This window comes from Acidovorax radicis N35 (assembly GCF_000204195.1).
GTDB classification, from domain to species: Bacteria; Pseudomonadota; Gammaproteobacteria; order Burkholderiales; family Burkholderiaceae_C; genus Acidovorax; species Acidovorax radicis.
The window spans coordinates 221550-445310 of sequence record NZ_AFBG01000018.1; the positions used below are offsets into that span (position 1 = coordinate 221550).

General features: G+C 65.3%; 203 protein-coding genes, 6 tRNA genes, 1 pseudogene and 1 riboswitch (2 of these 211 running past the window's edge). Of the genes and pseudogenes, 132 read left to right on the plus strand and 78 right to left on the minus strand.

What is annotated here, in order from left to right; genetic code table 11:
• Positions 1-327: the 5' end (the start) of a S1 family peptidase gene (locus ARADN35_RS0106625; RefSeq protein WP_010460362.1), read on the minus strand. 1101 nt of this gene lie to the left of the window's left edge; only the first 327 of its 1428 coding nucleotides appear in the window; its start codon is at positions 325-327; the stop codon falls past the left edge of the window.
• A gap of 108 nt (positions 328-435) precedes the next feature.
• Between ARADN35_RS0106625 and ARADN35_RS0106630 the strand changes: the two genes are divergently transcribed.
• The gene (locus tag ARADN35_RS0106630; protein WP_010460364.1) at positions 436-1377 is read left to right on the plus strand and encodes a M14 family metallopeptidase; all 942 of its coding nucleotides are present in this window, start codon (positions 436-438) and stop codon (positions 1375-1377) included.
• Positions 1378-1432: 55 nt separating this feature from the next.
• Here the strand turns inward: ARADN35_RS0106630 and ARADN35_RS0106635 are convergent, their stop codons facing one another.
• The 4 genes from ARADN35_RS0106635 to ARADN35_RS0106640 form a co-directional block, all read right to left on the minus strand.
• Positions 1433-1750, minus strand: coding sequence for a hypothetical protein (locus ARADN35_RS0106635; protein ID WP_010460366.1), 318 nt, complete (start codon positions 1748-1750; stop codon positions 1433-1435).
• Between the two features lie 260 nt (positions 1751-2010).
• Positions 2011-2205 carry a hypothetical protein gene (locus tag ARADN35_RS27240; protein ID WP_081474595.1) on the minus strand — a complete coding sequence of 65 codons (195 nt, stop codon included), beginning with the start codon at positions 2203-2205 and terminating at the stop codon, positions 2011-2013.
• 32 nt (positions 2206-2237) lie between these two features.
• On the minus strand, positions 2238-2651 hold the full coding sequence (locus tag ARADN35_RS27245) for a hypothetical protein (protein ID WP_081474575.1): 414 nt from the start codon (positions 2649-2651) through the stop codon (positions 2238-2240).
• 303 nt (positions 2652-2954) lie between these two features.
• On the minus strand, positions 2955-4790 hold the full coding sequence (locus ARADN35_RS0106640; RefSeq protein WP_010460368.1) for a glutamine--tRNA ligase/YqeY domain fusion protein: 1836 nt from the start codon (positions 4788-4790) through the stop codon (positions 2955-2957).
• Between the two features lie 172 nt (positions 4791-4962).
• Between ARADN35_RS0106640 and ARADN35_RS0106645 the strand changes: the two genes are divergently transcribed.
• From ARADN35_RS0106645 to ARADN35_RS0106670, 6 genes are all read left to right on the plus strand, one after another.
• A complete protein-coding gene (locus tag ARADN35_RS0106645; protein WP_010460370.1) occupies positions 4963-5313 on the plus strand; it encodes a hypothetical protein in 351 nt (116 codons plus the stop codon).
• A gap of 218 nt (positions 5314-5531) precedes the next feature.
• On the plus strand, positions 5532-6008 hold the full coding sequence (aroQ, locus tag ARADN35_RS0106650) for a type II 3-dehydroquinate dehydratase (RefSeq protein ID WP_010460374.1): 477 nt from the start codon (positions 5532-5534) through the stop codon (positions 6006-6008).
• 38 nt (positions 6009-6046) lie between these two features.
• On the plus strand, positions 6047-6463 hold the full coding sequence (gene arfB, locus ARADN35_RS0106655) for an alternative ribosome rescue aminoacyl-tRNA hydrolase ArfB (protein WP_029413566.1): 417 nt from the start codon (positions 6047-6049) through the stop codon (positions 6461-6463).
• Positions 6464-6607: 144 nt separating this feature from the next.
• Positions 6608-7450, plus strand: a complete 843-nt coding sequence (locus ARADN35_RS0106660) for a DODA-type extradiol aromatic ring-opening family dioxygenase (protein WP_010460378.1) — start codon at positions 6608-6610, stop codon at positions 7448-7450.
• Between the two features lie 38 nt (positions 7451-7488).
• Positions 7489-8160, plus strand: coding sequence for an alpha/beta hydrolase (locus ARADN35_RS0106665; protein ID WP_010460380.1), 672 nt, complete (start codon positions 7489-7491; stop codon positions 8158-8160).
• Between the two features lie 147 nt (positions 8161-8307).
• Positions 8308-9207: a DUF3014 domain-containing protein gene (locus tag ARADN35_RS0106670; protein ID WP_010460383.1), complete on the plus strand. Its 900-nt coding sequence runs from the start codon at positions 8308-8310 to the stop codon at positions 9205-9207.
• A 37-nt stretch (positions 9208-9244) separates the two neighbouring features.
• Here the strand turns inward: ARADN35_RS0106670 and ARADN35_RS0106675 are convergent, their stop codons facing one another.
• A complete protein-coding gene (locus tag ARADN35_RS0106675; protein ID WP_029413568.1) occupies positions 9245-10489 on the minus strand; it encodes an MFS transporter in 1245 nt (414 codons plus the stop codon).
• Positions 10490-10564: 75 nt separating this feature from the next.
• Between ARADN35_RS0106675 and ARADN35_RS0106680 the strand changes: the two genes are divergently transcribed.
• Positions 10565-11578: an AraC family transcriptional regulator gene (locus tag ARADN35_RS0106680; RefSeq protein ID WP_010460386.1), complete on the plus strand. Its 1014-nt coding sequence runs from the start codon at positions 10565-10567 to the stop codon at positions 11576-11578.
• 29 nt (positions 11579-11607) lie between these two features.
• Here the strand turns inward: ARADN35_RS0106680 and ARADN35_RS0106685 are convergent, their stop codons facing one another.
• Positions 11608-12075, minus strand: a complete 468-nt coding sequence (locus ARADN35_RS0106685; protein ID WP_010460387.1) for an Lrp/AsnC family transcriptional regulator — start codon at positions 12073-12075, stop codon at positions 11608-11610.
• 102 nt (positions 12076-12177) lie between these two features.
• Between ARADN35_RS0106685 and mdeB the strand changes: the two genes are divergently transcribed.
• The 3 genes from mdeB to ARADN35_RS0106700 all read left to right on the plus strand — a co-directional run bounded on the left by mdeB (position 12178) and on the right by ARADN35_RS0106700 (position 15763).
• Entirely contained in the window at positions 12178-14853 is a 2676-nt protein-coding gene (gene mdeB / locus ARADN35_RS0106690) for an alpha-ketoglutarate dehydrogenase (protein ID WP_029413569.1), read from the plus strand.
• Between the two features lie 134 nt (positions 14854-14987).
• Positions 14988-15407 carry a GNAT family N-acetyltransferase gene (locus ARADN35_RS0106695; RefSeq protein WP_159103183.1) on the plus strand — a complete coding sequence of 140 codons (420 nt, stop codon included), beginning with the start codon at positions 14988-14990 and terminating at the stop codon, positions 15405-15407.
• Positions 15408-15529: 122 nt separating this feature from the next.
• Positions 15530-15763, plus strand: a complete 234-nt coding sequence (locus tag ARADN35_RS0106700; protein ID WP_029413571.1) for a hypothetical protein — start codon at positions 15530-15532, stop codon at positions 15761-15763.
• A gap of 49 nt (positions 15764-15812) precedes the next feature.
• On the opposite strand, the gene ARADN35_RS28790 is transcribed toward ARADN35_RS0106700, so the two are convergent.
• The 12 genes from ARADN35_RS28790 to ARADN35_RS0106760 all read right to left on the minus strand — a co-directional run bounded on the left by ARADN35_RS28790 (position 15813) and on the right by ARADN35_RS0106760 (position 28547).
• Complete coding sequence (locus ARADN35_RS28790) at positions 15813-15986, minus strand: hypothetical protein (protein ID WP_010460394.1); 174 nt, start codon at positions 15984-15986, stop codon at positions 15813-15815.
• A gap of 174 nt (positions 15987-16160) precedes the next feature.
• On the minus strand, positions 16161-17135 hold the full coding sequence (locus ARADN35_RS0106710; protein ID WP_010460396.1) for a threo-3-hydroxy-L-aspartate ammonia-lyase: 975 nt from the start codon (positions 17133-17135) through the stop codon (positions 16161-16163).
• Entirely contained in the window at positions 17132-17347 is a 216-nt protein-coding gene (locus ARADN35_RS28740) for a hypothetical protein (RefSeq protein WP_010460398.1), read from the minus strand. Before ARADN35_RS28740 ends, ARADN35_RS0106710 begins: the two co-directional genes overlap by 4 nt.
• Complete coding sequence (locus tag ARADN35_RS0106720) at positions 17337-18035, minus strand: helix-turn-helix transcriptional regulator (protein WP_010460400.1); 699 nt, start codon at positions 18033-18035, stop codon at positions 17337-17339. Before ARADN35_RS0106720 ends, ARADN35_RS28740 begins: the two co-directional genes overlap by 11 nt.
• A 230-nt stretch (positions 18036-18265) precedes the next feature.
• Positions 18266-20482 (minus strand): NHL repeat-containing protein, encoded by a 2217-nt coding sequence (locus ARADN35_RS0106725; protein WP_139019175.1) that lies wholly within the window; start codon positions 20480-20482, stop codon positions 18266-18268.
• Positions 20483-20610: 128 nt separating this feature from the next.
• The gene (locus tag ARADN35_RS0106730; RefSeq protein ID WP_139019176.1) at positions 20611-22839 is read right to left on the minus strand and encodes an NHL repeat-containing protein; all 2229 of its coding nucleotides are present in this window, start codon (positions 22837-22839) and stop codon (positions 20611-20613) included.
• Positions 22840-23105: 266 nt separating this feature from the next.
• Complete coding sequence (locus tag ARADN35_RS0106735; protein WP_029413583.1) at positions 23106-23939, minus strand: M90 family metallopeptidase; 834 nt, start codon at positions 23937-23939, stop codon at positions 23106-23108.
• Between the two features lie 36 nt (positions 23940-23975).
• A complete protein-coding gene (locus tag ARADN35_RS0106740) occupies positions 23976-24785 on the minus strand; it encodes a UDP-2,3-diacylglucosamine diphosphatase (protein ID WP_010460409.1) in 810 nt (269 codons plus the stop codon).
• Positions 24786-24948: 163 nt separating this feature from the next.
• Positions 24949-25455: a peptidylprolyl isomerase gene (locus ARADN35_RS0106745; protein ID WP_010460411.1), complete on the minus strand. Its 507-nt coding sequence runs from the start codon at positions 25453-25455 to the stop codon at positions 24949-24951.
• A 38-nt stretch (positions 25456-25493) separates the two neighbouring features.
• A complete protein-coding gene (locus ARADN35_RS0106750; RefSeq protein ID WP_029413587.1) occupies positions 25494-26075 on the minus strand; it encodes a peptidylprolyl isomerase in 582 nt (193 codons plus the stop codon).
• On the minus strand, positions 26072-27358 hold the full coding sequence (locus tag ARADN35_RS0106755) for a L,D-transpeptidase family protein (protein ID WP_010460415.1): 1287 nt from the start codon (positions 27356-27358) through the stop codon (positions 26072-26074). The genes ARADN35_RS0106750 and ARADN35_RS0106755 overlap by 4 nt, the downstream gene beginning before the upstream one ends.
• An 82-nt stretch (positions 27359-27440) precedes the next feature.
• Complete coding sequence (locus ARADN35_RS0106760; protein ID WP_010460417.1) at positions 27441-28547, minus strand: nuclear transport factor 2 family protein; 1107 nt, start codon at positions 28545-28547, stop codon at positions 27441-27443.
• 212 nt (positions 28548-28759) lie between these two features.
• Between ARADN35_RS0106760 and cysS the strand changes: the two genes are divergently transcribed.
• From cysS to ARADN35_RS0106795, 7 genes and pseudogenes are all read left to right on the plus strand, one after another.
• Positions 28760-30142 carry a cysteine--tRNA ligase gene (cysS, locus tag ARADN35_RS0106765; RefSeq protein WP_010460419.1) on the plus strand — a complete coding sequence of 461 codons (1383 nt, stop codon included), beginning with the start codon at positions 28760-28762 and terminating at the stop codon, positions 30140-30142.
• Positions 30143-30190: 48 nt separating this feature from the next.
• Positions 30191-30862 (plus strand): DNA-3-methyladenine glycosylase family protein, encoded by a 672-nt coding sequence (locus tag ARADN35_RS0106770; protein WP_029413591.1) that lies wholly within the window; start codon positions 30191-30193, stop codon positions 30860-30862.
• 87 nt (positions 30863-30949) lie between these two features.
• On the plus strand, positions 30950-31927 hold the full coding sequence (locus tag ARADN35_RS0106775; RefSeq protein ID WP_010460423.1) for an acetyl-CoA carboxylase carboxyltransferase subunit alpha: 978 nt from the start codon (positions 30950-30952) through the stop codon (positions 31925-31927).
• Between the two features lie 165 nt (positions 31928-32092).
• Positions 32093-33946 carry a methyl-accepting chemotaxis protein gene (locus ARADN35_RS25995; RefSeq protein WP_010460425.1) on the plus strand — a complete coding sequence of 618 codons (1854 nt, stop codon included), beginning with the start codon at positions 32093-32095 and terminating at the stop codon, positions 33944-33946.
• 128 nt (positions 33947-34074) lie between these two features.
• Complete coding sequence (tilS, locus tag ARADN35_RS0106785) at positions 34075-35040, plus strand: tRNA lysidine(34) synthetase TilS (RefSeq protein ID WP_010460427.1); 966 nt, start codon at positions 34075-34077, stop codon at positions 35038-35040.
• A gap of 91 nt (positions 35041-35131) precedes the next feature.
• Positions 35132-35672: pseudogene (locus ARADN35_RS26915) on the plus strand (ACT domain-containing protein); the annotation flags it as partial.
• A gap of 45 nt (positions 35673-35717) precedes the next feature.
• Positions 35718-35810: transfer RNA gene (locus ARADN35_RS0106795), tRNA-Ser, on the plus strand.
• 104 nt (positions 35811-35914) lie between these two features.
• On the opposite strand, the gene ARADN35_RS0106800 is transcribed toward ARADN35_RS0106795, so the two are convergent.
• Genes ARADN35_RS0106800 through ARADN35_RS0106810 form a run of 3 tightly spaced genes read right to left on the minus strand, consistent with a single transcriptional unit; the run spans position 35915 to position 38504 of the window.
• Positions 35915-36346 carry an RNA-binding S4 domain-containing protein gene (locus ARADN35_RS0106800; RefSeq protein WP_029413597.1) on the minus strand — a complete coding sequence of 144 codons (432 nt, stop codon included), beginning with the start codon at positions 36344-36346 and terminating at the stop codon, positions 35915-35917.
• Entirely contained in the window at positions 36343-37809 is a 1467-nt protein-coding gene (locus tag ARADN35_RS0106805; RefSeq protein ID WP_010460430.1) for a sensor histidine kinase, read from the minus strand. The genes ARADN35_RS0106800 and ARADN35_RS0106805 overlap by 4 nt, the downstream gene beginning before the upstream one ends.
• Positions 37806-38504 (minus strand): response regulator transcription factor, encoded by a 699-nt coding sequence (locus ARADN35_RS0106810; protein WP_010460431.1) that lies wholly within the window; start codon positions 38502-38504, stop codon positions 37806-37808. The genes ARADN35_RS0106805 and ARADN35_RS0106810 overlap by 4 nt, the downstream gene beginning before the upstream one ends.
• Before the next feature lie 113 nt (positions 38505-38617).
• Between ARADN35_RS0106810 and ARADN35_RS0106815 the strand changes: the two genes are divergently transcribed.
• The 16 genes from ARADN35_RS0106815 to ARADN35_RS0106885 all read left to right on the plus strand — a co-directional run bounded on the left by ARADN35_RS0106815 (position 38618) and on the right by ARADN35_RS0106885 (position 56024).
• Positions 38618-39577: a Bug family tripartite tricarboxylate transporter substrate binding protein gene (locus tag ARADN35_RS0106815; RefSeq protein ID WP_010460433.1), complete on the plus strand. Its 960-nt coding sequence runs from the start codon at positions 38618-38620 to the stop codon at positions 39575-39577.
• Positions 39578-39660: 83 nt separating this feature from the next.
• Positions 39661-40179, plus strand: coding sequence for a tripartite tricarboxylate transporter TctB family protein (locus tag ARADN35_RS0106820; protein WP_010460435.1), 519 nt, complete (start codon positions 39661-39663; stop codon positions 40177-40179).
• 12 nt (positions 40180-40191) lie between these two features.
• A complete protein-coding gene (locus ARADN35_RS0106825; protein ID WP_029413600.1) occupies positions 40192-41697 on the plus strand; it encodes a tripartite tricarboxylate transporter permease in 1506 nt (501 codons plus the stop codon).
• A 227-nt stretch (positions 41698-41924) separates the two neighbouring features.
• Positions 41925-42629, plus strand: a complete 705-nt coding sequence (locus ARADN35_RS26000) for a DUF2325 domain-containing protein (protein ID WP_010460439.1) — start codon at positions 41925-41927, stop codon at positions 42627-42629.
• Between the two features lie 107 nt (positions 42630-42736).
• Positions 42737-44248 carry a sigma-54 interaction domain-containing protein gene (locus ARADN35_RS0106835; RefSeq protein WP_010460441.1) on the plus strand — a complete coding sequence of 504 codons (1512 nt, stop codon included), beginning with the start codon at positions 42737-42739 and terminating at the stop codon, positions 44246-44248.
• A gap of 152 nt (positions 44249-44400) precedes the next feature.
• A complete protein-coding gene (locus tag ARADN35_RS0106840; RefSeq protein ID WP_010460443.1) occupies positions 44401-45594 on the plus strand; it encodes a substrate-binding domain-containing protein in 1194 nt (397 codons plus the stop codon).
• 150 nt (positions 45595-45744) lie between these two features.
• Positions 45745-47217 (plus strand): extracellular catalytic domain type 2 short-chain-length polyhydroxyalkanoate depolymerase, encoded by a 1473-nt coding sequence (locus tag ARADN35_RS0106845; protein WP_010460445.1) that lies wholly within the window; start codon positions 45745-45747, stop codon positions 47215-47217.
• 91 nt (positions 47218-47308) lie between these two features.
• Positions 47309-48082: an ABC transporter ATP-binding protein gene (locus tag ARADN35_RS0106850; protein ID WP_010460447.1), complete on the plus strand. Its 774-nt coding sequence runs from the start codon at positions 47309-47311 to the stop codon at positions 48080-48082.
• Positions 48079-48822 carry an ABC transporter ATP-binding protein gene (locus ARADN35_RS0106855; protein WP_010460450.1) on the plus strand — a complete coding sequence of 248 codons (744 nt, stop codon included), beginning with the start codon at positions 48079-48081 and terminating at the stop codon, positions 48820-48822. The genes ARADN35_RS0106850 and ARADN35_RS0106855 overlap by 4 nt, the downstream gene beginning before the upstream one ends.
• Complete coding sequence (locus ARADN35_RS28675; RefSeq protein WP_258070059.1) at positions 48819-48941, plus strand: hypothetical protein; 123 nt, start codon at positions 48819-48821, stop codon at positions 48939-48941. The genes ARADN35_RS0106855 and ARADN35_RS28675 overlap by 4 nt, the downstream gene beginning before the upstream one ends.
• Positions 48938-49924 (plus strand): branched-chain amino acid ABC transporter permease, encoded by a 987-nt coding sequence (locus tag ARADN35_RS0106860; RefSeq protein WP_010460452.1) that lies wholly within the window; start codon positions 48938-48940, stop codon positions 49922-49924. The genes ARADN35_RS28675 and ARADN35_RS0106860 overlap by 4 nt, the downstream gene beginning before the upstream one ends.
• Before the next feature lie 16 nt (positions 49925-49940).
• Positions 49941-51014 carry a branched-chain amino acid ABC transporter permease gene (locus ARADN35_RS0106865; protein WP_010460454.1) on the plus strand — a complete coding sequence of 358 codons (1074 nt, stop codon included), beginning with the start codon at positions 49941-49943 and terminating at the stop codon, positions 51012-51014.
• Between the two features lie 80 nt (positions 51015-51094).
• Positions 51095-53242, plus strand: coding sequence for a D-(-)-3-hydroxybutyrate oligomer hydrolase (locus ARADN35_RS0106870; RefSeq protein WP_010460457.1), 2148 nt, complete (start codon positions 51095-51097; stop codon positions 53240-53242).
• 105 nt (positions 53243-53347) lie between these two features.
• The gene (locus ARADN35_RS0106875) at positions 53348-54517 is read left to right on the plus strand and encodes an ABC transporter substrate-binding protein (RefSeq protein WP_010460459.1); all 1170 of its coding nucleotides are present in this window, start codon (positions 53348-53350) and stop codon (positions 54515-54517) included.
• Positions 54518-54591: 74 nt separating this feature from the next.
• Positions 54592-55458, plus strand: coding sequence for an alpha/beta fold hydrolase (locus tag ARADN35_RS0106880; RefSeq protein ID WP_029413608.1), 867 nt, complete (start codon positions 54592-54594; stop codon positions 55456-55458).
• 89 nt (positions 55459-55547) lie between these two features.
• Entirely contained in the window at positions 55548-56024 is a 477-nt protein-coding gene (locus ARADN35_RS0106885; protein WP_010460463.1) for a DM13 domain-containing protein, read from the plus strand.
• Positions 56025-56033: 9 nt separating this feature from the next.
• On the opposite strand, the gene ARADN35_RS0106890 is transcribed toward ARADN35_RS0106885, so the two are convergent.
• Entirely contained in the window at positions 56034-56288 is a 255-nt protein-coding gene (locus ARADN35_RS0106890; RefSeq protein ID WP_010460465.1) for a glutaredoxin domain-containing protein, read from the minus strand.
• Positions 56289-56399: 111 nt separating this feature from the next.
• On the opposite strand from ARADN35_RS0106890, the gene ARADN35_RS0106895 reads away from it, so the two are divergent.
• From ARADN35_RS0106895 to ARADN35_RS0106920, 6 genes are read left to right on the plus strand one after another with little or no spacing between them, the layout of a single operon-like run.
• Entirely contained in the window at positions 56400-56966 is a 567-nt protein-coding gene (locus ARADN35_RS0106895) for a lipocalin family protein (protein WP_010460466.1), read from the plus strand.
• Positions 56963-57964: an NAD(P)/FAD-dependent oxidoreductase gene (locus ARADN35_RS0106900; protein ID WP_010460467.1), complete on the plus strand. Its 1002-nt coding sequence runs from the start codon at positions 56963-56965 to the stop codon at positions 57962-57964. Before ARADN35_RS0106895 ends, ARADN35_RS0106900 begins: the two co-directional genes overlap by 4 nt.
• Before the next feature lie 45 nt (positions 57965-58009).
• Positions 58010-58195, plus strand: coding sequence for a DUF2256 domain-containing protein (locus ARADN35_RS0106905; RefSeq protein WP_029413611.1), 186 nt, complete (start codon positions 58010-58012; stop codon positions 58193-58195).
• Positions 58192-59514 (plus strand): DASH family cryptochrome, encoded by a 1323-nt coding sequence (locus tag ARADN35_RS0106910; RefSeq protein ID WP_010460470.1) that lies wholly within the window; start codon positions 58192-58194, stop codon positions 59512-59514. The genes ARADN35_RS0106905 and ARADN35_RS0106910 overlap by 4 nt, the downstream gene beginning before the upstream one ends.
• Positions 59511-61061: a cryptochrome/photolyase family protein gene (locus ARADN35_RS0106915; RefSeq protein WP_010460472.1), complete on the plus strand. Its 1551-nt coding sequence runs from the start codon at positions 59511-59513 to the stop codon at positions 61059-61061. The genes ARADN35_RS0106910 and ARADN35_RS0106915 overlap by 4 nt, the downstream gene beginning before the upstream one ends.
• Positions 61062-61108: 47 nt before the next feature.
• A complete protein-coding gene (locus tag ARADN35_RS0106920) occupies positions 61109-61846 on the plus strand; it encodes an SDR family NAD(P)-dependent oxidoreductase (RefSeq protein ID WP_198928048.1) in 738 nt (245 codons plus the stop codon).
• 94 nt (positions 61847-61940) lie between these two features.
• Here ARADN35_RS0106920 and map read toward each other — a convergent pair whose 3' ends face one another.
• Together map and ARADN35_RS0106930 are read right to left on the minus strand one after the other, a co-directional pair.
• On the minus strand, positions 61941-62738 hold the full coding sequence (gene map / locus ARADN35_RS0106925) for a type I methionyl aminopeptidase (protein WP_010460476.1): 798 nt from the start codon (positions 62736-62738) through the stop codon (positions 61941-61943).
• Positions 62738-62992: a ParD-like family protein gene (locus ARADN35_RS0106930; protein WP_010460477.1), complete on the minus strand. Its 255-nt coding sequence runs from the start codon at positions 62990-62992 to the stop codon at positions 62738-62740. The genes map and ARADN35_RS0106930 overlap by 1 nt, the downstream gene beginning before the upstream one ends.
• A 278-nt stretch (positions 62993-63270) precedes the next feature.
• Between ARADN35_RS0106930 and ARADN35_RS0106935 the strand changes: the two genes are divergently transcribed.
• Positions 63271-63981, plus strand: a complete 711-nt coding sequence (locus ARADN35_RS0106935) for a hypothetical protein (RefSeq protein WP_010460480.1) — start codon at positions 63271-63273, stop codon at positions 63979-63981.
• 95 nt (positions 63982-64076) lie between these two features.
• Here the strand turns inward: ARADN35_RS0106935 and ARADN35_RS0106940 are convergent, their stop codons facing one another.
• On the minus strand, positions 64077-66002 hold the full coding sequence (locus tag ARADN35_RS0106940; RefSeq protein WP_010460482.1) for a sigma-54-dependent Fis family transcriptional regulator: 1926 nt from the start codon (positions 66000-66002) through the stop codon (positions 64077-64079).
• 279 nt (positions 66003-66281) lie between these two features.
• On the opposite strand from ARADN35_RS0106940, the gene ARADN35_RS0106945 reads away from it, so the two are divergent.
• The 10 genes from ARADN35_RS0106945 (at position 66282) to ARADN35_RS0106990 (ending at position 76724) form a co-directional block, all read left to right on the plus strand.
• Positions 66282-67757: a benzaldehyde dehydrogenase gene (locus tag ARADN35_RS0106945; protein ID WP_010460483.1), complete on the plus strand. Its 1476-nt coding sequence runs from the start codon at positions 66282-66284 to the stop codon at positions 67755-67757.
• A 75-nt stretch (positions 67758-67832) separates the two neighbouring features.
• Positions 67833-68600: a coniferyl-alcohol dehydrogenase gene (locus ARADN35_RS0106950; protein ID WP_010460485.1), complete on the plus strand. Its 768-nt coding sequence runs from the start codon at positions 67833-67835 to the stop codon at positions 68598-68600.
• A 15-nt stretch (positions 68601-68615) separates the two neighbouring features.
• Positions 68616-69530: an alpha/beta hydrolase gene (locus tag ARADN35_RS0106955; RefSeq protein ID WP_010460487.1), complete on the plus strand. Its 915-nt coding sequence runs from the start codon at positions 68616-68618 to the stop codon at positions 69528-69530.
• Between the two features lie 34 nt (positions 69531-69564).
• On the plus strand, positions 69565-70818 hold the full coding sequence (locus tag ARADN35_RS0106960; RefSeq protein WP_010460490.1) for an ABC transporter substrate-binding protein: 1254 nt from the start codon (positions 69565-69567) through the stop codon (positions 70816-70818).
• An 89-nt stretch (positions 70819-70907) separates the two neighbouring features.
• Positions 70908-71810 (plus strand): SphA family protein, encoded by a 903-nt coding sequence (locus ARADN35_RS0106965; RefSeq protein ID WP_010460492.1) that lies wholly within the window; start codon positions 70908-70910, stop codon positions 71808-71810.
• Positions 71811-71846: 36 nt separating this feature from the next.
• Positions 71847-73190 carry an ABC transporter substrate-binding protein gene (locus ARADN35_RS0106970; protein ID WP_010460494.1) on the plus strand — a complete coding sequence of 448 codons (1344 nt, stop codon included), beginning with the start codon at positions 71847-71849 and terminating at the stop codon, positions 73188-73190.
• 6 nt (positions 73191-73196) lie between these two features.
• On the plus strand, positions 73197-73967 hold the full coding sequence (locus tag ARADN35_RS0106975; RefSeq protein WP_100199433.1) for an ABC transporter ATP-binding protein: 771 nt from the start codon (positions 73197-73199) through the stop codon (positions 73965-73967).
• Positions 73964-74767 (plus strand): ABC transporter ATP-binding protein, encoded by an 804-nt coding sequence (locus ARADN35_RS26005; protein WP_035197255.1) that lies wholly within the window; start codon positions 73964-73966, stop codon positions 74765-74767. The genes ARADN35_RS0106975 and ARADN35_RS26005 overlap by 4 nt, the downstream gene beginning before the upstream one ends.
• Complete coding sequence (locus ARADN35_RS0106985) at positions 74764-75663, plus strand: branched-chain amino acid ABC transporter permease (RefSeq protein WP_010460501.1); 900 nt, start codon at positions 74764-74766, stop codon at positions 75661-75663. The genes ARADN35_RS26005 and ARADN35_RS0106985 overlap by 4 nt, the downstream gene beginning before the upstream one ends.
• Positions 75660-76724 (plus strand): branched-chain amino acid ABC transporter permease, encoded by a 1065-nt coding sequence (locus tag ARADN35_RS0106990; protein ID WP_010460503.1) that lies wholly within the window; start codon positions 75660-75662, stop codon positions 76722-76724. Before ARADN35_RS0106985 ends, ARADN35_RS0106990 begins: the two co-directional genes overlap by 4 nt.
• Before the next feature lie 114 nt (positions 76725-76838).
• On the opposite strand, the gene ARADN35_RS0106995 is transcribed toward ARADN35_RS0106990, so the two are convergent.
• A complete protein-coding gene (locus ARADN35_RS0106995; RefSeq protein WP_010460505.1) occupies positions 76839-77228 on the minus strand; it encodes a nuclear transport factor 2 family protein in 390 nt (129 codons plus the stop codon).
• A gap of 143 nt (positions 77229-77371) precedes the next feature.
• Here ARADN35_RS0106995 and ARADN35_RS26010 point away from each other — a divergent pair, with 143 nt between their 5' ends.
• Positions 77372-78337 carry a helix-turn-helix transcriptional regulator gene (locus ARADN35_RS26010; protein WP_010460507.1) on the plus strand — a complete coding sequence of 322 codons (966 nt, stop codon included), beginning with the start codon at positions 77372-77374 and terminating at the stop codon, positions 78335-78337.
• A gap of 165 nt (positions 78338-78502) precedes the next feature.
• Here the strand turns inward: ARADN35_RS26010 and ARADN35_RS0107005 are convergent, their stop codons facing one another.
• Positions 78503-79405: an NmrA family NAD(P)-binding protein gene (locus ARADN35_RS0107005; RefSeq protein WP_010460509.1), complete on the minus strand. Its 903-nt coding sequence runs from the start codon at positions 79403-79405 to the stop codon at positions 78503-78505.
• A gap of 80 nt (positions 79406-79485) precedes the next feature.
• Between ARADN35_RS0107005 and ARADN35_RS0107010 the strand changes: the two genes are divergently transcribed.
• A complete protein-coding gene (locus ARADN35_RS0107010) occupies positions 79486-80406 on the plus strand; it encodes a LysR family transcriptional regulator (RefSeq protein WP_010460511.1) in 921 nt (306 codons plus the stop codon).
• On the opposite strand, the gene ARADN35_RS0107015 is transcribed toward ARADN35_RS0107010, so the two are convergent.
• Complete coding sequence (locus ARADN35_RS0107015; protein WP_010460513.1) at positions 80403-80831, minus strand: DUF1810 domain-containing protein; 429 nt, start codon at positions 80829-80831, stop codon at positions 80403-80405. The two genes, ARADN35_RS0107010 and ARADN35_RS0107015, sit on opposite strands and share 4 nt — an antisense overlap.
• Positions 80832-80876: 45 nt before the next feature.
• Positions 80877-81371 carry a hypothetical protein gene (locus tag ARADN35_RS28375; protein WP_139019177.1) on the minus strand — a complete coding sequence of 165 codons (495 nt, stop codon included), beginning with the start codon at positions 81369-81371 and terminating at the stop codon, positions 80877-80879.
• A gap of 466 nt (positions 81372-81837) precedes the next feature.
• On the opposite strand from ARADN35_RS28375, the gene ARADN35_RS0107020 reads away from it, so the two are divergent.
• Positions 81838-82725 carry an alpha/beta hydrolase gene (locus tag ARADN35_RS0107020; protein ID WP_010460515.1) on the plus strand — a complete coding sequence of 296 codons (888 nt, stop codon included), beginning with the start codon at positions 81838-81840 and terminating at the stop codon, positions 82723-82725.
• Positions 82726-82772: 47 nt separating this feature from the next.
• On the opposite strand, the gene ARADN35_RS0107025 is transcribed toward ARADN35_RS0107020, so the two are convergent.
• The 4 genes from ARADN35_RS0107025 to hemH all read right to left on the minus strand — a co-directional run bounded on the left by ARADN35_RS0107025 (position 82773) and on the right by hemH (position 91481).
• Complete coding sequence (locus tag ARADN35_RS0107025) at positions 82773-84467, minus strand: hypothetical protein (RefSeq protein ID WP_010460517.1); 1695 nt, start codon at positions 84465-84467, stop codon at positions 82773-82775.
• Between the two features lie 82 nt (positions 84468-84549).
• Positions 84550-87501: a KAP family NTPase gene (locus tag ARADN35_RS0107030; RefSeq protein WP_010460519.1), complete on the minus strand. Its 2952-nt coding sequence runs from the start codon at positions 87499-87501 to the stop codon at positions 84550-84552.
• Positions 87502-87750: 249 nt separating this feature from the next.
• Positions 87751-90243, minus strand: a complete 2493-nt coding sequence (locus tag ARADN35_RS0107035) for a Lon protease family protein (RefSeq protein WP_010460521.1) — start codon at positions 90241-90243, stop codon at positions 87751-87753.
• A 122-nt stretch (positions 90244-90365) separates the two neighbouring features.
• The gene (gene hemH / locus ARADN35_RS0107040) at positions 90366-91481 is read right to left on the minus strand and encodes a ferrochelatase (RefSeq protein WP_010460524.1); all 1116 of its coding nucleotides are present in this window, start codon (positions 91479-91481) and stop codon (positions 90366-90368) included.
• 109 nt (positions 91482-91590) lie between these two features.
• On the opposite strand from hemH, the gene ARADN35_RS0107045 reads away from it, so the two are divergent.
• From ARADN35_RS0107045 to ARADN35_RS0107060, 4 genes are all read left to right on the plus strand, one after another.
• The gene (locus ARADN35_RS0107045; RefSeq protein WP_035197326.1) at positions 91591-92319 is read left to right on the plus strand and encodes an HAD-IA family hydrolase; all 729 of its coding nucleotides are present in this window, start codon (positions 91591-91593) and stop codon (positions 92317-92319) included.
• A 268-nt stretch (positions 92320-92587) separates the two neighbouring features.
• Entirely contained in the window at positions 92588-93433 is an 846-nt protein-coding gene (locus tag ARADN35_RS0107050) for a DUF2189 domain-containing protein (protein WP_029413632.1), read from the plus strand.
• A complete protein-coding gene (locus ARADN35_RS0107055) occupies positions 93430-93642 on the plus strand; it encodes a DUF2788 domain-containing protein (RefSeq protein ID WP_010460530.1) in 213 nt (70 codons plus the stop codon). Before ARADN35_RS0107050 ends, ARADN35_RS0107055 begins: the two co-directional genes overlap by 4 nt.
• Before the next feature lie 90 nt (positions 93643-93732).
• Positions 93733-94326 (plus strand): nucleotidyltransferase family protein, encoded by a 594-nt coding sequence (locus ARADN35_RS0107060; protein ID WP_010460532.1) that lies wholly within the window; start codon positions 93733-93735, stop codon positions 94324-94326.
• Between the two features lie 31 nt (positions 94327-94357).
• Here ARADN35_RS0107060 and ARADN35_RS0107065 read toward each other — a convergent pair whose 3' ends face one another.
• From ARADN35_RS0107065 to ARADN35_RS0107105, 9 genes are all read right to left on the minus strand, one after another.
• Complete coding sequence (locus ARADN35_RS0107065) at positions 94358-95395, minus strand: tripartite tricarboxylate transporter substrate-binding protein (protein WP_010460534.1); 1038 nt, start codon at positions 95393-95395, stop codon at positions 94358-94360.
• 57 nt (positions 95396-95452) lie between these two features.
• Entirely contained in the window at positions 95453-96850 is a 1398-nt protein-coding gene (locus ARADN35_RS0107070; RefSeq protein WP_029413639.1) for a sensor histidine kinase, read from the minus strand.
• Positions 96851-96982: 132 nt separating this feature from the next.
• Entirely contained in the window at positions 96983-97666 is a 684-nt protein-coding gene (locus ARADN35_RS0107075) for a response regulator (protein ID WP_010460538.1), read from the minus strand.
• 112 nt (positions 97667-97778) lie between these two features.
• Complete coding sequence (locus tag ARADN35_RS0107080; RefSeq protein WP_010460540.1) at positions 97779-98792, minus strand: Bug family tripartite tricarboxylate transporter substrate binding protein; 1014 nt, start codon at positions 98790-98792, stop codon at positions 97779-97781.
• Positions 98793-98921: 129 nt separating this feature from the next.
• Positions 98922-100238, minus strand: a complete 1317-nt coding sequence (hpnE, locus tag ARADN35_RS0107085; RefSeq protein ID WP_010460542.1) for a hydroxysqualene dehydroxylase HpnE — start codon at positions 100236-100238, stop codon at positions 98922-98924.
• A gap of 19 nt (positions 100239-100257) precedes the next feature.
• Positions 100258-101097 (minus strand): presqualene diphosphate synthase HpnD, encoded by an 840-nt coding sequence (gene hpnD, locus ARADN35_RS0107090; protein ID WP_010460544.1) that lies wholly within the window; start codon positions 101095-101097, stop codon positions 100258-100260.
• A gap of 61 nt (positions 101098-101158) precedes the next feature.
• A complete protein-coding gene (locus ARADN35_RS0107095) occupies positions 101159-102049 on the minus strand; it encodes an amino acid ABC transporter substrate-binding protein (protein WP_244265854.1) in 891 nt (296 codons plus the stop codon).
• Between the two features lie 124 nt (positions 102050-102173).
• Entirely contained in the window at positions 102174-103583 is a 1410-nt protein-coding gene (locus ARADN35_RS0107100; RefSeq protein ID WP_010460548.1) for an L-serine ammonia-lyase, read from the minus strand.
• 354 nt (positions 103584-103937) lie between these two features.
• Positions 103938-104519, minus strand: coding sequence for a RidA family protein (locus ARADN35_RS0107105; RefSeq protein ID WP_057223244.1), 582 nt, complete (start codon positions 104517-104519; stop codon positions 103938-103940).
• Between the two features lie 110 nt (positions 104520-104629).
• On the opposite strand from ARADN35_RS0107105, the gene ARADN35_RS0107110 reads away from it, so the two are divergent.
• Entirely contained in the window at positions 104630-105601 is a 972-nt protein-coding gene (locus ARADN35_RS0107110) for a LysR substrate-binding domain-containing protein (RefSeq protein ID WP_244265855.1), read from the plus strand.
• Here ARADN35_RS0107110 and ARADN35_RS0107115 read toward each other — a convergent pair.
• Positions 105598-106311: a hypothetical protein gene (locus ARADN35_RS0107115; protein ID WP_035197262.1), complete on the minus strand. Its 714-nt coding sequence runs from the start codon at positions 106309-106311 to the stop codon at positions 105598-105600. The genes ARADN35_RS0107110 and ARADN35_RS0107115 overlap by 4 nt on opposite strands.
• Before the next feature lie 105 nt (positions 106312-106416).
• Positions 106417-107253: a squalene synthase HpnC gene (gene hpnC / locus ARADN35_RS0107120; RefSeq protein ID WP_010460555.1), complete on the minus strand. Its 837-nt coding sequence runs from the start codon at positions 107251-107253 to the stop codon at positions 106417-106419.
• Between the two features lie 284 nt (positions 107254-107537).
• Between hpnC and ARADN35_RS0107125 the strand changes: the two genes are divergently transcribed.
• From ARADN35_RS0107125 to ARADN35_RS0107185, 13 genes are all read left to right on the plus strand, one after another.
• Positions 107538-108764 carry an efflux RND transporter periplasmic adaptor subunit gene (locus tag ARADN35_RS0107125; protein ID WP_035197264.1) on the plus strand — a complete coding sequence of 409 codons (1227 nt, stop codon included), beginning with the start codon at positions 107538-107540 and terminating at the stop codon, positions 108762-108764.
• Positions 108765-108772: 8 nt separating this feature from the next.
• Positions 108773-111955, plus strand: a complete 3183-nt coding sequence (locus ARADN35_RS0107130) for an efflux RND transporter permease subunit (RefSeq protein ID WP_010460558.1) — start codon at positions 108773-108775, stop codon at positions 111953-111955.
• A 91-nt stretch (positions 111956-112046) separates the two neighbouring features.
• Positions 112047-112133, plus strand: a tRNA-Leu gene (locus ARADN35_RS0107135).
• A gap of 75 nt (positions 112134-112208) precedes the next feature.
• Positions 112209-113522, plus strand: coding sequence for a trigger factor (tig, locus tag ARADN35_RS0107140; protein WP_010460561.1), 1314 nt, complete (start codon positions 112209-112211; stop codon positions 113520-113522).
• Between the two features lie 127 nt (positions 113523-113649).
• Positions 113650-114258, plus strand: coding sequence for an ATP-dependent Clp endopeptidase proteolytic subunit ClpP (gene clpP / locus ARADN35_RS0107145; RefSeq protein ID WP_010460564.1), 609 nt, complete (start codon positions 113650-113652; stop codon positions 114256-114258).
• Positions 114259-114360: 102 nt separating this feature from the next.
• Positions 114361-115626 carry an ATP-dependent Clp protease ATP-binding subunit ClpX gene (clpX, locus tag ARADN35_RS0107150; protein ID WP_010460566.1) on the plus strand — a complete coding sequence of 422 codons (1266 nt, stop codon included), beginning with the start codon at positions 114361-114363 and terminating at the stop codon, positions 115624-115626.
• Positions 115627-115752: 126 nt separating this feature from the next.
• Entirely contained in the window at positions 115753-118185 is a 2433-nt protein-coding gene (gene lon / locus ARADN35_RS0107155; RefSeq protein ID WP_010460568.1) for an endopeptidase La, read from the plus strand.
• Positions 118186-118272: 87 nt separating this feature from the next.
• Positions 118273-118348 (plus strand) — tRNA-Gly (locus ARADN35_RS0107160).
• A gap of 58 nt (positions 118349-118406) precedes the next feature.
• A tRNA-Cys gene (locus ARADN35_RS0107165) sits at positions 118407-118480 on the plus strand.
• 184 nt (positions 118481-118664) lie between these two features.
• Positions 118665-118740, plus strand: a tRNA-Gly gene (locus tag ARADN35_RS0107170).
• Positions 118741-118895: 155 nt separating this feature from the next.
• Positions 118896-118988: transfer RNA gene (locus tag ARADN35_RS0107175), tRNA-Leu, on the plus strand.
• A gap of 13 nt (positions 118989-119001) precedes the next feature.
• A complete protein-coding gene (locus ARADN35_RS0107180) occupies positions 119002-119640 on the plus strand; it encodes a DUF6806 family protein (protein ID WP_029413648.1) in 639 nt (212 codons plus the stop codon).
• Positions 119641-119808: 168 nt separating this feature from the next.
• Positions 119809-120345 (plus strand): M48 metallopeptidase family protein, encoded by a 537-nt coding sequence (locus ARADN35_RS0107185; protein ID WP_029413650.1) that lies wholly within the window; start codon positions 119809-119811, stop codon positions 120343-120345.
• A gap of 72 nt (positions 120346-120417) precedes the next feature.
• On the opposite strand, the gene murI is transcribed toward ARADN35_RS0107185, so the two are convergent.
• From murI to ARADN35_RS0107205, 4 genes are all read right to left on the minus strand, one after another.
• On the minus strand, positions 120418-121290 hold the full coding sequence (gene murI / locus ARADN35_RS0107190; protein ID WP_010460574.1) for a glutamate racemase: 873 nt from the start codon (positions 121288-121290) through the stop codon (positions 120418-120420).
• Positions 121291-121391: 101 nt separating this feature from the next.
• Positions 121392-122948, minus strand: coding sequence for a fumarate hydratase (locus ARADN35_RS0107195; protein WP_010460576.1), 1557 nt, complete (start codon positions 122946-122948; stop codon positions 121392-121394).
• A gap of 224 nt (positions 122949-123172) precedes the next feature.
• Positions 123173-123568 carry a hypothetical protein gene (locus ARADN35_RS26920; RefSeq protein WP_010460578.1) on the minus strand — a complete coding sequence of 132 codons (396 nt, stop codon included), beginning with the start codon at positions 123566-123568 and terminating at the stop codon, positions 123173-123175.
• A 189-nt stretch (positions 123569-123757) separates the two neighbouring features.
• Complete coding sequence (locus ARADN35_RS0107205; RefSeq protein WP_010460580.1) at positions 123758-125920, minus strand: putative bifunctional diguanylate cyclase/phosphodiesterase; 2163 nt, start codon at positions 125918-125920, stop codon at positions 123758-123760.
• 506 nt (positions 125921-126426) lie between these two features.
• On the opposite strand from ARADN35_RS0107205, the gene fumC reads away from it, so the two are divergent.
• On the plus strand, positions 126427-127812 hold the full coding sequence (gene fumC, locus ARADN35_RS0107210; RefSeq protein WP_010460582.1) for a class II fumarate hydratase: 1386 nt from the start codon (positions 126427-126429) through the stop codon (positions 127810-127812).
• 134 nt (positions 127813-127946) lie between these two features.
• Here the strand turns inward: fumC and ARADN35_RS0107215 are convergent, their stop codons facing one another.
• The 8 genes from ARADN35_RS0107215 to ARADN35_RS0107255 form a co-directional block, all read right to left on the minus strand.
• Positions 127947-128720 carry a Crp/Fnr family transcriptional regulator gene (locus tag ARADN35_RS0107215; protein ID WP_010460584.1) on the minus strand — a complete coding sequence of 258 codons (774 nt, stop codon included), beginning with the start codon at positions 128718-128720 and terminating at the stop codon, positions 127947-127949.
• Positions 128721-128877: 157 nt separating this feature from the next.
• Complete coding sequence (locus tag ARADN35_RS0107220; RefSeq protein ID WP_100199435.1) at positions 128878-130053, minus strand: DNA topoisomerase IB; 1176 nt, start codon at positions 130051-130053, stop codon at positions 128878-128880.
• Positions 130054-130266: 213 nt separating this feature from the next.
• Positions 130267-130965 (minus strand): response regulator, encoded by a 699-nt coding sequence (locus ARADN35_RS0107230; protein WP_010460588.1) that lies wholly within the window; start codon positions 130963-130965, stop codon positions 130267-130269.
• Positions 130962-132560 carry an ATP-binding protein gene (locus ARADN35_RS0107235; RefSeq protein WP_010460590.1) on the minus strand — a complete coding sequence of 533 codons (1599 nt, stop codon included), beginning with the start codon at positions 132558-132560 and terminating at the stop codon, positions 130962-130964. Before ARADN35_RS0107235 ends, ARADN35_RS0107230 begins: the two co-directional genes overlap by 4 nt.
• Positions 132561-132580: 20 nt before the next feature.
• Positions 132581-132883 (minus strand): hypothetical protein, encoded by a 303-nt coding sequence (locus ARADN35_RS0107240; RefSeq protein ID WP_100199436.1) that lies wholly within the window; start codon positions 132881-132883, stop codon positions 132581-132583.
• A gap of 236 nt (positions 132884-133119) precedes the next feature.
• Positions 133120-133983: a dioxygenase family protein gene (locus ARADN35_RS0107245; RefSeq protein ID WP_010460594.1), complete on the minus strand. Its 864-nt coding sequence runs from the start codon at positions 133981-133983 to the stop codon at positions 133120-133122.
• A 179-nt stretch (positions 133984-134162) separates the two neighbouring features.
• Positions 134163-135254, minus strand: a complete 1092-nt coding sequence (locus ARADN35_RS0107250; protein ID WP_010460596.1) for an RDD family protein — start codon at positions 135252-135254, stop codon at positions 134163-134165.
• A gap of 127 nt (positions 135255-135381) precedes the next feature.
• Positions 135382-135990 (minus strand): TIGR00645 family protein, encoded by a 609-nt coding sequence (locus tag ARADN35_RS0107255; RefSeq protein ID WP_029413653.1) that lies wholly within the window; start codon positions 135988-135990, stop codon positions 135382-135384.
• A 187-nt stretch (positions 135991-136177) separates the two neighbouring features.
• Here ARADN35_RS0107255 and acs point away from each other — a divergent pair, with 187 nt between their 5' ends.
• Together acs and ARADN35_RS0107265 are read left to right on the plus strand one after the other, a co-directional pair.
• Positions 136178-138172, plus strand: a complete 1995-nt coding sequence (gene acs, locus ARADN35_RS0107260; protein ID WP_010460600.1) for an acetate--CoA ligase — start codon at positions 136178-136180, stop codon at positions 138170-138172.
• A 264-nt stretch (positions 138173-138436) separates the two neighbouring features.
• A complete protein-coding gene (locus tag ARADN35_RS0107265) occupies positions 138437-138919 on the plus strand; it encodes a hypothetical protein (protein WP_010460602.1) in 483 nt (160 codons plus the stop codon).
• Positions 138920-139076: 157 nt separating this feature from the next.
• On the opposite strand, the gene ARADN35_RS0107270 is transcribed toward ARADN35_RS0107265, so the two are convergent.
• Positions 139077-139382 carry a c-type cytochrome gene (locus ARADN35_RS0107270; RefSeq protein WP_010460604.1) on the minus strand — a complete coding sequence of 102 codons (306 nt, stop codon included), beginning with the start codon at positions 139380-139382 and terminating at the stop codon, positions 139077-139079.
• Between the two features lie 114 nt (positions 139383-139496).
• Between ARADN35_RS0107270 and ARADN35_RS0107275 the strand changes: the two genes are divergently transcribed.
• From ARADN35_RS0107275 to ARADN35_RS0107300, 6 genes are all read left to right on the plus strand, one after another.
• Positions 139497-139739 carry a TIGR04438 family Trp-rich protein gene (locus ARADN35_RS0107275; protein ID WP_010460606.1) on the plus strand — a complete coding sequence of 81 codons (243 nt, stop codon included), beginning with the start codon at positions 139497-139499 and terminating at the stop codon, positions 139737-139739.
• Positions 139740-139790: 51 nt separating this feature from the next.
• Positions 139791-140867 (plus strand): GDP-mannose 4,6-dehydratase, encoded by a 1077-nt coding sequence (gene gmd, locus ARADN35_RS0107280; protein WP_010460608.1) that lies wholly within the window; start codon positions 139791-139793, stop codon positions 140865-140867.
• 133 nt (positions 140868-141000) lie between these two features.
• Entirely contained in the window at positions 141001-142035 is a 1035-nt protein-coding gene (locus tag ARADN35_RS0107285) for a glycosyltransferase family 4 protein (protein ID WP_244265856.1), read from the plus strand.
• Between the two features lie 37 nt (positions 142036-142072).
• A complete protein-coding gene (locus ARADN35_RS0107290) occupies positions 142073-142876 on the plus strand; it encodes an ABC transporter permease (protein ID WP_159103184.1) in 804 nt (267 codons plus the stop codon).
• Between the two features lie 49 nt (positions 142877-142925).
• The gene (locus ARADN35_RS0107295; protein WP_208856817.1) at positions 142926-143666 is read left to right on the plus strand and encodes an ABC transporter ATP-binding protein; all 741 of its coding nucleotides are present in this window, start codon (positions 142926-142928) and stop codon (positions 143664-143666) included.
• Positions 143663-144874 carry a YncE family protein gene (locus ARADN35_RS0107300; protein WP_139019179.1) on the plus strand — a complete coding sequence of 404 codons (1212 nt, stop codon included), beginning with the start codon at positions 143663-143665 and terminating at the stop codon, positions 144872-144874. Before ARADN35_RS0107295 ends, ARADN35_RS0107300 begins: the two co-directional genes overlap by 4 nt.
• Before the next feature lie 141 nt (positions 144875-145015).
• Here the strand turns inward: ARADN35_RS0107300 and ilvD are convergent, their stop codons facing one another.
• On the minus strand, positions 145016-146722 hold the full coding sequence (gene ilvD / locus ARADN35_RS0107305; protein ID WP_007855286.1) for a dihydroxy-acid dehydratase: 1707 nt from the start codon (positions 146720-146722) through the stop codon (positions 145016-145018).
• A gap of 163 nt (positions 146723-146885) precedes the next feature.
• On the opposite strand from ilvD, the gene ARADN35_RS0107310 reads away from it, so the two are divergent.
• Entirely contained in the window at positions 146886-147854 is a 969-nt protein-coding gene (locus ARADN35_RS0107310; protein ID WP_010460624.1) for a LysR family transcriptional regulator, read from the plus strand.
• Here ARADN35_RS0107310 and ARADN35_RS0107315 read toward each other — a convergent pair.
• The 3 genes from ARADN35_RS0107315 to bfr all read right to left on the minus strand — a co-directional run bounded on the left by ARADN35_RS0107315 (position 147851) and on the right by bfr (position 150733).
• Positions 147851-149026, minus strand: coding sequence for an MFS transporter (locus ARADN35_RS0107315; protein WP_010460625.1), 1176 nt, complete (start codon positions 149024-149026; stop codon positions 147851-147853). The genes ARADN35_RS0107310 and ARADN35_RS0107315 overlap by 4 nt on opposite strands.
• Positions 149027-149102: 76 nt before the next feature.
• The gene (locus ARADN35_RS0107320; RefSeq protein WP_010460627.1) at positions 149103-150116 is read right to left on the minus strand and encodes a GlxA family transcriptional regulator; all 1014 of its coding nucleotides are present in this window, start codon (positions 150114-150116) and stop codon (positions 149103-149105) included.
• A 149-nt stretch (positions 150117-150265) separates the two neighbouring features.
• Positions 150266-150733, minus strand: coding sequence for a bacterioferritin (gene bfr, locus ARADN35_RS0107325; RefSeq protein WP_010460629.1), 468 nt, complete (start codon positions 150731-150733; stop codon positions 150266-150268).
• 248 nt (positions 150734-150981) lie between these two features.
• Between bfr and lgt the strand changes: the two genes are divergently transcribed.
• The 6 genes from lgt (at position 150982) to ARADN35_RS0107355 (ending at position 158362) form a co-directional block, all read left to right on the plus strand.
• Positions 150982-151806, plus strand: a complete 825-nt coding sequence (lgt, locus tag ARADN35_RS0107330; RefSeq protein ID WP_010460631.1) for a prolipoprotein diacylglyceryl transferase — start codon at positions 150982-150984, stop codon at positions 151804-151806.
• 611 nt (positions 151807-152417) lie between these two features.
• On the plus strand, positions 152418-153086 hold the full coding sequence (locus tag ARADN35_RS0107335) for a GntR family transcriptional regulator (protein ID WP_010460633.1): 669 nt from the start codon (positions 152418-152420) through the stop codon (positions 153084-153086).
• Positions 153086-154630, plus strand: coding sequence for a malonyl-CoA decarboxylase (locus tag ARADN35_RS0107340; protein WP_010460635.1), 1545 nt, complete (start codon positions 153086-153088; stop codon positions 154628-154630). Before ARADN35_RS0107335 ends, ARADN35_RS0107340 begins: the two co-directional genes overlap by 1 nt.
• Positions 154631-154777: 147 nt before the next feature.
• Positions 154778-155779, plus strand: coding sequence for a Bug family tripartite tricarboxylate transporter substrate binding protein (locus ARADN35_RS0107345; protein ID WP_010460637.1), 1002 nt, complete (start codon positions 154778-154780; stop codon positions 155777-155779).
• Between the two features lie 140 nt (positions 155780-155919).
• Complete coding sequence (locus ARADN35_RS0107350) at positions 155920-156723, plus strand: enoyl-CoA hydratase/isomerase family protein (RefSeq protein WP_010460638.1); 804 nt, start codon at positions 155920-155922, stop codon at positions 156721-156723.
• Positions 156724-156787: 64 nt separating this feature from the next.
• Positions 156788-158362: a malonate--CoA ligase gene (locus tag ARADN35_RS0107355; RefSeq protein ID WP_010460641.1), complete on the plus strand. Its 1575-nt coding sequence runs from the start codon at positions 156788-156790 to the stop codon at positions 158360-158362.
• A gap of 58 nt (positions 158363-158420) precedes the next feature.
• On the opposite strand, the gene ARADN35_RS0107360 is transcribed toward ARADN35_RS0107355, so the two are convergent.
• The gene (locus ARADN35_RS0107360) at positions 158421-159917 is read right to left on the minus strand and encodes an MFS transporter (RefSeq protein WP_050812464.1); all 1497 of its coding nucleotides are present in this window, start codon (positions 159915-159917) and stop codon (positions 158421-158423) included.
• Positions 159918-159985: 68 nt separating this feature from the next.
• Here ARADN35_RS0107360 and ARADN35_RS0107365 point away from each other — a divergent pair, with 68 nt between their 5' ends.
• Entirely contained in the window at positions 159986-160924 is a 939-nt protein-coding gene (locus ARADN35_RS0107365; RefSeq protein ID WP_010460644.1) for a LysR family transcriptional regulator, read from the plus strand.
• Positions 160925-160999: 75 nt separating this feature from the next.
• On the opposite strand, the gene ARADN35_RS0107370 is transcribed toward ARADN35_RS0107365, so the two are convergent.
• Positions 161000-161443 carry a universal stress protein gene (locus ARADN35_RS0107370; protein WP_010460646.1) on the minus strand — a complete coding sequence of 148 codons (444 nt, stop codon included), beginning with the start codon at positions 161441-161443 and terminating at the stop codon, positions 161000-161002.
• 189 nt (positions 161444-161632) lie between these two features.
• Here ARADN35_RS0107370 and ARADN35_RS0107375 point away from each other — a divergent pair, with 189 nt between their 5' ends.
• From ARADN35_RS0107375 to ARADN35_RS0107415, 9 genes are all read left to right on the plus strand, one after another.
• Positions 161633-164029: a heavy metal translocating P-type ATPase gene (locus ARADN35_RS0107375; protein ID WP_010460648.1), complete on the plus strand. Its 2397-nt coding sequence runs from the start codon at positions 161633-161635 to the stop codon at positions 164027-164029.
• Positions 164029-164166, plus strand: coding sequence for a cbb3-type cytochrome oxidase assembly protein CcoS (gene ccoS / locus ARADN35_RS0107380; protein ID WP_010460651.1), 138 nt, complete (start codon positions 164029-164031; stop codon positions 164164-164166). Before ARADN35_RS0107375 ends, ccoS begins: the two co-directional genes overlap by 1 nt.
• 64 nt (positions 164167-164230) lie before the next feature.
• The gene (ccoN, locus tag ARADN35_RS0107385; RefSeq protein WP_010460653.1) at positions 164231-165670 is read left to right on the plus strand and encodes a cytochrome-c oxidase, cbb3-type subunit I; all 1440 of its coding nucleotides are present in this window, start codon (positions 164231-164233) and stop codon (positions 165668-165670) included.
• A 17-nt stretch (positions 165671-165687) separates the two neighbouring features.
• Complete coding sequence (gene ccoO, locus ARADN35_RS0107390; protein ID WP_010460654.1) at positions 165688-166320, plus strand: cytochrome-c oxidase, cbb3-type subunit II; 633 nt, start codon at positions 165688-165690, stop codon at positions 166318-166320.
• A gap of 12 nt (positions 166321-166332) precedes the next feature.
• Positions 166333-166470 (plus strand): cbb3-type cytochrome oxidase subunit 3, encoded by a 138-nt coding sequence (locus ARADN35_RS0107395; RefSeq protein WP_010460656.1) that lies wholly within the window; start codon positions 166333-166335, stop codon positions 166468-166470.
• 23 nt (positions 166471-166493) lie between these two features.
• Entirely contained in the window at positions 166494-167396 is a 903-nt protein-coding gene (ccoP, locus tag ARADN35_RS0107400) for a cytochrome-c oxidase, cbb3-type subunit III (protein WP_010460658.1), read from the plus strand.
• Between the two features lie 92 nt (positions 167397-167488).
• A complete protein-coding gene (ccoG, locus tag ARADN35_RS0107405) occupies positions 167489-168934 on the plus strand; it encodes a cytochrome c oxidase accessory protein CcoG (RefSeq protein WP_010460660.1) in 1446 nt (481 codons plus the stop codon).
• 71 nt (positions 168935-169005) lie between these two features.
• Positions 169006-169287 carry a FixH family protein gene (locus ARADN35_RS0107410; RefSeq protein ID WP_010460663.1) on the plus strand — a complete coding sequence of 94 codons (282 nt, stop codon included), beginning with the start codon at positions 169006-169008 and terminating at the stop codon, positions 169285-169287.
• 52 nt (positions 169288-169339) lie between these two features.
• Positions 169340-169633 carry a hypothetical protein gene (locus tag ARADN35_RS0107415; RefSeq protein ID WP_010460664.1) on the plus strand — a complete coding sequence of 98 codons (294 nt, stop codon included), beginning with the start codon at positions 169340-169342 and terminating at the stop codon, positions 169631-169633.
• A 60-nt stretch (positions 169634-169693) separates the two neighbouring features.
• On the opposite strand, the gene fnr is transcribed toward ARADN35_RS0107415, so the two are convergent.
• Positions 169694-170416, minus strand: coding sequence for a fumarate/nitrate reduction transcriptional regulator Fnr (gene fnr, locus ARADN35_RS0107420; RefSeq protein ID WP_010460666.1), 723 nt, complete (start codon positions 170414-170416; stop codon positions 169694-169696).
• A 186-nt stretch (positions 170417-170602) separates the two neighbouring features.
• Here fnr and hemN point away from each other — a divergent pair, with 186 nt between their 5' ends.
• From hemN to ARADN35_RS0107440, 4 genes are all read left to right on the plus strand, one after another.
• A complete protein-coding gene (gene hemN / locus ARADN35_RS0107425) occupies positions 170603-171985 on the plus strand; it encodes an oxygen-independent coproporphyrinogen III oxidase (RefSeq protein ID WP_010460668.1) in 1383 nt (460 codons plus the stop codon).
• Positions 171986-171990: 5 nt separating this feature from the next.
• Positions 171991-172749, plus strand: coding sequence for a sulfite exporter TauE/SafE family protein (locus ARADN35_RS0107430; RefSeq protein WP_010460670.1), 759 nt, complete (start codon positions 171991-171993; stop codon positions 172747-172749).
• A gap of 215 nt (positions 172750-172964) precedes the next feature.
• Entirely contained in the window at positions 172965-174263 is a 1299-nt protein-coding gene (locus tag ARADN35_RS0107435; RefSeq protein WP_035197271.1) for an HD-GYP domain-containing protein, read from the plus strand.
• On the plus strand, positions 174260-176704 hold the full coding sequence (locus ARADN35_RS0107440; protein ID WP_010460675.1) for a sensor domain-containing protein: 2445 nt from the start codon (positions 174260-174262) through the stop codon (positions 176702-176704). Before ARADN35_RS0107435 ends, ARADN35_RS0107440 begins: the two co-directional genes overlap by 4 nt.
• A gap of 51 nt (positions 176705-176755) precedes the next feature.
• Here ARADN35_RS0107440 and ARADN35_RS0107445 read toward each other — a convergent pair whose 3' ends face one another.
• From ARADN35_RS0107445 to ARADN35_RS0107455, 3 genes are all read right to left on the minus strand, one after another.
• Positions 176756-177571, minus strand: a complete 816-nt coding sequence (locus tag ARADN35_RS0107445) for a sulfite exporter TauE/SafE family protein (protein ID WP_010460678.1) — start codon at positions 177569-177571, stop codon at positions 176756-176758.
• Positions 177572-177991: 420 nt separating this feature from the next.
• Positions 177992-178360: a cell division protein ZapA gene (locus ARADN35_RS0107450; RefSeq protein WP_010460680.1), complete on the minus strand. Its 369-nt coding sequence runs from the start codon at positions 178358-178360 to the stop codon at positions 177992-177994.
• On the minus strand, positions 178357-178584 hold the full coding sequence (locus ARADN35_RS0107455; protein ID WP_010460682.1) for a hypothetical protein: 228 nt from the start codon (positions 178582-178584) through the stop codon (positions 178357-178359). The genes ARADN35_RS0107450 and ARADN35_RS0107455 overlap by 4 nt, the downstream gene beginning before the upstream one ends.
• 36 nt (positions 178585-178620) lie before the next feature.
• Positions 178621-178857: riboswitch (cobalamin riboswitch) on the plus strand.
• A gap of 81 nt (positions 178858-178938) precedes the next feature.
• Between ARADN35_RS0107455 and ARADN35_RS0107460 the strand changes: the two genes are divergently transcribed.
• The 18 genes from ARADN35_RS0107460 to cobT all read left to right on the plus strand — a co-directional run bounded on the left by ARADN35_RS0107460 (position 178939) and on the right by cobT (position 200984).
• Positions 178939-180822, plus strand: a complete 1884-nt coding sequence (locus ARADN35_RS0107460; protein WP_010460684.1) for a TonB-dependent receptor domain-containing protein — start codon at positions 178939-178941, stop codon at positions 180820-180822.
• A gap of 142 nt (positions 180823-180964) precedes the next feature.
• Positions 180965-182323 (plus strand): cobyrinic acid a,c-diamide synthase CobB, encoded by a 1359-nt coding sequence (locus tag ARADN35_RS0107465; protein WP_010460686.1) that lies wholly within the window; start codon positions 180965-180967, stop codon positions 182321-182323.
• On the plus strand, positions 182320-182913 hold the full coding sequence (locus ARADN35_RS0107470; protein ID WP_010460687.1) for a bifunctional adenosylcobinamide kinase/adenosylcobinamide-phosphate guanylyltransferase: 594 nt from the start codon (positions 182320-182322) through the stop codon (positions 182911-182913). Before ARADN35_RS0107465 ends, ARADN35_RS0107470 begins: the two co-directional genes overlap by 4 nt.
• Before the next feature lie 4 nt (positions 182914-182917).
• Complete coding sequence (locus ARADN35_RS0107475; RefSeq protein ID WP_010460689.1) at positions 182918-183820, plus strand: ABC transporter substrate-binding protein; 903 nt, start codon at positions 182918-182920, stop codon at positions 183818-183820.
• The gene (locus ARADN35_RS0107480; protein WP_035197275.1) at positions 183817-184851 is read left to right on the plus strand and encodes a FecCD family ABC transporter permease; all 1035 of its coding nucleotides are present in this window, start codon (positions 183817-183819) and stop codon (positions 184849-184851) included. Before ARADN35_RS0107475 ends, ARADN35_RS0107480 begins: the two co-directional genes overlap by 4 nt.
• Complete coding sequence (locus ARADN35_RS26020; protein WP_050812465.1) at positions 184848-185666, plus strand: ABC transporter ATP-binding protein; 819 nt, start codon at positions 184848-184850, stop codon at positions 185664-185666. The genes ARADN35_RS0107480 and ARADN35_RS26020 overlap by 4 nt, the downstream gene beginning before the upstream one ends.
• The gene (locus tag ARADN35_RS0107490) at positions 185663-186130 is read left to right on the plus strand and encodes a hypothetical protein (RefSeq protein ID WP_008906167.1); all 468 of its coding nucleotides are present in this window, start codon (positions 185663-185665) and stop codon (positions 186128-186130) included. The genes ARADN35_RS26020 and ARADN35_RS0107490 overlap by 4 nt, the downstream gene beginning before the upstream one ends.
• The gene (locus tag ARADN35_RS0107495) at positions 186127-186513 is read left to right on the plus strand and encodes a DUF2149 domain-containing protein (protein WP_010460701.1); all 387 of its coding nucleotides are present in this window, start codon (positions 186127-186129) and stop codon (positions 186511-186513) included. The genes ARADN35_RS0107490 and ARADN35_RS0107495 overlap by 4 nt, the downstream gene beginning before the upstream one ends.
• Positions 186510-190733 (plus strand): cobaltochelatase subunit CobN, encoded by a 4224-nt coding sequence (gene cobN / locus ARADN35_RS0107500; protein WP_010460702.1) that lies wholly within the window; start codon positions 186510-186512, stop codon positions 190731-190733. The genes ARADN35_RS0107495 and cobN overlap by 4 nt, the downstream gene beginning before the upstream one ends.
• A 28-nt stretch (positions 190734-190761) precedes the next feature.
• On the plus strand, positions 190762-191331 hold the full coding sequence (gene cobO, locus ARADN35_RS0107505; protein WP_010460704.1) for a cob(I)yrinic acid a,c-diamide adenosyltransferase: 570 nt from the start codon (positions 190762-190764) through the stop codon (positions 191329-191331).
• 67 nt (positions 191332-191398) lie between these two features.
• On the plus strand, positions 191399-193516 hold the full coding sequence (locus tag ARADN35_RS0107510; protein ID WP_050812466.1) for a TonB-dependent receptor: 2118 nt from the start codon (positions 191399-191401) through the stop codon (positions 193514-193516).
• Positions 193517-193544: 28 nt separating this feature from the next.
• On the plus strand, positions 193545-195092 hold the full coding sequence (locus tag ARADN35_RS0107515; protein ID WP_010460708.1) for a PepSY domain-containing protein: 1548 nt from the start codon (positions 193545-193547) through the stop codon (positions 195090-195092).
• Positions 195080-196081 carry an adenosylcobinamide-phosphate synthase CbiB gene (cbiB, locus tag ARADN35_RS0107520; RefSeq protein WP_010460710.1) on the plus strand — a complete coding sequence of 334 codons (1002 nt, stop codon included), beginning with the start codon at positions 195080-195082 and terminating at the stop codon, positions 196079-196081. Before ARADN35_RS0107515 ends, cbiB begins: the two co-directional genes overlap by 13 nt.
• A complete protein-coding gene (locus ARADN35_RS26025) occupies positions 196078-197163 on the plus strand; it encodes an aminotransferase class I/II-fold pyridoxal phosphate-dependent enzyme (protein WP_244265857.1) in 1086 nt (361 codons plus the stop codon). The genes cbiB and ARADN35_RS26025 overlap by 4 nt, the downstream gene beginning before the upstream one ends.
• Positions 197160-197954 carry a HipA family kinase gene (locus ARADN35_RS0107530; RefSeq protein ID WP_010460714.1) on the plus strand — a complete coding sequence of 265 codons (795 nt, stop codon included), beginning with the start codon at positions 197160-197162 and terminating at the stop codon, positions 197952-197954. The genes ARADN35_RS26025 and ARADN35_RS0107530 overlap by 4 nt, the downstream gene beginning before the upstream one ends.
• Entirely contained in the window at positions 197941-198333 is a 393-nt protein-coding gene (locus ARADN35_RS0107535) for a DUF3037 domain-containing protein (protein WP_010460716.1), read from the plus strand. The genes ARADN35_RS0107530 and ARADN35_RS0107535 overlap by 14 nt, the downstream gene beginning before the upstream one ends.
• A gap of 35 nt (positions 198334-198368) precedes the next feature.
• On the plus strand, positions 198369-199850 hold the full coding sequence (locus ARADN35_RS0107540) for a cobyric acid synthase (RefSeq protein WP_029413664.1): 1482 nt from the start codon (positions 198369-198371) through the stop codon (positions 199848-199850).
• Positions 199851-199913: 63 nt separating this feature from the next.
• Positions 199914-200984, plus strand: a complete 1071-nt coding sequence (cobT, locus tag ARADN35_RS0107545) for a nicotinate-nucleotide--dimethylbenzimidazole phosphoribosyltransferase (protein WP_010460720.1) — start codon at positions 199914-199916, stop codon at positions 200982-200984.
• Positions 200985-201007: 23 nt separating this feature from the next.
• On the opposite strand, the gene ARADN35_RS0107550 is transcribed toward cobT, so the two are convergent.
• Positions 201008-202117: a GGDEF domain-containing protein gene (locus tag ARADN35_RS0107550; protein ID WP_010460723.1), complete on the minus strand. Its 1110-nt coding sequence runs from the start codon at positions 202115-202117 to the stop codon at positions 201008-201010.
• A gap of 266 nt (positions 202118-202383) precedes the next feature.
• Between ARADN35_RS0107550 and ARADN35_RS0107555 the strand changes: the two genes are divergently transcribed.
• The 6 genes from ARADN35_RS0107555 to ARADN35_RS0107580 all read left to right on the plus strand — a co-directional run bounded on the left by ARADN35_RS0107555 (position 202384) and on the right by ARADN35_RS0107580 (position 208395).
• Positions 202384-203484 carry an ABC transporter ATP-binding protein gene (locus ARADN35_RS0107555; protein ID WP_035197339.1) on the plus strand — a complete coding sequence of 367 codons (1101 nt, stop codon included), beginning with the start codon at positions 202384-202386 and terminating at the stop codon, positions 203482-203484.
• Between the two features lie 76 nt (positions 203485-203560).
• Entirely contained in the window at positions 203561-204859 is a 1299-nt protein-coding gene (locus ARADN35_RS0107560; RefSeq protein ID WP_010460726.1) for an ABC transporter substrate-binding protein, read from the plus strand.
• A gap of 190 nt (positions 204860-205049) precedes the next feature.
• Entirely contained in the window at positions 205050-205964 is a 915-nt protein-coding gene (locus ARADN35_RS0107565; RefSeq protein ID WP_029413666.1) for an ABC transporter permease, read from the plus strand.
• Entirely contained in the window at positions 205964-206857 is an 894-nt protein-coding gene (locus tag ARADN35_RS0107570; protein WP_010460730.1) for an ABC transporter permease, read from the plus strand. The genes ARADN35_RS0107565 and ARADN35_RS0107570 overlap by 1 nt, the downstream gene beginning before the upstream one ends.
• A gap of 13 nt (positions 206858-206870) precedes the next feature.
• Positions 206871-207632: a GntR family transcriptional regulator gene (locus tag ARADN35_RS0107575; RefSeq protein WP_010460732.1), complete on the plus strand. Its 762-nt coding sequence runs from the start codon at positions 206871-206873 to the stop codon at positions 207630-207632.
• 16 nt (positions 207633-207648) lie between these two features.
• A complete protein-coding gene (locus tag ARADN35_RS0107580; RefSeq protein WP_029413667.1) occupies positions 207649-208395 on the plus strand; it encodes an aspartate/glutamate racemase family protein in 747 nt (248 codons plus the stop codon).
• Between the two features lie 130 nt (positions 208396-208525).
• On the opposite strand, the gene nth is transcribed toward ARADN35_RS0107580, so the two are convergent.
• Positions 208526-209164: an endonuclease III gene (gene nth / locus ARADN35_RS0107585; protein WP_010460737.1), complete on the minus strand. Its 639-nt coding sequence runs from the start codon at positions 209162-209164 to the stop codon at positions 208526-208528.
• A 116-nt stretch (positions 209165-209280) separates the two neighbouring features.
• Positions 209281-209757, minus strand: a complete 477-nt coding sequence (locus ARADN35_RS0107590; protein ID WP_010460740.1) for an AraC family transcriptional regulator — start codon at positions 209755-209757, stop codon at positions 209281-209283.
• Between the two features lie 123 nt (positions 209758-209880).
• Between ARADN35_RS0107590 and ARADN35_RS0107595 the strand changes: the two genes are divergently transcribed.
• Positions 209881-211071, plus strand: a complete 1191-nt coding sequence (locus ARADN35_RS0107595) for an aminotransferase-like domain-containing protein (protein ID WP_010460741.1) — start codon at positions 209881-209883, stop codon at positions 211069-211071.
• Positions 211072-211078: 7 nt separating this feature from the next.
• Positions 211079-211306, plus strand: coding sequence for a SlyX family protein (locus tag ARADN35_RS0107600; RefSeq protein WP_008906148.1), 228 nt, complete (start codon positions 211079-211081; stop codon positions 211304-211306).
• 14 nt (positions 211307-211320) lie between these two features.
• Here the strand turns inward: ARADN35_RS0107600 and ARADN35_RS0107605 are convergent, their stop codons facing one another.
• Positions 211321-211956: a TetR/AcrR family transcriptional regulator gene (locus tag ARADN35_RS0107605; RefSeq protein ID WP_010460744.1), complete on the minus strand. Its 636-nt coding sequence runs from the start codon at positions 211954-211956 to the stop codon at positions 211321-211323.
• A gap of 98 nt (positions 211957-212054) precedes the next feature.
• Between ARADN35_RS0107605 and ARADN35_RS0107610 the strand changes: the two genes are divergently transcribed.
• Complete coding sequence (locus ARADN35_RS0107610) at positions 212055-214118, plus strand: NADPH-dependent 2,4-dienoyl-CoA reductase (protein ID WP_029413669.1); 2064 nt, start codon at positions 212055-212057, stop codon at positions 214116-214118.
• Positions 214119-214127: 9 nt separating this feature from the next.
• Here ARADN35_RS0107610 and ARADN35_RS0107615 read toward each other — a convergent pair whose 3' ends face one another.
• The 4 genes from ARADN35_RS0107615 to pstS all read right to left on the minus strand — a co-directional run bounded on the left by ARADN35_RS0107615 (position 214128) and on the right by pstS (position 218795).
• Positions 214128-215306, minus strand: coding sequence for a DUF7832 domain-containing protein (locus ARADN35_RS0107615; RefSeq protein WP_010460749.1), 1179 nt, complete (start codon positions 215304-215306; stop codon positions 214128-214130).
• Positions 215307-215358: 52 nt separating this feature from the next.
• Positions 215359-216006 (minus strand): 3'-5' exonuclease family protein, encoded by a 648-nt coding sequence (locus tag ARADN35_RS0107620; RefSeq protein WP_010460751.1) that lies wholly within the window; start codon positions 216004-216006, stop codon positions 215359-215361.
• Positions 216007-216089: 83 nt separating this feature from the next.
• Positions 216090-217625, minus strand: coding sequence for a CYTH and CHAD domain-containing protein (locus ARADN35_RS0107625; protein ID WP_010460753.1), 1536 nt, complete (start codon positions 217623-217625; stop codon positions 216090-216092).
• A gap of 99 nt (positions 217626-217724) precedes the next feature.
• Positions 217725-218795 carry a phosphate ABC transporter substrate-binding protein PstS gene (gene pstS / locus ARADN35_RS0107630; protein WP_010460755.1) on the minus strand — a complete coding sequence of 357 codons (1071 nt, stop codon included), beginning with the start codon at positions 218793-218795 and terminating at the stop codon, positions 217725-217727.
• Between the two features lie 295 nt (positions 218796-219090).
• On the opposite strand from pstS, the gene ARADN35_RS0107635 reads away from it, so the two are divergent.
• Both ARADN35_RS0107635 and ARADN35_RS0107640 read left to right on the plus strand, forming a co-directional pair.
• Entirely contained in the window at positions 219091-220743 is a 1653-nt protein-coding gene (locus tag ARADN35_RS0107635; protein ID WP_010460757.1) for a methyl-accepting chemotaxis protein, read from the plus strand.
• A gap of 63 nt (positions 220744-220806) precedes the next feature.
• Positions 220807-221010 (plus strand): hypothetical protein, encoded by a 204-nt coding sequence (locus ARADN35_RS0107640; protein ID WP_010460759.1) that lies wholly within the window; start codon positions 220807-220809, stop codon positions 221008-221010.
• 10 nt (positions 221011-221020) lie between these two features.
• Here the strand turns inward: ARADN35_RS0107640 and ARADN35_RS0107645 are convergent, their stop codons facing one another.
• The gene (locus ARADN35_RS0107645) at positions 221021-222283 is read right to left on the minus strand and encodes a sensor domain-containing diguanylate cyclase (RefSeq protein WP_010460760.1); all 1263 of its coding nucleotides are present in this window, start codon (positions 222281-222283) and stop codon (positions 221021-221023) included.
• A 91-nt stretch (positions 222284-222374) separates the two neighbouring features.
• Here ARADN35_RS0107645 and ARADN35_RS26030 point away from each other — a divergent pair, with 91 nt between their 5' ends.
• Complete coding sequence (locus ARADN35_RS26030; protein ID WP_010460762.1) at positions 222375-222719, plus strand: DUF6172 family protein; 345 nt, start codon at positions 222375-222377, stop codon at positions 222717-222719.
• Between the two features lie 51 nt (positions 222720-222770).
• Here the strand turns inward: ARADN35_RS26030 and ARADN35_RS0107655 are convergent, their stop codons facing one another.
• On the minus strand, positions 222771-223761 hold the 3' portion of the coding sequence (locus ARADN35_RS0107655; protein ID WP_010460765.1) for a DEAD/DEAH box helicase. Its footprint extends 290 nt past the window's final position; only the last 991 of its 1281 coding nucleotides appear in the window; the start codon falls outside the window, past its right edge; it ends in the stop codon at positions 222771-222773.

The following is a 223761-nucleotide window of genomic DNA, read 5'->3' on the forward strand; positions in this document are numbered from 1 at the left end:
AGAGACAAAAAAACCGGAGCCAATCGACGCCTGGGTGTCTGCATTGCGCAGTAGCGTGCGGATCTGCACCAGCTTGTCGCGCGACAGCTCGTAAATGCGCCGCGCATCGCGCGACAGCAGGGCCGCGTCGGCCGCTGTGGGCGCGGCGGCTGCGGCGCGCCCCGGTGTGGGTGCTGTTTCATCCACAAGGGCACTGCCCGCTGGGCGGGTGACCGGGGTGTTGGCAGCAGCGGGTTGTGAGGTGGACTGCGCGTGGGCCAGTGCGCAGAGCAGTAAAAGCAGCGACGAGGTCGCCAGCCGCAAGGGCCGAATCAAAGGGAAGGGCATCGCGGTATTCTATGAACGCCCTGCGACAAGCCTTTTGACGTTGTCCGTACAGTCGGCTCCGTCTGCCATTGGTCCTACCATTCACCAGCCACTCCGTCCCACGCACCCATGCAACCCACCCACACCTATCCCATCGGCACGCCCGGCCAACCCTGGGGCGCTGCAGAACGCGACCAGTGGCGTGCACGCCAAGTGCGCCAGCGCAGCTACGCCGACGACGTGCTCACGGCCATCGAGGCGCTGCGGGGCCGGTTTGACGTGGAGATGTATGGCGACGTGATTTATGCCGACGCACAGCACCCGGCAGAGCGCTTTCCCCTGCGGGCCCTGCGCAGTCGCGATTGGCAGCACGGCCTGCCCACCGTGCTGGTGACCGGGGGAGTGCACGGCTACGAGACGAGTGGCGTGCACGGCGCACTGCGGTTTGTGGACACGCAGGCCGAGCGCTTTGCCGGCCGCGCCAACCTGCTGGTGGTGCCGTGTGTGAGCCCCTGGGCGTACGAGCGGTTTCAGCGCTGGAACTTTGATGCCATCGACCCCAACCGGTCGTTCCGCGACGGCTCGCCCGCGCAGGAGTCCGCCGCCCTCATGCGCCTGCTGGCGCCGCTGCACGGCCAATTTTCCGCCCACATCGACCTGCACGAAACCACCAACACCGACGAATCCGAATACCGCCCTGCCGTCGCCGCGCGCGACGGCAAGGTGTTCGAGCCCTGCAGCATCCCCGACGGCTTCTACCTGGTGGACGACACCGACAACCCCCAGCCCGCCTTTCAGCGGGCCATCATCGAGGCCGTCAGCCGGGTGACGCACATCGCGCCTGCGGATGAGAAGAACGAGATCATTGGCTCGCCCGTCGTGGCGCCGGGTGTCATCCGATACGCGATGAAGCAGATGGGCCTGTGCGCGGGCATCAGCGGCGCCCGCTACACCACCACGACCGAGGTCTACCCGGACAGCCCCCGCGCCACGCCCGAGCAGTGCATTGAGGCGCAGGTGGCAGCGGTGTGTGCGGCGGTGGAGTTTTTGCTGGCCGACGCGCAGCGCTGAGGGTTGCGGCCCTGCGCGGCAGGGCTCGCAATTTTTAGCGCTCTCTTAGTGCTTGTTACCCAGCGCTTCCCAAAGCACCCAGCAACCGGGCGCTGACCTCGGCCTCATCCAGCGCCGCGAACGCCATGTTGTGCTGTTCCGTCAGCGGCCCATGGCCCGGCTCCATGCGGCCTGCGGCGTCGTAGCCCATGGCCTTGAACTTCCACACCCCGCCGACCAGCTTGAGCGAGCCCACATGCGCGCCATCGGCAGTGTGTACGGACACCACGCCAGCATTGACGGGCGCCAGCTGCAACGGCCCTGCCACCGGGCCAGGCGGCACATGGGCGAAGGTGGGGGTGAATGTGGGTGGCAGGGGTGGGGTAGGGAGCATGGCGGTGTTTGTATCGCAAATGGCTTAGCGCTTGCTGCGCGGTAGCTCGCCCCGTGTACGGCGTGTAGCGTGTTGTGGATGCTTTACCGGCCGATACCAAGCTCAGCGCTGCACCCCATGGGAGACCATGGGCGGTTAGCATGGATCATGCAATTGGCCTCTAGCGCGTATCGCGCGTATCTGTCTCTTGCGGCCAGGTGTAGGCGGTGGCTACAGGCTGATGCCGGGCCGCAGGCTGGGCCGCTCTCAATCCTTGAGGCTCACCCCAGGGTGCCCAGCCTTTTTGCATACGAGTCCCTGCGTTTTACGGCATTTGCAGCCGTTTCCGTAGCGGCTTGGGCTGCCTTGGGACCCTTGTTCGCAGCAGCTTTGATCAATCCGAGCTTGTGAGCGGCATCTGCCTGCGCCCGCTTGAAAATGGCGATGAGTTCAGCATGGGCAACGGATGAATTCACAGGGACTCCTATATCTATCAGCGTCACCACCCTTAGAGTGTGACGTTGGTGCGAAGCAAGGCTGTTCTCAATTCGCGAGTAGCGGGTTTTGCAATATCAACCTTTTGAACAGCCAGATCGAACGGTGAGCCCGGCCTGATGCTGGTTGGCAATATCTTTTTTGCTGGATTCTTGGCAGGGTACGTGCCCTGACCTGGACACATGCGAACAGAAAACCCGAATTCTTCGAGCGCACCTTTCGCATACAACTCTGCCAATTGTTGAAACGTCACGAAGGTTGAACGTTTAACGTCTTTGAATCCTGGCTGGCTGACGTCACGAACGATCTCGAATTTACCAAGTGAGTCTCGTTGTGTATCGGTGAACGGATGTAGTAAGAAAGTCTGACGAACTCCGTTTTTTTTGGACACCAGGGTGTGCTCGACGGCGATATCGGTTAGCAGCATATTGTTTTCCTCGCATTTCAAGCTGCAGCTTACAAAGCAGCAGCATTCGCCATTCCACCCATAGTCGCATACCGTGTTTTCAAACCAAGCCACTGGGGGTCTGGTGCCCCTTGAGATGCGAAGTGCTGACACGGGCAAACCTCACCCGGAGGGCGGGGGCTTTCACTGGGCGACAGCAAATGACAGATCCATATTGCACTGTGACCGACCGCTTGAATCCGCTGTCGAAAGCTGTCATCAGTCCAAAAGAAAACGGCCAGCAAATATAGAAATCTGCTGGCCTTCTTTTCAATCAGGAGGTAATCACTTCCCCCACGAATCCTTCAACCCCACCGCCAAGTTAAACACTGGTTTCTCTGCCCGGTGATCCACCCGGTCCGCCACAAAGTACCCGTGCCGCTCAAACTGAAACTTATCGTCCCGCTTCGCATTGGCCAGTGACGGCTCCACGATGGCAGTCACCACCTTCAGGCTGTTCGGGTTCAGGCTTTCAATGAAGTCCTTGCCACCCGCATCGGGCTGGGCTTCCAGGAACAGGCGGTCGTACATGCGCACTTCGGCGTTCACGCCGTCGGCCACGCCGACCCAGGTGATGGCGGCTTTCACCTTCACGCTGTCGGCGCCGGGGGTGCCGCTCTTGGTGTCGGGCACCACGGTGGCCAGCACTGCGGTGATGGTGCCGTTGGCATCCTTGGTGCAGCCGGTGCATTCGATGACGTAGCCGCCCTTCAGGCGCACCTTGTTGCCGGGGAACAAACGCTTGTAGCCCTTGGGGGGCACTTCTTCAAAGTCTTCGCGCTCGATCCACACCTCTTTGCCAATGGTGAAGTGGCGGGTGGGCGATTCGACGCCTTCCGGTGGGTGGGGCAGGGCGGGCAGGGTGCAGGGCTCCAGGTGGCCGGCACCCATGACGTCGTCCCAGTTGGTGAGCACCAGCTTGACGGGGTTGAGCACGGCCATGCCACGGTAGGCCTTGAGCTCCAGATCTTCGCGCAGGCAGCCTTCCAGTGTGCTGTAGTCGATCCAGCTGTCGCTCTTGGTCACGCCGATGCGGTCGGCAAACACCTGCAGCGATTCGGGCGTGTAGCCGCGGCGGCGCAGGCCGACGATGGTTGGCATGCGGGGGTCGTCCCAGCCGCTCACTTTATGGTCATACACCAGCTGGGCCAGCTTGCGTTTGCTGGTGATGACGTAGGTGAGGTTCAGGCGTGCAAATTCGTACTGGCGGGGGGGCGGGCTGGCCAGCAGGCCACCTTCGGTCAAGCGCTCCAGCAGCCAGTCGTAGAAGGGGCGCTGGTCTTCAAATTCGAGCGTGCACAGGCTGTGGGTGATCTGCTCCAGCGCGTCTTCGATGGGGTGCGCGTAGGTGTACATCGGGTAGATGCACCAGGTATCGCCCGTGTTGTGGTGTGTTGCGCGGCGGATGCGGTAGATGGCCGGGTCGCGCATGTTGATGTTGGGGCTGGCCATGTCGATCTTGGCGCGCAGCACCATCGATCCGTCTTCGTGCTGGCCGTCGCGCATTTCACGAAAGCGGGCCAGGTTTTCGGCCGGAGTGCGGGTGCGGAAGGGGCTGTCCACGCCAGGCTTGCCAAAGTCGCCCCGGTTGGCGCGCATTTGTTCTACGGTTTGTTCGTCCACATAGGCGTGGCCGGCTTCGATCAGCGCTTCGGCGGCGCGGTACATGAAGCCGAAGTAGTCGCTGGCCTGGTAGGGGGCTGCATCGGGGCTGCCGTTCCAGTCATAACCCAGCCATTTCACCGCGTCGATGATGCTGTTGACGTATTCGGTGTCTTCTTTTTCGGGGTTGGTGTCGTCAAAGCGCAGGTGGCACACGCCGCCGTAGTCGCGCGCCAGGCCGAAGTTGATGCAGATGCTCTTGGCATGGCCGATGTGCAGGTAGCCATTGGGCTCGGGCGGGAAACGGGTGCGGATCTTGGCAGGGTCAGGCTCGCCCTGGGCATGGTGGGCGGCGTCGCCGGGGGCGCCGGCCCAGCGGCGGGTGGTGTAGGTGCCTTTTTCCAGGTCACTTTCGATGATCTGGCGCAGAAAATTGCTGGGCTTGGCAGCTTCTGGGGCTGCCGAAGGGGCAGCGCCGGGGGTGTTGGCGGCTGTGTTGGCGGGGTTTTGGGTGCTCATTGGGCCATTTTAGGCGCCGGTTTCGTGATGGTTTACGCATAGAAACGGGCGCGTATACGTCCAGACACAACGTAAAGACGATTTTGTGCCATCCTTTTGCCTACTTGGTGCGTTATGTACCGGTGAGGTGAGTCCATTTGGCTGGCTGCCCTCGCTCAAACAGGAGATTTCCATGACGAAAACCCGTTCTATCTATGCCTTGGCTGCTTCGGCTGGTGTGGCGCTGGCATTGCTGGCCGGCACGGGCGCAGCCCAAGCCCGCGACGTAAATTGGTCGGTGGGCATTGGCGTGCCTGGTGTGGTGGTGGGGGCCAGCAATGGCTACTACGCACCCGCCCCCACCTATTACGCGCCTCCACCACCCGTGTACTACGCACCACCCCGGCCTGTGTATTACGCGCCCGCCCCAGCGTACTACGCCCCCCCTCCGGTGGTTTATTACGGTGATCGCGGCTACCGCCACCATCGCCATCATGACCACGGCCATCGCGGCCATGGCCACAACGGCCATTGGGACCGCTGATCGGCGGCTGGCCCGCGGGCCAGTCTGTTGATCATTTGTAACCAACCTCTTGGGCGCCAGTCGCTCACAGGCAGCGTCTTTGCACAGGCTGCCTTTTACAGCGGCCCTTCGGGGCCGTTTTTCTTTGGGTGCGCGCTTTTCGGGTTGCGCACGGGGCGCCGCATAATCCCGCACTCTGGCCTGCCAGCGTGGCAGGCGCAACGCCCTCGGAGTGCTGCATGTCTGTGAAGAAGAAAACCGTTTTTGTCTTGAATGGCCCCAACCTGAACCTGCTGGGCACCCGCGAGCCCGCCGTGTATGGGGCAGCGACGTTGGCCGATGTTGAAAAGCTGTGCGCAGACGCCTGCGAGCGCCATGGTTTTGCGCTGCGCTTTCACCAAAGCAACCACGAAGGCGCACTGGTGGACTGGATTCACGAGGCCGGCCGCCTGCACGCGGCGGGGGAGCTGGCAGGCGTAGTGATCAATGCTGGGGCCTACACCCACACCAGCATTGCATTGCACGATGCCACCAAGGGCACGGGCATCACGCTGATTGAGTTGCATATCAGCAACGTGCATGCGCGCGAGGCGTTCCGCCACCATTCCTACATGGCGGCAGCCGCCAAGGCGGTGATGTGCGGCTTTGGCGTGCTGGGCTACGGCTTGGCGATTGACGGCCTGGCGCAATTGCTGGCCCAGCAGCCTGCGGCCTGACGCCGCGCAGGCAAGGGGACAAATAGATCAATAGATATATGGCCTCCCCATTGCCCCTGCAGGTGTCTGAGGACGAGGTAGAAATCACCGCCATGCGCGCCCAGGGTGCGGGCGGGCAGAACGTCAACAAGGTATCTAGCGCGGTGCACCTGCGTTTTGACGTGGCCGCATCGTCGCTGCCCGAGGACGTGAAGGAGCGCCTGCTGGCCCTGCGCGACACCCGCATCACGCAAGAGGGAGTGGTGGTCATCAAGGCCCAGCAGTACCGCAGCCAGGACCAGAACCGCACCGATGCGCTGGAGCGCCTGAATGCGCTGGTCAACACCGTCGCCGTGCCGCCCCGCGTGCGGCGTGCCACCAAGCCCACCTATGGCTCCAAGCAACGGCGGCTTGCGGGCAAGACCCAGCGCAGCGAGACCAAGGCGCTGCGGGGCCGGGTGCGCGACAGGTCTTGAACGGGGGAGGCGGTGCAGCGGGCATCTGCACGGCCCTCGTCAAGGGTGCATTGGCATCACCCGTAGAACAATCTGTCCGGCTCGCAGGGCTTGGTATCGGAGGGCATCGGTCCTACATTCATTGCATTCACGGATGGAATTGCCATGTCTGCCTCTGCCCAAGCCCCTACCTCTGCCCCTGCTGTTGTTCCCGCGCTGTTTGTTTCGCACGGCGCGCCGCTGTTCGCCATCGATGCCGGCACCACCGGCCCGGCGCTCACGCAGTGGGGTGAAGGCCTGCGCGCGCAATACCCCGGTCTACGCGGCGTGGTCATCATGTCGCCGCACTGGATGGCGCGCTCTCCACAGGTCATGATGGGGCCGCAGCCTGCCACCTGGCACGACTTTGGTGGCTTTCCCCCGGCGCTGTACCAGTTGCAATACCCAGCCCCTGGCTCGCCCACATTGGCGCAAGAGGTGCTGGGCCTGCTGCAGGCCGCGGGTGTGGCCGCACAGGGCGATGCCGCGCGCCCCTTTGACCATGGCGCCTGGGTGCCGCTGATGCATTTGTTCCCACAGGCCGATGTGCCCGTGGTGCAGGTGGCGCTGCCCGTGGGGGCAGGCCCGGCGGAGGTCTACGCGCTGGGCGCCGCCTTGCGCAGCCTGCGCAGCCAGGGCGTGCTGGTGGTGGGCTCGGGCAGCATGACGCACAACCTGGCCGAGTTTTTTGGCGGCGAGCGCGAGCCCGCACCCTATGTGCTGGAGTTCAGCCGCTGGATTGAGGATGCGCTGGCGCGTGGCGACATGGCCGCGTTGCTCAACTACCGCAGCCAGGCGCCGCATGCCAGCCGCGCGCACCCGACCGAAGACCATTTCTTGCCCATTTTCTTCGCGCTGGGCGCGGCGGGCGACGACCTGTACGCAAACTACTTGAGCCGCGAGGTGATGTACAGCATGCTGTCGATGGATGCTTTTGCCCTGGAGCCCGTCGCAGGACGGGTGGGTTAAGTAAAATTTCTAGCTAAAACTGCCGCTGGCGCTTGTCTATGCTCAATCTACCGCTCACATTTTTGCAGCGCCCCGCTGCTTCCACCACCCCCCGCCCCTGGCTGCTGGTGCTGATGCACGGCGTGGGCAGCAACGAGCAGGACCTGTTCAGCCTGGCGCCGCAGATCCCCGAGCGTTTTCATGTGCTGAGCCTGCGCGCGCCGTTTCGCATGGGGCCAGGCGCGCATGCGTGGTTTGACTTCTCCATCGAGCCGGGAGGCGAACGCACCATCAATGAAGAGCAGGAAGCGCAAAGCCGCGCCCTGGTGGCCCAGGCGGTCGAATCTGCCACCGAGCAGCTGGGCATTCCGCCCGAGCGCGTGGTGGTGGGCGGCTTCAGCCAGGGCGGCATCATGGCGTTGTCGCTCCTGCTGACCCGGCCCGCACTGATGCAGGCCGCGCTGGTGTGGCACAGCCGCCTGCTGCAGCAGGTGGTGCCGCTCACCGCGCCTGCGGACGCGCTGCGCGGCAAGCAGCTGTGGCTGAGCCACGGCACGCACGACAACGTGATCCCGCTGGCGCACGCGCAGGCCATTGCGCACCACATGGCGCCGCTGCCGGTCACGGTGGCATACCACGAGTTCCCCAGCGCGCACGAGATCCGGCCGTCTGAACTGGCGGCCACGGTGGCGTGGCTGGAGTCGCTGTCGACGACGCCCACGGCGTTTTAAGCGTGGGTTTCGGCGCGCGGTCTACATCGCGTTACCTGGGCGGTATCACGCAGGTTTCCAATCCAGCACATCCCCAAGCGGGATTGCATGGAACGCCTGGCACCGCAGCCGCTCGGACAAGGGTTGTTCTTGCTGAAAGGAGACCCGATGCCCGATCAAGAGACTGCCGAGTTCCGCCCCGTGCCAGAGCGCACGTCCTCCACCCCCTGGGTTTTTGCCGCCGTGCTGGCTTGCGCGGTGGCCGCCGGGGCTGCCTGGTGGTTCTGGCTGCGACCGGGGCAGCAACCCCCTGCGCCGCCTCCCGTCGTGGTGGCCCCTCAAGTGCCCTTGGCCCCATCGCCCATGCCCGAAGCCTCGGGGCCCCAGAACCCTGTCGATGCGCTGGCCCCGGCAGATGCCGCGTTGCCCGCGCTGGCTGCATCCGACAAGCGGGTGACAGAGCTGCTGGCCGAGCTGCTGGGCCGCGACAAGCTCACTGCGTTTTTGTTGACCGATGGTTTTGTCCGCCGCGTGGTGGCCACCGTGGACAACCTGGGCCGCGCCCAGGCCCCTTCGCGCATGTGGCCGGTGCAGCCCATGCCGCAGCGGTTTGTGGTGAATGGCGAGGGCGATGCCCCCACCACGATGGCCGCCAGCAATTCAGCCCGTTACAGCGCTTTTTTGACCTTTGCCGAGGCTGTGCCATTGGAGCCCGCCGTGGCTTTGTATGCGCGGCTGTACCCACTGTTCCAGCAGGCGCATGAAGAGCTGGGCTACCCCAAGCGCTACTTCAACGACCGCCTGGTGGCCGTGCTGGACCACCTGCTGCTGGCGCCCGAACCCCAGGGCCCGCTGCGCGTGAAGCTCACGCCCGTCAACACCGACGTGCCCAATCTTCGCCCCTGGGTGCGGTATGAGTTTGTGGACTCCACGCTCGAATCGCTCTCCAGCGGGCAGAAGATCCTGGTGCGCATGGGGCCTGCCAACGAAGCGCGGGCCAAGGCGTTGATCCGTGATCTGCGCAAGCGCGTGGCAACCAGCGAGATTTCACGCAAACCTGGGCAGTGAGGGCGTTGGTCCCGCTGCCTGGGTTTTGGTGGGCCGATCAAGCGGATGCTGGGCGTGGCCCGTGCCGTAGGGTCAGCAGGGTGCCCAGTGTGAGTGCTGCCAGTGCAAACGCCGGCCCGCCCAGGGCGCCCACATGGTCCACCATCAGGCCGCCGAAAATGGCGCCGCTGGCAATGGCGATCTGAAAGGCCGCCACCAGCAGCCCGCCCGCGCCCTCTGCCTGGTCGGGCGCGGCCCGCACGATCCAGGTCTGAAAGCCCACCGGAAAGGCGCCGAACGCAAAGCCCCACAGCGTGACGGCCGCGGCCGTGATGGTGGCCGACTGCCCGGCCACCAACAGGGTGGCGGCCAGCACGGCGATGACGGCCCCACCGGCCACGATGGCCTGGCGCTCGCTGCGCCCCGCGATCCATCCACCCACGAAGTTGCCGAAGATGCCGCCCACGCCGTAGCCCAGCAGCACGGCCGTGATGGTGGGCACCGACATGTGCGTGACCTGTTCCATCAGTGGGCGGATGTAGGTGAAGCCTGCGAAGTGGCCTGAGATGACCAGCAACACCGCCAGCAGCGCCACGCGCACCGGCGGGCGGCGCAGCAGCTCGCCCAGTACCTTGAGGTTGGGGTTGTCGCGCGGGGGCAGTGTGGGCAGTGCCACCAGTTGCACCGCCAGCGTGATCAGGCTGATGCCGCCCGCCGCGATGAAAGCGCTGCGCCAGCCCCACATATCGCCCATCCACGCGCCGATTGGGGCCGCGCACACGGTGGCCACCGACACCCCGGTGAGGATGAACGACATGGCCCGCGCAAACAGCGAGGCCGGCACCAGCCGCATGGCCAGCGCGGCCGACATGGACCAGAACCCGCCCAGCGCCACGCCCAGCAGCACCCGTGCCACCAGCAACGTAGCCAGGCTTCCGGCCAGGGCGGACATCACGTTCGACAGCACCAGCAGCAGCGTGAAGGCGATCATCACCAACCGCCGGTCGATGCGGCGCGTGAGCAGCGGCAGCGACGGCGCAGCCACGGCGGCCACCAGCGCGGTGACGGTGACCGCCTGGCCCGCAGCCCCATCGCTCACGCGCAGGTCGCTGGCCATGGCGGTCAGCAGGCTGGCGGGCAAGAATTCGGCTGTGACCAATCCGAAGACTCCCAGCGCCATGGACGCCACGGCAGCCCAGCGGGCCTCGGTGGGCTCGGGGGCGGAATGCGGGGCGGGGGTGGCATCGGCCACGGCGCCCACAGGGGCGTCGAGGCAGGCAGAGCAGGAAGGGGAGGAGGACACGGGAAAAGGCCTTCGGATGGATGGACGTCCATGCTAGGGATAAGATGGCGGCGTTTCCATGCCATAAAAGCCGAAATGCTTGACTTTTTATCCAGACCCTTCGACCAAGTGGCTCAAGAGCCATTTGCCGAGCCGCCGGACCTGCTGACGCAGATCCTGCTCGGCCTGCGCCTGGATGGCGTGGAGTATGGCCGCTGCGTGCTGCACCCGCCCTGGGCCATTGCCTTCCCGGCGCAGCGCTCGGCGCGCTTTCACTTCGTGGGCCATGGCGGCGCCTGGCTGCGCACGCCGGGTACCGACTGGCAGCGCCTGAACCCGGGCGACGCGGTGCTGCTGCCGCACGGCAGCTTCCACGTGCTGGCCAGCTCGCCCGACGTGCCGCCGGTGGACATCGACTCGCTGGCGCGCAAGGCCGTGTCTGAAAACATCTACCTGGTGGACGGCCGCGATGCCGGCCGCGCACCCCTGGGGGCCCCGGTCGCGCCGCCCCCGCCGTTGGCGCCCGACGTGCTCTTCAGCGGCGCACTGCGCTTCAACCTCGACCCGCTGCACCCGCTGATGGCCATGATGCCTGCCGTGATGATGGCCGGCGATCTGGCGCGGCGCGACACCACCGTGCCTGTGCTGCTCGACGCTATGGAGCGCGAGGTGGCGCAGGACCGCATGGGCGCCTGCGCCATCCTGGCGCGCCTGGCCGATGCACTGGCGGCCAGCATCATCCGCGCCTGGGTGGAGTGCAGCTGCAACAACCCCACGGGCTGGATCGCCGCCGTGCGCTGCCCGCGCATCGGCAAGGTGATCGCCGCCATCCATGCCGAGCCCGAACGCGACTGGAACGTGCCGCTGCTGGCCGACCTGATGGGCGCCTCGCGGTCGAGCTTTTCGGAATCCTTCACGCGCACCATGGGCGAGAGCCCGGCGCGCTACGTGGCCAAGGTGAAGATGTCGCAGGCCCGCCGCTGGATCGCACGCGACGGCATGCGCGTGGCCGTGGCGGCCAACCGGCTGGGGTACGAGTCCGAGGCCTCGTTCAGCCGGGCGTACAAACGGATCATTGGCCAGCCTCCCAGCACCGCACGTGTGGGGTGACGGTTGAAGAGGGCGCTGGAGCCTGAACGCTATGCCCGGGGCAGCGGCAGCGCTGTCTTGTAGCGCACCTGCTTGAGGGCAAAACTCGACCGGATCTTCTCCACGCCAGGAATGGGCGCAAGCTGCTCCAGGATGAAACGCTCCAGCGCACCGATGTCGGCCAGCGCCACGCGGATCAAATAGTCGCTGTCGCCGCTCATCAGGTAGCACTCCATCACCTCGTCGTGCTCGGCAATGCGGCGTTCAAAGTCGGCCAGGGCTTCCTTGCTTTGGGTCTTGAGGCTGATGCTGATGAACACATTGAGCCCCAGCCCCAGCGCCGCCGCGTTGGCCAGCGCCACATAGCGGCTGATGACGCCCGCAGCCTCCAGCGCCTTCACGCGCGCGAGGCACGGCGAGGGCGACAGGTGCACGCGCCGCGCCAGCTCCACGTTGGACAAAGATCCGTCAGCCTGCAGCTCGGCCAGAATGCGCAAATCGAGGGTGTCCAGTTTCATGTGCTGCAGTTTATGGGTTTTGCGGCACAAAGTGCCATGGTGGCGATGGACGGAAGCCAGAACGGCAACTCATTTGGGCGAAGCCTCGCTACAGTGTTCACCATGAACGCCCTCACCCCCCACGCCCTGCTGCAGCAAGCCCCCGGCGCCACCCCGGACGCCGACCCCGAAGAAACCGCCGAGTGGCGCGATGCCTTCCTGGCGCTGGTCGCCACCGAAGGCCCCGAGCGGGCGCGGCACATGCTGCAGGAGCTGGTGCGGGTGGCGCGCGCGCAGCGCATCGGCTGGCAGCCCGACCTGAACACGCCGTATGTCAACACCGTGGCCGTGCAGGACCAGCCCGTGTTCCCGGGCGACCTGGCGGTGGAAGAGCGCGTGGCGTCCATCGTGCGCTGGAACGCACTGGCCATGGTGGTCCGCGCCAACCAGGCCTATGGCGAACTGGGCGGCCACATCGCCAGCTACGCCAGCGCGGCCGACCTGTTCGAGAGTGGCTTCAACCACTTCTTCCGCGCCCGCGAAGGCGTGGGCGAGGGGCAGCACCGCGGCGACCTGGTGTTCTTCCAGCCGCACAGCGCGCCCGGTGTGTATGCGCGCGCCTTCATGGAAGGCCGTCTGTCCGAGCAGGACCTGATGCACTACCGCCAGGAGCTCACCGCGCCGGGTGCGGGCGCGCAGGGCCTGTCGAGCTACCCGCACCCCTGGCTGATGCCGGACTTCTGGCAGTTCCCCACCGGGTCGATGGGCATCGGGCCCATCAGCAGCATCTACCACGCGCGCTTCATGCGCTACCTCACGCACCGCAACCTGCTCAACTGCGCGGGGCGCAAGGTGTGGGGCGTGTTTGGTGACGGCGAGATGGACGAGCCCGAGAGCATGAGCGCGCTGACCCTGGCCGCGCGCGAGGGCCTCGAAAACCTGGTCTGGGTGGTCAACTGCAACCTGCAGCGCCTGGACGGCCCGGTGCGCGGCAACGGCCGCATCATCGACGAGCTGGAGCGGCTGTTCGCCGGCGCGGGCTGGAACGTGGTCAAGCTGGTCTGGGGCAGCGACTGGGACGGCCTGTTCGCCCGCGACCTGACCGGTGCGCTGGTGCGCACGCTCGAGGGCACGGTGGACGGCCAGATGCAGACCTTTGCCGCCAAGGACGGCCGCTTCAACCGCGACAACTTCTTCGGCCAGAACCCCGAGCTCGCAGCCCTGGCCCAGGGCATGACGGACGAGCAGATCGACCGCCTGAAGCGCGGCGGGCACGACCTGGTGAAGATCCACGCCGCGTATGCCGCCGCCGCGCGCCACCAGGGCCAGCCCACCGTGATCCTGGCGCACACCAAGAAGGGCTACGGCATGGGCACGGCCGGCCAGGGCAAGATGACCACGCACAGCCAGAAGAAGCTGGACGAGACCGACCTCATCGAGTTCCGCAACCGCTTCAACCTGCCGCTCACCGACGAGCAGGCCACGAGCCTCGCGTTCTTCAAGCCCGCCGAAGATAGCCCCGAGATGCTCTACCTGCGCACCCACCGCCAGAACCTGGGCGGCTACCTGCCGCGCCGCGAGACGGCCTGCGAGGCGCTGCCCGTGCCGGCCATCGAGAGCTACGCGCAGTTCGCACTGCAGGCCGATGGCAAGGAGATGAGCACCACCATGGCCTTCGTGCGCATGCTCGGCAGCTTGCTCAAGGACGCCACGCTGGGCCCGCGCATCGTGCCCATCGTGGCCGACGAGGCGCGCACCTTCGGCATGGCCAACCTGTTCAAGCAGGTCGGCATCTACAGCAGCGTGGGCCAGCGCTACGCGCCCGAGGACATCGGCTCGGTGCTGAGCTACCGCGAGGCGCTGGACGGCCAGATCCTGGAAGAAGGCATCAGCGAGGCCGGCGCCATCGCCAGCTGGACGGCCGCGGCCACCAGCTACAGCGTGCACGGCCTGGCCATGCTGCCGCTCTACATCTACTACTCGATGTTCGGCTTCCAGCGCGTGGGCGATGCCATCTGGGCCGCCGCCGACCAGCGTGCGCGCGGCTTCCTGCTGGGCGCCACGTCGGGCCGCACCACGCTGGGCGGCGAGGGCCTGCAGCACCAGGACGGCAGCAGCCACCTGGTGGCAGCGACCATCCCAAACTGCAAGGCCTACGACCCGGCCTATGCGGGCGAGATGGCCGTGATCATCGACGCCGGCATGCGCGAGATGGTGACCGAGCAGCGCGACGTCTTCTACTACGTCACGCTGATGAACGAGAACTACGCACAGCCCGACCTGCCCGCCAGTGCGGCAGAAGGGGTGCTGCGCGGATGCTATGTTTTTAAGAGCTACTCACGCTTGTCAGATAAGCGCGAGAGCACGATTCCATCAAAATCTGTCACTTTGATGGGCTCAGGCGCCATCCTGACCGAGGTGGTGAAGGCCGCCGAACTTCTGGCCGCCGAGGGCGTGGAGGTGACGGTGCTCAGCGTGACCAGCTGGAGTGAGCTGGCACGCGATGGCGTGGCGTGCGAGCAGCGCGCCATCGCAGGAGAAGATAAGCCGGGTACCCCCTGGCTTGCAGCGCAACTGACCGCCACCAGCGGACCGGTGATCGCTGCGACCGACTATGTGCGTGCCGTGCCCGAGACGGTGCGCGCCTTTGTGCCGGAGGGGCGCAAGTACCTGACGCTGGGGACGGATGGGTTCGGGCGCAGCGATACGCGGGCGGCGTTGCGGGCGTTCTTTGGGGTGGATGCGGCGGCGGTGGTGCGGGCTGCGAAGTTTGCTCTGGGGGCCACGGCCGCCCGGTGAGCATGCAGGGCGCAAGCCTTTCGTTGGGATGATCAATGGCCGCATACGGGGCGGAAAGCGTGGTGCGCTACGCTTGCCGCCCTGTGTTTAGTTTGCCTTTGTTCCCTATGACCCAGCCCTTTCCCACTGTGGCCTTGACCGCCGAGAACATCGCCTGCTGTGCGGACTTGTACCTGGGCGTTTTCAACGCACCGCCCTGGAACGATGGATGGGAGCGTGCCGCTGTGGTGGAGCGGCTCGCGGCATTCATGGCCTTTCCGGCTGCGCGTGGAATGGCCTTGCTGGTCGAGGAGGCTCCGGTCGCGATGGTGTTGGGATGGAAAGAGCGGTGGGTGAACGGATGGACGTTTCACATCAAGGAGATGTGCGTTGCCGGGCATATGCAGCGGCAAGGCGCTGGGTCTGCGCTGATGCGCGCGTTGGAGGATGTGTTGCGGCGCGACGAAGTCGTGAGCATGAACTTGCAGACCTTGGAGGAGGCGCCGGCGTTTGGGTTCTATGAGGGCTTGGGCTATCGCAAGGGGCGGGTGGTGATGCTGGGGAAGAGGCTGTAGTTTTTCCCGCGCTTGTGTGCGTGTCATGGGCGCACGGTTTTGTGGCGCAGTCGGGGAACCCCCAGTGCCCGCGGGACATGAGCGTTCCTACACTGGTGTTGCAGCAACCGTTGGAGGGCACCATGGCAAACGTCACGTGGGACCACGATCCACCTACCACCTGGATAGCGACAGTGAGCGGGCAAGCCGTCTGCTTCGTCAAGCGCAAAGATATTGGCGGTTGGACAGCGGGCTGGACGGATGAGCGTTTGTGGCCGGCACCCTCCCATCTGCCGAAGGCCCTGCCCCAGGCCACGCGGTTTTTCAGCAGCCTGGAAGAAGCCAAGCTGGCAGTGGAGCACGCGCTGTCGCCCTGAGCGTCGCTGTCCGGGCCAAGTTCTTTGGGGCTTCTGTCCCGTGGCGGTACTACCGCGCTGCGGCCCCGCCAGCACGTGCGGCAGTCTTGTGCGGCACCATCATGCCCACCGCATAGAGGATGTCTGTCACGCCGCCCGCAAAAAACTGCCCGGATTCTCTGGGTGTGGACACCGTGATGCACTGCGCACCCACCGCCGCCTGGCGCGCGTCACGGCGGTGCATTTGGCGGTTTTGGCGTGCGCGCGAAACCGCACGCCCAGTGCATTCATGGGTTGCTGAATGCGGGCGATGTTGTGCGGCATGTGCGGCAGCTCAATGAGGGCCGCAGGCGTGTCGATGTCCGAGAGCGGGCTGTTTGTGTGCAGGGGCAGGTCCTGGCGGCAAGGCGGGCTCGGGTTACGCAGACACCAGCGCACTGAACCGAGCCAGGTCCACATTGCCGCCGCTGATGAGCACGCCCACCCGCTGGCCCTTGAGTTCATCGCGCATGGCCCGCGCGGCTGCAAAACCCAGGCAGCCCGTGGGTTCCACGATGAGCTTCATGCGTTCGGCAAAGAACCGCATGCCGTCCACCAGCTGTTCGTCCGTCACGGTCAGGATATCGTCCACATCGCGCCGGATGATGGGGAAGGTGATGTTGCCCAGGTGCTGGGTCTGCGCGCCGTCGGCAATCGTCTGCGGGGTGTCGATGTGCACGATGGCGCCGCTGCGAAACGACTGCTGGCCGTCGTTGCCTGCTGCGGGTTCCACGCCATACAGCTTGGTGTGGGGCGATAGCGCCCGCGTGGCCAGGGCCGAGCCCGACAGCAGGCCTCCGCCACCCAGGCAGACGAAGAAGGCATCCAGCGGGCCCACCTCCTCGAACAGCTCCTTGGCCGCCGTGCCCTGGCCTGTCAGCACGTCGGCATGGTCGTAGGGCGGGATCAGGGTCAGCCCATTGCGTTCGGCCAGGTCGCGCGTGATCTGCTCGCGGTCTTGCGTGTATCGGTCGTAGAAAACCACGTTGGCGCCGTAGCCTTGGGTGGCGGCCACCTTGGCGGCAGGCGCGTCTTGTGGCATCACGATGGTGGCAGGGATGCCCAGCTCGCGCGCGGCCAGCGCAATGCCCTGTGCGTGGTTGCCGGACGAGAAAGCGACCACGCCCGCCTTGCGCTGCGCCGCGTCAAATTGGGCCAGTGCGTTGAACGCACCCCGGAACTTGAAGGCACCCATGCGCTGCAGGTTCTCGCACTTGAAGAACACCTGTGCACCCCACTCGGCGTTGATGGTGCGCGAGGCGAGCACGGGCGTGCGGTGGGCATGGCCTGCTATGCGGCCGGCAGCGGCCACCACGTCGTCGTAGGTAGGGAGAGCAGGAGGGGCAGTGGTCATGGGAAGGGGCCGGTGGGATGAAAAAGAGGGTGGAGGTTGCCCAGTTCGGTGCAGGGCTGGTTGGGCTCCCATTGCGCTTCGCCAATAGACTGGGACTGTGCGGCGTCATCCACGAACAGCCGGGTGCGGGGCAGCAGGCCGCTGATCTGGTGGGTGTCCTGCAGCAGAAGCTGGGCCTGCGTGCCGGGACGGGCAGGGCGACTACTTGGCATCGCCGTACACCGTGGCACGCGAGACGCCCAAATGCTGCGCCACCACTTCCATCGCGCGGCGCACTTCCATGCAGCCCGAGTCCTTCAGCTCGCGCAGCAGGGCGCGCCGCTCTGCGGCCTTGAGCGCACGCGGTGCGGTGGACAGGCGCGCGGCAAACTGGTCGATGCGCTGGCGAATGGCATCGGCGCCCGCAGGGTCCAGCGACTCGCTGAGCCCGGTGTCTCCATCGATGGACGTGAACTGGCCCACCACGCTTTGCAGGCTGCGAAACAGGGTGAGGTCCACGTTGAGGCACAGCGCTGCGATGTAGTTGCCCGCTGTGTCCTTGATGCCCACAGACGTGCTCTTGGCCTGGCGGCCGTCGGCAAACTGGTTGGCATAGTTGGCAATGACCTGCGGGTAGTCGGGGTCGGCAATCCGCGCCAGGCCCAGCTCGGTGGTGGGGTCGCCAACGCCACGGCCCGACAGGTTGTTGTGGATGGCGAGGATGGAATGCTTGGGGTCCAGCAAGTCATGCACCACCACCTCGCAAAATGGGGCAAAGGTGGCGGCCAGGCCTTGGGCGACCTGTTCGATCTGGCTCAGCAGTGCGGCCTGGTCGGGAGTGCGCTTCGGGGCGCGGGTGGTGGGTGCACGCTGGGCTGCGCCTGCGGGCGGGGGCAGTCGATTGGACTTCTTGTCTGGCATTTCGACAATTTATCTAAAAATGGATAAATTGTCAAAATCTGGAAAAATTGTCTAAATGATGTCTGATCTGGCTGCCGAGGTGGACCCGTGCCGGGGGTTGCCGCACCTTGCCCGTGACCGCCAGCCCCACTGCGCGCCGGTGTCACGTGGGCAGCTTCACCGCAGTGCTCGCGATGGATTGCCCACGCGGCCCTTGGCGCCTCTGGGCGTCAAGGGCCCCAGCCTATTCGTCAGGGCAGTTTGACGGCCGCCACGGCGTTGGACGTGGAGATGAAGAGCGTGGTGTCGCGCACGGCAAGGCCCCAGGGTTCGTCAATGAGGCCGGGCAGGTCTCCCGCCGCAAATCCCTGGCCCCATGGCTGGCCCACCAGCGTGCTGACCTGGCCATCTGCCCCAATCTTGCGCACGACGCGATGGATGGGGTCACTCACATAGACGTTGCCCTTGGCATCGGCCGCCAGGTGCGCCCGGGAGTCGGAGAGTGCAGCAAGCTTTTCCACCGTCAGTTGTGCCTGCGATACCGGGCCGTCCACAAGTCCGGGCGGCACGTTAGCGCGGCCCGCCAGGGTGCTCACCATGCCAGCAGGCGTGATCTTGCGGATGGTGGGGCCCACGCCCGTGATGAAGTGGTAAACCCCATCCACCACATACAGATTGCCTGCCGGGTCCAGGGCCATGCTGCCCAGCCCTGCGAACAGCGCCGAACCGGCAGGGCCGTCTGCATGCCCCCGTGCGTTGGGGTTGCCTGCAAACAGGCTGACGGCACCGGTCGGGTTGATCTTGAAGATCACGCCTTGCAGCGACGATGCGTACAAGGTGCCCGCATCGTCGGCGACCAGGCCCGTGATGCCAAGATCCAGAAATGCTGGGATGGCATTTAACTGAGCGGACAGGTCCGCAAAAACTGCGACGTTGCCTGCGGGCGTGGCCTTCAGGATGCGCTTGAGAGAGTAGGAGTAGATGTTTCCGGCACCATCCACGGTGAGTGCTTCAGGGCCGCAGAAGGCGACTTCGTTGATTGGCCCCGTGATTTGCGAGCACGGGTTTTTAACCCTGCCCAGGGTGCCTACCATGCCATCCGGCTGAATGGTTCGAATAGCTGCGTTGTTACGGTCACGCACATACAGGGTGCCTGATTTGCCCATGGCCAGCGCCCCCGGGCCGTCAAACCGGGCTGTGCTCCCGCTGCCATCGGCCCAGCCAGGGCTGGGTGCCGTTCCCACTTTCAAGTCGGCAGCGCCATCGCGGGGGTAGCGGTGGATCAGTGCGTAGCTTTGGAAACTGCTGGACGCGCTGCTTTCGGTGACGAGGAAGCGCCCTTGGGCATCCACCGCGAGGCGTTTGGCAGCGCAAAAGGCAGGCGGCAGGCCATCGGCGCCGAAGGCGCAGTCCGCTGCGCGCCGCACGGTGGTGACGGAACCATCGGCAGCGATCTCGCGCAGCGGCGTGCCCAGGTGCCTGTCCAGCACAAATATCCGGTTGGAGCGGTCTATGGCAATGGCTTGCAGTTCGCCAAACTTGGCCGCTGATGCCGAACCGTCCACATGGCCAGCGTTGCCCTGGGCCACGGTGCCTGAGAGCACCGTGGCCCGTCCACCGAACGCAAATTTGCGCACCACATGGTCGTTGGGATCGGCGGCGTACAAGGCCCCGGCGGAGTCGGTCGCCAATTGCACCGGGTAGAAGCGCGCAGGGTTGTTGCGCCCTTGTCCTGGCGTCGGAATCTGGCTGACCTTGAACACCACGGTGCTGACCACGCCGGCTGGTGTGATTTTGCGGATGGGGTTGCCCGTGGGCTCGGCAGGCAGGGTCTGCGTCAAAGGTGCCCATTCAGAGACATAGACATTGCCATCTTTGTCCACGGCAATGCTGGTGGGGCTGCACAACGTTGCCGCCGTGCCCGTGCCATCGGCATTGCCGCACACGCCCTCCTGGCCTGCCAGCGTGGTGACGTTGCCGGAAGCGTCGATCTTGCGCACCAGGTGGTTGCCGGTGTCGGCCACATAGGTGTTGCCCGCCGTGTCCACGGCCACGGCCTGCGGCGCGTTGAAGCGTGCGGCGGTGCCTGCGGCGTCCAGATACCGTGGCCCCGGGCTGCTGGCATCGCTGCGGGTGGGGCCGCCGCCCGCGAAGGTGGTGAGTTGCCCGGTGGGCGAAAGCCTGCGAATGGTGTGGTTGCCCGGATCGGCGATCAGTACATCGCCGGTGGGTGTCAGTGCCATGCCGCCGCTCTCGGTGCTGAGCTTGGCTGCGGTCCCTAGGCCATCCTGCGTGCCCGGCCCCTCGGTCGTACCGGCCAGAAGGGCAAGGGGAGTGGATGGGGGCGGAGGCGGCGGCGGGGGCGACGTGTCGCCAGAGCCTCCGCCGCAGGACACGAGCGCCGCAACGGCCAAGGAGGCCAACAGCGCCATGGGCGGCCGAGGGACACTAAACAGGGAACCTTGCATGGTGGTGTTCCTTTGGGATGAATAAAGGGGTCTGGAACGTGCGGCGGGGGCCGCACGCCGGTGTGTCGATGTGACGATCTGCCATAGCGCATCGGGCGGCGCTGGGCCGCGCTGCGCGCGTGGCAGGCTCACTGCGCCGGCAGCTTCACCTGTGCCACGGCGTTGGGCATGGAGAAATAGAGCATGTTGTCGCGCACCGCAATCCCAGCCGGCCGGTGGATGAGGCCTGGAGGATCGCCCGCCGCAAAGCCGGATGCGCCGAACTGCCCCACCAGCGGGCTGACCCGGCCGTCCGGAGTGATGCGGCGGACCACGTGGTGGGCGCCGTCGGTGATGTAGACATTGCCCTGCGCGTCCACGGCAAGCGCGGCCGTCTGCTGCGGGTACCTGAAGCCCAGGTCCACCGTGAACACTGCGGCGGCGCCAGTGCCGTCCGCGTAGCCCGGCGCAGCCGCGGGGTTGCCTGCCAGGGTGCTGACCATGCCCGACGGTGTGATCTTGCGGATGGTGGGTCCGATCTTGTTGACTTCGTGGAACAGGCCGTCAACCACATACACGTTGCCGGCCGCATCTGTGGCCATGTTGCCCAGTGCGGAAAACTGCGCCGCCGCACCCTGTCCGTCCGCATGCCCGACGGTGCCCAGGCTGCCGGCGAGCAAGGTCACCTCGCCCTTGGCATCGATCTTGTGAATGGTGCCTTTGAACGTGGACACGTAGACATTGCCCGTCCGGTCGGCGGCGATGCCCGAGGCCACGCTGGTGAAGAAGGTCGGTACCTTGTCCAGCAGAGGCTTGAGGTCCGCCCACAGCGCCGTCTGGCAAGCGCTGGTCTTGAAAACGCGCGCTTCCTGGAGGGTGTAGAGAGCGCCTGCGCCATCGGTGGCCAGGGGCGCGGTAAAACTGGAGAGCACCTCGCTGCCCAGCCCGCCCACCGTGGTGCAGTGCCCGCCCGGTGTACCCAAGGTGCGCACCACGCCGTCCGGCATCACGGTGCGCAGCGACCGGTTGCCGTCATCGCGCACGTACAGCGTGCCCGAAGGGCTCCACGCCAAGGCACCTGGGGCGTCAAACCGGGCGCTGCCGCCCTGGCCGTCGTCCGCGCCCGGCGCGGAGGCAAGGCCGGCCACCAGGGTCGACGTACCCTGGGGTGAGTAGCTGCGCAGCTGCGAGTACTGGAACGTGTTGCCTTGCATCCCGTATTCGGAGACAAGGAAGCTGCCATCAGGCCTGACCGTCATCTGGTTGGCGAGGCACAGGCTGCCCGGCGCACGGGACTCGGTGCATCCCTGTGCGCGCACCAGAGTGGTTGCGCTTCCGTCGCTGCCAATGCGACGGATGGCCGGCAGGCCCGTGTTGTCCAGCACGAACAGGCGGTCTGCCGCGTCGAACGCCATCGCCTTGAAGGCGCCGAACTTCGCCTGCGAGGCCGTGCCGTCCGTGGTGCCCTGGTTGTTGGGGCCGACGGTGCCCGACACCACAGTGGCCTGGCCGTCGGTCGCATACCGGCGCACCACGTGGTCGTTGGGGTCGGCGGCATACAGGGCGCCCGTGGAGTCGGTGGCCAGATGTACCGGGTAGTAGATCTGGATCGGGGGGCCGGAGAAAAAGATGGACGTCGGGTACTCACTGGCCTTGCTGGTCAGTGTGCTCACCTGGCCGGTGGTGGAGATCTTGCGGATGGGATTGGCGGCGGACAAGGTGGTCGACGACGGCCTGGTTTCCGCCACGTACACGGTACCGGCCTTGTCCACGGCAATGCTGGAAGGCCGGCAGAACGTCGCGGTGTCGGACGTGCCATCCTGGTTGCCGCACACGCCCGGCTTGCCAGCCAGAGTGGTCACCGCTCCGGTGGGGCTGATCCTGCGCACCAGGTGGTTTTCCGTGTCGGCCACATACATGTTGCCGGCGGTGTCCACCGCGACCGCCTTGGGCTGGTAGAAGCGGGCAGCGGGGCCGTCGCCGTCGGCATGGTTGGACACGGCGCCGGTGCGCACCCAGCCGCCACCTCCTGCCACGGTGGTGATGTGCGCGGAGCCGGCGTTGAGCTTGCGCACCCGGTGGTTGCCCGTGTCCAGGAAGACCACGTCACCTTGGGGCGTGACGGCCATGCCCCCCACATCGACCCCCACGCGGGCGACGCCCGGGGCGGGCCCGTCCTGGGTGCCCGCGCCATCGGCATTGCCCGCCAGCAGCGACAGGGCCGTGGCCGGGGCCGGAGGAGGGGGTGGAGGGGGAGGCGGGGCCGAAGGCCCCGAAGAATCCCCGGAACCCCCGCCGCAAGCATTGAGCAACGTGACCACCAATGCGGCCAGCGCGCCAACGCGCCTGAGCCGATCCCTGGATGAAATGCCAGACATGAAAACTCCCAGATATCGTTCGTTAGTGACACCATGCAGCTATGGCGGCAGAGGCACAACAGTAGCGCCTCATTAGAAAATGAGGCGCAAAAAGGAAGGTCTAGGGCTCAAATCGTTTCAAACAGAAACACAATTCTTCGCCAAGCCCGTCAAGCGCATGCGTGGGTCGCCCAAAAGGCTGCTGGGTCGCCCAAGGCAATTGCTTTGGTGTAGCAAGTTCGGCAGGGGAGTTGCAGAGGTTTGTTGCGCCACGCTCTGGGCTTTTGTTAGGAGCGGGCGGAATCTTCAGTAACAAAGAACGCGTCCAGCACCGGCATCAGCCCTGGAAACTCCTGCGCAAACCGATCCCGGTTCACAAAATATGCCTCGCAGGCCACCGCAAAGAACTCGGACTGCGATGTGGCCCCATACGCGTCCAGCCAGGGTCGTTCGGCGCCAAAGCGCTCGGCCAGGATCACACGCTCGCGGAACTGTTCATAGGCCGGCTCCCAGGCATTCCACCAAGCCTCGTAGGCAGCGCGGCCGGTGCGTGCACCCAGGAAACCAGCGGGCAACGGTGGGCAGCCATTGGCCTCGCCGCTGCGCATGTCGAGCTTGTGAACGAACTCGTGCACCACCACGTTGTGGCCGCGCTCAGTGTTCTCACGCCCGTTGGAGGCGTGCTCCCAGCTGAGCATGATGGGGCCGCGTTCCATGGCCTCGCCCAGCAGCACCTGCGTGTGTTCATGCACCACGCCGGCTTCGTCCACCGTCTTGCGGCGTGCCACCGCCTCGCCGGGGTGCAGCACGATGGTCACGAAATCGTCGTACCAGTCCAGCGCCTTCGCCGGGTCGCCCCAGTGCAGCAGGGGCAGGCAGGCCTGCGCCGCAATGTCGATGGCCATGGCGTCGGTCACCACCAGGCCGTGGGCACCGTGGAATTCCTTGTGGTGCAGGAAGAGGGCGCTGAGCGCGCGCAGTTTGGCCTGGTCATGCAGCGACAGCGCCGCCAAAAAGGGGTAGCGCCGGAGGGTCTGCAGCCACAGGGCGGCGGAGATGTCGGGCACAGGGGCCACCGTGGCGCGGACACGGCTCCAGAGCCGGTTGAAAAGAGGTGGCATGGCGATCGAGCAGCGGGAAGTGAAACCCCGCACAGTTCAGGATCGCTCGTACTTGGGGGCCAGGGGCTGCCGTTCCAAGCCCGCGCGGGACAAACGCAGTATTTCCGCGCGGGGCGGGAATGCTGCAGCGTCCCAGTCGCTCAGCACCACGCGCTGCAGGTTCGAAGCCAGCTGATGGTCGGCTGGGCGGTGGGTGTGCCCGTGGACCAAGGTGTTTGCTTGGGCCGCCTGCAGCCAGGCGATGGCTGCGGGGCCGTCTACGTCGGCGTAGGTGACGCCGGACTGCTTGCGCGCCTCGCTCTCCTGGCGGATGCCGCGTGCCTGCGCACGGCGGGTGGCCAGGGGCTGTGCCAAAAACTGCTGTTGCCATTCGGCGCTGCGGGCCTGCAAACGAAAGCGCTGGTACTCGACATCGTCCAGGCACAGCAGGTCGCCATGGCTGAGCACGAAGCGCTGACCAGCGAAGGTCAACACGGTCGGGTCTGCCAGGCCCGTGATGCCACACTGCGCAAGGAACGCTGGGCCCGCCAGAAAGTCGCGGTTGCCGTGCATGAAATACACGGGCAGGCGCTGGGCTGCCGCCCTGAGGGCCGCGCAGCCCTCGGCCTCGAAGCTGCCGGTCTCGGCAATGGCGTCGTCGCCCACCCAGACCTCGAACAGATCACCCAGGATGAAGAGGGCATCCGCTTCGGTGGTTGCCAGGTAGTGCTGCCACGCGGCCACAGTGGCGGGCTCGCTGGCCTGCAGGTGCAGGTCCGAAATGAATTCGACCGTGCGCCAGTGCGAGGGAGCGGCAAGCTCCTCGAACCGGGGCACGGTCGTCACGGCGGGGCCTGAATGGTTCATTCCTTGCGCTGCAGCGTGCAACTGGCGGCCGACACTGGCGCGGCCTCGGCGGCAGACGCCGAGCAAGGGCCGCCCCGCTGCGAGGGCGTCGTCCCCCTTCCCGCAGCGCGCAGCGTTGCGTGAGAAAGGAGAAAGCGCGCAGCGCCACAGGGGGATGCCATGCTCAGAGGGCGACGGCCTTCTCGATGATCACGTCTTCCTTCGGCACGTCGTCGTGGAAACCCTTGCGGCCGGTCTTCACGGCCTTGATCTTGTCCACCACGTCGGCGCCGCCAACCACCTTGCCGAACACGGCATAGCCCCAGCCCTGGGCCGAGGGGGCGGTGTGGTTCAGGAAGCCGTTGTCGGCCACGTTGATGAAGAACTGGGCTGTGGCCGAGTGCGGGTCGCTGGTGCGGGCCATGGCCACGGTGTAGTTGGCGTTCTTGAGGCCGTTGTTGGCTTCGTTCTCAATAGGCGCGTCAGAGTTTTTCTGGTTCATGCCGGGCTCAAAACCGCCGCCTTGCACCATGAACCCGGGGATCACGCGGTGGAAGATGGTGTTGTTGTAGTGGCCCTTGTTCACATACGACAGGAAGTTGGCCACCGACTTGGGGGCCTTGGCTTCGTCGAGTTCGAGGGTGATGACGCCGTAGCCGGCAATGTGCAGTTCGACTTGGGGGTTGCTCATGGCAAGGTTCTTTCGATCAATGAATCAACAAAAAGGGATTACTTCACCAGCGTGGCGGAGTTGATGGTGACGGGGGTGGTGGGCACGTTCTGGTGCGGGCCCTTGTTGCCCGTGGCCACGGCCTTGATCTTGTCGACCACGTCGTTACCGCTCACCACCTTGCCGAACACGGCATAGCCATGGCCGTCCGGGCTGGGGGCGTTGAGCATGGCGTTGTCCTTCACATTGATGAAGAACTGCGACGTGGCGGAGTTGGGGTTGCCCGTGCGCGCCATGGCGATGGTGTAGTTGTCGTTCTTGAGGCCGTTGCTGGCTTCAAGGGGAATCGGGGCCTTGGTGGGCTTGGGGATCAGGTCGGCGGTGAAGCCGCCGCCCTGGATCATGAAGCCGTCGATCACGCGGTGGAACACTGTGCCGTCATAGTGCTTGTCCTTGACGTAGCCCAGGAAGTTCTCGACCGTCTTGGGCGCCTTGGCAGGATCGAGCTGGACCACGATGTCGCCCATCGAGGTGGACAGCTTGACCTTGGGGGCATCCTCCGCATGAACGGATGCTACTGAAAACATAGCTGCTAGCGCAACACTGGCAAGCGCCAGGGTCGAATTTCTTCTGGAAATCATCCAATCACTCCTTCGAAAAATATCTGCCATTGTTGGCCCCGCCGCGCCCAGTACTGGCGCTTGACGGGGCCCGTGCGGGCGCCTTCGGCGACTTCGCCGAACGTTACCACCATGGTGTCGGCGGAATCTGTCCAGCGCAGGTAAGACTTGTCCTTGAGGTGTAGTTCCCTGCCCCGCAGTGCGCGGGTCTCGGTCTTGAGCACCTGGGACCATTCTTCCAGCGGCTTCTTGCGGTAGCTCTGGAAATCCGGTGCGTAAAAGCCCAGCAGGCGCTTCATGTCGCCTTCGGTCTTGGCGCTGCGCCAGGCGTTGAGCACCGCGTCGAAAGACTTGCGGTCTGCCTGAACGGCGTGCGGTGCCACCCATTGCAATTGGCGGGCGATGACCACGGGCGTGGAGCGGGGCTCCACGGTGCGCAGAATGCGTTCCAGGTCGGGGTTGGCCAGCACCAGGCAACCATCGGTGGCCAGCGGGGCGCGGGCGAACTGGTCGGGCGGCGTGCCGTGCAGCCAGATGCCGCTGCCAGTCTTGCCCCGGCTCTGGTCCAGGGGGTTGGGGTAGTTGATGGGCAGGGCGCCTGCGCCGTAGAAGTCCTTGAGCGTGGCGGGGTCCAGCCGGCTGGTGATGAAGTAGACCCCGAGCGGCGTGCGCTGGTCGCCTTCCAGGTTTTTCTCGATGCCCAGCTTGCCCACCGAGGCATAGTAGTCCGCAATCAGCTGCAGGCCCTTGGGGGTGTTCTCGAAAAGATACAGGCGTGAGCGCGAAGCGTCCACGGCAATCGCATGGCGCGAGCGGGGCGAGAGCTCCAGGAACTGGGCTGGAATACTGTGTGCTGGCGGGCGGCTGCGTTGGGCGTCCACGCGCTGGCGCGACTCGTTGCGCAGTTCTTCCAGGGTGGTGGCCACCTGCAGGCTGCGCGCCGTGTCGGGTTCTGGCACATCGCCCATGCGGCGGATGGGCCGTGTGCGTGACATCAGCAGGTCGCCCACGGCCAGCTGCGCGAGCTGGAAGTTGGGATAGTCGCGCGCCAGGGTTTCTGCCTGGGCCAGCGCCTCGCGGCTGCGGCCTTCCGCGATGAGCTTGTAAACCGCCAGCAGGCGGGTTTCCGCCTGTCCGTCGCGCAGGTCGGGCGACTTGGCGGTGGCCGGTTCTGCCGCAGAGGGGGCGGCTGTGCGGCCGACCTTGCCGCTCTGGGCGTGCGCGGGCGCCGCCTGCAGCAGTGCGGCGAGGAAAAAAGTGCCAGCCGCGGCACAGCGGCCTGGTGCGGACAGCTCCACAAACATGCGCGGTTTCAGGTTCAGGCCTTCAGGGGCGGGCCGCAGAAAACGCCCGCGCTGCAGGCGCAGGCCCGGTCGGGGCTCAAGGTCAACCGCCGGTGGATTCGCGGACGATGGTCCAGCGGCCGTTGTGGTTCACCAGATCCAGCGTCTTGCGGCTGGTTACATTGAGAGCATCGGCGGTGTAGGCTTGGCGAAAGCGGGCAGTGGCCTTGCTGCCATTGACCGCAACGCTGATATCGGATAGCTGGACGCTGATCTTGGATTTGCCCACGATGCGCGCCTCGCGCTCTTTTTCCCAGACGGCGCGCGTCTGGCGACCGGGTGGATCGAAGGATTTGTCGTAGGCACCCAGGTAGCCTGGCATGTCTTTGGAGGACCAGGCGGTGGCCCATGCCTGCACGGCGGATGTGACGGCCTGGACGGTGGCAGCGTCGCTCGCCGCTGCTGGGGCGGTGGCGGGTGCTGCGGCAGCCGCCTGGGTTTGGGTTGTCGCAGGAGCGGGTGTAGCGGCGGGAGCTGGCGCTGGTGCCGGTGTGGGGGCTGCCGCCGGGGCCGGTGCAGGCGCTGGGGCGGCTGCGGTTGGCGCGGGCCGCTGCGTGGCCACTATGGCGGGGGCCGGCGCGGTAGCGGGTGCGGTGGCAGCAGGACGGCCTGGCTTGCCGGTGGCATCGGGTGCGAACAATTCGCGGATCAGCGCCAGCTTGGGTTTGACGGAGTTAGCGTTGGTGGCATCGAGCTGCAGCGCCTTGTTGTATGCCTGGCTGGCGAGCTTGGCGTAGATGTCGCCGAGGTTCTCGTGGGCGGTGGCGTAGCTGGGGTTGGTGCGGATCGCCATCTCCAGTGCCGTGCGGGCCTTGTCCAGCTGGTTCTGGTTGGCGTAAAGCACTGCCAGGTTGTTGTAGGGCTCGGGCAGCTCGGGATATTCTTCCGTCAGCTTGGTGAAGGTGGTGATGGCATCGGCGGGCTTGCCCGAATCTGCCTGCGCCACGCCGCGCAGGAAGCGCAACTGCGGGTCGCGTGGGTTGGCTGCCAGACGCTGGTCGGCCTTGGCGAGCGCGTCGGCGGGCTTGCCGGCCTTGATCAGCTGGGTGATTTCCGTGTAGTCGTCGGCCTGGGCCGCGCCAGTGCCCACAAGCGCGGTCAGTGCCAGCAGGCGCAGGAGGCGTGGAAGTGTGCGGCGGACTTGCTTCATGGGGGCTTCAAAGGTGTTGGGCAGCGTCTGTCCCGGGCGGGGGCTTATACTGCGGCGGATTGTAGCTGAGGGGGTTGTCATGACGGTACGCTGTTGCCGCGGGTGATTTCGCTAGAGGCCCCTCGCTGGGCCAACCCCCACCAAGGGGCCGCCGCCCCCTGCTGCCGGGGCTCATTTCGCCCACCCCATCAAGTCTCCGTTACTGAAATCCCATGAGTTTGCGCATCTACAACACGCTGTCGCGTGCATTGGAAGACTTTTCCCCGCTCGAACCTGGCCATGTGCGCATGTATGTGTGCGGCATGACCATCTATGACCTGTGCCACATCGGGCACGCCCGCATGATGATGGCGTTCGATGTCGTGCAGCGCTGGCTGAAAAGCAGTGGCTACCGCGTCACCTATGTGCGCAACATCACGGACATTGACGACAAGATCATCAAGCGCGCGCTGGAGCGGGGCATCACCATCCGCGCCCTCACCGACGAGATGATCGCCGCCATGCACCAGGACATCGGTCTGCTGGGCATCGAGCCGCCCTCGGTCGAACCCCGCGCCACCGAATACGTGCCCCAGATGCTCTCGCTCATCGGCCAGTTGGAAGGCAAGGGCCTGGCCTACCGCGCCAGCAACGGTGACGTGAACTATTCCGTGCGCAAGTTCGACGGCTACGGGAAGCTGTCGGGCAAGTCGCTCGATGAACTCCGGGCGGGTGAACGCGTGGCGGTGCTCGACGGCAAGGAAGACCCACTCGACTTCGTGCTGTGGAAGTCCTCCAAGCCCGAGGAGCCGCCCGAGGCCAAGTGGGACAGCGAATTCGGCTCCGGCCGCCCTGGCTGGCACATCGAATGCTCTGCCATGTGCGGCGCCACGCTGGGCGAGACGTTTGACATTCACGGCGGCGGGGCCGATTTGCAGTTCCCGCACCACGAAAATGAGATCGCCCAGAGCGAGGGCGCCACCGGCAAGCCGCTGGCCAAGTTCTGGGTGCACAACGGCTTCGTGCGGGTCGACAACGAGAAGATGTCCAAGAGCCTGGGCAACTTCTTCACCATCCGCGACGTGCTCAATACCTACGACGCGGAGACGGTGCGCTTTTTCATCGTGCGCGCCCACTACCGCAGTGCGCTGAACTACAGCGATGCCCATCTGGACGACGCGCGCCAGGCCTTGAAGCGCCTGTACACCGCGCTGAGCCTGGTGGCACCCGCCGATGTGGCAAGCATTGATTGGGCCGACCCTCACGCCGCGCGCTTCAAGGCGGCAATGAACGAAGACTTCGGCACGCCCGAGGCGGTGGCCGTGCTGTTTGACCTGGCCGGTGAAGTCAACAAGACACGTTCAGCCGGGCTGGCGGGACTGCTCAAGGCGCTCGGAGATTGCCTGGGCATCTTGCAAGGTGACCCCAAAACCTTCCTGCAGGCGGGGGCGGGCGGGGTGGACGAGGCGGACATCCAGGCGCAGATTGCGGCCCGCGCTGCGGCCAAGGCGGCCAAGAACTTCGCGGAGGCCGACCGCATTCGCAATGCGCTGCTGGCCCAGGGCATCGTGCTGAAGGACTCCGCCGCAGGCACCACCTGGGAAGCTGCGCAGTGATCTTCAAATCTCTAGTGAAAAACGCCCCTGCGGCAGACAGGGTTTGCGGTGGCTGCTACTAAAAAAATAGCGCCAGATGCCCTGGTTGCAGAACCCGCGCTGGCCACGCCCGACTACTGGTCCGAGGCGTGCAAACACCTGGTGAAGAAGGACCGGGTGATGAAGCGCCTGATCCCGCAGTTTGGCGATGCCGCATTGCAGAAACGCGGCGACGCGTTCACCACGCTGGCGCGGTCGATCGTGGGCCAGCAGGTCTCGGTGAAGGCCGCGCAGACCGTGTGGGAGCGTTTTGTTGCGCTCCCCCGCAGCATGAAGCCCGCCTCCGTGCTCAAGCTGAAAATCGACGACATGCGTGCTGCCGGCCTGTCGGCCCGCAAAGTGGACTACCTGGTGGACCTCGCCATCCACTTTGAAGAAGGCAAGCTGCACGTGAAGGACTGGGCGGCGATGGACGACGAAGCCATCATTGCCGAGCTGGTCGCCATCCGCGGCATTGGCCGCTGGACGGCGGAGATGTTCCTGATCTTCTATCTGATGCGGCCCAACGTATTGCCCCTGGACGACCCAGGGTTGATCGCCGGCATCAGCCACAACTATTTCTCGGGCGACCCCGTCAGCCGCAGCGACGCCCGCGAGGTGGCCGAGGCCTGGAAGCCCTGGAGCAGTGTGGCGACTTGGTATATTTGGCGCTCGCTCGACCCATTGCCCGTTGCTAACTGACGCGCTTTAGAAAACTCGTTAACCGTCGGTTACAGTGCGTGCCATTCATGGCAGCCGCAACCGTCGCGATCCCCTAGGAGAAAAACGTTGGCGAAAAAAACCTTTCTGGATTTCGAACAGCCGATTGCTGAACTCGAATCCAAAATCGAAGAACTGCGCTACGTGCAGACCGAGAGTGCCGTCGATATCTCGGAAGAGATCGACCAGCTGAGCAAGAAGAGCCAGCAACTCACCAAAGACATTTACAGCGAACTGTCGCCCTGGCAGATCACGAAGATTGCCCGCCACCCCGAGCGTCCCTACACGCTCGACTACGTGCGTGACATCTTCACCGACTTTGTCGAACTGCATGGCGACCGCCACTATTCAGACGACCTGTCTATCGTGGGTGGGTTGGCGCGTTTCAACGGCCACGCCTGCATGGTGCTGGGCCACCAGAAGGGGCGCGACACGAAGGAGCGCGCGATGCGCAACTTCGGCATGAGCAAGCCCGAGGGCTACCGCAAGGCCCTGCGCCTCATGAAAACGGCCGAGAAGTTCAAGCTGCCCGTGTTCACTTTTGTGGATACGCCCGGAGCCTATCCCGGCATTGACGCCGAGGAGCGCGGCCAGTCCGAGGCCATCGGCCGCAACATCTTCGAGATGGCGCAGCTGGAAGTGCCCATCATCACCACCATCATTGGCGAAGGCGGCTCCGGCGGCGCACTGGCCATCAGCGTGGGCGACCAGGTCGTGATGCTGCAGTACGCCATCTATTCGGTCATCAGCCCAGAAGGCTGCGCCTCCATCCTCTGGAAAACCAGCGACAAAGCCCAGGAGGCTGCCGATGCCCTGGGCATTACCGCCCACCGCCTGAAGGCCCTGGGTCTGGTGGACAAGATCGTGAGCGAGCCCGTGGGCGGTGCCCACCGCGACCACAAGCAGATGGCCGCCTTTCTGAAGCGCGCGCTGGGCGACGCGTTCCGTCAGGTGGCCGACCTCAAGACCAAAGACCTGCTGGACCGCCGCTACGAGCGCTTGCAGAGCTACGGCCGCTTCAGCGACACCAAGGCCGACAGCCGCTGAGCGATTGGCAGTCTCTCGCGCATTGCGCCCACGGCCCTTCGGGGCCGTTGTTGTTTTTGCAGCCAGAACCTGGCGCCCTGCGCACTTACCCCGACTGGCGCACAGCCTGATACCGGATGTAACATGGCCCACGGCCGCCCGTGCGGTTGGATGAAGGGGTGCTCCATGTCGCTTCTGAAGACTCTCAAGGGCCAGATCCTCGCGCTGTCTGCCATGTGCATGATCGCTGCCCTGCTGGTGTTGACCCTGGTCAACTACCTTTCGGCGCGCGGGCAGGCACAGATCTCGCTGGCTGAAGAGGGGCTGGCTACCGCCAAAAGCCACGCCGAGACCATCGAGGAGTGGGCCCGGGCCAAGGCCGCGATCATCGCTGCGTCCGTCACCGCCTTTGAAGAGCCCGAGCCCGCCAAGCCGCTGGCCCTGCTGCGTGACGCAGGCAAGTTCAGCACGGCTTACTTTGGCTATGCCGACAAGAAGTATGTGTTTTCCGAAGCGCGCAATTTGCCCGCCGACTATGACCCCACTGCGCGGCCCTGGTACAAACAGGCGGCGCAGGCCGGCACATCGGTGGTCACGCCACCCTACATTTCAGCGTCTGACCAGAAGCTTGTTGTGACGTTCGCCACTCCGGTCGGCGCAGGCACAGCCCTCAAGGGCGTAGCGGCGGGCGACGTCTACATGGAGTCGGTGGTGGCCAACGTAGCCTCCATCCGGCCCACGCCCCAGAGCTTCGGTTTCCTGGTGGCAGCCGATGGCAAGATCATTGCCCACCGCGATCAGGCGCTCACCCTCAAGCCCATTGCGGAGCTTTCCAAAGACCTTGCCATCGACAAACTGGTGGCAGCCGCCAAAGACAGCAGCACCCTGCTGCCAGCAGACATTGGGGGGCGCAGCCGCCTGCTGAGCGTGGTCCCCATTGCGGGCACCTCGTGGATGCTGGTGGTGGCGCTGGATGAGAGCGAGGCAATGGCTCCCATCCGCTCGATGTTGGCCACATCCCTGGTCTCCAGCGTGCTGGTTCTGGTGGTGGCCGTGGGGCTGCTCGGCGTGATCCTGACCCGGCGCCTGCGCCAGCTGACCTTGGTGCGCGACGCCATGCACGAGATCGGTGCGGGCGACGGGGACCTCTCGCGCCGCATCGACGCGCAGGGCGAGGACGAACTGGCACAAATTGCCGCCAGCTTCAACAGCTTTGCGGGCAAGCTCTCGGGGGTGCTGGCGCAGATCCGCGATGCGAGCAGCTCGGTGCGTGTGGCCGCCGAAGAGATTGCCACCGGCAACCAGGACCTGAGTGGGCGCACCGAGCTCACGGCGTCTAGCCTGCAGGAGACCTCGGCCTCCATGCAGCAACTGACCGAAACCGTGCGCCACAACGCAGACTCTGCCCGGCAGGCCAACCAGCTGGTGGCCCAGGCGTCCAGCGTGGCGCAGCACGGCGGACAGGTGGTGGGCAACGTGGTGACCACCATGGAGCAGATCAACGCCGCGTCGCGCAAGATCAACGACATCATTGGCGTGATCGACGGCATTGCCTTTCAGACCAACATCCTCGCGCTGAATGCGGCGGTGGAGGCTGCACGCGCCGGCGAGCAAGGTCGTGGCTTTGCAGTGGTCGCGAGTGAAGTGCGCAGCCTGGCCGGGCGCAGTGCGGAGGCTGCCAAGGAAATCAAGCAGCTCATCAGCGCGTCGGTGGAACAGGTGGAAAACGGCTCGCGGCTGGTGCACGACGCGGGTACCACCATGAACGACATCGTGACCTCGGTGCAGCGCGTGACGGACATCATGGCCGAGATCACGGCATCCACCAACGAACAGAGCACGAGCATCAACGAGGTGGGGCAGGCGGTATCGCACCTTGACCAGATGACCCAGCAGAACGCCGCGCTGGTGGAGCAAAGCGCCGCAGCCGCGCAGAGCCTCAAGGACCAGTCGGTGCGGCTGTCGGAGGTGGTGGGCACGTTCCGTCTGTCCTCCGATGCCTCGCATGTCGCACCGCGTTTGTCTGCACCGGTTGCTTGATGGGGCAAAGAGTGTGAGAAGAAGGGAGGGCGCCCGCGATAATCGGCGCCCATGTACTCCCGCCCTGTCCATTGCTTTTGTGCACCTGATGCGGCACCACCGTTTCGTGGCGCAGGCCGGGTGCCGGAATGACCCAATCGTTCGATGCTGCCATGCAGGCGTTTGCGCCCGCACTGCCGCTGGCCGTGGGGCTGAGCGGCGGGGCCGACTCCACGGCACTGCTGCTGGCCTGTGCGCGCCGTTGGCCCGGGCAGGTGCGGGCCATCCATGTGCACCACGGCCTGCAGGCGGCGGCCGATGGGTTCGAGCAACATTGCGCTGCCTTGTGCCAAGACCTTGGTGTGCCGCTGTGGGTGGAGCGGCCGGACGCCCGCCACGCCCCTGGCCAGAGCCCCGAAGATGCTGCCAGGCAGGCAAGATACAAGGCTTTTGAGGCTGTAGCGCTTGCCAGTAAAGCGCAATTAGCTATTAAATCAATAGCGATTGCACAACACGCGGACGATCAGGCCGAGACGCTGCTGCTGGCGCTGTCGCGTGGCGCGGGCGTTGCCGGGCTGGCCGCCATGCCTGCCCGCTGGGAACGCGCCGGCGTGGTGTGGTACCGCCCGTTGCTGCCGGTGGCCGCCATAGACATCCGCAGCTGGCTGCGGGCGCAGGGGCAGGGTTGGGTGGAAGACCCCACCAACACCGACCAGCGCTACACCCGCAACCGTATTCGTGCACAACTGTTGCCTGCACTGGAGGCCGCCTTTCCCGCGTTTCGCGATACGTTCGCCCGCTCGGCATCCAACGCCGCGCAGGCGGCGGAACTGCAGGGCGAACTGGCGCAGCAGGATCTGGCACAGGTCGGCGTACCGCCGCAGATTACCGCGCTGCAGGGCTTGAGCCGGACGCGCCAGGCGAATGTGCTGCGCCACTGGTTGCGCCAGTTTCACCACACCACGCCCGCGGCGGCGCAGCTGGGCGAGTTGCTGGATCAGGTGGCCGTCTGCACAACACGCGGCCACCGCATCCACATCAAGGTGGGGCGTGGATTTGTGGTACGGGCCGGGCCAAATATCGATTGGCACAGTCCCCAGGTTTTGGTCCCCTGATCGCACGAACATTGGCGGCGCGCCACAACCGTGTTTTGCCTGGCGCCGTGGCTTCGGAGGCGTCACCCCAACAATTCCAATGGCATGGATCGTTCACGAAGAAGCCGGGTCCGGCACACTGATCACTTGTGAGGAAGACGAAAAAAATGGAACAAGCCGTTGTATCCGGCATCGCTTGCAACCGCGACGAAGCCAAGATCTCCGTGCTGGGCGTGCCCGGCAAGCCCGGCATCGCCTACCTGATCCTGGGCGCAGTGGCCGAGGCCAACATCGAAGTGGACGTGAACATCCAGAACGTGGGCAAGGACGGCAAGACCGACTTCAGTTTCACGGTCCATCGCGGCGACTGTGCGCGCACGGTGGACTTGCTCAAGGAAAAAGTGGCGCCTGCACTGGGCGTGCAAGAGGTCGTTGGCGACACCAAGATCTGCAAGGTCAGCATCGTCGGCATCGGCATGCGCAGCCATGTGGGCGTGGCCAGCAAGATGTTCCGCGCACTGAGCGAAGAGGGCATCAACGTCCAGATGATCTCCACCTCAGAAATCAAGACGTCGGTCGTGATTGACGAAAAGGACGTCGAACTGGCCGTGCGCAGCCTGCACAAGGCGTTCGAGCTGGACCAGGAAGCCGCCGAAACCGCCAGAAGCGCCTCAGAAATGGGGCATAATAGCGGGATTGGAAACGTGACCGAGTGGCCGAAGGTGCTCCCCTGCTAAGGGAGTATGGGGTGTAGAGCCTCATCGAGGGTTCGAATCCCTCCGTTTCCGCCAAGATAAAGCCCAAGTGATTCATTCACTTGGGCTTTTTTCTTTGGGCCATCTGTCTTTTCAGCCTGTCTTGCAGAGCCTTGCAAACCCGCAAGCCCACGCTGCGCTCATTCGTCGATGGAGGCACTCCAGCGGCTGCCCCACTCGCCCCCTTTGTTGCTCACTTTGTCGATCTCGCGCCGATCGCGTTTGGTGGGGCGGCCTTCGTGCAATGTGGCGGCGGGTTCGGGGGCCAGGCGGCGCAGTTCTGCGGCCTTCTCGCGGGCGGCGATGCTGTCGGGCGTCTCCTCATACAGCTGCTGCGCCACCGGCGCGGGCCCGCGCGCCCCGCTCAGGCCCCGGACCTGCACGGTGCGGGCCACTGGCCCTTGGCGCAGGGCCACGGTGTCGCCGCAGCGCAGATCCCGCGCGGGTTTGGCCAGCTGGCCATTGACCGTGACGCGGCCCTTGCCGATCTCTTCGGTGGCCAGACTGCGGGTTTTGTAGAAGCGGGCGCACCACAGCCACTTGTCGAGCCGCATTGTCTCCAGGGTGTTCATACGGGGGATTGTGCCGCGTGGATAGAGCCGCCCATGTCAGCCGATGGCGCGGCCAGCGGCAGGCGCACCACGGCGTCCAGCCCTGCCATCCTGCTGCCCACCATGCGGTTGGTCAAAGCGATGCTGCCACCGAGGGCTTGCACGATCTCATGGCAAATGGCCAGGCCCAGGCCGCTGCCCGTGCGCACATCGCCTGCTGAAAAGGGCTGGAAGAGGCGCGTCGCCAATTCATCGTCGATGCCGGGGCCGTGGTCGCTGATGGTCAGCGCCACGTGGTGGCTGTCGGTGCGCAGGTCCACGGTGAGTTCGCTGCCCTGCGGGGCATGGCGCACCGCGTTGTGCAGCAGGTTGCGGCTTAGCTCACGCAGCATCCATTCATGGGATTGGACCAATGCCGGCTCGGTGTGTATGCCGAAGTCCAGGTCGCGCTGTGCGATCAAGGGCGAGATCTCCAGCGCCACGGTGCGCAGCAGTTCGTCCAGCCGCGTGGCCGGGGGAGTGCTTTGCTGGCGCAGCTGCTCTACCTTGGCCAGCGCCAGCATTTGGTTGGCCAGCTGCGTGGCGCGGTCCACCGTATCGCTGATCTCCTGCAGTGCTTGCTGGGGCTCCACATCGCCGCGCAAGGCAGACTGCACCTGGGTCTTGAGCACCGCCAGCGGCGTGCGCAGCTGGTGCGAGGCATCGCGCACGAAGCGCTTTTGGTGCCGCAGCAAGTGGCGAAGGCGTTGCATGACCTCGTTGGTGGCATCGATCAGCGGCTGCAGCTCGCGCGGGGTGGACGGGGCGGCGATGGGGCTCAGGTCGCCCTCCCTGCGCCCTTGCAACTGCAGACTCAGCTGCCGCACGGGGTGGATGGCCCGCTGCACCACCAGCACCACGGTCAACGCGATCACGGCGATCAACAGTGCCTGGCGCAGCAAGGTATTGCGCAGAATCTGCAGGGCCAGTGTTTCGCGCACTTCCAGGGTTTCGGCCACCTGAATCACGGCCATGGCGCGGCCTTCGGAACTGGCCACGGGCTGCAGCAGCACGGCCACGCGCACGTCGCGGTCGCGGAAACGGTCGTCATAAAAATCCACCAGCGCGGCATAGGGTGGCCGGTCCGGGATGGTCCCGCGCCAAACAGGCAGCTCGTCAAACCCCGACACGATCTCACCGCGCAGCGTGGATACGCGGTAGAACATCTGGCTCTGGTTGTCGGCCTCGAAGGCCTCCAGCGCTGAATAGGGCACGATGGCGCGCAATTGCGCGGCGTCGTCGTAGCCCCGCACATCCAATTGTTCGCTGATGCTTTTGGCCGACGCCAGCAGGGTACGGTCGTAGGCCGTATTGAGCGAGGCCAGGGTTTGCTGATAGAGGCTATAGGTGTTGAAACCAATGAACAGCGCCACTGGCAGCAGGATGCCCAGGAGCAGGCGACGGCGCAGCGAAGGGTGGCGGGGCGAGCCCTTTGATCCTGTCATGTGTCGGCCCGCAGCAGATAGCCCAGCCCGCGCAACGTCATCAGGGTCAGTCCGGTGCCTGCCATCTTCTTGCGCAGGCGGTACACCACGACCTCAATGGCCTCGTACTGCACATCCAGCTGGCCGGGGAACACCAGTTCGTACAGCCGCTCCTTGGTTACGGCATGGCCTGGCTGGGCGAGCAAGGCGTGCATCAGCGCCAGTTCGCGCGGTGTCAGCTCCATCACTTCGCCATTCAGGTAGAGCGCGCCGCTGTCCTTGTCGTAGCGGATGGCGCCGATCTGCACGGTGCTGGGCGCCATGGGAGTGCCGGGGGCAGGGTCGGCGCTGCGGCGCACCAGGGCGCGCAGGCGCGCTTCCAGTTCATCCAGATCAAAGGGTTTTGGCAGGTAGTCGTCCGCCCCAGCGTTCAGGCCCATCACGCGGTCGCCCACGGTGCCGCGTGCGGTGAGGATGAGCACGGGGGTGCGCAGTCCGCGCGAGCGGGCCTGTTGCAGCACCTGCAGACCATCCAACCCGGGCAGGGTCAGGTCCAGGATCACCGCATCGGGCTGCCGGGCGGCCCATTGACTGAGTGCTGCACGGCCGTCTCCCACGGCGGTGACTTCCATGCCACGGCGTGTCAGTGCGCGGTGCAGCGTGGCCTGCATGGTGGGGTCGTCTTCAACAAGAAGCAGTTGCATGCGCGGCACCATATCACCGTCTCATTGTGCGGGGCGCATGAGTGTTTTCCCTGAGTCCACGGACAGCCGTTTGACAGGCAGGGCGCGCATCATCGAGCGGTTCGCAAACCTTACAAGGAGACTCCATGCGTCGCGATATCTTCCTCAAATCGCTGGCAGCCATGGCCGCTGCAGGCGTGCTGCCCGTTTCGGCCCAGAGCGCACCGACCCTCAAGATGATGATCCCCGCCAACCCCGGCGGTGGCTGGGATTCCACGGGCCGTGCCTTGGGCAAAGCCATGCAGGATGCAGGCGCCGCATCGTCGGTGTCCTATGACAACAAGGGTGGCGCTGCGGGTGCGATCGGCCTGGCCCAGTTCGTCAACGCCAGCAAGGGCGACCCGAACGCCATGATGGTGATGGGCGCCGTGATGCTGGGTGGCATCATCACCGGCAAGCCGCCGGTGGGCCTGGACAAGGTCACGCCACTGGCACGTTTGACCAGCGAATACAACGTGTTCGTGCTGCCCGCCAATTCGCCGTTCAAGTCCATGAAGGATGTGGTGGACCAGCTCAAGAAAGACCCTGGCAGCGTGAAGTGGGGCGGTGGTTCGCGTGGCTCCACCGAGCACATCGCAGCCGCGATGATCGCGCGCGAAGTGGGCGTGGACCCTTCCAAGATCAACTACGTGGCTTTCCGTGGGGGTGGTGAGGCCACCGCCGCCATCCTGGGTGGCAACGTCACCGTGGGCGGCAGCGGCTACAGCGAGTTTGCCGAGTACATCTCTGCGGGCAAGATGCGCGCCGTGGGCGTCACCTCGGGTTCGCGCCTGAAGGGCGTAAACGTGGCCACGCTCAAGGAGCAGGGCATCAACGTCGAAATCGGCAACTGGCGCGGTGTGTATGGCGCGCCCGGCATCACGGCCGAGCAGCGCAAGGCGCTGATCGACGCGCTGGCGAAGACCTTCAAGCACAAGGCCTGGCAAGATGCCATGGAGAAGAACGGCTGGACACCCGCCTGGATGGCCGGTGACGAGTTTGCCAACTTCGTGGATGCCGAGTTCGCCAGCATGCGCGCCACGATGGCCAAGTCCGGAATGATCTGAAGCAAGGCGCGCCAGTCGCCTTCAACCCTGTGGGGGTGGGTGGTGGCGCTGCCGCAGCAGTGGTTGGTGCGAAGGAAAAAAACATGACACAACAACATTCGTCGCGCTCCAAGCCCTTGCAGACCCTGATAGGGGCGGGGCTGGTGGTGCTTGCGCTGTGCCTGGCTTGGGGCGCCAGCTCGGTCAGCTCTGAAGCTGGCTATGGCGGTGTAGGCCCCAATTTCTTCCCCTGGATGGTCAGCATTGCCTTGCTGATCTGCGGTGTGCTCTGCGTGGTGCATGCCCTGACCGGGGGGTTTCGTGAGCTGGAAGAAGGATCGGGCGACGAGCACGCCCACTGGAAGGGCTTCATCTGGGTGTCGGCCGGGCTGCTGCTCAATGCCCTGCTCATCACGACGCTGGGCTTTATCCTGAGCTGCGCGCTGTGCTTTGTGCTGTCGGTGCGGGGCTTCCGGAGTTCCGAAGGCGAACTGGACCTGCGCCTGCAGGCCTGGATCAAGGATTCTTTCATCGGTGTGGCCGTGGCCGCCCCGGTGTACTGGATGTTTACGCAATTGCTGGCCATCAACCTGCCCGGCCTGACCAACACGGGGTGGCTGTAAAGCCTGCACGCTATGGAAACGTTGAATCTCTTGATGCAGGGTTTTGCAACCGCTGCGACCCCCATCAACCTGATGTGGGCCTTCGTGGGCTGCATGATTGGCACCGCCGTGGGCGTGCTGCCCGGCATCGGGCCCGCTGTGGCCGTGGCCATGCTGCTGCCCATCACCGTCAAGGTCGAGGCCACGGCCTCCATGATCTTCTTTGCCGGCATCTACTACGGAGCCATGTACGGCGGCTCCACCACCTCCATCCTGCTCAACACACCCGGTGAGGCCGGGTCCATGGTGACTGCCATGGAGGGCAACAAGATGGCCAAGAACGGCCGCGCCGGCGCAGCGCTGGCCACGGCCGCGATTGGCTCGTTTGTTGCGGGCACCATTGCCACGGTGCTGGTCACGTTTTTTGCCCCATTGGTGGCTGAATACGCCGTGCGCCTGGGCCCGCCCGAGTACTTCATGCTCATGGTGCTGGCCTTCACCACCGTGAGCGCGGTGCTGGGCAAGAGCACGCTGCGTGGCATGGTCGCCCTGTTCGTGGGGCTGGCAATGGGCCTTATCGGTATCGACCAGATCTCGGGCCAGGCGCGCTACACCGGCGGCGTGCCCGAGCTGATGGATGGCATCGAGGTGGTGTTGATCGCCGTGGGCCTGTTTGCGGTGGGCGAAGCCTTGTACAACGTGATGTACGAAGGCAAGTCCGACGAGACGCAGAACCGCCTGACGAGCACACACATGACCAAGGAAGAGTGGAAGCGATCGTGGCCGGCCTGGCTGCGTGCCACGTTCATCGGCTTTCCGTTCGGCACCATCCCTGCAGGCGGCAGCGAGATCCCCACCTTCCTGAGCTACGCGGCTGAAAAGAAGCTCAGCAAGAACAAGGAAGAGTTCGGCACCACCGGCGCCATCGAAGGCGTGGCTGGCCCCGAGGCCGCCAACAACGCGGCCATCACGGCCACGCTGATCCCGCTGCTCACGCTGGGCATCCCCACGTCGAACACCACGGCCATTTTGCTGGGGGCGTTCCAGAACTACGGCATCCAGCCCGGGCCGCAGCTGTTTGACACCAACGGTGCGCTGGTGTGGGCGCTGATCGCGTCGATGTACATCGGCAACGTGATGCTGCTCATCCTGAACCTGCCTCTGGTGGGCCTGTGGGTGAAGCTGCTGAACATTCCCAAGTCGTACCTGTACGCGGGCATTCTGGTGTTCTCCACGCTGGGCGTGTATGGCATGCGCCAGAGCGCGTTCGACCTGGTACTGCTGTATGCGATTGGCCTCTTGGGTGTGGTGATGCGCCGCTTTGACTTCCCGGCCGCACCAGTGGTGGTGGGCATGATCCTGGGCCCCTTGGCCGAGGCGCAGATGCGCAATGCGGTGTCGATTGGTGAAGGCAAGTGGACCATCTTCCTGGAACGTCCAGGCTCGCTGACACTGATCATCATCGTGCTGGCCGTGCTCATCCTGCCGCGCCTGCTGCGGCGCTGGGCGGCGCGCAAGCTGGCGTTGGCGCAGACCTGACCGGACGCGCGCAGTGCGCGTCCTCCACCCACAAAAAACCGCGCTGCAATGGCGCGGTTTTTTGTTTTTTGGGTAGCCGTCGGGAGGGGCGATTTCTTAGCGTTTGCGCAAGCCAGACACCGGAGGCTTCATGCCTCCGGTGTCCTCCCCACCAAGGTGACTTGCGTGCTCACAAGCCGCGAATCGTACCATAAAATGAGAATAATTCTTATTTGCAAAGGTGGCGCATGCAATCACTTCCGCAGGAGTTTCTGGCGCTGTGCCGCCAATTGGGCGATGCGCAAAAGCGCTGCAGCGCCACGGTGTCTGCTCAGGCGGCGCAGATTGTGGCCCTTCAAACCCAGGTGGTGCGACTGCGTGCCGAGGTGATCGTGCGGGACACGCGCCTTGCCCTGGCGCAGGACGAACTGGCGCAGATCAAGGTCGCGCACCCCAGCCTGCCACGCCGCCGGGCGATGGCCCGCCACATCAGCGTGCTCGTCGACCGCATTGCGGGCCTGTCGCGCGAATGCCTGCGCTGGCGGCTGGCAGCCCAGGCGGAGGTGGCGCCGGCCCAGGCTGCGGAGCCCCCACGGGGCCACCCCACGAGGGCCGGAGGTGTTGCCAACCACCCGTCTCAGCGCTGGGCGGTGGACCGCACCGCCTCCACAGGGCTGCGGGACGGCTCGCTCGATGCCAACCTGGCCGCTGCCGATTTGGTCATCTGCCAGACCGGTTGCATCAGCCACGACGAGTACTGGCGCGTGCAAGACCACTGCCGCCGCACAGGCAAGCCCTGCATCCTGGTGGACCAACCCCTGGCCGTGCGCGAGGCCGAGGTGCTGGCCGCCATCCAGCCCATGGTGATTCTGCGCATGACGCGCGCGCAGTGTCCCGTGGGCAGTGCGCCGGTGGCCGATGGCGTCATGATTTTGGATAAAAAAAGCCGCTAGCGCTTTATGGATTTGCGCTAACAGCTATAAAAATAGTAGCAATCGAGCTGCATGTTGTCTGCGGTGTGACTGCACTTGGCCAGACCCCGCCGCGCTACCATCCGCAGATGCCCTTGCTCACCGATGACGCCCCCGCACTGCCGCTGGATGCCCAGGGCATTCTTGAACTGGCGGCGCGCTCCATGTTCCAGCTGTTCTCCAGCGTCAGCCAGGGCATGTTCCTGGTGGACCGCAGCGGCCGCATCGTGTGGGTGAACGAGGGCTATCAGCGCTTTCTGCCTGACCTGGGTTTCTCGTCGGTCGATCAGTTTGTCGGGCGCACGGTGGAGGAGGTCATCCCCAACACCCAGATGCGCCGTGTGCTGGAGACCGGCCAGCCCGTGCTGATCGACCTGCTCACCAACAAGGCCGGCACCTTTGTGGTCAGCCGCATCCCGCTGCGCGACGATGCCGACCGCGTGATCGGCGCCATTGGCATTGTGCTGTTTGACCACCCCGAGACCACACTGCAGCCACTGATCAGCAAGTTTGCGCTGCTGCAGCGCGACCTGGACGACGCGCGGCGCGAGCTGGCCAGCCAGCGCAGCCGCTCGCTGGCCGTGGCGGGCGACGGCGAGCGGCGCGCCAAATACACCTTTGCCAGCTTTATCGGATCGAGCCCTGCAGCGGCCGAGGTCAAGCGCCAGGCGCGGCGCGCGGCGCAGTCCAGCAGCCCAGTACTGCTGCTCGGCGAGACGGGCACGGGCAAGGAACTGCTGGCCCATGCCATCCACGCGGCATCCAGCCGCGCGAGCGGCCCGTTTGTGAGTGTCAACATTGCCGCCGTGCCCGACACGCTGCTCGAAGCCGAGTTCTTCGGCGTAGCCCCCGGCGCCTACACCGGCGCCGACCGCAAGGGCCGCGACGGCAAGTTCAAGCTGGCCGACGGTGGCACGCTCTTCCTCGACGAAATCGGCGACATGCCGCAAAGCTTGCAAGCCAAGCTATTGCGGGCCTTGCAGGAGGGCGAGATCGAGCCGCTGGGCTCCAACAAGCTGGTGCCCTTCAACGTGCGCATCCTGGCGGCCACCTCGCGCGACTTGGCGACGCTGGTGCGCGAAGGCAAGTTCCGCGAGGATTTGTTCTACCGCCTGCACGTGCTGCCTGTGCGTGTGCCACCGCTGCGGGCGCGCCGCACCGACATCCCGGCGCTGGTCGAGGCGCTGGGTGAAGACCTGGCCCTGCGCAACGGCACGGCCCCGCCCGAGCTGCTGCCCGACGCCATGGCGTTGCTGGCGGGCCAGCCCTGGCGCGGCAACATCCGCGAGCTGCGCAATGTGCTGGAGCAGGCCGTGATGCGCAGCGACTCCCCGTCCATCGACGCGGCGCAGCTGGAGCGCGTGCTGCGTGAAGCCGGCGTGGAGCCTGCCGCACCCGCCCCTGTGCAGGACGCCGCCCCGATGGGCGATGCCGAGGATGAAAGCCGCTACCTGCGGCCGCTGTCCGAACAGGTGGCCGAGTTGGAGCGGCGTGCCATCGCCGCGACCCTCAAAGCCCATGGCGGCAACAAGCTCGCCACGGCACGCCAGCTGGGCATCTCGCGGGCCACGCTTTATGGACGTCTGGAAAACCCTGAATAAATATTGGGCATATGTCTGATTTATAGACAATTTATTTGTCCATAAATCAGACTGTGTCGCACAGGTGTCAGAAGAAGTTTCATAAAAATCAACAGCTTGCGTGTTGGCATGAACTGTGCAATGTTCAGGCATCACAACAAGGAGACATCGCCATGCACCGTCGCACCCTGGTCGCCCTCGCCACTGCAGCCGTTACCGCCGCCACGCTTTCCGCCCCCGCATTCGCCCAGACCGGCGAAATCCGCATCGCCCACGTCTACAGCAAGACCGGCCCGCTGGAGGCCTACGGCAAGCAGACCCAGACCGGCCTGCTGATGGGCCTGAACTACGCCACCGGCGGCAGCATGACCGTCAATGGCAAGAAGCTCGTGGTGATCGAGAAGGACGACCAGGGCAAGCCAGACCTGGGCAAGAGCCTGCTGGCATCGGCCTACTCCGATGACAAGGCCGACATCGCGGTGGGCCCCACGTCGTCGGGCGTGGCCCTGGCGCTGCTGCCCGTGGCCGAGGAATACAAGAAGATCCTGCTGGTGGAGCCCGCCGTGGCCGATGCCATCACCGGCGACAAGTGGAACAAGTACATCTTCCGCACCGGCCGCAACAGCAGCCAGGACGCCATCTCCAACGCCGTGGCCATCGACAAGGCTGGCGTCACGGTGGCCACGCTGGCGCAGGACTACGCCTTTGGCCGCGACGGCGTGAAGGCCTTCAAGGACGCACTCAAGAACGCCAAGCTCGCCCACGAAGAGTACCTGCCCACCACCACCACCGACTTCACCGCCGGTGCGCAGCGCCTGATCGACAAGCTCAAGGACGTGCCCGGCCGTAAGGTCATCTTCATCATCTGGGCCGGCGCGGGCAACCCCTTCAAGATCGCCGACATGGATCTGAAGCGCTACAACATCGAGATCGCCACGGGCGGAAACATCCTGCCCGCCATGGCTGCGTACAAGAACTTCCCGGGCATGGAAGGCGCCACGTACTACTACTTCGGCATCCCCAAGAACCCCGTGAACGAAGCCCTGGTGGCCGCGCACTACAAGGAGTTCAAGACCCCGCCGGACTTCTTCACCGCCGGTGGTTTCAGCTCCGCCATGGCGCTGGTCACTGCCCTCAAGGCCACCGGTGGCGACACCAATACCAACAAGCTCATCAAGACCATGGAAGGCATGAGTTTTGATACCCCCAAGGGCAAGATGACCTTCCGCAAGGAAGACCACCAGGCCATGCAGAGCATGTACCACTTCAAGATCAAGGTGGACCCGGCCTTCGCCTGGGGCGTGCCCGAGCTGGTGCGCGAGATCAAGCCCGAAGAGATGCAAGTGCCGATTCGCAACAAGCGATAAGCGGATTTGCGTGGCCCCGGGGCGCTGCCCCTGGGGGCTCATCCCGCGGGGGCGGCCGCCCCTTTTTTTCCAGTGAATTGATGCATGAACTCCCGGATTACACGGGGGGCTGGGTCGGTTTTTCTCAAAATTATTTGGAGACAAGACAACATGGCTTTCAATTTCATCCGGGCGGCCGCAGCAGGAGCTGCCATCACGCTGTGCGCTACGGGCGGTGCATATGCCGCCGTCAACCTTCCCGCGCTCAAGATCGACAAGACCCAGACCACCGTGTCGGGCCTGTCCGCAGGCGGCTTCATGGCCGTGCAGCTGCACGTGGCGTATTCGGCCACGTTTGCCAAAGGGGTGGGCGTGGTTGCGGGCGGGCCGTTTTATTGCGCCGAGGGCTCAGTCGTCAATGCCACGGGGCGCTGCATGGCCAGCCCGGCGGGCATTCCCACCAGCACGTTGGTCAGCACCACCAACACCTGGGCCAGCCAGGGCGCCATCGACCCCGTGGCCAACCTGCAGAACTCGAAGGTCTACCTGTTCTCGGGCACGCTCGACAGTGCGGTCAAGACCGGCGTGATGGATGCCCTGCGCACCTACTACAGCAGCTTTGTACCGGCCGCCAACGTGGTCTACAAGAAGGACATCGCTGCCGAGCACGCCATGGTCACCGACGACTACGGCAACGGTTGCACCACCAAGGCAGCGCCCTACATCAGCAACTGCAACTTCGACCTGGCGGGTGCCATGCTGCAGCACCTGTACGGCCCGCTCAATGCACGCAACAACGCGGCGTTGCCCACCGGCAACTTCATCGAGTTCAACCAGAGCGAATTCATCTCCAACCACGGCATGGCAACCACGGGCTGGGCCTATGTGCCGCAGGCCTGCCAGGCGGGCGGCAGTGCCACCTGCAAGCTGCACGTGGTGCTGCATGGCTGCAAGCAGAACATCAGCGATGTGCAGCAGCAGTACGTGCGCAACACCGGCTACAACCGCTGGGCCGACACCAACAGCATCGTGATGCTGTACCCGCAGACCAGCACCGCGGCCACCAACAGCTGCTTTGACTGGTGGGGCTACGACAACGCCAACTACGCCAAGAAGTCCGGTCCGCAGATGGTCGCCATCAAGGCCATGGTGGACCGCGTTTCCAGCGGCGGCACCACCAACCCGCCGGTGGACCTGCCTGCCCCCACGGGCGTGAGCACCTCGGGCGCCACGGCCAGCAGCATGGCGATTGCCTGGAATGCCGTCTCGGGCGCTGCCAGCTACAACGTGTACCGCAATGCCAACAAGGTCAACGCGCTGCCCGTGACCGCAACGAACTACAGCGACACCGGCCTGGCCGCTTCCACCACCTACAGCTGGACCGTGCGTGCCGCCGATGCCAGCGGAGCAGAGGGCGCTGCATCCGCCGCCGCATCGGGCACCACGTTGGTAGCCCAGGGCGGCGGAGGCACCTGCACCACCGCCAGCAACTACGCCCACACCGTGGCCGGCCGTGCCTATGTGTATGGCGGCTACACCTTTGCGCTGGGCTCCAACCAGAGCATGGGGCTGTGGAACATCTTCGTGAACAACACGCTGAAACAGACGAGCCCGAACTACTACGTCATCGGCACGTGCCCTTGACAATGCGCTGAACGCCGCGCGCTCTGTCCATTTCAGGACAGGGCGCCCGACACCAACGAATGAAGACGACCGTGAAAGTGAAACACCACCCATGAGCACCTTGGCCACCAAGGACTTGACCATCCGCTTCGGCGGCCACGTGGCGGTCAACGCCGTGACCTGCTCTTTCGAGCCCGGCACGCTGACCGCCATCGTGGGCCCCAATGGCGCGGGCAAGACCACGTACTTCAACCTCATCTCCGGGCAGCTGCGCGCCAGCGCGGGCAGTGTCACCCTGGGCGGGCAGGACCTCACGGGCCAGTCGGTCTCGGCGCGCACGCATGCGGGCCTGGGCCGGGCGTTTCAGCTTACCAACCTGTTTCCCAACCTCAGCGTGCTGGAGAACGTGCGCCTGGCCGTGCAGGCCACGCAAGAGGGCAAGCACCGCCGGGGCCTGAACCTGTGGAGCATCTGGAGCGACCACCGCGACCTGACCGACCGCGCCCGCGCCATCCTGCAGGCCGTGGCCATGCTCGACCGCCAGGACACGCCCGTGGCCAGCCTGCCGCATGGCGACCAGCGCAAGCTCGAAGTGGCGCTGCTCATGGCGCTGGAGCCGCAGGTCTACATGTTCGACGAGCCCACGGCCGGCATGAGCCACGACGAGGCCCCCGTGATCCTGAACCTGATCCGCGAACTCAAGAAGGACAAGACCAAGATCATCCTGCTGGTGGAGCACAAGATGGACGTGGTGCGCGAGCTGGCCGACCGCATCATCGTGCTGACCAACGGCACGCTGGTGGCCGATGGCCAGCCGGCAGAAGTGATTGCATCGCCCGTGGTGCAGGAAGCCTATCTTGGCGTGACGAAGGAGGCGGCTGCATGACCACCACCACGAACAACACGGGCAACCTGCTCGAACTCAAGGGCGTGCACACCCACATCGGCGCGTACCACATCCTGCACGGTGTGGATTTGGCGGTGCCCAAGGGCCAGCTCACCATGCTGCTGGGCCGCAACGGCGCGGGCAAGACCACCACGCTGCGCACCATCATGGGCCTGTGGCATGCGTCGCAGGGCTCGGTCCACTTTGCGGGCAAGGACATCACGGCGCTGAACACCCCGCAGATCGCGGGCATGAACATCGCCTACGTGCCCGAGAACATGGGCATCTTCGCGGACCTCACCGTGAAGGAAAACATGCTGCTGGCCGCGCGCAGCGCCAAGAACGCCGCGCAGATGGACACGGCACGGCTCGAATGGATCTTCAAGCTCTTCCCGGCCGTGGAGAAATTCTGGAACCACCCGGCCGGCAAGCTCAGCGGCGGTCAAAAGCAGATGGTGGCCGTGAGCCGCGCCATCGTCGAGCCGCGCGACCTGCTCATCGTGGACGAGCCCAGCAAGGGCCTGGCCCCCGCCATCATCAACAACATGATCGATGCGTTCGACCAGCTCAAGAAGAGCGGCGTGACCATCCTGCTCGTCGAGCAGAACATCAATTTCGCCAAGCGGCTCGGCGACACCGTGGCCGTGATGGACAACGGCAAGGTGGTGCATGCGGGCAGCATGGCCGCGCTGGCGCAAGACGAGGCACTGCAGCGGTCGCTGCTGGGGTTGGCACTATGAATTTCACACCAAATTTCAAGCTTTTTTGGCCACTGGCGCTTGATGATAAAGCGCTGATAGCTATTAAAAATATAGCATTTTCGCGCATGCTGCTTGCCGCGCAAGGAGACCGGGCATGAGCATCACCCGCGACTTCGACTGGAAGCCCCTGGCCCTGGTGCCAGCGCTCGCGCTGCTGGTGCTGCCCTTCATCGGCTCGCCCAGCACCTGGCTCACGCTCACGGTGGCGGGGCTGGCCATGGGCATGATCATCTTCATCATCGCCTCGGGCCTCACGCTGGTGTTCGGCTTGATGGACGTGCTCAACTTTGGCCATGGCGTGTTCATCGCGCTCGGCGCCTTCGTGGCCACCAGCGTGCTGGGCACCATGGGCGACTGGACGGGCTCCGACCAGCTGTGGCGCAACCTGGTGGCGGTGCTGCCGGCCATGCTGGTGGCCATGGCCGTCGCAGGGGCGGTGGGCCTGGCGTTTGAGCGCTTCATCGTGCGGCCCGTGTACGGCCAGCACTTGAAGCAGATCCTCATCACCATGGGCGGCATGATCATCGGCGAAGAGCTGATCAAGGTCATCTGGGGCCCTGCGCAGATCCCGCTGCCATTGCCCGAAGGCATGCGAGGCTCGCTGCTCGTGGGCGACGCCGCCATCGAGAAGTACCGTCTGGTGGCCGTGGCCGTGGGCCTGCTGGTGTTCGCCGTGCTGGCCTGGACGCTGTCGCGCACCAAGGTGGGCCTGCTGATCCGCGCCGGCGTACAAGACCGCGAAATGGTCGAGAGCCTGGGTTACCGCATCCGCCGCCTGTTCATCGGCGTGTTCGTCGTGGGCTCGGCCCTGGCGGGTCTGGGCGGGGTGATGTGGGGCCTGTACCAGCAGAACGTGATCCCGCAGATGGGCGCGCAGGTCAACGTGCTGATCTTCATCGTGATCATCATCGGCGGCCTCGGGTCCACGGGCGGCGCCCTCATCGGCGCGCTGCTGGTGGGGCTGATGGCCAACTACACCGGCTTTCTGGTGCCCAAGGTGGCGCTGTTTTCCAACATCGCGCTGATGGTGGCCATCCTGCTGTGGCGCCCGCAGGGTGTCTATCCCGTGGCCAACCGCTGAAGAGGAGCCGACTGATATGCTGAACCGACTTTTCTCTGGCGACTACCCGCGCAGCAAGGTACTGGCGGTGATCCTCGTGGCCATCCTCATCGGGCTGGCGTTTGCACCCTTCCTGTTCCCGGGCGTCAAGGCGCTGTCCGTGGCCGCCAAGGTGCTGATCTTCGTGGTGCTGGTCGCCAGCTTCGATTTGCTCTTGGGCTACACCGGCATCGTGAGCTTTGCGCACACCATGTTCTTCGGCATCGGGGCCTACGGCATCGCGGTGGCCACCACACGCATGGGGCCCACCTGGACGGCGCTGGGCGTGGGCATTGGCGGCGCGTTGCTGCTGTCGCTGCTGCTGTCGCTGGCGGTGGGCTTGTTCTCACTGCGCGTGCGCGCCATCTTCTTCGCCATGATCACGCTGGCCGTGGCCGCGGCGTTCCAGACGCTGGCCTCGCAGTTGTCGGACATCACTGGCGGCGAAGACGGCCTGACCTTCAAGGTGCCCGAGATCCTGTCGCCCAGTTTCGAGCCCTTCGATGATCCTTTCCTGGGCGTCGCTATCGATGGCCGCCTGATCTGCTACTACCTGCTGTTCGTCACTGCCGTGGCGCTGGTGCTGGCGCTGCTGCGCATCGTCAATTCACCGTTCGGCCGCGTGTTGCAGGCCATCCGTGAGAACGAGTTCCGCGCCGAGGCCATTGGCTACCGCGTGGTGGTGTACCGCACCACCTCCAGCGTGTTGTCGGCGCTGTTTGCCACCATGGCAGGCGCGATGCTCGCGCTCTGGCTGCGCTACAACGGGCCCGACACCTCGCTCAGCTTCGAAATCATGATGGACTGCCTGCTCATCGTGGTGATTGGCGGCATGGGCACCATCTACGGCTCGGCCATCGGGGCCGTGCTCTTCCTGGTGGCGCAGAGCTATCTGCAGGATCTGCTGCGCCTGGGCCACGAGGCCACATCGGGGCTGCCCTGGGTGTCTGCCTTGCTATCGCCCGACCGCTGGCTGCTGTGGCTGGGCGTGCTGTTCGTTTTGTCGGTCTATTACTTCCCCACCGGTGTGGTGGGGCGCCTGCGCGCGGCAGCTGCGCGCAAGGCGGCGTGAGAAAGCCAACGCCGCCTGGGCGGTCGTTGGTGGGATGGAGCTGCGCGAAAAGCAAACAAGAAATACCAGGAGACAAGCACATGAAGATGAGCATGATGAAGGCGCGGGTGCGTCCGTTCGTTCCCGCTGCCGTGGCCGCCGCTGTTTTGGTCGCCTGTGGGGGCAGCAGCGACGGCGACAGCGCCGCGCTCAACACCAAACCCGCCTACCTCGGCACGGTCAGCGAGGCCACCTACGACGGCAGCACCAATGACCTGCTCACCGCGGGCCTGGGCGCCACGGGACTGGCCGCTGCAGTGCCGCCCGCCTCTGCCGACCCGCTCAAGCCCACCGCCGCCGAGCTGCGCCGCCTGGCCATCCACACCAACTACCGGGCCATGCTCGACATGACGGCCGCGGGCGGATATGGCCTGCTGTACGGCCCCAATGTGGATGCGCAGGGCAAGGCCACGGCGGGTGAGGGCAAGGTGGCGGGCACGGAATACATCGCGTTTGCCGACGACGGCACGGGCCGCAAGAACGTTACGCTCATGGTGCAGGTGCCCACCAGCTTCAACCCGGCCAAGCCCTGCATGATCACGGCCACGACCTCGGGTTCGCGCGGGGTGTACGGCGGTATCTCCACGGGCGAGTGGGGCCTCAAGCGGGGCTGCGCCGTGGCTTACTCGGACAAGGGCACAGGCGGCGCGCCGCACGACCTGCAAAACGACACCGTGCCACTCATCGACGGCACCCGCGCCACGGCCGCTACTGCGGGCAAGAGTGCGGCGTTCAACGCAGGCCTCACATCCACGGAACTGGCGGCCTTCAACACCGCCACGCCCAACCGCTTTGCCTTCAAGCACGCCCACTCGGGCCAGAACTCCGAGAAGGACTGGGGCACCACCACGCTGCAGGCCGTGGAGTTCGGCTACTACGTGCTCAATCAGCGCTACGGCAACACCAACGCAGCGGGCCAGCGCCTGAAGACACTCACGCCCGGCAACACCATCGTCATCGCGTCCAGCATCTCGAACGGCGGGGGCGCCGCCATTGCTGCCGCAGAGCAAGACACGCAGGGCCTGATCAGCGGCGTGGCCGTGTCCGAGCCCGCGCTGGAACTGCCCGCCAACCCCGGCGTCACCGTGCGCCGTGGCAGCACCGAGGTGGCCGTCACGGGCAAGACGCTGGTGGACTTCACCACCTACGCCAACCTGTACCAGGCCTGTGCGTCGCTGGCGCCGTCAGTCAGCACCAGTCCCTTTGCCGCAGCGTTCGCGGCAGGGTTTGCCAGCGCCGCGCTGCCCATCGCCCCCAACCGCTGCGCGGCGCTCAAGACGGCGGGGCTGCTCTCGGCATCCACCACCGCAGCGCAGGCCGAAGAGGCGCTGCAAAAGCTGCGCGCCTATGGCTGGGAGCCCGAGTCGAATGACCTGCATGCCTCGCTGGCGGCATTCGAAGTGGCCCCGGCCGTGGCGGTGACTTTTGCCAACAGCCTGTCGCGCAGCAGCGTGAAGGACCACCTGTGCGGCTTCAGCTACGCGGCCACGGCGACCACAGGCGCGGTGGCGCCCCTGGCGGCCGCAGCGTTGCCGGGCATGTTTGCCACCGGCAACGGTGTACCGCCTTCCGGTGGCATCAACCTCGTGAACAACCTGGGCAAGCTGGGCCCGGCGCGTGACTTCCTGTCGTTCTCGGACGCGGGCGTGGCCGACTGGAATACGGCGGGCGCGCTGTGCCTGCGCAACCTGGTGACCGGCACCGATGCGGCCGCCAAGAAGCTTCAGGCCGGCGTGGATGAAACGCGCCGCAACGGCAACCTGCGGGGCAAGCCCACTGTCATCGTGCACGGCCGTGCCGATGCGCTGCTGCCCGTGAGCCACACTTCGCGCCCCTATGCCGCGCTGAACAGGAAGGTCGAGGGGGCTGCCAGCAGGCTCAGCTATGTGGAAGTGGCCAACGCCCAGCACTTTGACGGTTTCATCGGTCTGCCCACCGTGCTGCCGGGCTACGACACGCGGTATGTGCCGCTGCACGTGTACCTGAACCATGCGCTGGATGCCGTGTACGAGCACCTGGCCAACGGCAAGGCCCTGCCCGCCAGCCAGGTGGTGCGCACCGTGCCCCGTGGCGGCACGCCCGGCAGTGCGCCAGCCATCACTGCGGCCAACGTGCCGCCGCTGGCCACCGTGCCTGCCGCAGCCAATGCGATTGCCATCACGGCGGGCGCCATCTCCATCCCCGACTGACGCAGGCCGCAGGGCTGCAAGAGTAGGGATCACGCCCGTGCTGCGCGCCCGTTGCAAGCGCGCGCGGCGCCGGGGCCGTGTGTTTCTGACACCAAGGATGGATGTATGAATGCTGTGATGAAGACCTGGGCTCGCCGTATGGCGGCGGCGCTGGCAGTGCCCGTTGGGCTGTTGCTGGTGCTCGGAGCCAGTGGCGGTGCGCCGGCACGCGCGGCAGAGATTGTGGTGGGGCAAGTGGCCCCGCTATCGGGTGTGCTGGCCAGCACCGGCGCGCAGATGGTGCTGGGCGGCAAGATCTACTTCGACTGGGTCAACGCCCAGGGCGGCGTGCACGGCGCCTCCATCCGCCAGGCGGTGGTGGACGACGCCTACAAGGTGGCCGACACCGTGAAGCTGACCCGTGAAATGCTGGCCAAACCCGAGGTGGTGGCGCTGTATGGCTTTGCGGGCACGGCCAACATCACCCAGCTGCTGGCCGATGGCGTGCTGGAGCAGGGCGGCGCCGCGCTGGTGGCGCCCTACACCGGGGGTGAGTCGCTGCGCAACCCGTTCAACCCCTGGATCTTTCATGTGCGCGCAGGTTATGTGGACGAAACCGAGCACATGGTGCAGCAGCTCACCACCCTGGGCATGAACCGCGTGGCCGTGATGTACCAGGATGACGGATTCGGAAAGGCGGGCCTGGCGGGCGTGGAGGCAGCGCTGGCCAAGCGCAATCTCAAACTGGTGGTGGCTGCGGGGTACGAGCGCAACACCGACAAGGTGGATGATGCCGTCAAGGCCATCAAGGCGGCCGATGTGCACGCCGTCATCATGATCGCCGTGAACAAGCCCGCCGCCGCATTCATCCAGCGCTACCGCGAGCAGGGTGGGGGCGCGCAGCTCTACAACATCTCGGTGGTGGACCCGACCGAGTTGGTCAAGCTCGCGGGCCTCAAGAATGCACACGGCCTCGGTATCAGCCAGGTGGTGCCTTACCCCTACCGGCCGCAGCTGCCCGTGGTGCGTGAATACCAGTCGCTGCTCAAGAAATACGCGCCCGAGGCAGAGGTCAATTACACCAGCTTCGAGCAGTTCTTGGGCGCCAAGGTGCTGGTCGAGGCCCTGCGCCGTGCCGGGCCCTTGCCCACGCGCACCAAGATCGTCAAGGCGCTGGAGTCAATGCAAAGCTATGACCTGGGTGGCATCACGCTCGGCTATTCGCCCACCAATCGCATCGGCTCACGCTACGTTGAAGTGACGGTCATCGGCAGCAACGGCCGCCTCATGAAATGAATGCTTCGCTCCCAGTCCGCAGGTTGTTTGATCAGCAACTGGCATCCCTCTACTGACTCACAAGGTTGTCCACCATGACTCCGTTATCGCGCTATACCACTTGCGCCGGCTATGAAATCCACTACATGGAGTGGGGGGCGCGCGATGCCCCCGTGGTGGTGGCTTGGCACGGCCTGGCGCGCACCGGGCGCGACATGGATGAGCTGGCAGCCCACCTGGCGCCTCGTTACCGCGTGATCTGCCCCGACACCATCGGCCGGGGCCTGAGCCAGTGGGCGCGTGCGCCGCAGGACGAATACCAGCTGTCGTTCTACGCGCGCATTGCGGCCGGCCTGTTTGACCAGCTGGGTATCGAGCAGGCGCACTGGGTGGGCACATCCATGGGCGGCGCCATCGGCACCGTGTGCGCCTCGGGCCTGTTCGAGCCACAGCTCAAGGGTCGCATCACCAGCCTGCTGCTCAACGACAACGCGCCCCGCCTGGCGGATGCCGCGCTCGAACGCATCAAGGCCTATGCGGGCCACCCGCCATCGTTTGACACGGTGCAAGAGCTGGAGGCGTTCTTCCGGCAGGTGTACCAGCCCTACGGCTGGCTCAGCGATGCGCAGTGGCGCCGCCTGACCGAGACCTCGACCCGCCGCCTGCCCGATGGCCGGGTGACGCCGCACTACGACCCGGCCATGGTGCAGCAGTTCACGCACCACGCCAACGACTACCTGATCTGGGACCACTACGACGCGCTCGACATCCCTGTGCTCTGCCTGCGCGGTGCCGACTCGGACCTGGTGCTGCGCGAAACCACTGCCGAGATGTTGACCCGTGGCCCCGGTGCGCGGGGCCGGGCGCAGGTGGTGGAGGTGCCCGGCTGCGGCCATGCCCCCGCGCTCAATGTGCCGGAGCACTACGCGCTGGTAGACGGGTTTCTGGCCGACGCGGGTTGACGCGGGGCGGGGCGTTGCGGGGGTATCCCCGGGAGCTAAAGGTAGCCGGGCTGGGGGTACATTGGCGAAACGCCTTTGAGTCCGCTGTCATGAAACCCCTGAAGCCCCTTCTGCTCACCGCCTCGCACCTGCCCACCTTGGGTCTTGGGTTTGCGCTGGGCGTGTATGCGCTGCCGATCCTGATCGCGCCGGATGCTCCCACGCAGCAGGAAATCCAATCCCGCCTGCCCGCCGCCCGATGGACCGCCACCTTCCGCCGTGACCTCAAAGACAGCGATGCCTTGCACTGGGGCGAGGGCGCTGTGTCTGTCGGCCCGCAAGCCATCAGTCTGCTGGGCAAGCTGGCCCCGGGGCCGGACTACAAGCTCTACCTGTCGCCTGAATTCGTGGAAACCGAGGCCGACTTCAAGCGCCTCAAGCCGCAGATGTTGCGCGTGGGGGATGTGAAAACGTTCAACAACTTCATCGTCCCGGTGCCGCAGGGCGTAGACCCGGCCAGGTTCAACACCGTGATCGTGTGGTGTGAGACTTTCAGCGAGTTCATCACTGCCGCGCAGTACCGGTAGTTCTGGCCGTTAAGTCGGGGTCTGCGGAGCGATTTGCGCCAACGCTGCCTGCAACCCGGCCAGGCCCCCTACGCGCTGGTCATTGATAAAGATCTGCGGCATCTGCCGCACTGAGGGCCCGCACTTGGCATAAAAGGCCAGGCGCTCGGCCTCATCGTCGATCTTGATTTCTTCAAAAGGCAGCGAACGCGACTGCAGCAGCTTTTTGGCCGAATCGCATTGGGGGCAGGCGGATTTGGAGTAAACGGTGATTTGAAAAGTCATGGGCAGAGTTTACGGGTGGCCCATGGCAGGCGCCCGCGCCGGGCTTTCGACACAACAACGCTCGTGGTGGCAGAATACCGATTGGTTTGTTTTGTGACCAATTGGTAATTTATGCCTTTCTTTCTATCCTGCTTCCGCCGCTGCGCCTGGTTGGGGCTGGCCGTGTTTTTGCTCGCCTTGGGTGGCTGCTCGTCCACCCGCCCGCCCGAGGGCATCACGCCCGTCACCCCGTTTGATGTGGCCCGCTACCAGGGCCGCTGGTATGAAGTCGCCCGGCTCGACCATCCGTTTGAACGCGGCATGACGGATGTGAGCGCCACCTACCAGCGCCGGGGGGACGGCAGCGTGCGCGTGCTCAACCGGGGCTTTGACACCGGCAAGAATGACTGGCGCCAGGCGGAAGGCAAGGCGAAGTTCACGGGCGATGCCAACATCGCCTCGCTCAAGGTGTCGTTCTTTGGCCCGTTCTACGGCGGCTACCACGTGGCCGCGCTGGATGCGGACTACCAATGGGCGCTGGTGGTGGGGCCCGACCGCAGCTACTGCTGGATCCTGTCGCGCACCAAGCAACTGCCCCCTGGCGTACGCGAACAACTCATCGCCCGTGCACAGGCCCTGGGCATCGACACCCAGGCGCTGATCTGGGTGACGCACGAACGCACCGACCCAAAATCATGAACCTTCCTGCGCCACAAACCATTGCCGTCATTGGCGCAGGCCTGGCAGGTCTGTCGTGTGCGCAGGCGCTGCTGCAGGCAAGCCACATCGTGCATGTGTTTGACAAAAGCCGTGGCCCTTCCGGCCGCATGAGCACCCGCCGCGCTGAAGACGAGCACGGTGCCTGGCAGTGCGACCACGGCGCGCAGTATTTCACCGCCCGCGATCCCGCCTTTCGTGCGGAGGTGGCGCGCTGGCAGCGGGCTGGCGTGGCTGCAGTGTGGAATGCCCGGCTGGCCAGTTTTGACGGCAGCATATGGACCACGCCGCACACTCCGCTCAAGCGGTTTGTGGGCACACCGCGCATGACGTCGCCCGCCGCGTGGCTGGTGCAGAGCCTGGGTGACCGTGCGCTGGCACGGTGGCAAACCACCGTGCAGGGGCTGGACCGCACCGAGGGCGGCTGGACCATCACCTCCGCAGAGCATGGCCCACTCCACCAGCGTTACGACGCTGTGATGCTGGCGGTGCCCGCCCCGCAGGCCGTACCGTTGCTCGCCCCCGTAGCGCCCGCTGGCGCTGCCGTGGCCGCCAGCGCGCGCATGCGTGGCAGCTGGGCCGTGATGCTGCGCTACGCTGCCCCCGTGGCCATGCCGTGGGAGGGCGCCTTCATCAACACTGGCCCGTTGCGCTGGGTGGCGCGCGACAGTAGCAAGCCCGGCCGCACCGGCGCAGAAACCTGGCTGCTCCACGCCACCGCCGAATGGAGCGACGCCCATATCGAGGGCAACGCCGAGTCCGTCACCGCCACCTTGCTCGCCGCCTTTGCCGCCCTGGGTGGCCCCACACCCTTGGCCGTCATCGCCCAACGCTGGCGCTATGCGGACACCGAACCTGCGCTCACGCTGGGCAGTTGGTGGAACGCATCGCTGCGCCTGGGGATGTGTGGTGATTGGTTGAATGGCGGCAAGGTCGAAGGCGCCTGGCTCAGCGGGCGGGCACTGGCTGCGCAAATGTAGTCCGACTGAAACCGTTTTACCTTTCACTTCACGTTTGCCACTGCCATGCGGATGCGCAAGAAGCACGACCTGCCGCAGAAAATCTGCCAACACTGCGGCCTGCCCTTCACCTGGCGCAAGAAGTGGGAGAAGGTGTGGGACGAAGTGAAGTTCTGCTCCGAGCGCTGCCGCGGCGAAGGCAGGCGCGCGGGCCACGCAACCGGCGGCTCGAAAGGAGGGGGGACTGCATGAGCACCGTCGTTTTCTGGTTCCGCAACGACCTGCGCCTGCACGACCAGCCCGCGTTGCAAGCCGCGTTGACCGGTGGTGCCACCCACCTGCTGCCCGTGGTGTGCCAGCCCCCGGCGGATGAGGTTACGCCCTGGGGCTTTGCCCGCGTTGGCCCACACCGTCAAGCCTTTGTGGCCGCCGCGCTGCGTGACCTGGGTGCGCGCATGGCCGCGCTGGGCAACCCATTGCAGGTGTGCCACGCAGCGCCCGCCACGGCATTGCCTGCGCTGGCGCGTGCCGTGGGCGCCGCCACAGTGGTGTGCGAAGACATTGCCGCCCCCTACGAGCAGGCCGAGGTCGCAGCCCTGCGTGCTGCCGGGCTGCAGGTGCACACCGTGTGGCACAGCAGCCTGCTGCAGCCTGCCGACATGCCCTGGCCTGTGGCCGAACTGCCTGCCGTGTTCACCCCCTTTCGCCAGGCTGTGGAGCGTGCCGACATCGCGCCCCCCGCACCGTTGCCACCACCCGTATCCCTGTTGCCGCCCCCGCTGGTGTCATCCGATGTGTGGGAGGCCTTGGGCGCAATGCCCGCATGGGCAGAGCAGGGTGCCGCCGCAACCGACAACCTCGCAGGGCGCGACCCGCGCTCCTCTTTCCCCTACGGCACGCCCGCGTGTGATGGCAGCGAAACCCTCGCACTCGCCCACCTGGTGCAGTACCTGGCCCGCAAGTTGGCCCACAGTTACAAGGCCACCCGCAACGGCCTCACGGGGCTGGACTACTCCAGCAAGTTCTCACCCTGGCTGGCCACGGGCGCGCTCTCGCCCCGAAAAATTCATGCCGACCTGAAAACCTTTGAACGCGACCACGGTGCCAACGACGGCATCTACTGGCTTTGGTTTGAGCTGCTTTGGCGCGATTACTTTCGGTTGCTGCACCTGCAATACGGCATGGCGCTGTACCGCGCGCGGGGCCTCTCTGCACTGCCGGTGGCCCCTCACAACGTGCAGGGGTTCGAGCGCTGGTGCCAGGGCCGTACGGGCGAGCCGCTGGTGGACGCCGCCATGCGCGAGCTGGCTTCTACCGGGTATCTGAGCAATCGCCTGCGCCAGGTGGCTGCCAGCTATCTCATCCACGACCTGCACGGCGACTGGCGTGCAGGCGCTGCGTGGTTTGAATCACAACTGGTGGACTACGACGTGTACAGCAACCAGGGCAACTGGCTCTACATCGCCGGGCGTGGCACCGACCCGCGCGGAGGCCGCCGCTTCAACCCGATCAAGCAGGCGCAAGAGCACGATGCCGACGGCAGCTACCGCCGCATGTGGGGCACGGCATGAGCACCCCGCAACCGCGCACCCCCACGTTGCGCTTGCTGCTGGGTGACCAGCTCAACCCCGGGCATTCATGGTTTGCCACGCTGGACGAAGGCGTGGTCTATGTGTTGATGGAAGTGCGGCAAGAAACCGACTATGTGCTGCACCACGCGCAAAAGATCCTCGCCATCTTTGCAGCCATGCGCGACCTGGCCCGCCACCTGCGCGAGGCGGGGCACCGCGTGCGCTACGTGGCGATTGACGACGCGAGCAACCGCCAGTCGATGCCTGACAACCTGGCCGCCTTGATGGCCCACTACGGCGCGCACACGCTGCAATACCAGCACCCCGACGAATGGCGGCTGGATGAGCAACTTCGCACCTGGGGTGCAGAGCAAGCCTTTGCCGTGCAGGCTGTCAGCAGCGAGCACTTCTACACCACCCGCACCGAAATGGCCGAGGTGTTCAAGGGCCGTAAGCAGTGGCTCATGGAGCACTTCTACCGCCGCATGCGCCAGCGCCACAGCGTGCTGCTCGACGAGGCTGGCGAGCCCGAAGGCGGCCAATGGAACTACGACCACGACAACCGCAAGCCCTGGCCTGGCACACCCGCACTGCCGCCCGACGCCCGCCCCACGCACGACCACAGCGCCCTGTGGGTCACCATCCAGGCCGCAGGCGTGCAAAGCTTTGGCAACCCGCAGGCCCATGCGCTGCGCTGGCCGCTGAACCGGGCCGAGGCGTTGGCTTGGCTCGACCACTTCATCACCACCACGCTGCCGCACTTTGGCGCGTACGAAGACGCCATGAGCACGCAGAGTGCGCGGCTGTTTCACTCCCTGCTGTCCTTCGCGCTCAACACCAAAATGCTGCGCCCGCACGAGGTGGTGCAACGCGTCCAAGCCGCCTACCACGCAGGCGCTGCACCCCTGCCTGCGGTGGAGGGCTTCATCCGCCAGATCCTCGGCTGGCGAGAATATGTGCGCGGCATCTACTGGGCCCACATGCCCGGCTACGACGAGCGCAACGCCCTGGGCCACAGCACACCACTGCCGGAGTGGTTCTGGACGGGCGAGACCCGCATGCGCTGCATGCAGCACGCCGTGGGCCAGTCGCTGGAGCATGCGTACGCTCACCACATCCAGCGCCTCATGGTCATCGGCAACTTTGCGCTGCTGGCGGGGCTCGACCCCGCTGCCGTGCACCGCTGGTATCTGGGCGTGTACATCGACGCCTTTGAATGGGTGGAAGTGCCCAACACCGTGGGCATGAGCCAGTTTGCCGACGGCGGCCTGCTGGCCACCAAACCCTACGTGAGCAGCGCCGCCTACATCGACCGCATGAGCGACTACTGCGGTGGCTGCCACTACGACAAGAAGCTCAAGGTGGGCGAGAGTGCGTGCCCGTACAACGCGCTGTACTGGGACTTTTTTGCGCGCAACGAAGGCACGCTGGGCAGCAACTTCCGCCTGGGCATGGTGTACCGCCAGTTGCAAAAGATGCAGGGCCCGCAGCTCGATGCGCTGCGCGAGCATGCGGCCAGCCTGCGCACGCGGCTGGACGCGCTGTAGCCCTCCCTACCCATCACCCAACGCCACTCCCACTGCAGGACCGCGCCATGTCTCACGCACAGCCATCCGCAATGCCGTTCACCTCCCTGCAGTCCCTGCCACACGGCTACCGCGCCCTCGTTATTGGCTCCACCGGCGCCATTGGCAGCGCCTTTCTCGCCCACCTGCAGTCAGACCCACGCTGCGCCCTGGCCGTGGGCCTGGGCCGCCACACCCACCCGGCGGTCGATTTGGACGACGAATCCACCATCGCCGCAGCCGCCCGGCAGCTCAAGGCCCAGGGGCCGTGGCACTGCATCATCCACGCTGCGGGTGTGCTGCACGGCCCTCACGGCCAGCCTGAAAAGCGCCTCGGCCAAATGAACTACGCGCAGATGGAGGCTACCTTCCGCACCAACACCTTTGGCCCTGCGCTGGTGCTGGCCCACTTTGCGCCGCTGCTGCCCAAACAAGAGCGCGGCCTGCTCGCCGTGCTCTCCGCCAAGGTCGGCAGCATTGGCGACAACCGCCTGGGGGGCTGGTACAGCTACCGCGCCTCCAAGGCCGCGCTCAACATGCTGCTCAAAACGGCGTCGATTGAAGTGGCCCGCACCCACCCGCTGGCCGTGCTGGCAGCGCTGCACCCCGGTACGGTCAATTCAGCGCTATCGGCGCCGTTCCATGGTGCAGAGATTGGGCGGCCTGCTGAAGAGGCCGCAGCGGATTTGCTGCGCGTGCTCGATGGCCTCAGCGCCGAGGCCACCGGTGGGTTTTATGCCTACAGCGGCGAGCAACTGCCCTGGTGATTGCAGGGCTTTTGCTATTGTTTTGATACCGATCATCTTTGAAGGGCAGGCGCTAGCGGCCCATTGGGCATAAAACGGTGCCATTGGCCGCATCTCAGATCGGCGGGTAGGCCCCTGTGCCGCCCGGCCAGGCTGTCAGCACCTCATAGCCATCGGGCGTCACCGCTACCATGTGCTCCCACTGAGCAGACAGCGACCGGTCCTTGGTCACCACCGTCCACCCGTCGGCCAGCTCTTTGGTCTCGCGCTTGCCAGCGTTCAGCATGGGCTCGATGGTGAAAATCATCCCCGCCTCCAGCGTCAGCCCTTCGCCGCGCCGCCCGTAGTGCAGCACCTGCGGTTCATCGTGATAGACCTGCCCAATGCCGTGTCCGCAGTATTCACGCACCACGGTGAAATGCTCGCGCTGCGCCACCGCTGCAATGGCGTGCCCCACATCACCCAGCTTTGCCCCGGGTTTCACTTGCTGAATGCCCGCGCGCAGCGCTTCATACGTCGTCTCCACCAGGCGCCGCGCCAGCACGCTGGGCGCACCCACGCAGAACATGCGGCTGGTGTCGCCAAACCAGCCATCCTTGTTCACGGCCACGTCGATGTTGACGATGTCGCCCTTTTTCAGAACCTGGTGGGGTGAGGGGATGCCGTGGCACACCACATGGTTCACCGAGGTCAGCACCGTTTTGGGGTAGCCCAGATACCCCACGTTGGCAGGCGTGGCGCCTTGCACATTTACGATGAAATCGTGGCAGATGCTGTCCAGCGTTTCGGTGCTCACGCCCGGCACCACATGGGGCTCGATCATGTCCAGCACCTCTGCTGCCAGCTGCGCCGCCCGCCGCGCCATGACCAGTTCTTCGGCCGAGCGGATGGGGACTCCACCACTGCGCGCCATCAGTGCTTCCCTGCCGGGCGTGCGCCCGCTTTGTCCAGCTGCGCCGTCGCCGCCAGCGCCACATCCAGCCCGCCTGCCAGTTCTGCCCGCACGAGAAGTTGGCAGATTTCGCGGTGGTCCAGGTCGGGATACATCTCGGTCAGCATGCCCACCCGCATCCAGTGCTCTGCCTGGGAGTTGATGGACCGGCTGAGTGCGCCGCTGGCCACGCGCAGGTTTTCGTGCATCTGGTCTGAAATTTTGACAATTCCCATGGGTTATCTCTATATGAAACGTATGCGTATTGTATATATTTTGTATGGTCGACGTTGGGGTGGGGAATGCAGCGGGTGGCATCTCCACCGCCAAGGCCTCCAATGCAGTCGGAATGCACAGTGCTATGGTTTTTGGACGAGTGGTCGGCTCTCAACAAGCGATAGCAGCCAATTCCACCAATTTCTGCATAGTGTGTCTTTGAACTGTTGGCCGCAAAGATCCATAGCTGGTGTCGGCCAGGAACGGAAGTTGGCAAGAGGGTGCTAACGTCATATCCATGCTTGAGGACTATTTCTCCCTTCAATTGAAATTTGCCAAGTGCTACGCGGTGAAAGCAGCAGTGCCGTTCGACGTCGCCATTGACCGTTGTACCAACTTGCGACGCAGGCTGAATCTGTGGGGGGACACTGGCGCGAGTAGGTGGGATCTCTTTCTGGACAGGGTAAAAAGCGCGGTCGATGACCATGCCGAGCAAGTCGCTTTATGTGCCGAGTTCCAACGATCTCTTTCCTACGTCGAAGTCAAACGGTCGTTCGGCTGTTTCTCTTACGATCCGCCCGATGCATACGGTACCTTGCGCATCCACTTTGTTGCGCCGGATGGAATCAATTCCAGTCCGCTGGCTATTGAGAATTCCAGTGCGAGGAGGGCCGACCTGCAAGATCTGATTTCGCATGTTCAGCGCACTGAGCCCAGCGTTACAACCGTGCGCGGCGTTTCCTGGCTCTACAACCTGCAGGCATACAGGCGGCTCTTTCCAACGGCCTATAGCGCTTCAGTTCAGTCCGCACGGTTTCCTTTGCACTTGAACGGGAGTTCAACCTGGGGCCAGGTACTGAACTGGCGGCAGGAGGTGAAACCGGCTGTACGAGATCAATTGTTAGTTCGCCTCCATGAAATGGAGGTCGCAACTCCTTGGCGGGTCTTTCCGCTCCAAGCTTTGGTCGCTACAAGCCAGATCGAGGTGTTTTATGACTGGTTCACATGAAGGTTTTCGAATGCTGGGCATGGGCCCGAACCAGTCTTCCAAGTGACCTGCTTGGGTGACCGCAACCGTTGCAAGCTGCTCGCATTGTTCCTTTCTCAAATCCCAAACTTCTTCACCCGATAAGCCATCGTCGCCCGGCTGATCCCCAGCAGCCTTGCCGCCGACGCCACATTGCCTCCCGCGCTGTGCAGCGCCTGCCGCAGCAATTGTTCTTCGGCTTGATGCAGTGGCGCGACCGTTGGCGGAGCGGTGGGGGTCGGGTTCCAGCAGGATGTTGACTGTGGGGGGGCTGGGTTCTGCGGGGCAACTGCCCCCGCGGCAACTCCGCGTTGCGGCTGCCCCGCCGCATGCAGCGTGCCCGTGCTGTTCGGATTCAGGTGCAGCGACATCACGTCCGAACTGGGCTGTTCGCCCCCGGCAAACAAATGGTGCGGCTCGATCGGCTCGCCATCGGTTGCCAGGATCACCGCCCGTTCAATCAGGTTCTGCAGCTCGCGGATGTTGCCGGGGAAGGGGTAGTGAAACATCGCCTTCACCGCCGCCTGGCTAAAGCCCGGCACCTGGCGCTGGTGCTTGCGTTGGTAGTGCGCCAGAAAGTGGCTCATCAACAGGGGGATGTCATCGCGCCGGTCGCGCAGCGGGGGCAGGTGGATGGGGAACACGTTCAGGCGGTAGAACAAATCTTCGCGGAAAGTGCCTTCGCGCACGGCCTGGCGCAGGTCAACGTTGGTGGCGGCGACCAGGCGCACGTCCACGCGCACGGTGCGGGTCCCGCCCACACGCTCTATCTCGCCCTCTTGCAAAGCACGCAGCAGCTTGCCCTGGGCCACCAGGCTGAGCGTGCCGATTTCGTCGAGGAAAAGGGTGCCGCCGTGCGCCCGCTCAAAGCGCCCGGGGCGCGATGTGCCTGCGCCGGTGTAGGCGCCGCGCTCCACGCCAAACAGTTCGGATTCGACCAGCGTCTCGGGAATGGCTGCGCAGTTGATGGCCACAAAGGGCTGGTCTTTGCGCGGGCTGATGCGGTGCAGCATGCTGGCGAACATTTCTTTGCCCACGCCCGATTCGCCGGTGAAGAGCACCGTGGCGGCGGTGGGCGCCACGCGCTGCAGCATGTGGCAGGCGGCGTTGAAGGCGGAGGAGGCGCCCACCATGGTGGCCTGGGCCGTGGGCTCGGCGGCGGTGCCTGCAGGGGGCGCTGAGGCTTTGCCCGGTGGCATGCCCAGGTAGGTGGTGCGCGCCTTGCCCTGCGCCCCTTCTGGCATCGAGGGGGGCAGCGATGCGGGCGGGGTGCCCACAAAGTCCTGGGCGTTCAGGTAGAACAAATCCTGCTCGGGGTCTTCCCACAAATGGGCCGACTTGCCGATCACGCGGCAGTGCGCGGCGCCGGACGAGCGGCAGTCCACCTCGCGGAACACGATCATGTGGCCGAACAAGGTGCTCACGTACCCTGTGGCGTATCCCACCTGCATCCAGCACGCGGGCGATCCGCCCACGCCATAGGCGGCAATGTGCTCGTCGTCCTCGCTGGAGTTGTGCCACAGGAATTCGCCTTCGTAGGCGCCCCTGTCCGCGTCGTAGCGGGCGTGCACCACTTCCACCTGCACCACGCCCTCCAGCGCGTGCAGGCGGGTGCCTGCAATGGCCGCCGCCGTGGGCTCGGCATTCGGCCATTGCTGGCGCACCAGGCGGGCGTCGCGCGCGCCGCTCACATAGCCCGCACGGGTGAGCAGGCCGCGTGCCTTGTCCAGGCCGATGCTGTCGATCAGCTCCCGCCGCAGCGAGCCCAGGGCCTCGGAGTGCAGCAGGATCATGCGCTGGTCCTGCAGCCAGATGCGCCCATCGCCGGGGGAGAAGAACAGGCACTCGCTGATGTCGGCCACCGTGGGGTGGGTGTGCTGGCTCACGCCGACGGTGTCGAACCCGCCCAGGGCAGAGGGCTCGGTCGTGGCGAGCAAACCCCCGGCCTGGCCGGTGGCGGTGCGGCGATTCAGATCGGCCAGGGAGACACGGCGTCGGGACATGGACTTCTCCGGCAGTCATCAAAAATCGATCAAAAAGTGATCATTTGAGCAATTGGCAAGTAGCCATTTGTTTATGAATGGTAACTATTTGGTGGGAAAAAGTCGCCTGTGCCAGCCGTCTTTCAGCCTAGGGAAAGTCCGTAGCGTCCCCTCTCAAAAAAGCCCCGTTGAGCGTGTTCAACGGCGTTGGGGCGCGTGGGGCTGGTACGCCCGTTGCAATTTGAGGTCACACCGCCGCGGCAATGCGGTGGGTTTTGATTTCAACCAAGGAGCAATGCAATGGGTGTTTCAGAAAAACCAGGCCTGCTGGACAACCGCCTGTGGGCGGGCAAGGCCTTCGATGGCGCGTGGTCTACCGCGCTGAGCACGGCGCGTGACGCGGTCGAGCCCGCCACGGGCCAGGTGTTGAGCCGCGTGGGCATTGCCAGTGCGGCCGACATGCAGGACGCCATTGGCCGGGCGCAGCAAGCACAGGCCGCGTGGGCGGCCACGGGGCCGCGCGAGCGTGCGGCGGTGTTCCACCGTGCGGCCAGTATTTTTGAGCAGCACTTTGACGAGCTGGCCATGGCGGTGGCCCGCGAAACCGGCGGCATCGTGCCCAAGGGCCAGCACGAGGTGCGCGAGGCCATCACGCTGTGCCACCTGGCCGCGGCCCTGCCCATGCAGGCCCAGGGCCAGGTGCTGCCCAGCACGCCCGGCCGCCTGTCGATTGCGCGGCGCGTGCCGCACGGGGTAGTGGGTGTGATCTCGCCGTTCAACTTCCCGCTCATCCTGGGCTTGCGCTCGGTGGCCCCGGCGCTGGCGCTGGGCAACGCGGTGGTGCTCAAGCCCGACACGCGCACGCCAGTGAGTGGCGGCTTCATCATGGCCCGCGTGTTTGAAGAGGCGGGCCTGCCCAAGGGCCTGCTGCAGGTGGTGCCTGGCGATGCCGAAGCGGGCGAGGCGCTGGTGGTGGACGAGCGCGTGCCCATGATCGCCTTCACAGGCTCGCCCACGGTGGGCCGCCGCATTGGCGCGCTGGCGGGGCAGCACCTGAAGAAGGTGTCGCTGGAGCTGGGCGGGGCCAACAACCTCGTCATTCTGGAAGACGCCGACCTGGACGCAGCAGCCAGCGCCGCCGCGTTTGGCGCGTGGTTCCACCAGGGGCAGATCTGCATGGCATCGAACCGCATCCTGGTGCACGAGTCGATTGCTGAAGCCATCCTGCAACGCATGGTGGGCAAGGCCACGCACCTGCCCGTGGGCGACGGTGCCAGTGGCCAGGTCGCCATGGGGCCGATGATCGACGCCAAGCAACTGCAGCGCTTCGACAAGCTCATCAAGGACAGCGTGGCCCAGGGCGCCAAGCTCGAAGCGGGTGGCACCTACGAGGGCCTTTGCTACAAGCCCACGGTGCTCTCGGGTGTCAAGCCCGGCGTCCGTTCGTTCGACGAAGAGCCCTTTGGCCCGGTGGCCAACCTCGTCACCTTCCGCACCGACGACGAGGCCGTCCAACTGGCCAACACCAGCCAGGGCGGCCTGGCTGCCGCCGTCATCAGCCCCAGCGTGGGCCGCGCCATGGCCATCGGCCAGCGGCTGCGCGCAGGCATGGTCCACATCAATGACCAGACGGTGAACGACGAGTGCACCAACCCCTTTGGCGGCCCCGGTGTGGGTGGCAACGGGGGCAGCGTGGGTGGGCCTGCGGACATTGATGAATACACGCAGTGGCAGTGGATCACGGTCAAAGACGCGCTGCCCGCATTCCCGTTCTGAAGTCGCAAGCCCTCGGCGCGGCTTGGCCGCGCCGAGGGCTTGTGCCCCCACCACAAAAATCAGGAGACAAATTTCATGACCCTTCACAACAAAACCATCGTCGTCACCGGCTGCTGCTCGGGCATCGGCGCAGACTTTGCCAAGCTCGCCCGCCAGCAGGGCGCCCGCGTGATCGGTGTGGACCGCAATGCGCCCACACTCACGCTTGACGGCTTTGTGCAGGTGGACCTGGGCGACCCGGCCGCCATCGACGCTGCCGTGGCGCAACTGCCCGCCAAGATTGACGCGCTGGCCAACATTGCCGGCGTGCCGGGCACATCGCCCGCCGAGCTGGTGGGCCGCGTCAACTACCTGGGCCTGCGGCACTTCACACACCGTGTGCTGGAACGTATGGGCGAGGGCGGCTCCATCGTCAATATCTCTTCCATCCTGGGGGCCGAGTGGCCTCAGCGCCTGGAGCCACACCGCGCTCTGGGCGCCACCACCAGCTTTGAAGAGGGCGCGAAGTGGCTGGCCGCCCACCCCGTGGCGCAAGACACCTGCTACCAGTATTTCAAAGAAGCGCTGATCGTGTGGACCTACACCCAGTCGCAAAAAATCTTCATGGAGCGCGGCGTGCGCATGAACTGCGTGGCCCCAGGCCCCGTGTTCACGCCCATCCTGGGCGACTTTGTACAGATGCTGGGCCAGGAGCGGGTGGAGAAAGACGCGCACCGTATGAAGCGCCCGGCCTTCAGCGATGAAGTGGCGCCTGTGATTGCGTTCCTGTGCAGCGACGCGGCACGCTGGGTGAGCGGCATCAACCTGCCCGTGGATGGCGGGCTGGCTTCCACCTATATCTGAGCGAAGGGGCCACACATGTCCGCACAACAGCTCCAGGCCATCTTGCAGATGGCCGCGCAAAACCCACCGCCAGCCCAGCCCACTCCCGCGCAGCTGCGTGCGTGGTTTGATGCCAGCAACTCGCAGATGCCCCTCGCCCAGGGGCTTCCCATCCAGACGCTGCGCATCCCCAACGGGGCGGGCGGCACCATGGCTGCGGAGTTGCTGAGCACGCCGCAGGCTGACCCGCGCAGGCTCATCATTTATTACCACGCAGGCGGGTTTGTGTTTGGCTCGCTGGCCTCGCACCGGGCGCTGTGCTCGTACCTGGCGCAGTTCAGTGGCGCGCAGGTGCTCAACGTGGACTACCGCCTGGCGCCGGAACACCCCGCGCCCGCAGCACACGACGATGCGCTGGCCGCCTACCAGTGGGCGCTGGCCAACGGCTACGCTGCGTCGGCCATTGCGCTGATGGGCGACTCGGCGGGCGGCAACCTGGCCTTGTCTACGGCTGTGCGTGCCCGCAACCAGGGGCTGCCCCTGCCTGCGGCCATCGTGGCCTTGTCGCCCGCGCTGGACCTGGCGTCCGAAGGCGAGTCCCACCACACGGTGGATGACCCGTTCATCACGCGCGAGCTGATGGGCTTTTTCAACGCCATGTATGTGCCGGGTGGCGATGTGCGTTCGCCCACGGTCACGCCGTTCTACAGCACCGACCTGCAGGGGCTGCCGCCCGTGCAATTGCAGGTGGGCGGCTGGGAGCGCCTGCGCGACGACGCCGTGACCATGGCCGCACGCCTGAAGGCAGCGGGTGTGGAGGCGGAATGCACCGTGTGGGAGGGCATGGTGCATTGCTGGCAGCTGTTTGCGCCCGTGCTGGATGAGGCATTGGCTTCGCTGGAGCAGGCGGGCCGGTTCATTGCCGCGCGCCAGCGCATTGCCGCCGCGTAGCGCAGCGCCCCTCGGTAGCACAAGGACTGAAACCATGATGAAACGACCCACCGGCGCAGGCCGGGGCGCGAGCCTGCGCGGCGCAAGGAGCGCGCTGCTGTGGTGGCGCCCCAGTGCCCTGCTGTTGCCGCTGTGCATGTGCATGTGCCTGTGTCTGTGGCTGCTGCTTTGGCCCGCCGCCCACGCGCAGCAAGGCGCACAGCGGCCCATCAAGGTGGGTGCGGTCAGTGCCCTGAGCGGCCCCCATGCATTCCCGGAGTCCTCGCAGGCTGCCAAGGCCTACATCGACGCCGTGAATGCCGCCGGCGGCATTGGGGGCCGCCGCATCGAATACATCTCGCTCGACGAAGGGGGCTCGCCCGCCAGTGCCATGGCAGCGGCGACGAGGCTCATCAACGACACCGAGGTAGTGGCGCTGGCGGGCAGTTCCGGCCTGCTCGACTGCGCGGCCAATGCACCTCGCTACGAAGCGGCGCGGTTGATGTCGCTGCAAGGGGCCTCGGTCTCGCCCGCATGCTTCCGATCGTCGCATGTGGTGCCCCTCAACAACGGACCCTACGTGGGGCTGGCCAGCGCCGTGCTGTTTGCCCATCGCACGCTGCGCAGCCGAAAACTGTGTGCCCTGGCGCTCGATCTGCCAGGCATGGCCGAGGGCTACCAGCAGGCGCTGGAGCGCCTGGGCACAGCGAAAGCCATGGAGGTGCCGCAGCTGCAGCTGGCGGGGCCAGAGCAGGACCCTGCGCCGCTGCTTCGGGATGTGAAGGGGCAGGGCTGCGACACCGTGATCTTCACGGGGCATGAGGCCGCGGTGCTCCGCTGGAGCGAGGCCGCTCACGCGCTCGGGGCGGGCGGCATGACCTGGATCTATCTCACCCCGGCCTACACCGACCGTGTGGCCCGCGCGCTCGCTCCGCGGGATGGCGCCGTGTATGTGATGGCCGAGTTCGAGCCCTGGAAGAGCCGGTCCTTGCCCGCGCAGGACTGGCGCCGCCTGATGCAGGACGCTCGCCTCCCCTTGAGTTCGCTGTCGCAAGGCGGCTACGTGGCGGCCCAGATGCTGGTGCGCGCCCTGCGCCAGGTCGAGGGCCCCATCACCCGCGAGACCGTGACCCGCGCCCTGCAGCAGATGCCGCCCACCAGCCATCCCTTGCTGGGGATGCCATTCGAGATCGGCCAACGCCACGCCCATAACCCCAACCGTGCGGCCCTGCCGCTCAAGCTGCAGCAAGGCAATTGGTACATCGCCACCCCCGCCTGGATCGAGGTACCCGAGTTGCTGGCGCCCTGAGGCCGTGCCGCAGCGATTTGTGAACAGACCGATTTCCCGTGAGACCCGAAGCGTGCATTTCAAAAAACCAACCTGAATGAGGAGACAACATGACAACGCACTACAAAAAACCTTTCCGCCTGGCAGTGCTGGCCCTGGCCGGCGCGCTATGCACAGCGGCCTTCGCTACCGAGGGTGGAGGCTCCACCTATCCGCTGGGCACCGAGAATTTCATGGCGGGCGCTGCGCCGCCGCCCGGCCTGTATGTGCTGGAGTACCTCAACTACTACACCACCAGCCGCGTGAACGACGGCCAGGGCAACGCCGTGCCCATCCCCGGCTTCAAGGTGCGCGCCGCCGCCGCTGCCACGCGCCTGATCTGGATCACCCCCCAGGAGGCGCTGGGCGGCCTGGTAGCCGCGCACGCCATCCTGCCTGTGGTGGACCTGTCGGTGCGTGCCGGTGGTGCAAACGATTCGCGCACCGGACTGGGCGATGTGACGGTTGGGGGCTCGGTGGCCTGGCACCACTCGCCGCAGCTGCACAGCGTGGTCGGGCTTGACGCCGTGCTGCCCACCGGCGGGTATGACCGCACGCGCCAGGCCAATATTGGCCGCAACTACCTGTCGCTGCAGCCCCTGGGCGTGTTGACCTGGATGGACCCGAGCGGCTTCAACGGCGACGTGAAGGCCACGCTGAATTTCAACCGCACCAACAGCGACACCAACTACCGCTCTGGCCGCGAATTCATCGTGGACTACGCCGCGGGCTGGGGCCTGGGCAATGGCTGGGTGGTGGGGGTGGGGGGCTATGTGTACCGGCAGTGGAGCGACGACAAGGTGGGCGGCGTGGCGCTGGCGGGCTCGCGTGGCCGCAGCCAGTCCATTGGCCCGTCGGTGCGCTACGCCAACGGCAAGGGCTGGCTCATCACCGCCAAGGTCGAGAAGGAGTTCGGTGTGCGCAACCGCGCGCAGGGCTCGCAGTTCTGGCTCAAGACCACCATCCCTTTCTGAACCCTGCAACTGAATTGATCACTGGAGACATTCCCCATGACAACCAACACCCCTGAATCCACCGTGGCCGCCTTAGAGGTCGAACAGGCTACGTCCCCCACCATCTCGCGCCGTGGGTTGATCACCGCCGCGGGCGCCGGTAGCCTTGCGCTGAGCGCCGGCCCGCTGTGGGCCCAGGCTGCAAGCGCAGCGCCCGTGCTCAAGGTGGGCTTCATCAGCCCCCGCACCGGCCCGCTGGGCGCGCTGGGCGAGACCGACACCTTCATCCTGGCCCAGGTGCGCAAAACGCTGGCGGCAGGCCTGACCATCGGCGGCGTGAAGTACGCGGTGGAGATCCTGGACCGCGACACGCAGTCCGACCCGGCCCGCGCCAGCCAGTTGGCCAAGGCGCTGATCAACAGCGACAAGATCGACCTCATGCTCACTACCACCACACCCGAAACGGTGAACCCGGTGTCGGATGCGTGCGAGGCGGCGGGCGTACCCTGCCTGTCCACCGTGATGCCGTGGGAGGCCTGGTACTTTGGCCGCGGCGCCAAGCCCGGTGCGCCATCGCCCTTCAAGTGGACGTACCACTTCTCGTTTGGCGGTGGCAGCTTCACCACGTCGTACACGTCGCAGTTTTCTGCGCTGCCCACCAACAAGAAGATTGGCGTGCTGTACCCCAACGATGCCGACGGCAACGCGATTCGCGCCACACTGGCGCCCGAGCTGGCCAAGGCGGGCTTCACCGTGGTGGACGCCGGGCCGTATGAGAACGGCACCACCGACTACTCTGCACAGATCGCCAAGTTCAAGGCCGAGCGCTGCGAGATCTTCAACACCTTCCCCATTCCGCCAGACTTCGCCACCTTCTGGCGGCAGGCGGCCCAGCAGGGCTACACGCGCATGGTGAAGATTGCGCAGATCGCCAAGACGGGCTTGGTGCCGTCACAGGTGGAGGCCTTGGGCCCGCTGGCGCTGAACCTGGGCGCCGGGTGCTTCTGGCACAAGACCTTTCCGTATGCGTCGGCGCTGACCGGCCTGACGGGCGTGCAGCTGGCAGATGCCTACGAGGCCAGCACCGGCAAGCAATGGACACAGATGCTGGGCTCCACCATGTCGCTGTTCGATGCAGGCACCGAGGCGCTGAAAGCCAGCACCAACCCGCGCGATAAGGCAGTGCTGGCCAAGGCCATCAGCACCCTCAAGGCCACCACCATGCAAGGCCCGGTGGACTTTGCCAAGGGGCCCGTGCCCAACGTGTCGGTGACGCCCGTGGTGGGGGCCCAGTGGGTCAAGCCTGCGGCGGGCAGCAAGTTCAAGCTCGACATCGTGGTCACCGAGAACGCCACGGATCGCAACATCCCCGTGGCGGCGGCGCTCAAGTCCTACAGCTGATTGTCCATGCCACATTCACCTCCATATCCGCAATCCCCGCCAGCGGGCGGGCCGCAGCATCTGCTGCAGGCCCAGGGCATCGACATGCGCTTTGGTGCCTTGAAGGTGCTGGACCAGCTCGATTTTTTGGTAGGCACCGACGAGGCCGTCGGCATCGTCGGGCCTAACGGTGCGGGCAAGACCACGCTGCTGAACGTGCTGGCCGGAGCGTTTGCGCCGAGCCAGGGCACCGTCTGGTTCCAGGGGGTGGATGTGAGCGCCCGCAGTGCGGCAGACCGCTGCCGCGCGGGCATTGCGCGCACCCATCAGGTGCCTCGACCGTTTCTGGGCATGACGGTGTTTGAAAACGTGCTCACCGGCGCCACGCATGGCGCGGGCCTGCATGCCCGCGACGCGGGTGACCGGGCCATGGAGTGCCTGCGCCTGTGTGGCATGGAGGCGCTGGCCAATCGCCGTGCAGAGACGCTGGGCTTGCTCGGCCGCAAGCGGCTGGAGCTGGTGCGCGCGCTGGCCACCGGCCCCAAGGTGCTGCTGCTCGACGAGATCGGTGGGGGTCTGACCGATGCCGAGGCCAGCGAGCTGGTAGCCATGGTGCGCACCATCCAGGCCCGCGGCATTGCCATCGTCTGGATCGAGCACCTGGTGCACGTGCTGCTGCAGGTCGCCACGCGCCTGGTGTGCATGGACGGCGGACGGATCATTGCCAACGGTGATCCGCAAACCGTGTTGAACGATGCCACCGTGGTCGAGGCCTATCTGGGCGGGGTGGCGGCATGAGCGCGTTGTTGAGTATTGACAACCTGAACGCCCACCACGGGCAGCTGCCTGCCGTGCGCAATGTGTCGCTGCAGGTGCGCCAGGGCGACATCCTGGCCCTGGTGGGGGCCAATGGTGCGGGCAAGACCACGCTGCTGCGCACGCTGGCCGGTGCACACCGCGCCAGCAGCGGCACCGTGCGGTGGGACGGGGTGGACATCACCCGTATGCCTGCCCAGGAGCGTGTGGCCGAAGGCCTGGCCCTGGTGCCCGAGGGGCGACGCCTGTTTGCAGGCATGACGGTGCGCGAGAACCTGCTCGTGGCGCGTGCAGCGGGTAGACGGGGGCAGTGGAGTTTTGACACCGTGCTGGACGCCTTCCCGCAGCTTGCGCCCAAGCTGAACGCCCGCGCGGGCGAGCTCTCGGGCGGGCAGCAGCAGGCCGTGGCCATTGGCCGCGCGCTCATGACCAACCCGCGCGTGCTGCTGCTCGACGAGGTCTCGCTGGGCTTGTCGCCCGTGGCTGTGCAGGGCGTGTACGAGGCGCTGCAGGGCGTGATGGGGCAGGGCACCACGCTGGTATTGGTAGAGCAGGACCTGCAGCGCGTGCAGGCCGTGGCCAGCCGCATTGCCTGCATGCTCGAAGGCAGCGTGGTGGCCGACGCGCCTGCCGACCAACTCACCCGTGCGCAGATCACAGCGTTTTACTTTGGCGCGCAGCGGCTCGAAGCTGCGCCCGTCAGCCACACCACGGGCAGTGCCGACGGCGAAGCTGCCAACCACGCGAGCCACGTCAACCCCGCCCACAAGGAGGCCGCATGAACCTTCTCAATCAGATCGTCCAGGGCCTATTGCTCGGCGGCTACTACGCGTTGCTGGCCTGCGGGCTGTCGTTCATGTTCGGGGTGATGCGCATCATCAACCTGGCCCACGGCAGCCTGACCGTGGTGGCCGCTTACCTGCTGTGGGTGCTGGCCGAGCCGATGGGCTGGCACCCGCTGCTGGCCCTGCTGGCGGTGGTGCCTGCCATGGCGCTGCTGGGCTGGCTGCTGCACAAGCTGGTGCTGGAGCGCAGCGCGCGCCTGGGCGCCCTGGTGCCGCTGCTGGCCACGTTTGGCTTGGCGAGCGTGATCGACAACGTGTTGTTCCAGCACTTCGGTGCCGACACGCGTTCGCTGGCCACCTCCATCGGCACGCTGGCGTACGACAGCTGGGAGCTGCCTGGCGGCCTGTATGTGGGGCAGCTGCCCACCCTGGTGCTGGTGCTGGCCGTGCTGTTGCTGGGCGGTCTGCATGCCATGCTGGCGCACACGGCGCTGGGGCGGCAGATCCGCGCAGCGTCGGAGGATGCCGACACCGCGCGCCTGGTGGGCGTGCGCACCGGCACGGTGTTTGCGGCAGCCTCGGCCATCACCATGGTCACCGTCACGCTGGCCGGGGCATCGCTGGCCCTGCGGGCCACGTTCGATCCGTTCTCGGGCCCGCAGCAGCTGATCTTTGCGTTTGAGGCCGTGATCATCGGCGGCGCGGGATCGCTGTGGGGCACCTTGCTGGGCGGCGTGGTGCTGGGCGTGGCGCAGAACCTGGGGGCGCAGGTGCATCCCCAGGGTTTTCTGATCGCAGGGCACGCCACCTTTCTTGTCATCCTGCTGGCCCGGCTCTACGCGAGCGGTGCGCTGCGCAGGTTCTTCTCTTCCCGCCGCAGGGCCGTGCCATGACTGTTCCAACGATCTCTGTTCCCTCCGCACCCACGGGCCCATCACCATGGGTCATCCAGCGCTGGACGCGCGCGTCCATCGCCTTCGCCAGCGCCACCGTGCTGCTGCTGGCCGTGCTTTGCCTGGGGCCGCTGTGGCTGCAGGCGGGCACGGTGGACCGGCTCACTACGTTGTTCATCTACGTGATCCTGGCCGTGATGTGGAACGCTTTGGCGGGCTACGCCGGACTGGTGTCGATTGGTCACCAGGCGTTCTTTGGCCTCGGGGCCTACGCCATGGTGCGGCTGGCCGATGCGGGCCTGGGCCCGTACCCGGCGCTGCTGGTGGGCGCTGTGCTGGTGGCCTTGGTGGCGGTGCCGCTGGCGGCCTTCATGCTGCGCCTGCAGGGCGGCGAATTTGCGATCGGCATGTGGGTGGTAGCGGCGCTTGCGCACCTGTGTGTGAACCTGGACAGCCTGGTGCAGGGCGAGACGGGCACCTCGATGATTGCGCTGCAGCAATACGCGGCCGACGACCGGCGTGCGTATACCTACTGGGCCGCGCTGGCCGCCATGGCCGGGCTGTGCTGGGTGGTCTTCCTGCTCTTGCGCAGCAAGGTGGGCACGGCCGCCCAGGCCATTCGCGACAACGAGACGGCGGCCATTTCGCTCGGTGTGCGCGTGGTCGCCATCAAGCGGCTGGTGTTTGTGCTATCGGCGTTTGGCTGCGCGCTGGCCGGTGGGCTGTGGCTGGCCACGTCGATCAGCTTTCAGCCCAAGACCTATTTCAGCGTGCAGTGGACGGCCTACATGATCTTCATGGTGTTGGTGGGGGGGATAGGCACCATGGAAGGCCCCATCCTCGGCGCGCTGCTTTTCTTTGCGGTAGAGACCCTGTGGGGCGGGCAGGGCGTGCTCTACCTTATCGGCCTGGGCGCCATTGCCATGCTGTTCGCGCTCTTCCTGCCCAAGGGCATCTGGGGCGCGGTGCAGCAGCGCTGGGACGTGCACCTGCTGTCGGCGGGCTACCGGGTGCGGGCACTCAGGCCGCGCAACCCTGAGGGAGGAATCAATTTGCTATGAATTGGATAGCTATAGGTGAATGCAGGTAAGCGCTGGGTGCCAAATTGATCCAAAAAATACCCGCGTACGCCGCCCAACCTGGTGGGGGCAGCGTGCGCGGGCAGGGGTGGGGAGTCACTGGCCCCAGAACGCGTCTTCCTGCGCCGGATCGCTGGAGAACAGGCGGACTTCAACGATCTTTCCATCGGCGATACGCAGCAGGTCCACGCCCGCCTGCTGGAGCGTGAGGCCGTCGCGCTCGCCTGCAAACTCGATGCTCACGGCCACCCAGTCGCCGTTGGCCATGTAATGGTCGGCCCGGGTGATCGCAAACGTCCCTTGCGACACGGCCATCATCTGGCCCAGCATCTGGCCCACGGCGGCCATGCCACGGTGCGTTCCCGAGAACTGGTTGTTGCCCGGCTGGTGCCAGACCACGTCGGGTGAGATAACGCGGCCGAGGGTGGCCTGGTCGCCGGTTTGTGCGGCTTGGATGTAGGTCTTGGCGATTTCAATGGCGTGCATGTGGATTCCTTGGTGAATTTAGGGCAACGCCCAGTGGGCGCTGTGAGGTCATTGTTGGACAATAAGAGCCCCTGCGGGCGGTGAAAACCGGGCGATTTACTGTCACTTCAGGACAAATCTCTGCATCCCGCCGTTGCTGACCCATGACCCCACGCCACCACAAACCCGCCGCAGCCCGCCACCCTGACATCCAGCACCTGAGCTACCAGCCCGAGGGGCTGTACCCGCTCGACCTGGAGATATTCCGGGTATCGGACCTGCGGCAACGGGTGGGCGGCGAGGCGCTGGCGTCAACCTACCGCTACGCCTTTCCAACCCTGATCTTTGTGACGCAGGGAACCTGCCTCCACCTGGTGGACTTCGAGCACGTGCGCTGCGGCCCGGGCTCGGTGCTGGTCCTGCGGCCCGGCAAAGCCCACAGCTTTGGAGACACCCAGGACTGGGACGGGTGGATGGTGCTGTTCCGCCCCGAATTTCTGTGGGCAGCGGCCCCCGCCGCGCAGGCGCAGACCCCGATCGACGGGCTGGACGGCCTGCCGACCGCGTGGGTGCTGGGCAGCGACAGCGCGCCGGTGGTTGCCCACGTCATTGCGCAGATGCACAAGGACACGCAGACCCACGCCGCATCGCTGCATGCCCATGCCTTGTTGCGCTATCAGCTCTATGCCTTGCTGACGCGGCTGCGCATGGCGCATGAGCAGCAGTCCGCGCAGCCCGCACCGCCGGGGCGCGCGCTGCAGAGGTTCAAGGCGTTTGAATTGCTGGTGGAGAAGCACTTTGCCGCCTGGCACCAACTGCCCCGGTATGCGCAGCAGCTGGGCTGCTCCGAGAAAAGCCTGGTGCGCGCATCGCTGGAAGCAGCCGGTGTCACACCCAAGGCCTTCATCTCCGCCCGCGTCGTTCTGGAGGCCAAGCGCCTGCTGGCCCACACCACCTGGCCGGTGGCGCGCATTGCCGAGAGCCTGGGCTACAGCGACCTGGCGAACTTCGCCAAGTTCTTCAAGCGCGAGGCCGGGTGCACCCCAACCGAATTTCGCAGCAGGCAGGCGGCCCACCACACCCACCAAGCGGGGGAGGCTGGGCGTCCGGCCCCGGCACGCGCAGCCTGATCGGCGCAGCCGCGGCGCATTGACCGCCGCGCGTTGTCGGCCGCGGTTCACGGCTTCGAGCACGTTGCGGTCCCGCACATCGCGCCGCCACGGCCGATGTGCCTTGTGCTGCGCCAACACCTGTCATGCCGCACCGCAGAAGGCGGCCTGGCAGCGCCTGGCCGCCTACCCAGGTTGTTGCGACCGTGCGATGGCGGCGATGACCTGCTCCAGCGCAGTCGTACCTGCCCGCTGCGCAGCGCCGGCATCGCTCTTGATATCGATGTGCGAGCTATTGAGGCCCACCGTCATTTCCGTGAAGCCCGCCAGCGCAGCCTTTGAGAAATGAGCGCCCGCCAGCGCCAGCGGCCAATCCGCTGGCGACAGCACCGCCACGTCCACAGGCTTGTGGATCGTGGCCGACACCACGGCGGCTACATCGTGCGGGCTGTAGTCTTGGGGCCCGGTCAGCGTCACCGCGCGGGTCTGCGTCCATTCTTCCTGCAGCAAGGCAGCGGCAGCCCTGCCGACATCCAGCGTGGCCACCATCGGAATTCGCCGTTGCGGTGGTGCCAAAAACGTGGGCAAAGTGCCGCTGCGCACCGCTTGGTGAACCAACGGCGTCCAGTTCTCCATGAAGTAGGCCGCACGCAGAAAGATGGTGGGCACGCCCGCGTCGCCCACCCGCTGCTCGAACACGCGGTTCATCCCGATCCACCCGATCTTGCAGTCACGGTCTGCGCCCACCGAGGACAGGGCCACCAGTCTGGGCACGCCCGCTGCGACGGCCGCTTTGGCTACCGCGTCGGCCATCCAAGCAGCCTGCTCGAACAAATCTTCGCGGCCATATTGCTGGGGGCAGACGACGTAGGCGCCCCGCACGTTGCGAAGTGCGCGCGTCATGGATGCCACATCGGTCAGGTCGGCCACGGCCACCTCTGCGCCGCGGTCGGCCCACGGTTGGCTTTGGGCCGGGTTGCGCACCACCACGCGCACCCGTTGGCCGTCCTGCAACAGCGCGTCGGCGGCGGCTGCGCCGGTGCGGCCTGTCACGCCAAACACGGCGTAAGGCAGTGAGGAAAAAGTCATGCAAAAACTCCTATTCAAGATGAACAGGAATGGTGGATGATGGCCCGCAATGCATCAATGACATGGAAGGCATACCGAGAATGCACCAAGTGGATTTGTCGATGGTCGACCTCAACCTGCTCAAGCTTTTTGAAGCACTCGTGCGGGACCGAAGCGTGACCCTGGCGGGCCTGCGCCTAGGCTTGAGCCAACCGGCGGCCAGCCGGGCACTGGGGCGCCTGCGCCGCATGCTGAACGACCAGCTGGTGGTGCGCGGCAAGCTCGGTTTGGACCTGACGCCGCGCGGCGAAGCCCTGGCAGGCCCGGTGAGCAAGCTGCTGGACGATGCACGCGGCATCGTGTCCCCCGCAGTCTTCGACCCCGCCGCGGCCACAGGCCGCATCACCATCGCCGCGCACGACCACCTGAGCGTCGTGGTGCTGGCTGGCCTGGTGTCGCGCCTCGAGCGACAAGCGCCCGCGTTGAGCCTGCACATCGCGCAGCCGGCCGGCGACAACGTGCGGCTGATCGAACAAGGCGCCGCAGACCTGGCGCTGGGCATTTTTGAGGCGTTGCCTGGCAGCCTGCATCGGCGGGGGCTCTACACCGACAGCTTGGTGTGCGTGGTGCGGGCCGGGCACCCTGCGGCCCAGGGTGCCTTCGGGCTGGACCGCTATGTGGCTTTGCGCCACGTTGCGGTGACGATTTCTGGCGTGGGGGAGAGCGCTGTGGATGTTGCTCTGTCGGCCCAGGGTCTTACCCGCCATGTCGCACTGCGGGTGCCGCACTTTCTGGCGGCTGCCATGCTGGTTGCAGACAGCGACATGGTCCTGACCTTGCCCAGTCGGTTCGCGCGTTTGATGGCAAAGAGGCTTTCTCTCGCGCTGCTGGACCTGCCGCTGCCAGTGGCACCGTTGTCACCGGCCATGATCTGGCACGAGCGCTTTCACGGGGACCCAGCGAATGCCTGGGTGAGGCAGCAGCTTGTGGATATCGCTGTGTCGTTGGATGTAGAGACTTAGGCGCCATGCGGTCGTTGCACCGTGCGCGGGTCTTTTTCCCCGCCGAAGTACTTCTGCAGCACCGCGTCGAAGACGCTGCCGGGCGCCGATGCTTCAGCAAACAGCGTCATGCTGGAGCGCAGCTTGAGGTCGTCTGGCGTGCCCAACACATCCAGCGCAGAAGACGCCTCCAACCCCAGCAGGATCTGGCAGCACTCGCGCAGGCGGCCTGCCAGCACCGGGTGCGCCAGATACGCCCGCGCCTCTGCCAGCGATTGAATGGCGTAGCGCTGCGCCATGTCGCTGTGCCCCAGCCCTTTGATCTGCGGAAACACAAACCACATCCAGTGCGTGCGCTTTTTGCCCGCCCGCAGCTCGGAAATCACGCGGGGCCAAACGGGCTCCTGGGCTTGCAGAAAGCGGTCGAGGTCAAGGAAGAGGGGCATTCCGGGAGCTTGGTGATGGACTGGCTGATGATGTCCAGTGCAGTGTCAGGCCGAGCGGGTGGCAGCGGTCAAATCTGGATGCATTTGAGTCAAGGATGAACCACACCAGGGGCAATGTCGAATGACAGTCTTGCTCGGTTCGACCCACCAACACGGCAGACTCTCTGGGCCGGCCAAGCCAAAACGGATTGCAAGGCCTGCATCGGCACCCTGAACGGCGTGAAACATCTCAGTGCAACAGTACGCTTGAGACATCCTTATCCATTCGTACCGTTCTGGCTCCAGCTCCGATTTTCTCCACTCAAGGCAGGCACTGCATTGCGAAATATGCTCAATCGCTGCATTCAGCTTCGTGTCCCCAAACAGGCTCGAATCGACGTCAAGGCAATCGTCCAATGCGAGACTTAGGGCCGTTCGATCGCCTTGATTTGCGTTCCAAAAAGTCTTGATTGCAGATCGAGAAGCAGCACAAGCATGCGCTGCTTGGATTGCACCCGAAGGCTCAGTGCCCATCAGCTGTTTGTCCTTGCTGGAAGTCATAGGGGTGGCCTGAAGTTTGAATTCACCGGCATGTACGGCTTTGGCCTCGCTGGGGCGCCGGCGAAATTGTGCCGCAGAGGGGTTTCGACAAAATTGGTGGGGGCGGGACCGGCAACGCAACTGGAACCGCGACGAAATCGCCGCAGACCCTCTCATCTTGCGCGCCCTCCACTATGCCTGCGCCCCGGGCATGAGCTTCAGCCGGCGTCTGTGGTGTCTGGGGACGTGGTTTAACCAGCCGTCGCTCCGCGTACTTGGGCTGGCGTGTTCACGGCCTGGGCCCCTGCATTTGACGCAGCTGCAAAAGCCGCCACAAGCGCCGTGAGAGTGGGAATGCGCATGGGGCTGGTTGGAGTTGATGGTGACTGGGAAGCCTCGGCACGGCAAAAATTGAATGGTGATGGGAGGTGATGGGTCCGGGAAATGTGACCGTGACACACCGCCACGCCCCGTGCAGAATGAACCGATGAGCACTACCACCACCACCTCCTTCCAGTCCAACGCAGACGGCACCCAGGTCACCACCTACACCTGGGCCCAAACCCCGGGCCAACCAGTGGGCGTCGTTCAAATTTCCCACGGCCTTGCCGAGCATGGCGAGCGCTACGACCGCTTTGCGCGGGCCTTGAACGCCGCAGGCTTCATCGTCCACGCCGTGGACCATCGCGGACACGGGCGCACCGCCGGTGGCAAGCTGGGTGACTTTGGCAGCGCAGGTTTCAGCGGCCTCATTGCCGACGTGGCCCAGTTCGGCGCACTGCTGCGCGCACAGCACGGGCCGCAACTGCCCGTGTTCCTGTTCGGCCACTCCATGGGCTCGTTCGCAGCGCAGGCGGCCATCCTCGACCATTCATCCACCTGGTCCGGCGTCATCCTGTCAGGCTCCACCGCCCTCGACCTGTTTGCCGCCGCCATGGCCAACGCCCCCGCCGATGCGACCGCCGGGCTCGCGGCGTTCAACGCAGGCTTTGAGCACCGCACCGGCTACGAATGGCTGTCGCGCGACGCCGCAGAGGTAGACGCCTACGTCGCAGACCCCTGGTGCGGCTGGGACATGCCGGACGACGTGATCCCTTCGCTTTTCGCACCTGCGCCCCGGTTGGCCGACCCCGCGCTGCTCGCGCGCATCCGCAGCGACCTGCCCATCCTGATCGCGTCCGGCGACGCAGACCCGCTGGCTGCAGGTGGTGTCTTGTTGGAGCAACTGGGGCAGCGGTACCGGGATGCCGGTGTGGCCGATGTGACGGTCAAGCTGTACCCGGCGGCGCGCCATGAGATCTTGAATGAGACCAATCGGGATGAGGTGACGGGGGATGTGGTGGCGTGGCTGCGGGCGCGTTCCCGCATTGCGTAGTCACGGCTCCCGTAGCAGCAGTCTGTTGAAGCGGCTCCCACGCCGGTTCATGCGAACAGCTCTGCCACCCTCTGCAGGAATGCCTGCATGGTCAGCTCGGCATCCAGCGTTTCGCGGGCGATAACGTCGGCGTTCCCGTGGCGCACGCCGTACTCAATGCGCAGCTGCATTTGGCCGTCGTCGTCCAGTCCGTTTTCGTAGCCCATGCGGAACATGCGTGATATGTCGCCGCGTCGAGCCAGTGCCAGGAAGCGATGCTCGTCAAGGCCCGTGATGGGTGCAAAGCAAAGGCACACCACTTTGATCGCGCCCTCACCAGCCCTGCCGGGCAGAGTGGTCACATGGCATCCGAGGCCGTCCGGGGGGATGCGCCCGGAGCTAGGCAATGTGGAGGCCTTGTCTTGCCACGCGCGCGTGAGCTCGGATGCACCATCCGGACCGGCGAACCTGGCCCAAAAGCCACCTGGGTCTTTGCGCAGGTCCTGGTGCAAGGCTTCGGTCACTTCATAGTGGTGACAGCGCCGCCCACGCGGGTCGGGGGTGTGGGACTGCAGCGATGCAGGAATAGGGCGCAGTGCGGCCCGCCAGGCTGCTATGTCGTTCCAGCGGACCAGTGGCGGCGTGTGGGCCAGCGTGGCGCGCACGGCCGCCAGGGCCTCGCGTTCCTGAGGGGCGCGCCAATGGCTGCTGTGCTGCCAATGGTCCTCCAGCTCGCGGGCGATGGCGGGTGCCATGGGGTTGCCGTTGAGGTAGGAAATGATGAGGCGCTGCGCAAGCGGAAAGACCTCGTCACGCAGGCTGCGCGAGCCGTCGGAGCCGTCCGGGCGGTCCGACCAGGTGTAGGCGTTGCGGTAGGGGGTACGCACCGTGTCGGCGCTGGCGTCGTTGAGCAGTTGGTCCAGCCCATGCAGGTCAGTGCACAGACCCGCCAGGGGCAGAACCCGACCACATACCAGCGCAAGGACCGCTGGCAATTGCGACAGACGTTCGAGTGCCCACCGGTGCAGGGAGCCCGGCCCGGGCTCGAAGAACGCCATGCCCAGCTCGAAGGCGGTGTCCTGGTGAGGCTCGGGGCCCAGGGCTTGTGCCAGCACAGCGGTACAAGCGTCATGCCACACACGCAGGGTCAGGTTCAGCACTTCATAGCGCATCAGATTGACGGTCAGCACCTGGCGCACAGCACCAAGCCGTCGGGCGAGGACGATGGGCGCGCCGGGCTCGTCGGGTGGCGCAGCTTCCAGCTCAAAACCGCTGCCAGCCATAGCGCGCGCCAGGGCAGGGGCCAAAACTTCTCGCACCTCGCTCTCGCCGCGCAGCGCGTCTGGCGGGAGCGCCCCCCAGGGCCGCTTTTCGGCGGGCGCCACAGGCGTGGCGGCTTGCGCGAACTCAGTCGGCACTACCCGGCCGTCGGGCAGAAAACCTACGCCCAGCGTCGCGTCATACGCCACCAATCCCAGTGCACCGGCAATCTCCACAGCCGCCCGGTATGCAGGCATCTCATCCACGTTCGGGAGGTCAAACTGCCATGCCGCGCGACGGCAGGCGTCGGCCTGTTGCAGTGGAGTGGTGCGACTCGCTACCTTGAAGCGGGCCTCGAACCGCAGCGCGAACTCGAGGAAGCGCAGGTTCTTGCCATCGGCACGCGCGTGCAGTAACTCGCGCATGGCCTCCAGAGCTGCAAAATTTTCGGGCAGCGGCAGGGCATGGCGCTGGGGGTCGAAGAGGTGAAGGCTAGAGGGCATTGCGGAGCTAGTACATAGTGATAGAGGCTGGCTCCCGCAGCTTGGCCGCGTGGATTCGCATGATTTGTTTGGGCCTGCAGGCTCATGCAATCGGCGACGGTTTAAGCGGTGAGGCTTCGTCTGCAAGTTCGTCGAGAACGGTGAATACGCCCTCAAGGTCGTCCCGATAGAACGCCGTGTAGTTCGTTGTGAAGACCGAGCGCCCGCTACTCTGCAGGCCCATTCCCCGGATATGTTCGCGACACTGCCTCCAATAACTCCCCAAAGCCGCCGAATCCAACCCGCCTGGAATTCCCGTCTTGGTCGCGACGTAGCTGTCCCCCTCCTGGTCTGAGAAGAATGGACTGCTTAGATGGGATAAGCAGTGGTCAATGAAGATTAAAACGTTTTCGGAATCTTTGGGGTTGAAGCAATGATCAAAGATGTACTCGTTCATCAGTCTCGATATGCCTCCGCAATCTTCATCTCCAGCGGCATCGTAGTAGCCGCACCCGACACCAGCGCCATTTGGAAGAGACGAGTTGCTAAGTTGGTAGGCCACAAAAGATGCTGCGGAGGACCGCGCTACAGCTATGCGGCGGGCAATTGAAGTGTTCACTTCATCGGGCTCCGGAGGGAGCACCGCTTGATCTACAAGACTTGCGAATGCCTCTCCCAGGAAGTCTTCGGCCGGAACTCTGGATGCTTCGGCAAAGAAGTTTCGTCCCGGATCGATATAGGTACGCTTGAAAAGTGCGAAAACCTGCTGCGACAGCCTCCTCATTCCCGTAAGCGCTAGCTTGCTGACTAGGCCAGTGGTCTGTGCGGTCGAATCCTGATGAACGATGAGTGCTCTCTGCAAGTTGTACAGCTGCCCCCCACGATCCGCTGAGCATTGGAGCCTAAACAACATGAGGTCTTGCCAACCCAAGACTCCACGACGGGGGCTCGCAAGCCGCTCTATCAATCCCTTATCGAGATGTGCACGCTCGCCAAATATCCGCCATGCGATCTCGATGACATTTTCAGAAGAGTTCGTCCTCCTTTGACCGGCCGTTCGCCCCCAGCCTACTCCGTCCAAAAGTCGCAACAAGGCGTAGACAGACCTCGGTCTCAACCCTCTGTCATCGTTGTCGAACGATGAATAGCGAGGCATGTATTGCACAAGTGTTTCGATGGCGTCCTCGGTTGCGACACTGGGGAGGCGGTGGGCCTGATTCACCAGTACCCTCCAGAACTGATCGTGCCCCTTCTCTCCGCTCTTCAACGCAAAGTCGGCTGTTGAGAGTATGGAGGAGATGGAGTGACCTTCGCGAACTTGGTCAACCGCCGTTTGATAAAGGACGAAAGTCTCTTGCGGTTCCGGTGTCGCGAAACGCACGATAAGTTTGAGGTAGCCCTCAAGATTTCGCGATTGCGCGTTATTGAAGCATGCCCGAGATCGAAGGGTTGACTCTTCGACGCTACCCGCCTCGCCCAGCTTCAGCGCACCGATATCAAACAACTGCTCAAGCAAAAACTTGGAAGGACCTTTCTGGTCATCTCTCACTTGCGAGAAACCCTCCGCGTTCATGAAGCTCTTCCTGTCATATTCCCACTTCACTGAGAACGCGCCACTGCGACCTTCCGTCTCTTCGGCGTAGATTTGCCTGAATAGGCCGGGATAGTTCAGATGCAGAAGCATGAGATTGATGAGATCTCGCTTATTGAAGTCCGTCCTCCCCAAATTGGTCTTCTCAATCTGCATAAGAAGAATGGCATTGACGAAGCGCTTAACCTTTCGCAGATCCCCAACCAAAGCTAGGTATTTGGCTGCAGATTCGCCTTGCAAGATGTCGGCAAGTTCATTGAGAACCGCGCCCAGCTTGACCATCGTGTCTGAGGGAACAGAGCCAAGCTGGCTCTCCGCTTTCTCCCAGTCGCGTCGCAGGAAGTCACGTATGCTGGTGCTGTCGACAAATAAGCTGAGCTTGACCGTCACGAACTTTTCAAGAAACTCGCGCGCCCTCGAACCCTCTTCTTTGCTATCTGCTAGCACCTCGGTGTCATAGCAAAGAATATAGGTCGCCTGCGAAAGCTTGAATGTCCGCCTTGTCGCAAACAGAACATTGTTGATCGTCTTGGCATCCAATCGATCCAAATCGTCGATCACCACGATTACCCGTCGACCAATGCGACGAAGGACCTCGTCAATGTCGTCCAGAAGTTCATCGACAGTCTCTGCCGAAGGCTCCATCGATAGCTTGAAACCCAGAAATGAGACATCCGCCTTCCCCTTAACGAGGCGAGAGTAACGAGAAGCCGCTGGCCTGAATTCTGGGGCGAAGACTTTGCTTTGGATGGCCGCGGACAGGTCACGAATTAGCCGGTCCGAGAGATCAGGCTCAGAGGCATACCGGAGAGGCTCGAAACGACAAACAATGACTTTGTCTGCAGCGCGGTCCCAGTACCGCTCGGCTAGGTTGATGAAACTTGTCTTTCCGACACCCCATGGGCCATCGACACCGAACACCAGCCCCGAATGGGAGCCACTTGCCAAGACGGTTTCCGCGAACGATTTAGCTTGTCCTTCGCTCGCCAGTAGGTCGTCCGTCTCGCGTTTGATCTCGTCGTCTGAAAGGAAAAAGAGTTGCGATCGAGTTTCGGATCGACTCGGCCGGCTTTGCTGGACCAATGACGAAATCAACAAGATGCAGAGAAGCAGTAGGAGTACGGGCGCCCAATGGGGATCCGCGGACTGAAGAGCGTCGTGAAATTTTGAGAACCAGGGGAGCGCCAATTCGTTCGACCAGCCACCGAGAACAATTGCGAGAAACAGGTCCAGGCGCAGGCTGCGCCCCATCTGTGCTGCGGACACATGCGCGCCGCGCTTGAGGGCATACATCGTACAAATTGCAAGTACGGCGAGGACAACAGCTCCCCGTAGCCAGATGCACAAATCGGCGAGTGTAGGGGCGAAGTTGGAGCCTAAGTGGTAGGTTGTCCGGAAAATCTCAGCTCCAACAAAACCAATGACAAACATCCTGGCGAATACCAAAATCTCCGGCATCTTCATTGATGGCTTTGTAGCTGGCATTGGCTTCCTTTTTTAGGCATGTGCGCTTCGCGCTCGAAAGTATCGCCGTTGCCTGCGGCTTCGCCGATCTGACTGCAACTGCCTGTCCGCTACAGCCGTTCAATTTAAAGGGACAGGTGACAGATCATGGCCGAGGGCTGCCCGCCGGATGGATCCCGTGAGCGGCAGCAACCGCCAACTAGCCGCAGAACCCTGAGCATTCAATCTCGTGGCCACTGACTTATCTACCTACCGACCCAGCGCCCCTCGCCCCCTCCGCGTAGACCCCGCGATCTGACAAGCACGCCGGTACGCCCGCAAGGTCAGCTCCGCGCGCTGCATCACGGTGTCTTCCACGGCCGCAGCACGGTCGGCCAGCTCGTCGGCCTGGGCCTGCAGCAGTTCGGCCGGGCTCATCCCCGATGCCTCGCCCGTCAGCAGCGCAATCCCCTCGCTCACATGCCCCATGGTGTAGACGTGGAACAGCCCTCGCTCTACCGCGTCCAGCACGCTGCGGTCCAGCATCAGGTGGCGCTGGTTGCGGGCGGGGATCAGTACGCCCTGCGTGCCGTCCAGCCCTGCGGTGCTGCAGGCGCGGAACCAGCCTTCGATCTTTTCGTTGATGCCGCCGACGGGCAGCACCTCTCCGTGCTGGTTCAATGCGCCGGTCACGGCGATGCCCTGGCGCAGGGGAAGGCCTGACAGGCTGGACAGCAGCGCGTACAGCTCGGCGCATGAGGCCGAGTCGCCTTCCACGCCGCTGTATTCCTGCTCGAACACGATGGACGCATTGAGTGCCAGCGGCGCCACGTGGCTGAACAGGGCGGTGAGGTAGCTGTGCAATATCAGCACGCCTTTGTCGTGGATGGGGCCGGACATGTCGACCTCGCGCTCGATGTTGAGCAGGCCCTCTTGCCCGGCAAACGTGCGCGCGGTGATGCGCACGGGGAAGCCGAAGCGGTAGTCGCCCAGGTCGATCTGCGTCATGGCGTTGATCTGGCCGGTGATGGAGCCCGCCAGCGAGATCAGGCGCTCGCCTTCGGTGATGGAGTCGTGCAGTTCTTCTTCGGGCTGGTTGTGGCGCTGGGTGCGGGCGGCCAGGGCGGTCAACACGTCGCCCGCCTGCACCAGGGGGCCGCCGCGCGCCTTGCACAGCGAGGCGCTTTCGATGGCCAGCGCTTCGGTGTGTGCAAAGCGTGCGCTCTGGCGGCGCTGGTCGTCGGCCTCGCGGTGGGTTTGCTCCAGCAGCAGGGCCACGGCGTCGGGGCCGAAGGGGGGCAGGCCGCGCTTCTTGCAGACCTGTGCCACCAGGATGGCGGTGGCATGGTGGGTGGCGGGGGTGGCGGCAAAGTGGTCTGAAAAATCCACCTTCACGCGAAAGCGGCGCGCGGCGTCGGGGTCGGCGTCCTGCAGGGCGTAGTACTCGTCCACCGATCCGATCAGCACGATCTTCACATCCACGTCCACCGGCTCGGGCTGCAGCGCCACGGCGCCGCCGGGGCCATGGCCTGGGCCGCCGCCGCCTTCCTCGATCTGCAGGCGGCCGCAGCGCAAAAAGCGGCGCAGGCGCTGCCACAGGCCTTCTTCGGCAGCCAGGTCGTGCAGGTGCAGCAGGATGAAGCCGCCATGCGCCTTGAGCAGGCTGCCCGCGTGGATGCCGGTGTGGTCGGCCTGCACGGTGTCGGCGTCCGATCCATGCTCGATGCTGCCAAACAGCGTGCGCTGGGTGGGGTTGTCTTCCACCACCACGGGCGCGGCGGTGCGGCCGTGGTTGTCCACCACCAGGTTCACCTGGCAGCGGGCCAGCAGGTCGTCGAGTGCGTCCTTGCGGTCGTCTTCGGCGTCGGTGCCCTGGTCGCCACCGCGTTCGGTGTCCAGGGGCTCGAACAGGTCGATGTCGCCCAGCACAGCCTGCTCCACCTGGTCGAGCCAGTGGGTGAGCTTGACGGTGTCCTTGATCTGCTTGCGCAGGCCCTGGCGGATGTCGTGCAGGGCGTGTTCCACCAGGGGCTTGATGGTCTGGCGGCGCAGGGCGGCCAGGGCGTCGTCGCGGGCGCGCTCCAGCGGGCGGGCGGCTTCAAGAAAGCGGGCGATCTCGGTGCGCACTTCCTGCTCGGCGGCGTCGATCTCGGCGCGGCGCTCGCGCGGCAGGGCGCGGGCTTCGCTTTCGGTCAGCGGCTGGCCCTTGGGGCCGGTGAGGGTGAACACCATCTGCCCGCCGTCGCGCGTCAGGCGGAACTGGCGGGCTTCGGCAAACGCGTCCAGCGCCGCAAAGGCTTCGGCCTCTTGCGTTTGCCAGTTTTTTTCGATGCGCTCGGCCTCGGCCTTGAAGTCGGCGGCGGCCAGGCTTTTGGGGATGTCGGCCTGCAGGTTCTTGGCCATGTCGGCCAGGCCCTGGCGCAGCTGGCGGCCCTGGCCCGCTGGCAGGCGCAGGGCGCGGGGGCGGTCGGGCGTGTCGAAGTTGTGCAGGTAGCACAGGTCGGGTGGCACGGCGCGCTGGCTGGCTGCCGCCTGCATGGCCTGGCGCAGCAGCGACGCGCGGCCGCTGCCCACTTCGCCCAGCACAAACAGGTGGTAGTCGGGCTGGTGCAGGCCCAGGCCAAACTGGGCGGCGGCCTGGGCGCGCTCCTGGCCGATCCAGGGCAGGGGCAGGTCTTGCAGTTCGGCCGTGCTGGCAAAGCCCAGCGTTGCGGGGTCAATCGTCAGCCGCAGCTGGTGGGGGGCGAGGGCAAAGGCGGGCATCGGTGCGGGCGTTGGGGGAGGGCAGGTCGTCAGACTGGGTCTGCCATCTCAAAATATGGATAAAAATGACCGCTAGCGCTTTATGGATAAGCGCAAGTAGCTATAAAAATAATAGTAACCAGTCAATGGGCCACGGGGCAGGCCCCGGCAGGTGCGCCACCCGCCTGCGCATGGCTGCGCGCATCGGCCAGCGCCGCAGCGGTGGGCGCCTCGGTGGGCCAGCCCGCCAGGTGCTGCTGCGCCACGCGGCTGAGCGCGGTGATCCAGTGGTTGTTGTCGTTCAGGCAGGGGATGTAGTGAAACTCCTTGCCGCCCGCGTGCAAGAAGGCCTCGCGCACTTCCATGTTGATTTCTTCCAGCGTCTCCAGGCAGTCGCTGGTGAAGCCGGGGCACACCACGTCCACCCGCCGCGTGCCGGCCTTGCCCAGTGCCTCGATGGTGGGCTGGGTGTAGGGCTCCAGCCACTTGGCCTTGCCAAAGCGCGACTGGAAGGTGATGCGGTAGCGCTCTGCGCGCAGGCCCAGGCGCTCGGCCAGCAGGCGGCCCGTCTTGCGCGCCTCGCAGTGGTAGGGGTCGCCCAGGTGCAACGTGCGCTCGGGCACGCCGTGGAAGCTCATCACCAGCTGGTCGGGCTGGCCGTGGTGTTTCCAGTGGGTTTCGATGGTGCGGGCCAATGCGTCGATGTAGCCGGGGGTATCGTGATAACGGTTCACAAACCGCAGCTCGGGCACGTTGCGCGTGCGTGCGGCCCAGGCATACACCGCATCGAACAGGCTGGCCGTGGTGGTGGCTGAATACTGCGGGTACAGCGGCAGGATCAGGATGCGCGTGGCGCCCTCGGCTTTGAGCGCGTCGAGCTGGCTGGCGATGGAGGGGTTGCCGTAGCGCATGGCATGGCGCACCAGCACGGCGTGCCCGGCCTCGCCCAGCCAACCGCGCAGCAGCGTGGCCTGTTTGGCCGTCCACACCGCCAGGGGCGAGCCCTCGGGGGTCCACACGCTGGCGTATTTGGCGGCGGATTTGGCGGGGCGGGTGCGCAGGATGATGCCGTGCAGGATGGGCCACCACACCAGCTTGGGAATCTCCACCACGCGGTGGTCGCCCAGGAACTGCGCCAGATAGCGGCGCACGGCCGGGGCCGTGGCGGCGTCGGGCGTGCCCAGGTTGCACAGCAGCACGGCGGTGCGGTCGGCCTGGCCGTGGGTGTAGGGGGGTTCGGGGGCAAAGGGTGAGCGCATGGCCCCATTGTGGCAAATGGCCCTGGCCCTTTGCGCTGACGGGTGCATGGACCCGCGCATGGACCTGCGGGGTGAATGGGTGGGGCGTGTCGGGTATTCTCGCCAGACCATGCCTGCACCCATCCCTGACTTGCCCCCGGCGCAATCGCTGGACAAGGGCCGCATCCGCGCCATCACCATTGACCTGGACGACACGCTCTGGCCCATCTGGCCCACCATTGAACGTGCAGAGGCACTGCTGCTCCAGTGGCTCACAGACCACGCGCCCGCCACGGCTGCCCTGTTCCAGAGCACTGAGGCGCTGCGCGCCATCCGCAACCAGATGGTGACCCTGCGGCCCGACTTGAACCACGACCTGAGCGCGCTGCGCCGGGAGTCCATTCGCCTGGCGCTGACCCAGGCGGGTGACGAGCCCGCGCTGGCCGAACCCGCGTTTGAGCTGTTCTTTGCCGAGCGCCAGCGTGTGCAGTTGTTCGACGATGCCCACGATACGCTGGCTTTCCTCGCGTCGCGCTACCCGGTGGTGGCGGTGTCCAACGGCAATGCGGACGTTCACAAGGTGGGCATTGGTCACTATTTCCAGCACAGCCTGAGCGCTGCAGTGCTGGGCGTGGCCAAGCCCGATGCGCGCATCTTCCACGCCGCCGCCGGCATGCTGCAGGTGCCGCCGCACGAGGTCCTGCACGTGGGCGACGACGCTGCCCTGGACGCCCGGGGCGCCATGGATGCGGGCATGCAGGCCGTGTGGTTCAACCCCGCCGAGCATGCGTGGCCGTATGACACACCGCCCCACGCCACGGTGGGCAGCCTGACAGCGCTGCGCGAATTGCTGGATTGATTTGGAAGCTCCCCTGTGCCGCCTTCGTCGCCTTTCCCTGGAGATGGCGATGCGCATGCTGCGGGGTGGCCCTTGTCCGGCGTTTCTGGCCGGGGCCGCGCCCGTTTCGCGGGCGCGTGCAGCCGCCAACCATTGAGTTGTGCCATGGCGGGCTCCCGCCTTGTTTCTTGTCGCACGTCAAGGCTTGGGCGCGCCATCGCGGCCGGAGCGCTTGATCCCACCGGCGGTTGACGCCACACTCACCCGTCGCCTTGCCGACCATTCCACCATGCCCCGCAACCCCCCCGCCTTGCCCCGTGTTCGCAGCATCGGCCTCATGCAGCCCATGACCTGGCTCGTTCTGGCCTGGCGCGATATGGCGCGTGCGGGCTGGATCAGCTTTGCCCATGGCCTGGCGCTCACGCTGCTGGGGGCGGCCATCTTTGCGGTGGCGCACAACCGCTTCTGGCTGCTGGCCGGGGCGCTGTCGGGTTTTCTGGTGGTGGCGCCGGTGCTGGCCACCAGCCTCTATGCGCTGAGCCGTGCGCTGGAGCGCGGCGAGCCCGCGAACCTGGGTGTGGTGCTCAAGACCTGGCTCAACTGGCAGGGCAGCCACGTCAACAAATGGGGCAACGACTACTGGTGCATGGTGCAGTTCGGCGCCTTGCTGGCGCTGGCGGCCACGGGGTGGGTGATGACGTCGGCGGCGCTCATCACGCTGCTGGCGCCGGTGCCCATCCACACGCCACTCGATTTTCTGCGCCATGTGGTGCTGGCACGGGATGGCTGGCTGTTCGAGATCTGGCTGGCCCTGGGCAGCCTGATGGCGGCGCCGATCTTTGCGTCCAGCGTGGTGGCCATGCCCCTGCTGCTGGACCGCCGCGCCACGCTGCTGCAGGCCGTGCTGACCAGCTGGCAGGCCGTGATCGGCAACCCGCTGCCCATGGCGTTCTGGGCGGCACTGATCCTGGGGTTCACGCTGCTGGGGCTGGGCTCGCTGCTGCTGGGGCTGATCGCCGTCATGCCCATGCTGGGCCATGCCAGCTGGCATGCCTACCGCGACCTGGTCGATGCCTCCAGCCTGCCTGAACGCGATGCCACCAAACCCGCGCAGACAAGTGGGGTGGCACCGTGATCTTTGGTTTTACCGAGGCGCAGATCTCGGGCTTCTTCCTCACCTATGGGGTGGGCGCGTTCATCCTGTACATGCTGTTCATCATCGGTCAGCTGGCGTGGGAGTCCAAGGCCGGGCGCTTTGGCACTTTTGTGCTGTTCCTGGGGCTGGGCGTGGGGTTTTTGGGGTTTCTGGCCAAGGTGGTGATCCAGTGGTGGCTGGAGAAGTGAGATCGCCTGCCCGTGGCCGGGCGGGGTAGAGGTCGGTGTTGCCCCGATGTTTTCTTTGGCCCCAGATCACTACTGCGTAGGGCCCGCCCTGTGACCCACCACAGCTCTTCCTGGACCGAGCACCACACCCGGCTTGTCGCCCTGGTGCGTGCATCGCCTGCGTTGATGGGGGCGCTGCGTGCCGTCCGGATGCTGGGGCTGGGCTCGTGGTGCATAGGTGCCGGTGCGGTGCGGTCTCTGGTGTGGGACGACTTGCATGGGTTTGCAGAACCCACGCCGCTGGACGATGTGGATGTTGTCTACTTCGACCCCGCTCGGGAGGGCACAGAACACGATGCGGCGCTGGAACACCGCCTGCGCCAGGAGATGCCGTCCGTGGTGTGGGAGGTGACCAACCAGGCCACCGTGCACCACTGGTTTGCCCGCCACCTTGGGCAGCCAGTGGCGCCATTGGAGTCGCTGGAAGACGGAGTGGGCACCTGGCCGGAGATTGCCACTTGCGTGGGTGTCTTCCTGCGTGCGGACGATTCCATCGGCGTTGTGGCACCCCACGGGCTGGACGACTTGTTCAACTTGATCGTTCGCCACAACCCGCTGCGCGCCGATGCGCGAACCTACCGCGAGCGTGTGGCCTCCAAACGATTTGCCGCGCGCTGGCCGCTGCTGTCCATCTGCCCCGCTTGAGGCGGATTCGTGCCCTGAGCCGGTAACCGCCTCAGCGCGGCCAGGACCGCAGGCCCAGCTCCTGCGCCAGCTGGCGGTACTCGCTCAGGCTGCGTTGCACAAAGTCCTCCAGCGCCGCGCCGGTGCGTGCAAACGGGTACAGGCCGTGCTGGCTGCACAGCGCGGCATAGCCAGGGGCGGCCAGCGCTTCGGCAAAAGCGGCCACCCAGGCGCGCACGGCCGCATCGGGGGCACTGGCCGCCATATACAGGCCGCGCACCGTGGGCCAGACCAGGTCGATGCCTTGCTCCCGCGCTGTGGGCAGGCCAGCCAGGGCGCCTGGCAGGCGGGCCTGCGACAGCACTGCCAGGAAGCGCAGGGGCGCACCCTTTTCAACCGCCTGCTGGGCCTCGGCCGCGTCCCCGGTGAAGATGCCGATGTGGCCGCCGCGCAGCGCCTTCAGGGCCTCGCCGCCGCCTTCGAACGATACAAAGCGCATGCGTTTGGGGTCTTGCCCTGCGGCGTGCGCCAGCAGCGCGGCCTTCATCCAGTCCTGGCTGCCCAGCGTGCCGCCCGCCCCGAAAACGACGCGGGTCAAGTCCTTGCGCAGCGCCGCCACCACATCCTGCAGGTGCTGGTGCGGTGAGTCGCGGTGCACGGCCACCACGCCGTAGTCGGTGCCCAGGGTGGCGATCCAGCGCACGGCGCTCACCGGGTGGGGGCCGAAGCGGCCCTGCGCGATGTTCAGCAGCGAGCCGCTGGAGAACGCCACCAGGGTGCCCGGCCCGCCCAGCCGCCCGGTGGCTACCTGGTCAAACGCCACGGCACCGATGCCGCCTGGAAGGTAGCGCGTGTGCAGCGGCGGCCGGGCGGGGCGTACGGCCTGCACGGCCTGTGTGGCCAGTCCGCAGGTCAGGTCGAACCCACCACCGGGCCGCGAAGGGGCCACACATTCGGCAGCCTCGGTGGAGGCATCGGCGGCCCATGCAGCGGGCCACCAGGCCGAGGCCGACGCTGCGGCCAGGGCCTGCAGGGCATGCCGACGTGGGCGGCTGTCTGGGCCGGGGAGGGGCATGGGAAGGTTGCGCATGATGTGCTGCGTGCGGGGTCGGGAGGGCTGAACAACGTGCCGTATGAGATCAGAACATCAGGGACGTGGCCACCACAGGATGGCCAGCAGGCCGGGGCCGCCCGCGCGGTCTTCCAGCCGCAGGGTGCCCCGGTGCCGTTCGGCGATGGACCGCGCAATCGCCAGGCCCAGGCCCGACCCGCCCGCAGCCGCTTGCGAGCCGCGCCGGTAGCGCTGGCCCAGCGCATTGCGTTCGCTGGCGGGCAGGCCGGGGCCGTTGTCTTCCACGCTGACGCTCCAGCCCAGGCCGTCGCCCGCAGCGGATACGGTGACCGTGCCGTGCGCGGGTGTGTAGGCAATCGCGTTGGCTGCCAGGTTGGTCAACGCCTCGCGCAGCAGGCCGCTGTCGGCCACGGCCATGAACTCCGGCGTGGGGGTGTGGATGCCAAAGTCGATCTGCCGCGCGCGGGCACGGGGCAATAGCTCCAGCGCCACGGTGCGCAGCAGGGCCGCGAGGTCGAAAGGGGCCAGTTCGACCGCCGCCGTGTCGCTGCGGCCCAAGGCCAGCAGCTGCTGCGTGCTGCGGGTGGCGCGCGCGATCTCGCCGCCGATGGCATCCAGGGTGTGTTGCACCTGGGTCGCATCGGCCTCGCGCCGGGCGTAGTCGATCTGCATCTGCAGGGTGGTGAGGTGGGTGCGCAGCTGGTGCGAGGCGTCGTCCAGAAACTGCCGCTGCTGCGCCACCAGGTCCTGCGTGCGCGCCATCTGTTGGTTGGCAGCTGCCACCAGGGGACGGATGTCGGCGGGCAGGTCGGTGTCGGCCATGGGGGTCATGTCGTCGGGGTTGCGCGCCTGTACCTCGCGGGCCAGGCGCGCCAGGGGGCGCAGCGCCACGGCCAGCGTGGCGGCGGTACCCAGCACCATGAGCGCCAGCACCAGAGCGTCGCGCAGCGCAGCCCGGCGCACAAACCGGCGGGTGAACTCCTGCCGCGAGTGGGTGCTTTCGGCCACCTGCACCAGCACGCTGCCGGCGTCGGGCCCAGGGGCTGCGGCTTCTACCGCGCGGCGATAAGCGGCCAGCCGCACGGATTCGCCAAAGTAGGTGGCGTCGTAGAAGCGGGGCACTCCGGGTTCCAGCGGGCCGGGCGGCAGGGGGAGGTCGGCATTGCCCAGCTCGACCAGGCCATCGGACGAGGCCACCCGGAAGTACACCGGCCCGCTGGCCGTGAGTTCAAAAAATTCGAGCATGGTGTAGGGCAGCTCGGCCGACAGGCCGCCCGATGCCGTGGAGATGTTGGCGTCGATGGATTTGAGTGCCCCGAGCAGCGAGCGGTCGTAGGCCGCATTGGCCGCCTCCAGCGCATCGTGCCGCGTCATCCACAGCTCCACGCCCGTGACCACGGCCAGCAGCGGCAGCAGCAGCACAGCCAAAAGCCGCCACAGGCTGGCCCGGCGCAGACGTTGAAACAGACGGATGCCCTTCACGCCGGTCTCCGGCAGATGGGTGCAATCGTGCGCACTGGCGCGGCCCAGGCCAATGCCACCGTGGAACTGGTTTTGCCAGCCCACCGGTGGCGTCCCTCCCGAAGGGGGAAGACGCGCAGCGTCTCAGGGGGGCGCCACATCACTGGATTCAAGCGCGTACCCTAGGCCGCGCAGGGTGGTGATGCGCACACCACTGCCATCGAGCCGCTTGCGCAGGCGGTGCACAAACACCTCCACCGCCTCGGGGTGCACGTCTTCGTCGTCGGAGAACACGCGGTCCAGAATCTGCTGCTTGGAGAACGGCTCGCCGCTGCGCTGCACCAGCACGCGCAGCACCGCATGCTCGCGCGGCGACAAGGCCAGCGGCTCGCCGTGCAGCGTGAACTGTTTGCGCGCGTTGTCGTACACCAGTGCGCCACAGGCCAGGCGCGGGTGTTCGTTGCCGCGTGCGCGGCGCACCAGGGCGTGCAGGCGGGCTTCCAGCTCGGCCAGCTCAAACGGTTTGGCCAGAAAGTCGTCGGCTCCGGCGTTGAGCGAGCGCACGCGCTCGTCCAGCGAGTCGCGTGCGGTCAGGATCAGCGCGGGCAGGCGCTGGTCGCGGTCGCGCAGGCGCTGCAGCACGGCCTGGCCGTCCAGCCCGGGCAGGCCCAGGTCGAGCACCAGGGCGTCGTAGTTGTCGTGCTGCTGCAGGGCCCGGTCGGCCAGGCGCCCATCGTTCACCCATTCCACCTGGATGCCCGCATGCTCCAGTGCACGGCTGAGCCAGGTGCCCAGGCTGTGTTCGTCTTCGGCCAGGAGGATGCGCATGGGGGGATGCTAATGCCGCTAGAGTGTGCTTGGTGCGCCTGCGTGGGACCGGAGACTTTTGAAATGGGCGGGCTCCAAGGCGACGGCCACGGCTGGCGTTCCCCTTGGCTTCTTAGTCGGGTTTGACCTTGGCCCGCAGCAGCACCTTTTTCCAGCGCTCCTGCTCGGCCGCAATGAACTGTGCAAACTGGGCTGGCGTGCCGCCAATCGCTTCGGCGGCGTCACCGTTCAGGCGCTCTAGCGAGGCGGGGGCCTTGACGGCCTTGGCGGTTTCGGCCGCCAGCTTGTCAAGGTGTGCCGGCGCCAGGTTGGCGGGGGCCAGCATGCCGTACCACTGGGTCATCTCAAAACCTGGAAAGCCCTGTTCGGCCACGGTCGCCACGTCGGGCAGTTGTGGCAGGCGCTTGGCCGAGCCCGTGGCGATGCAGCGCACCTTGCCCGATTTGATGAACGGCAGCATGGCCGCAGCGCCCACGGATGCGGCGTCAAGGCGGCCCGAGAGCAGGTCGGTCATCATGGGGCCGGTGCCCCGGTAGGGTACGTGCAGCATGAAGATGTCGGCGGTCATCTTGAGGTATTCAAACGCCAGGTGCCCCGCGCTGCCGTTGCCGGCCGAGCCGTAGCTGAACTTGCCCGGGTTCTTCTTCACGTAGGCGATGAACTCCTTGAGATTCTTGGCGGGTACGTCGGGGTGCACCACGTACAGGCTGGGCACCTTGGCCAGCAGGCTCACGGGCTTGAAGTCCTTGTTGGCGTCGTAGGGCAGCTTGTCGAAGATGAAAGGGTTCACGGCCAGCGTGCCGATGTGGCCCAGGATCAGCGTGTGCTGGTCTTCCGCACGGGCCACTTCGCCCATGGCGATATTGCCAGCGGCGCCGGGCTTGTTGTCCACGTACACGCTTTGCCCCAGGGTCTTGCTGAGTTCGGCAGCCGTGGAGCGCGCCACGATCTCGGAGCTGCCGCCCGGTGCAAAAGGCACCACGAAGCGGATCGATTTGGCGGGCCAGGCGGCCTGGGCCGATGCCAGCGTGGGCAGGAGGCCGCCCATTGCCAGTGCACCGCCCGCGCCCAGCAGGTGGCGACGGGTGGGGTGGAGGGTATGGGAAAGGTGGTTGTCGAACAGCATGGTTGTCTCCGTGAAAGCCATCAAGGCGTTACCAGATGCCATGGTGCGCGCTGCGTGCTTTCGGAATGCTGTCAGTCGGCCTGGGGTTTTCCCGATGTCCTCGGTGCAAAGGGGCTTTGGCCCAGACGGTCAGGGCAGTGTTGCGACCGCCGTACCACTGAGTACAGCACCTTCCAGCGTGGCGGGGTAGGGGCCATCCACGTAGTCGCCGCAGGCCGTCAGCCCCGGCAGCACCTGCATGCCGGGCCGCTGCAGGCCGGGCGTGCAGGCAAAGGTGGCGCGTTTTTCGACCACGGTCTGCACGGGCTGCAGGGTCGATATGCCCAGTTGGGTGGCTGCCTGCTGCAGCACCTGTTGTTCAATCTGCAAGCGGTCTCCGTCACTGGCACTGACCACAAAGGCCAGCAAGCCGTGGGTGCCATCCAGCTGGCCCCGGTCGAACACGAACTGCGCGGGGTGTTCGGCGGTATTGCGCAGCGCCAGCATGGGCAATGGCAGGCGCACCCCGGGGGCGTTGGCATAGACGGTGGTGATGGCTTCAAAGCGCAGGGCACCGGCCTGGGTACTCCATGGGCTGGCACTGGCCAGCCCTGCAATGCTGGCCACGCCTGCCACAAGCCGGCTCGCCTCCCACGAAGGGCAGGCCAGGGTGATGTGGTCGAACACGTCGAGGCTACTGTTTGCGGCGCTGGTATTGCTGCTCGCGCACACCACTTGCCAGCGCCCGCCCGGCTGCGGTTGCAGCCGCTGCACCCGTTGCCCGGTGACTATCGTGCCGCCGTGGTGGCCCAGCCAACGTGCGGCGGGCTCGGGGAACAGGGCACCCAGGTCCGCGCGGGGCAGCAGCAGGTTGGAGCCACCGCGCCCGCTGAACAGGCTGTCCTGCAGCACCCGCAGAAACACCTGGCCGCTGGCTTCGCGGGCCGGGGTGTTCAGCGCCGACACGCACAACGGGTCGATGAACTCGGCCATCAGGCGCGGCGTGAGCGGCGCGCACAACTCGGCCACCGAGGTGGTGGGCTCGCAGCGAAAACCGCGCAGCTGCCACGCCGTGGCGGTGCGCAGCAGCGCCAGCTTGTCGCGCCAGCTCCAGCCTTTTGCATGGACGATGCCCAGCAGGGCATCCAGCGGCGGGGGCAGATCGGGCAACTGCAGGCCCTGGCCATCGGGAAACTGCAGCGTGAGCGGCAGGCGCAGCAGCGCAGTGTCAGGGTTCACACCCACCAGCCGCATCAGCCGCAGGCTTTCGGTGTAGGCGCCGATGAGGATGTGCTGGCCGTTGTCGAGCGTGATGGGGGTGTCGTCGGGCTGGACGGCAGGCACAGCGCGCGCGCGGCCGCCCACGGTGCGCGCGGCTTCAAACACGGTGACCTGGCGGCCTGCCTGTGCGTGTGCAATGGCCGCAGCCATGCCGGCCCAGCCGGCACCGACGATGGCGACTTTCATAGGCGCTGCGGCACTGCCACTACATCCGGCCGAGGGCCTGGACCTTCCACGCGAGCCAGAACTTGCGCAGCGGCGTGAGTTTGATGCGCTGGTGCAGCACCTGGAAGTTTTCGTGCTCGATCTCGCGCAGCAAGGTCCGGTAGATGCTGGCCATCATGAGGCCAGGTTTCTGTGCCCGGCGGTCGGCATCGGGCAGCAGGGCAAAGGCTTCGTCGTACAGGCGGTGCGCACGCTCGGCCTGAAAACGCATCAGCGCGGTGAAGCGGTCGGAGTAAGTGCGCTTGAGGATCTCATGCGCCTTCACGTCGAACTGCTGCAGCTCGCTCACCGGCAAATAGATGCGGCCCAGCATGGCGTCTTCGCCCACGTCGCGGATGATGTTGGTGAGCTGGAACGCCAGGCCCAGCGTGTGGGCGTAGTGGGTGGTGCGCTCGTCGGTCTGGCCGAAGATGCGCGCCGTGACTTCGCCCACGATGCCGGCCACGAGGTGGCAGTAGCCCTTGAGGCCTGCAAAGTCGAGGTAGCGTGTTTGCTCCAGGTCCATCTGGCAGCCGTCAATCACGGCCTGCAGGTGGCGCTGCTCGATGCCGTATTCACCTGTGTGTGGCATTAGTGCCTGCATCACAGGGTGCGTGGGCTGGCCCGCATAGGCCTTGGCCACTTCAGCCTGCCACCAGGCCAGCTTGGTGCGTGCCACGCCGGGGTCGGTCACTTCATCGACCACATCGTCCACTTCGCGGCAAAACGCGTAGAACGCCGTGATGGCCGCGCGGCGTGGCGCGGGGAGGAACAGGAAGGCGTAGTAGAAGCTGCTGCCCGAGGCGACGGCCTTTTGCTGTACGTACTGCTGTGGTGTCATGGGGCGGGATTGTCCCATGGCCTCCGGCCCTACGAGAGAGGCCGCACTTGGCCTATCTCCGTCAAAAAGCGATCTGCTCTACCCCTACGTCGCTCGGGCGCTTGAGTGCCTCGCGCATGAAGGCGCTCATGGGCAGCACCCCCTGGTCAGAGTTGAACCATTTCTTGTACAGCGCTGGCATTTCACCGCTTTGGATAGTCCGCCGCGTTACGCGATCCACCAGGTCCTTGAACCTCGGGTCATCGCGGCGCAAGCCGATGCTGTAGGGCTCCATCGACAGCCGTTTTTCCAGAAAGTGGTATTCGCCCATCGACTTTCCCAATTGCGTCATTGGCACCCAGAGGCTGGCGTCGTCGGCAAACGCTGCGTCGGCCTCACCCCGTGTGAGGGCGGCCAGGCTCTGTTGTGCACTGTCTACCAACACGTAGACGAACTTGCGATGGAAAGTACGTTCGTTGGCCACCAGCAGGCTGTCATTCGTCGTTTTGCGTTCCACCGCAATGCGCTTGCCCTGCAGATCATCCAGGGTCTTGATGCCCGAGTCCTTGCGGACTACGAACGCAGTGGTGGCAATAAAAATGTGATGGCTGAAGGCTATTTCCTTCTGGCGCTCGGCGGTATTGGTGGTGGTGCCGCACTCAAGGTCCACCGTGCGGTTCTTCAGATCGCTCAGGCGGTTTTTCCCGTCGACCAGCACATAGGTCAACCTGAGGTCGGGGCGCTTGAGTTCTTTCTTTACCTCGTCATAGATCTTCGTGCAGATGTCCACGGAGTAGCCCATCACCTGGCCCGTTGCCGGGTCCCGATACGAAAACGGGCGCGAATTGTCCCGATGGCCCAAGCGCAATTCGCCGGTTTTGGCCACCATGGAGAGGGTGTCCTGAGCCCAGGCGCCAAGCGGGTTGTGAAGGCAAAAAACAAAGACGAAAAAGGTTCGCAGCAAGATACGCAAGTACATGGCAAGGGGAGTGAATGACCTCGCGCATCAGATCCTCCAGCAGATTTTGTGGGGGTGTCGCGAAGGTGACAGATTGTGCTCCAGACTTTGCGGTGATGCAGCATTTGTCAGCAAGTGGTCAGCATTCCACAACATTCACCGCAAGGCCTCCACGCGAAGTCTCCTTGTACTTCACCTTCATGTCCGCACCGGTCTGCATCATGGTCTTGATGACCTTGTCGAGCGAAACCACGTGCTGGCCGTCGCCGCGCAGGGCCATGCGGGCGGCGTTGATGGCCTTGATGGCGCCCATGGCGTTGCGTTCGATGCAGGGGATCTGCACCAGGCCGCCCACCGGGTCGCAGGTCATGCCCAGGTTGTGCTCCATGCCGATCTCGGCGGCGTTTTCGATCTGCTCTGGGCTGCCACCCATCACGGCAGCCAGCGCACCGGCGGCCATGGAGCAGGCTACGCCCACCTCACCCTGGCAGCCGACCTCGGCGCCGGAAAGGGATGCGTTTTCTTTGTAGATGATGCCGATGGCGCCTGCGGTCAGCAAAAAGGTGGCGATCCCGTCGTCGTTCGCAGGGATCGGGCCTTGCAGGAAGTTGACGTAGTAATGCAGCACGGCCGGTATCACGCCGGCAGCGCCGTTGGTGGGCGCCGTCACCACGCGGCCCCCAGCGGCGTTTTCTTCGTTGACGGCCATGGCGTAGAGGTTCACCCAGTCGAGCATGGAGAGCGGGTCGCGCAGCGCGGCTTCGGGCTGGGTGCTGAGGCTTTTGTGCAGCTCGGCCGCGCGGCGGCGCACGTGCATGGGGCCGGGCAGGGTGCCGGTGCTGGCGCAGCCGCGTTGCACGGCCCCCGCCATCGTTCTCCAGATGGCCAGCAGCTGGCGCCGTACTTCATCGGCGCTGCGCCAATGCTCCTCGTTGGCGGCCATGAGTTGCGCCGGGGAGAGGCCGGTGGCCTGGCACTGGGCCAGCAGCTCGGCGCCCGTGCGAAATGGGTAGGGAAGGCCACGGCCATGGCCTTCGGCGCCGGTCGCAGGAGTGGCGGCCAGATTGAGCACCCGCTCGCCTGCCGCGTCGACCACAAAGCCGCCGCCTACCGAGTAGTACTCGCATGCCGCTATCTCGGTGCCTTGCGCGCCAAACGCATGAAACGCCATGCCGTTGGGGTGCAGTGGCAGGCTTTTGCGGCGGAACAGCAGGTGCTCTTTGTCGACAAACGGCACCGGGTGTTCGCCCAGCAGGGCCAGCGTTTGGCGGGTGCGGATGTCGGTAACGACCGGGGTGATCTGATCGGGGTCCATCTGGTCGGGTTCATGTCCCGCCAGGCCCAGCAATACGGCCTTGTCGGTGCCATGGCCCACACCGGTGGCGGACAGCGAGCCGAACAGCTCGACAGTGACATGGTGCACGGCGGCCAGGCCCAGGGTGTCGCGCAGATGGCAGGCAAATTGCCGCGCTGCAATCATGGGGCCCACGGTGTGGGAGCTGGATGGGCCGATGCCGATCTTGAAGAGGTCGAAAACGCTGACGGACATGGTTTGGGGCTACCGGGTAGGTTCCTGGGATGCGTGGATGCCCTGGAGGCACGGAAAGCAGCGATGGCGCGGGTGGCGCCATCGCTGGTCTCAAGACAACAACATCCTTCGCACTGCCTGCACTCTTGGTGCTGGAGTGGGCGCGAGGCTAACCGCGCAGGGCCCGGCCGGCACACGCGTAATCCCTGGGGTGTCGCGGTCTGGGGCGGGCTGCCCATGCACCGGATAGAGTGAGGGATTTCAATATTGATAGCAAACAAATGAATATAGTTAAGCGGTAGGGGCAGTTTTCATTCAAATTTTCTGCTGTTAAACCACGCTGGCGTGGCTGCGCTTGTTGCCCATGAATGTTTCTTACAGTGCAGCGGGCCGGGTCGCCACCAGCGCCAGGTACATCACAGCCTGGGGTGCCGTGGGCGGAGGCTGCCGCGTGATGCGGGGGCGCACGGACCATGGATGCAGCAGGGCCCCAAGCGCAGCGCTGGTGAAGGGCCCGCGCGCAAAAACTTCGCACGACAGGATGTGTTCTCGGCCAGCGCCGGCCTCTTGTAGCAGGCGCTCGGCGGCGTTGCGCATCAGAGTGAATTGGCCACCGGTGTCTGGTGGTGGGCTGGCCAGTGGCGTGCCTGCAGGGTAGGTGATGCAGATGGAGAGCGTGGTGGGTGCATGCCGCACACACACGTGCAGTGCTGAGGGCGCAGGGGTTTCGGCGGCGTGGCTCGGTGGGGATCGATAGGAGCGGTGGCCGCCGAGGGCCCGCGTGCCCTGCGCGCCCGTCATGCGGGGCTGCCGTGGCGGGGCTTCCATGGCCGCCTTTTGCACCAGCCCAAAATCCTCGCGGCTTGGGTGCTTGCCCATCTCCTGAGCGGAGTGCGCGGCTGGCGCGCCGGGGCCTGTGGGGGTGGGTGCATTGGTGGGGTCAGGGGTGCGGTGCACACCCGGCACATAATGAGTAAATCTATCAAGTCGATTGGCTTTTTTCCAGGCATGCTGCAGATCGTACGAAGCAAAGTGGCAGCTGACTATCGACAATATTTCCTTAAATCATGAATTCAACTCATGCCAAAAGTGGCAGCAGCGTTGTCGCGTCCGGTCCAGGTGGTGCCAGCGGCCCGCGCCGTTTGCCGCCGCTGAACATGCTGCGTGCCTTTGAGGCGGCGGGGCGGTTGCTGAGTGTGACCCACGCTGCGCGTGAGCTGAGCGTCACGCAAAGCGCGGTGAGCCACCAGATCAAGGCCCTGGAGGAATGGCTGGGCGTGGCGCTGGTGGCGCGCGACGGACGGCGGCTGGCACTGACCACCGCAGGGGCGGCGTTGCTGCCCGGGCTGACGGGTGCGCTGGACCTGATGGCGCAGTCCACGGCAGGCATCGAGCGGCTCACGCGGCGCAACACGCTCGTGGTGAATGCCACGTCCACGTTGGCCTCGCAATGGCTGATCCCTCGGCTCGCAGGCTTTTGCGCGCAGATGCCGGGGCTGGATGTGCAGCTGGTCACCACGGTAGGGCACCTGGATTTCGAGCCTGCGCAGTACGACGTGTCGATCCGCTGCTTTGCCGACAGTGAATTGGCAGCGCTGCCCGAGCGCGCGGGGTGGCGAGGCGTCAGCCTGGAGGCGTTCATCCCCGAGCAGTTCACGCCCGTGTGCAGCCCTGCCATGCTGGCGGGCGCCAAGGCCATGCTGTCGCCCCAAGGGCTTGCGCAGCACACGCTGCTGCACAGCCGATCCACACCCTTGGTCTGGCAGCAGTGGCTGGAAAGGGCGGGGGCTCCTGGCCTGCAGCCCTTGGGCGATTTGGTGTTTGACCACGCACACCTGAGCGTGCAGGCCGCCATCCAGGGCCTGGGGGTGGCGCTGGGCAACCCGCGCTTTCTGGGCGATGCACTCGCCAGTGGCTTGCTGGTCATGCCGTTCCCAGAGCTGCTTTCGGGCGAGAAGAACTATTGCTGGCTACGGCCCGCGCGTGCAGCGCAGGACCCGGCCTCGGTGGCCTTCTGCGCGTGGCTGGCGTCGGCTTAGGGCTGCGGGGCGCGTGTTGCCAGATGGGTTTGGAGGAAATAGGCGGCCACCGTGAGCAGGGCCCACGCCAGCAGCACATCCCAGAACGCCATGACCAGCCACACCGGCGCTAGCAGGGGGCCTGCGAGCGGAATGACATAGAGCGCGAGGCGGTGTGTCCAGAACCCCGGGGCCGACATGCAGGGTGACGAGAAGGGATCGAAACTGCCTGGCGAGCAGCCCAGGGCGCCCAGCACCTCCAGCGCCATCCGGTTGCCCAGTATGGGCGTGCCGAAGGCCACGCAAAAGCCGATGAGCCCGAGCAGCAGTGTCCAGAAGGCGGCGCGCGATGCCCAGCGCGCGATGTCAGCGCCGTTGACCCTGGCGCGGCGCGCTTGGCTGCGTCCCGGCATCGCAGCCGCGCTGGCGGCATTGTGTGCAGCCCGGTGCGTGGCCACCAGCGCGAGCACCCACAGCGCGATCAGCGCCCAGAAGTTGTGCAGCAGTACAAAGGGGTAGTCCGAAATACCCCCGGCCGAAAGAAACGGCGTGAGTCTCAGGCCCAGCGCATTGGGCAGCCAGGAGCAGCTGCGCAGCGCGGGATTGGCGTGCGGCTGGCATTGCAGCAGCTCCAGCAGGCGCTCAGCCACCGTGCCGCCCACCATCGCAAAACAGAGGCAAAAGAGGATCAGTCCCCACTGGAGAACCTTGAAGAGGTGTCTGTATGACACGGGATGCTTCCTCCCCGGTTGGGTGATCGTGTGGCCGTTGGCTGGTGCCCGAGTGTGCGCCGCGCTGTTTGTATGGCCTGCTCGGCCTGGTCGCTTGCGCTATCGCTACATCACCAGCGCCCGGCCCAGCATCACGCACCAGTCCCAGCCTCGAAGGCGCGGGCGCGTGTGCAGGCTGCCGCCGCGCAGCGCATCCACCTTGTCGAGGATGCGCAGGCCGCCCTGCACCACCAGCCGCAGTTCCCATCCGGCTCGGCCAGGCAGGCGATGCACCAGTGGGGCTCCGCTCTGCATGCTGGCACGGGCCCATTGGGCGCAGTCGGTGATGAGGCGGATGTTTTCGGGCGTGTTTTGCAACGCCAGCAACACGGCCTGGCAGGCACCGTGGGCAGCGCAGTCGGCGCGGGGCAGGTAGTGGCGGCCCCGGGGGATGTCCACGGAGAGGTCCTGCCAGAAGTTGATCAGTTGCAGCGCGGTGCAGATGGCATCGCTTTCTTCCAGCGCCTGGGCGTCCGTCACGCCGTACAGATGCAGCAGCAGGCGGCCCACGGGGTTGGCCGAGCGGCGGCAGTAGTCCAGCAACTCGGCGCGGTCTGCGTAGCCCTCGGCGTCGCGGGTTTTTTCGACGTCCTGGGCAAAGGCGCTGAGCAGGTCTGCCAGCAGCGGCACGGGCAATTGATGGCGGCGCAGCACCGATTCCAGCGGCAGGAACACGCTCGCCCAGCGCGGCGAAGGCGGCTGGCCTTGCGCGATGGCCATCAGGTCGGCATGGTAGGCGGCCAGGTCGGCCAGGCGGGTGGTGGCCGGGGCGTCGCCTTCGTCCGCAATGTCATCGGCGGTGCGTGCAAAGCCGTAGATGGCGGCAATGGGCTGGCGCAGGTGGGGCGGGCACAGCAGGGACGCGACCGGGAAATTTTCGTAGTGTGTGACAGGGGCGGCCAACGCGGCAGTTTTATCGTGTCGGGAAGGCCGGGGCGGCGGTGGAGCAGAGGTCGCAGCGCCACGGGCCGAAGGTGAGGGGGGGCTGGGTTGGTCGTTCACACCCCGGATTGTCGCTTGACAAGGCGGGGTGCTTCTCATAGATTACTAACCGGTCAGTCAGTAATCAAAAAAACCAATTCATTCAGGGACAAGGAGGCTGGCCCGTACCCGTTGCAGCGCAGGCATTCGTGCCTGCGTTTTGCGTGCAGCCCCCTTGTAGCCCTTCTTTATTCACCGGATTTCCCATGCGCACACCCTCCGCCTCGCGGCCCCTTCAACGGCACTCCCGGACTCTGCTCGTGCTGGCCACAGCGGCTTTGCTGGCCGCCTGCTCGCGCCCTGCGCCGCCCGAAGAGCCTGTGCGCTCCGTCAAATTGTTGACCGTGGGAGTGGGCGCGCTGCAGTCCAGCCTGGAGTATTCGGGCGAGGTGCGGGCGCGTGTGGAGTCGCGTTTGGGCTTTCGCGTGGCGGGCAAGATCGTCAAGCGCCAGGCCGAACTGGGCCAGCAGGTACGCGCCGGAGAGGTGCTGGCCCAGCTGGACCCCAAGGACTACCAGCTGGCTACTGACGCCGCGCGTGCGCAACTGGCCTCGGCCACCACACAGCGTGACCTGGCTGCTGCCGACTACAAGCGCTACCAGACCCTGAAGGACCAGAATTTCATCAGCGGCGCCGAGCTGGAGCGCCGTGACGCGACGCTGAAAGCCGCGCAAGCCACGCTGGACCAGGCCCGCGCGCAGCTGTCATCGCAAGGTAACCAGGCGGCCTACACCACACTGGTGGCCGACGTGTCCGGCGTGGTGACGGGGATCGATGCCGAGCCGGGGCAGGTGGTGTCGGCCGGAACCCCCGTGGTGCGCATTGCGCAGGACGGCCCCCGCGACGTGGTGTTTGCGGTGCCCGAAGACAAGGTGGCGCAGATTACGCAAGGCTCCGAAGTGGCGGTGCGTGGCTGGTCCGGCGGCGCCAGCCTGACAGGCCGCGTGCGCGAAGTGGCGGCCAGTGCCGACGCTGCCACGCGCACTTACCAAGTCAAGGTGGCCATTGATGGTGCAGACGCGCCGGCGCTGGGCGCCACGGTGTATGTCATGCCCAAGGCCCTCAGCCACGCAGGCATTCCGGCCATCAAGCTGCCCACCAGCGCGCTGCGCCAGGAGGGCCAGTCCACGGCCGTGTGGGTGTACGACCCAGCCAGCAGCACGGTGAAGTCGCAAGTGGTACAGATCGCGACGGCCGATGGCAACGAGGCCGTGGTGGCTGCGGGCCTGGCGCCTGGCATGCAGGTGGTCGCCACGGGCGTGCATGTGCTCTCGCCCGGCCAGAAGGTGCTGGTTTACCAGCAAAAAGTGGCCTCGGCGCCCGCCAATAAAGCGCAGACAGCTACCAATCCAGTAGCAATGCCTGCAGTGCCCGTCGCATCCGCTGCTGCGGCCGCCACGGCTGCGGCACCCGCAGCTTCCACTGCCAACTGAGGCCGGCCATGACGCAAGTACAACCCAAAGAGGGGTTCAACCTCTCCAAGTGGGCGCTCGACCATCCCGCCCTGACGCGTTACCTGATGGTGGTGCTGATGCTGCTGGGCTTTGCCGCCTATTTTCAACTGGGGCAGGACGAGGACCCGCCCTTCACCTTTCGCGCCATGGTGGTGCGCACCTACTGGCCCGGCGCCACGGCGCAGCAGGTGGCCGAGCAGGTCACCGACAAGATCGAGCGCACGCTGCAGGAAGTGCCGTATGCGGACAAGATCCGCAGCTATTCCAAGCCCGGCGAGTCGCAGATCATTTTCCAGATCAAGGACTCATCCAAGGGCAGCGAGGTTGCCAACGTCTGGTACAGCGTGCGCAAGAAGGTGGGCGACATGCGCTACACCTTGCCGCAGGGCATCCAGGGCCCGTTCTTCAACGACGACTTTGGCGATGTGTACGGCGTGATTTACGCGCTGGAATCCGAGGGCTTCAGCTACGCCGAACTCAAACAGTTTGCCGACGACGCGCGCCAACAATTACTGCGCGTGCCCGATGTGGCCAAGGTCGAGCTGTTTGGCGTGCAGGACGAAAAGCTGTTCATTGAAATTTCGCAAAAGCGCCTGTCGCAATTGGGCCTGGACATGAACCAGGTGCTGGCCCAGCTGGGCCAGCAAAACGCTGTGGAAAGCGCGGGCGCGATTCAGACGCCGCAGGACCAGGTGCAGGTGCGCGTGGAAGGCCAGTTCAACGCCATCGAAGACCTGCGCGCCATGCCGATCCGTGGCCCGTCGGGCGCGCAATTGCGCCTGGGGGATATCGCCGAAGTCAAGCGCGGCTATGTGGACCCGGCCACCGTGAAAGTGCGCCACCAGGGGCAGGAGGTGATTGCGCTGGGTGTCTCCATGGCCAAGGGCGGGGACATCATTGCGCTGGGCAAGGCGCTGCACGCGGCCACCGACCGCATCGGCAGCACCTTGCCGGCAGGGGTGAAGCTCGTCAACGTGCAAGACCAGCCCAAGGCCGTGGCAACCTCGGTGAACGAGTTCGTCAAGGTGCTGATCGAGGCCGTGGTCATTGTGCTGGCGGTGAGTTTCATCGCACTGGGTTTCCACAAGCGCCCCGGCAAGAATCCGCTGTGGAAGCGCTGGTACATCGATCCACGCCCGGGGCTGGTGGTGGGCATCACCATCCCGCTGGTGCTGGCCGTGACCTTCCTGGCCATGTGGTACTGGGGCATTGGCCTGCACAAGATTTCGCTGGGCTCGCTCATCATTGCGCTGGGCCTGCTGGTGGACGACGCGATCATTGCGGTGGAAATGATGGTGCTCAAGCTCGAAGAGGGCTATGACAAGGTGCGTGCCGCCACCTTCGCCTACGAGATCACGGCCATGCCCATGCTGACGGGCACGTTGATCACGGCGGCGGGCTTTTTGCCCATCGGCCTGGCCAAGTCCACGACGGGCGAATACACGTTCGCGATCTTTGCCGTGACGGTGATCGCGCTGGTGCTCAGCTGGATCGTGTCGGTGTACTTCGTTCCGTATCTGGGGACGCTGCTGCTCAAGGTTCCGCCCCATGTCGTGGCCGCCCAGGCGAACAAAGGCATCACGGATGACCCCCACGAGGTGTTTGACAGCCCGTTCTACCGCGTCTTCCGCCGCTTGGTGAACTGGTGCGTGCTGCACCGTTGGCTCACCATCGGCGCCACGGTGCTGACCTTTGCGCTGGGCATTGTGGGCATGGGCCAGGTGCAACAGCAGTTCTTCCCGGATTCGAGCCGACCCGAAATCATGGTGGACATCTGGTTCCCTGAGGGCACATCCTTTGCGGGCAATGAAGAGGTCACCAAACGGGTGGAGCAGCGCCTGTTGTCGGAGCCGGGTGTGAACACGGTCAGCACTTGGGTCGGTTCGGGCGTGCCCCGTTTCTACCTGCCGCTGGACCAGGTGTTTCCGCAGAGCAATGTGTCGCAGTTCATTGTGGTGCCCAAGGATTTGAAGGTGCGTGAATCGCTGCGCGTGAAGCTGCCAGCGCTGCTGGCCGAGGAGTTCCCGGAAGTGCGTGGCCGCGTGAAGCTGCTGCCCAATGGGCCGCCCGTGCCGTATCCCGTGCAGTTCCGCGTGGTGGGGCCTGATCCGCTGGTGCTGCGCGAACGTGCCGACGAGGTGAAGGCGCAGCTGCGCCAGAACCCCAACATGCGCGGCGTGAACGACAACTGGAATGAGTCCGTGAAGGTGCTGCGCCTGGAAGTGGACCAGGCCAAGGCGCGCGCACTGGGCGTGACGAGCCAGTCCATCGCCCAGGCGTCCAAAACCATCTTGTCGGGTACGCAGGTGGGCCAGTTCCGCGAGGGGGACAAACTCATCGACATCCTGCTGCGCCAGCCGCTGGACGAGCGCAATGCCATTACCGACATTGCCAACGCTTACCTGCCCACCGCCTCGGGCAAGTCGATCCCGCTCACGCAGATCGCCAAGCCGGTGTTCACCTGGGAGCCCGGTGTGATGTGGCGCGAGAACCGCGACTACGCCATCACCGTGCAGGGCGATGTGACCGAAGGCCTGCAGGGTGCCACGGTAACGGCCGCACTGCTGCCTGCCCTCAAGGACATCGAGGCGAAATGGCGAGCCGCCGGTCAGACGGGTTATCGCATTGACGTCGCGGGGGCCGTGGAAGAAAGCTCCAAGGGCTCCGCTTCGATTGCCGCAGGCATTCCGATCATGCTGTTCATCACCTTCACGCTGCTGATGCTGCAGCTGCACAGCTTCAGCCGCGCGATGCTGGTGTTCCTGACCGGGCCATTGGGTCTGGCGGGGGTGGCGGCGGCGTTGATTCTGCTCAACCGGCCGTTCGGCTTTGTCGCGCTGCTGGGGGTGATTGCGCTCATGGGCATGATCCAGCGCAACTCGGTGATCCTGATCGACCAGATCGAGCAAGACCGCGCTCGGGGCGTGCCGGCGTGGGATGCGATTGTCGAATCCGCCGTGCGCCGACTGCGCCCCATTGTGCTGACAGCCGCCGCCGCGGTGCTGGCCATGATCCCGTTGTCACGCAGCGTGTTCTGGGGTCCGATGGCCGTGGCCATTATGGGTGGGTTGGTTGTGGCCACCGTGCTGACCCTGCTCGCGCTGCCGGCAATGTATGCGGCCTGGTTCCGTGTCAAACGGCCTGCGCCTGAGGTCCTTGGAGGGGTTTGATTCCCACCCTGCCCGCATCAGGGTAAAATAGAAGGTTGACCGATTTCACACAGGCGGCAGTTCGTGCCGCCTGTTTGTTTGTTGTAGAACCGCGCGGGTGGCGAAATTGGTAGACGCACCAGGTTTAGGTCCTGACGCCAGCAATGGTGTGGGGGTTCGAGTCCCCCCCCGCGCACCACCCATGTGAGACTTTGCGGAACACGGCGCTGCTGCGCTGCAGCCAGCACGATCCACATTCATAAGAGGAATAGCCATGGCCGTTACTGTTGAAACCCTTGAGAAGCTCGAGCGCAAGATTACGCTGAGCGTGCCCGTCACCCTGATCCAGTCCGAAGTCGACACGCGCCTGAAGCGCCTGGCCCGCACGGTCAAGATGGACGGTTTCCGTCCTGGCAAGGTGCCCATGAACGTGGTGGCCCAGCGCTATGGCTATTCGGTGCAGTACGAAGTGCTCAACGACAAGGTCGGCGAAGCCTTTGCCGTGGCCGCCAACGAAGCCAACCTGCGTGTTGCCGGCCAGCCCCGCATCACCGAAAAGGAAGGCGCGCCCGAAGGCCAGGTCACATTCGACGCCATTTTCGAAGTGTTCCCTGAAGTCAAGATCGCTGATCTGGCCGATGCGGAAGTCGAAAAGCTGTCGGCCGAAGTGACCGACGCTGCCATCGACAAGACCATTGACATCCTGCGCAAGCAGCGCCGCAGCTTCGCCCAGCGCGCCATCGACGCCGCGGCACAAGACGGTGACCGCGTCACGGTGGATTTCGAAGGCAAGATCGACGGCGAGCCGTTTGATGGCGGCAAGGCCGAAGACTTCCAGTTCCTGGTGGGTGAAGGCCAGATGCTCAAGGAATTTGAAGACGCCGTGCGTGGCATGAAGTCCGGCGAAAGCAAGACCTTCCCTCTGGCATTTCCTGCCGAGTACCATGGCAAGGATGTCGCCGGTAAGACCGCTGACTTCCTCGTCACGATCAAGAAGATCGAAGCCGCCCACCTGCCCGAAGTGAACGACGCCCTGGCCAAGTCGCTGGGTATCGCCGACGGTTCCGTGGATGGCCTGCGCGCCGACATCAAGAAAAACCTCGAGCGCGAAGTCAAGTTCCGCCTGCTGGCCCGCAACAAGCAAGCCGTGATGGACGCACTGGTGTCCAAGGCCGAACTGGACCTGCCCAATTCCAGCGTGCAGGCTGAAATCGCCCGCCTGCTCGAAGGCGCCCGCGCTGAACTCAAGCAACGTGGCATCAAGGACGCCGACAAGGCCGAAATCCCTGAAGACGTGTTCCGCCCCCAAGCCGAGCGCCGCGTGCGCCTGGGCCTGGTGCTGGCTGAGCTGGTGCGTGCGAACGAACTGCAAGCCAAGCCTGAGCAACTCAAGGCCCACATTGACGAACTGGCTGCCAGCTATGAGAAGCCAGAAGACGTGGTGCGCTGGTACTTCGGCGATCGCCAGCGCCTGGCCGAAGTGGAAGCCGTTGTGATTGAAAACAACGTGACCGAATTCGTGCTGGGCAAGGCCAAAGTGGTTGAAAAGGCCGTGTCTTTCGACGAACTGATGGCCCAACAGGGCTGATAGGCCCAGGCCGGGCGGCTTGTTACCGAATTGCCCGGTTGTTGCCGATACACGCCAGGGGCTTGTGCTTTCGTGCACAAGCCCCAATTCATTTCTGGGTACAGTACCTGCTTGTCTGGAGAAAAACATGAGCGCATTGGAAATACAAGGCCTGGGCATGGTCCCCATGGTCATCGAGCAGTCGGGCCGTGGCGAGCGGTCCTATGACATCTACTCGCGCCTGCTCAAGGAGCGTGTGATTTTTCTGGTGGGGCCGGTCAACGACCAGACCGCCAATCTGGTGGTAGCGCAGCTGCTGTTCCTGGAGAGCGAAAATCCTGACAAGGACATTTCGTTCTACATCAACTCCCCTGGCGGTTCGGTGAGTGCTGGCATGGCGATCTTTGACACCATGAACTTCATCAAACCCGATGTATCGACCCTGTGCACCGGCATGGCGGCCAGCATGGGTGCCTTCCTGCTGGCGGCCGGCGCCAAGGGCAAGCGTTTTGCGCTGCCTAACTCCAAGGTCATGATTCACCAGCCTCTGGGTGGCATGCAGGGCCAGGCGACTGAAATCGAAATCCATGCCCGCGAAATTCTCAAGACCCGCGAGCAACTGAACAAGATTTTGGCCGAGCGCACGGGCCAGCCGCTCGAGAAGATCCAGCGGGACACCGAGCGTGACTATTTCCTGTCGGCCGATGAGTCCAAGGAATATGGTCTCGTCGATCAGGTGATCAGCAAGCGCGCCTGATCCCGGCAGGGTCGCGCGGCGGCGTTTTCCCCTGGGGAAGACGCCGTTTTTTATTTGGTTATCATCCCGACAACTTTCCGTAACAAGCAAGGCATTGCCCCCATGGCCGAGAAAAAAGGCTCTTCCAGCGAAAAAACCCTTTACTGCTCTTTCTGCGGCAAAAGCCAGCACGAAGTGAAGAAGCTGATCGCCGGTCCGTCGGTCTTTATCTGCGACGAGTGCATTGACCTGTGCAACGAGATCATTCGCGATGAGCTTCCGGCCGGTGACCTGGCGCGAGAAGGCCGCAGTGACCTGCCCACCCCGGTAGAGATCAAGACCAACCTCGACAACTATGTGATTGGCCAGGATGTGGCCAAACGCACGCTCGCGGTGGCGGTGTACAACCACTACAAGCGCCTGCGCCACAAGGACAAAGCCCACAAGGACGACGTCGAGCTCTCCAAGAGCAACATCTTGCTGATCGGGCCCACGGGTTCGGGCAAGACGCTGCTGGCGCAGACCTTGGCGCGCATGCTGGACGTGCCGTTTGTGATGGCCGACGCCACCACGCTGACCGAGGCAGGCTACGTGGGGGAGGACGTGGAAAACATCGTCCAGAAGCTGCTGCAAAGCTGCAATTACGAGGTGGAGCGCGCCCAGCGCGGCATCGTCTACATCGATGAGATCGACAAGATCTCGCGCAAGTCGGACAACCCCAGCATCACCCGCGACGTGTCGGGCGAGGGCGTGCAGCAGGCGCTGCTCAAGCTCATCGAAGGCACGATGGCCAGTGTGCCGCCGCAGGGTGGGCGCAAGCACCCCAATCAGGACTTTCTGCAGATCGACACGACCAACATCCTGTTCATCTGTGGCGGTGCGTTTGCAGGGCTGGAAAAGGTCATCGAGAACCGCACCGAAGCCTCGGGGATCGGGTTCGGTGCATCGGTCAAGAGCAAGAAACAGCGGTCGCTGACCGAGGTGTTCACCGAGATCGAGCCAGAGGATCTGATCAAGTTTGGCCTGATCCCCGAACTGGTGGGGCGTATGCCCGTGGTGACGGCTCTGGCAGAGCTGAGCGAAGACGCGCTGGTGCAGATCTTGACCGAACCCAAGAATGCGCTGGTCAAGCAATACAGCAAGCTCCTGGCCATGGAAGGCGTGGACCTCGAGATCCGTCCTGCGGCGCTCAAGGCCATCGCCCGCAAGGCACTGGCCCGCAAGACCGGTGCCCGGGGCCTGCGCTCGATCCTGGAGCAATCGCTGATTGGCACGATGTTCGACCTGCCCAATACCAGCAACGTCGAGAAGGTGGTGGTGGACGAGTCCACCATCGAAGAAAACAAGCCGCCGCTGCTCGTCTACCGCGAAGCGGCCAAGAAGGCCTGAGATGACCGGAGCGGGCGCTTTGTTGACGCCCATTGAACCATCAACCCTTGCGGCAGTGCGGCTGCGTGCAAGGGTTGAAAATCCCCACATGTGGACCAACTTCCACAGAGCACTTTGAGGATTTCCATGTCCGGACATACACCCCTGCCAGCCACCCCTATAGACCTGCCACTGCTGCCTCTGCGCGATGTGGTGGTGTTTCCCCACATGGTCATCCCGCTTTTTGTGGGCCGCCCCAAGAGCATCAAGGCACTTGAATTGGCCATGGAGGCCGACCGGCGGATCATGCTGGTCGCCCAGAAAGCTGCGGCCAAGGATGAACCCTCTGTGTCGGACATGTTCGATGTCGGCTGCGTTTCCACCATCCTGCAGATGCTCAAACTGCCTGACGGCACCGTCAAGGTGCTGGTAGAAGGCCAGCAGCGTGCCCTGGTGACGTCCATTGAGGACGCAGAAACTCATTTCACTGCCACTGTGACACCGGTCGAGGCTACGCCCGAGGCCAACAAGCCCAGCGAGATCGAAGCGCTGCGTCGCGCGGTGATGCAGCAGTTTGACCAGTACGTCAAGCTCAACAAGAAGATTCCGCCGGAAATTCTGACTTCGATCTCCAGCATCGACGATCCAGGCCGCCTGGCCGACACCATTGCAGCACACCTGCCGCTCAAGCTCGAAAACAAGCAGGTAGTGCTGGACCTCTCCGATGTGAAGGCGCGTCTCGAAAACCTGTTCGAGCAGCTCGACCGGGAGGTAGACATCCTCAACGTCGACAAGAAGATCCGTGGGCGTGTGAAGCGCCAGATGGAGAAGAACCAGCGCGACTTTTACCTGAACGAACAGGTCAAGGCTATTCAGAAGGAGCTGGGCGAGGGCGACGAAGGCGCCGACATTGAGGAGATCGAGAAAAAGATCAAGCTCGCCAAGATGTCTGCCGAGGCGCGCAAGAAAGCTGATGCTGAGCTCAAGAAGCTCAAGCTGATGTCGCCCATGTCGGCCGAGGCCACCGTGGTGCGCAACTACATCGACGTGCTCACTGCGCTGCCCTGGAGCAAGAAGACCAAGATCAAGCACGACCTGGTGAATGCCGAGGGCGTGCTTAACGAAGACCACTTCGGCCTCGACAAGGTCAAGGACCGCATCCTTGAGTACCTTGCGGTGCAGCAGCGCGTGGACAAGGTCAAGGCGCCTATCCTGTGCCTGGTCGGCCCTCCAGGCGTGGGCAAGACCTCGCTGGGGCAGTCGATTGCCAAGGCCACCGGCCGCAAATACGTCCGCATGGCCCTGGGTGGCATGCGCGATGAGGCCGAGATCCGCGGCCACCGCCGCACCTACATTGGCGCACTGCCGGGCAAGGTGCTGCAGAGTCTGTCCAAGGTAGGCACGCGCAACCCGCTGTTCCTGCTCGATGAAATCGACAAACTCGGCACCGATTTCCGGGGTGACCCGTCAAGTGCGCTGCTGGAGGTGCTGGACCCCGAGCAGAACCACACCTTCGGCGACCACTACGTCGAGGTGGACTTCGACCTCTCCGACGTGATGTTCGTCGCCACGTCGAACTCGATGAATATCCCGCCGGCCCTGCTCGACCGCATGGAAGTGATCCGCCTGTCGGGTTACACCGAGGACGAGAAGACCAGCATCGCCATGAAGTACCTGCTGCCCAAGCAGCTCAAGAACAATGGCGTGAAGGACGAGGAGCTCGAGATCACCGAGCCCGCTGTGCGCGACATGGTGCGCTACTACACCCGCGAGGCCGGTGTGCGCTCGCTGGAGCGCGAGCTGTCCAAGATCTGCCGCAAGGTGGTCAAGGGCCTGCAGCTCAAGAAGCTCGAGCCCAAGGTCATTGTCACCGCCGACAACCTGCCCGACTTCCTGGGCGTGCGCAAGTACACCTACGGCCGTGCCGAGTTGCAAAACCAGGTGGGGCAGGTGGTGGGCTTGGCTTGGACGGAAGTTGGCGGTGATCTGCTGACCATTGAAGCGGCCATCATGCCCGGCAAGGGGGTGATCACGCGCACTGGTTCGCTGGGTGATGTGATGAAGGAGTCCGTGGAGGCTGCTCGCACCGTGGTGCGCAGCCGCTCGCGGATGCTGGGAATCAAGGATGAAACGTTTGAGAAGCGTGACATCCACATCCACGTGCCAGACGGTGCCACGCCCAAGGACGGTCCGAGCGCGGGGGCTGCGATGACCACGGCTTTTGTTTCGGCCCTCACGGGTATTCCCGTGCGTGGTGATGTGGCCATGACGGGGGAAATCACCTTGCGCGGCGAAGTTACAGCCATTGGTGGTCTGAAAGAGAAGCTGCTGGCGGCCCTGCGGGGTGGCATCAAGACGGTGCTGATCCCGGAAGAGAATGTGAAGGACCTGGCCGAGATTCCGGACAACGTGAAGAGTGGTTTGGAGATCGTGCCGGTGCGCTGGATCGACAAGGTGCTGGAAGTTGCCCTGGAAACCAAGCCAGTGCCCCTGACGGACGAGGAAGTGGCGGTGGTGACGACGCCTTCTGCCGACAAGGCCGTTGCGGCATCGGGTGCCACAGATGGCTTGAAACATTGATGCAAATTTTTTTGGGGAGCCCCAAAAAATGCGCTACAATTCATTCCATCGCAGCAAACGTTGTACAATGTGAGGCTCCGGTAAAATGCGGGAATAGCTCAGTTGGTAGAGCGCAACCTTGCCAAGGTTGAGGTCGAGAGTTCGAGACTCTTTTCCCGCTCCAATTTCCACAAAAAGGGAAGCATTAGCTTCCCTTTTTTGTCAGAGGAATGTGAATTCCTGGCGCGGTAGCAAAGCGGTTATGCCCCGGATTGCAAATCCGGTTAGTCCGGTTCGACTCCGGACCGCGCCTCCAGATACGGTCCATGCCGTCGATGTTTGAAGATCCTCCAGGATTGGCGCATCGAGGGAGATCGTAAAACGATGGATGGTGATTGGTTGATTTTTTGGTTTGCAATCGAACAGAGCCAAAAAAATAGCGATATAATTTGAGGCTTGCTGATTCATGTTGATGGAAACATTGGCGGCAGTCAGAAAATGCGGGAATAGCTCAGTTGGTAGAGCGCAACCTTGCCAAGGTTGAGGTCGAGAGTTCGAGACTCTTTTCCCGCTCCATATTTGTAAGGGAAGCTTCGGCTTCCCTTTTTTCTTGGTGGCGCACGGCAGGCGGTTTGACGAACAGCCGCCCTGTGACCAGAGATACGACAGGGCATTGCGCGCATGCGCTGCCCGGGTTACGCTGCGATGCAGGTGTGCGTTGGGCAGCCGGCGCCCCGATGGTGAAATTGGTAGACACTGCGGACTTAAAATCCGCCGCTTTCCTGAAAAGGGGCGTGCCGGTTCGACCCCGGCTCGGGGCACCACTACGATTCAATCATGTCAAGTTACAACGCTCCCTTCGAAATCCACGTCCACGGACAAGTCCAGTTGCGCGCCGATGCGAGCTTTGACCAACTCCAGGAGGCGCTCAAACCCCTGTGGAAGTACGCCGGAGCCCGCTCGCTGGCCGATGGTGCGACCAGCGCTTATGAAGAAGAGCCAGGCATCAAGTTCGATGCCCAGGAGCACTTGTTGCAGATGTGCTGGACGGTGCGGGGCGATGAAGACTTTCGCCAGTCGCTTGACGAGATGTGCATGAATCTCAACGAGCTGGCCGAACAGGGGGCCGCCATAGAAGTCACGTTTTACGACGCGGACTTCGACGAGGAAGAGGAAGATCAGGGCGCGGAGTCGCGCGACGACTTCGTCATGCTGTTTGTCGGCCCCACGCCCGCGGCCATCATGCAGGTGCAGCGTGATCTGCTGGTGCAGGACGTTGTGAACATGATGGAGCGCCACTTTGATGGTGCCGAACTGGGCGGCGTGGTGGCGGAGATCGACAAGCTGTTCAGCCAGCGCTTTGACGCCCTGGTGAACTCGCTGGAGATCGGCAAACCTCCGCGTGGCCCGGGTGGAGGGGGCTCTGGCAGCGGTCACGGTGGCGGAGGTGGCCGCCGTCCGCGCCACCTGCACTGAGCCTGGCCAGGCACACGGCGTTGCGGGAGTGCTTGTTTTCTGTCCGCGCTCGTGTTGAAAAGCAGGCCGGCAGGCTGTGGCAATCAGCCCGGGTTGCATGCATGGGCTCCACGGCACTGCCGCGCAGTTCTGTAGCTCTGTGATTCCCTGCGCGCTGTCCCGTCTCCCATGACCTCCGATCTACCGTATCTGCGTTCCTACCCCGCGTCCTTGCAAGACCAGGCGCGCGATCTGTTGGCGCAAGGGCGGCTGGGAGCCATGTTGCAGCGCAAGTACCCCCAGGCCCATGCGGTGCGCAGCGACAGGGCCCTGTACGACTACGCACAGGAACTCAAGGGGCGCTACCTGCGCAACGCGGGGACGGTCAACAAGGTTCTTTTCGACAACAAGATCCACGTAGTGCGCCACGCCTTGGGGTTGCACACGGCGGTCTCGCGTGTGCAGGGCAACCGGCTGGCGGCCAGGCATGAGATCCGCATTGCGTCGATGTTCAAACAGGCGCCGGACGAGTTCCTGCGCATGATCGTGGTCCACGAGCTGGCCCACCTTCGTGAGAAGGACCACGACAAGGCTTTTTACCAGCTGTGTACCCACATGGAGCCGCAATACCACCAGTATGAGTTCGATCTGCGCCTGTACCTCACCCACATGGAGCATGTGGGGGAGCGGTTGTGGGGTGGGGCTTCAGAAACCGGTTCAGCGTAGAAAGTGAATGCTATTTATTTAATAGCAATGAACGCTTGTTGGTAAAGCGCCAGGCCCCAAAAATATGTTGAATCAGGGTACAGACACTGTTTCACAGCAGTCTGCAGGCAGACCCAGCCAGCGCTCGGCTGCTGCCTGAAGCATGGCCACCGGCCCGGTGGTAAGCAGGCGGGTGCGAGAGACATCCGTGGCAGGGGCACCATCGGGCGTTGCCAGCAGCCCCGCTGTCTCCAGCAATCGCCGCGTCTGCCGGGCCACGGGTTCACCGGTCTCGATGAATTGCACATGGGGGCCTACCAGTGCCCGAAGTTCGTGGGCCACAAAAATATAGTGGGTGCACCCAAGCACCAGCGTATCGATCTGCCCTGGTGCTGTGCCGAAGTCGCCCATGGCCTGAAGGTACCGTTCGCACAGGGCACCCGTTTCCGTTGCACCCACCGGGGCGCCGAGCACGGGCGCTGGCCGGGCCACACTGCGCTCGATGGCGTGCGCCAGGCCGTCACAGGGCTGCACCACGAACTGGGCCTGTTCGGCCAGCGAGCCCAGCAGCTTGCCGAACTTGGCGCTGGTGAGTGTGCCCCGTGTTCCGATCACGCCCACGCGACCGGTTCGGGTCACCGCCAGCGCAGGCTTGATGGCGGGCTCCAGGCCCACAAGAGGTAGATCAAGGTGGCTGGCGCGCACCTCGTGGATGGCCGCCGCCGTGGCGGTGTTGCAAGCCACCACCAGGGCCTTGATGTGGTGCTGTTCGAGCAGGTACCGCGTGATGGCGTGGGTGCGTGCACCCACATAGGCATCGCCCCGTTCGCCGTACGGCGCATGGGCACTGTCGGCCAGGTACACAAAACGCTCATGGGGCAGTGCCGCCCGCAGAGCGCGCAGTACGCTCAGGCCCCCCACGCCGCTGTCAAACACGCCGATGGGGAGTTGCTGTGCTTCGGTCATGGATCCTTGTGAACCGGAGAAGGAACAGAGTCGGGGAGAAAGCCCGGCGGGGGCAGGCGCTATGGCCTGCCCAACACTGCTCAGGCGGGTTTTGTGTTCTATCAGGCTGCGGCAGCGACGCCGATGCCCTTGAACTCGCCTGTGGCGATCTTCTTTTGCCATTCGGCTGGGCCGGTAATGTGGGCGCTGGTGCCGCCGGCGTCCACCGCCACGGTCACGGGCATGTCCACCACGTCGAATTCGTAGATGGCTTCCATGCCCATGTCGGCAAAGCCCACCACCTTGGCGGTCTTGATGGCCTTGCTGACCAGGTAGGCGGCGCCGCCCACGGCCATCAGGTACGCGCTTTGGTGCTTCTTGATGGCTTCGATGGCGACCGGGCCGCGCTCGGCCTTGCCGATCATGGCGATCAGGCCGGTTTCGGCCAGCATCATTTCGGTGAAGCCGTCCATGCGGGTGGCGGTGGTCGGGCCGGCGGGGCCAACGGCCTCGTCACGCACCGGGTCCACGGGGCCGACGTAGTAGATGACGCGGTTGGTGAAGTCCACGGGCAGTGGCTCGCCCTTGGCCAGCATGCCCTGGATGCGCTTGTGGGCGGCGTCGCGGCCCGTCAGCATCTTGCCGTTCAGCAGCAGGGTGTCGCCGGGTTTCCAGCTGGCGACTTCGGCCTTGGTCAAGGTGTTCAGGTCCACCTTTTTGCTGGTTTTGTAGTCGGGCGTCCAGTTCACGTTGGGCCACAGGTCCAGCGACGGCGGGTCCAGGTAGACCGGGCCGCTGCCGTCCATCACAAAGTGGGCATGGCGGGTGGCGGCGCAGTTGGGGATCATGGCCACGGGCTTGCTGGCGGCGTGGGTGGGGTACATCTTGATCTTCACGTCCAGCACGGTGGTCAGGCCGCCCAGGCCTTGCGCGCCAATGCCCAGGGCGTTGACCTTTTCCATCAGCTCGATGCGCAGGGCCTCGACCTTGGTCAGCTCGGCGCCGGATGCCTTCTTGGCCTGCAGCTCGTACATGTCCAGATCGTCCATCAGGCTTTCCTTGGCCATCAGCACGGCTTTTTCAGCGGTGCCGCCGATGCCGATGCCCAGCATGCCGGGCGGGCACCAGCCAGCGCCCATGGTGGGCACTGTCTTCAGCACCCAGTCGACGATGCTGTCACCGGGGTTGAGCATGACCATCTTGCTCTTGTTTTCGCTACCGCCGCCTTTGGCTGCGACCGTCACTTCCACGGTGTTGCCGGGCACGATCTCGGTGAAGATCACGGCCGGGGTGTTGTCCTTGGTGTTCTTGCGGTCGAAGTGTGGGTCGGCCACCACGCTGGCGCGCAGGGTGTTGTCGGGGTGGTTGTAGCCACGGCGCACGCCTTCGTTGATGGCGTCGTCCAGGCTGCCCGTGAAGCCCTCCCAGCGCACGTCCATGCCCACTTTCAGGAACACGTTGACGATGCCGGTGTCCTGGCAGATGGGGCGCTGGCCGGTGGCGCTCATCTTGCTGTTGGTCAGGATCTGGGCGATCGCGTCCTTGGCCGCCGGGCTTTGCTCGCGCTCATAGGCGCGGGCCAGGTGGGCGATGTAGTCGGTGGGGTGGTAGTAGCTGATGTACTGCAGCGCGGCGGCTACGGATTCGATGAGATCGTCCTGGCGGATGGAGGTGGTCATGGCGTGTCGTGGGGAGTCTTATGGAGAACGCAAGCACGTTCCTGTTCTGCCCGCCGCACGCACTCCTGGCTGGCCACTGCCGGTCTTCCAGAAGCACTGCCGATGGCAGGCGGACCGTATTTTGACAGACCCCCGCCAGCGGAGCTCCGCGCGCGCAATGGCACACCCCGCCGTTGCGCCACTTGCCGCTGGACGCGGGAACCCCGCCCGATGGTTCCGGGGTGCTATTCGCTCTCTTCGTCTTCGTCCGTGGCTTCGCTTTCCGGCAGGTCGTCTGCAGTCAGCGGAGCGGCATGGCCATGCGTGCCATGCTGCATGTCGGGGGCTTCCGGCAGGCCGTTGTCTTCCATGTCCATGCCGGGTTCTTCACTTTCCTCCGACATGTCTTCCACGTGGTCGGGCAGGATGTCCCGCGCCAGGGGCTGGGGGGCGGGCTCCACGCTGCTGCGCTCGCCCGTGCCAAAGCGGTCGGTGTCGCTGTCGGTCTCGGAACTGTAGGCGCCCGCACTGTCGCTGCCGGAGTCGGAGGCGTCGCTGGGCCCCAGGCTGTCAATGCCGGTCGCACTGTGGGCCGGGGGAAGGTGGTCGGCGTCAATGCCGAGAAGGCTGCTGGTGGCCATGAGGGTCTCCAGGTGTGTTGGGGGGACGTGCGCCAGTCCTGGGGGCCAGCGCGGCAGTGGCAGCGTTGCCGCTGAAGTGCCATGGTGCGCCGACCGTGGGCTGCACGGCGTCAGGCGACGCTGACACGGGTGTCGTCCTTTTCCGACGACGTGCCATGGCCGGGGCTTTCAGGCGCGCAGCAGGCGGCCTTACAGCTCTGGCAACGACCCGATGACGGACGGCGTGAAGTCTGCACTGCCGACCGGTTTTTCACCTTGTGACCATGCCAGCAGCGTGTCTGCCGGCATGGGATGGGCATAGAAGAAGCCCTGCAATTCATCACAGCCCATGCCCAGCAGAATATCGCGCTGGCCGCTGGTCTCCACCCCCTCGGCCACCACCCGCAGCCCCAGGGCATGCGCCAGGCTCACCACCGCGGCCACCACGGCGCGGGCGTCTTCGCTGCTTTCCAGATCGTTCACAAAACTGCGGTCGATCTTGAGCTGCTGCGCCGGCAGCTGGCGCAGGTAGTTCAGGCTGGAATACCCGGTGCCGAAGTCGTCGATGGACAGGAACACGCCGATGCGTGCCAGCCCCTCGAAGGTGCGCTGCGTGGCCTTGATGTCCTCCATGGCCACCGATTCGGTGATCTCGCACAGCAGTTGCGAGGCATCGAGCCCGTGGCGCAGCAGCGCCTGCTCGATGCGCTCGGCCAGCCCGGCCTCGCGCAGCTGGTGCACCGACAGGTTGATAGCCACGCGCATGCGCATGCCGCTGCGGGCCCACTCGGCGGTCTGGCGGCAGGCTTCATTGATGACCCAGTTGCCCAGCCGTCCGATGAGGCCGAAGCGCTCGGCCAGCGCGATGAAGACCATGGGGCTCACCATGCCATGTTGGGGGTGCTTCCAGCGCAGCAGCGCTTCCACCCCGCTGATCTGGCCGCGCGTTCCGTCGATCTTGGGTTGGTAGTGCAGGGCCAGCTGGCCCCGGTCAATGGCTTGGCGCAGGTCGTTCTGCAACTCCAGCTGCTCTGAGGCGTTCGAGCCCATGTGGGGTTCAAACAGCGCATAGCAGCCGCCGCCCGCGCGCTTGGCGGCATACATGGCGGCATCGGCGTTGGCCACCAGCTTGCCGCGCTCCCCGTGGTCGGGGTGCACGACGATTCCGATGGAGCAGGCGATCTGCACCTGTTTGCCCGCCACTTCGAAAGGCTCCGAGAGCGATGCCAGCACCCGGTTGGCCACCATCACGCTCGCGGCCACGTCGGTCACGTCTTCCAGCAGGATCAGAAACTCGTCTCCGCCGACGCGGGCCACGGTGTCCCCCTCGCGCGCCTCGCGGCGCAGGCGGTCGGCTGCGCCGCGCAGGATCACGTCGCCCGCGGCATGGCCAAAGGAGTCGTTGATGGGCTTGAAGCCATCCAGGTCCACAAACAGCACGGCCAGGCGGTCTTCCACGCGGTGGTGGTTGGTGCGGTCCAGGCGCAGCAGCGCGTGGATGAGCCGGTCTTCGAACAGCAGCCGGTTGGGCAGGCCGGTCAGCGCGTCGGCGAACGCGCGTTTTTGCAGCTCGTCGTTGGCGGCCTGCAGGCGGGTGTTGCTGTCCTGCAGCGACTTCGTCAGGCGCTCGGCCGTGGCCTGCAGCCGCGCGTCCAGAATGGACGTGAACAGTGTGCTCACCAGCAGCATGCCCGTGGCCATGAGCACCATGGCTGTGAGGCCCGGGCCGCCGAGCTCGCCCGCACTCAGGCACACGGAGCCCATGGCAAAGCTGGCCGCCGCCATGCCGGTGTAGTGCATGCCGCAGATGGCCACCGCCATCACGAACGATGCGGCCAGCTGGTAGGGCAGGCGCTGGCTGGGCCGCACCCGGCGCAGCAGCTTGAAGATCAGCAGGGCCGTGGCCGATGCCAGCACCGCGATCAGCACCGACAGCGCCACCAGCGGCGGGTTCCAGACGATGCCGGGCGCCATCTCCATGGCGGCCATGCCGATGTAGTGCATGCCGCTGATGCCGGCACCCATTACCAGCGCACCCATGGCCAGTTGGGCCCGGCCAGAGGTTTCCTGGCTGGCCAGCTGCAGGGCCATGGCAGATGCGGTCACCGCTGCCAGCCACGACAGCAGCGTGGGGCCGCCGGCAAAGCCGATCTCGATGGGCAGCCTGAAGGCCTGCATGCCCAAAAAGTGCATGGCCCAGATGCCCGTGCCCATGACGATGGAGCCTGCTGCCCACCAGGCCAGCCCGACGCGGCGCTGCGCCGTGCGCACGCGGCGCGCCAGGTCCAGCGTCACGTATGACGCCAGCATGGCGATGGCAAAGGAGGCCACCACCACGAACAGGTTGTAGCTGGAGGGCATGAACGTGTTCATGGTGCAAAGAATGCTGGGGTTGGATGGGCAGGGTGCATCGGGCGCGCGGCGCCGTCAAGAGGCCCAGGGCGGATAGGCCGCGGCAGCGCAATGGATGAATGAAGCAGGCACGGGGCGGATAGGGCATGGCCGCGCGCGTCGGAGTGTATCCACCGGTGCGAAGGCGTGCCGGCGCGGGGGTTTGGCCTGCAGCGGGCGGATTGGTATCCATCGCCATGCCCCCGCAGATGCCCCCACCGGCAGTGTTGGCGGCGAGGCTTGTTGCTCTTTGCTGCGGGGCTTGCCGCACACTGGCCGGGCGCAACCCGCTCAGGCTGTGCAACTCCATAAATGAGAATGGTTCGTTTTTGCATTATGCTGCCGGGCGCGCCGATGTTCCCGGCTGCACCTGTTTTGGGGCCAGACGCAGGCAGCCCCTGCAGCCCCGCGGCGGCTCCGGGCCGGGCCGTGCGTTTGCCCGCCCTTTCTCACTTTTCCTGCTTTTTCAACTTGGAGAACCGCTGCCCATGACCTCCCGTACCGAACGCGACACCTTTGGCCCCATCGAGGTGCCGGCCGACAAGCTCTGGGGCGCGCAGACGCAGCGCTCGCTGCAGAACTTCGACATCTCGGGCGAGCAGCAGCCGCGCGAGATCATCAAGGCGCTGGCCCAGGTCAAGCGCGCGTCGGCCGTGGTCAACCAGGCGCTGGGCCTGCAGGATGCCAAGAAGACCGATGCCATCGTGGCTGCGGCCGATGAAGTCATCGCTGGCAAGCATGCCGGCGAGTTCCCGCTGGTGGTGTGGCAGACGGGCTCGGGCACGCAGACCAACATGAACGTCAACGAAGTGCTGGCCAACCGCGCCAGCGAGATCCTGGGCGGCGAGCGCGGCGAAGGCCGCCTGGTGCACCCCAACGACGACGTGAACCGCAGCCAGTCGAGCAACGACGTGTTCCCGACCGCCATGCACGTGGCGGCGGTGGAGGCGTTGACCCACAAGCTGCTGCCTGCCATCGCCAAGCTGCGCGCCACGCTGGCGAAGAAGGCGCAGGACTTCGACGGTATCGTCAAGATCGGCCGCACCCATTTGCAGGATGCCACCCCGCTCACGCTGGGCCAGGAGTTCTCGGGCTATGTGGCGCAACTGGACCATGGCGAGCGCCATGTGCGCGCCGCGCTGCCCCATTTGTACGAGCTGGCCTTGGGTGGCACGGCGGTGGGCACGGGCCTGAACGCGCCCAAGGGCTATGCCGAGCAGGCCGCCGCCGAGCTGGCGCGCCTCACGGGCCTGCCCTTCGTCACCGCGCCGAACAAGTTCGAGGCGCTGGCCTCGGTGGATGGCCTGGTGCACGCCCACGGCGCCCTGAAGACCCTGGCCGCCAGCATGATGAAGATCGCCAACGACGTGCGCTGGCTGGCCAGCGGCCCGCGCAGCGGCATCGGCGAACTGAGCATCCCCGAGAACGAGCCCGGCTCGTCCATCATGCCCGGCAAGGTCAACCCCACGCAGAGCGAGGCCGTGACCATGCTGGCCGCCCAGGTGTTTGGCAACGACGTGGCCATCAACTTCGGCGGTGCCTCGGGCAACTTCGAGCTCAACGTGTTCCGCCCGATGGTGGCGCACAACTTCCTGCAGAGCGTGCGCCTTTTGGCCGACGGCATGGTCAGCTTCAACGACCAGTGCGCCGTGGGCATCGAGCCCAACCGCGAGCGCATCACCGAGCTGGTGGACCGCTCGCTGATGCTGGTGACCGCGCTCAACACCCACATCGGCTACGACGAGGCGGCTTTCATCGCCAAGAAGGCCCACAAGGAAGGCACCAGCCTGCGCGAAGCGGCCGTGGCGTCAGGCCACGTCACGGGTGAGCAGTTCGACCAGTGGGTGGTGCCGGGCAACATGGTGGGGCGCTGAGCGCCTGGCAAGGCGCCACTCGCCAAAAAATTCAAGCCAAAATGGCCTCCAGCGCTTTATCCATAAGCGCTAAATGCTGCTATTTTTGTAGCAAACGCTGACTCAAGGCATTGCAACGCTCCCGCGCCGCAGCTCTACCCCTGCTGCGCCAGCGCCTCCAGCTGTTCCTGCTGGTGCACCACGATGCCGCGCTGGTGGATGCCGATGATGCCCTCGCGCTCCATCCACTTGAGTTCCACATTGATGCGCTGGCGCGAGCCGCCCAGCAGTTGTGCCAGCTCGTCCTGCACCAGCGCCAGCCCGATGGCGCCACGCTGGCCGGGCACGGCGGCGCGCTCGCCGAAGCGGCGCAGCACGTGCAGCAGCTGCTTGGCCAGTCGTGCGCGCAAGGGCAGGGTGGCCATGTCTTCCATCATCCAGTACAGGTAGCGCATGCGGCGCGCCTGCAGCGTGAGCAGTGCCTCGCCGAACTCGGGGTGTTCGCGCAGCAGCTGGCGGAACACGCCCTCGGCCACGCTCAGCACCGTGGTGGGGCCGTGGGCGTGCGCGTCGTAGGTATTGGGGCCGCGGTGCAGCACCTCGGCCTCGCCCACCCAGATGCCGGGCTCCACGTAGGCCAGCGTCACCTGCTTGCCCGACGGTGTGGTGCGCCGAAACCGGATGGCACCGCTGGCACAGGCAAACCAGTCCTGCGCCAGATCCCCCTGCTCGACGATCATCTGGCCATGCATATAGCGCGTGATGCGGCCCAGCCGGAAGATGTCATGCCGCAGCGACGGCGTGAGCGCGGCGAACCAGCGGCCCCGGTTGATGGCCTCGCGCTCGGGCAGGCTGAGGAAGGGGCGTTGCAGGTGGTGGTCGGCCGGGGAATGGGTGGACTCTGGCAAGGCAATGGTGGCGGTGGGCATGGCGGCAGGCTGGAGTTGGGCGGGGCCGGCCTGTGCGCAGGGCCGGGCGGAAAGACGGTGAAAAGGCGCAGCATGCCAGTTTAGCGATACAGCCCGCACTGCGATGGTCCTGCACGGCACTTGCGCGACACCCCATCGCCGGGTGCCGCAGCCCTGCCTACGCTTTGGCGCTGGGGTGCGCCTTGTGCTGCCTTTGTGGCTTGCGCAGAAACGCCAGCAGCCGGCGCTCCGCCGCACTCAGGCCCCGTGGCGATGTGGTGCCGCCGATGTGATTCCACACCGCCTGCATGCCCGGCCCCGCGTCGGATGCCAGCCGCGAGCCCAGCTCCAGCACCGCGGGGTGCACGTACGACTTCTTGCACACAGCCGGCGTGTTGCCCAGCTGGCGCGCCACCTCGGCCAGGATGGCCTTGGCGCTGTAGCGCACGTTTTTGTCGGCCGCGCCGAAGGCGTCGGTCTGGGTGCAGGCCAGGCGTGTCAACTCCAGCGCCTGCGTGGTGCCGTGCCAGGTGCGGAAGTCCTTGGCGGTGAAGTGATCGCCTTCGATGCTGCTCACGCCCTGTGTGATCTCGCGCAGGTAGTCATTCACGTCGCCCGAGCCCACGGTGCGCGGGGTGCCGTCCTCATCTTCGTACTGGAAGAGCTCCTGCCCGGGCAACTGCTGGCAGTGGCGCACCACGCGGGCCACGCGGGGGTCGCTGAGTTCGGCCTCCTGCTGCACGCCGCTCTTGCCCCGAAAACGCAGCTTGAGCTGGCTGCCCTTGACCTGCGCATGCCGCGTGCGCAGCGTGGTCAGGCCGTACGACTTGTTGGTGGCGGCATATTCCTCGTTGCCTATGCGCAGGAAGGTGGTGTCCAGCAGGCGCACCAGGGTGGCCAGCACCAGGGTGCGGGTCAGCGGCTGGCCGCTGCGGTGCGCCGCCAGCTCGCGCGCCACGCGGCTGCGGATGCGCGGCAGCGCACGGCCGAAGGCCTGCAGGTGCTCGAACTTGCCCTCGTCGCGCTGCTTGCGCCACTGCGGGTGGTAGCGGTACTGGCGCCGCCCGCGTGCGTCCAGTCCAGTGGCCTGCAGGTGGCCGTTGGGCAGTGGGCAGATCCAGACGTCGCTGTAGGCGGGCGGGATGGCCAGGCGCTGGATGCGGGTGATCTCGTCTGGGTCTTGGAGCCACTGGCCATCGGGCTGGCGGTAGCGAAACGCCTTGGCGCCGTTGCGCACGCGGGTGAGGCCGGGCATGGCGGGTGTGACGTACACCAGCCCACCGGGCAGCTTCTGTGGGCGCGTTGGGGGCCGGGCCGGCGCAGGCGCGCGGGGCGTTGGGGAGAGTGTGGGCATCGGGGCGAACAGGTGGTAAGGGCCAGTGGGTAGCCCCGATCACACCTGTGCCCGGGCGGTGACGGTGTAGGTGCGCTCCGTGCGCAGGGGTGAGACAGGGACCGAATCGGTAGCCTGTTGTGCCACCATTGTGGGTAAAAAATGGATCCTGCGCTTATTGGATAAGCGCAAGTAGCTACAAAAAATGTAGCAATCTGCTTGATCGGACCACGCTCAATCGGCCGCAGTCGGGTCCAGGGCAAAACCCACGCCATACACCGAACGAATCCAGTCGCTGCCATCGGCACTGGCGGCCTTGAGCTTCTTGCGCAGGTTCTTGATGTGGCTGTCGATGGCGCGCTCGTTCACGTCCAGCGTGTCGTCGTACGCTTGGTCCAGCAGCTGCGCGCGCGAGAAGATGCGCCCGCGCTGGCGGGCCAGCACCTGCAGCAGCCGGAACTCGCGCCGCGTGAGGCCCAGTGGCGTGCCGTGCAGTGTGGCCTGCCAGTGCGATTCGTCCAGCATCAGCGCCGCCACCGTGGTGGTGGCTGCCGGGGGCTCTTGCGCGGCGGCGGTGCGGCGCAGCACGGCCTTGGCGCGCGCCACCACTTCGCGCGGCGAAAAAGGCTTGCAGATGTAGTCGTCCGCGCCCAGCTCCAGGCCGATGAGCCGGTCCACTTCTTCGACGCGTGCGGTCAGCATGATGATGGGGTGCTGTGTGTGGCGGCGTGCCTGGCGCAGCACCTCCAGGCCATCCATGCCGGGCAGCATGATGTCCAGCAGCGTGAGGTCGGGCGGCGCGGCCAGCATGCTGGCGAGCGCCGCGCGGCCATCGGCCTGGTGTTCAACGGTATAGCCCGCGTGGCGCAGGTAGTCGACCACGATGGCGGCGATGTCGGGTTCGTCTTCGACGACGAGGATGCGGTGGCTCATGAGGGGTTGTCCAGCAGTGGCAGTTGCAGCGTGATGCGCAGACCGCCCAGGGGGGAGGTGTCGGCCACCAGCGTGCCGCCGTGCGCGAGCACGATGGCGCGGCAGATCGCCAGACCCAGGCCGGAACCGCCATGGTCGCGGTTGCGCGAGGTTTCGGCGCGGTACAGGCGGTCAAAGATGCGTGGCAGCTCGTGGGGGGGCACGCCGGGCGCGCTGTCGTCCAGCTGCACCTGCAGTTGGGCGGCTCCATCGGCCGGTGGCAACAGGCGTGCCGAGAGGCGCAGCAGGCCGCCCGCATCGGTGTAGCGCAGGCTGTTTTCCAGCAGGTTCAAGAACACCTGGTGCAGTTGCTGCGCATCGCCGCGCACCAGTGGGGCGGGTATTGGGGCGGGCGTTGACACGGACGACTGCGCAGCCAGGGCGTCCAGGCCCGTGGTATCTACATCGATGGCGGCCTGCGCCAGGCGCGGGCGCATCGACGCCAGTGCTTCGGTCAGCAGCGACAGCGGGTGCACGGGCACCTGGGCCGATGGTGCGCTGGTGCCAGCGGCGTCCAGGCTGGCACGCAGGTCGCCCACCAGCTGAATCAGGCGCATCACCTGCCGGTGCAGGCGCAGCGCGGTCTTGTCGTCAAAGGGGCGCACGCCGTCCTGCACGGCTTCGATCTCGGCGCGCATGGCGGCCAGGGGGGTGCGCAGCTCGTGGGCCACGTCGCCCAGCCACTGGCGGCGCGAGGACTCGATGCTGCTCAGTTGTTCGGCCATGGTGTTGAAGGTGCGGGCCAGCTGGGCCAGTTCATCGTTGCCGTGCACAGGCACCCGGGTGTGCAAGTGGCCCTGCGCAATGCCGCGTGCGCCGGTGGCCAGGGCTTCGACCGGCGCCAGCCAGCGCCGTGCCAGCCAGCCCGACAGCAGCAGTGCCAGCGCCAGGCCGGCCAGGCCTGTCCACGCCACAAAGCCCAGGTGTTGCGCCAGAAAGGCCTGGTCGGCATCGCTGCGCACGCCCTGCGGGGGGGCCAGCACCAGCTGGCCGATGGTCTGGCCATCGGCACCGGTCAGGGCCAGGCGCGCGCTGCCGGGCTGGGGCGTGGCACCTGCCACCAGGTTTTGCTGTGCATCCACCAGGCCCAGGCGGGGGAACAGGTCATCGGGGTGGCGTTGTGGGCCACCCGCGCTGCGCTCGCCCGGGGGCGGGCCGCCGTCGGGGGGCGGTGGCGGGGGCTGCTGCATGCTGCGGTCCACTGCCGGGTTGCCGTTCGCCAGTTCGGGGGGCATGCCGGGCGGACCGCTCCGGTCGGTGGGCGGGGGGGCTTCAGCGCCCTGGGCGCCTGAGCGGCGCAGGCTTGCCCCTGGGTGGCTGAGCTGGCCCCAGAGGCGGGGCTGGTTGCGCAGGGTGTCCCAGCCGCCCGTCTGCGTGTGGTGGGCCTGCAGGCGCTCGGCCAGCCAGCCCATGCGGGCCAGTTCGATCTCTGCCACATACGGCCCCAGGCCCCGCTGTAGACCCAGGCGCGAAAAGCCCGCAAAAATCAGCAGCAAGGCCACCAGCAGGGCGGCCAGGGCGATGAAGGCTTTGCGGTGCAGGGTCAGGTGGGGCATCGATGGGGGAGCAGGTGTCGTCAGCGGGCGGGGGGCGGGCCGCCTGCTCCGCCGGGGCCGCCAGGCCCGCCTGCGGGCATGGCCACCAGGGTGCCGCCCATTGTGCGGCATGTGCCTGCGAGCGATTTGCCATCGGGCATGGTCAAGGTCACGCTGGCGCCTTCGGTCTTGCCCTTGCAGGCGGCATAGGCCTCGGGCGGCGGCGCGGGTGGGTCCTGCCGGCCCTGGGATTGCGCCAGCACGGGGGTGGCGGATGTTGCAGCCAGCATGGCCGTGAGCGCCACGCGGGCCAGCCAGCGGGGACGAAGAGAGTGCATAGGCATGGTGTTTTTCTTTCAGTGTTGTGGAGAAAAGAGGTCAGCGAGTCAGCGCCAGCACGTGCTACCGGCGCGGCGCGTGTGAGGGCGCAGTGGATTAAGGAAAGCGTTTGACGGGTGGGGCATGCCGTCAGAAACCGGCGCCGCCCAGGCCAGTGCACCCGTGGAACCGGCTTGGCCGGGCCACCGGGTGCGTCCCCCTCCGGGGGAAGGTGCCAAAGGCGACTCAGGGGGACTTTCAGTCAAGCAGCGATCGAGATCGTGATGTTGGCCGAGTACCCGCCGCCGCTGTTGGCCTGCATGGTGGTCATTTCCAGCGTGGTGCCGTCGCTGAAGACGTTGTCCGTGGCAAACGACATGGAGGCCAGGTTGCGCACGCTGGCGCTGTAGCCCGAATTGGCGCTGTAGATGGTGCTGAGCAAGGCCGTGGGGAAGGCCAGTTGCGTGGTCTTGATCTTGTTGCTCGCGTTGCTGGCTGCGGCCAGGCTGCGGTACACCTCCAGGTGCATGTGTGGCATGCGGCCCGCGTAGCAGCCGGGCACGACGGTGGTGAAGGTGACGGTGCCGTTCGCATCGGTGGCCTGCACGCCGCGCAGGTAGTTGTCGGCGATGTTGCTGGAGCTGTACACGGAATAGTTGCCGTCCTGCGTGCAATGCCACAGGTAGATGGCGTAGCCGGACAGCGCGGCGCAGCTCGCGTTGGTATTGGTCAGTGTGATCGTGATGGTGAACGGCACGCCGCTGACCTGCGTGGACGAACCGATGGAGCTGCGGATGTCCGAGCGCACGATGCCACTGAGCGCCAGCACGTTGTAGGTGTTGTTGCTGGCATTGGAGCCATCGGCAGGGTAGGGGCCGGCGGTCTCCTCGGGGACGACCGAGCAGGTGGTTGTGGTGCCGGTTCCTGTGCCGGTACCTGTTCCCGTGCCGGTGCCGGTATCAGTGGTGTCGGTGGTGTCTGTGTCGCTGCCCCCACCCCCGCAGCCCAACAGGGTGGCCATGCCCAGCGAGCCCAGGGCGTTCAGGGCAAAGCGGCGGTTGGAGGGCGTCTGCGCGGCTGCGACAAAGGGGGCGACGGTGGTTTGGGCGGCGGTGGTGCGGTCCATGGATTTCTCCTGCAAGTGGGGTATGGCCTGCACTGTGCCGCCCGATTGGGGAGAAATTTGGGAGCAAAAACGGTCCGATTGATTGCTATGATTTATATAGCTTTAAAAGCCCGGCCGTAAAGCGGAAGAGCGCTTTTTATTGCGAAGACGGGATCCGAACTCCCGCCTTGGTCAAGGCTTTACCTGGCGATCCCTGTGGCTTCGTGCCGACAGCTGAAAGACCGGTCGCTGCGCGCAATGTCGTCGCTGCCGCACTGCCATTTGTGGATGTCCGTCTGCTGTTTGCGGGTGCGCAGCACCGGGGTGTAGACCAGGTGCTTGCCAGCCAGCGCCATGTCGCCTGTGCTATCGGCAATGGTCAGCCGCACCACGCCATTGGCTGGATCGATGGCCATGGCCTGGAAACCTGCGGGAAGCTGCCCGGGCCGGCCCAGGCCCACGGTGGCTGCGCTGGTGGGGAAGGCGCCCGTGCTCTGGTAGTGGTTCTCGACCAGCCGCAGCACGGTGCGCGCCGCGCCGTCCAGCTGGCGCACCATCTCGCGGCGGGGATTGGCGGGCTCGTCGCCCTGGTTCCACAGCACCACGGCCACCATCGCCGCAAAGCTGAAGGCGGCCACCCCTGCCAGCATGACCAGTCCCTTGAGGAACCAGCCGGGGCCACGGACCAAGGCCACTGCCTTCTGGATGGCGGTGTCGCTGGCACGGCGGGACACCACGAAGGTGCCGGTCATCGAACTGTGCAGGCCCCGCTCGCCAAACAGGGCGGTCAGCAAACGGTGCAGCAGGAATGGCACCGCCAGTGTCAGCCCCAGGGTGAGCGAATACTTCAGAAAATGCCGCAGCACGGACCGCACGAGGCCCGGGCGCTCGCCCGAGCGGGTGACTACGCGCTGGCCCAGCAGCCGCTTGCCGACAGAGCCCTGGCCCAGCGCGTCCGTCAGCGCCGGGATGAACAGGCCCAGGGTGCCCAGCGCCAGCGCCACCGGGTAGGTGGAGGCGGGCGCACTGTCAAAGGTCGTACGGGCAAACACCCAGGCCAGAGCCAACGCCATCGGGATGGCCACCATGGTCACCCCATCGATCAGCGTGGCGCCCAGGCGTGCCATGGTGCCCGGGAACACATCTTCGAGCTGCAGGTTCGTCTGGGTTTGCGGGGGCTTGTCAGGGGCTGATGCTGATGCCTGCCCGCCGGCCACGGCCAGCGGCGCCTGGCAGCTGAAGCAGTGTGTGTAGGAGGCAGGGTTCTGCCAGTTGCAAAGGGGGCATTGCATGGTGGGTGCGCAGCAAAAGGGACAAAGGGTGAAAAGGGGCGAAAAGGGGCGAAAGGGGGCGAAAGGGGGCGAAAGGGGAAATGTAAAAGAGGCCGCTCTGGGCGGCCTCTTTTATGGGGGGGTCGTGTCAGTGGCGCGCGGGGGGCGCGGAGTGCGACATCAGCCGGTCCGTCAGGGCAATGGCCAGTGCGCTCAGCAGGAACACCACGTGGATGATGGTCTGCCACATCAGCACCTTGATGTCATAGTTGGCGGCGTTGATGAAGGTCTTGAGCAGGTGGATCGAGCTGATGCCGATGATGGCGGTGGCCAGCTTGACCTTGAGCACGGAGGCGTTCACGTGGCTCAGCCATTCGGGCTGGTCGGGGTGGTCTTCCAGGTGCAGGCGCGAGACAAAGGTCTCATAGCCGCCCACGATCACCATGATCAGCAGGTTGGAGATCATCACCACGTCGATCAGCGCCAGCACCACCAGCATGATGATGGTCTCGTTGAGCGCGGTCACCTCGAAGTCGCTCTTGTAGCCGATGCTCGACACCAGTTGCTTGAGCGCCGCCGTGTTGCCGAAAGCGGCCTCGATCAGGTGCACCAGCTCCACCCAGAAGTGAAACACATACACCGCCTGCGCCAGGATCAGGCCCAGGTACAGGGGCAGCTGCAGCCACCGACTGGCAAAAATCAGCGAGGGCAGGGGGCGCATGGGCGAGGGAGTGGCGGGGTTTTTGGGGAGGGACATGGAATGTAGGGTGGGTCTTGGGTCGCGCGATTTTAGGGGTGCCGCGTGACACCCCTCGCGCGCAAGTGCTTTCCTGTGCAGGGGCAGGTTGCCGATTCTGTAAGCTTCGTGCCAGTCAGTGGCTTGTAAGTGCCGCGCCCGACAGTACCGCCCAATTCCAATTCCATCAGACCCAGGAGACAACACCATGAGTGCGCCCACATCCGCCATCGAGTCCGTATTGGTTGAGAACCGCGTGTTCCCGCCCGCCGATGCGGTCGTCAAGGCCGCCCGCGTGTCAGGCATGGCGGGCTACGACGCGCTGTGTGCCGAGGCCGACAAGGACTTCGAAGGCTTTTGGGCGCGCCTGGCCCGTGAGAACGTACAGTGGACCAAGCCGTTCACGCGCACGCTGGACGAATCCAACGCGCCGTTCTACCAGTGGTTTGCCGACGGCGAGCTCAACGCCTCGGCCAACTGCCTGGACCGCCACATCGGCACGCCCACCGAGAACAAGACCGCCATCATCTTCGAGGCCGACGATGGCACGGTCACCAAGATCACCTACAAGGAACTGCTGGCACGCGTGAGCCAGTTTGCCAATGCGCTCAAGGCCCATGGCGTGGCCAAGGGCGACCGCGTGCTGATCTACATGCCCATGACGATCGAAGGCGTGGTGGCGATGCAGGCCTGCGCCCGCATTGGCGCCACTCACAGCGTGGTGTTTGGTGGCTTCAGTGCCAAGGCGGTGCACGAGCGCATCATCGACGCGGGTGCCGTGGCCGTCATCACGGCCAACTACCAGATGCGTGGCGGCAAGGAGCTGCCGCTCAAGGCCATCATCGATGAAGCCCTGGCGACGGGCGGCTGCGACACCCTGCGCCACGTGTTTGTCTATGAACGCACGCCCACGGCCTGCAACATGGTGGCAGGGCGCGACAAGACCTTTACCGAGGCGCTGGCAGGCCAGAGCACCGACTGCCCGCCCGTGGCAGTGGGGGCAGAGCACCCCCTGTTCATCCTGTACACCAGTGGCTCCACCGGCAAGCCCAAGGGTGTGCAGCACAGCACCGGGGGCTACCTGCTGTGGGCCAAGCTCACCATGGACTGGACGTTTGACCTGCGCCCTGACGACGTGTTCTGGTGCACGGCCGACATCGGCTGGATCACAGGGCATACCTATGTGGCCTACGGCCCGTTGGCGGCGGGTGCCACGCAGATCGTGTTTGAAGGCATTCCGACCTTCCCGAACGCAGGCCGCTTCTGGCAGATGATCGAACGGCACCAGTGCACGATCTTCTACACCGCGCCCACCGCCATCCGCTCGCTCATCAAGGCCGCCGAGGCCGACGCCGCCGTGCACCCCGCACGTTCCGATTTGTCGAGCCTGCGCATCCTGGGCAGCGTGGGCGAGCCCATCAACCCCGAAGCCTGGATGTGGTACCACAAGAACGTGGGCGGCGAGCGCTGCCCCATCGTGGACACCTTCTGGCAGACCGAAACGGGTGGCCATGTCATCACGCCGCTGCCCGGTGCCACCCCGCTGGTTCCTGGCAGCTGCACGCTGCCATTGCCTGGCATCACCGCTGCCATAGTCGATGAAACGGGCAACGATGTGGCCAATGGCGCGGGCGGCATCCTGGTCATCAAGCGCCCGTGGCCCAGCATGATCCGCACCATCTGGAACGACCCTGAGCGCTTCAAGAAGAGCTACTTCCCCGAAGAACTCAAGGGCTACTACCTGGCGGGGGATGGCGCGGTGCGCAGTACGGACCGTGGCTACTTCCGTATCACGGGCCGCATCGACGACGTGCTGAACGTGTCGGGCCATCGCATGGGCACGATGGAGATCGAATCCGCCCTGGTCTCCAAGACCGACCTCGTCGCCGAGGCCGCCGTGGTGGGCCGTCCGGACGATGTGACGGGCGAGGCTATCTGCGCCTTCGTGGTGCTCAAGCGCTCGCGTCCCACGGGCGAAGAGGCCAAACAGATCGCCAACGAACTGCGCAACTGGGTCGCCAAGGAAATCGGCCCCATCGCCAAGCCCAAGGACATCCGCTTTGGCGACAACCTGCCCAAGACCCGCAGTGGCAAGATCATGCGCCGGCTGCTGCGCAGCATTGCCAAGGGTGAGGCGATCACGCAGGACACGAGCACGTTGGAGAATCCGGCAATCCTGGATCAATTGGCCCAGACCAACTGATCTAGAAGGCGCCGAAAGGCGCCAGCGCAGCGTTTGCCGGATTCGGGGACACCCATATCGCGGAGCGATTTGGTGTGACCACAAAATCCCGTCAACGATCCACTGCGTTTGCTGGGCGCCTCAGGGTGCCCCTCCTCGCTCAGCCCTTACTGTAGGACACCGCCTGAAATCAACCTCCTGCGGGCCGTAGCGGCTTCTGCATGCGTTACAACGGGGCATGGCGCTTGCGGATCTTCGCCTGGGCGCTGCCTACCGGAGGTTTCCATGCATCTGCGTTCCATTGTTCTTTTGGTGACGGTCGTAGCCATCGCTGCGCTGGCCGCGCTCAACTGGCCCACCCTCGCCGCGCCGTCCCTGGTGTCGCTGGGGATTGTGGTGTTTGAGGCTCCTCTGGGGCTCATCATGCTGGCCCTCACCGCGCTGCTGGGGATCTTTTTTGTTGCCTATGTCTTGTCGCTCCAGGGCTCCGTGCTCATGGAAACGCGCCGGCATACCAAGGAAATGCAGGTTCAGCGGGAACTTGCGGACAAGGCCGAAGCCTCGCGTTTCACGGAGTTGCGGGCTTTTCTGGATGTGCAGCACCAGCAGGCGCATGCCACCGTGCTGGCTCGGCTGGACGAATTGGAGGCACGCCTGGCAGCACGCGCCACCGAATCTGACAACTCCACTGCCGCATATGTGGGACAGCTGGAGCACCAGTTGCGCACGCGTGGCCTGGAGTCTGCACCGGTCGCTTCACGGGTTTGAGCGGAAGATCCGCCAGGTTTTTCCACGTGCGGGTTGTGGGACTTGCGTGGAGTGTGAAAACGAAAATAGAAGTCCCAGAAACACCAAAAGCCGCACCACGGGGAGTGGCACGGCCTTCAATAAGGGGCATGCAACCCCCGGGGTGACGAGCGGTAAATTACTTCTGCGTCAGGACCCAGGCAGCCAGCTTCTTGGCTTCTGCATCGTTGACCTGCGCATTCGCAGGCATTGGAACCGGGCCCCACACGCCGGCACCGCCCTTGACGATCTTGGCGGCCAGCTTGTCCACTGCGTCCTTCTGGCCGGCGTACTTGGCTGCGACGTCCTTGTAGGAGGGGCCCACCAGCTTCTTGTCGACGGCATGGCAAGCCATGCAATTCTTCGAGGTTGCCAGGGCCAGATCGGCCATGGCAGGGGCGGCAACCGACAGCGTCATGGCAAGGGTGATCAGGGTACGCTTCATGGTGGGATTTCCTGTGGTTGGGTTACAGTTCTTTTAATGGAATTGTAGTGGCTTGGGTTGACAGGCATTTGTCCGCCGTCAACCGGGCGTTGTCAGCTTTTTCTGGAGATCGCGATGTACCTGCTGGGTCTTTCATTGTTGCTTCTGGCACTGAAGTATTTCGAGATCGGACCTGTGGCCGCCTGGTCCTGGTGGTGGGTGCTGGCGCCTTTTGGTGCCACGGCCCTATGGTGGGTTTGGGCTGATTCCACCGGATATACGAAGCGTAAAGCCATGGAAAAGATGGAGCAGCGCAAGCAGGACCGGATCAACAAAAACAAGGAAGCCCTGGGCATCCGTCCGCGCAAGCCACGCTGACACCAACACTCCGCAGCCTCTGGCCTTTGCTTTCCTGCGCGGAGAGCAGGCATGTCAAGATTGCGCTATAGAAAAGAGCCCATCATCGTTGCACATGGCAAGACAGCCGTCATCACTGGTGTAACCGGACAGGACGGGGCCTATTTGGCAGAGTTTCTGCTGAAGAAGGGGTACCAGGTCATAGGAACCCATCGTCGGACCAGCAGTGTGAATACCTGGCGCCTTCACGAGCTGGGCGTGCTGGGACATCCCAATTTGCTACTGGTCGATTTTGACCTGACGGACCCGGGCTCTGCCATCGCGCTCCTGCAGAAATTTCATCCTGATGAGTTGTACAACCTGGCGGCGCAGAGCTTTGTGGGGGCCAGTTTCGACGCTCCCACCACCACGGCGCTGGTCAATGGCCAGGGTGCATTGAATCTCCTGGAAGCCATCCGGCTGGTAGATCCCCGCATACGCTATTACCAGGCCAGTTCCTCGGAGATGTTCGGCGGCGTGGAGCAAGCACCACAGTGCGAGTCCACACCCTTTTGCCCGCGCAGCCCGTATGCAGTCTCCAAGCTGTTTGCCCACTGGATGACTATCAACTACCGGGAGGCGTACGGAATGTATGCCGTCAGCGGCATTCTTTTTAATCATGAAAGCCCCCTTCGGGGCAGCGAATTTGTGACACGCAAGATATCGAGTGCCGTGGCTCGCATGGCCCACGGTGAAAGGGATGTGCTCGAACTGGGCAATCTGGACGCGCGCCGCGACTGGGGTTTTGCGGCTGAGTACGTGGAAGGCATGTGGCAGATGATGCAGGCTGAGCAACCAGGCACCTATGTGCTGGCAACGGGCCGCCAGCAGACCGTGCGCGATTTTGTGCGCATGGCGTTCTCGGTCACCGGAATATCCCTGGAGTTTGTGGGCGCCGCTGCGTCGGAGGTAGCCATCGACGTGGGGACTGGTCGCGTTGTGGCGAGCGTTGATCCCAGCTTCTTCCGCCCTGCAGAGGTGGATCTCCTGGTGGGCGACGCTTCCCGGGCCAGGGTGGAGTTGGGTTGGGAGGCGCACACCACCGTGGAGCAGATCTGTCGAATGATGGTTGAAGCCGACTTGCGGCGCACTTATCCCGGGGCCCGATGATGGTCAACGACTGTTCGTTGTGGCGGCTACCCTGCGAGGTCGTCCGATGAGGGTGGCTTTCGGGGTCAGCGTTCTTGCGCGGTCCGTCCAGCAAGGTGGGGTGGATGGTATTGGCACTTACACCCGGGAGCTGATGGCAGCCATGCCGCCGTCAGCGCAGCTGCAGCCGTATCTGTTCGATGCACCGGCGAGCCTGTGGGAGGGGGCGACCCCCGCGATCTCCTTTGGGCCTTTCGCGCGGCAGGCCCTGGCTGCCACGCTGCCGGGTATGGACTTTGGCGGAGTTCGCCGCGCGCTCTGTCCCGGGATTGATGTGGTTCATGCGACCGACCATCTGGTGCCCCGCTTGCGTGGCACGCCAGTGGTGGCGACAATTTTCGATGCGATCCCGCTGTCCCACCCCGAGTGGGTCCGATACCGATTCAAGGGCCTGAAAAACGAATTGTGGCGGCGCACCGCGTTCTGGGCGCAGCACGTCATCACGATTTCCGACTATTCCCGCCAGCAGATCGCTATGCATTTTCGCATTCCCGAGGAGCGGATCACCGCCATTCCGCTGGGGGTGGGGGCACGGTGGTTTGCACCAGTGGACGACGCCTTGGGAGAGGCCGTACGGTTGCGGCATGCGCTGCCGGAGCGGTATTTTGTGAGTGTCGGCACCCTGCAGCCACGCAAAAATATCGGCCGTCTGCTTTTGGCCCATGCGAGCCTGCCCGAACACCTGCAGCGCGAGTGCCCCTTGATTGTGGTTGGCAAGCCGGGCTGGGGGTGCGAGGACGTCATGGCTCAGTTCACAGGGGGAGCGCTCAAGCATGTCCGCTGGTTGCGGCATTTGCCTGATGACGAACTTCAAGTGGTCATCAAGCGTGCGGCGGCCCTGGTGTTCCCTTCGCTCCACGAGGGATTCGGATTGCCGGTGCTGGAAGCCTTTGCGGCGGGTGTGCCCGTGGTGGCATCCAATACGACCTCTATCCCGGAGGTGGCGGGCGACGCGGCCTTGTTGATTGATCCTCTTCGCGTCGACGAGCTTTCGGATGCGATGCGCCGCATCGCCGAGAACCCCGAGTTGGCAAGCCAGCTGGTCGTGCGTGGACGTGATCGCGTGCGCGCGTTCACCTGGCAAGCGTGCGCAGAAAAAACCCTGCGCGTCTACGAGTCGATGGCTTGAGTTTCTCGTGATGACACCTTCAACCACCAACCCCCCCGTGTCTGCGCGCCAGAGGCAAGTGCAATTGCTGGGGCTTGATATCTGGAGCGCCATGGTGGCGTGGCGCTTCTGGTGTTTTATGGGTTGGAACGATGTTGCCAAGCAGTATCGGCGGACCTTTCTGGGGCCTGTGTGGATTACGCTGCACACGGCCGTGTTCATCGTTGCGTTTGGCCTGATTGGTGCGCAGCTGTTCAAGTATCCGGCCGAATGGTACCTGCCGTATTTTTGTGCTGGGCATGTGCTGTTCGGGTACTTCAGTGCCCTGATCAATGAGGGCTGTTTGACCTATATCGGCTCGGATGCGTTCCTGAAGCAGACGCCTTATCCCAAGATGGCATTTGTTTTTCGCACCGTGTTCCGATGTTCCATCTTGATGCTGCACAGCGCGGTGATTGTGCTGGCCGTGCTGTTGTGGGCGGGGCGGCTGGGGGCGGTGCAGTGGGGGGCGCTGCTGGCTGCAACTGCACTGACGCTGCTTGCGGCCAGTCTGGTGGTTGCCATCCTTGGGGGGCTGGCGGCCCGCTTCCGTGACGTGACGGTGGCCCTGGGCAGCCTGATGCAGGTCAGTTTTTTTGTGACACCCGTGCTGTGGGTTCCTGACCAGTTGACCGAGCGTGCACAGTGGGTTGTGCACCTGAATCCGTTGGCGCTTTTCCTGGAACTGATGCGCAGCCCCTTGATGGGAACCGTCCCGGGCCTGCACACATGGGGCGCGGCGGTGGGCGTGGTCTTGCTGCTGGCGTTGGTTTTTTTCTGGCAGTACGTGGCGATCCGGCGGCGGATTGTGTACTGGTTATAGGCGCAGAGCCCCTCGGTATCGCAAGATGGTCCATATCCAGTTGACGGGCGTGTCAATCGACTTCCCCGTTTTTACGACCCGGTCCCGGGGGCTGCTGAACACTGTGCTGGGGCTCCCCCAGCGCGACAAGGCTCGCGTGGAGGCCAGTGGCTTGCGGCAGGTCAGCGTGCATGCGTTGCGCGATGTGAGCCTTGTGCTTCGCCCAGGAGACCGCATTGGCTTGATCGGCTCCAACGGGGCCGGAAAAACCACGCTGCTGCGTGTGCTTTCCGGAGTCTACGAACCCACGCAAGGTGAATTGTCCTTTCGTGGCCGGGTTGCCGCCCTCACGGACATCATGCTGGGCATGGACGTCGATGCCACCGGCTACGACAACATCATCATGCGCGGCATTGTGATGGGGCTGACGCGCAGGCAGGCGATGGGTCTTATTCCCTCGGTGGAGGCATTCACCCAGCTTGGCGAACACCTTCAGCTACCGGTCCGGACTTATTCCCAGGGCATGCTGCTGCGCCTGGCATTCGCGGTGTCCACAAGCGTCGTTCCCGATATCCTGCTCATGGATGAAATGATTGGCGCTGGTGACGCAAAGTTTTTCAGCCAGGCCAAGGAACGCATCAACGGGCTGATCGAACAGGTCTCCATTCTGGTGCTTGCGTCCCACAACGAAGTCATTCTCAAGAGCTTTTGCAACCGCGCGCTGGTCCTGAAGGATGGATGTGTGGTGATGGATGGAAGTGTGGAGGATGCGTTGGCGTTTCATAACGCCCAGCAAGGAGTCTCTCCGTGAGACTGGTATGTATCGGTCCAGCGGAAGTGTTGAACTCCATCGCATCGATGGGGCGCACTGAGGATGTGAGTTGGTCACCCGACGGGCGCCGTGTTGCCCTTGCTGCCATCACGCTGGACAAGGTGCTGATTGTCGGGGTGGACTGCCAGTTCGAAAATGGACAGAAGGTGCTGTACCTGACGGATACCGTGGAGGTTGCCTCCACCAGTCTCCGGCGCCCCCATGGCCTGTGCTGGATCAGTAACAGCATCGTCGCGGTCGCCAGTCGGGAGGGCAATGTATCGCTGTTCGACATTCCCCGCGCAGATCGGCTGACCTCTGTGTGTGACCTTCAACCCCTGTCCATCATCAGCAAGCGTGAGACAGAACTCCTGAGCACCCCGGGAAGCCTGTGTGCACGGGATCTGGGCGCGGGACTGCATGAGCTTTGGGTGTGCAACGGCTTTTCCCACTATGTCACCCATCACCTGTTGAACACGGCAGCCGGTTTTTCCCACCTTGATGCACAGCTCCTCATGCAGCACGGGCTGGAGGTTCCGGACGGTGTGGCGCTGGACGCCAGTGCAGACTGGGTGGCGGTGAGCAACCACGACCGCCACCTTGTAGCGCTTTATCGCAACGATGAATTCCTCGCGCCGGGCAACGAGCCCGCGGCAGAACTGCGTGGAATCAGCTATCCCCATGGGCTGTGTTTTCTGTCGGGGGGCCGCATCTTGTTGGTGGCGGACGCAGGCGCTCCCCACGTGGCGGTGTTTCACCGCGCTGCTTCGGGGTGGAAAAACCTGGCCCAGCCGAACGCCGTGATCCGCGTGCTGGACGATGGCGTGTTCGAGCAGGGGCATCACAACCCGCGCGAAGGTGGGCCCAAGGGCATCGACGTGCATGAACCTTGGGGCCTGCTGGTCACTACCTGCGCGGAGCAGCCCTTGGCCTTTTTCGATATCGATGAACTCATGGCGCAGGCCGAAGCCTTTGCGCCAGAAGAAGTGATGCAAACGGGCTCACCTGGTACGTCGCCCGCAGACCGTACACGGGTTACCGTACTACGTCTTGCGCGCGATGTGGTAGCACGCGAAGCAGCCGTGACGGCCGCCGTGAGAAAAGAAATGGGCTTGATGCGCGCGAGCTGGTCCTGGCGGGTGACGGCGCCCTTGAGGACTTTGGCAGACGGCTGGATCCGGTGGCGGTCCAGGCGGCGCAAGGGTTAGGACGGGATTCGCAGGAGGGGACGGAGCGCTGATGTACTTGCCAGGGGGGGCCGTCGGAGGCAATGCGGCGTGCCAATGTGAGATCACCCAGAAAAAAGCCCACCGGGGACGGTGGGCTTTTTCTTTTCTTTGTGCTGGATTTCAATAAGCGTCCAGCACTGCACCCTTGCTCGCGCTCGACGCGTTGAACGCAAACTTGGCCTGCACGCCGCGTGTGTAGCGCGGGGCGGGGGCCGTCCAGCCGGCGCGGCGCTTGGCGATTTCTTCTTCGGGCACGTTCAGTTCCAGCAGCAGCTGGCGCGCGTCGATGGTGATGCTGTCGCCTTCGTTGACGAAGGCAATGGTGCCGCCGGCAGCCGCTTCGGGCGCCACGTGGCCGACCACCATGCCCCAGGTGCCGCCGGAGAAGCGGCCATCGGTGATCAGGCCCACGCTTTCGCCCAGGCCGGCGCCGATCAGCGCGCCGGTGGGGGCCAGCATTTCGGGCATGCCGGGGCCGCCCTTGGGGCCCAGGTAGCGCAGCACCATCACGTCGCCGGCCTTGATCTTGCCGGCCAGGATGGCTTCGAGGGCCGATTGCTCGTCGTCGAACACGCGTGCCGGGCCGGTGATGACGGGGTTCTTCAGGCCCGTGATCTTGGCGACGGCGCCTTCGGGGCTCAGGTTGCCCTTCAAGATGGCCAGGTGGCCCTGCGCGTACATGGGGTTGTCGATGTTGCGGATCACGTCCTGGTCGGCACGCGGCACATCGGGCACGTCCTTGAGCACTTCGGCAATGGTCTTGCCGCTGATGGTGATGCAGTCGCCGTGCAGCAGGCCGGCCTTGAGCAGCACCTTCATCACTTGCGGAATGCCGCCTGCGCGGTGCAGGTCCACGGCCAGGTACTTGCCGCTGGGCTTGAGGTCGCACAGCACGGGGGTCTGCTTGCGGATGCGCTCGAAGTCGTCGATGTCCCATTCCACGCCCGCGGTGTGGGCAATGGCCAGGAAGTGCAGCACGGCGTTGGTGGAGCCGCCCGTGGCCATGATCACGGCCACGGCGTTCTCGATGGCCTTCTTGGTCACGATGTCGCGCGGCTTCAGGTCCATCTTGATGGCCTCGATCAGCACCTTGGCCGATTCCTTGGCCGAGTTCATCTTCTCGTCGTGCGGGTTGGCCATGGTGGACGAATACGGCAGGCTGATGCCCAGGGCCTCGAAGGCGCTGGACATGGTGTTGGCGGTGTACATGCCGCCGCACGAGCCGGTGCCGGGGATGGCGCGCTTTTCGATCTCCTTGAGGTCGAAGTCGCTGAGCTTGCCGGCGGCGTTTTCGCCCACGGCCTCGAACACGCTCACGATGTTCAGGTCCTTGTCCTGGTAGCGGCCCGGCAGGATGGTGCCGCCGTACACATAGATGGCGGGCACGTTGGCGCGCAGCATGCCCATCAGGCCGCCGGGCATGTTCTTGTCGCAGCCGCCAACAACCAGCACGCCGTCCATCCACTGGCCGCCGACGCAGGTTTCGATGCAATCGCTGATGACCTCGCGGCTGACCAGGCTGTACTTCATGCCTTCGGTGCCCATGGCCATGCCGTCCGAGATGGTGGGCGTGCCGAACACCTGGGCGTTGCCGCCCGCTTCCTCGATGCCGGCGATGGCCGCGTCGGCCAGCTTCTGCAGGCCGCTGTTGCACGGGGTGATGGTGCTGTGGCCGTTGGCCACGCCGACCATGGGTTTGACGAAGTCGCCTTCCTCGTAGCCCATGGCGTAGTACATGGAGCGGTTGGGCGCGCGTGACTTGCCTTGCGTGATGTTGGCGCTGCGGTGGTTGATGGGCTGGATCGGGATGGTCTTGCTGTCTGCCATGGCTGATTTCCTGGTGGGGGACTCGTTGTAATGGATGGGGCACTCCTGCGGCCAGGGTGTCCAACGCTCTCGGGGTGCAAGTATGCGGCGTTTGCCGCTGCGTTTCCAATCCCTTTCACCTGCTCGATTAATATGTAAAACGTATCACAGGCACATCACCGCCATGAAAGAAACCCTCATCGACGTCCGCGCCTGGCGCCAGTTCGTGGCCGTGGCCGAGGAACTGCACTTCGGCCGCGCCGCCATCCGCCTGCATATGACGCAGCCGCCGCTGACTCAGGCCATCGCGCAGATGGAGCGGTCGCTGGGCGTGATGCTGTTCGACCGCACGCGCCGGCGCGTGGCGCTGACCCCGGCGGGCGAGACCCTGCTGCCCGACGTGCGTGACTTTCTGGAGCGCGCGCAGGCGCTGCCCGTGCGCGCGCGTGCGGCGGCGGCGGGCGAGGTGGGGCGGGTGCGGCTGGCCTTTGTCTCCACCATCGGCTTCGAGCGGCTGCCCGAGTGGGTGCGCGACTTTCGCGTGCTGTGCCCCCAGGTGGCGCTAGAACTGGTGGAGGCCACGGGCGACGTGCAGCGTGCACTGTTCTCGCGCGGTGAACTCGATGCTGGGCTGATGCTGCATTCACCCGGATTCGCGCCGCCCGAACTTGCGCGCCTGGCCGTGGCCGAAGAGCCGCTGGTGTTGGCGCTACCGGCCAGCCACCCCCTGGCGCGGGCGCCGCGCCTGCATCTGCCCGAGGTGCTGGCCGAGCCCCTGGTGATCTTCCCGCGCCGCATCGTCCCCTCGCTGCACGACGCCATCTTCGCGCTCTACCACGCCGCCGGCCGCGTGCCCGTGGTGGCGCAAGAGGCCATCCAGATGCAGACCATCGTCAACCTGGTGTGGGGCGGCCTGGGCGTGGCCTGGGTGCCCGAGAGCGTGACCCAGTTCCGCCGCGAGGGCGTGGTCTACCGCGCGGCCGATGCCTTCGGGCCTGCTGTTGCCGCCAGGGCGAAGGCCAGGGCCGCAAAACCCGCTGGCGCGCCGCTGCTGCCCGTGTGCGAGACCAGCCTGGTGTGGCCCGCCGCGCTCGACAACCCGGCGCTGGCCCGGTTCATCGACTTCGTGCGTGAGCGCTCGAAGACCGCTTAGCCTGCTGCGACCGGCGCAGCGCGCCCGCGCACGAAGAGCAGGCCCGCGGCAATGGCCAGCAGCGGCAGCGCCACGGCGTTGATGGCGGTCCAGCCCACGCCGGTGAGCAGCGCGCCCGAGGCAAAGGACATCATCGCCGCCACGATGCCGTTGGCCAGCTGCATCAGTGCCTGGGCCTGGCCGCGCTCCTCGGGGGCATGCGATTCGGACAGCAGCGTGGTGCCCGAGATCACCATCAGATTCCAGCCCGTGCCGAGCAGAAACGAGCTGGCCAAAAACTCGGTGAACGAGAGGCCCGACAACGCCACCACCGCGCTGGCCGCCAGGCACGCCGCGCCCACCGCAGCCACGCTGCGGCTGCCAAAGCGGTCCACCAGCACGCCCGAGAACAGCGCGGGCGCGAACATGCCGATCACGTGCCACTGGATCACCTGCGCCGCCGATGCCGCCGAAAAACCGCACACCTCCATCGCCAGCGGCGTGGCGTTCATCACCAGAATCATCAGGCCGTGGCCGATGGCCGTCATCACCACAGCCGCGCGCAGGCCGGGGCGGGCCAGCAGGGCGCGCATGGCGGCCATGCCGCCCGCTGCCGGCTTGGGCGCCACACCCTCGCGCAGCCGTGCCATCACCACCCAGCCCAGCGCGGCCAGCGCCGCAATGGCCAGGTAGGCGCCCGCGAGCGGCGTGGCCAGCAGGTTGCGCGACCACAGCGCCAGCGGCGGCGCGAACACCGCTGCGCACAGGCCGCCCGCCACCACACAGGCTGCGGCACGGCCTTTCTGCATGGGGTCGACCGCCTCCAGCGCCGCATAGGTGTAGTAGCCCGACGATGCCTGGTACGCACCGATGGCCAGCGTGCCCGCGCAGAACACCGCAAAGCTGCCCCACTGCACGCCCACCATGCTCACCAGCCCGCCCGCCACACCAAAGAGCGCGCCGGCCTGCAGCCCCGCACGCCGCCCCCGGCGCTGCATGAAGAGCGACAGCGGCTGCACCGCCACCAGGTTGCCCAGCACCAGCAGCGCCAGCGGCAGCGTGGCCAGCACAGGCCAGGGCGCCAGCCGCGCGCCCACGATGGAGGTGAGCGTGATGCCGATGATGGAGCAGCCCCAGTACAGGGCCTGGCCCGCAAACAGCAGGCGAACGGACGCATTGCGCAAAAGCAGCATGGAATGACTTTCGGTGGCGCGCCGCATGGGCGCAAAGCCAGGGCGGTGGGGGAGAGAGGGCGCGGTGCGGCGAGAGTCAGTCGAGCAGCGCCCCCACGCCAAAGCGCTGCGCATACGCCTGCGGGCTCACGGCGCGGTGCTTGTGAAAGCTGCGGCGCAGGTTCTCTGGGTGCTCGAAGCCGCACAGCCGCGCGACGGTCGAGACCGACGCCTGGGCCTGCGCAAGCAGGGTGGACGCAGCCTCCACCCGCACGCGCTCCACATAGCGCCCGGGCGTGGTGCCCAGCTCGCGCTGGAACACGCGCGTCAGCGTGCGCGGTGGCATGCAGGCCTGCTCAGCCAGCGCATCCAGCGATAGGTCGCCGCCCAGCTGTGACGGAATCCATTCCAGCAGCGCCGCCAGCCGCGGCGCATGCCGGGTCTCGGGTGCGAGCAGCGCGCTGAACTGCGCCTGCCCGCCCGGGCGGCGCATGAACATCACCAGCCGCCGCGCCACGGCCAGCGCCATGGGGCGGCCCAGGTCAGCCTCCACCAGCGCCAGCGCCAGGTCGATGCCCGCCGTGACGCCAGCCGACGTGAACAGGTGGCAGTACACCGCGCTGGACGCATCGTAGGTGTGCAGGCAGTCATCGTTCACCTGCACGGAGGGGTAGTTGCGGCGCATCAGGTCGGTGCGGCACCAGTGGGTGGTGGCATGCAGCCCATCGAGCAGCCCTGCATGCGCCAGCAGCAGCGCGCCCGAGCACACCGAGCCCATGCGGCGGACCTGCGGCTCTGCGCCGCGCAGCCATTGCTGCAGTGCGGTGTTGCCCAATTGCGCGATGACGCCATCGCCGCCGGCGACCAGCAGGGTGTCCAGCTGCGCCGGGTCCAGCGTGGTCCAGCCTGCATCGGCCACCAGCGCGAATCCTGCCGACGTGGTGACAGGCCCTGCGGCCTCCGCCACCAGGCGCAGCGCATAGGCGGGCGGCAGACCGTGGCCCGTGCGCTCGGCATTGGCTGAGCCGAAGACCTGTAGGGGGCCGACCGCGTCCAGGCTCATGACGTCGGGGTAGATCAGGCACGCCACGGTGCGGATGGATGGAGGCATGAGGGCAGTGTCGGCGTTTGCTGGGTTGGCTGCAATGACAACAACCCCACATATCTGGCCACATCAGCCCGTCGAGGGCGCCCATGAAAAAAGGCACCTCGCGAGGTGCCTGGGTCGATCATTGGGCGGGGTTGGCGTCCCGCGGAAGATCAGGCCGTTTGCGACTGCAGGTAGTTCTGCAGGCCCACCTTGTCGATCAGGCCGATCTGCTTCTCCAGCCAGTAGGCGTGGTCTTCTTCGGTATCGCGCAGTTGCAGCAGCAGCAGGTCGCGGCTCACGTAGTCGCCCACGCTCTCGCACAGCGCAATACCCTGCTGCAGGGCGGCGCGCACTTCGTACTCGGTGGCCAGGTCCTTCTTCAGCATGTCCGGCACGGTCTCGCCGGGGGTGAACTCCTTGGGGCGCATGTCGGGGCGGCCGCCCAGCATCAGGATGCGGCGCAGCAAGGCGTCGGCGTGCTGGGTTTCTTCCTGCATCTCGTGGTCGAGGCGGGTGAAGAGCCTGGTGAAGCCCTGGTCTTCATAGATGCGCGAATGCGCGAAGTACTGGTCGCGCGCGGCCAGCTCGCCGCGCAGCAGATCCTTGAAATAGTCGATGACTTGGGGGTTTCCCTGCATGTGTTTTTCCTTGTTTTGATGCGGGGAGTATCGCGCCGACAGTGGCAATCGCCGGCGATTCCCCCGTGCTGTCGCTCTGTATGCGTACTGGGATCAGGCGCGTTCGCATTCAATGGGGCTTGGCGCGATGCGGGCGCATTGGCGGCCGTGTGTCTTCGTGGGGCCGCGGCCGAGTGTCGCTTGTCCCGGTGGCGCGCAGGGCCGTGGTTCGCCAATGGTCTTCGACGCGCGGGCACAATACCGCCCAAATGCTGACGTACCCCCACATCGACCCCATCGCCCTGCAATTGGGCCCGCTGGCCATCCACTGGTATGGCCTGACCTATCTCGCGGCTTTTGGCCTGTTCATGCTGCTGGGCATCCGGCGCCTGCGGCACGAGCCCTTTGCGTCCATCACCGGCGCGGGGGCCTGGTCGCGCAAGGACGTGGAAGACATCCTCTTTCTCGGCGTGGCCGGTGTGGTGGTTGGCGGGCGCCTGGGCTACTGTCTGTTTTACAAGCCCGGCTACTACCTGAGCCATCCGCTGGAGATTTTTGCGGTGTGGCAGGGTGGCATGGCATTCCATGGCGGGCTGCTCGGGGTGATCGTGGCCATGCTGTGGTTTGCGCATTCGCGCAAGCGGCCGTGGCTGCAGGTGGCGGATTTCGTGGCGCCCTGCGTGCCCACCGGTCTCGCGGCCGGGCGCGTGGGCAATTTCATCAATGGCGAACTGTGGGGCCGCTTTGCCAGCCCGGACCTGCCCTGGGGCATGGTGTTCGCACACAGCGGCTCCATGCAGCCGCGCCATCCATCCCAGGTCTACCAGTTCCTGCTGGAAGGGTTGCTGCTGTTCATCCTGCTGTGGCTGTATGCGCGCAAGGAGCGCCGCCAGGGCCAAGTGGCTGCGGCCTTCCTGGTGGGCTATGGCGTGTTCCGATTCATTGCCGAGTATTTCCGTGAGCCCGACAGCTTTCTGGGACTGCTGTCGCTGGGCATGAGCATGGGCCAGTGGCTGTGCCTGCCGATGATCGCCGCGGGTGTCCTGTTGTGGCTGTGGTCGCAGCGCCAGCCGGCGGGGGCGCAAAAAATCTAGTGAAAATGGCACCTGGCGCTTATTGAATATGCGTTGGCAGCTATTGAAAATATAGCGATTTGTCGCAAAAGCTGCGACAGGTGCTCTGCGCTTGGGACCGGTGCGAGGTCCTTGGTGATGGAGTTCAGGTAGCGCGAGGCGCCGGGCAGCGGAAATCCGTGCGACGTTGTTGGGGCGTGCCGCTGGTGCCTGTGGCGTGAAACTGCGGCAGGAACATCTGGACGGCCTGGGCGAGGCCGTGCGATTTGGACGCCACTGTGGCCGGATGACTTGCCCGCTGGGTGCTGCGGGGGAGGGGCTTTCCACGGGCGAGCCGCCATGGCGAGTTGAAGCTGAATGGCTCCGCAGAAAAGGCCGAAGAACGGCAAGTCGGGCCCGCCGAAGCCCGGCATTTGCCCACTACATGTTGCGCCACCGCCGCAAGACACAGGTTTTTACCCAATAGCCTCCAGATTCGCAGGCTTTTCTCTTGTTATTTTGCGTAATTATGAGAAATTACGGATATGTGCAAACAAAGCAATTGTTTGCAGGCATTTGGATACTCGTTGGCAGCAAAAGCTGCAGGCCAATGGTCCGCCCGTGATTGATCACCCTGGAGTTTTACCCGCACCATGCGCCCGGTTCCCAATTCATTGCACGACGAAGCGGCCTCGCGTTTGCGCGAGCAGATCTTTGCCGGTGCCTTGCCACCCGGGAGCTTTCTGGACGAGGCGGCCCTGTGCGAGCGGCTGGCGATTTCGCGCACACCGCTGCGCGAGGCGCTCAAGGTGCTGGTGGCAGAGGGCCTGTTGCGCCACGAGCCACGGCGGGGCTGCTTCGTGGCCGAGATCACCGAACGTGATCTGGACGACCTGTTTCCGGTGATCGCGCTGCTGGAGGGGCGTGCCGCCCATGAGGCCACGCGCAAGGCGGGCGCGGCGGATGTGGCTGCGCTCGATGTGCTGCACCAGCGGCTGCAGCAGTTTGCGTCCGAAGGCCTCATCGCCGACTACTACGAAGCCAACTACGCCATCCATGAAGCCTTCATCACGCTGGCAGACAACCGCTGGCTGGCCCAGGTGATCGGCGATTTGCGAAAAATTCTGCGCCTGGCGCGGGCGCAGACGCTGCATGTGCCGGGCCGCCTCCAGCAAAGCCTGGCCGAGCACCTGGCCGTGTTCGCCGCGCTCAAGGCGCGCGACTGCGACGCCGCCGAAGAGGCCATGCGCAACCACTTGTTGCGCCAGCGCGATGCGCTGCGCGACGTAGCCCGCAACCAGCAATCGAGGCTGACACCATGATGAACAGTACCCCCGAATGGATCGCGCGCAGCGTGTCGCGCCTGCGCACCGCCGCGCCCGCTGCAGACAAGGCCGCAGAGAAATCAGCCGATAAGACGTCCGATAAAACGGGCGACAAGGCTGGCGACAAGGCGACCGACAGATCAGCCCGGGCCGGGCTCGACAAATCCGTGTCCGATGTGGTGGCCAAGGTGGCCGTGCCGCGTTCTACGCACGAGCGGCTGCAGGCCACGCTGCGGCGTGGGCAAGAGGCGTTGTCGCCCCGTGCGCTGCGCCGCCTGTTGACCGATCTGCAGGAGGTGGTGGCGCCCCAGGTCAGCGAACTCGAAGGCGGGCGCCGTGCCCAGGCCGTGGCCGAGTGGTATGCCAAGGCCGAGCCTGAGGAGCGGCGCGACATGTGGCTCTTGATGTGCGAGCAATTTGCGCCGGACGCCACGCGCTTCAAATCGGCCCGCCAGCGTTACGAGGCCGCGGCCGGAACGGCCGAAGAGGGCCAGGCCGAGATCAGCCTGCGCCGCGCGCTGGTGTCGCCGCGCACGCGCTTGCTGCAGCGGTTTTCGGTGTCCCCCGAAGGCATGCGTTTCTTGCTCGACATGCGTGCCGAGTTGCTGCCCCTGCTCAAGGCCGACAAGCGCCTGCTGGCGCTGGATGCCGAGCTGGAGCACCTGTTCTCGACCTGGTTCGACGTGGCGTTTCTGGAGCTGCGCCGCCTGTCGTGGGACTCGCCCGCTTCGCTGATCGAAAAGCTCATCAAGTACGAGGCCGTGCATGACATCCGCAGCTGGGCTGACCTGAAGAATCGGCTCGACAGCGACCGCCGCTGCTACGGCTTCTTTCACCCGCGCCTGCCCGACGAGCCGCTGATCTTTGTGGAGGTGGCGCTGGTGGACAAGATCTCTTCCAGCATCACGCCTTTGCTGGACGAAGCGGCGGCGCCGGCTGACATCGGGCGCGCCACCACGGCGATCTTCTATTCGATCAGCAACACCCAGACCGGCCTGCGCGGTGTGAGCTTTGGTGACTCACTCATCAAGCATGTGGTGGAGACCCTGACTTCCGAGTTTCCCCGGCTGCGTACCTTTGCCACGCTGTCGCCCATCCCTGGCTTTCGCTCCTGGCTGGGCAAGCATGCGGGTGCGATGCTGGAGCGCCTGGACGACAAGCGCCGTTCCGAACTGGGGCGCGCCGTGGGTTTTGAGCCTCCCCAGGCGACCCACCTGCTGGCAGCGCTCGACAAGGCCACCGAGCTGGATGCCAAGTCGCCCGTGCGCCAGATGCTAATGGAGTGCGCCGCGCGCTACCTGGGCCGTGAACTGCAGGAGGGCAAACCGGTGGACCCTGTGGCCCGGTTCCACCTGGGCAATGGCGCGCGGGTGGAGCGCCTGAACTGGGCGGGAGACCCGTCCAACAAAGGACTGAAACAATCGTATGGGTTGATGGTGAATTACCTGTACGACTTGAAGCGCATCGACAAGCACCGCAGCTTGCTCGCGCAGGGCAAGGTGCCGGTGTCGGGGGACATCGACAGCCTGTGCCGCGACTGACCGCAGGCCCTGCTGCCGGGCGATGCCATCATCGTCATCATCGGCGCAGAAAATGGTGCGCCACATCGGGCAAGCAGCCGGTGTAAGTGGTGCTTGGCATGGTGGGGTCCTGCATTCCCTTTTTACAACGACGACAGGAGACAAGAAATGAAAGACATGCGAATGCAGCGCCGAGACGTGCTGTTGGGGGCGGCCGCCACGGGCCTGGGGCTGGCCACGGGGGCCGGACCTGTGTGGGCGCAGGCATCGGCCTGGCCGACCAAGCCGGTGAATCTGGTGGTGCCGTTCCCTGCGGGCGGCGGCACCGACGCCTTTGCGCGCCCGCTGGCGGCGCAGTTCTCCAAGGTGACTGGCAAGACGCTCGTGATTGACAACCGGGGTGGCGCTGGCGGCACCGTGGGGGCCAGCTTTGCCTCCAAGGCCGCGCCGGATGGCTACACGCTTTTCATGGGGGCTGTGCACCACGCCATTGCGCCGTCGATGTATCCCAAGCTCGACTACGACATCGAGAAGGATTTCATCCCGCTGTTCCTGCTGGCCAACGTGCCCCAGGTGGTGGTGGTCAACCCCAAGAACGTGCCGGTCAGCAACTTCCAGCAATTCATCGAATACGTGAAGCGCAACCCCGCCAAGCTCAACTATGGCTCGGCTGGTGCGGGCACGTCGCACCACCTGGCCGGTGAGCTTTTCAAGCAGCAGACCAACACCTTCATCACCCACATCCCTTACCGGGGCGCGGGCCCCGCATTGCAAGACCTTATCGGTGGCAATGTGGACATGATGTTTGACGGCCTCGGCTCGTCGGCCACCCACATCAAGAGCGGCCGCATCAAGGCGCTCATGGTGTCTGGCCCCAAGCGCAACGCGGCCTTCCCGGACGTGCCTTGTGCCTCCGAGGTGGGCTTGCCCGACTACACCGTGACCACCTGGTACGGCCTGTGGGCGCCCAAGGGCACACCCGCTGACGTGCAGGCGCGCATCGTGGATGAAGTGCGCAAGCTGGGGGGCGCAGAAGAGCTCAAAACCATCTGGGCCAACAACGGCGCCGAATACGGCGGCCTGACCCAGCCGCAGTTTGCCGCCATGGTCAGCAGCGAGGTCAAGCGCTGGGCGGCGGTGGTGAAGGCTTCTGGCGCAAAACTTGATTAACCCCCTAAGGCACTTCGCGCCATCCCCCTGAGGGGGATGCCACCCGTGGCCTGGCAGAGCCAGTTCCACGGTGGCACTGGCGATGGCGTTGCGCCAGTTGTTGTGGGGCGTGGACTTTGCAATCGTGATGGACAACGAATATGTCGGGTGAAGTGTTGATGGATGCCGGTGAGCGTGGTGTGGTGCATGTCACCTTGCGCCATGCCGGGCGGCTGAACGCGATGTCGCGGGGCATGTGGCGGCAGCTGCGCGAGGTGTTTGAAGACATCCAGCGCCGCAGCGATGTCCGCTGTGTGCTCATGGCCGGCCAGGGCGATGCCTTCTGTGCGGGCGGGGACATTTCGGAATACCCGGGTTTTCGGTTTGACGCTACTGCCTTGCGCGACTTTCATGAGAACGATGTCTGGGGCGGGCTGAACGCCATGCTTTTGTGCGACGTGCCCGTCGTGGCCCAGATCAGCGGTGCCTGCATGGGCGCTGGGGTGGAGATTGCCAGCTGCTGCGACATCCGTGTTGCGGGCAGCGCCGCCCGATTTGGCGCCCCCATCGCCAAGCTCGGTTTCCCCATGGCCCCGCGCGAGGCGCAGCTGGTGGCCGGTGCCGTGGGCGACATGACGGCCCGGCAGATGCTGCTGGAAGCCGTCACCTTCAGCGCTGCCGACATGCTGGAGCGGGGTTTCTTAAGCCGGGTGGTGGCCGACGACAGGGTGGCCGCCGAGGCCTTGGGCAGCGCGCAGCGCATTGCAGCATTGGCACCCCAGGCGGCCCGCATGAACAAACAAACATTTCGAGCATTAAAAGTGCCCCTGGCGCTTGATGGTAAAGCGCAGAATGCTATAAAAAATATAGCATTCGATCCGCTCAATCCCTATGCATATGCGGACAGCGCCGAGCACCGAGAAGGCATCACCGCGTTTCTTGAAAAACGCGCTCCCGTGTTCTGACGGGCCTTACCCACTTTTTTTGTTGATCTGACCTTTTGCAACTCTGCAACTTTGCACCACTGCCATGAGCCAACACAACCTCTTCAGCGCCCTGCGCGCAGCCTTCCCTGCAGACCTGGACAGCACCGCCGTCGAAACGACGGCGCCCGATGGCGCTCCGCTGCTCTACACCTGGGCCGACCTGGACCACGCCAGCGCGCGCATCGCCAACCTGCTCACCGCGCTGAAACTGCCTGAAGGCAGCCGCGTGGCCGTGCAGGTCGAGAAGTCGGTCGAAGCGATGCTGCTGTATCTCGCCACCTTGCGTGCGGGCTATGTGTTTTTGCCCCTCAACACGGCGTACCAGAGTGCCGAGATTGAATACTTCATCGGCAACGCCGAGCCTGCGGTGGTGGTGTGCAGCCCTGGCAACTTCGGCTGGGTGTCCAAGATAGCGTTCACGCTCGGCACTCAGCATGTATTCACCCTGGGCGACGACCGCACTGGCAGCCTGTTGGACCGCGCCGCGCACCATGGCGACACGCACACGCCTGTGCAGCGCAAGGCGGACGACCTGGCCGCCATCCTGTACACCAGCGGCACCACCGGCCGCAGCAAGGGCGCGATGCTCACGCACGGCAACCTGCTGTCCAACGCGCAGGTGCTCAAGGAGTACTGGGGCTGGACGGCTACCGGAGGGCCTGACGGCCGTGGCGACGTGCTCATCCACGCATTGCCCATCTTCCACGTGCACGGCCTGTTCGTGGCCATCCACGGCGCGCTCATCAATGGCAGCAAGATGATCTGGTTCAGCAAGTTCGACCCCAAGGCCGTGCTCGCTGCCATGCCCCGCGCCACCGTCTTCATGGGCGTACCCACGCTCTATGTGCGCCTGCTGGCCGAGCCGGGGCTGAACAAAGAGGCCGCCAGGAACATGCGTTTGTTCGTCGCAGGCTCGGCGCCGCTGCTCATTGAGACCTTCAACGAATGGCAGCAGCGCACCGGCCACACCATCCTGGAGCGCTATGGCATGAGCGAGACCATCATGCTCACCTCCAACCCCTACGCGGCTGACAAGCGCCATGGCGGCCAGACCGAGCGGCGCGGCGCCACCGTGGGCTTCCCACTGCCCGGTGTGGGCCTGCGCGTGGTGGACGACGCCAACAAACCGCTGCCCGTGGGCGAGATCGGCGCCATCCAGGTCAAGGGGCCCAACGTCTTCAAGGGCTACTGGCGCATGCCCGAGAAGACGGCCGAAGAGTTCACGCAAGACGGCTGGTTCAAGACCGGCGACGTGGGCAAGGTGGACGCGCGCGACTACGTGAGCATCGTGGGCCGCAGCAAGGACCTCATCATCAGCGGCGGCTACAACGTGTACCCGGCCGAGATCGAAGGCTACATCAACGACATGCCGGGCGTGGCCGAAAGTGCGCTAGTGGGCGTGCCACACCCCGACTTTGGCGAAGTGGGCGTGGCTGTGGTCATTGCCAAGCCCGGCGCACAGCTCAACCCTGAGGCCATCGTGGCATCGCTCAAGTCGCAGCTCGCCAACTTCAAGATCCCGAAGAAGTGTTTTGTGGTGCCCGAACTGCCCCGCAACACCATGGGCAAGGTGCAGAAGAACCTGCTGCGCGAGCAACACAAGGGCCTGTTTGCCTGAGTGGTTTTAGTGGTTGCAACTCGACGCTGAATGAAAGAAGGGCCTGCAGGCCCTTTTTTCATGCAAGCTGTTTGGCCGCCTCTTTGCCCGGAGGCACGGAGCGGGATTGGGCATCGCCCTGGGTCTGTTCCAGGGGCGTGCCTGGCAGCCACCGGCAGGCCAGCAGTCCCAGCAGCGCGACCGCCGCTGTAAATCCCCAAACCCACTGCAATGGGTGTGCCGCCGCGGCGCTGCTCACGGGCTGTTGAAGCGTCGAGGAGTGAAAAACGGTGCTGAACAGTCTGGTGAGCAGCGCCACACCCACAGCTCCGCCCAGGCTGCGCAGCATCACTGGTACGGCCGTGGCGATGCCTATGAGTTGCACCGGTGCTGTACGCTGAGACACCATGGTCACGATGGGAAACAGCAGACCAATGCCCGCACCAAGGGGCAGAAGACAGGCCGACAGTGCCAGTGGTTGGGTGGGTGTCAGTTCCATGGCCAGGGTCAGCAGCGCAAAGCCAGCGACCACGAGTACGCTTGCTGCTGTGCCGAGACCCCGCGCCGGAATGCGCGAGCGCAGCAGGCGACCGCTGGCAATGGCCGCGGCAGTCACTCCCGCCATCAATGGCAGCAAATGCCAGGCCGCCGTCGTAGGCGCCAGGTGCAGTGTGGTTTGCAGGTAGATGGGCATGAAAACGACCGCAACATACAGCGCCAGACCCGTCACCAAGCTGATGGTGGCTGCTGCGGTATACATAGGCCGAGCAAACAAAGACAGGGGTACCAATGGATACTTGGCGTGCCGCTGCCGCAGCACAAAAGTGCTCGCGCTCAGTGCGCAAGCAATGCCCAACGTGCTGATAGACAGCCATGCAGGGAGTTGCAGGCGCTCGCGTTGTGTCATCAGCAAGGCGCTGCTCAGGGCGCCGGTGAGTAGCAGTGCACCGAGGTGGTCGATGGGCTTGCGTGGTTCTGGGAACGGATGGCGCAATGTGCTTGCCAGCACGGCAAATGCGGCCAGTGCGAGGGGCGCGTTGAGCCCGAACGCCCAGCGCCAGGAAAGGTGCTCGGTCAACCAACCGCCGGTGAGCGGCCCGAACATGGTTGCCACGCCATAGACCGCGCCCAAAAGCGCTTGATAGCGCCCCCGCTCCTGTGGCGGGGCCATGTCGGCCACAACGAGCATGGTCAGTGTCATCAGACCGCCGCCCCCAGCACCTTGAAGCGCCCTTGCCAGCACCAGTTGCAACATGCTTTGGCTGGCCGCGCAGGCCGTGGACCCGAGAAAGAACAGGGCGATGGCCAGCAGCAGCATGGTCTTTTTCCCGTGCACGTCGGCCATGCGGCCGTACAGTCCAATCACCACGGTGGCGGCGAGCAGGTATGCCGAGAACGTCCAGGCGGAGGGCAGGGTGCCCGGCAGGTCGCGTTGGATCAACGCAAGCGCAGTAGAGAGGATCGTTTGATCCAGCGCTGCCAAGACCAGCATGAGCATGAGCGCCACCAGGGATAGCGCGGTGGATCGGTAGGCTGGCGCAGAGAGGGAAGGGGTGGAGGAAGGCTGGTGTGACATGGGGCGGGAGTGTTCCCGTACACCAATGTTTTGTACAGTGCAATGTATTGAATATACAGTTGCACAAAATGAAACTTTACGACCTGAACCTGCTCGTGGCACTGGATGCGCTGCTTGCCACCGGCAGCGTGACTGCAGCAGCCGAGCGGGTGCATCTGAGTACGCCGGCCATGAGCCATGCGTTGGCGCGTATTCGCGAAGCGTTCGGTGATGAAATCTTGGTGCGGGCGGGGCGTAAGCTCGTGCCGACCCCGCGCGCCCTGGCGCTGGTCGAGCCAGTGCGCATGTTGCTGGCCCAGGCGCAGGCACTGCGTTCACCGGCAGACCGTGACGGCCTGCTGCAAGTGCGCAGGCATTTTGTGGTGCGAGCCCCCGAAGGCATTGCCGTCGTGTATGGCGCTGCCTTATCGCAGGCACTTGCGCAGGAGATGCCGCAGGCCAGCTTGCAGTTTCTGGCGGAGAGTCATAACGACCCCAGCGCTTTGAGAGAGGGGAGGGTGGACCTTGATGTGGGTATGTTCCGCAGCCGCGATCCAGAAACCGAGTGGGTAGAACTATCGCACCAGAAAGTGGTAGGCACGGCACGTATCGGCCATGCGCTGCTGGCCCAACCTGTCACTCCAATGCGCCTGGCGGCAGCGCGCCATGTGGGCGTAGCGCTACGCCCGGGCGAAACCAACCCGCTGGACGCAGCTCTGACTGCACTGGGCCTGCAACGTTTGGTGGCCTTGGTGGTGCCCAGCGCTTTTACGGCGTTGATTGCTGCGTCACGTTCAGACCTTGTCGCCTGTGTCCCGGAGCGCGTGGCACGTGCGATGGCACCCTCGCTCAAGCTGAATGTGTTTGTATTGCCTCTGCCGGTGGAATCCGACCCTATGCGCATGGCGTGGCATCCGCGCTATAGCGCCGATGCTGCACACCTCTGGTTGCGCGACAACCTGATACGTGTGCTGGAGGACCCGATGCTCAAGGGCCCAACCGCGCGCGTTTCGCGCCGCCGCCTTTGACGACATGGCACCGATGTGGCTGCTTCCGACGCAGACCAAGCAACTGGAACATCAGTTTGAAAGAGCCTTGATCTCTCAGCGCAGGACTAGCACCGGAATGTGCGAATGCGTCAGCACATGCTGCGTTTCACTGCCCAGCAACAGGCGCTTGAGGCCCTTGCGGCCGTGGGAAGCCATCACGATCAGGTCGCACTTGTGCTTCTTGGCGGCCGAGATGATGGCTTCGGCCACGAGGTCGGATTTGGCGATGACGGCCTTGACTGTCACCCCCTGGGCGCCGCCCTGGGCTTTCACGCCATCGACCATGGCCTGGGCTGCGTCGCCCCATTGCGATTCGATGCGTTTCACGTCATTCGTATCGACGGGCATGCCGCCTTCGAAGTAGCTGCGTGGGTAGCGTGGCACCACCTTGAGGGCTACCGCAGATGCGCCGGTGAGGGCGGCCAGGGACAGCCCATGTTCCACGGCCTTGTCCGAGAGGGGTGAGCCGTCCGTTGCGATCAGGATGCGCTTGTACATAAAAGATCTCCTCAAAGTGATGGAACGAGCTTAGGATGAATCATGTTCCGGGACTTGATGCAGGTCAATGTACGTGTCATGTCCGAACGATAGGCTTGAACCATGTCAATGTTTCGACCCGGTGCGCCGGCCCCATCCCCGGTGCATGCGCTTGGTGCTGTCCCTGGTGCGGAGCCCCCCGCGCAGGCCATGCTGCTGGATGATCCGCAGGAGTGGTCGGCGTTCGGTCGCCCCCTTGCGCCAGCAGACAAGGCACCCGCAGATCCTGCCACTTGCGCCTGGGACTCCCACGTGGTGCTGGAGGGGATGCACTGCGCGGCCTGCGCGCTCACTATTGAGGATGCCCTGCGGAGGGTGCCTGGCGTATTGCAGGCAGACGTGAGTGCCGCCACGCGCCGCGCGCGTGTGGTGTGGCAACCCTCGCAGGTGCAGCCCTCGCAGTGGATGGAGGCCGTGCACAAGGCGGGCTACCGGGCCATGCCCGCCATGGATGCCTTTGTCCGCGAGCAGCGCCAGCGCGAGAGCCGCCGCGCCCTGTGGCGCTGGCTGGTGGCAGGCTTTTGCATGATGCAGGTGATGATGTATGCGTGGCCCGCGTATGTGGCGCAGCCCGGGGACTTGACGGGCGAGATGGAGCAACTGCTGCGCTGGGCCTCATGGGTCATCACGCTGCCCATGGTGGTGTTTTCGTGCGGCCCCTTTTTTGCCAGCGCGCTGCGCGACGTCAGGCAGCGCCGGGTGAGTATGGACTTGCCCGTGGCGCTGGGCATGGCCATCACCTTTGTCGTGAGCACTGCGGGCACCTTCGACCCCGCGGGCATCTTTGGCAAGGAGGTGTACTACGACTCTTTGACCATGTTTGTCTTCTTCCTGCTTACCGGACGCTGGTTGGAGCTGCGCCTGCGCGACCGCACGGCCGGTGCGCTGGAGGCTGTGATGAACCGCCTGCCCGACAGCGTGGAGCGGCGTGCGGCCGATGGCAGCTTTGTGCGCGTGGCCACGCGCCGCGTCGTGGTGGGTGACACCATTCGCGTGTTGCCGGGTGAGGCGTTTCCGGCCGATGGGCGCATCACCCTGGGCAACACCCATGCGGATGAATCCTTGCTGACGGGTGAGTCCACCCCCGTGGCGCGCGCTGAGGGCAGCGTGGTCACGGCGGGCAGCTACAACCTGCAGGCGCCGGTGGAGGTGCATGTAGAAGGCACGGGCGGGCAGACCCGCTTTGCGCAGATCGTGGCGCTTATGGAAAGCGCGTCGTTGCAGAAGCCACGCCTTGCCCAATTGGCTGACCGCATTGCCCGCCCCTTTTTGCTGGCGGTGCTGGCGGCGGCGGGCTTGGCTGCGGTGTACTGGTGGCCGTCTGACCCAGGGCATGCGCTCATGGTGGCGGTGGCCGTGCTCATCGTCACCTGCCCCTGTGCGCTGTCGCTGGCGACCCCGGTGGCGATGCTGACGGCCGCTGGCACGCTGGCACGCCACGGCGTGTTGGTGCGCAACCTGCAAGGGCTGGAGGCGCTGGCCCGCGTGGACACCGTGGTGTTCGACAAGACCGGGACGCTCACGCGGGACGGCATGGCGCTGCGGGCCGTGCGCACGGCCAGTGGGTGGACCGCCGAGGAAACGCTGTTCCTGGCTGCTTCCCTGGCGCGCCACTCGATGCACCCGGCATCGCGCGCGGTGGCGGCGGCCGCTACGGCGAGTGATGGTCGCTGGGGGGTGGCTGGTTTGCAGGAGGAAGCGGGGTTGGGTTTGGTAGCCATGGTGTGCGACACCAGGAACGCAGTCCAGCCCGCGCGCAAGGTCCGACTCGGATCTGCGCACCACGCAGGCGTGGCGGCGGACGATGCCAGTACCGCGCTGCAGGTGGTGCTGTCGGAACAACATGCCGATGGCCCGGTGTCAGAGCTGGCCCGTTTCGACCTGGTGGAAGACCTGCGCCTTGAGGCGCCCGCCGTGGTGGCTGCGCTGGAGCAGGGTGGCGTGGCGGTGCAATTGCTGTCGGGCGACCGCATGGGCGCGGTGCAGCGTGTGGCGGCACAGGCAGGCATTGCGCAGGCGGCGGGCGAGTGCACGCCGCAGGGCAAGCTGGCTGCATTGCAGGCGCTGCAGGCTGCTGGCCACCAGGTGGCCATGGTGGGCGACGGTTTGAACGATGGCCCGGTGCTGGCCGGTGCGCACGTGTCCTTTGCGTTTGGCCGCGCAGTGCCGCTGGCGCAGTCGCAGGCCGATTTTGTGGTGCTGGGCGACAGCCTGGCTTTGGTGCCACAGACCGTGCTGCTGGCGCGCCGCACCTTGCGCGTGGTGCGCCAGAACCTGTGGTGGGCGGCGGGCTACAACGCGTTGTGCGTTCCGCTGGCGGTGTTGGGCTGGATGCCTGCCTGGCTGGCCGGGCTGGGCATGGCGCTGAGCTCATTGTTGGTGGTGCTCAATGCGGCACGTCTCGCACGTGACCTGCCTCCGCTGCCCGGGATGCAGGAGATGCCACGGAAGGAGGAGGGGGCTCTGTCTCCTTCCTCAGTCCTTTCTGCCAGCAGCGCATTGCAGCCGTCCCTGGATCTTTCGAAGACAACCCTGGAGCCTGTCTGATGGACATCCTTTATCTCCTGATTCCGCTGTCTGTGATGCTGGTTCTTTTGATTCTGGGAGGGCTGTGGTGGGCGGTGTACCACGGCCAGTTCGAGAGCGTGGAACAAGAGGGCGAGCGCATTCTCCGAGACGGTTGACTTGTGTCAATGCCCGATAGCCCCGACTGCAACAAACTCTTACTGCATTACAAAGAGGTGCCCGATGGATTCTCCAAAAACAAGTGCTGCGCACTACAACGATACGGTGGTGCGGCAGTTTTCTATCATGGCCGTGGTTTGGGGGGTGGTTGGCATGCTGGTGGGCGTCATCATTGCCGCCCAACTTGCCTGGCCTGAGCTCAACTTCGGCATTCCGTGGCTCAGCTATGGGCGCTTGCGCCCGCTGCACACCAACGCGGTGATCTTCGCGTTCGGCGGCTGCGCGCTGTTCGCCACCAGCTATTACGTCGTGCAGCGCACGAGCCAGGTCCGCCTGTTCGCCGGGCCGCTTGCGGCGTTCACGTTTTGGGGTTGGCAGCTGGTCATCGTGGCCGCAGCCATCAGCCTGCCGCTGGGCTACACGTCCGGCAAGGAATACGCAGAACTTGAATGGCCCATCGACATCCTGATCACGCTGGTCTGGGTGTCCTACGCCATCGTGTTCTTTGGCACGATCGGCGTGCGCAAGGTCAAACATATCTACGTGGCCAATTGGTTCTTCGGCGCGTTCATCCTGGCCGTGGCTTTGCTGCATGTGGTCAACAGCGCTGCGATTCCTGCAGGCTTCATGAAGAGCTACTCGGCCTATGCCGGTGTGCAGGACGCCATGGTGCAGTGGTGGTATGGGCACAATGCGGTGGGCTTTTTCCTGACCGCTGGTTTCCTCGGGATGATGTACTACTTCATCCCCAAGCAGGCAGGCCGTCCGGTGTACAGCTACCGCCTGTCCATCGTGCACTTCTGGGCGCTGATCTTCACGTACATGTGGGCCGGCCCCCATCACCTGCACTACACCGCGCTGCCCGACTGGACGCAATCGGTGGGCATGGTGTTCTCGCTGATCCTGCTGGCCCCCAGCTGGGGCGGGATGATCAACGGTGTGATGACGCTGTCGGGCGCCTGGCACAAGCTGCGCGACGACCCTATCCTGCGCTTCCTGATCGTGTCGCTGTCGTTCTACGGCATGTCCACGTTCGAAGGTCCGATGATGTCCATCAAGACCGTCAACGCCCTCAGTCACTACACGGACTGGACCGTGGGCCACGTGCACTCGGGTGCGCTGGGCTGGGTGGGCCTCATCTCCATGGGCTCGCTGTACTACCTGGTGCCCCGCCTGTTCGGCCGCGAAAAAATGCACTCCATCAAGGCAATCGAGCTGCACTTCTGGATGGCCACCATCGGCATCGTGCTGTACATCGCCGCGATGTGGATCGCTGGTGTGATGCAGGGCCTGATGTGGCGCGCCATCAACCCCGACGGCACGCTCACCTACACCTTTGTGGAAAGCGTGAAGGCGACCTATCCGTTCTATGTGATCCGTGTGGCCGGTGGTCTGCTGTACCTGGGCGGCATGGTAGTGATGGCCTGGAACGTGTGGGTGACTGCGATCTCCGGCCGTTCGGTCAAGGTGGCGATCCCTGCCGTGAATGCGGCCCACGCCTGAGCCGAAGGAGATAACTCATGTCTAACAACAACCCATCGAATTCGACCGGCTTCTCCCATGAAAAGGTGGAGACCAACAACTTCCTGATGATCGTGCTGATCCTGCTGGTGATCGCCATTGGTGGCCTCGTAGAGATCGTTCCGCTGTTCTTCCAGAAGTCTACGACTGAAGCGGTCAAGGGTGTCGAGCCCTACAACGCCATGCAACTGGTGGGCCGTGACATCTACATCCGTGAAGGTTGCTACAACTGCCACTCGCAGATGATCCGCCCCTTCCGCGCTGAAACGCTGCGCTACGGGCATTACTCGGTGGCGGGTGAGTTTGTGTATGACCACCCCTTCCAATGGGGCAGCAAGCGCACGGGCCCCGATCTGCACCGCGTAGGGGGCAAGTACAGCGATGAATGGCATCGCATCCACCTGAACAATCCGCGCGACGTGGTGCCCGAGTCGAACATGCCCGCCTACCCCTGGTTGGAAAAAAATGCCGTGGAACCCGCCAGTGTGGCCCCCCGCATGAAGGCCTTGCGCACGGTGGGGGTGCCTTACACCGACGAGCAGATCGCTGCATCTGCCGCCGACGTCAAGGGCAAGACCGAGATGGAAGCGCTGATCGCGTATCTGCAAGTCATGGGCCGCGCGCTCAAGTAAAGGAGATTCGCCATGGACATCACCACCATGCGCATCGTTGCCACGCTGGCATCGATGGCCTGCTTTGTCGGCATTTGGGTCTGGGCCTATCGGGGCCGCAACAAGGCCCGGTTTGACGAGGCCGCGCGGCTGCCCTTTGAACAAGATTGATCCCACCAGAACGAGAACACCCCATGAGTGACTTCACCAGCAATTTCTGGTCGGTCTTTGTGACCACACTGACCCTGGTCGGCATCATCGCCTGCGGCATCCTGCTGTGGATGGCGGGCCGCAAGAAGGTGATGGCCACCGCCGACAACACCACTGGCCACGTCTGGGACGAGGACCTGGTCGAGATGAACAACCCCCTGCCGCGCTGGTGGGTGTGGTTGTTCGTCATCACCATCGTCTTCGGCTTTGGCTATTTGGCGGCCTACCCAGGTCTCGGCAGCTTTACCGGCAAGCTCAACTGGACGCAAAAGGGCGAATACGAAGCCGAGATGGCCAAAGCCAAGACCGAACTGGAGCCGCTGTATGCCCGCTTCACTTCGATGAAGCCGGAAGACATTGCCAAGGACCCACAGGCACAGGCCATTGGCGAGCGCCTGTTCATGAACAACTGTGCGCAATGCCATGGCTCGGATGCCCGGGGTAGCAAGGGCTTCCCCAATCTGGCCGACGGCGATTGGCTTCATGGCGGCGTGCCCGAGAAGATCCGGGAAACGATCGAGAAAGGTCGCGTCGGCAACATGCCTCCCATGGCTGCGGCAGTGGGTTCCCCTGAAGATGTGCGCAATCTCTCACACTATGTGCTGAGTCTGTCTGGTAGCCCCCACGATTCGCTGCGTGCTTCGCTGGGCAAGTCCAAGTTCACGGCATGCGCAGCCTGCCACGGAATGGATGGCAAGGGCAATCAGGCACTGGGTGCCCCGAATCTCACAGATGACATCTGGCTGCATGGCTGGGGCGAGGCGGCCATTACTGCCATGGTCAACAACGGCAAGGTCAACCAGATGCCCGCTCAGGCGGACAAGCTCACAGAAGCTCAGATCGGTGTACTGTCGGCCTACGTCTGGGGCCTGTCGAACGGCAAGTAGGCGCCCTGCACGTTAAACCTTGGACGGTACTTTGGTGCCGCTCCAAGGATTGTTTGAACTGAGTACTTCGAAGCAAACGGATCGACACCACCATGAAGCCACCCAGCGAGCCCGCTCGCAAGGTCATCCCGATTTCACCGATTGCATCCGATGGCTCGTCGCAGGGCGAGATTGTGTCTCTCTACGAGGCGCAAAAGAAAATCTATCCACGCTCCATCAGTGGCGTGTTTGCACGCTGGCGCTGGGGCATGGTGTTTCTCACGCAGCTCGTTTTTTACGGGCTGCCCTGGTTTGAATGGGGGCAGCGCCAGATGGTGCTGTTTGACCTGGGGGCTCGGCGGTTTTACATCTTCGGCCTGGTTCTGTACCCCCAGGATTTCATCTACCTCACGGGCCTGCTCATCATTTCTGCGCTGTCGCTGTTCCTGTTTACGGCGGTGGCGGGGCGGTTGTGGTGCGGATTTGCGTGCCCGCAAACGGTCTATACCGAAATGTTCATGTGGATCGAGCACAAGATCGAAGGTGATCGCAGTGCCCGACTACGGCTGGACAACGGCCCATGGACCTTCGAGAAAGTCCGCAAGAAGTTCTTCAAGCAGGTGATCTGGATCGCGGTGGCGCTGTGGACTGGGTTTACGTTCGTGGGCTATTTTGTGCCCATCCGTGAGCTTGGTGCGGAGTTGCTGGTGATGCAGGGGGGCTGGCAGATATTCTGGGTGCTGTTCTACGGCTTTGCCACGTATGGCAATGCGGGCTACATGCGCGAGCAGGTGTGCAAATACATGTGCCCCTATGCGCGCTTTCAGAGCGCCATGTTCGACAAGGACACGCTGATCGTCAGCTATGACGTGGAGCGGGGCGAACCGCGCGGCCCGCGAAACAAGAACATCGATCACAAGGCCAAAGGTCTGGGTGACTGTATTGACTGCACGCTGTGCGTGCAGGTATGTCCCGTGGGCATCGACATCCGCAAGGGGCTGCAGTATGAGTGCATTGGTTGCGGGTTGTGCGTGGATGCTTGCAACACGGTCATGGACAAGATGCACTACCCAAAGGGGCTTATCCGGTTTTCCACACAGAACGGCGTGGCGCAGCGGTGGAGCCAATCGCAGATCCTGCGCCGGGTACTCCGGCCGCGTGTGCTGATCTACAGCGCAGTGCTGGTAGCCCTGTGCGTGGGCATGATGGCGAGCCTTGTCACGCGCACGCCGCTCAAGGTCGATGTTGTGCGTGACCGCGCTGCGCTCTCTCGCATCGTCGCCGGTGGCAAGCTGGAGAACATCTACCGCCTGCAGATCATGAATGCAACCGAAGGACCCCAACGCTATCGCATCGGTGCGCGTGGCCTTGAAGGGCTGGAAGTGGCGTCCGATGCTGAGGTGGAAATCGGAGCGGCGGAGTCCCGGTGGGTGGCTGTCCGACTGCAGATACCGTATGGTTCGGCGCCTTCAGGATCGCACGTCGTGCAGTTCGACGTGCAGGCACTCGGCGGGGCCGCCCATGTGACTGAGAAATCCGTGTTTCTGGTGCCGCGGTAACGCGCGTGCACACTGGTGCAAGGTCTTCGCGGGCCTTGCTTTGACGAAAAATATTTTTGAGGAGTCATCACATGCCATCCAGTTCCGCCCTCGGCACTGCCCCTTCCGCTACGGCGCCATGGTGGAAGTTCGGCCATGTCTGGCTGATCATCGCTGGTCCTGTGATCGTGATCATTGCGGGTTTTGTCACCCTCTGGCTGGCGATTTCGCGCCCCGACCCCGTGATCGCCGAGGACTATTACCGCCAGGGCATCGAGATCAACAAGACGCTGGAGACTCCACACAAGAGCCTGGCTCCCGCGATGAAAGGCCGCAACCATGCGGCAACTCCGGTCCAGGACCAGCCCCGCTGAACACCCCCTGGCCGTGCGGTTTGTCTGCCCGGCCTTACCAGGAGAAAAATCAATGTGGACGCAACGCCTGATGTGGATTGCATGGCCCGCCTTCTTGATGGCAGGCGTCATGGAGGTGCTGGTTTTTGCGATGGTGGATCCGCAGGACTTGCACTGGTTTGGGCAGCCGTTGGCGTTGTCGCGTCAGGGCGTCTACACGCTTGCTTTTTTCGCGTTCTGGATGATCACCATGGCGTCCAGCGCATTGACGACATTGTTGGCGATGTCGCCCTTTGAACTCAACCGCTGCCCGGTCCCCGAAGGGGATCGCCCCGATGACTGTCGAAAGACTTCATCTTGCCCTTGATGGGCTGCGGTAGCTGGCCGGTAGATATGGAGAGAGGCCGCCGCCAACGCATCGCCTTGGTCAGTGGCAGGCCTGCTGGTTGTTCACGATGCGCTTGAGCGCATCGGTTTCCAGGATGCGCACATGGCGCTGCTTGACCTCGACAATACCTTCTTCCACAAACTTGGAAAATGTGCGGCTCACGGTTTCGAGCTTGAGCCCCAGGTAGCTGCCAATTTCCTCACGCGTCATGCGCAGTACGAGTTCGGACTGTGAAAACCCACGGGCATGCAAGCGTTGCACAAGGTTCAGCAGAAACGCTGCCAGGCGTTCCTCGGCGCGCATGCTGCCCAAGAGCAGCATCACCCCATGCTCACGCACGATCTCGCGGCTCATGATCTTGTGCACATGGTGTTGCAGCGCGGTGACCTCGCGGGACAGTTCTTCGATGCGGTCAAAGGGCATGACGCAGACTTCTGCGTCTTCCAGGGCCACTGCGTCGCAGGTATGGTGATCGTTCACGATGCCATCCAGGCCGATAATCTCGCCCGCCATCTGGAAACCAGTGACCTGGTCGCGCCCATCTTCGGTGGCTACACAGGTCTTGAAGAAGCCGGTGCGGATGGCATAGAGCGATGTGAAGGCTTCGCCGTTGCGAAACAGCGTTCCGCCCCGCTTGATCTTGCGGCGGACGGCAACGACTTCGTCAATGCGTTGCAGTTGGTCTTCGCTCAGGCCAACCGGCATGCACAGCTCGCGCAGGTTGCAGTTAGAGCAGGCGACTTTGATGGTGAGCGGGTTCATAGGCACAGATGCTGGGTTAGGTTTGAGCATATCGCCTCATCTGCCTGTAAGACAGGCTTGTGGGTACGGATGGGCGAATGACATGCATCAAATTGTCGCTGTTCGGCCCCGTGCATCACTTGATTCAGGTCAAGGACATGAGGAGCAGCTTACGGCACAGTCAAAGTGTACGCAAGGAATTTGCCCATGACTGCTGTTTCGCCTGATCTTCTGCGCCGTTTCGACGTGCCAGGGCCCCGCTATACCTCTTATCCAACCGCCGACCGTTTCGTCGAGGCGTTTGGGCAGGACGACTATGCGCTTGCACTGGAGCAGCGCAGGCTGGGCTCCATGGCGAAGGCGTTGCCGTTGTCGCTGTATGTGCACATCCCCTTTTGCGAGTCGCTGTGTTACTACTGTGCATGCAACAAGATCATCACCAAACACCATGATCGGGCAGATACCTATCTGCGGTACCTGAGCCGCGAAATCGATCTGCACACAGCGCACTGCGGCACGGGGCAGGTGGTGAGCCAGCTGCACCTGGGTGGCGGTACGCCTACTTTTTTGTCCGACGACGGCTTGCGTGAACTCATGGCCATGCTCAAGCGCAGCTTCTCACTCGCGCCGGGCGGAGAGTATTCGATTGAAGTAGATCCGCGAACCGTCAATGCCGACCGCCTTGCCGTGCTCGCGGAACTGGGATTCAACCGACTGAGTTTTGGAGTGCAAGATTTTGATCCTGAGGTTCAAAAGGCTGTTCATCGCATACAGCCTGCCGAGCAAGTGTTTTCGCTGGTGGAGTCCGCACGTTCGCTGGGCTTTGAATCCATCAATGTGGACTTGATCTACGGCCTGCCGCGCCAGACGCCCGAGTCGTTTGATCGCACGCTGGCCCAAGTTGTGCAGCTGCGGCCTGACCGCATCGCCCTGTATGCCTATGCCCACCTGCCGGAGCGCTTCAAGCCCCAGCGCCGCATTGTTTCTGCCGAGTTGCCCACAGGGGCGGGCAAGGTGTCGATGCTGTCCCGCTCGCTGGCTGCCTTCATGGACGCTGGGTACGTGTATGTGGGCATGGACCACTTTGCGTTGCCGGCCGACGCATTGGCGGTTGCCAAGCGCCAGGGCCGTCTGCACCGCAACTTCCAGGGCTACAGCACACAGCCCGATTGCGATCTGATTGGCCTGGGCGTGTCGGCGATTGGCCGGGTGGGGGCGACCTACAGCCAGAACGCAAAAACTCTGGACGAGTACTACGATTTTCTGGACCAGGGGCGCTTGCCAGTGGTGCGTGGGCTCGCCCTGACCCGCGATGACCTGGTACGCCGCGCCGTCATCATGGCGTTGATGTGCCAGGGCGAGTTGTTGTTTGAGCCCATGGAGCAGGCCTGGTTGATCGACTTTCGGGCTTACTTCTCTGCCGAGCTGGAGCAACTGGAAACCATGGCTGAGCAGGGACTCGTCGTGGTGAGACCCGACGGGGTCGAGGTGACGGCCATGGGCTGGTTCTTCGTGCGCGGCATCGCCATGGTTTTTGACCGTTACCTGCAGGCAGATCGCAACCGAGCCCGTTTTTCGCGCATCATCTGACTCTCATGATTGCAACGGTTGCCTCGACCGCCTTGCTGATGGGACTGGTTGGCGGGTCCCATTGCTTAGCCATGTGCTCCGCGCCCTGCGCAGCGTTGGTGGGGCAGGGAGAGTCGCGGAGTTTGCCCAAGACGGGTGGGAATTTGGAGGTACAGGCTTCCTCGCAGACGGTCCAAACTGTGCAATGGATGCCTCGGGGTGGTGTCATTCGGCGCACGGCTGCTTTCCATGTCGGTCGGCTGGCTGGGTATGCCGTGGCGGGCGGTTTGGCCGCGCTCGCCATGGACAGTCTGGCATGGTTGACCCAACAGACGGCGGCGCTGCGCCCGGCGTGGACCCTGGTCCATGTCGCGGTGATGGCCTGGGGGTTGATGATGATGGTCCAGGCCCGCCAGCCCCAATGGGTGGAGCAGGCGGGTCGCACTGTGTGGTCACATGTCAAGCCGCTTGTCAGCGCCCCTGGCGGGGTTCTCGCTGCAGGGGGACTCTGGGCGCTGATGCCCTGTGGATTGCTTTATTCGGCCCTGTTGGTAGCCGCCCTGAGCGGTGGACCCTTGGAAGGGGCGTTGACCATGGCGTTGTTTGGCCTGGGCAGCGGTGTGTGGCTGGTGGGCGGGCCGTGGGCATGGGCACGGCTGAAAACACGGATCAATACAGCGCGTGCGGACTGGGGGACCCGTATCGCGGGGGGCTTACTCTGCGCAGTCGCCAGCTGGGCACTGTGGATGGACTTGGTCTACAAACCATCGCTGTGGTGCCGTTAGCTTGTTTTCAACCGGAAGTTGCAGAGCAAAGGGGTTGACGAGTTCCTTTAAACCCATGTCTATACAAGGGTGATCTGGGGTGGGCTGCGCGGACGCAGCCAAGTGTTGCCGCGCCGCTGCGGTGCAGGCGCAGTCCTTCGACAAGGCCCCCGAACTGGCGATAATCTATGTAACCATTGGTGGCATTGAAGTCGCCATGTTTCACACGCCCCGAAGTGAACTCTTCCATCCTCATCGACATCAGCCAACTGCGTGTCGGCATGTACATCCAGCTCGACTTGGGCTGGATGCATCATCCGTTCCCGGTGAGCAGTTTTCGCGTGGCGTCGGCGGAACAGATTGCCACCCTGCGTGAACTGGGGCTCACCGAGGTACGTTATCTCCCCAAGAAAAGTGATCCAGAACTGAGGGAACTTGTCCCCGCCGCCTGGAGCGTCCCGGAAATGAAGGCACCGTCCTTGAACGGACTGGATGCGGCAGGCTCCGCCGCGACCGTGGACCCGGAGGCGCTGCGCAGGCGTGAACTGCTGGAAGCCCAGAACCGGACTCTGGCAGTCTGTGACCAGCGATTTGGAGAGGCCACCCGCCAATACCAGGCGCTGGAGCGTGTGGTCTCCGAGCACCCCGACCAGGCGCGTGCCAAAGGCGATACGCTGGTGTCCGGATGTGTGGCCGAGCTCCTCGAAAACGGGGATTCCGTCATCCGGCTGTTGTCAGAAGGTGTCGGCGAGCGCAATGCCCTGCATCCGATCAACGTGATGGTGATCTCTCTGTTGCTGGGCCGCGCACTGGGTATGAAAAGTGCCGAGCTGCACGACCTTGGCATCGCGGCGCTGATTCATGACCTGGGCAAGCTCAAGCTGCCACCGAATCTCAGGCAACCTACGCCCTCGATGATTCCGATGGAGCGCACGCGCTACGAAACCCATGTGGGTGAGTCTGTGGCGCTGGCCACGCGCATGGGCTTGCCCGAAGCCGTGCTTACCGCCGTTGCCAGGCACCATGAGATGGCCGATGGCAGCGGGTTTCCATTGCGGCTGTCAGGGCCCGACTTGGGGCGTGCGAGCCAGGTGCTTGCGTTGGTCAATCGGTATGACCGCATGTGCAACCCTGCCAACGGAGTGGATGCGCTCACGCCCCACGAGGCGCTGTCAGTCATCTTTGCGCAGCTCAAGGCGCGGTTTGATTCTGTGGTCCTGGGTGCATTCATCCGCATGATGGGGGTGTACCCACCGGGCTCCATCGTCCAGCTGGTCAACGACCGTTATGCGATCGTCGCTTCAGTCAATTCTTCGCGCCCCCTGCGGCCCAAGGTCATTGTTCATGACTCCCGGGTCCCCAAGGATGAGGCGCCCATATTGGATCTGGAAACCGTGCCAGAGCTGGGCATCCGGCGCAGTCTCAAGCCCGCGCAATTGCCACGCGATGCCCTGGACTACCTTTCCCCCCGTCAGCGTATCTGCTACTTTTTCGAGCGCGCAGTCAGCCCCGGCCCCGAAGAGGCTGGTTCGTGACCGTTGTGCAGTCCCACGGCTGGCTCGACGGTTTGCAGGAAGCTGTCTGGTTGGTCGATGAGGCCAGCCTGCTCATCCTTCATGCGAATGCCGCAGCGCAGCGGCTGGTGGGTTTGCCTGCGGCCTCTATGGTTGGCACGCCAGTGCTGCGTCTGGCTTCCACACCACAGGATGTTGCGTTCTGGGGGGAGTCAGCGCAGGTGGTTGCAGACGGCATCCATTCCCACACCAGCCTTTTGCGCGCAGATGGAGCTCTGGTGCCGGTTGACCGGCGCGTGACACGCGTTCCGGGAGAAGGGGCTTCGGGCACCGTTTTCATGCTGACGATGCTGGACCGGAGTGTCCAGGATGCCACCGAGCGCGAGCTGGAAACTTTGTTGTCTGAACTGCGCGCGACGCTGGATTCCGCAGCCGATGGCATGCTCGTCTGCAGCCTTGATGGCCGGGTGCGGGCCTTCAACCAGCGGCTTGCGCAGTTGTGGAATATTCCCCGTGATTTGCTGGTGCAGCGCAACGATGCGGCGGTGTATGCGCACATGGCGGCCCAAGTGGAAGACGCACGTGCCTACTCGGAGCGCCTGGCGGCCATTGCACGTGAGCCGATGCAGGAGAGTACAGACATACTGGTGTTGAAGAGTGGCCTGGTGCTGGAGTTGCGGACCGTGCCCCAGTTTGGCCAGGGGCTGCCCGTGGGGCGCGTGTATTCCTACCGGGACATTACTCGCCAGACGGAGATACAGGTCAGCCTCAGGCTCGCAGCCCGGGTGTTTGAGTCCAGTCTCGACGCCATCTTCATCGCCGATAGCCATCACCGGGTCCTGCGCATGAACCCGGGTTGCGAGCGCCTAGTAGGGCCTTCTGCCAAATCGTTCGAAGGATGCATGGCCGCTTCTTTGTTCGGAGGGGGTTCGGATGCGGCTTTCATGGAGCAGGTGCTGCAGGGTTGGGCGGAGGATGGTTTCTGGGAGGGCGAGCTGTGGCTCCCCAGGGACAATGGCACCTATTGCGCGGTGCAGCTGTCATGGGTGGCGCTGCGCGACGATGAAGGGCGCCTGGTGCAGAGCATCGGCTTCATGCGTGACCTGACGCTGCAGCATGCGGCCCAGAAGCGCATCGAGGAGCTGGCCTACAGCGACGTGCTCACCGGCCTGCCCAACCGCCTGCTGTTGTCGCAGCGGGTGGACACGGCCATTCAGGGGGCGCGCCAGAGCGACACGGGTTTTGCGATCCTGTTCCTGGACCTCGACCGTTTCAAGATCATCAATGACTCCCTGGGCCATCCCTTTGGGGACCGTGTGCTGCAACTGGTCGCCGAGCGCCTGCAGGCCTGCCTGCGCCAGACGGATATGTTGTGCCGACTGGGCGGCGACGAGTTTGTCATCTACCTGCATGGTGGAGATGCCGTAGTGGCAGAGAGTGTGGCGCGCCGTATCCTGGAAGACATGCTCAACCCTTTCATGCTCGACAGCATGGGTTTCTCCATTCAGTGCAGCATTGGTATTGCGTTGTATCCGCAGGATGGTGCAACGCTGGACGACCTCATCAAGCAGGCCGATACGGCCATGTACCGGGTCAAGGAACGGGGGCGTGGCAGCTATGGCTTTTACCAGCCGCAGATGAACGCCAATCTGCTTTCCCGCATGCAGATGGAGCATGCGATGCGCCAGGCGCTGGGGTTGGACCGCATGGCGGTGCACTACCAGCCGCAGGTCAATATGGCCACCGGGCGCATCACGGGGGCGGAGGCCCTGATCCGCTGGACCGACCCCGAGTTCGGCGCCGTATCGCCGGGGCAGTTCATTCCCCTGGCGGAGGAGTCAGGCTACATTGTCACTCTGGGCGCGTGGGTCATGGAGCAGGCTGTGCGCGAGGCGGCGGTTTGGATGCACAGTGGCATGCCGATCATGATCTCCGTGAACGTGTCGGCGCTGGAGTTCCGGCAGCCGGATTTCGTGGACCGTATCACCCGGCTGCTGGCCGTGCACCAGCTGCCGCCCACGTTGCTGGAGCTGGAGCTGACCGAAACCATCCTGCTGCAGGATGCGCAGGAAATGGAGCAGCGTCTGCGTGTCCTCGCCGGCCTTGGGATTGGCTTGGCCATCGATGATTTTGGTACGGGATATTCCAGCCTCGCGTATCTCAAGAAGCTGCCGATCAGCAAGCTCAAGATCGACCAGTCGTTTGTGCGCGGCCTGCCCGACGATGATGGTGACCGGGCCATCGTGAGCGCCATCATCAGCATGGGGCGTGCCATGCACATTGAGGTGGTGGCAGAGGGGGTGGAAACAGAAACCCAACAGGCGGTGCTGCTGCAGATGCAGTGCGACCACTACCAGGGGTTTCTCTGTGCACCTGGCCTTCCCGCCCAAGAGTTTCGAGCCTTGCTCAGCAAACCATTGCCCTTGAAGGCGCAGGGCCGGCGCAGTCCAGTCCAGAACTGAGGCCATCCTGCTGCTGCGCCACCCCGGCTGCCCCGGGGGCGTTCGCAAGGCTTAAAACGCCGCGATGCCCTTCCAAAGCATGTAGGCCGCCAATCCGAACAACAAGGACGCAAACACGCGCTTGAGCTGCTTGACTGGCAGGCTGTGCGCGGCCTTGGCGCCCAATGGGGCGGTGAGGACGCTGCAGGTCGCGATCACTGCCAGCGCGGGCAGCCAGATGTAGCCCAGCGAAGCCGCAGGCAATCCGCTCACGTTCTGCCCGCCGATCACATAGCCCACCACATTCGCCAGCGCAATTGGAAACCCGAGCGCAGCGCTGGTGGCCACGGCATTGTGGATGGGCACGTTGCACCAGGTCATGAATGGCACGCTCACGAACCCGCCACCGGCACCTACCAGGCCCGACAGGAATCCGATCACGCCACCTGCAGCCACCTGGCCAGCCCCACCGGGCATCTGGCGCGTGGGGGCGGGTTTTTTGTCCAGGAACATCTGTGTGGCGGAGAAGCTGACGAACAAGGCGAAGAAGATGGCCAGGAAGGAACCCTTGAGCAGGGCGAACACGCCCAGGCTGGCCACAAACCCGCCCAGCACGATGCCGGGTGCCAGGCGTTTCACGATGTCCCATCGCACCGCGCCACGCTGGTGGTGAGCCCGCACGCTGGAGATCGATGTGAACATGATGGTGGCCATCGATGTGGCAATCGCCATCTTCACTGCGAGATCGGGAGCCACCTTCTGCGCGCCCAGGATGTAGGTCAAGAAAGGCACCAGCAGCATGCCACCGCCAATGCCCAGCAGCCCTGCCAGAAAACCTGTAGCCAGACCAAGTACACCGAGTTCAACAATCAGCAAGGGATCGAGCATGGCGCACAGTCAGGCAAGGGTGGAACGAGGGCGGGGACGCGCGGAGAAATGCCCTGTCGGAGGTGCTGCAGCGTTTGGTTGCGGTGACAGGAGCATGCGGAATAAGGTGTCTGCGAATGCCACCGGACTCTCATCCTGAACCGGGGGTTCAGGTGGGCGAGGGCAGCCAAGCGTTGGGTTCATCTGACGCGAGATGATCACGCTCACCGGGCAATGTACCAAGCCCGAGCTCGTTGAGCATTGGTTCAAGGAAATATAAAGCCCGGCGGCTTCGCAGACATCGTCATTGTAGGCGCTGGCGCCTTGCACCGCAGATATGGGGGCATGTAAAGCCCGTAAGCTTTTGGGACGTGCAGCAAGGGGTCGGTTCTGCATGCGCCACCGCCGACCTGGATGCGATGTCCGGCAGGCAGGGCCTTGTCAAAGAAGGCGACCGTCGTCGCCCAGTGCCTGGTCCAGCCGCTGCACCAGGCCATGAAGGCGCTGCTGGTCTTCGTCGGGCAAGAGGGTTTCCTGCTGACCCGTGCTACCGGTTGCGATGGCCGGGCTGGCTGCTTTGGCAGCGGCGCCTGCTGCCAAGTCGGCTGCCTCGCGGTCGGCGATCTCGAAGGCCAGATTCAAGGCCGCCAGCACGGCGATGCGTTCGCGGGCGCGGACCTTGCCCGCATCGCGGATGCGCGTCATGGCGGTATCGACGCGCTCCACGGCATCCAGCAGGCGGCTTTCGTGGCCCTCGGGGCAGGTCAGCAAGTAGCTTTGCTGCAGGATCTGCACCTCGATTTGCTTCATTCGGCTTCCTTCGTGACGACGGGGGCTGCTGCGGGCAGGCGCTCCAGCAGTGCATCGACGCGGGCGCGCGCAGCACTGAGGCGTGATTTGAGGGAGTCCCGCTCCTGCGTCAGCGCAGCCACCTGGTCAGTCAGCAACGCGTTGGTGCGTTGCAGTTCTGCGTGGCGCAAAAGCAGGCGGTCAACGCGCTCGGCGATCTGGTCGGTGGGGGACGGTGTTGCCATACAGCCCTCGATTGTAGGGTTGCGGGTTGTAAACGGTCGTAAAATCCCGCTGTTGGTGCTCGCGGTGTGGTTCACATGCCGCAGTTCAACGGGAAGCAGGGAGGAGGCGCCAAACCTGGCGCGCCCAGCCTGCGCTGCCCCCGCAACGGTCAGCGGACGAATCATCCGATTCTCTCTCCATCCATAAGCCACTGTGTGCCTTGAACAAGCGCATGGGAAGGCATTGGGGGGTGTTCCGCCAGCCCGGATACCGGCCAACACGGTGGCTGCGTGCGCCCGCTTGGGCGCTTCGCGGCTGTATCACCCATATGCTGGCGGGAGGCCGGCCCGGGTTGTTTGTTGACGATGATCCCCATGAAAATCCGTACCCTCCGTGCGCGCCCTGTGGCGTTGCTGCGCCTGCCTGTTCACCGTATTGCCGCAGTGACCCTGGCTGTCGGCACTGCCTGCACTGCCATGGCGCAAACCGCCTCCGCAAACGGCGAACTGCTGGCCCAGAATCTGCGCACGCCGTCGCTTTCCGAAACTGTGGTGGCTGCCACGCGCACGCCCCAGCCGCTCGCTGACCTAGTGGCCGACATCTCCATCGTGGACCGTGAAACGATCGAGAACAGTGGCGCCACCGGCCTGGCCGACCTGCTGGGCCGCCTGCCTGGCGTGGAGTTCTCGCGCAATGGTGGCCCGGGCACTACCACGGGTGTGTTCCTGCGCGGTGCCGAATCGCGCTTCACCGCGGTGTACATCGACGGGGTGCGCATCGATTCGCAGTCCACCGGCGGCGCGCCGTGGGAGAGCATTCCGCTGGGCCTCATCGACCGCATCGAAGTGCTGCGCGGCCCGGCTGGCGCCGTGTATGGCTCGGATGCCATGGGTGGCGTGGTGCAGATTTTCACCAAGCGCGGCGAGAACGGCGTGGCGCCCTATGTGGGCGTGGGCATTGGCAACCACAACACCACCAAGGTGGAAGCCGGCATCAGCGGTGCCAGTGGCACCGTGGACTACGCGCTGGGCTTTGCGCGCGATGACAGCAAAGGCTTCAACGCCCGCACGCTGGCCACCCAGAACCCCGACCGCGACGGCTACCGCACCACGGCGGGCCATGCCCGCGTGGGCCTGCAGGTCGATGCGGCGCACCGGCTGGAAGGTACGCTGATGGTCAACGAATCCAACAGCGGCTATGACAGCGGGCTGGGCAAGGACGACCGCAACCTGCACACCATGCACGCCCTGGGCCTCAACTGGATCGCGCAGTGGAGCAGCGCCTACAAGACGCGCCTGTCCATCACCGACTCCCGCGATGAATACGAAACCCGCCCCTCGCCCTATCTGAGTGACACGCGCCTGCGCGGCTATTACTTCCAGAATGAATGGCGCCAGGGCGCGCACCTGGTCACGGCCGCGCTGGAGCGCCGCGAAGACCGCCTGGAAAACGCTCCCATCGATGCCAAACGCTCGCAGGACGCGCTGGCCCTGGGCTATGGCTACAACGCTGCAGGTCACACCGTGCAGCTCAATCTGCGCCACGATTCCGACAGCGAGTTTGGCGGCAAGAGCACCGGCAGCGTGGCCTACGGCTATGCCATCACACCGCAGTGGCGCGCCACGGCGTCGGTGGGCACGGCCTTCCGCGCGCCCACGCTGTACCACCGCTTCAGCGAATACGGCGTGGCCACGCTGCGCCCCGAAAGCAGCCGCAATGCCGAAGTGGCGCTGCGCTACGCCCAGGGCAAGAGCACGTTCTCCACCACGCTGTTCCGCAATCGCGTGAGCAACCTGATCTCGTTCTCCGGCCCCGGCACCTGCCTGTCGGACTTTGGCTGCTACGCCAACACGGCCCGGGCCGAGTACAAGGGCGTGACGTTTGCCGGCTCGCACCGCGTGGGCGATGTGCAGTTGCATGGCTCCATCGATCTGCAACGCCCGCGTGATCTGGACACCGGCAAGCAGCTCGCGCGCCGCGCCAAGCAGCACGCCACCTTCGGCGCCGACACGCGCCTGGCGGGCTGGACCGTGGGCGCCGAAGTGCAGGCATCAGGCCGCCGCTTCGACACCGTGGCCAACACCAACGTGTTGGGCGGCTACGCGCTGTTCAACCTCTACGCCAGCACCCGCATTGCGCGTGACTACACGCTGCTGGCCCGCATCGACAACCTGGCCGACAAGGACTACCAGCTGGCCCGCACCTACGCCACCGCAGGCCGCACGGTGTACGTCGGTGTGAAGTGGGCGCCGCAATGAAGCCACCCCTGAGGCGCTGCGCGCCTTCCCCCCACGGGGGGACGCCACCCGTGGCCTGGCGGAGCCAGTTCCACGGTGGCACTGGCTTCGCGCGTGCCAGTTTCATAGGCATGCCGGGCATATGTCCCACAGGGTTGCTGAAATGACCAGGTGCCCCGCGCTGCTGATCGCAGCCCCGGCCTCCGGGCAGGGCAAGACCACCGTCACCGCCGCCCTGGCGCGCCTGCATGCGCGCCAGGGGCGGCGGGTGCGGGTGTTCAAGTGTGGGCCGGATTTTCTGGACCCGCACTGGCACCAGCTGGCCAGCGGGGCGCCGGTGCACCAGCTCGACCTCTGGATGAATGGCGAGGCGGACTGCGCGCAGCGTCTGCATGACGCGGCGCGCGAGTCGGACCTGGTCCTGGTCGAAGGGGTGATGGGGCTGTTTGACGGCACCCCCAGCGCGGCCGACCTGGCCCGGCACTTTGGTGTGCCCGTGCTGGCGGTGGTCGATGCCTCGGCCATGGCAGGCACGTTTGGCGCGCTGGCTTTTGGCCTGCGCCACTATCGCCCGGGCCTGCCCTGGGCCGGCGTGCTGGCCAACCGCGTGGGCAGCACGCGCCACGCCGACATGCTGCAGGGGGGCTTGCACGACGCCGACGACTGGATGGGGGCGCTGATGCGGGTGCAGTCCGGCACCGCGCCCGCTTCGGGCAAGGCCGGTTCGGCGCTGCTGCCCGAACGCCACCTGGGTCTGGTCGCGGCGCATGAGCTGCCCGACAGTCTGCAGCGGCTGGACGCCGCCGCCGATGCCCTGGCGGCGACGCCCCTGGGCCAGATGACGCTGGAGGACCTGCAGCGCTGGGCCGTGGAGTTTCCGGCTCCCTCAGTGGGAGCCGCCGTGCCGCCGCTGTTGGCAGGCCGCACCGTGGCCGTGGGGCGCGATGCGGCGTTCTGCTTCATCTATGCCGCCAATGTGGAGTGCCTCACGCAAATGGGTGCACGCGTGGAGTTCTTTTCGCCCCTGCACGACGCGGCGCTGCCCGACTGCGATGCCGTGTGGCTGCCCGGCGGCTACCCTGAGCTGCACACCGTGCAGATCGCCGCCAACACCGGCATGCAAGCCAGCCTGCGCGCCCATGGGGCCGCAGGCAAGCCCCTGTGGGCCGAGTGCGGCGGCATGATGGCGCTGTTTGAATCCATCACCCTGGCCGATGGCAGCACGGCCCCGCTGTGGGGGCTGCTGCCCGGCCGCGTGGTCATGCAAAAACGCCTGGCGGCGCTCGGGCCGCAGCAACTGACCGTGGCGGGGAACACCCTGCGCGGCCATACGTTCCATTACTCCACCAGCGACAGCAATGCGCCTGTGGTGGCCCGCACGGCCCGTCCGAACGAGGCGGTTGCACCGGATGCGGGTGAGGCGCTGTACCAGCAGGGCAGCCTCCACGCCAGTTATTTCCATGCGTGGTTCCCGTCCAGTCCTGAGGCGGTGGCGCATCTGCTGGGAGGCGTTTCGTCATGACCCCCACCCCGCACCCCATCACCACTGAACTCATTCTCGGTGGCCAGAAAAGCGGCAAGTCGCGCCGCGCCGAGCTGCTGGCGCGCGACTGGCTGGCGCAATCCAGCGACCACCGCGCGGTGTTGATTGCCACGGGGCAAGCCTGGGACGACGAAATGCGCGAGCGCATCGCCCGCCACCAGCGCGACCGCGCCGAGCGCGTGCCGGGTCTGCAGACGGTGGAAGAGCCGCACGACGTGGCCGCAGCCCTCACGCGGCTCAGCACGCCGCAGACCCTGCTGGTGGTGGACTGCCTCACGCTGTGGCTCACCCACTGGACCATGCCCATGGGCGTGGAAACCATGAATTTTGAACAAAAACAGGCTCTGGCGCTTGATTGGCAAGCGCAAGCAGCTATGTTTTTGATAGCGGTTCGGAAATCCCCCGGCCCCGTTGTTCTGGTGGGCAACGAAATTGGCCTGGGGGTCATCCCGATGGGACGCGAGGTGCGCGCTTTCGTGGATGCGCTGGGCACGCTGAACCAGCAGGTGGCCCAGGTGTGCCCGCGCGTGACGCTGATGGCCGCCGGGCTGCCATTGACCTTGAAATGAAACTATGAAACCAACCCCCGTGCGCCGCATCCTGTGGGTCATCGCCATCCTGTTGTTGCTGGGCCTGCTCATGGCCGGGCTGGCGCGTGCGCAGCCGGTGCACATCAAGGACGACCGGGGCCGCGAGGTCTCGCTGCCCCGGCCGCCGCAGCGCATCGTGAGTCTGCTGCCCTCGTTGACGGAAAGCGTGTGCGAGCTGGAGCAATGCCACCGGCTGGTGGGGGTGGACCGCTATTCCAACTGGCCCGAGGCCGTGATCGGCAAGCTGCCCAAGGTGGGCGGTGGTATCGACCCGAGCATCGAGGCCATCGTGGCGCTCAAGCCGGACCTGGTGCTCATGTCCGTCAGCTCGCGCGCCAGCGACCGGCTGGAAGCGCTGGGCCTCACGGTGGTGCAACTGGAGCCCAAGACCCATGCCGACGTGCGCCGCGTGCTGGGCACTGTCAGCGACCTGCTGGGCGTGCCCCGCGCGCAGGGCTCTGACCGCCTCTGGCGCGTGATCGATGCGGGCGTGCTCGCGGCGGCACAGTCCCTACCGCCCAAGGCCAAGAACGCGCGCGTGTACTTCGAGGTGAGTCGCGGGCCTTACGCGGCGGGCGAGGCGTCGTTCATCGGCGAATCGCTCACCCGGCTGGGGGTGCGCAACGTGGTGCCGGCGTCGCTCGGTCCGTTCCCGCGTCTGAACCCCGAGTTTGTGGTGCGCGCCAACCCCGACATCATCATGATCGGCAACCGCAGCATGCAGGCCATGGTGCCGTACCCCGGCTGGGCCACCATGCGCGCCATCCGTGACAACCGGCTGTGCGTGTTCGGCCCGGGTGATTCGGATGTGGTGGTGCGGCCTGGCCCGCGCATGGCCGAAGCCGCCCGCATCATGGCGCGCTGCCTGGTGGACAAGGCCCCATGACCAGCGTCCCGATGGACCTGCCAACCGGTTCCGCCAGCCGCCGCGCGGCATGGTGTGCCGCCTGGCTACTGCTTGCGAGTGTGATCCTGGCCGTGTGTGGCGCCAGCGTGGGCAGCACGGGCTTTGACAGCGTGCTGCGCATGCACGGCGACCCCGTCGCCTGGCAGATCGTGTGGGACATCCGCCTGCCGCGCACGCTGGGTGCGTGGCTGGCGGGTGCGCTGCTGGGCCTGTCAGGCGCGGTGGCGCAGGGGCTGTTCCGCAACCCGCTGGCCGACCCGTACTTGCTGGGCAGCGCCTCGGGCGCCGCGCTGGGCGGGGCGGTGGCCATGGCCATGTTCGGCGTGTCACCGGTGGCGGCGCAGTGGCTGGCGCGCATTGGCATCACGGGCATGGCTTTCCTGGGCGCGGCGGGGGCGGTGGTGCTCACGCTGCTGCTCGCCAAGGGCGTGCAGCACACGCTGCGCTTGTTGCTGGCGGGGGTGATTGTGGGCGTGGTGCTGGGTGCGCTGCGTGACCTGGTGGAACTGGCCTCGCCCGACATCCTGCAGGCCATGCAGGCCTTCACGCTGGGCAGCACGGCTTTTGTGGGCTGGGCGGCCTGCTTGCTCATGGCCGTGGCCTGGGCGCTGTGCTCGGTGGTTGCCTGGATGCTGGCGCGCGCTCTCGACGGCCTCACGCTGGGCGAGGCCACGGCCGCCAGCCTGGGCCTGCCGCTCATGCCCATGCGTGTCGGGCTGGTGGCTGCCATGGCGCTGGCCACGGGCACGGCGGTGGCGCAGACGGGGCTCATCGCCTTTGTGGGGCTGGCGGCCCCGCACCTGGTGCGTTCCATCGTGCGCGTGACACACGAACGGCACATCGTGCTCTCCAGCCTGATGGGCGCGGTGTTGCTCATGGCGGCCGACATCCTGGCGCGCTGGCTGCTGGCGCCGCAGGAGCTGCCCGTGGGCGTGCTCACGGCGGCCCTGGGCGGCACCTATCTGCTGTGGCTCATGCACCGGCGCACCTCGCAAGGAGGTGCGCTATGAAATCAATAGCTATCAGTGCAAATGGAATAAGCGCCAGCATCGGGAATCGCTCGATATTGCAGGGCATTGACCTGCAATTGCCCGCCGGACGCTGGACCAGCATCGTCGGCCCCAACGGCGCGGGCAAGTCCACCCTGCTCAAGGTGCTGGCGGGCCTGCTGCCACGTGTGGCGGTGCAGGGCGACGTGTTGTTGCTCGGCCGCCCGCTGGCGCAAATCCCGGCGCGTGAACGTGCCCGCCAGCTCGCCTGGCTGGGCCAGAACGAAGGCTCGGCCGACGACCTCACGAGCTACGACGTGGCCATGCTGGGCCGCCTGCCGCACCAGGCCTGGCTGGCGCCGCCGGGTGCCGCTGACCATGCGGCCGTGGAGCAGGCGCTGCGCACCACGCAGGCCTGGGACTGGCGCCACCGCCCGCTGTCGCAGCTGTCGGGCGGCGAACGCCAGCGCGTGCTGCTGGCCCGCGCTCTGGCGGTGCAGGCGCAGGTGCTGCTGATGGACGAGCCCCTGGCCAACCTGGACCCGCCGCACCAGACCGACTGGCTGCACACCATGCGTGCGCTGGTCGATGCGGGAGGCACGGTGGTCAGCGTGCTGCACGAGGTGTCGCTGGCGCTGCAGGCCGACGACATGGTGGTGATGGCACAGGGCCGCGTGCTGCACCAGGGCGCTTGTGATGCGCCCGATACCCACGCCGCGCTGGAAAGCGTGTTTGACCACCGCATCCACGTGCGGCATCTGGATGGCATGTGGATGGCGCTGCCCTCCCTGCAACGCAAGAACAACCACCAAGGAATGAAGGAAGTGCAAGCATGAACATCGAATCGGGTTTTTCGCAGGTTGCGCAGTCGTTGCTGTGGCCGGTGCTGGTGCTGGTGGGGCTGGCGTTTGTCTACGCGCTGTGGTCGGGCGGCGCCACGCTCATGGAGGCGTGGCAGCGCTGGCGCCAGCCGCAGTACCGCTCGCTGCGCGTGGCCCCTGGCTTGTCGATGGAAGAGCTGGAGCTGCAACTGGTGCGCCAGGTGGAGCCCGTGCGCCTGCTCAGCCGCCTGTCGCCCATGCTGGGGCTGATCGCCACGATGATCCCACTCGGCCCCGCGCTGCAGAGCGTGGCGGCGGGCAACGGCCAGCAGGCGCTCGCCGTTTTCAGCGGCGCCTTTGCGGGCGTGGTGCTGGCGCTGGCCGCCGCGTCGGTGGGCCTGGTGGTGTACTCGGTGCGCCGCCGCTGGCTGCTGGCCGAACTGCTGGTGGTGCGCAAGGAGCGCGGGGTGGCGCAATGAGCTTGAAGCACCTGAATGTGCTGGCCGAGGACGACGACGATCCGATGCTGTCCGCCGTGAATCTGGTGGACGTGTTCCTTGTGCTGGTGGTGGCGCTGCTCACGGCCGTGGCCGTGCAAACCCAGACCAGTGCGAATGAGAGCGTCACCATCATCCGCAACCCCGGCCAGCCCGACATGGAAGTGGTGGTGCGCGAGCAGGGCAAGGAAGTGCGCTTCAAGGGCGCTGGCAGCGCCGCGCAAGGGCAGGGCGTGCGCGCGGGCGTGGCCTACAAGCTGGAAGACGGCAATATCGTCTACATCCCTGAAACGGGCACTGCTCCTGCCGGCGCTTCGGCCGGTGGCGCGGGTGGCGCCGCCACGCCGGCACCCGCCAAGCCATGAAGGCGCTGATCTTGCGTGCGGCACTGTGGTGCCTGCTGCTGGCTGCGCCGCTGGCGCACGCCGTCCAGGCGGAGAAGACCCAGGCTGCGGGCAGCGCCGATAAAACGGCGCCCGTGCTGCTGTGGCTTACCTCCGACATCACCACGGCCACGCGCACGGCCATGGTGCAGCGCCTGGCCTCCGACGCGGGCCTGGGCTTTGTGCACATCGACTACCCCCTGGCCGGCCCGGCGGTACTGGACGCGGCCCAGGCCCAGAAGCTGGAGCGCGCGCTGGCAGGCGCCGTCATGGTGTGGGTGGATGCACCGCATGCCAGCGTGGAGGCGCGCTTGCGCCGCATGGTCGGCGCGCAGCTCGATGCCCGTGCCGCACGCGCCCCGGGCCGCGTGGTTTGGGTGCCTGCGGGCACGCCTGCTGTGGAACTGTCCGCGCTGGAGGCTCCCGCCCGCATGGTGGCTTACCTGCAGGCGGGCGGCCCGCGCAACCTGAAGAACGCCGTCGCGCTGGCGCGCGCCACGGTGGCAGGTGTTGCGATGCCGACCTTGCCCGCGCCCGACATCCTTCCCCCCCGGGGCATCTACCACCCCGACGCACCCCGCCTGCTGCCCAACGCCGCCGCGCTGGAGGCTTGGCGCCAGGGCGAGCCCGCGCTGCGCAGCCTGCCCGCCGTGGCCGTGCTGGTGCACCGCCACCACTTCATCGACGGCAGCACGGAGTGGCTCGACGCCTGGCTGCGCACCTTCCGCCAGCAAGGCCTATTCGCCTATGCCGCCTTTGGCCAGCAGGTCACGGCGCAGACCCTGTCCGAGGTGCTGGAGCTGCCCCCCGGAAGCGGCACCGGCCCGGGCCGCCTGCATGCCTCGGCCCTGGTGCTGCACCAGCTCGTGCCACAGGCCGCCGCGCTGCAGCCGCTGCTGGCCCGCTGGGGCGTGCCCCTGCTGGGCACGCAGCCGTACCGCGCAGGCGATGCCGCTGCGTGGGAGGCGAGCGACACGGGCTTGTCGCTGTCCGATGTGCCGTTCTATCTGGCGCAGCCTGAGGCGGCGGGTGCCATCGACCCGGTCCTGGTCGCGGCCCACGGCGCCGAGGGCCGGGACTTTCGCCTCATCGAACGCCAGGCCCAGGCCGTGGCCGCCAAGGCGCGGCGCCTGATTGCGCTGCAGACGAAGCCTGCCGCCGACAAGCGTCTAGTGGCCATGGTCTACAACTACCCCCCGGGCGGCACCAACTTCGGCGCCTCGTTCCTCAACGTGCCGCGCAGCCTGGAGCAAGTCTCGGGCGGCCTGGCCCAGGCGGGCTACCGCACCGAGCGTGTGCCCGAGCAGGGCTGGATCGATGGGCTCAAGCCGCTGCTGGCCGCCTATTACCCCGGCGCCGATGTGCGCGCGCTGCTGCAAACCGGCCAGGCCGCCGCGCTGCCGCTGGCGCGCTACGAGCAGCACCTGGCCACGCTGCCGAAGGCCGTGCGCGAGCGCATGAACGCGCACTGGGGCGCGTCCGAAAAGAGTCGCTACCTGGTCGAGTGGCAGGGCGAAAAAGTGTTCGCCATCCCGCGCCTGCAGGTGGGCAAGCTCTCGGTATTGCCCCAGCCCCCGCGCGAAGAAACGCTGCGCCTGGGCCAGAACCCGTTCATGCACAAGTCCAAGGCGCCGCTGTCGCACCACTACCTGGCCGTGTACCTGTGGGCGCAGTTGGAGGCCGATGCCCTCATCCACTTCGGCACCCACGGCACGCAGGAATGGGCCGGTGGCAAGGCGCGTGCGCTGGATGTGTACGACGACGCGCTGCTGCCCCTGGGCGACCTGCCCGTGGTCTACCCCTACATCGTGGACAACCTGGGCGAGGCGCTCACCGCCAAGCGCCGGGGCCGCGCCGTGCTGGTGAGCCACCGCACGCCCGTGTTCGCCCCGGCAGGCTTCGAGGCGCGCATGGCCCACATGCACGAGGTGATGCACGAATGGGAAACGGTGGACGAAGGCCCCACACGCCGCGCGCTCGAAAAGCAGCTGGTGGCGCAGTTTGTGGAGCACCAGCTGCACCGCGACCTGGGCTGGAGCGCCGCGCGCATTGCGGCCGACTTCAGTGGTTTCCTCGAAATCCTGCACCCCTACCTGGACCAACTCGCGCAAAGCTCGCAGCCCAAGGGCCTGGCCGTGTTCGGCCGCGTGCCCGCGCCCGAGCAGCGGCGCGAGACCATCCTGCAGGCGCTGCGCAAGCCGCTGATCGAGGCGCTGGGCGAGGACATCGACGAAGCCTTCCTGATCAAGCACGACGCGGTGCTGGCCGCACGGCCCGCGCGCTGGCTGGAAGTGGCGTTGACCGACGCGCAGGCCGCCAGCGTGTTGGACCTGCGCCCCGTGCTGCCAGCGCAGGCTGCAACGCCGGGTGCAGCGGGTGCATCCGACGTGGTGCGCGCCGAAGACCATGTGCCCAACCGCGCCGCGCGCAAACCCATCGACACGCCCGCGCTGCTGCAGCTGGCCCAGCGCGCGCAGGAGCTGGAGCGCCTGCTGGCCACCGAAGGCGAGATGCCCGGCCTGCTCGCGGGGCTGGGGGGCCGGTTTCTCACCGCTGCGTACGGCGGCGACCCCATCCGCAACCCCGAGAGCCTGCCCACAGGCCGCAACCTCACGGGGCTGGACCCGAGCCGCCTGCCCACGCGCCAGGCCTATGCCGTGGCGCAGACGCTGTTCAACGACTGGTTCAAGGACTACCAGGCGCGCCATGGCGGCCAGGCGCCGCAGCGCATGGCGCTGTCGCTGTGGGCGGGCGAAACGCTGCGCCACCAGGGCATCATGGAAGCGCAGGCGCTCGTGGCGCTGGGCATGCGCCCGGTGTGGGACGACTCGGGCCGCCCGGCGCGCGTGGAGACCATCGCCGCCGATGAACTCAAGCGCCCGCGCGTCGACGTGCTCATGAGCACCACCGGCTCGTACCGCGACCAGTTTCCCGCGCTGATGGCGCTGCTCGACCGCGCGGTGGCCCAGGCCGCCACGGCCGAGCCCGGCAATGTGATTGCGCGCAATACCGAGCAGATCGGCCAGGAGCTGCGCAAGCAAGGCGTGCCCCGCGCACAGGCAGAGCAACTGGCACGCGTGCGGTCGTTCGGCAATGCGGTGGGCGACTACGGCACTGGCCTGTCGGACGCGGTGCAAAGCGACGGCCTGCAAACCAACGATGCGCGCCTGGGCCAGATGTTCCTCGAGCGGATGAGCCAGCCTTATCTGGAGGGCGAGCCGGTGACGGGGGTTGCGGGCGGCACGGCGGCGAAGGCGCTGGGAGCGCACCTGCGCCGCACCGACGCAGCCATCCTGTCGCGCAGCTCGAACCTGTACGCCATGGTCAGCTCGGACGACCCGTTTCAGTACCTGGGTGGCCTGTCGGCCGCAGCCCGTGTGGCCGGCCGGCCGCAGGGGCTGGAGCTGCATGTGGCCCAGCTGCAGGATGTAAGCGAGCCCACCACCGAAACTGCACAGCGCGCCATTGCGCTCGAGATGCAGTCGCGCTACCTGCACCCGGGCTGGCTCAAGGCGCAGAAGGCCGAGGGCTATTCGGGCACGCTGCAGGTGCTCAAGGCCGTGCAATTCGCCTGGGGCTGGCAGGCCGTGGCGCCCGACACGGTGCGCAGCGACCATTGGCAAAGCTTCTATGACGTGCTGGTGCGCGACAAGCACCAGCTGGGCCTGCCCGAGTGGCTCAAAGAGCATCCACAGGCCTATGCCCAGTCCCTGGAGCGCCTGGTGCAGGCACAGCGCCAGGGTTATTGGCAGGCCGACGCCGATACGCAAAAACAGCTCGCGCAGATGTACCAGGAGCTCACGCGCGCCGCGCCGCTGGCGGCCGAGCTGCCCAGTGTGCGCCGCTGGGTGGAGCAGGCCGCGCAGGGCGTCGCCCCTGCGTCTACCGGCATGGCCGTGGCCACGCCGCAGTCGCCTGCGGCCCCGGCGCCGCAGCCCGCACCGCCTGCTGCCGACCTGCCTGCACCGCCCGCCCAAGCGGAGGCCCCGTCCGCCGCACCCACTATGCCCGCCATGGGCGTGCTGCTGGAGCGCCAGCCCGAGCGCGAAGCCCTCGACACCGCCCAAGAGCCCAGCCCCGTGGAGCGCATGGCCGGCATCGTGGCCCTGCTGGTGATGGCCCTTGTGGTGCTTGCGGGCGCTGCGTGGCAGGCCCGCCGTCCGTCTTCACTGTCCGCAGCGCCCGGCCTGGCCCGCGCTTGAATCGACCCTTCTTGAAAGCACCCACACCATGCAGATCGAAACCCCACCCACCGAGAAGCGCTACGAAAAGCCCGAGGGCGAACGCCGCGGCATCGTCATCGTCAATACCGGCGACGGCAAGGGCAAGAGCACAGCGGCCTTTGGGCTGGCGCTGCGTGCCCACGGCCGGGGCAAGGCCGTCAAGATTTACCAGTTCATGAAGGTGCCCACGGCGCGTTTTGGCGAGCACCGCATGTTCGAGCAACTCGGCCTGCCCATCGAGGGCCTGGGCGATGGCTTCAGCTGGAAGAGCAGGGACCTGGAGCACTCGGCCCAGCTGGCGCGCGACGGCTGGGAGAAGGCGCGCGCTGCCATCCTGTCGGGCGAACATTTTCTGGTGGTGCTCGACGAGATCACCTATCCGCTGATCTACGGCTGGCTGCCGCTCGAAGGCGTGCTGCAGACGCTGCGCGACCGGCCCAAGGAGGTGCATGTGTGCCTCACCGGCCGCCGCTGCCCGCCAGAAATCATCGAGCTGGCCGACACGGTGACCGAGATGCAGATGGTCAAGCACGCGTTCAAGGCGGGCATTCCCGCGCAGCGCGGCATCGAGGACTGAGGTCCCGCCACCCTCGGCAGCCCTGGTGGGCCGCTGTTTCGTTTTCGGTTTTTTGTTCGTCCTTTTCATGCGCAAACACCTCACTCCCCTGTCGCTGGCCGTGCTCGCCTGCACCACGCAGACCGCCATGGCCCAGGCCACCGCCGAGTTGCCAGCCGTCCACGTCACGGACACACAGTCCGCCCCCGGCAGCACGCTCTCGCTTGATGCGCCCAGCGCCACGGGCTCGCGCCTGGGCCTCACTGCGCGGGAGACACCGGCCAGCGTCAGCAGCCTGGGTGCGGGCGACATCGCAGAGCGCAGCCTGACCCGCGCGCAGGACGTGGCCGTGCGCATGCCTGGCGTCACCGAGGCGCCGGCCCCCGGCAACGGTGGCACCAGCCTGGTGGCACGCGGCTTTGCGGGCCACAACTCGGTGGCGCAGATGGTCGATGGCACGCGCCTCATCGTCGCTTCGGGCACCATCACCTACCCGTTCTCGACCTGGCCCATGGAGTCGGTCGAGGTGCTGCGCGGCCCGGCCTCGGTGCTCTATGGTGACGGCGCCATCGGCGCGGCCGTGAACTACGTGACCAAACGCCCGATCTTCGGTGCCCCGCAGCGCGAAGCGTTCTTGAGCGTGGGCTCCTTCGGCACGGTGCAGGGCGGCGTGGGCCTGCGCGGCCCCATCAATGACGTGCTGGCCTACTCGGTCTATCTCGATGCGGAAAAAAGCGACGGCTACCGCGCGCTGATGGACACGCAGCGCCACAACTACGCCCTGGCCCTGGCCGTGCGCGCCAGCCGCGACCTGAACATCACCCTGTCGCTCGACGGTGGCGTGAATGACGACGCGCGCTACTTCGGCACGCCGTTGCGCAATGGGGTGCTGGACGACCGCCTGCGCCGCACCAACTTCAACGTGGCCGACTCGGTGGTCAAGTACGACGATCGCATCCTGCGCGCCAAGGTCGACTGGCAGGCCGCCGCGGGCGTGCACCTGCGCAACGAGACCTACCACCTGACCACCGACCGCCACTGGCGCAACGCCGAAGCCTACAGCTTCAACGCCGCCGGCACGGCCGTGAACCGCAGCGACTACCTGGAGATCCTGCACGACCAGGAGCAGACCGGCAACCGCTTCGACGCCACGTTCGACGGCCACCTGGGTGGCATGAAGAACCGCTTCATCGTGGGCCTGGACTGGTACCGCACAGAGCTGGTGCACACCAACAACTCGCCCTATGGCGGCGCGAGCACGGTGGACCCTTTCAACTTCACGTCCGGGGGCTTTGTCAGCCCTGTGCCCACCATCCCTGGCCGGCGCTCCAGGCTGCAGGCCACGGCCCTGTTTGCTGAGAACGCCCTCGACATCACGCCCGAGTGGAAGCTGGTGGCGGGCCTGCGCAGCGACCGCATGGAGCTGGACAACACTGACCTGCGCACTGGCGTGAACCTGGTCAAGAAGTATTCACCCGTCACCGGCCGCCTGGGCGCCGTGTGGTCGCCCAGCGATGCGCTGTCGCTCTATGGCCAGTTCGGCACCGGTACCGATCCGCTGAGTGGCGCACTGTCGCTGCCCGGCGGCGGCAACACCCTCGATCTGACCCGGGGCCGCCAGGTGGAAGTGGGCGCCAAGGGCGCGGTGCCTGCAGTGCGCGGCGAGTGGACGGTGGCGCTGTACCAGATCGAAAAGCGCAACCTGCTCTCGCGCGATGCCAGCAACCCCAACATCACCCAGCAGATCGGCAGGCAATCGTCTACCGGCATCGAGCTGGCCTTTGCGGCCGAGCCCGTGCGCGGCTGGACCATCGACGCCAACGCGGCTTTCCTGCGGGCGCGCTACGACGATTTCAAGGAACTGGTCTCGGGCAGCGTGGTCTCGCGCGATGGCAACACGCCCACGGGCGTGCCCCAGCGCACGGCCAGTGTCTGGACGGCCTACCGTTTCCTGCCCCAATGGCAGGCTGGTTTTGGCGCACGCTATGTGGGAGAGCGCCAGGGCAACACCGCCAACACCGCTCAGCTGCCGTCGTATGTGGTGCTGGATGCTTCGCTGGTCTACGACTATTCGCGCAACCTCAAGCTCGGTCTGGCCGTGAAGAACCTGGCCGACCGTGACTATGCGCTGGCTGGCACGGCCAACGCGCGCTGGCTGCTGGGCGCGCCGCGCACCGTGCAGCTGACGGCGCGCGCCACGTTCTGATCTTGGTGAGTCGAGCGAGGAACGGCGCATGGTGAAGAAGCTCGTCATCTTTGTGCACAAGTGGCTGGGCGTGGTGCTGGCGCTGTTCTTCCTCATGTGGTTCGTGAGCGGGGTGGTGCTGTATTTCGTGCCGTTCCCCAGCCTGACGCAGGCCGAGCGGCTGGCGGCCTTGCCGCCGCTTCAGCTGCCTGCCGATTGCTGCCTGGCCGCGCCCGATGCCGCTCAGCGCGCGGGCTTGCGCCCGACTGGTGGCGGCGAGGCGCGGCTGGGCATGCTGGGCGATGCGCCTGTGTGGCGCATGCTGGCGGCGTCAGAGGCGGGCGCGGCCCTGCGCTGGCACACGGTGGATGCCCGCACCGGGGCCGTGGTGCCACCACTCAGCGATGCGCAGGCCGCCACCGTGGCCGAGGCCTTCAGCGGGCGCCGTGCCATGGGCACCGAATGGGTGGAGCGGGACCAGTGGACGGTGCCCCAGGGCCTGGATGCGCACCGCCCCCTGGTCAAGGTGCTGCTCGACGGCGACGATGGCCTGGAGCTGTATGTGTCAACCGGCGCCGCTGAGGTGGTGCGCGACACGCGCCGCGCAGAACGCTTCTGGAACTGGCTGGGCGCCGTGCCGCACTGGATCTACCCCACGGTGCTGCGGCAGTTCCCCAAGGCCTGGCACCACGTGGTGGTGTGGCTATCGATCCCTGGTGTGCTGTTGGCCGCCACGGGCATTGCGCTGGGTATCTGGCAGCTGTTCCTGAACCGGCGGCGCTGGATTCCCTATCAGAAGTTCTGGATGCGCTGGCACCACATCCTGGGCCTGGTGGCGGCGGTGTTCACGCTCACCTGGATGTTCTCGGGGCTGATGTCGATGAACCCCTTTGGCGTGTTTACCGGCCGCGCGGTCGACCCACAGGCGCGCACGCAATGGGCGGGGGAGGCTCCGCGCATGGTGCGCGGCCCGGCCGAGGCCGTGGCGCTGGCGGCGGCCGAGGGGCTGGTGCCGCTGGAGGTGGACACCTTGCGCATGGCCGGCCAGGCCTGGTACCGGGTGCGGGGCCAGGGGGAGGGCGTGGTGCAACGCCTGGTGCGTGCCGACGGGCCCGAGGCCACCGTGGCGCAGGCCGTGCCCGATGCAGCGGTACTGGCTGCCCTGCAGGGCCTGCGCCCGGGCATGCCAGCGCCGAGCATTGAACAAGTCACCCAGTACGACGGCCTGTACTATGCGCGCCACCATGACGCATCCACTTCCTTCCACCGTCCGCTGCCCGTCTGGCGTGCCCACTGGGCTGAGGACGAAGTGACGGTGTACGCCGACGCTGCCTCCGCCCGCATCGTGATGCGTGCCGACGCCTCCACGCCCTGGCAGCGGTTGCTCTACAACGGACTGCACAGCCTGGACTTCGCGCCGCTGCTGGCGCGCCCGGCATTGCGTACCGGGCTGATCGTGGGGCTGTCGCTGCTGGGGGTGGCGCTGTGCATCACCTCCTGTGTGGTGGCCTGGCGTGTACTGGTGCCGCGTCGGCGGCGGGCTGCACGGTCGTCATCGGCCACCGTGCGGGCAGCGGAGGGCGCATGGACAGCCTGAGGTCCGTGCTTCTCCCCGGCACAGGTGCGGCGCTGTTCCACGTGCTCTTGTGGTGCCCGTTGCTGGCGCTGGCGGTGGATTGGTGGCTGGGCGAGCCGCCCGTGGCCTGGCACCCCGTGGTGTGGATGGGCAAGGCGCTGCAGTGGTGGGGTGACCGGCTGGCGCCCACGGCGCCTGTGGCCCGTGATATCAAGCTTTTTTGGCGCTCAGCGCTTATCTGGTGTGCGTTAGCAGCTATTGTTTTGATAGTTTCGTGGGTGGCGCAGCATCTGGTGCTGATGTTCCACGAGTTCCTGGCAGTGGCATTGCTGGCGTTGCTCCTCAAGCCGCTGCTGGCCTGGCGCATGTTGCACGACGAGGTGCTGGCGGTGGAGGTGGCACTGGGCCAGTCGCTGCCCGCCGGGCGCGCGCAGCTGGCCCGCTTGGTGAGCCGTGATGTGAGCGCGCTCACCGCCGTTCAGGTGCGCGAGTCGGCCATCGAGTCGCTGGCCGAGAACCTCAACGATTCGGTGGTGGCGCCGCTGTTCTGGTTTGCGCTGCTGGGTCTTCCGGGCGCCGCGCTGTACCGGTTTGCCAACACGGCCGATGCCATGTGGGGCTACCCCGGCATGCGCGGTGGACGCTATTGGCAATGGGCGGGCAAGTGGGCGGCGCGGGCGGACGATGTGTTGTCATGGGTACCCGCGCGCATCACGGCCTTGCTGCTGGCGGTGGTGGCCCAGGGCCTGCCGTTTTCAGCGCTGGCGCGACAGGCGCGCAAGACGCCATCCCCCAACAGCGGCTGGCCCATGGCGGCCATGGCACTGGCGTTGGGCGTGCGCCTGGCCAAGCCGGGTGTGTACACGCTGCACAGCAACGGCCGCCGGGCCGGGCCGCTCGATACGCGGCGCGCGGCGCGCCTGGGCACCCAGGTGGTTCTGGCCATGGTGCCGGTGGTGGTGGCCATCCAGCTCCTGGTGCTGGTGGCTTTTGCATGGGTGCACGCATGACATCCCCGGTTTCTTTTCCCGTGTCGGTGCCTTTGCACGGTGGGCCGGACGCTGCAGGCATCCCAGTGTTTGATTTTTCGACCAACAGCAATGCGTGCGGGCCCTGCCCTGAGGCACTGCAGGCCGTGCAGGTGGCCGACGCCACGCGGTACCCCGACCCGGCTTATACCGCGCTGCGCGAGGCCCTGGGTGCATTCCACGGCGTGGCGCCGGGCCGCATCGTGGTGGCGGCCAGTGCCAGCGAGTTCATCCACCGCATCACCGCACTCGCCGCACAGCAGGGCGCGGTGCAGGTGGCCGTGCCGCCGCACAGCTATGGCGACTATGCCCAGGCCGCGCAGGTGCGTGGGCTGGATGTGGTGCGGGGAGGTGGTGCTGCAGGGGGGGTGCAATGGGCCTGTGAGCCGTCCAGCCCTTTGGGTCTGGAAGATCCCGCAGTACGCGGTTGGCGAGAAGGCGAAGAAGGTGAAGTTGTCAGTGCTTTGCGCGTGCTCGATTGCGCGTATGTGCCTCTGCGGCTTGACGCTGAAGGCTCGTGGACCGGTGCACCGTCGCCGCGCCTGCCGTCAGTCAGCTGGCAGCTCTGGACCCCCAACAAGGCCCTGGGGTTGACGGGCGTGCGTGCGGCCTATGCCGTCGCACCGGCAGGGGGTGAGGACGCAGTGCAGGCATTGACGGCCCTGGCGCCTTCCTGGCCCGTGGGTGCCCATGGCGTAGCCTTGCTGCAGGCGTGGACAAGTCCAATGGTGCAGCAGTGGCTGGTGCACAGCCTGGGTACCCTGCGCGACTGGAAGGCACGCCAGCAGGCCCTGTGTACCGACCTTGGCTGGGCCGTGCAGGCAGGCAGCCTGGCCAACTATTTCTGCGCGCAGCCCGCCACAGCCACACTGCAGGGCGATCTGGCGGCGCTGCGCGCCAGTGGCATCAAGCTGCGGGATGCGACCTCGTTCGGGCTGCCCGGTACCGTGCGCCTGGGGGCGCTGCCACCTGATGCACAAGATGCGCTGCAGGCCGCATGGCAAGCGCTGCAGGGCCGTACCATCCCGAACAGAGTTTCAACCGGTTCAGGGGAGACCTCGTGAGAACCATCACTGTCAACCGCTACGTCACGCCGCTGCGTGAAGGTGGCTCCATGCCTGCCATCGTCGAGGGCGACGACCTGGGCACCTATGTGCTCAAGTTCCGTGGCGCAGGGCAGGGCGTGCGCGCGCTGCTGGCCGAAATCATCGCGGGCGGCATTGCCCACGCGCTGGGTCTGCCCGTGCCCGAGATCGTGCTGGCGCAGCTCGACACAGCCCTGGCGCAAACTGAGCCCGACCCCGAGATTCAGGACCTGGTCCGCGCCAGCGGTGGCCGGAACGTGGGGCTGGACTACCTCTCGGGCGCGCTCAACTTCGACCCTGCGGTGGATGTTGTGTCGGATGACTTTGCCTCGCGCCTCGTGTGGTTCGATGCGCTGGTGGGCAATGTGGACCGAACCGCACGCAACACCAACCTGCTGATGTGGCACCGCAAACCCTGGCTCATCGACCACGGCGCTGCGCTGACCTTTCACCATGCCTGGAACGGCGTGGTGGCCCAGCCTGCCAAACCCTTCGCCCCGATTGCCGACCATGTGCTGCTGGCCCAGGCCACGGCGTTGGCGCAGGTGGATGCCGAGCTGGCGGCGCGCCTTACACCCGAGGTGGTCACGGGCATCCTGGCAGAAGTGCCTGATGAGTTTCTGGCGTTGGCCGGGGCCGAGCATGCCGAAGGCCCGCTGTCGGCGCCCGCAAGCCACCGCCAGGCCTATGTGGACTACTTCTGCGCGCGCCTGGCCGGGCGTGAAACATGGGTGAATGCGGTGAAGGGAGCCGTCGATGCACGCGCCTGAGGTGTATGACTACGCCATCGTGCGCGTGGTGCCGCGCGTGGAGCGCGAGGAGTTCATCAACGCGGGGGTGATCCTCTCGTGCCAGCGCACCGGCTTTCTGCAGGCCGCCATCGCGCTCGACGAGGCGCGCCTGCTGGCCATGGACCCGCACGCCGATATCGACACCGTGCGCCGCCATCTGGCGGCCATTGTGGCCATCTGCGCGGGTGATGAAGGCTGTGGCCCGATTGCGCGCCTGCCGTACCGCCAGCGCTTCCACTGGCTCACGGCCAAGCGCAGCGCCATCATCCAGACATCCCCCGTGCACACGGGCCGTTGCACCGATGCGGCGGCAGCACTCGATCACATCATGGACCGCATGGTCCGCCCACTGCCTTGACTGAATACTCTGCTTCCAAACTGGCCCGCTGCGTGATGGTGCTGGGCACCACCAGCGGAGCTGGCAAAAGCTGGCTCACCACCGCGCTGTGCCGCTACTACAGCAACCTGGGCCTCAAGGTTGCGCCGTTCAAGGCGCAGAACATGAGCAACAACGCGCGCGTGGTATCGGGCCCGGGCGGCAGTCTGGGAGAGATCGGCAGCGCCCAGTATTTCCAGGCGCTTGCAGCCCGCGCCGAGCCCGAGGTGCGCATGAACCCGCTGCTGCTCAAGCCCGAGGCCGACACCCACAGCCAGGTCGTGCTGATGGGGCAGGTGAGTGCCGAGCTGACCGCCATGCCCTGGCGCGGCCGCAGCGAAAAGGTGTGGCCGCAGATTGCCGCTGCGCTGGATGCGCTGCGCGCTGAAAACGATGTGGTCGTGATCGAAGGGGCGGGCTCGCCCGCCGAGATCAATCTGCACGCGAGCGACATCGTGAACATGCGCGTGGCCCGCCATGCCGATGCGCGCTGCCTGCTCGTGACCGACATCGACCGGGGCGGCGCGTTCGCCCACCTGTACGGCACCTGGGCGCTTCTGCCCGAGGACGAGCGCGTGCTGATCCATGGCTTTGTGCTGAATAAGTTTCGGGGCGATGCCAGCCTGCTGGCGCCTGCGCCGCAGATGCTGCAGGACCTCACCGGCGTGCCCACCGTGGCCACCATCCCCATGCAATGGCGCCATGGTCTGCCCGAAGAGGATGGCGTGTTTGACGACCGCACGCTGTCGGTGGGCGCGGTGCACACCACGGTGGCCGTGGTGGCCTACCCGCGCATCAGCAACCTCGACGAATTCCAGCCCCTCAAGAACGTGCCCGGCGTGCGCCTGCTGTGGGCGCGCAGCGCGGCCGACCTGGGGGGGCTGAAACCCTCCGACTGGGTGGTGCTGCCGGGCTCCAAATCCACCGCCGCCGACCTGGCCTGGCTGCGCGCGCAGGGGTTGGACCAGGCCATCGCCCACCACGCAGGGCAGGGCGGCACGGTGCTGGGCGTGTGTGGTGGCCTGCAGATGCTGGGCGAGGCGCTCATCGACACGGCGGGCATCGACGGCAATGCGCCGGGCCTGGGCCTGTTGCCCCTGGTCACCACTTTCGAGGTCGCCAAGACCGTGCAGCGCACCCAGGCGCAGTTTGGTGGGGTGCAAGGGGCCTGGGCCGCGCTGGCGGGTGTGCCCGTCACCGGTTACGAAATCCACCACGGCCAGACGGCCCAGCACCCGGCCATGGCCGCCAAGGGTGATGTGGCGCGCGAGGTCATCCCCAGCATTGCGTGGCAAAACCCGGCTGGCAATGTGCTGGGCGTGTATCTGCATGGCCTGCTCGAAGACCCCGCCGCGTTGCAGGCCCTGTTTGGCCGTGCGGGCGCGGCGCCCGTGCCCACGCTCGATGTGGTGTTTGAAGGCCTGGCCCGCATGGCGGAAGCCAGCTTTGCCCCCGGTGCGCTGCAGGCGTTGATCGCGCCAGATCCGGCCACTGCCTGAGCGCTGGTGCCTTCGGCCTTCAGTCCTTCCCGTTTCTTTTTTCTTTTCGCTATCTCACACACCATGCAATCACTGGCCCAGTTCACCGTCCCCGCCATCGCTGACATCACCGATGCCCCCCTGACCGCCCGTTTGCAGCACCTGCTGGACAACAAGACCAAACCACTCGGTTCGCTGGGGCGGCTGGAAGCGCTGGCCCTGCGCATCGGCCAAGTGCTGGGCACTGAGGCCCCCGTGCTCACGCAACCGCAGATGCTGGTGTGTGCGGGCGACCACGGCCTGGCGGCCAAGGGTGTCTCGGCCTTCCCCAGCGACGTGACCTGGCAGATGGTGGAGAACTTTCTGGCCGGTGGTGCCGCAGTGAGCGTGCTGGCCCGCCAGCACGGGCTGCAGCTCACGGTGGTGGACTGTGGTGTGGCGCGCACCATTGCCGCGCGCGATACGGCACCCGGTGCACCGCGCCTGCTGGTGCGCAATGTGGCGCCAGGCACCCAGGATGCTTCGGTCGGCCCTGCCATGGCGCCTGAGCAATGTGCACAGGCCTTGCTCAACGGCATGGAGGTGGTGCGCGGCCTGCCGGGCAATGCTCTACTGCTGGGCGAGATGGGCATTGGCAACACCTCGGTGGCCTCGCTGTTGCTGGCGCGGTTGGCCGGGCTGCCCCTGGCCGAGGTGACCGGTGCCGGCACGGGCCTGGATGCGGCCGGTATCGAGCGCAAACGCGCCGTGCTGCAGCAGGCGCTGGACGCGAATGCCGACGCCACCACACCGCTGGCCGCATTGGCCGCGTTGGGCGGCTATGAGGTGGCGACCTTGGTGGGCGCGGTGCTGCAGGCTGCCACGGAGCGCCGCGTGATTGTGGTGGACGGCTTCATCACCAGCGCCGCCGTGCTGGTGGCCAGCCGCTTGCAGCCTGCGGTGCTGCAGCGCTGCGTGTTTGCCCACCGCTCGGGCGAGCGGGGGCACACCCTGATGCTGGCACAGATGCAAGCCGAACCACTGCTGGACCTGGGGCTGCGTCTGGGTGAAGGCTCGGGTGCTGCGCTGGCTTGGCCGCTGCTGCAATCGGCCTGTGCGGTGCTGGCCGAGATGGCGAGTTTTGAATCGGCTGGTGTGGCCACTCAGACAGTCTGACCCTACCGGGCATCGCCGCGCTTTCAGGCCACGCTGGTTTGGTTGCGGCCCTGTGCCTTGGCGCGGTACAGCGCCGCATCGGCACGCGACAGCATGGCATCCAGCGTTTCGTGCGATCCCGTCCAGCTGGTGAGCCCAATGCTCACCTGGCAGTCCAGCGCATGTCCGGTGGCCAGCGTGGCGTGGATGCGCTGGGCTACGCCCATGGCAGCTGCCGTGTCCGCGCCTGGCAGCAGCACCAGAAACTCCTCACCCCCGTACCGCCCCAGCCGATCTGCGCGGCGCAGCACCTGACGGGTGCACTCTGCAAAGTGCACCAGCACGGCGTCACCGTGCTGGTGGCCTCGGGTGTCGTTCACGGCCTTGAAGTTGTCCAGGTCCACCATCATGAGGGACGGGCCATTGCCGTAGCGCTGCGCCCGCTCCAGCTCGTCCTCGCAGCGTTGCAGCAGGGCACGGCGGTTCAGCGTGTTGGTCAGGGAGTCGTGGGTGGCCAGGTGCTCAAGCTCGGTGCGCAGGCGGTCGGTGGCCATGAGCACCGCCCCGATGGACAGCATGAGCACTGTGATCACATAGGCCCCGATATACAGCGTCTGGAACAGTGAGGGCTCCATCAGGTCTGCGCCGGCATTCCCGGTCACGATCGAGACCAGCCGCATGGCCAGCACCACCATATGCAAGGCGAGCACCACCTCCACCAGCCGCACCGGAAAGTTGCGCCCTCCGTGGCGCAGCATGAAGCGCATCTGTGCGAAGTAGATCATCCCCATGACCACCGTGAAGAAACCGACCCGCAGCGCATAGTGGGGCACCCAGTAGGTGAGCACAATGAACACGAGGGTGGTGCCCACCATCAGCCAGTTCCAGTGGCGCCACGTGGTTGGCTGCCCCATGAAGCTTCGGGTGCCCATGTAGTAGGTCACCGTGCCCAACACCAACAACTGGTTAGCCAGCACCAGGCTGAGCCAGTCCGGGATGGCGCCACGCGCACCGAAGAGCACGGTGGACGCGAGCCACAGCAGCGGCGCTGCAGCCCAAGCACCCACGCCCCGGATCGACGGCGGGTAATAGCGCCGCATGAAAAGCAGCACGATGGCCATGATGGCGGACATGAAGCCCGCCATGGCGATCATGGAGCGTGGGTCGAGGTTCATGCGGCGGAAAAGGGGGTGGTGCGCCTACGTAAGAAATTGTTTCTTGGGCCCAAGGCCAGTATAGCCACGCACCTGCTCCCGCCGGTACGGTGATTTACTGCACCACAAAGACTGCTGTGCGGACCCTTGGGGTGCAGGCGCATCGTCCTGTTGGTGCAGTCGTGCACGGTACTGGTGCATTTTGTGTGCAAATAGGCAAATACATTGTGTACAAAGTTGGCATAGGGTTTGCGTACATCCTCACCATGCAAGCCCCAACCCCTGCGCAGACCCCTGCCGCCATCGAGATCATTGCGCTGACCAAACGCTATGCCCACGGCAAACCGGCGGTCGATGCCATCAACCTGCGCATTGCCAGCGGCAGCTACTGCTGCCTGCTGGGCCCCTCGGGCTGCGGCAAGAGCACCACGCTGCGCATGATCGCCGGGCACGAGTCGGTGACCAGCGGCGACATACTGCTCGAGAACCGCAACATCACCGACCTGCCCGCAGCCGCGCGCGGCACGGCCATGATGTTCCAGAGCTTTGCGCTGTTCCCGCACCTCTCGGCGCTGGACAACGTGGCGTTCAGCCTCAAGATGAAGGGCGTGGCCAAGGCCGAGCGCCAGGCCAAGGCGCGCGACCTGCTCGAGCGCGTGGCCATGGGCCACCTGGCCGAGCGCAAGCCGGCCGAGCTGTCGGGCGGGCAGCAGCAGCGCGTGGCGCTGGCGCGCGCCCTGATCACCCAGCCGCGCGTGCTGCTGCTGGACGAACCCCTTTCGGCGCTCGACCCGTTCCTGCGCATCCAGATGCGCGCCGAGCTGCGCCGCTGGCAAAAAGAGCTGGGCCTGACCTTCATCCACGTGACCCACTCGCAGGAGGAGGCCATGGCCCTGGCCGACACCATGGTGGTGATGAACCACGGCGTGATCGAGCAGGTGGGATCGCCGCACGAGGTCTACAACCGCCCCGCCAGCGAATTCGTGGTGCGCTTCATGGGCGGCCACAACGTGATCGATGCGCCTGAAGGCAAGGTCGGCGTGCGCACCGACCACCTGCAGGTGCTGCCGCAGGGCGCGCCGCTGCCCTGGGGTGCCCAGCACATGCAGGCCGTGGTGACCGACGTGGAGTACCAGGGCACCTATGTGCTGCTGGGCCTGCAAAAGCAGGGCGTGGCGCTGTCGGCCAACGCCACGGCCGCCTATTCGGTGATGGTCTCCGAAGCCGCCTTTGCGGCCCAGCCGTATGCGGTGGGGCAGGGCGTGCAACTGCACTGGACGCCCGAGCAGGCCCACCCCCTCTACGCCCGTGCGGCGCCTGCGCCGGCACCCGTGGCGACGGCCACTGCGCAGGCCGTGCCGGCCTGAGCCCGTATTTATTTGTTGTCCGCTGTCTGTCTGTTCGTTTTCAACCCCTCCACTTTGCAAACCAAGGAGCTTTCCCATGTCCGACGACTCTCGTGCTGATTCCCCCGCTGTTGCCGCATCCGACACCTCCGGCGGCGTGCAGCGCCGCTCGCTGCTCAAGGGCACGGCAGGCATCCTGGCCGCAGGCGTGTTCCCAGCCGTCCATTCGCAGGAGAAGATCGTGCTGCGCTACCTGGGCACGGCGGTGAACCAGGACAAGGCCATTGCCGAAAAATTCAAGGCCGACACCGGCATCGAGATCCAGTACGTGGCCGTGACCACGGACGACGTGACCAAGCGCGCCGTGACCGCGCCCAACAGTTTCGATCTGATCGACACGGAGTACTTCTCGCTCAAGAAGATCGTGCCCACGGGCAACCTGAAAGGCATCGACACCAAGCGCATCAAGAACGCCGACAAGATCACCACGCTGTTCACCAACGGCATGGTGGCCGGCAAGGCCGTGGGCGACCAGGGCACGGCGCCCAAGAAGGTGATCTACCTGGAGGGCGAAAAGTCCAAGAAGTTCGCGACCGCGCCCACGCAGTTCATGTCGCTGATTCCCACCGTATACAACGCCGACACGCTGGGCATCCGCCCCGACCTGATCAAGCGCCCCATCAACTCCTGGGCCGAGCTTTTGAACCCCGAGTTCAAGGGCAAGACCGCCATCCTGAACATCCCCTCCATCGGCATCATGGACGCCGCCATGGTGGTCGAGGCCATGGGCATCTACAAGTACCCCGACAAGGGCAACATGACCAAGAAGGAGATCGACCTCACGATCAAGACCCTGATCGAAGCCAAGAAGCAGGGCCAGTTCCGCGCGCTGTGGAAGGATTTCAACGAGTCGGTGAACCTGATGGCGTCGGGCGAAGTGGTGATCCAGTCGATGTGGAGCCCGGCCGTCACCGCCGTGCGCACCAAGGGCATCGCCTGCAACTTCCAGCCGCTGAAGGAAGGCTACCGCGCCTGGGCTGCAGGCTTCGGCCTGCCGGCCACATTGAGCGGCCGCAAGCTCGATGGCGCGTACGAGTTCATCAACTGGTTCCTCGACGGCTGGGCCGGTGCCTACCTGAACCGCCAGGGCTACTACAGCGCCGTGCTGGAAACCGCCAAGTCCAAGATGGAAGCCTACGAGTGGGCCTACTGGATGGAAGGCAAGCCCGCCACGCAGGACATCAAGAGCCCCAATGGCGACGTGCTGGCCAAGACCGGCGCGGTTCGCGACGGCGGCAGCTACGAAGCGCGCATGGGCGGCATCGCCTGCTGGAACGCCTTGATGGACGAAAACAACTACATGGTCCAGAAATGGAATGAATTCGTCGCGGCGTAGAGAGTTCACCCCCTGAGGCGCTGCGCGCCTTCACCCCCCTCCCGAACCGCTGCGCGGTTCGGGAGGGGGACGCCCCCGGTGCGGCGGGGCGGCCCTTGCACGGGGGCACTGGCCTCTGGCAGCGCCAGTTTCAAGGATTGAGACGAAACGCCGAGCAGTGGATACCTGATACCGATTGTTTGCAAACACCATGAGCACCACCACAACACCGTCTCTGCCATCGAGCGCCGCCCCCGGGCGCGGCATTGCCGCCTGGTGGCAGGCCGCGCCGTTCACGCTGGTGTTCGCGCTGTTCTTCCTGGTTCCACTGGCGCTGATCGTGATGGTCAGCTTCTGGGACTTCAATGAGTACGAGCTGTTGCCCGGCTTCACGTTCAAGAACTACGTGTCGATCTTCGCGGGCTGTGGTGATGCGTCAGACGGCCTGTGCGTCACGCTCAAGACCTACTACTCCACGCTCAAGTTCAGTTTTCTCGTGTGGCTGATCACGCTGGTGATCGGCTTCACCGTGGCCTATTTCCTGGCCTTTCATGTGCGCTCGTCGGGCATGCAGACGCTGCTGTTCGTGCTGTGCACCATCCCGTTCTGGACCTCCAACGTGATCCGCATGATCTCGTGGGTGCCGCTGCTGGGGCGCAACGGGTTGGTGAACCAGACCCTGGTGGGGGCCGGGCTGGTCGATCAGCCCATCGAATGGCTGCTGTTCTCGGACTTCTCGGTGGTGCTGGCCTTCGTGCACCTGTACACCATGTTCATGATCGTGCCCATCTTCAACAGCATGATGCGCATCGACCGCAGCCTCATCGAGGCCGCCAGCGACAGCGGCGCCAGCGGCTGGCAGACGCTGTGGAACGTGATCGTGCCGCTGTCGCGCACCGGCATCATCATCGGGTCCATCTTCGTGATCACCATCGTCATGGGCGACTTCGTCACCATCGGCGTGATGGGCGGGCAGCAGATCGCCTCCATCGGCAAGATCATCCAGGTGCAGACGTCGTACCTGCAGTTCCCACTGGCGGCGGCCAACGCGGTGATCCTGCTGGCGGTGGTGCTGATGATCATCTGGGGCCTCACTCGTCTGGTCGATATCCGAAAGGAGCTGTGATGGCAAACCGCATCCGCGAATCCCGCCCCGCCAGCTTCTGGCTGCTGGCCATCGTGTTCAGCCTGTTCGTGCTGTTCATGTACGGGCCTATGTTCGTCATCTTCATCCTGAGCTTCCAGGGCCCCGAGGGCGGATTGACCTTCCCCATGCGCGGCGTGTCGCTGCACTGGTTCTACAAGCTGGCCGAGGGCCTGGGCGTGGTGGACATCGGCGCGGCGCTGTGGCGCTCGCTGGGCCTGGGCGTGGCGGTGATGCTGTGCACGGTGGTGCTGTCGGTGCTGGCGGGCCTGGCCTTTCGCAAGCGGCTGGCGGGCGGCAACACGCTGTTCTTCATCGTCGTGGCCAGCCTCATCATGCCGTCCATCATCGTCTCGTTGGGCATCGGGCTGGAGTTCCGGCTCATCGACAACGGCATCAAGGCGGCCCTCGAATGGCTGGGCATGGAAAGCACGCTCGAAGGCTACGGCACCTCGCTGGGCCTGTTCACCTCGGCCCTGGGCGCGCACCTGACCTGGACGCTGCCGTTTGGCCTGCTCATCATGTTCGCGGTGTTCAACCGCTTCAACCCGGCGTACGAAGAGGCTGCGCGGGACCTGGGCGCCACACCCTGGCAGGGTTTTTCCCATGTGGTGCTGCCGCTGATCGCGCCCTCGGTCGTGGGCATCGGCATGTTCGGCTTCACGCTCAGTTGGGATGAGATCGCCCGCACCTCACAGGCCATCGGCGATGTGAACACGCTGCCGCTGGAGCTGCAGGGCCTGACCAGCACGGTGACCACGCCGTCGATCTACGCGTTGGGCACGCTGACCACGGTGGTGTCGTTCATCGTCATGGGCATCACGCTGGCGCTGGTGTGGGCTTTGGGCCGCAGGCGCAAAGGTCGTTCGGGGTAAAAACGGCACCCTTATGACGACCACCATTCCCAAGCCCCGGCGCGCACGCGCTGCGGCCGCCGAACCGACCGCTCAGCCCGAGGCCCCAGGCCAGCTCAGCGACAACGATATGTACGACCGCATGGTGTCGGCCATCCTCGACCACCGGCTACCACCCGGCACCAAGCTGGTGGAGGACAAGCTGGCGGCGGCCTTTGGCGTGTCGCGCACGCGCGTACGGCCCGTGCTGGTGCGGCTGGCCAATGAGCAAGTGGTCACGCTCACGCCCAACCGTGGCGCATCCATTGCCCAGCCCACGCCGCAGGAGGCGCTGGAAGTGTTCGAGGCCCGCCGCCTGCTGGAGCCACGTTTGGTGGAGCTGTTCATCGCCAACGCCACCGATGCCGACATCGCCGCGCTGCGCACCTGCATCGACGACGAAGAGGCCGCCCGCGCCAGTGGCGACATGCGGCGTGCCATCCGCCTGTCGGGCGACTTTCACCTGCACATCGCGCAGGCCGCCGGGCACCAGACGCTCGGGCGCATCCTGCGCGAGCTGGTGTCGCGCACCTCGCTCATCCTCATGACCTACAGCCCGAGCCACGCGCAGACCCGCGAAGAGGCCACGGCCTGCGGCTGCCGCGAGCACCGCGCGCTGATCGACGCCATCCGCCTGCGCGACGCGCGCGAGGCGCCCCGCCTCATGCTGGCGCATCTGGCGCGCATCGAAACGCAGCTGGAGTTCACCCCGCCGGCCAGCGATGTGCCCGATCTCGCGCAACTCCTGGGCGCGTGAATCCCGACACCTCGCCATGCGCCAGCTGCTCGTCATCAACCCCAACACCTCGGCCAGCGTCAGCGCCTTGCTCCAGCGGCATGTGCAGGCAGCCGCAGGCTCGCATGTGGCGGTGCGCACGGCCACGGCGCGTTTTGGCGCCCCCTACATCGCCTGCGAGGCCAGCTACGCGGTGGCGGCGCATGCGGCGCTGGATGCCTGGGCGCATGACCTGGTGCAACCCCAGCCCCGACCCGATGCCGTGCTGATCGGCTGCTTTGGCGACCCGGGCCTGATGGCCTTGCGTGAAAGTTGCCCTGTACCAGTGACCGGCCTGGCCGAGGCCTCCTTCATCGAAGCCGCGCGCCATGGGCGGTATGCCATCGTCACGGGAGGCGAGCGCTGGGGCCCCATGCTGCAGCGCCTCGCGCAGGCGCTGGGCCACGCGCATGGGCTCGCGGGCATCCACACGGTGGCCCCGACAGGCGCCCAGCTGGCGGCAGACCCAGAGGCCGCGCGCGCGTTGCTGACCCAGGCCTGCCGCGACGTGGTGCGGCAGATGGGCGTGCAGGCGGTGATTCTGGGCGGAGCGGGGCTGGCCGGCATGGCCGCTGCGGTGCAGCCCCAGGTGGCCGTGCCGGTGATCGATAGTGTGGTGGCCGGTGCCACCTGGGCCCTGCGGGCCCACCCCGTGCCGCCAGAGCGCAAAGTGCCCGGCTTCGATGTGGCATGGGCGGGGGTGTCGGGGGAGATGGCGGCCTTGGGCACAGCCGGGGTTGTTTGACACTGCTGGGCAGACCACCTGGTCTACGACGGCACTGGGAGGGCCGTTGGCTCTCAAGTTATACGTATTTTTGGCATCTGGCGCTTATCCAGTAAGCGTGAGTAGCTATAAAAATAGAAGCAGCCTGCGTTCAAGGCGCCAGTGTCTTCGGCTGGTAGTCGCAATACTCACTCACCACACACTCCCAGCAGCGCGGCTTGCGTGCCTGGCACACATAGCGGCCCAGCAGGATGAGCCAGTGGTGCGAATCCACTGCGTAGGCTGCAGGCACGCGCTTCATCAGCTGCATCTCCACCGCCAGCGGGTTCTTGCCGGGCGCCAGGCCCGTGCGGTTGCTCACGCGAAAGATGTGTGTGTCCACCGCCATGGTAGGTTCGCCGAAGGCCACATTCAGCACCACATTGGCCGTCTTACGGCCCACGCCGGGCAGGGCTTCAAGTTCCTCCCGGGTGCGCGGAACTACGCCACCGTGCTGCTGCACCAGGATGCGGCAGGTTTCCATCAGATGCTTGGCCTTGCTTTTGTACAGGCCGATGGTTTTGATGTAGCCCTCCAGCCCGTCAATCCCCAGGTCCAGGATGGCCTGCGGCGTGCCCGCTACGGGGAAGAGTTTGCGTGTGGCCTTGTTCACGCCCACGTCGGTGGCTTGGGCCGACAGCAGCACCGCGGCCAGCAGCTCGAACGCGGTGGTGTATTCCAGCTCCGTGTTGGGCATCGGGTTGGCCGCCTTCAGGGTGGCGAAGAAGGGTTCGATCTGCGCGGTCTTCATGGGAAACGTGGGTTGGGTGCGAGTGGTAGGTGCGGCATTGTCCCGTGCTGCCCTGCAGAATTCCCAGGAACTTGCGCGCGGCGGCTAGCGGCGGCGCGCCAGCTCAGCGTCTGCGGTCACGCCGTGCGCTGCACCGCCAGGCACAGCCAGCAGGGAAACGCGCCCGTGGCAGGGTTGACGGCGAAGTGCTCGTCATAGACCTCGATGGCGGGCCGTGGGGCAACCTCCCAGCCTGCGGGGATCTGCCCCGGGGCTACCATGCCCGCCCAGGCCGCACCGATCTCGGGCCCGGTGCCGACGAACTGCAAACAGGCGTAGTCGCCACCCGGAAAGTCCTGCACCAGGGCCTCGGTGCCCGTGCGCAGCCCGACGCCCACCTGCACGCAGGCGTCATAGCGGCATTGCTCGGGCGGCGTGCACGCGGGGTTGTCGTGGCTGATGCCGTAGTACTTGGGGCGTGGCTCGCTCAGGCCGCGATCACTGCACCACTGGCCAAAGCGCTCCCAAAGCTGCGTGAGGGCCGGGCCGTAAGGGCCGGTCTGGCGCATGTAGGCGAGGCGCATGGCGGGCAACTGGCGGATTTCTAGGGGCATGGTGGTTTGCCTGAGAAGGATTGAGGGACGGTGGGGGACAGGGCTACAAGTCTAAGCCGCAGGAAACCTGCACGCCAATTAGCGACAATGCGAAATTCCTAGTCTGCCAACCACACCGCCGCCATGCAATTTGCCGACCGCCTGAACAACGTAGAAACCTCCGCCATCCGTGAGCTCTTCAAACTGCTGGGCAAGCCCGGCATCATCAGCTTTGCGGGCGGCTTTCCGGACAGCGCCATGTTCGATGTGGAAGGCATCCGTGCCGCCAGCAACGCAGCGCTGGATGAGGAACCTGGCGGCGCGCTGCAATACGGAGCGACCGAGGGCTACAACCCGTTGCGCGAGCAACTTGCCGCCTTCATGGCCAGCAAGGGTGCGCAAGATGTGGCGGCCGACAACCTGATCGTCACCACCGGCAGCCAGCAGGCGCTGGATCTTTTGGGCAAGACGCTCATCAGTCCCGGCGACAAGGTCATCGTGGAAGGCCCGACCTTCCTGGCCACCATCCAGTGTTTCCGCCTGTATGGCGCAGAACTGATCAGCGCCCCCATCGACGGCAACGGCGTGAAGACCGACGAGCTGGAAAAGCTCATCGTCGAGCACAAGCCCAAATTCGTCTACCTGATCCCCACCTTCGGCAACCCCAGTGGCGCCATGTTGAGCGCCCAGCGCCGCAAGGCCGTGCTGGAGATGGCCGTCAAGCACAACACCCTGATCGTCGAGGACGACCCCTACGGCGACCTGTACTTCGGTGACGCGCCACCCCCGAGCCTGCTCAACCTGTCGGCCAGCGTGCCCGGCAGCCGCGAGCTGCTGGTTCACTGCGGGTCCTTGAGCAAGGTGCTCTCGCCTGGCCTGCGCGTGGGCTGGATGATCGCCCCGGCCGAGCTGCTGGCCAAAGCCACCATGTGCAAGCAGTTCAGCGACGCGCACACCAGCACCTTTGCGCAGGCCACCGCCGCCCAGTACCTCAAGGCCGGCCGCATGCCGGCCACGCTGGCCCATGTGCGCAAGGTGTACGGGGAACGCGCCCAGACCATGGGCGACGCGCTGCGCAAGGAGCTGGGCGATGCCGTCGACTTTGTGCAGCCCCAGGGCGGCCTCTTTGTGTGGGCGCGCCTGACCGGCGCAAGCGGCAAGGTGGCCGACGGCAACGTGCTGGCCAAGCGCGCGATTGAAAAGGGCGTGGCCTTCGTGCCCGGCACGCCGTTCTTCTGCGCCAACCCCGACCACGCCACCTTCCGCCTGTCGTTTGCCACGGCCGATGTGGACAAGATCCGCGAAGGCGTGGCGCGGCTGGGCCAGGCGATCTGACGCATCAATGTCTGATACAAACGATCTTGCCAACGTTCTCCAGCGCCTCGAAAGCCTGGAGATCAAGGCCAGCTTTACCGAAGACCTGCTGGACCAGCTCAACATGACGATCTACCAGCAGCAGCAACTGATCGACCGGTTGACGCACGAGGTCATCCAGCTGCGCCAGCAGGCGCCCGAAGGCGGCTCGAACGGCCCGCGCAATCTGCGCGACGAGCTACCGCCGCATTACTGATCTGATTTTTCGATCTAGGCCGTCACGGCCCGCCACGCCGCGTCCGCCAGCTCTGCGCGATACGTGGTGGGCGAGGGTAGGCCACCACCCAGACCTGAACGTTCGGACAGCCACGCCCTGCAATAACTCTGCACCGGCCCCATCACCAGCGATGGCATCAGCTCGCAAGGCAGGTCGCGCAGCGCGCCCGACTGGCGGTGGGGCTCGAACCAGGCCACCAGTGCCTGGTTGCGGCGCCGTGCCGCCTCGGCCAGGTCGGGCGTGCGTTGGCCGGCCGCCACGGCGCCGCGCGCCTGGAACAGAAAACGCGCCCGCTCAGGCTGCGCCACCACCCAGTCCAGATAGCCCGTAACCAGGGCCTGTACGCCCGCTTCGACGCCCTGGGCGGCGTCCAGCTGTGCCTGCACGCTGCGTGACTGGTCGTGAAAGATGTCGAAGAACAGCGCGGCCACGATGCCGTCGCGGTTGCCAAAGTGGTGATAAATGCTGCCAACGCTGGCCCCACAGCGGGCGCGCACACCGTCGATGGAAACGGCATCCACACCACCTTCGGCCGCGCAGGCGAGGGCGGCGTTCAGGATGTCCTGACGGCGGTCGGTGCTGGCTTCGGCGGGAACGGCGGAGGGGCTGGGGGTGATTCGGCTTGCCATGGAACGGGATTCTAGAATAAAGTTCTAGAAAAACCTTCTACTCCCTACGCAACACCATGTATTCCTCCGCCACCACCGCGCCCGTGCCTTTTGCACCCATGCCGCCCGCCCCCGGCGCCGCCCTGTATTCGCACCTGCTTGCCCCTTTGGACCTGGGCTTCACCACGATCAAGAACCGCGTGCTCATGGGCTCGATGCACACGGGGCTGGAGGACGGGCGCGACCTTTCGCGCATGGCGGCGTACTTCCGCGAGCGGGCCGAGGGGGACGTGGGGCTGATCGTGACCGGTGGTTTTGCGCCCAACATCGCGGGCTGGGCAAAGCCGTTTGCGGGCACGCTGGCGACCTCGGGTGCGGCCAAGCGCCACCGCGTGGTGACCGACGCGGTGCACGGCGCGGGCGGCAAGATTGCACTGCAGATCCTGCACACCGGCCGCTACGCCTACCACCCGCTGGCCGTGGCGCCTTCGCGCCTGCAGTCACCGATTTCGCCGTTCACGCCGTTTGCGCTGTCGGCGCGGGGTGTGGAGCGCCAGATCCGTGCCTTTGTGAACTGCGCCGTGAAAGCGCGCGAGGCCGGCTACGACGGCGTGGAGGTGATGGGCTCGGAGGGCTACTTCATCAACCAGTTCCTTTCGCAAACCACCAACCTGCGCACCGACGCCTGGGGCGGCGACTACAGCCACCGCATGCGCCTGCCGGTGGAGATCCTGGCCCGCATGCGCGAGGCCGTGGGGCCTGACTTCATCATCATCTACCGCCTGTCGATGATCGACCTGGTCCCTGGCGGCAGCGCCTGGGACGAGATCGTCACCCTGGGCAAGGCCGTGGCCACCGGTGGGGCCAACATCGTCAACACCGGCATCGGCTGGCATGAGGCGCGGGTGCCCACCATTGCCACCAGCGTGCCGCGCGCAGCGTTTGCCTGGGTCACACAGAAGATGAAGGCCGAGTTCGCGGCCGCAGGCATTGCCACGCCGCTGGTCACGTCCAACCGCATCAACACGCCTGAGGTGGCCGAGCAGGTGCTGGCGGATGGCTGCGCCGACATGGTATCGATGGCGCGGCCGCTGCTGGCCGATGCTGCGTTTGTGAAGAAGGCTGTAGAGGGCCGGGCCGACCGCATCAATACCTGCATTGCTTGCAACCAGGCCTGCCTGGACCATGTGTTCCAGAACAAGACCAGCAGTTGCCTGGTGAACCCGCGTGCCTGCCATGAGACGGAGCTGGTCTACCGCCCGGTGTCGTCGCGCAAACGTGTGGCGGTGGTGGGCGCGGGGCCTGCGGGATTGACCGCTGCCACGGTCGCCGCCGAGCGCGGGCACGAGGTGCATCTGTTCGACGCGGCCCCGGCCATCGGCGGCCAGCTCAACATGGCCAAGGTGGTGCCGGGCAAGGAAGAGTTCCACGAAATGCTGCGCTACCTGGCCACGCGGGTGGAGGACACGGGCGTGCAGCTGCACCTGAACCAGCGCGTGCAAGCCGCCGACCTGGCGGGCTTTGACGAGGTCATCGTCGCTACCGGCGTGGAGCCACGTGACCCGAAGATCCCTGGCCAGGACCACCCCAAGGTGCTGAGCTACATCGACGTGCTGCGCCACGGCAGGCCGGTGGGCGAGCGCGTGGCCATCATCGGCGCAGGTGGCATTGGCTTTGACGTGGCCGAATTCTTGACGCATGGTGACCATCCTTCCACCACGCTGGACCTCCCGGCCTGGAAGGCCGAATGGGGCATCACTGATCCGGCTGCGGCGCGCGGCGGCCTGGTACCCACGGGGCCACGCGCTACGCCACCCGCACGGCAGGTGACGCTGCTGCAGCGCAAGAAGGGCAAGCTTGGCGCGGGCCTGGGCAAGACCACGGGCTGGATCCACCGGACCACGCTGAAGATGAAAGAAGTGCAGATGGTGAGTGGCGTGAACTACGAGCGCATCGCCGACGAGGGGCTGCTGGTGTCATACGGCGACAAGCGCGAGGACCCCACCTGGATCGCTTGCGACACCGTGGTGTTGTGCGCTGGGCAGGTGCCCCTCTTCAGCCTGGCGCAGGATCTGGAGGCTGCGGGCCATAAGCCCCATCGGATTGGCGGCGCGCTGGAGGCCGGGGAGCTGGATGCCAAGCGCGCCATCGACCAGGCGGCGCGGTTGGCGGCCCGGCTCTGACAGGTAGGGCTACCTGGGCGTGTTGCGCTCCCGCACCAAGCGGATGTGCGCCATCAGGTTTGGGTAGAACATGCGCGAGCCGGGCGCCTGTAGGTCGCTGCCTAGGGCTTCCAATTCGTCGCATAGCTCCAGGATGCGCGGGTTGCCCGCCGCCTCGGCGGTGGACAGAACGAACCGGTTGAACGGCTCGGTGTACAGGATCGATTCCGACAGCGGGCGCGTGCAGCGCACGGCATCGAGGCCCTGCGCTGTGGCCAGCTGGTCCAGCAGGGGGCCGAGCACGGTTTCGCAGCGCTGGGCGAGCAAGAGCACTGTCCTTGCAAGGCCCTGGGGTCCCCGCATCGCTAGCAAGCTGGCGCCATCGTCATCCGCTTCTATGATGAGATCCGGGTCGGCGCGCAGCCAGTGCGCCATCCGCAGCAGGGCGGTGTAGGGCAAGGGGCTGTCGGCCGTGTCGTTGAAATACTCGGGCAGGCCATGGTCGCGTATGCGCTCGGCCACCGCATCGAGGCGCGATGCGACCGTCAGCGACAGCGTGACGGTGTTTTGCGGCGTGGACCTGACGACCACTAGCAGCCAGTGCTTGCCGCCGGAGAAATCGCTGCAATACAGGTGCCCGACCCGGCTGGGCGACGGCGCGTCGGTCATGGTCGGCTCGTTGACGGGGTCGTGCACGAAGCCCTTGGATTGCATGAAGGGCCGCAGCGCGCGCAGCACTGCCGCATACACACTGTCCAGAGTGGGCAGTACGGGCCATTCCACATGGTCGCGCCGGGCCCGCCAGTCCAGCAAGCGGCGGTTCAACGTCAGGGTGAGGCGGTCGAAGTTGTGCCAGCTGCAGGCAATGCTGCAGGAGTCGTCCAGCTCGTGGCCGGTACGGCTGAATTCACCGGCAAAGACGGCGTCGTAGTCGTTGTCGAACTGCTCCCGGTAGTAGTGTTCGGTGAAGGCCATGCCTTCCTCGTTCACATCATCTGTGCTGAACTTGCCATCGCACGCATCGAACAGAAAGTCTGCACAGGAGATGCGCCTCGCGCGCAGGTCATCCAGATAGTCATTGAGCCCTTCGCCAACTAATCTGCGCAAGGTGAGCCAGGCGACATACATCCCGATGCGCGTGCCTGCGGCCTCCTTGGGCAGATCAGTCTGGAAATCGATGAAGTAGTAATCCGCGGAGTCGAAGATCATGGAGGGCCGCTACAGGAATTTTCCTGCCGCAGTGTAGCGATGCCGAAGATGCTCAGGCGCTGGCCGACAGCCCTAGCGCGTGGTACACGCGTGCTGCCGCATAGGCATCGTTGGCAGCGTACACCAGCTGCGATTCGGTCAGCAGGGGGTTGGCCCAGTTGGAGGTGGCGGCCTTTTTGGATTTGATGAAGCGCTTGTTGAACAGCACGGCCACCGCGCCCTTCACGCCCATGTCCTTGCGGTAGCCGCGTTGGCGGAACACGGTGTTGAGCTCCAGCACGTCGGCCGGTTGCACGCCCAGTTTGTGTTGGATGCGCTTGGTGTCATCCCCCAGGCCAAAGCCCGCCTTGGTCACGCCGTGCAAAGCCAGCAACTCGGCCACGCGGGCGCGGCAGCCGGGGTCGTGCAGCTGGAACACCCAGGCCGTGTCGAGCGTGGCCAACTGCACGATGTGGGGTCCATCGGATTCCTCGCCCTGCACGAAGGTGGGTTTGGATTCGGTATCAAATCCCCAGGCGCTGGCCGCCGCCAGGGCGTTGCAGGCCTTGTCGGCCTGCTCCGGGGTCGAGACGAGGGTGATGCGGTCCGTGCCCAGCCGCTCGAAAGGGTCCAGCAGGGCGATCTGGTCTTTGTCGGGGGTGGCGTGGTGGGCGGTGCGCGAAGGCGGGTGGGGGCGCCGGGGAGGGGGGGATGCCGTCATGGGCCCATTGTGCCGTGCCCGCTTGGGAGCCCTGCCGTGCCCCACGCCGGGGCAGGGGCGCATCCGCCTCTGTGGCAGCGCTCTCAGCGCTGGGCCGTCTTGTGCAGGTGGGGCATGTCGGCAATGTGACCCAGGGCCTCTTGGCAGGCTGCTATGGTCAATGCCTGCCGCGCAGCCAGCCAGCCTACGCCAAACCAGGCCCTTGGGTCGGCGGTGGCAACCTGGCCATACAGCGTACAGGCCACACGTTCGTCGCCCAGCCGGCCCATGGCCGCCAATGCGGGCTGCAGGCTGGCGAGGAAAGCGTGCCCCTCTGCGTCCAGCGCAGGCTCCACAAATTCCGTGAGGTAGCGCAAACGCTTGAGTCGTTTGCGCAGGCGGTGTTGTTCCTCCGCCGGCAGCGCTGCAAAGCCCTGGGCGCCTTCGCGCACCTTGGCATGCAGGCTGCGCATTCTTTTTTGCAGCAGGCGGCGGGCGTCCTTGGCATCCAGGGCCTCTCCCCCGGTCGCGCACGGGGCATCGAGGCCCCGGGCTGTGAACGCCATGAGGGCGATCAACGCCGCTTGGAACGCTGGCGTGCGCACGATGGCAGCGGCGCAGGGGCCGGGGGCTTCTTTCATCGCCGCACGCACCTCCAGCGCGGGCGCGCCTGCATCGCGCATCTCGGCAACGATGGGCTGCAGGGCCTGGCCCCGATCGCGCAGCTGGCCCAGGCGCTGGAACACCTCCACCAGCGTCGGCTCCCAGGCGGGGTCGAGCGCGCCGGGGGCCAAAGGCGCCAACTCGCGCAAGGCCGTGCGCAGCCGGCGGATGCCGATGCGCAACTGGTGCACGTGCTCTTCATCGCCCCCGCCTTCCACGATCTCGCTGGCATTGCCCAATATTTGCTGGAGGCAGTGCGCCACCACAGTGCGCTGCAGTTCGCGCCCCTGCAGAAAGTGCTTTTGGGGGGCACTGGCCTTCATCGGAGCGGCCTTGGTGGCGGGCCGGGCCCATTGCGGGGCCAGCAAGCGTTCGCCACGCTCTGCCTTGGACACCGTGCTCAGAGACAGCCCATGCCGTGTGGCCCACCGGGTGGCGAGGGCCGCCAGGCCTGCCAGCGGCCCGGCTTTGAGCTCCAGCTCCAGCTCGCAAATGCGCGCCTCCTTCTGCTGCGGTTTGCCGCGATGGGCAATAACCCGTCCGGTGTCCAGGGCCAGCTCCACCACCCCGCCCTTGAAGGCGATGTCCCGCGTCACGCGGTCCATCTCGGTGCCATAGGTTTCGGTCAGCGGGCCGGCGGCTGCCTGCAGCGCGTGAAGCAGCCGAGTGCCTGCCACGGTGCCGGCGTGGAGTTCAGGCTGCGGCTCCGGGGCAGGGCCGGTGGCGTGGGCTTGGCCCCGGTCCACGTTGTGCTCCTCGCGGTCCAGCGGGCCGTCGCCCAGGGCCTTGACGGTCTGCACCCACTGGTTGCCTTCGCGGCGCAGCCGAAAGGCAATGCCGCGCGACGACAGCGCTGCATCGGGCGTGTCGAAGTAGCGGGCCTCCATGCGGATTTGCGCATGTGTGCCCCGGCGCGCTGCGGCCTGCACTGCCGCCAGGCGCTCAGGGGGGATGCAGAACTTGAACTCGATTTCCATGAAGAATGCGCGCTGTGAGGGGGAGGGCAGAACCGGCCAGTGAAGGATTATAAATATTTCAAATGAATGGCCGGAATGGCGATATTCATGGGTATTGAATTATTGCTGCGAAGGTGCGGACGATGAAATCAGGCTCATCCCCAGCGGAGTGCCATTTTTGTCGCGAACGGAGGTAATCGCCTTGAACGCCGATGCCTGAACCCGGTCTGGTAAGCGCACAAAGTTGTTTTCATGGACGAGGGTGTCGCCGTTGAGAAACGACCAGATAATGAATTTGAGGGCCTGCGTGGTTTGCTCCGGGTTCTGGGTGATCTTGGGGAACACCACAAACGTGCCCATGGTGATGGGCCACACGGATTTGCCGGGCTTTTGCGTCAAGGTGTTGCTGAAGGTGCCAGTGGCCGGCCATTCGCTGTTGGCCAGCGCGGATTTGAACGCATCGATGGAGGGTTTCACAAAAACCCCCTCGGCATTCTTCATCTGCACCGATGCCAGGCCGTATTCGGCCACATACCCAAAATCCACATAGCCAATGGCGCCCACCGTGTCGCGCACGCCCTTGGCCACACCATCACTGCCTTTGAACGCCAGAAATCCTTCGGGCCACTTGATGCTGGTTTTGGCCCCGTGGGCTGCCTTCCATTTCGGGCTGACCTTGCTCAGGTAATCGGTGAAGTTGTAGGTGGTGCCCGAGCCGTCGGCGCGCACCACCACCTTGATGGGCATGTCGGGCAGTGGCGTCTCGGGATTCAGCGCGGTGATCTCCAGGGCATTCCAGCGGCTGATCTCGCCCATAAAGATGCGGCTCAGCACTTCGCCAGTCAGTCGCAGCTGCGTGTTGTGCACCTTGGGCAGGTTGACGATGGGGCTGATACCGGTGATGGCCACGGGCAGGGCGAGCAAACCATGTTCGATGAGGTCCTTGTCGGGCGGGTAGACATCGGTGGCGCCGAAGCCCACGGCCTGCTGCTGGATTTTTTTCATGCCTGCGCTGGAGCCCACTGGGTCGTAGTCCACGCTGGAACCCGTGGCCTTGGCGTAGGCCTTGGCCCAGCTGCGGTAGATGGGCGCTGCGGCCGATGAGCCAGCGCCTGTCACGGCCTGTGCGCTGGCCTGGCCCAGTTGCAAAAGCGAAAAAGTCAGGGTGAATATGGCATAAATATATTTCATGTTTTTGGTGTATTGATTTTTATGAATAAAGATATATCAAGGAAATTTCAATCCCGGACCGGTGCCGGTCAGAGCCAATCTGGGCGATTTCCGGTGCGAAGCATATCAAAGTGGCGGTGGTTTTAACTATGGCAATACGGAGGCAAGGTTTCTGCAATCGTCATTATTTTGTCATTTGAAACAATTAGTATCTTTCGTGGTGGGGATAGAACCTTGTGGGCAAGGCACAACCACCAACCCTTGTTGTGGCGTAGGCCCCAGTCGCCCACCCTGTGGACCTTCACGAGAGATTCAGATGCTTCAAAAAATCAAGATTGGCACCCGGCTTTTCCTGGCGTTTGCAGTGCTTTTGCTGCTGATTTCTGCCTTGGCCGCCGGGGGCATCAGCGGCGCCAAGCGCCTCACGGAGCGCAGTGCGGCGCTGTATGGCGACCGGACGGTGCCCTTGGGCGTGTTGGCGGAGATCAGCCACCTCACGCAGCGCAACCGGGTTCTGGTGATGGACATGCTGATGGACCCGGGCACCAGCAACCTGCAGGCCAGCCACGCCGCGTTGACCGCCAACGTTGAGCGCATCCACACGCTGTGGACGGCCTACTCCGGCAAGGCGCTGGGCACCGAGGAGCAAGGCCTGGCGCAGGCCTTTGCCGATGCCAATGCCAACTACCTGGACAAGGGGTTGATCCCTGCGGCCTCCGCACTGCTGGCCGGCAAGTACGACGATGGCTCGGAGCTCTACATCAACCAGATTCGGCCCAATGCGGCCAAGGTGCAGGACGCGATCGAGCAACTGGTGGCACTGCAGATCAACGTGGCGGCGGCGGAGTTTGCGGGCGCGCGGGAGATGAGCAACACCATTCACTGGTGGATGCTGGCGGCCACCGGCCTGGCCCTGGTGGTGGGGGCTGCGATGGCCTGGGTCATCACCCGCTCTATCTCGCGCCCCTTGCGCCAGGCGGTGGTGCTGGCCCGTACCGTGGCGGGCGGAGATCTGAGCGCGCAGATCGATGTGCGCGGCACGGATGAAACTGCGGAATTGTTGGGCGCCCTGCGGGAGATGAACCACCAGCTGGTGCGTGTGATCACCGAGGTGCGGGCCAGCACCGAGACGGTGGCGCAGGATGCCGTGCTGATTGCGGGGGGCACGGAAGACCTTGCGCGCCGCACCGAGGTGCAGGCGGCCAACTTGCAGGAGACGGCGGCTTCGATGGAGCAGCTCACCATCACCGTGCAGCACAACACCGACAATGCCCACCGCGCCACCGAGCTGGCCCAAGAGGCTGCCAAGGTGGCGAATGAGGGTGGCAGCGTGATGCTCGACGTGATTGCGACCATGCAGGAGATCAGCATGCAGTCGCAGAAGATCACGGACATCATCAAGGTGATCGACGACATCGCGTTCCAGACGAACCTGCTGGCCCTCAATGCGGCGGTGGAGGCTGCCCGTGCGGGTGAGCAAGGGCGCGGCTTTGCCGTGGTGGCGGGGGAGGTTCGTGGGCTGTCCCAGCGCAGCAGCACAGCCGCCCGTGAAATCCGGGGCCTGATTGCCGCCAGTGTGCGCGGTGTCGAGCGCGGGTCCTTCTTGGTAGGCCAGGCCGGCGAACGTGTAGCCCGCACCGTGCAACGGGTGGACCAGGTGATGGAGCTGATCAGCGAGATCAAGGATGCAGGGCAGGAGCAGGCCCGTGGCATCGCGCAGATCGGCGAGGCCGTGCGGCAACTGGACGCCGCCACGCAGAAAAATGCCGTGTTGGTGGATGACAGCTCGTCGGCATCCGCTGGCATGAAGAACCAGGTCCGGCGCCTGCTGGAAGTGATCCACCAGTTCAGGTTGGCGCCCGACGGCTCTGGGGGGGCCGCAGCGTTGCCGCACCGGAGTGGGCGGCAACTGCCTGCTCTGCAAGCGGGAGTGACATCCCCGAAGCAACTTTCCATGGCTGCGCGTTAGGGTGAAACACTGCACTGGCACGGCGCAGGTCACCAGACGTCTTCGTGGTGGAGCCACCATCCCATGAACCGCACGGATGTACTGATCGCCATTGCCGAGGTAGCGCGGACGGGTGGCGCTTCCGCGCCCGAAGACGCCATCTCGCAACTGGCCGTGATCATCGATGGCCTGGAGCTGTCGAGCCGTGGCTCCGAACAGGTGGTGGAGATGCTGCTGCGAATTGGTGCCTGCCTGTGGAACCTTCAGCAGGACCGCATGCGCTTGTGATACGCCACCGCTATTCGCCCAGGGGTTCCAGCGAAGCGATCTGGTTGCGCCCCTGGTGCTTGGCCAGGTACAGCGCCTGGTCAGCGCGGTCGAGCATGTCGCGCAGGCTGCGGTCCGCCTGGCGGAAGGTGCTCAGGCCCAGGCTGGCCGTGATGCCGTAGGTGTGGCCTGTGTCATCGCCGAGCTGCAGGGCGCGAACGCCGTGCAGGATGCGCCTTGCCACTTCCAGGCCCTCGTCCATGCTGGTCAGCGGCAGCAACACGCCAAACTCTTCGCCGCCCAGGCGCCCCACGGCGTCACTGGCGCGCAGCTGGCTTTTGACGGCTTGGGAAAAGGCCACCAGGGCGCGGTCGCCTTCCAGATGGCCAAAGCGGTCGTTGATGGATTTGAAGTGGTCAAGGTCCATCATCAGCAGCGCGAGTGGCTCGCCGTTGCTGCGTGAGTGTTCATACACCGACTCGGCGCATTCCAGAAACGCGCGGCGGTTGGCCATGCCGGTGAGCATGTCGGTCGTGGCCAGGCGGTGCAGCTCGCGCTCCAGGTTCTTGCGCTGCGTCACGTCACGGTAGATGCCCTCGACCCCCGCAAAATTTCCGGTATGGTCGTACAGGGCATGGCTGCTGATGGAGATATCGATCACGGTGCCGTCACGCCGCACCATCTGGCCCGGAAAGTCCGATACCTCGCCGTTTTCCAGGATGGCGGCCTTGAAGGCGTCGCGGTCGGAGCTCTGCGGGTAATAGGACTCGGCCGTGCGGCCTTCGATCTCGTGGGGCTCGTAGCCCAGTACCCGCCGCACGCCAGGGCCTACATGCTGCACCACGCCTTGGGCATTGGTGCGGTAGTAGACGTCCTGCAGGTTCTCGAACAGTCGGCGGAAGTTCTGCTCGCTCTCACGCAGCTGGGCCTCGATCTCGCTCTGGTGGGTCATGTCCAGGCCGCACATCAGCACGGCGGGGGCTCCCTCCCACTCAATGGCCACGCTGGTGATCAGCACCATGCGCAGATTGCCATGCACCGTGCGAATGCGGAACTCCGACGGCTTGTTGGGCTGGCCGGCCTGCGGGGGCTCGGCCACCTGCTGAACGCGGTTGCTGGAGCGTTGCAAGTCCACGGGGTGTACGAATTCGCCATACGGTCGCCCGATGAGGATGTCGGTGCTGTGGGCCTCCAGCAGCTGCGCACTGGCCACATTGGCAAAGCGGATGGTGCCCTCCTGCGTGACAAGCACAGCCGCTGGCAGCATTTGCAGCAGACGGAGGTCGTGGAACATCGGGCTTGACGGTAACCAAAAGTAATGCTCCATTGTGGCACTTGGGTGCCTGGATTGGAATCCATGTCTGCGGCAGGCGGTACCATCGCCCATGAGAAAAACTTTCCAACTCCACGTTGAAGGCAAGAACCGCGACCGCGTTCTGGATGCCGTCAAGCACGAAATCCGCAAGTACATCAAGCGCGAACGGCGCCGCGACCTCCCCGAAGGCGCCGACTTCTGGGACTTTGACTGCCAGTTTGGCCGCACCAAAGAAGAGGCTGTGGTGGCACACCTGTCGGCCCTCACCGGCCTCATCAATGAGGTGGCGGCCGAAGGCGGTGCTCAGTTCTATGTCGAAGTCCTGGCCAAGCCCGCCAAGCGCAAGCCACGGCTGCCGGGCGAGGCGCAAGGCGCTGAGGGGGATGGCATGGACGAAGGCGACGAAGCGGCCTGAACCTGCCGGCACCTTGGCGGCCGCCCTGCACCGTTCTTCCAAAGGCTCCTTTCAGGAGCCTTTTTTGTGGGCGGTGGGGGCGGATTCCGCCGTGGCTGCTGCTGCGGCGCGCAGCTTGTCTTTCTTGCTGGGCCGTTTGCCTTTGATGCCGCCGGTGCCCTGGGGATCGGTGGCCGATGCGGGCGGAGGGGCCTCGGTGGGTTCAAAGCCTGCAATCTGTTCGCGCGGCAGGCTCAGATGCTGGCGCTTTTCGATCAGGCGGAAATGCGCTTCGGCATCGGCCGTCACAAAGCTCACGGCCATACCACTCTCACCCGCGCGGCCCGTGCGGCCGATGCGGTGCACGTAGTCCACTGCCGAACGGGGCAGGTCGTAGTTGACCACGGCAGGCAGCTGCGCAATGTCGATGCCGCGTGCCGCCAGGTCGGTGGTCACCACCACCTGCCAGCGTTCGTCCTTGAACTCCTGCAGCACCTGTTTGCGCGCGCCCTGGCTCAGGCCTCCGTGAAAAGGCGTGGCAAAGATGCCCGCCTTGTAGAGCTTTTCGGCCACGTGCTCGGCTGCGTATTGCGTGGCCACAAACACCAGCACGCGCGACCAGCTGTGTTCCTTGACCAGGTGCCGCAGCAGCTGGGTGCGGCGCACCGCGTCCACCGCAATGGCGCGTTGCTCGATGGCGGGCTCGTTGCCTGGGGTGTGGGGCACCTCCACGCGCACCGGGTTTTTCAGCAGGCCATCCGCCAGCGCCTGCACAGCGGCGGGAAAGGTGGCTGAAAAGAAAAGGTTCTGCCGCTGGGCGGGCAGTAGCGCCAGCACACGCGTCAACTCTTCGGCGAAGCCCAGGTCCAGCAGGCGGTCGGCTTCGTCGAGCACCAGGTGTGCCACTGCGGACAGCCGCAGCGCGTTGTGCTCCACCAGGTCCAACAGGCGGCCCGGGGTGGCCACCACGATGTCGGCGCCGCCGCGCAGGCCGAGCATCTGCGGGTTGATCGACACCCCGCCGAACACGATGGCCACCTTCAGCGGCTGCTGCAGGTGCTGG

Bases quoted from the DNA above. Each gene is read 5' to 3' on its own strand.
- ARADN35_RS0107340 (WP_010460635.1), top strand. From the start codon at position 153,086: ATGAACAGTACCCCCGAATGGATCGCGCGCAGCGTGTCGCGCCTGCGC.
- ARADN35_RS0106810 (WP_010460431.1), bottom strand. From the start codon at position 38,504: ATGGTGCCGCGCATGCAACTGCTTCTTGTTGAAGACGACCCCACCATG.
- ARADN35_RS26920 (WP_010460578.1), bottom strand. From the start codon at position 123,568: ATGGCCACCAGCAGCCTTCTCGGCATTGACGCCGACCACCTTCCCCCG.
- ARADN35_RS0106820 (WP_010460435.1), top strand. From the start codon at position 39,661: ATGACACAACAACATTCGTCGCGCTCCAAGCCCTTGCAGACCCTGATA.
- hpnE (WP_010460542.1), bottom strand. From the start codon at position 100,238: ATGAAAGTCGCCATCGTCGGTGCCGGCTGGGCCGGCATGGCTGCGGCC.
- ARADN35_RS0106935 (WP_010460480.1), top strand. From the start codon at position 63,271: ATGCTTGAGGACTATTTCTCCCTTCAATTGAAATTTGCCAAGTGCTAC.
- ARADN35_RS0107640 (WP_010460759.1), top strand. From the start codon at position 220,807: ATGAACCGCACGGATGTACTGATCGCCATTGCCGAGGTAGCGCGGACG.
- ARADN35_RS0106870 (WP_010460457.1), top strand. From the start codon at position 51,095: ATGAAGATGAGCATGATGAAGGCGCGGGTGCGTCCGTTCGTTCCCGCT.
- ARADN35_RS0107645 (WP_010460760.1), bottom strand. From the start codon at position 222,283: ATGTTCCACGACCTCCGTCTGCTGCAAATGCTGCCAGCGGCTGTGCTT.
- ARADN35_RS26010 (WP_010460507.1), top strand. From the start codon at position 77,372: ATGACCCCACGCCACCACAAACCCGCCGCAGCCCGCCACCCTGACATC.
- ARADN35_RS0107240 (WP_100199436.1), bottom strand. From the start codon at position 132,883: ATGCCTATGCACTCTCTTCGTCCCCGCTGGCTGGCCCGCGTGGCGCTC.
- ARADN35_RS26000 (WP_010460439.1), top strand. From the start codon at position 41,925: ATGCAATCACTTCCGCAGGAGTTTCTGGCGCTGTGCCGCCAATTGGGC.
- ARADN35_RS0107490 (WP_008906167.1), top strand. From the start codon at position 185,663: ATGAACATCGAATCGGGTTTTTCGCAGGTTGCGCAGTCGTTGCTGTGG.
- ARADN35_RS0106840 (WP_010460443.1), top strand. From the start codon at position 44,401: ATGCACCGTCGCACCCTGGTCGCCCTCGCCACTGCAGCCGTTACCGCC.
- ARADN35_RS0107460 (WP_010460684.1), top strand. From the start codon at position 178,939: ATGAAAATCCGTACCCTCCGTGCGCGCCCTGTGGCGTTGCTGCGCCTG.
- fumC (WP_010460582.1), top strand. From the start codon at position 126,427: ATGACCTCCCGTACCGAACGCGACACCTTTGGCCCCATCGAGGTGCCG.
- ARADN35_RS0106725 (WP_139019175.1), bottom strand. From the start codon at position 20,482: ATGCAAGGTTCCCTGTTTAGTGTCCCTCGGCCGCCCATGGCGCTGTTG.
- ARADN35_RS0107550 (WP_010460723.1), bottom strand. From the start codon at position 202,117: ATGATCGCCATGGCGGGCTTCATGTCCGCCATCATGGCCATCGTGCTG.
- nth (WP_010460737.1), bottom strand. From the start codon at position 209,164: ATGAAGACCGCGCAGATCGAACCCTTCTTCGCCACCCTGAAGGCGGCC.
- clpP (WP_010460564.1), top strand. From the start codon at position 113,650: ATGAGCGCATTGGAAATACAAGGCCTGGGCATGGTCCCCATGGTCATC.
- ARADN35_RS0107555 (WP_035197339.1), top strand. From the start codon at position 202,384: ATGCAAGCCCCAACCCCTGCGCAGACCCCTGCCGCCATCGAGATCATT.
- ARADN35_RS0107035 (WP_010460521.1), bottom strand. From the start codon at position 90,243: ATGCCCGCCTTTGCCCTCGCCCCCCACCAGCTGCGGCTGACGATTGAC.
- ARADN35_RS0107575 (WP_010460732.1), top strand. From the start codon at position 206,871: ATGACGACCACCATTCCCAAGCCCCGGCGCGCACGCGCTGCGGCCGCC.
- ARADN35_RS0107050 (WP_029413632.1), top strand. From the start codon at position 92,588: ATGCCCCGCAACCCCCCCGCCTTGCCCCGTGTTCGCAGCATCGGCCTC.
- ARADN35_RS0107450 (WP_010460680.1), bottom strand. From the start codon at position 178,360: ATGAAGCAAATCGAGGTGCAGATCCTGCAGCAAAGCTACTTGCTGACC.
- aroQ (WP_010460374.1), top strand. From the start codon at position 5,532: ATGTCTGTGAAGAAGAAAACCGTTTTTGTCTTGAATGGCCCCAACCTG.
- cobO (WP_010460704.1), top strand. From the start codon at position 190,762: ATGCAGATCGAAACCCCACCCACCGAGAAGCGCTACGAAAAGCCCGAG.
- mdeB (WP_029413569.1), top strand. From the start codon at position 12,178: ATGAACGCCCTCACCCCCCACGCCCTGCTGCAGCAAGCCCCCGGCGCC.
- ARADN35_RS0107100 (WP_010460548.1), bottom strand. From the start codon at position 103,583: ATGTCCGTCAGCGTTTTCGACCTCTTCAAGATCGGCATCGGCCCATCC.
- ARADN35_RS0107285 (WP_244265856.1), top strand. From the start codon at position 141,001: ATGGCAGCCATGCCGCCGTCAGCGCAGCTGCAGCCGTATCTGTTCGAT.
- ARADN35_RS0106755 (WP_010460415.1), bottom strand. From the start codon at position 27,358: ATGTTTGTGGAGCTGTCCGCACCAGGCCGCTGTGCCGCGGCTGGCACT.
- ARADN35_RS0106905 (WP_029413611.1), top strand. From the start codon at position 58,010: ATGCGGATGCGCAAGAAGCACGACCTGCCGCAGAAAATCTGCCAACAC.
- ARADN35_RS0106995 (WP_010460505.1), bottom strand. From the start codon at position 77,228: ATGCACGCCATTGAAATCGCCAAGACCTACATCCAAGCCGCACAAACC.
- ARADN35_RS0107065 (WP_010460534.1), bottom strand. From the start codon at position 95,395: ATGCGCAACCTTCCCATGCCCCTCCCCGGCCCAGACAGCCGCCCACGT.
- ARADN35_RS0106885 (WP_010460463.1), top strand. From the start codon at position 55,548: ATGAAACCCCTGAAGCCCCTTCTGCTCACCGCCTCGCACCTGCCCACC.
- map (WP_010460476.1), bottom strand. From the start codon at position 62,738: ATGGCGCGCAGTGGTGGAGTCCCCATCCGCTCGGCCGAAGAACTGGTC.
- ARADN35_RS26025 (WP_244265857.1), top strand. From the start codon at position 196,078: ATGACATCCCCGGTTTCTTTTCCCGTGTCGGTGCCTTTGCACGGTGGG.
- ccoP (WP_010460658.1), top strand. From the start codon at position 166,494: ATGAGTGACTTCACCAGCAATTTCTGGTCGGTCTTTGTGACCACACTG.
- ARADN35_RS26005 (WP_035197255.1), top strand. From the start codon at position 73,964: ATGAGCGCGTTGTTGAGTATTGACAACCTGAACGCCCACCACGGGCAG.
- ARADN35_RS0107195 (WP_010460576.1), bottom strand. From the start codon at position 122,948: ATGACCACCTCCATCCGCCAGGACGATCTCATCGAATCCGTAGCCGCC.
- ARADN35_RS0107635 (WP_010460757.1), top strand. From the start codon at position 219,091: ATGCTTCAAAAAATCAAGATTGGCACCCGGCTTTTCCTGGCGTTTGCA.
- hemH (WP_010460524.1), bottom strand. From the start codon at position 91,481: ATGCGCTCACCCTTTGCCCCCGAACCCCCCTACACCCACGGCCAGGCC.
- ARADN35_RS0107445 (WP_010460678.1), bottom strand. From the start codon at position 177,571: ATGCTCGATCCCTTGCTGATTGTTGAACTCGGTGTACTTGGTCTGGCT.
- ARADN35_RS0107595 (WP_010460741.1), top strand. From the start codon at position 209,881: ATGCAATTTGCCGACCGCCTGAACAACGTAGAAACCTCCGCCATCCGT.
- ccoG (WP_010460660.1), top strand. From the start codon at position 167,489: ATGAAGCCACCCAGCGAGCCCGCTCGCAAGGTCATCCCGATTTCACCG.
- ARADN35_RS0107215 (WP_010460584.1), bottom strand. From the start codon at position 128,720: ATGCCCACCGCCACCATTGCCTTGCCAGAGTCCACCCATTCCCCGGCC.
- ARADN35_RS0106845 (WP_010460445.1), top strand. From the start codon at position 45,745: ATGGCTTTCAATTTCATCCGGGCGGCCGCAGCAGGAGCTGCCATCACG.
- ARADN35_RS0106860 (WP_010460452.1), top strand. From the start codon at position 48,938: ATGAGCATCACCCGCGACTTCGACTGGAAGCCCCTGGCCCTGGTGCCA.
- ARADN35_RS0107540 (WP_029413664.1), top strand. From the start codon at position 198,369: ATGGTGCTGGGCACCACCAGCGGAGCTGGCAAAAGCTGGCTCACCACC.
- ARADN35_RS0106635 (WP_010460366.1), bottom strand. From the start codon at position 1,750: ATGCTCCCTACCCCACCCCTGCCACCCACATTCACCCCCACCTTCGCC.
- ARADN35_RS0107410 (WP_010460663.1), top strand. From the start codon at position 169,006: ATGCCATCCAGTTCCGCCCTCGGCACTGCCCCTTCCGCTACGGCGCCA.
- ARADN35_RS0107235 (WP_010460590.1), bottom strand. From the start codon at position 132,560: ATGCCCCACCTGACCCTGCACCGCAAAGCCTTCATCGCCCTGGCCGCC.
- ARADN35_RS0107020 (WP_010460515.1), top strand. From the start codon at position 81,838: ATGAGCACTACCACCACCACCTCCTTCCAGTCCAACGCAGACGGCACC.
- ARADN35_RS0107360 (WP_050812464.1), bottom strand. From the start codon at position 159,917: ATGTCACACCAGCCTTCCTCCACCCCTTCCCTCTCTGCGCCAGCCTAC.
- cbiB (WP_010460710.1), top strand. From the start codon at position 195,080: ATGGACAGCCTGAGGTCCGTGCTTCTCCCCGGCACAGGTGCGGCGCTG.
- ARADN35_RS0106735 (WP_029413583.1), bottom strand. From the start codon at position 23,939: ATGCCACCTCTTTTCAACCGGCTCTGGAGCCGTGTCCGCGCCACGGTG.
- ARADN35_RS0106645 (WP_010460370.1), top strand. From the start codon at position 4,963: ATGACGAAAACCCGTTCTATCTATGCCTTGGCTGCTTCGGCTGGTGTG.
- ARADN35_RS0106825 (WP_029413600.1), top strand. From the start codon at position 40,192: ATGGAAACGTTGAATCTCTTGATGCAGGGTTTTGCAACCGCTGCGACC.
- ARADN35_RS0107470 (WP_010460687.1), top strand. From the start codon at position 182,320: ATGACCCCCACCCCGCACCCCATCACCACTGAACTCATTCTCGGTGGC.
- ARADN35_RS0106710 (WP_010460396.1), bottom strand. From the start codon at position 17,135: ATGACCACTGCCCCTCCTGCTCTCCCTACCTACGACGACGTGGTGGCC.
- ARADN35_RS0107510 (WP_050812466.1), top strand. From the start codon at position 191,399: ATGCGCAAACACCTCACTCCCCTGTCGCTGGCCGTGCTCGCCTGCACC.
- ARADN35_RS0107275 (WP_010460606.1), top strand. From the start codon at position 139,497: ATGTACCTGCTGGGTCTTTCATTGTTGCTTCTGGCACTGAAGTATTTC.
- ARADN35_RS0107620 (WP_010460751.1), bottom strand. From the start codon at position 216,006: ATGACGGCATCCCCCCCTCCCCGGCGCCCCCACCCGCCTTCGCGCACC.
- ARADN35_RS0106670 (WP_010460383.1), top strand. From the start codon at position 8,308: ATGCCCGATCAAGAGACTGCCGAGTTCCGCCCCGTGCCAGAGCGCACG.
- ARADN35_RS28790 (WP_010460394.1), bottom strand. From the start codon at position 15,986: ATGCACCGCCGTGACGCGCGCCAGGCGGCGGTGGGTGCGCAGTGCATC.
- ARADN35_RS27245 (WP_081474575.1), bottom strand. From the start codon at position 2,651: ATGCTGCTAACCGATATCGCCGTCGAGCACACCCTGGTGTCCAAAAAA.
- ARADN35_RS0106990 (WP_010460503.1), top strand. From the start codon at position 75,660: ATGACTGTTCCAACGATCTCTGTTCCCTCCGCACCCACGGGCCCATCA.
- ARADN35_RS0107625 (WP_010460753.1), bottom strand. From the start codon at position 217,625: ATGGAAATCGAGTTCAAGTTCTGCATCCCCCCTGAGCGCCTGGCGGCA.
- ARADN35_RS0107130 (WP_010460558.1), top strand. From the start codon at position 108,773: ATGACGCAAGTACAACCCAAAGAGGGGTTCAACCTCTCCAAGTGGGCG.
- ARADN35_RS0106700 (WP_029413571.1), top strand. From the start codon at position 15,530: ATGGCAAACGTCACGTGGGACCACGATCCACCTACCACCTGGATAGCG.
- ARADN35_RS0107110 (WP_244265855.1), top strand. From the start codon at position 104,630: ATGAATTCAACTCATGCCAAAAGTGGCAGCAGCGTTGTCGCGTCCGGT.
- arfB (WP_029413566.1), top strand. From the start codon at position 6,047: ATGGCCTCCCCATTGCCCCTGCAGGTGTCTGAGGACGAGGTAGAAATC.
- clpX (WP_010460566.1), top strand. From the start codon at position 114,361: ATGGCCGAGAAAAAAGGCTCTTCCAGCGAAAAAACCCTTTACTGCTCT.
- ARADN35_RS0107370 (WP_010460646.1), bottom strand. From the start codon at position 161,443: ATGTACAAGCGCATCCTGATCGCAACGGACGGCTCACCCCTCTCGGAC.
- ilvD (WP_007855286.1), bottom strand. From the start codon at position 146,722: ATGGCAGACAGCAAGACCATCCCGATCCAGCCCATCAACCACCGCAGC.
- ARADN35_RS28740 (WP_010460398.1), bottom strand. From the start codon at position 17,347: ATGCCAAGTAGTCGCCCTGCCCGTCCCGGCACGCAGGCCCAGCTTCTG.
- ARADN35_RS0107395 (WP_010460656.1), top strand. From the start codon at position 166,333: ATGGACATCACCACCATGCGCATCGTTGCCACGCTGGCATCGATGGCC.
- ARADN35_RS0106665 (WP_010460380.1), top strand. From the start codon at position 7,489: ATGCTCAATCTACCGCTCACATTTTTGCAGCGCCCCGCTGCTTCCACC.
- cobT (WP_010460720.1), top strand. From the start codon at position 199,914: ATGCAATCACTGGCCCAGTTCACCGTCCCCGCCATCGCTGACATCACC.
- ARADN35_RS0106880 (WP_029413608.1), top strand. From the start codon at position 54,592: ATGACTCCGTTATCGCGCTATACCACTTGCGCCGGCTATGAAATCCAC.
- fnr (WP_010460666.1), bottom strand. From the start codon at position 170,416: ATGAACCCGCTCACCATCAAAGTCGCCTGCTCTAACTGCAACCTGCGC.
- ARADN35_RS0107430 (WP_010460670.1), top strand. From the start codon at position 171,991: ATGATTGCAACGGTTGCCTCGACCGCCTTGCTGATGGGACTGGTTGGC.
- hemN (WP_010460668.1), top strand. From the start codon at position 170,603: ATGACTGCTGTTTCGCCTGATCTTCTGCGCCGTTTCGACGTGCCAGGG.
- ARADN35_RS25995 (WP_010460425.1), top strand. From the start codon at position 32,093: ATGTCGCTTCTGAAGACTCTCAAGGGCCAGATCCTCGCGCTGTCTGCC.
- ARADN35_RS0107005 (WP_010460509.1), bottom strand. From the start codon at position 79,405: ATGACTTTTTCCTCACTGCCTTACGCCGTGTTTGGCGTGACAGGCCGC.
- lgt (WP_010460631.1), top strand. From the start codon at position 150,982: ATGCTGACGTACCCCCACATCGACCCCATCGCCCTGCAATTGGGCCCG.
- ARADN35_RS0106910 (WP_010460470.1), top strand. From the start codon at position 58,192: ATGAGCACCGTCGTTTTCTGGTTCCGCAACGACCTGCGCCTGCACGAC.
- ARADN35_RS0106855 (WP_010460450.1), top strand. From the start codon at position 48,079: ATGACCACCACCACGAACAACACGGGCAACCTGCTCGAACTCAAGGGC.
- ARADN35_RS0106640 (WP_010460368.1), bottom strand. From the start codon at position 4,790: ATGAGCACCCAAAACCCCGCCAACACAGCCGCCAACACCCCCGGCGCT.
- ARADN35_RS0107590 (WP_010460740.1), bottom strand. From the start codon at position 209,757: ATGCCCCTAGAAATCCGCCAGTTGCCCGCCATGCGCCTCGCCTACATG.
- murI (WP_010460574.1), bottom strand. From the start codon at position 121,290: ATGACCGAAGCACAGCAACTCCCCATCGGCGTGTTTGACAGCGGCGTG.
- lon (WP_010460568.1), top strand. From the start codon at position 115,753: ATGTCCGGACATACACCCCTGCCAGCCACCCCTATAGACCTGCCACTG.
- ARADN35_RS0107350 (WP_010460638.1), top strand. From the start codon at position 155,920: ATGTCGGGTGAAGTGTTGATGGATGCCGGTGAGCGTGGTGTGGTGCAT.
- ARADN35_RS0107045 (WP_035197326.1), top strand. From the start codon at position 91,591: ATGCCTGCACCCATCCCTGACTTGCCCCCGGCGCAATCGCTGGACAAG.
- ARADN35_RS0107230 (WP_010460588.1), bottom strand. From the start codon at position 130,965: ATGAGCCACCGCATCCTCGTCGTCGAAGACGAACCCGACATCGCCGCC.
- ARADN35_RS0106970 (WP_010460494.1), top strand. From the start codon at position 71,847: ATGACAACCAACACCCCTGAATCCACCGTGGCCGCCTTAGAGGTCGAA.
- ARADN35_RS0106985 (WP_010460501.1), top strand. From the start codon at position 74,764: ATGAACCTTCTCAATCAGATCGTCCAGGGCCTATTGCTCGGCGGCTAC.
- ccoN (WP_010460653.1), top strand. From the start codon at position 164,231: ATGGATTCTCCAAAAACAAGTGCTGCGCACTACAACGATACGGTGGTG.
- ARADN35_RS0107355 (WP_010460641.1), top strand. From the start codon at position 156,788: ATGAGCCAACACAACCTCTTCAGCGCCCTGCGCGCAGCCTTCCCTGCA.
- ARADN35_RS0106865 (WP_010460454.1), top strand. From the start codon at position 49,941: ATGCTGAACCGACTTTTCTCTGGCGACTACCCGCGCAGCAAGGTACTG.
- ARADN35_RS0107030 (WP_010460519.1), bottom strand. From the start codon at position 87,501: ATGAAGATGCCGGAGATTTTGGTATTCGCCAGGATGTTTGTCATTGGT.
- ARADN35_RS0106955 (WP_010460487.1), top strand. From the start codon at position 68,616: ATGTCCGCACAACAGCTCCAGGCCATCTTGCAGATGGCCGCGCAAAAC.
- ARADN35_RS0107025 (WP_010460517.1), bottom strand. From the start codon at position 84,467: ATGCCCTCTAGCCTTCACCTCTTCGACCCCCAGCGCCATGCCCTGCCG.
- ccoS (WP_010460651.1), top strand. From the start codon at position 164,029: ATGGACATCCTTTATCTCCTGATTCCGCTGTCTGTGATGCTGGTTCTT.
- ARADN35_RS0106750 (WP_029413587.1), bottom strand. From the start codon at position 26,075: ATGATTTCCAGAAGAAATTCGACCCTGGCGCTTGCCAGTGTTGCGCTA.
- ARADN35_RS0106740 (WP_010460409.1), bottom strand. From the start codon at position 24,785: ATGAACCATTCAGGCCCCGCCGTGACGACCGTGCCCCGGTTCGAGGAG.
- ARADN35_RS0107615 (WP_010460749.1), bottom strand. From the start codon at position 215,306: ATGATCTTCGACTCCGCGGATTACTACTTCATCGATTTCCAGACTGAT.
- ARADN35_RS0106850 (WP_010460447.1), top strand. From the start codon at position 47,309: ATGAGCACCTTGGCCACCAAGGACTTGACCATCCGCTTCGGCGGCCAC.
- ARADN35_RS0107250 (WP_010460596.1), bottom strand. From the start codon at position 135,254: ATGCAATGCCCCCTTTGCAACTGGCAGAACCCTGCCTCCTACACACAC.
- ARADN35_RS0106965 (WP_010460492.1), top strand. From the start codon at position 70,908: ATGACAACGCACTACAAAAAACCTTTCCGCCTGGCAGTGCTGGCCCTG.
- hpnD (WP_010460544.1), bottom strand. From the start codon at position 101,097: ATGACACCACAGCAGTACGTACAGCAAAAGGCCGTCGCCTCGGGCAGC.
- ARADN35_RS0107475 (WP_010460689.1), top strand. From the start codon at position 182,918: ATGAAACCAACCCCCGTGCGCCGCATCCTGTGGGTCATCGCCATCCTG.
- ARADN35_RS0107220 (WP_100199435.1), bottom strand. From the start codon at position 130,053: ATGCCCACACTCTCCCCAACGCCCCGCGCGCCTGCGCCGGCCCGGCCC.
- tig (WP_010460561.1), top strand. From the start codon at position 112,209: ATGGCCGTTACTGTTGAAACCCTTGAGAAGCTCGAGCGCAAGATTACG.
- ARADN35_RS0107125 (WP_035197264.1), top strand. From the start codon at position 107,538: ATGCGCACACCCTCCGCCTCGCGGCCCCTTCAACGGCACTCCCGGACT.
- ccoO (WP_010460654.1), top strand. From the start codon at position 165,688: ATGTCTAACAACAACCCATCGAATTCGACCGGCTTCTCCCATGAAAAG.
- ARADN35_RS0107245 (WP_010460594.1), bottom strand. From the start codon at position 133,983: ATGGACCGCACCACCGCCGCCCAAACCACCGTCGCCCCCTTTGTCGCA.
- ARADN35_RS0106915 (WP_010460472.1), top strand. From the start codon at position 59,511: ATGAGCACCCCGCAACCGCGCACCCCCACGTTGCGCTTGCTGCTGGGT.
- ARADN35_RS0106730 (WP_139019176.1), bottom strand. From the start codon at position 22,839: ATGTCTGGCATTTCATCCAGGGATCGGCTCAGGCGCGTTGGCGCGCTG.
- ARADN35_RS0107600 (WP_008906148.1), top strand. From the start codon at position 211,079: ATGTCTGATACAAACGATCTTGCCAACGTTCTCCAGCGCCTCGAAAGC.
- ARADN35_RS0106895 (WP_010460466.1), top strand. From the start codon at position 56,400: ATGCCTTTCTTTCTATCCTGCTTCCGCCGCTGCGCCTGGTTGGGGCTG.
- ARADN35_RS0107455 (WP_010460682.1), bottom strand. From the start codon at position 178,584: ATGGCAACACCGTCCCCCACCGACCAGATCGCCGAGCGCGTTGACCGC.
- pstS (WP_010460755.1), bottom strand. From the start codon at position 218,795: ATGAAATATATTTATGCCATATTCACCCTGACTTTTTCGCTTTTGCAA.
- ARADN35_RS0106800 (WP_029413597.1), bottom strand. From the start codon at position 36,346: ATGAACACCCTGGAGACAATGCGGCTCGACAAGTGGCTGTGGTGCGCC.
- ARADN35_RS0107480 (WP_035197275.1), top strand. From the start codon at position 183,817: ATGACCAGCGTCCCGATGGACCTGCCAACCGGTTCCGCCAGCCGCCGC.
- ARADN35_RS0107015 (WP_010460513.1), bottom strand. From the start codon at position 80,831: ATGCCCCTCTTCCTTGACCTCGACCGCTTTCTGCAAGCCCAGGAGCCC.
- ARADN35_RS0106900 (WP_010460467.1), top strand. From the start codon at position 56,963: ATGAACCTTCCTGCGCCACAAACCATTGCCGTCATTGGCGCAGGCCTG.
- ARADN35_RS0106920 (WP_198928048.1), top strand. From the start codon at position 61,109: ATGTCTCACGCACAGCCATCCGCAATGCCGTTCACCTCCCTGCAGTCC.
- ARADN35_RS0107255 (WP_029413653.1), bottom strand. From the start codon at position 135,990: ATGTCCCTCCCCAAAAACCCCGCCACTCCCTCGCCCATGCGCCCCCTG.
- ARADN35_RS0106890 (WP_010460465.1), bottom strand. From the start codon at position 56,288: ATGACTTTTCAAATCACCGTTTACTCCAAATCCGCCTGCCCCCAATGC.
- ARADN35_RS0107495 (WP_010460701.1), top strand. From the start codon at position 186,127: ATGAGCTTGAAGCACCTGAATGTGCTGGCCGAGGACGACGACGATCCG.
- ARADN35_RS0106960 (WP_010460490.1), top strand. From the start codon at position 69,565: ATGATGAAACGACCCACCGGCGCAGGCCGGGGCGCGAGCCTGCGCGGC.
- ARADN35_RS0107205 (WP_010460580.1), bottom strand. From the start codon at position 125,920: ATGAACACGTTCATGCCCTCCAGCTACAACCTGTTCGTGGTGGTGGCC.
- ARADN35_RS0107270 (WP_010460604.1), bottom strand. From the start codon at position 139,382: ATGAAGCGTACCCTGATCACCCTTGCCATGACGCTGTCGGTTGCCGCC.
- ARADN35_RS0107345 (WP_010460637.1), top strand. From the start codon at position 154,778: ATGAAAGACATGCGAATGCAGCGCCGAGACGTGCTGTTGGGGGCGGCC.
- ARADN35_RS0106805 (WP_010460430.1), bottom strand. From the start codon at position 37,809: ATGACAGGATCAAAGGGCTCGCCCCGCCACCCTTCGCTGCGCCGTCGC.
- ARADN35_RS0107080 (WP_010460540.1), bottom strand. From the start codon at position 98,792: ATGCTGTTCGACAACCACCTTTCCCATACCCTCCACCCCACCCGTCGC.
- ARADN35_RS0107010 (WP_010460511.1), top strand. From the start codon at position 79,486: ATGCACCAAGTGGATTTGTCGATGGTCGACCTCAACCTGCTCAAGCTT.
- ARADN35_RS0106720 (WP_010460400.1), bottom strand. From the start codon at position 18,035: ATGCCAGACAAGAAGTCCAATCGACTGCCCCCGCCCGCAGGCGCAGCC.
- ARADN35_RS0107185 (WP_029413650.1), top strand. From the start codon at position 119,809: ATGACCTCCGATCTACCGTATCTGCGTTCCTACCCCGCGTCCTTGCAA.
- ARADN35_RS0106815 (WP_010460433.1), top strand. From the start codon at position 38,618: ATGCGTCGCGATATCTTCCTCAAATCGCTGGCAGCCATGGCCGCTGCA.
- ARADN35_RS0107335 (WP_010460633.1), top strand. From the start codon at position 152,418: ATGCGCCCGGTTCCCAATTCATTGCACGACGAAGCGGCCTCGCGTTTG.
- ARADN35_RS0107570 (WP_010460730.1), top strand. From the start codon at position 205,964: ATGGCAAACCGCATCCGCGAATCCCGCCCCGCCAGCTTCTGGCTGCTG.
- bfr (WP_010460629.1), bottom strand. From the start codon at position 150,733: ATGCAGGGAAACCCCCAAGTCATCGACTATTTCAAGGATCTGCTGCGC.
- ARADN35_RS0107465 (WP_010460686.1), top strand. From the start codon at position 180,965: ATGACCAGGTGCCCCGCGCTGCTGATCGCAGCCCCGGCCTCCGGGCAG.
- ARADN35_RS26030 (WP_010460762.1), top strand. From the start codon at position 222,375: ATGAGAAAAACTTTCCAACTCCACGTTGAAGGCAAGAACCGCGACCGC.
- ARADN35_RS0107515 (WP_010460708.1), top strand. From the start codon at position 193,545: ATGGTGAAGAAGCTCGTCATCTTTGTGCACAAGTGGCTGGGCGTGGTG.
- ARADN35_RS0107560 (WP_010460726.1), top strand. From the start codon at position 203,561: ATGTCCGACGACTCTCGTGCTGATTCCCCCGCTGTTGCCGCATCCGAC.
- cobN (WP_010460702.1), top strand. From the start codon at position 186,510: ATGAAGGCGCTGATCTTGCGTGCGGCACTGTGGTGCCTGCTGCTGGCT.
- ARADN35_RS0107315 (WP_010460625.1), bottom strand. From the start codon at position 149,026: ATGCTGCTTTTGCGCAATGCGTCCGTTCGCCTGCTGTTTGCGGGCCAG.
- ARADN35_RS0107415 (WP_010460664.1), top strand. From the start codon at position 169,340: ATGTGGACGCAACGCCTGATGTGGATTGCATGGCCCGCCTTCTTGATG.
- ARADN35_RS0106975 (WP_100199433.1), top strand. From the start codon at position 73,197: ATGCCACATTCACCTCCATATCCGCAATCCCCGCCAGCGGGCGGGCCG.
- cysS (WP_010460419.1), top strand. From the start codon at position 28,760: ATGAGTTTGCGCATCTACAACACGCTGTCGCGTGCATTGGAAGACTTT.
- ARADN35_RS0107565 (WP_029413666.1), top strand. From the start codon at position 205,050: ATGAGCACCACCACAACACCGTCTCTGCCATCGAGCGCCGCCCCCGGG.
- ARADN35_RS0107610 (WP_029413669.1), top strand. From the start codon at position 212,055: ATGCCGCCCGCCCCCGGCGCCGCCCTGTATTCGCACCTGCTTGCCCCT.
- ARADN35_RS0107265 (WP_010460602.1), top strand. From the start codon at position 138,437: ATGCATCTGCGTTCCATTGTTCTTTTGGTGACGGTCGTAGCCATCGCT.
- ARADN35_RS28375 (WP_139019177.1), bottom strand. From the start codon at position 81,371: ATGACTTCCAGCAAGGACAAACAGCTGATGGGCACTGAGCCTTCGGGT.
- ARADN35_RS0106685 (WP_010460387.1), bottom strand. From the start codon at position 12,075: ATGAAACTGGACACCCTCGATTTGCGCATTCTGGCCGAGCTGCAGGCT.
- ARADN35_RS0107310 (WP_010460624.1), top strand. From the start codon at position 146,886: ATGAAAGAAACCCTCATCGACGTCCGCGCCTGGCGCCAGTTCGTGGCC.
- ARADN35_RS0107605 (WP_010460744.1), bottom strand. From the start codon at position 211,956: ATGGCAAGCCGAATCACCCCCAGCCCCTCCGCCGTTCCCGCCGAAGCC.
- ARADN35_RS0106835 (WP_010460441.1), top strand. From the start codon at position 42,737: ATGCCCTTGCTCACCGATGACGCCCCCGCACTGCCGCTGGATGCCCAG.
- ARADN35_RS26020 (WP_050812465.1), top strand. From the start codon at position 184,848: ATGAAATCAATAGCTATCAGTGCAAATGGAATAAGCGCCAGCATCGGG.
- ARADN35_RS0107535 (WP_010460716.1), top strand. From the start codon at position 197,941: ATGCACGCGCCTGAGGTGTATGACTACGCCATCGTGCGCGTGGTGCCG.
- ARADN35_RS0107180 (WP_029413648.1), top strand. From the start codon at position 119,002: ATGTCAAGTTACAACGCTCCCTTCGAAATCCACGTCCACGGACAAGTC.
- gmd (WP_010460608.1), top strand. From the start codon at position 139,791: ATGTCAAGATTGCGCTATAGAAAAGAGCCCATCATCGTTGCACATGGC.
- acs (WP_010460600.1), top strand. From the start codon at position 136,178: ATGAGTGCGCCCACATCCGCCATCGAGTCCGTATTGGTTGAGAACCGC.
- ARADN35_RS0106875 (WP_010460459.1), top strand. From the start codon at position 53,348: ATGAATGCTGTGATGAAGACCTGGGCTCGCCGTATGGCGGCGGCGCTG.
- ARADN35_RS0106930 (WP_010460477.1), bottom strand. From the start codon at position 62,992: ATGGGAATTGTCAAAATTTCAGACCAGATGCACGAAAACCTGCGCGTG.
- ARADN35_RS0106680 (WP_010460386.1), top strand. From the start codon at position 10,565: ATGCTTGACTTTTTATCCAGACCCTTCGACCAAGTGGCTCAAGAGCCA.
- ARADN35_RS28675 (WP_258070059.1), top strand. From the start codon at position 48,819: ATGAATTTCACACCAAATTTCAAGCTTTTTTGGCCACTGGCGCTTGAT.
- ARADN35_RS0106940 (WP_010460482.1), bottom strand. From the start codon at position 66,002: ATGTCCCGACGCCGTGTCTCCCTGGCCGATCTGAATCGCCGCACCGCC.
- ARADN35_RS0107580 (WP_029413667.1), top strand. From the start codon at position 207,649: ATGCGCCAGCTGCTCGTCATCAACCCCAACACCTCGGCCAGCGTCAGC.
- tilS (WP_010460427.1), top strand. From the start codon at position 34,075: ATGACCCAATCGTTCGATGCTGCCATGCAGGCGTTTGCGCCCGCACTG.
- ARADN35_RS0106745 (WP_010460411.1), bottom strand. From the start codon at position 25,455: ATGAGCAACCCCCAAGTCGAACTGCACATTGCCGGCTACGGCGTCATC.
- ARADN35_RS0106630 (WP_010460364.1), top strand. From the start codon at position 436: ATGCAACCCACCCACACCTATCCCATCGGCACGCCCGGCCAACCCTGG.
- ARADN35_RS0106950 (WP_010460485.1), top strand. From the start codon at position 67,833: ATGACCCTTCACAACAAAACCATCGTCGTCACCGGCTGCTGCTCGGGC.
- ARADN35_RS0107375 (WP_010460648.1), top strand. From the start codon at position 161,633: ATGCTGCTGGATGATCCGCAGGAGTGGTCGGCGTTCGGTCGCCCCCTT.
- ARADN35_RS0107075 (WP_010460538.1), bottom strand. From the start codon at position 97,666: ATGCGCATCCTCCTGGCCGAAGACGAACACAGCCTGGGCACCTGGCTC.
- ARADN35_RS0106760 (WP_010460417.1), bottom strand. From the start codon at position 28,547: ATGAAGCAAGTCCGCCGCACACTTCCACGCCTCCTGCGCCTGCTGGCA.
- ARADN35_RS0107365 (WP_010460644.1), top strand. From the start codon at position 159,986: ATGAAACTTTACGACCTGAACCTGCTCGTGGCACTGGATGCGCTGCTT.
- ARADN35_RS0106660 (WP_010460378.1), top strand. From the start codon at position 6,608: ATGTCTGCCTCTGCCCAAGCCCCTACCTCTGCCCCTGCTGTTGTTCCC.
- ARADN35_RS0107320 (WP_010460627.1), bottom strand. From the start codon at position 150,116: ATGCCTCCATCCATCCGCACCGTGGCGTGCCTGATCTACCCCGACGTC.
- ARADN35_RS0106945 (WP_010460483.1), top strand. From the start codon at position 66,282: ATGGGTGTTTCAGAAAAACCAGGCCTGCTGGACAACCGCCTGTGGGCG.